Source organism: Roseovarius sp. EC-HK134, assembly GCF_902498815.1.
GTDB lineage: Bacteria > Pseudomonadota > Alphaproteobacteria > Rhodobacterales > Rhodobacteraceae > Roseovarius > Roseovarius mucosus_A.
In genome coordinates this window covers 1333193-1561645 of the sequence record NZ_LR701544.1, presented here as the reverse complement: position 1 = coordinate 1561645, position 228453 = coordinate 1333193, and the positions used below count along the sequence as shown (strand labels likewise).

Annotated in this window: 217 protein-coding genes and 4 pseudogenes (2 of these 221 only partly in view); 90 read left to right on the top strand and 131 right to left on the bottom strand. The window is 60.3% G+C overall.

Annotated features, from left to right (window positions below; translation table 11 throughout):
- The 7 genes from GC127_RS11460 to dctP form a co-directional block, all read right to left on the bottom strand.
- Positions 1-524, bottom strand: partial view of a YVTN family beta-propeller repeat protein gene (locus GC127_RS11460; protein WP_151978167.1) — the 5' portion only. 442 nt of this gene lie to the left of the window's left edge; 524 of the gene's 966 nt are visible here — the first part of the coding sequence; it begins with the start codon at positions 522-524; its stop codon lies beyond the left edge, outside the window.
- Positions 525-535: 11 nt separating this feature from the next.
- Positions 536-1717, bottom strand: coding sequence for an ABC transporter substrate-binding protein (locus tag GC127_RS11455; RefSeq protein WP_151978165.1), 1182 nt, complete (start codon positions 1715-1717; stop codon positions 536-538).
- Between the two features lie 253 nt (positions 1718-1970).
- Positions 1971-3488: a malonyl-CoA synthase gene (locus GC127_RS11450; protein ID WP_151978163.1), complete on the bottom strand. Its 1518-nt coding sequence runs from the start codon at positions 3486-3488 to the stop codon at positions 1971-1973.
- 12 nt (positions 3489-3500) lie between these two features.
- On the bottom strand, positions 3501-4745 hold the full coding sequence (locus tag GC127_RS11445) for a malonyl-CoA decarboxylase (protein ID WP_008281646.1): 1245 nt from the start codon (positions 4743-4745) through the stop codon (positions 3501-3503).
- On the bottom strand, positions 4742-6058 hold the full coding sequence (locus GC127_RS11440; protein ID WP_008281645.1) for a TRAP transporter large permease: 1317 nt from the start codon (positions 6056-6058) through the stop codon (positions 4742-4744). The genes GC127_RS11445 and GC127_RS11440 overlap by 4 nt, the downstream gene beginning before the upstream one ends.
- The gene (locus tag GC127_RS11435) at positions 6058-6606 is read right to left on the bottom strand and encodes a TRAP transporter small permease (protein ID WP_008281644.1); all 549 of its coding nucleotides are present in this window, start codon (positions 6604-6606) and stop codon (positions 6058-6060) included. The genes GC127_RS11440 and GC127_RS11435 overlap by 1 nt, the downstream gene beginning before the upstream one ends.
- Positions 6607-6676: 70 nt before the next feature.
- Positions 6677-7657, bottom strand: coding sequence for a TRAP transporter substrate-binding protein DctP (gene dctP, locus GC127_RS11430; protein WP_151979722.1), 981 nt, complete (start codon positions 7655-7657; stop codon positions 6677-6679).
- 143 nt (positions 7658-7800) lie between these two features.
- Between dctP and GC127_RS11425 the strand changes: the two genes are divergently transcribed.
- The 7 genes from GC127_RS11425 to GC127_RS11395 all read left to right on the top strand — a co-directional run bounded on the left by GC127_RS11425 (position 7801) and on the right by GC127_RS11395 (position 12821).
- The gene (locus GC127_RS11425; protein WP_008281642.1) at positions 7801-8457 is read left to right on the top strand and encodes a GntR family transcriptional regulator; all 657 of its coding nucleotides are present in this window, start codon (positions 7801-7803) and stop codon (positions 8455-8457) included.
- Between the two features lie 47 nt (positions 8458-8504).
- Positions 8505-8981 (top strand): SsrA-binding protein SmpB, encoded by a 477-nt coding sequence (smpB, locus tag GC127_RS11420; protein ID WP_008281641.1) that lies wholly within the window; start codon positions 8505-8507, stop codon positions 8979-8981.
- A 16-nt stretch (positions 8982-8997) separates the two neighbouring features.
- On the top strand, positions 8998-9258 hold the full coding sequence (locus tag GC127_RS11415) for an SsrA-binding protein (protein ID WP_081506888.1): 261 nt from the start codon (positions 8998-9000) through the stop codon (positions 9256-9258).
- Between the two features lie 80 nt (positions 9259-9338).
- Positions 9339-10190 (top strand): 3-mercaptopyruvate sulfurtransferase, encoded by an 852-nt coding sequence (gene sseA / locus GC127_RS11410; RefSeq protein WP_151978161.1) that lies wholly within the window; start codon positions 9339-9341, stop codon positions 10188-10190.
- Positions 10190-11374: an amino acid aminotransferase gene (locus GC127_RS11405; protein WP_151978159.1), complete on the top strand. Its 1185-nt coding sequence runs from the start codon at positions 10190-10192 to the stop codon at positions 11372-11374. The genes sseA and GC127_RS11405 overlap by 1 nt, the downstream gene beginning before the upstream one ends.
- 111 nt (positions 11375-11485) lie before the next feature.
- Positions 11486-12004 (top strand): DUF3280 domain-containing protein, encoded by a 519-nt coding sequence (locus GC127_RS11400; protein ID WP_081506890.1) that lies wholly within the window; start codon positions 11486-11488, stop codon positions 12002-12004.
- Position 12005: 1 nt separating this feature from the next.
- The gene (locus GC127_RS11395) at positions 12006-12821 is read left to right on the top strand and encodes a quinoprotein dehydrogenase-associated SoxYZ-like carrier (RefSeq protein ID WP_081506891.1); all 816 of its coding nucleotides are present in this window, start codon (positions 12006-12008) and stop codon (positions 12819-12821) included.
- A 68-nt stretch (positions 12822-12889) separates the two neighbouring features.
- Here the strand turns inward: GC127_RS11395 and GC127_RS11390 are convergent, their stop codons facing one another.
- The 5 genes and pseudogenes from GC127_RS11390 to GC127_RS23120 form a co-directional block, all read right to left on the bottom strand.
- Positions 12890-13438, bottom strand: a complete 549-nt coding sequence (locus tag GC127_RS11390) for a PQQ-dependent catabolism-associated CXXCW motif protein (protein WP_151978157.1) — start codon at positions 13436-13438, stop codon at positions 12890-12892.
- Positions 13435-14262, bottom strand: a complete 828-nt coding sequence (locus GC127_RS11385) for a substrate-binding domain-containing protein (protein WP_199861236.1) — start codon at positions 14260-14262, stop codon at positions 13435-13437. The genes GC127_RS11390 and GC127_RS11385 overlap by 4 nt, the downstream gene beginning before the upstream one ends.
- The gene (locus tag GC127_RS11380; protein ID WP_008281633.1) at positions 14246-14782 is read right to left on the bottom strand and encodes a c-type cytochrome, methanol metabolism-related; all 537 of its coding nucleotides are present in this window, start codon (positions 14780-14782) and stop codon (positions 14246-14248) included. Before GC127_RS11380 ends, GC127_RS11385 begins: the two co-directional genes overlap by 17 nt.
- Before the next feature lie 82 nt (positions 14783-14864).
- Positions 14865-16667, bottom strand: a complete 1803-nt coding sequence (gene xoxF5 / locus GC127_RS11375) for a lanthanide-dependent methanol dehydrogenase XoxF5 (RefSeq protein WP_008281632.1) — start codon at positions 16665-16667, stop codon at positions 14865-14867.
- A 115-nt stretch (positions 16668-16782) separates the two neighbouring features.
- Positions 16783-16905: pseudogene (locus GC127_RS23120) on the bottom strand (S-(hydroxymethyl)glutathione dehydrogenase); the annotation flags it as partial.
- Between the two features lie 33 nt (positions 16906-16938).
- Between GC127_RS23120 and GC127_RS11365 the strand changes: the two are divergent.
- On the top strand, positions 16939-17094 hold the full coding sequence (locus tag GC127_RS11365; protein ID WP_151978155.1) for a hypothetical protein: 156 nt from the start codon (positions 16939-16941) through the stop codon (positions 17092-17094).
- Between the two features lie 589 nt (positions 17095-17683).
- On the opposite strand, the gene GC127_RS11360 is transcribed toward GC127_RS11365, so the two are convergent.
- The 3 genes from GC127_RS11360 to GC127_RS11350 form a co-directional block, all read right to left on the bottom strand.
- Complete coding sequence (locus GC127_RS11360) at positions 17684-18436, bottom strand: hypothetical protein (RefSeq protein ID WP_151978153.1); 753 nt, start codon at positions 18434-18436, stop codon at positions 17684-17686.
- A gap of 44 nt (positions 18437-18480) precedes the next feature.
- Complete coding sequence (locus tag GC127_RS11355; protein WP_254700083.1) at positions 18481-18687, bottom strand: transposase; 207 nt, start codon at positions 18685-18687, stop codon at positions 18481-18483.
- Between the two features lie 309 nt (positions 18688-18996).
- Complete coding sequence (locus tag GC127_RS11350; protein ID WP_254700238.1) at positions 18997-21768, bottom strand: UvrD-helicase domain-containing protein; 2772 nt, start codon at positions 21766-21768, stop codon at positions 18997-18999.
- A gap of 361 nt (positions 21769-22129) precedes the next feature.
- Between GC127_RS11350 and GC127_RS11345 the strand changes: the two genes are divergently transcribed.
- Positions 22130-23314 (top strand): IS5 family transposase, encoded by a 1185-nt coding sequence (locus GC127_RS11345; protein ID WP_151978149.1) that lies wholly within the window; start codon positions 22130-22132, stop codon positions 23312-23314.
- 147 nt (positions 23315-23461) lie between these two features.
- Here the strand turns inward: GC127_RS11345 and GC127_RS11340 are convergent, their stop codons facing one another.
- The 4 genes from GC127_RS11340 to GC127_RS11325 form a co-directional block, all read right to left on the bottom strand.
- Positions 23462-25207, bottom strand: a complete 1746-nt coding sequence (locus tag GC127_RS11340; RefSeq protein ID WP_151978147.1) for a DUF927 domain-containing protein — start codon at positions 25205-25207, stop codon at positions 23462-23464.
- A gap of 166 nt (positions 25208-25373) precedes the next feature.
- Positions 25374-26132 carry a hypothetical protein gene (locus GC127_RS11335; RefSeq protein ID WP_151992561.1) on the bottom strand — a complete coding sequence of 253 codons (759 nt, stop codon included), beginning with the start codon at positions 26130-26132 and terminating at the stop codon, positions 25374-25376.
- A gap of 370 nt (positions 26133-26502) precedes the next feature.
- A complete protein-coding gene (locus tag GC127_RS11330) occupies positions 26503-26901 on the bottom strand; it encodes a hypothetical protein (protein WP_151978143.1) in 399 nt (132 codons plus the stop codon).
- On the bottom strand, positions 26901-28664 hold the full coding sequence (locus tag GC127_RS11325; protein ID WP_151978141.1) for a DUF262 domain-containing protein: 1764 nt from the start codon (positions 28662-28664) through the stop codon (positions 26901-26903). The genes GC127_RS11330 and GC127_RS11325 overlap by 1 nt, the downstream gene beginning before the upstream one ends.
- 241 nt (positions 28665-28905) lie before the next feature.
- On the opposite strand from GC127_RS11325, the gene GC127_RS11320 reads away from it, so the two are divergent.
- A complete protein-coding gene (locus GC127_RS11320) occupies positions 28906-29178 on the top strand; it encodes a helix-turn-helix domain-containing protein (protein ID WP_254700082.1) in 273 nt (90 codons plus the stop codon).
- 286 nt (positions 29179-29464) lie between these two features.
- Here GC127_RS11320 and GC127_RS23115 read toward each other — a convergent pair.
- Positions 29465-29631, bottom strand: a pseudogene (locus GC127_RS23115) (IS5/IS1182 family transposase); the annotation flags it as partial.
- A gap of 587 nt (positions 29632-30218) precedes the next feature.
- Between GC127_RS23115 and GC127_RS11310 the strand changes: the two are divergent.
- The gene (locus GC127_RS11310) at positions 30219-30758 is read left to right on the top strand and encodes a hypothetical protein (protein WP_151978137.1); all 540 of its coding nucleotides are present in this window, start codon (positions 30219-30221) and stop codon (positions 30756-30758) included.
- A gap of 310 nt (positions 30759-31068) precedes the next feature.
- A complete protein-coding gene (locus GC127_RS11305) occupies positions 31069-31668 on the top strand; it encodes a hypothetical protein (RefSeq protein ID WP_151978135.1) in 600 nt (199 codons plus the stop codon).
- Positions 31669-32344: 676 nt separating this feature from the next.
- Here the strand turns inward: GC127_RS11305 and GC127_RS11300 are convergent.
- Positions 32345-33703, bottom strand: a complete 1359-nt coding sequence (locus tag GC127_RS11300) for a GntP family permease (RefSeq protein ID WP_151978133.1) — start codon at positions 33701-33703, stop codon at positions 32345-32347.
- Here GC127_RS11300 and GC127_RS22825 point away from each other — a divergent pair.
- On the top strand, positions 33702-33857 hold the full coding sequence (locus GC127_RS22825; RefSeq protein WP_199861235.1) for a hypothetical protein: 156 nt from the start codon (positions 33702-33704) through the stop codon (positions 33855-33857). The genes GC127_RS11300 and GC127_RS22825 overlap by 2 nt on opposite strands.
- A gap of 61 nt (positions 33858-33918) precedes the next feature.
- Here GC127_RS22825 and GC127_RS11295 read toward each other — a convergent pair whose 3' ends face one another.
- The 3 genes from GC127_RS11295 to GC127_RS11285 all read right to left on the bottom strand — a co-directional run bounded on the left by GC127_RS11295 (position 33919) and on the right by GC127_RS11285 (position 35706).
- Positions 33919-34392 carry a hypothetical protein gene (locus tag GC127_RS11295; RefSeq protein WP_151978131.1) on the bottom strand — a complete coding sequence of 158 codons (474 nt, stop codon included), beginning with the start codon at positions 34390-34392 and terminating at the stop codon, positions 33919-33921.
- Positions 34382-34666, bottom strand: coding sequence for a hypothetical protein (locus GC127_RS11290; protein ID WP_151978129.1), 285 nt, complete (start codon positions 34664-34666; stop codon positions 34382-34384). The genes GC127_RS11295 and GC127_RS11290 overlap by 11 nt, the downstream gene beginning before the upstream one ends.
- A gap of 281 nt (positions 34667-34947) precedes the next feature.
- Positions 34948-35706 carry a hypothetical protein gene (locus GC127_RS11285; protein ID WP_151978127.1) on the bottom strand — a complete coding sequence of 253 codons (759 nt, stop codon included), beginning with the start codon at positions 35704-35706 and terminating at the stop codon, positions 34948-34950.
- Between the two features lie 283 nt (positions 35707-35989).
- Here GC127_RS11285 and GC127_RS11280 point away from each other — a divergent pair, with 283 nt between their 5' ends.
- The 3 genes from GC127_RS11280 to GC127_RS11270 all read left to right on the top strand — a co-directional run bounded on the left by GC127_RS11280 (position 35990) and on the right by GC127_RS11270 (position 37075).
- Entirely contained in the window at positions 35990-36196 is a 207-nt protein-coding gene (locus GC127_RS11280) for a cold-shock protein (RefSeq protein WP_151978125.1), read from the top strand.
- Positions 36197-36415: 219 nt separating this feature from the next.
- Positions 36416-36640, top strand: a complete 225-nt coding sequence (locus tag GC127_RS11275) for a hypothetical protein (RefSeq protein WP_151978123.1) — start codon at positions 36416-36418, stop codon at positions 36638-36640.
- A 39-nt stretch (positions 36641-36679) separates the two neighbouring features.
- On the top strand, positions 36680-37075 hold the full coding sequence (locus GC127_RS11270; protein ID WP_151978121.1) for a DUF6481 family protein: 396 nt from the start codon (positions 36680-36682) through the stop codon (positions 37073-37075).
- Positions 37076-37623: 548 nt separating this feature from the next.
- Here the strand turns inward: GC127_RS11270 and GC127_RS11265 are convergent.
- The 12 genes from GC127_RS11265 to GC127_RS11215 form a co-directional block, all read right to left on the bottom strand.
- Positions 37624-40713, bottom strand: coding sequence for a calcium-binding protein (locus GC127_RS11265; protein ID WP_151978119.1), 3090 nt, complete (start codon positions 40711-40713; stop codon positions 37624-37626).
- A gap of 228 nt (positions 40714-40941) precedes the next feature.
- Positions 40942-42090 (bottom strand): helix-turn-helix transcriptional regulator, encoded by a 1149-nt coding sequence (locus GC127_RS11260; protein ID WP_151978117.1) that lies wholly within the window; start codon positions 42088-42090, stop codon positions 40942-40944.
- Positions 42091-42849: 759 nt separating this feature from the next.
- Positions 42850-45357 carry a calcium-binding protein gene (locus GC127_RS11255; RefSeq protein ID WP_199861234.1) on the bottom strand — a complete coding sequence of 836 codons (2508 nt, stop codon included), beginning with the start codon at positions 45355-45357 and terminating at the stop codon, positions 42850-42852.
- A 978-nt stretch (positions 45358-46335) separates the two neighbouring features.
- Positions 46336-46737 carry a helix-turn-helix domain-containing protein gene (locus GC127_RS11250; protein ID WP_037296694.1) on the bottom strand — a complete coding sequence of 134 codons (402 nt, stop codon included), beginning with the start codon at positions 46735-46737 and terminating at the stop codon, positions 46336-46338.
- Between the two features lie 584 nt (positions 46738-47321).
- A complete protein-coding gene (locus GC127_RS11245; RefSeq protein WP_254700080.1) occupies positions 47322-49127 on the bottom strand; it encodes a site-specific integrase in 1806 nt (601 codons plus the stop codon).
- 261 nt (positions 49128-49388) lie between these two features.
- A complete protein-coding gene (locus GC127_RS22820; RefSeq protein WP_199861233.1) occupies positions 49389-49541 on the bottom strand; it encodes a hypothetical protein in 153 nt (50 codons plus the stop codon).
- A gap of 70 nt (positions 49542-49611) precedes the next feature.
- Positions 49612-50022: a hypothetical protein gene (locus tag GC127_RS11240; protein ID WP_254700820.1), complete on the bottom strand. Its 411-nt coding sequence runs from the start codon at positions 50020-50022 to the stop codon at positions 49612-49614.
- 461 nt (positions 50023-50483) lie between these two features.
- Positions 50484-53114, bottom strand: coding sequence for an ATP-binding protein (locus GC127_RS11235; RefSeq protein WP_151978113.1), 2631 nt, complete (start codon positions 53112-53114; stop codon positions 50484-50486).
- Positions 53111-54226: a DNA repair exonuclease gene (locus GC127_RS11230; protein WP_151978111.1), complete on the bottom strand. Its 1116-nt coding sequence runs from the start codon at positions 54224-54226 to the stop codon at positions 53111-53113. The genes GC127_RS11235 and GC127_RS11230 overlap by 4 nt, the downstream gene beginning before the upstream one ends.
- Positions 54227-54347: 121 nt before the next feature.
- Complete coding sequence (locus GC127_RS11225; protein ID WP_037297914.1) at positions 54348-55097, bottom strand: SDR family oxidoreductase; 750 nt, start codon at positions 55095-55097, stop codon at positions 54348-54350.
- A gap of 41 nt (positions 55098-55138) precedes the next feature.
- Entirely contained in the window at positions 55139-56605 is a 1467-nt protein-coding gene (locus GC127_RS11220) for an aldehyde dehydrogenase family protein (protein ID WP_151978109.1), read from the bottom strand.
- 213 nt (positions 56606-56818) lie between these two features.
- Positions 56819-58795 carry a TonB-dependent receptor gene (locus tag GC127_RS11215; RefSeq protein WP_151979714.1) on the bottom strand — a complete coding sequence of 659 codons (1977 nt, stop codon included), beginning with the start codon at positions 58793-58795 and terminating at the stop codon, positions 56819-56821.
- Positions 58796-59086: 291 nt separating this feature from the next.
- Here GC127_RS11215 and GC127_RS11210 point away from each other — a divergent pair, with 291 nt between their 5' ends.
- From GC127_RS11210 to GC127_RS11195, 4 genes are read left to right on the top strand one after another with little or no spacing between them, the layout of a single operon-like run.
- Positions 59087-60151 carry a hemin-degrading factor gene (locus tag GC127_RS11210; protein WP_151978107.1) on the top strand — a complete coding sequence of 355 codons (1065 nt, stop codon included), beginning with the start codon at positions 59087-59089 and terminating at the stop codon, positions 60149-60151.
- Positions 60148-61044, top strand: a complete 897-nt coding sequence (locus GC127_RS11205) for a hemin ABC transporter substrate-binding protein (protein WP_151978105.1) — start codon at positions 60148-60150, stop codon at positions 61042-61044. The genes GC127_RS11210 and GC127_RS11205 overlap by 4 nt, the downstream gene beginning before the upstream one ends.
- Positions 61025-62092 (top strand): iron ABC transporter permease, encoded by a 1068-nt coding sequence (locus GC127_RS11200; protein WP_151978102.1) that lies wholly within the window; start codon positions 61025-61027, stop codon positions 62090-62092. The genes GC127_RS11205 and GC127_RS11200 overlap by 20 nt, the downstream gene beginning before the upstream one ends.
- Complete coding sequence (locus GC127_RS11195; protein WP_151978100.1) at positions 62092-62880, top strand: heme ABC transporter ATP-binding protein; 789 nt, start codon at positions 62092-62094, stop codon at positions 62878-62880. Before GC127_RS11200 ends, GC127_RS11195 begins: the two co-directional genes overlap by 1 nt.
- 52 nt (positions 62881-62932) lie before the next feature.
- Here the strand turns inward: GC127_RS11195 and GC127_RS11190 are convergent, their stop codons facing one another.
- Both GC127_RS11190 and GC127_RS22815 read right to left on the bottom strand, forming a co-directional pair.
- Positions 62933-63625, bottom strand: coding sequence for a flagellar hook capping FlgD N-terminal domain-containing protein (locus GC127_RS11190; RefSeq protein ID WP_008281508.1), 693 nt, complete (start codon positions 63623-63625; stop codon positions 62933-62935).
- 10 nt (positions 63626-63635) lie between these two features.
- Positions 63636-64133, bottom strand: a complete 498-nt coding sequence (locus GC127_RS22815) for a flagellar hook-length control protein FliK (RefSeq protein WP_199861232.1) — start codon at positions 64131-64133, stop codon at positions 63636-63638.
- Positions 64134-65246: 1113 nt separating this feature from the next.
- Between GC127_RS22815 and GC127_RS11180 the strand changes: the two genes are divergently transcribed.
- The 7 genes from GC127_RS11180 (at position 65247) to GC127_RS11150 (ending at position 68919) form a co-directional block, all read left to right on the top strand.
- Positions 65247-65531, top strand: a complete 285-nt coding sequence (locus GC127_RS11180; RefSeq protein WP_254700078.1) for a rod-binding protein — start codon at positions 65247-65249, stop codon at positions 65529-65531.
- On the top strand, positions 65521-65880 hold the full coding sequence (locus GC127_RS11175) for a flagellar protein FlgN (RefSeq protein ID WP_008281505.1): 360 nt from the start codon (positions 65521-65523) through the stop codon (positions 65878-65880). The genes GC127_RS11180 and GC127_RS11175 overlap by 11 nt, the downstream gene beginning before the upstream one ends.
- 209 nt (positions 65881-66089) lie before the next feature.
- Complete coding sequence (locus GC127_RS11170) at positions 66090-66920, top strand: flagellin (protein ID WP_008281504.1); 831 nt, start codon at positions 66090-66092, stop codon at positions 66918-66920.
- Between the two features lie 72 nt (positions 66921-66992).
- Complete coding sequence (flaF, locus tag GC127_RS11165; RefSeq protein WP_151978096.1) at positions 66993-67370, top strand: flagellar biosynthesis regulator FlaF; 378 nt, start codon at positions 66993-66995, stop codon at positions 67368-67370.
- Positions 67367-67771 (top strand): flagellar biosynthesis repressor FlbT, encoded by a 405-nt coding sequence (gene flbT, locus GC127_RS11160; protein WP_008281502.1) that lies wholly within the window; start codon positions 67367-67369, stop codon positions 67769-67771. Before flaF ends, flbT begins: the two co-directional genes overlap by 4 nt.
- Complete coding sequence (locus GC127_RS11155; RefSeq protein WP_008281501.1) at positions 67768-68571, top strand: DUF1217 domain-containing protein; 804 nt, start codon at positions 67768-67770, stop codon at positions 68569-68571. The genes flbT and GC127_RS11155 overlap by 4 nt, the downstream gene beginning before the upstream one ends.
- Positions 68572-68682: 111 nt before the next feature.
- Positions 68683-68919 carry an Lrp/AsnC ligand binding domain-containing protein gene (locus tag GC127_RS11150; protein WP_008281500.1) on the top strand — a complete coding sequence of 79 codons (237 nt, stop codon included), beginning with the start codon at positions 68683-68685 and terminating at the stop codon, positions 68917-68919.
- Here the strand turns inward: GC127_RS11150 and ade are convergent.
- The 10 genes from ade to ubiE form a co-directional block, all read right to left on the bottom strand.
- Positions 68916-70610 (bottom strand): adenine deaminase, encoded by a 1695-nt coding sequence (gene ade / locus GC127_RS11145; protein ID WP_151978094.1) that lies wholly within the window; start codon positions 70608-70610, stop codon positions 68916-68918. The two genes, GC127_RS11150 and ade, sit on opposite strands and share 4 nt — an antisense overlap.
- A 101-nt stretch (positions 70611-70711) precedes the next feature.
- Positions 70712-71107: a hypothetical protein gene (locus GC127_RS11140; RefSeq protein ID WP_232279205.1), complete on the bottom strand. Its 396-nt coding sequence runs from the start codon at positions 71105-71107 to the stop codon at positions 70712-70714.
- Between the two features lie 71 nt (positions 71108-71178).
- Positions 71179-73221, bottom strand: a complete 2043-nt coding sequence (locus GC127_RS11135; RefSeq protein WP_037297904.1) for an ASKHA domain-containing protein — start codon at positions 73219-73221, stop codon at positions 71179-71181.
- A gap of 121 nt (positions 73222-73342) precedes the next feature.
- A complete protein-coding gene (locus tag GC127_RS11130) occupies positions 73343-74029 on the bottom strand; it encodes a hypothetical protein (RefSeq protein ID WP_008281496.1) in 687 nt (228 codons plus the stop codon).
- Between the two features lie 86 nt (positions 74030-74115).
- Complete coding sequence (gene aroA / locus GC127_RS11125; RefSeq protein ID WP_151978092.1) at positions 74116-75462, bottom strand: 3-phosphoshikimate 1-carboxyvinyltransferase; 1347 nt, start codon at positions 75460-75462, stop codon at positions 74116-74118.
- 80 nt (positions 75463-75542) lie between these two features.
- A complete protein-coding gene (locus GC127_RS11120) occupies positions 75543-76067 on the bottom strand; it encodes a UTRA domain-containing protein (RefSeq protein ID WP_254700076.1) in 525 nt (174 codons plus the stop codon).
- A 111-nt stretch (positions 76068-76178) separates the two neighbouring features.
- The gene (locus tag GC127_RS11115; protein WP_302848614.1) at positions 76179-76706 is read right to left on the bottom strand and encodes a YjbF family lipoprotein; all 528 of its coding nucleotides are present in this window, start codon (positions 76704-76706) and stop codon (positions 76179-76181) included.
- A 152-nt stretch (positions 76707-76858) separates the two neighbouring features.
- On the bottom strand, positions 76859-78979 hold the full coding sequence (locus tag GC127_RS11110; RefSeq protein WP_112303068.1) for a YjbH domain-containing protein: 2121 nt from the start codon (positions 78977-78979) through the stop codon (positions 76859-76861).
- 123 nt (positions 78980-79102) lie between these two features.
- A complete protein-coding gene (ubiB, locus tag GC127_RS11105) occupies positions 79103-80641 on the bottom strand; it encodes a 2-polyprenylphenol 6-hydroxylase (RefSeq protein WP_008281491.1) in 1539 nt (512 codons plus the stop codon).
- A gap of 3 nt (positions 80642-80644) precedes the next feature.
- Positions 80645-81388: a bifunctional demethylmenaquinone methyltransferase/2-methoxy-6-polyprenyl-1,4-benzoquinol methylase UbiE gene (gene ubiE, locus GC127_RS11100; RefSeq protein WP_008281490.1), complete on the bottom strand. Its 744-nt coding sequence runs from the start codon at positions 81386-81388 to the stop codon at positions 80645-80647.
- A gap of 86 nt (positions 81389-81474) precedes the next feature.
- Here ubiE and mutM point away from each other — a divergent pair, with 86 nt between their 5' ends.
- Positions 81475-82326 carry a bifunctional DNA-formamidopyrimidine glycosylase/DNA-(apurinic or apyrimidinic site) lyase gene (mutM, locus tag GC127_RS11095; protein WP_081507033.1) on the top strand — a complete coding sequence of 284 codons (852 nt, stop codon included), beginning with the start codon at positions 81475-81477 and terminating at the stop codon, positions 82324-82326.
- Between the two features lie 64 nt (positions 82327-82390).
- Positions 82391-83167 (top strand): enoyl-CoA hydratase, encoded by a 777-nt coding sequence (locus GC127_RS11090; protein WP_008281486.1) that lies wholly within the window; start codon positions 82391-82393, stop codon positions 83165-83167.
- Between the two features lie 256 nt (positions 83168-83423).
- On the opposite strand, the gene GC127_RS11085 is transcribed toward GC127_RS11090, so the two are convergent.
- Both GC127_RS11085 and nth read right to left on the bottom strand, forming a co-directional pair.
- A complete protein-coding gene (locus GC127_RS11085; protein WP_081507034.1) occupies positions 83424-84410 on the bottom strand; it encodes an adenosine kinase in 987 nt (328 codons plus the stop codon).
- Positions 84407-85051: an endonuclease III gene (gene nth / locus GC127_RS11080; RefSeq protein WP_151978088.1), complete on the bottom strand. Its 645-nt coding sequence runs from the start codon at positions 85049-85051 to the stop codon at positions 84407-84409. The genes GC127_RS11085 and nth overlap by 4 nt, the downstream gene beginning before the upstream one ends.
- 98 nt (positions 85052-85149) lie before the next feature.
- Between nth and GC127_RS11075 the strand changes: the two genes are divergently transcribed.
- Both GC127_RS11075 and GC127_RS11070 read left to right on the top strand, forming a co-directional pair.
- Positions 85150-85986 carry a bifunctional helix-turn-helix domain-containing protein/methylated-DNA--[protein]-cysteine S-methyltransferase gene (locus tag GC127_RS11075; RefSeq protein WP_151978086.1) on the top strand — a complete coding sequence of 279 codons (837 nt, stop codon included), beginning with the start codon at positions 85150-85152 and terminating at the stop codon, positions 85984-85986.
- A gap of 123 nt (positions 85987-86109) precedes the next feature.
- Positions 86110-86769, top strand: coding sequence for an OmpA family protein (locus tag GC127_RS11070; RefSeq protein WP_081507036.1), 660 nt, complete (start codon positions 86110-86112; stop codon positions 86767-86769).
- A 52-nt stretch (positions 86770-86821) separates the two neighbouring features.
- Here the strand turns inward: GC127_RS11070 and GC127_RS11065 are convergent, their stop codons facing one another.
- Positions 86822-87220 (bottom strand): cytochrome c, encoded by a 399-nt coding sequence (locus GC127_RS11065; protein WP_008281481.1) that lies wholly within the window; start codon positions 87218-87220, stop codon positions 86822-86824.
- A gap of 61 nt (positions 87221-87281) precedes the next feature.
- Positions 87282-88856: a lysine--tRNA ligase gene (locus GC127_RS11060; protein ID WP_008281480.1), complete on the bottom strand. Its 1575-nt coding sequence runs from the start codon at positions 88854-88856 to the stop codon at positions 87282-87284.
- Positions 88857-88977: 121 nt separating this feature from the next.
- Here GC127_RS11060 and GC127_RS11055 point away from each other — a divergent pair, with 121 nt between their 5' ends.
- The gene (locus GC127_RS11055) at positions 88978-89403 is read left to right on the top strand and encodes a tellurite resistance TerB family protein (RefSeq protein WP_008281479.1); all 426 of its coding nucleotides are present in this window, start codon (positions 88978-88980) and stop codon (positions 89401-89403) included.
- Between the two features lie 6 nt (positions 89404-89409).
- Here GC127_RS11055 and GC127_RS11050 read toward each other — a convergent pair whose 3' ends face one another.
- Positions 89410-90759: a FliI/YscN family ATPase gene (locus GC127_RS11050; RefSeq protein ID WP_037297897.1), complete on the bottom strand. Its 1350-nt coding sequence runs from the start codon at positions 90757-90759 to the stop codon at positions 89410-89412.
- Positions 90760-90845: 86 nt separating this feature from the next.
- Here GC127_RS11050 and GC127_RS11045 point away from each other — a divergent pair, with 86 nt between their 5' ends.
- The 9 genes from GC127_RS11045 to GC127_RS11005 are packed head-to-tail and all read left to right on the top strand — an operon-like array spanning position 90846 to position 95395.
- Positions 90846-91235 (top strand): FlgB family protein, encoded by a 390-nt coding sequence (locus tag GC127_RS11045; protein ID WP_081507039.1) that lies wholly within the window; start codon positions 90846-90848, stop codon positions 91233-91235.
- A 9-nt stretch (positions 91236-91244) separates the two neighbouring features.
- Positions 91245-91637 carry a flagellar basal body rod protein FlgC gene (gene flgC / locus GC127_RS11040; protein WP_151978084.1) on the top strand — a complete coding sequence of 131 codons (393 nt, stop codon included), beginning with the start codon at positions 91245-91247 and terminating at the stop codon, positions 91635-91637.
- Positions 91638-91649: 12 nt separating this feature from the next.
- Positions 91650-91940, top strand: coding sequence for a flagellar hook-basal body complex protein FliE (gene fliE / locus GC127_RS11035; RefSeq protein ID WP_081507040.1), 291 nt, complete (start codon positions 91650-91652; stop codon positions 91938-91940).
- A gap of 4 nt (positions 91941-91944) precedes the next feature.
- Positions 91945-92214 (top strand): flagellar biosynthetic protein FliQ, encoded by a 270-nt coding sequence (locus GC127_RS11030; protein ID WP_008281474.1) that lies wholly within the window; start codon positions 91945-91947, stop codon positions 92212-92214.
- A 1-nt stretch (position 92215) separates the two neighbouring features.
- Positions 92216-92929 (top strand): flagellar hook-basal body complex protein, encoded by a 714-nt coding sequence (locus GC127_RS11025; protein WP_151978082.1) that lies wholly within the window; start codon positions 92216-92218, stop codon positions 92927-92929.
- A 14-nt stretch (positions 92930-92943) separates the two neighbouring features.
- Positions 92944-93729 (top strand): flagellar basal-body rod protein FlgG, encoded by a 786-nt coding sequence (gene flgG / locus GC127_RS11020; protein WP_008281472.1) that lies wholly within the window; start codon positions 92944-92946, stop codon positions 93727-93729.
- Entirely contained in the window at positions 93729-94145 is a 417-nt protein-coding gene (gene flgA / locus GC127_RS11015) for a flagellar basal body P-ring formation chaperone FlgA (protein WP_081507042.1), read from the top strand. The genes flgG and flgA overlap by 1 nt, the downstream gene beginning before the upstream one ends.
- A gap of 8 nt (positions 94146-94153) precedes the next feature.
- Positions 94154-94888 (top strand): flagellar basal body L-ring protein FlgH, encoded by a 735-nt coding sequence (gene flgH, locus GC127_RS11010; protein WP_151978081.1) that lies wholly within the window; start codon positions 94154-94156, stop codon positions 94886-94888.
- A gap of 24 nt (positions 94889-94912) precedes the next feature.
- A complete protein-coding gene (locus tag GC127_RS11005; RefSeq protein WP_151978079.1) occupies positions 94913-95395 on the top strand; it encodes a flagellar basal body-associated FliL family protein in 483 nt (160 codons plus the stop codon).
- Between the two features lie 10 nt (positions 95396-95405).
- Here GC127_RS11005 and GC127_RS11000 read toward each other — a convergent pair whose 3' ends face one another.
- The 10 genes from GC127_RS11000 to GC127_RS10955 all read right to left on the bottom strand — a co-directional run bounded on the left by GC127_RS11000 (position 95406) and on the right by GC127_RS10955 (position 105493).
- Positions 95406-95834, bottom strand: a complete 429-nt coding sequence (locus GC127_RS11000; RefSeq protein WP_254700074.1) for a hypothetical protein — start codon at positions 95832-95834, stop codon at positions 95406-95408.
- Positions 95831-96919 carry a flagellar biosynthesis protein FlhB gene (locus GC127_RS10995; protein WP_081507044.1) on the bottom strand — a complete coding sequence of 363 codons (1089 nt, stop codon included), beginning with the start codon at positions 96917-96919 and terminating at the stop codon, positions 95831-95833. Before GC127_RS10995 ends, GC127_RS11000 begins: the two co-directional genes overlap by 4 nt.
- Before the next feature lie 2 nt (positions 96920-96921).
- Entirely contained in the window at positions 96922-97686 is a 765-nt protein-coding gene (locus GC127_RS10990) for a flagellar biosynthetic protein FliR (protein WP_151978077.1), read from the bottom strand.
- Entirely contained in the window at positions 97683-99767 is a 2085-nt protein-coding gene (gene flhA, locus GC127_RS10985; RefSeq protein WP_151978075.1) for a flagellar biosynthesis protein FlhA, read from the bottom strand. The genes GC127_RS10990 and flhA overlap by 4 nt, the downstream gene beginning before the upstream one ends.
- Before the next feature lie 3 nt (positions 99768-99770).
- The gene (locus GC127_RS10980) at positions 99771-100478 is read right to left on the bottom strand and encodes a lytic transglycosylase domain-containing protein (protein WP_254700072.1); all 708 of its coding nucleotides are present in this window, start codon (positions 100476-100478) and stop codon (positions 99771-99773) included.
- A 286-nt stretch (positions 100479-100764) separates the two neighbouring features.
- Entirely contained in the window at positions 100765-103047 is a 2283-nt protein-coding gene (locus GC127_RS10975) for a hypothetical protein (RefSeq protein ID WP_151978071.1), read from the bottom strand.
- Positions 103044-103913: a flagellar motor stator protein MotA gene (gene motA / locus GC127_RS10970; RefSeq protein ID WP_008281462.1), complete on the bottom strand. Its 870-nt coding sequence runs from the start codon at positions 103911-103913 to the stop codon at positions 103044-103046. The genes GC127_RS10975 and motA overlap by 4 nt, the downstream gene beginning before the upstream one ends.
- Positions 103914-103983: 70 nt before the next feature.
- Positions 103984-104526 (bottom strand): MotE family protein, encoded by a 543-nt coding sequence (locus tag GC127_RS10965; protein ID WP_254700070.1) that lies wholly within the window; start codon positions 104524-104526, stop codon positions 103984-103986.
- 56 nt (positions 104527-104582) lie between these two features.
- Positions 104583-104978 carry a DUF6468 domain-containing protein gene (locus tag GC127_RS10960; RefSeq protein WP_008281460.1) on the bottom strand — a complete coding sequence of 132 codons (396 nt, stop codon included), beginning with the start codon at positions 104976-104978 and terminating at the stop codon, positions 104583-104585.
- An 11-nt stretch (positions 104979-104989) separates the two neighbouring features.
- Entirely contained in the window at positions 104990-105493 is a 504-nt protein-coding gene (locus GC127_RS10955; protein ID WP_151978067.1) for a flagellar basal body-associated protein FliL, read from the bottom strand.
- 121 nt (positions 105494-105614) lie between these two features.
- Here GC127_RS10955 and fliF point away from each other — a divergent pair, with 121 nt between their 5' ends.
- The 6 genes from fliF (at position 105615) to GC127_RS10925 (ending at position 112300) form a co-directional block, all read left to right on the top strand.
- The gene (gene fliF / locus GC127_RS10950) at positions 105615-107222 is read left to right on the top strand and encodes a flagellar basal-body MS-ring/collar protein FliF (RefSeq protein ID WP_151978065.1); all 1608 of its coding nucleotides are present in this window, start codon (positions 105615-105617) and stop codon (positions 107220-107222) included.
- Positions 107222-107809, top strand: coding sequence for a flagellar biosynthesis protein (locus GC127_RS10945; RefSeq protein ID WP_151978063.1), 588 nt, complete (start codon positions 107222-107224; stop codon positions 107807-107809). The genes fliF and GC127_RS10945 overlap by 1 nt, the downstream gene beginning before the upstream one ends.
- Positions 107809-108105, top strand: a complete 297-nt coding sequence (locus GC127_RS10940; RefSeq protein ID WP_151978061.1) for a FliM/FliN family flagellar motor C-terminal domain-containing protein — start codon at positions 107809-107811, stop codon at positions 108103-108105. Before GC127_RS10945 ends, GC127_RS10940 begins: the two co-directional genes overlap by 1 nt.
- On the top strand, positions 108105-108842 hold the full coding sequence (fliP, locus tag GC127_RS10935) for a flagellar type III secretion system pore protein FliP (RefSeq protein ID WP_151978059.1): 738 nt from the start codon (positions 108105-108107) through the stop codon (positions 108840-108842). Before GC127_RS10940 ends, fliP begins: the two co-directional genes overlap by 1 nt.
- 168 nt (positions 108843-109010) lie before the next feature.
- On the top strand, positions 109011-110057 hold the full coding sequence (locus tag GC127_RS10930) for a glycosyltransferase family 2 protein (protein ID WP_151978057.1): 1047 nt from the start codon (positions 109011-109013) through the stop codon (positions 110055-110057).
- Entirely contained in the window at positions 110054-112300 is a 2247-nt protein-coding gene (locus tag GC127_RS10925) for a glycosyltransferase family 2 protein (RefSeq protein ID WP_151978055.1), read from the top strand. The genes GC127_RS10930 and GC127_RS10925 overlap by 4 nt, the downstream gene beginning before the upstream one ends.
- Here GC127_RS10925 and GC127_RS10920 read toward each other — a convergent pair.
- Positions 112297-113268, bottom strand: a complete 972-nt coding sequence (locus tag GC127_RS10920; protein ID WP_151978053.1) for a glycosyltransferase family 2 protein — start codon at positions 113266-113268, stop codon at positions 112297-112299. The genes GC127_RS10925 and GC127_RS10920 overlap by 4 nt on opposite strands.
- 214 nt (positions 113269-113482) lie before the next feature.
- On the opposite strand from GC127_RS10920, the gene GC127_RS10915 reads away from it, so the two are divergent.
- A complete protein-coding gene (locus tag GC127_RS10915) occupies positions 113483-115699 on the top strand; it encodes a hypothetical protein (protein ID WP_151978051.1) in 2217 nt (738 codons plus the stop codon).
- Between the two features lie 2 nt (positions 115700-115701).
- On the opposite strand, the gene GC127_RS10910 is transcribed toward GC127_RS10915, so the two are convergent.
- The 8 genes from GC127_RS10910 to GC127_RS10875 all read right to left on the bottom strand — a co-directional run bounded on the left by GC127_RS10910 (position 115702) and on the right by GC127_RS10875 (position 124795).
- Positions 115702-116820, bottom strand: coding sequence for a flagellar basal body P-ring protein FlgI (locus GC127_RS10910; RefSeq protein WP_151978049.1), 1119 nt, complete (start codon positions 116818-116820; stop codon positions 115702-115704).
- Positions 116817-117827, bottom strand: coding sequence for a flagellin (locus GC127_RS10905; RefSeq protein ID WP_254700068.1), 1011 nt, complete (start codon positions 117825-117827; stop codon positions 116817-116819). The genes GC127_RS10910 and GC127_RS10905 overlap by 4 nt, the downstream gene beginning before the upstream one ends.
- A 2-nt stretch (positions 117828-117829) precedes the next feature.
- Positions 117830-119278, bottom strand: coding sequence for a flagellar hook-associated protein FlgK (flgK, locus tag GC127_RS10900; protein ID WP_151992560.1), 1449 nt, complete (start codon positions 119276-119278; stop codon positions 117830-117832).
- Positions 119279-119311: 33 nt separating this feature from the next.
- Positions 119312-120613, bottom strand: coding sequence for a flagellar hook protein FlgE (locus GC127_RS10895; RefSeq protein ID WP_199861231.1), 1302 nt, complete (start codon positions 120611-120613; stop codon positions 119312-119314).
- A gap of 87 nt (positions 120614-120700) precedes the next feature.
- Entirely contained in the window at positions 120701-121564 is an 864-nt protein-coding gene (locus GC127_RS10890) for a flagellar motor protein MotB (RefSeq protein ID WP_008281446.1), read from the bottom strand.
- A 91-nt stretch (positions 121565-121655) separates the two neighbouring features.
- Positions 121656-123056, bottom strand: coding sequence for a TRAP transporter large permease (locus tag GC127_RS10885; protein ID WP_008281445.1), 1401 nt, complete (start codon positions 123054-123056; stop codon positions 121656-121658).
- 12 nt (positions 123057-123068) lie between these two features.
- Positions 123069-123701, bottom strand: coding sequence for a TRAP transporter small permease subunit (locus GC127_RS10880; protein WP_008281444.1), 633 nt, complete (start codon positions 123699-123701; stop codon positions 123069-123071).
- 74 nt (positions 123702-123775) lie between these two features.
- The gene (locus GC127_RS10875; RefSeq protein ID WP_008281443.1) at positions 123776-124795 is read right to left on the bottom strand and encodes a C4-dicarboxylate TRAP transporter substrate-binding protein; all 1020 of its coding nucleotides are present in this window, start codon (positions 124793-124795) and stop codon (positions 123776-123778) included.
- Between the two features lie 571 nt (positions 124796-125366).
- Between GC127_RS10875 and GC127_RS10870 the strand changes: the two genes are divergently transcribed.
- Together GC127_RS10870 and GC127_RS10865 are read left to right on the top strand one after the other, a co-directional pair.
- Complete coding sequence (locus GC127_RS10870; protein ID WP_199861230.1) at positions 125367-126590, top strand: MFS transporter; 1224 nt, start codon at positions 125367-125369, stop codon at positions 126588-126590.
- Positions 126591-126726: 136 nt separating this feature from the next.
- Entirely contained in the window at positions 126727-128931 is a 2205-nt protein-coding gene (locus GC127_RS10865) for an NADP-dependent isocitrate dehydrogenase (RefSeq protein WP_151978041.1), read from the top strand.
- Between the two features lie 36 nt (positions 128932-128967).
- On the opposite strand, the gene GC127_RS10860 is transcribed toward GC127_RS10865, so the two are convergent.
- Positions 128968-130920 (bottom strand): lytic transglycosylase domain-containing protein, encoded by a 1953-nt coding sequence (locus GC127_RS10860; protein WP_151978039.1) that lies wholly within the window; start codon positions 130918-130920, stop codon positions 128968-128970.
- A gap of 149 nt (positions 130921-131069) precedes the next feature.
- On the opposite strand from GC127_RS10860, the gene dapA reads away from it, so the two are divergent.
- Positions 131070-131945, top strand: coding sequence for a 4-hydroxy-tetrahydrodipicolinate synthase (dapA, locus tag GC127_RS10855; protein ID WP_037297888.1), 876 nt, complete (start codon positions 131070-131072; stop codon positions 131943-131945).
- Positions 131946-131994: 49 nt separating this feature from the next.
- On the opposite strand, the gene GC127_RS10850 is transcribed toward dapA, so the two are convergent.
- Positions 131995-133041, bottom strand: coding sequence for a cytochrome-c peroxidase (locus GC127_RS10850; RefSeq protein WP_037297886.1), 1047 nt, complete (start codon positions 133039-133041; stop codon positions 131995-131997).
- 289 nt (positions 133042-133330) lie between these two features.
- On the opposite strand from GC127_RS10850, the gene GC127_RS10845 reads away from it, so the two are divergent.
- The gene (locus GC127_RS10845) at positions 133331-135037 is read left to right on the top strand and encodes a bifunctional sulfate adenylyltransferase/adenylylsulfate kinase (RefSeq protein WP_008281436.1); all 1707 of its coding nucleotides are present in this window, start codon (positions 133331-133333) and stop codon (positions 135035-135037) included.
- A gap of 78 nt (positions 135038-135115) precedes the next feature.
- On the opposite strand, the gene GC127_RS10840 is transcribed toward GC127_RS10845, so the two are convergent.
- Together GC127_RS10840 and GC127_RS10835 are read right to left on the bottom strand one after the other, a co-directional pair.
- Positions 135116-135343 (bottom strand): DUF1150 family protein, encoded by a 228-nt coding sequence (locus tag GC127_RS10840; protein WP_008281435.1) that lies wholly within the window; start codon positions 135341-135343, stop codon positions 135116-135118.
- 6 nt (positions 135344-135349) lie between these two features.
- Positions 135350-135763: an Hsp20 family protein gene (locus GC127_RS10835; RefSeq protein WP_037297884.1), complete on the bottom strand. Its 414-nt coding sequence runs from the start codon at positions 135761-135763 to the stop codon at positions 135350-135352.
- A 159-nt stretch (positions 135764-135922) separates the two neighbouring features.
- On the opposite strand from GC127_RS10835, the gene GC127_RS10830 reads away from it, so the two are divergent.
- The 3 genes from GC127_RS10830 to GC127_RS10820 are packed head-to-tail and all read left to right on the top strand — an operon-like array spanning position 135923 to position 137748.
- Positions 135923-136147, top strand: a complete 225-nt coding sequence (locus GC127_RS10830; RefSeq protein ID WP_008281433.1) for a YdcH family protein — start codon at positions 135923-135925, stop codon at positions 136145-136147.
- A 46-nt stretch (positions 136148-136193) separates the two neighbouring features.
- Entirely contained in the window at positions 136194-136682 is a 489-nt protein-coding gene (purE, locus tag GC127_RS10825; protein ID WP_008281432.1) for a 5-(carboxyamino)imidazole ribonucleotide mutase, read from the top strand.
- Positions 136675-137748: a 5-(carboxyamino)imidazole ribonucleotide synthase gene (locus GC127_RS10820; RefSeq protein WP_081507061.1), complete on the top strand. Its 1074-nt coding sequence runs from the start codon at positions 136675-136677 to the stop codon at positions 137746-137748. The genes purE and GC127_RS10820 overlap by 8 nt, the downstream gene beginning before the upstream one ends.
- A gap of 74 nt (positions 137749-137822) precedes the next feature.
- Here GC127_RS10820 and GC127_RS10815 read toward each other — a convergent pair whose 3' ends face one another.
- Complete coding sequence (locus GC127_RS10815) at positions 137823-138677, bottom strand: SDR family oxidoreductase (protein ID WP_151978037.1); 855 nt, start codon at positions 138675-138677, stop codon at positions 137823-137825.
- A 125-nt stretch (positions 138678-138802) separates the two neighbouring features.
- On the opposite strand from GC127_RS10815, the gene GC127_RS10810 reads away from it, so the two are divergent.
- A complete protein-coding gene (locus tag GC127_RS10810; protein WP_008281429.1) occupies positions 138803-139288 on the top strand; it encodes a lytic transglycosylase domain-containing protein in 486 nt (161 codons plus the stop codon).
- Positions 139289-139334: 46 nt separating this feature from the next.
- On the opposite strand, the gene GC127_RS23245 is transcribed toward GC127_RS10810, so the two are convergent.
- From GC127_RS23245 to GC127_RS10780, 7 genes are all read right to left on the bottom strand, one after another.
- Positions 139335-139466: a hypothetical protein gene (locus GC127_RS23245; protein ID WP_008281428.1), complete on the bottom strand. Its 132-nt coding sequence runs from the start codon at positions 139464-139466 to the stop codon at positions 139335-139337.
- Between the two features lie 354 nt (positions 139467-139820).
- Positions 139821-140696, bottom strand: a complete 876-nt coding sequence (locus GC127_RS10805; protein ID WP_151978035.1) for a hypothetical protein — start codon at positions 140694-140696, stop codon at positions 139821-139823.
- Positions 140689-142644 carry a DNA topoisomerase IV subunit B gene (parE, locus tag GC127_RS10800; protein ID WP_151978033.1) on the bottom strand — a complete coding sequence of 652 codons (1956 nt, stop codon included), beginning with the start codon at positions 142642-142644 and terminating at the stop codon, positions 140689-140691. The genes GC127_RS10805 and parE overlap by 8 nt, the downstream gene beginning before the upstream one ends.
- Before the next feature lie 75 nt (positions 142645-142719).
- Entirely contained in the window at positions 142720-143100 is a 381-nt protein-coding gene (locus GC127_RS10795) for a type II toxin-antitoxin system death-on-curing family toxin (RefSeq protein ID WP_151978031.1), read from the bottom strand.
- Entirely contained in the window at positions 143097-143345 is a 249-nt protein-coding gene (locus tag GC127_RS10790) for a hypothetical protein (protein WP_008281424.1), read from the bottom strand. The genes GC127_RS10795 and GC127_RS10790 overlap by 4 nt, the downstream gene beginning before the upstream one ends.
- 46 nt (positions 143346-143391) lie before the next feature.
- Positions 143392-144324, bottom strand: a complete 933-nt coding sequence (locus GC127_RS10785; protein ID WP_151978029.1) for a glucokinase — start codon at positions 144322-144324, stop codon at positions 143392-143394.
- Positions 144317-145087 carry an aldolase/citrate lyase family protein gene (locus GC127_RS10780; protein WP_151978027.1) on the bottom strand — a complete coding sequence of 257 codons (771 nt, stop codon included), beginning with the start codon at positions 145085-145087 and terminating at the stop codon, positions 144317-144319. The genes GC127_RS10785 and GC127_RS10780 overlap by 8 nt, the downstream gene beginning before the upstream one ends.
- 107 nt (positions 145088-145194) lie before the next feature.
- Between GC127_RS10780 and GC127_RS10775 the strand changes: the two genes are divergently transcribed.
- Positions 145195-146094 carry a DMT family transporter gene (locus GC127_RS10775; protein ID WP_008281421.1) on the top strand — a complete coding sequence of 300 codons (900 nt, stop codon included), beginning with the start codon at positions 145195-145197 and terminating at the stop codon, positions 146092-146094.
- Positions 146095-146097: 3 nt separating this feature from the next.
- Here the strand turns inward: GC127_RS10775 and GC127_RS10770 are convergent, their stop codons facing one another.
- The 3 genes from GC127_RS10770 to GC127_RS10760 all read right to left on the bottom strand — a co-directional run bounded on the left by GC127_RS10770 (position 146098) and on the right by GC127_RS10760 (position 148478).
- Positions 146098-146808 (bottom strand): GNAT family N-acetyltransferase, encoded by a 711-nt coding sequence (locus GC127_RS10770; RefSeq protein ID WP_151978025.1) that lies wholly within the window; start codon positions 146806-146808, stop codon positions 146098-146100.
- 153 nt (positions 146809-146961) lie between these two features.
- Complete coding sequence (locus GC127_RS10765; protein WP_008281419.1) at positions 146962-147213, bottom strand: hypothetical protein; 252 nt, start codon at positions 147211-147213, stop codon at positions 146962-146964.
- Between the two features lie 269 nt (positions 147214-147482).
- Positions 147483-148478: an asparaginase gene (locus GC127_RS10760; protein WP_151978023.1), complete on the bottom strand. Its 996-nt coding sequence runs from the start codon at positions 148476-148478 to the stop codon at positions 147483-147485.
- A gap of 214 nt (positions 148479-148692) precedes the next feature.
- Here GC127_RS10760 and GC127_RS10755 point away from each other — a divergent pair, with 214 nt between their 5' ends.
- Entirely contained in the window at positions 148693-149196 is a 504-nt protein-coding gene (locus tag GC127_RS10755; protein ID WP_008281417.1) for a hypothetical protein, read from the top strand.
- A gap of 80 nt (positions 149197-149276) precedes the next feature.
- Here GC127_RS10755 and GC127_RS10750 read toward each other — a convergent pair whose 3' ends face one another.
- The 14 genes from GC127_RS10750 to GC127_RS10685 form a co-directional block, all read right to left on the bottom strand.
- Positions 149277-149573, bottom strand: a complete 297-nt coding sequence (locus GC127_RS10750; RefSeq protein ID WP_008281416.1) for an SCP2 sterol-binding domain-containing protein — start codon at positions 149571-149573, stop codon at positions 149277-149279.
- 84 nt (positions 149574-149657) lie between these two features.
- Positions 149658-150101 (bottom strand): molybdenum cofactor biosynthesis protein MoaE, encoded by a 444-nt coding sequence (locus tag GC127_RS10745; RefSeq protein WP_081507070.1) that lies wholly within the window; start codon positions 150099-150101, stop codon positions 149658-149660.
- A 3-nt stretch (positions 150102-150104) separates the two neighbouring features.
- Positions 150105-150350 (bottom strand): molybdopterin converting factor subunit 1, encoded by a 246-nt coding sequence (gene moaD / locus GC127_RS10740; protein ID WP_037297876.1) that lies wholly within the window; start codon positions 150348-150350, stop codon positions 150105-150107.
- On the bottom strand, positions 150350-151015 hold the full coding sequence (gene pgsA / locus GC127_RS10735) for a CDP-diacylglycerol--glycerol-3-phosphate 3-phosphatidyltransferase (protein ID WP_008281413.1): 666 nt from the start codon (positions 151013-151015) through the stop codon (positions 150350-150352). Before pgsA ends, moaD begins: the two co-directional genes overlap by 1 nt.
- 49 nt (positions 151016-151064) lie before the next feature.
- Positions 151065-151826: an enoyl-CoA hydratase/isomerase family protein gene (locus tag GC127_RS10730; RefSeq protein ID WP_151978021.1), complete on the bottom strand. Its 762-nt coding sequence runs from the start codon at positions 151824-151826 to the stop codon at positions 151065-151067.
- Positions 151823-153127 carry a phenylacetate--CoA ligase family protein gene (locus GC127_RS10725; RefSeq protein ID WP_151978019.1) on the bottom strand — a complete coding sequence of 435 codons (1305 nt, stop codon included), beginning with the start codon at positions 153125-153127 and terminating at the stop codon, positions 151823-151825. The genes GC127_RS10730 and GC127_RS10725 overlap by 4 nt, the downstream gene beginning before the upstream one ends.
- The gene (locus tag GC127_RS10720; protein WP_151978017.1) at positions 153124-153780 is read right to left on the bottom strand and encodes a TetR/AcrR family transcriptional regulator; all 657 of its coding nucleotides are present in this window, start codon (positions 153778-153780) and stop codon (positions 153124-153126) included. Before GC127_RS10720 ends, GC127_RS10725 begins: the two co-directional genes overlap by 4 nt.
- A gap of 75 nt (positions 153781-153855) precedes the next feature.
- Complete coding sequence (gene uvrC, locus GC127_RS10715; RefSeq protein WP_151978015.1) at positions 153856-155724, bottom strand: excinuclease ABC subunit UvrC; 1869 nt, start codon at positions 155722-155724, stop codon at positions 153856-153858.
- A 296-nt stretch (positions 155725-156020) separates the two neighbouring features.
- Positions 156021-156800 carry an SDR family oxidoreductase gene (locus GC127_RS10710; protein WP_081507074.1) on the bottom strand — a complete coding sequence of 260 codons (780 nt, stop codon included), beginning with the start codon at positions 156798-156800 and terminating at the stop codon, positions 156021-156023.
- 13 nt (positions 156801-156813) lie between these two features.
- The gene (locus tag GC127_RS10705) at positions 156814-157779 is read right to left on the bottom strand and encodes a calcium/sodium antiporter (RefSeq protein WP_199861229.1); all 966 of its coding nucleotides are present in this window, start codon (positions 157777-157779) and stop codon (positions 156814-156816) included.
- On the bottom strand, positions 157776-157967 hold the full coding sequence (locus GC127_RS23110; RefSeq protein ID WP_008281406.1) for a hypothetical protein: 192 nt from the start codon (positions 157965-157967) through the stop codon (positions 157776-157778). The genes GC127_RS10705 and GC127_RS23110 overlap by 4 nt, the downstream gene beginning before the upstream one ends.
- Positions 157948-158745, bottom strand: a complete 798-nt coding sequence (locus GC127_RS10695) for a S49 family peptidase (protein ID WP_199861228.1) — start codon at positions 158743-158745, stop codon at positions 157948-157950. The genes GC127_RS23110 and GC127_RS10695 overlap by 20 nt, the downstream gene beginning before the upstream one ends.
- A gap of 109 nt (positions 158746-158854) precedes the next feature.
- Positions 158855-159616, bottom strand: a complete 762-nt coding sequence (locus GC127_RS10690; protein WP_008281404.1) for an ABC transporter permease — start codon at positions 159614-159616, stop codon at positions 158855-158857.
- Positions 159613-160542, bottom strand: a complete 930-nt coding sequence (locus tag GC127_RS10685) for an ABC transporter ATP-binding protein (protein ID WP_151978013.1) — start codon at positions 160540-160542, stop codon at positions 159613-159615. Before GC127_RS10685 ends, GC127_RS10690 begins: the two co-directional genes overlap by 4 nt.
- A 200-nt stretch (positions 160543-160742) precedes the next feature.
- Here GC127_RS10685 and GC127_RS10680 point away from each other — a divergent pair, with 200 nt between their 5' ends.
- Complete coding sequence (locus tag GC127_RS10680; RefSeq protein WP_008281402.1) at positions 160743-161459, top strand: SGNH/GDSL hydrolase family protein; 717 nt, start codon at positions 160743-160745, stop codon at positions 161457-161459.
- Between the two features lie 6 nt (positions 161460-161465).
- On the opposite strand, the gene GC127_RS10675 is transcribed toward GC127_RS10680, so the two are convergent.
- Positions 161466-161969, bottom strand: a complete 504-nt coding sequence (locus GC127_RS10675) for a CoxG family protein (protein WP_008281401.1) — start codon at positions 161967-161969, stop codon at positions 161466-161468.
- Between the two features lie 147 nt (positions 161970-162116).
- On the opposite strand from GC127_RS10675, the gene GC127_RS10670 reads away from it, so the two are divergent.
- From GC127_RS10670 to GC127_RS10650, 5 genes are read left to right on the top strand one after another with little or no spacing between them, the layout of a single operon-like run.
- The gene (locus GC127_RS10670) at positions 162117-163202 is read left to right on the top strand and encodes a CaiB/BaiF CoA-transferase family protein (protein WP_151978011.1); all 1086 of its coding nucleotides are present in this window, start codon (positions 162117-162119) and stop codon (positions 163200-163202) included.
- A gap of 22 nt (positions 163203-163224) precedes the next feature.
- Positions 163225-163677, top strand: coding sequence for a YaiI/YqxD family protein (locus GC127_RS10665; RefSeq protein WP_151978009.1), 453 nt, complete (start codon positions 163225-163227; stop codon positions 163675-163677).
- A 10-nt stretch (positions 163678-163687) separates the two neighbouring features.
- Positions 163688-164659 carry a DMT family transporter gene (locus GC127_RS10660; RefSeq protein ID WP_151978007.1) on the top strand — a complete coding sequence of 324 codons (972 nt, stop codon included), beginning with the start codon at positions 163688-163690 and terminating at the stop codon, positions 164657-164659.
- Between the two features lie 15 nt (positions 164660-164674).
- Positions 164675-165592, top strand: a complete 918-nt coding sequence (locus GC127_RS10655; protein WP_151978005.1) for an ornithine cyclodeaminase family protein — start codon at positions 164675-164677, stop codon at positions 165590-165592.
- Entirely contained in the window at positions 165589-166512 is a 924-nt protein-coding gene (locus GC127_RS10650; RefSeq protein ID WP_008281396.1) for an alpha/beta fold hydrolase, read from the top strand. Before GC127_RS10655 ends, GC127_RS10650 begins: the two co-directional genes overlap by 4 nt.
- Here GC127_RS10650 and GC127_RS10645 read toward each other — a convergent pair.
- A complete protein-coding gene (locus tag GC127_RS10645; RefSeq protein WP_151978002.1) occupies positions 166509-167741 on the bottom strand; it encodes an MFS transporter in 1233 nt (410 codons plus the stop codon). The genes GC127_RS10650 and GC127_RS10645 overlap by 4 nt on opposite strands.
- 87 nt (positions 167742-167828) lie before the next feature.
- A complete protein-coding gene (locus GC127_RS10640; RefSeq protein WP_151978000.1) occupies positions 167829-168617 on the bottom strand; it encodes an alpha/beta hydrolase in 789 nt (262 codons plus the stop codon).
- Between the two features lie 89 nt (positions 168618-168706).
- On the opposite strand from GC127_RS10640, the gene GC127_RS10635 reads away from it, so the two are divergent.
- Positions 168707-170179, top strand: a complete 1473-nt coding sequence (locus GC127_RS10635; protein ID WP_008281393.1) for an NAD-dependent succinate-semialdehyde dehydrogenase — start codon at positions 168707-168709, stop codon at positions 170177-170179.
- A 73-nt stretch (positions 170180-170252) separates the two neighbouring features.
- The gene (locus GC127_RS10630; RefSeq protein ID WP_151977998.1) at positions 170253-171494 is read left to right on the top strand and encodes an META domain-containing protein; all 1242 of its coding nucleotides are present in this window, start codon (positions 170253-170255) and stop codon (positions 171492-171494) included.
- A 52-nt stretch (positions 171495-171546) separates the two neighbouring features.
- Here the strand turns inward: GC127_RS10630 and GC127_RS10625 are convergent, their stop codons facing one another.
- From GC127_RS10625 to GC127_RS10600, 6 genes are all read right to left on the bottom strand, one after another.
- Complete coding sequence (locus GC127_RS10625; protein WP_008281391.1) at positions 171547-172014, bottom strand: Hsp20 family protein; 468 nt, start codon at positions 172012-172014, stop codon at positions 171547-171549.
- A gap of 138 nt (positions 172015-172152) precedes the next feature.
- Positions 172153-172974: a serine protease gene (locus GC127_RS10620; protein WP_151977996.1), complete on the bottom strand. Its 822-nt coding sequence runs from the start codon at positions 172972-172974 to the stop codon at positions 172153-172155.
- Complete coding sequence (locus GC127_RS10615) at positions 172971-173774, bottom strand: serine protease (protein ID WP_008281389.1); 804 nt, start codon at positions 173772-173774, stop codon at positions 172971-172973. The genes GC127_RS10620 and GC127_RS10615 overlap by 4 nt, the downstream gene beginning before the upstream one ends.
- Before the next feature lie 65 nt (positions 173775-173839).
- Positions 173840-175162 carry a glycolate oxidase subunit GlcF gene (glcF, locus tag GC127_RS10610; protein ID WP_151977994.1) on the bottom strand — a complete coding sequence of 441 codons (1323 nt, stop codon included), beginning with the start codon at positions 175160-175162 and terminating at the stop codon, positions 173840-173842.
- A gap of 21 nt (positions 175163-175183) precedes the next feature.
- Entirely contained in the window at positions 175184-176329 is a 1146-nt protein-coding gene (gene glcE / locus GC127_RS10605) for a glycolate oxidase subunit GlcE (RefSeq protein ID WP_151977992.1), read from the bottom strand.
- A 59-nt stretch (positions 176330-176388) separates the two neighbouring features.
- Positions 176389-177822, bottom strand: a complete 1434-nt coding sequence (locus GC127_RS10600; protein ID WP_008281386.1) for an FAD-linked oxidase C-terminal domain-containing protein — start codon at positions 177820-177822, stop codon at positions 176389-176391.
- An 81-nt stretch (positions 177823-177903) separates the two neighbouring features.
- Between GC127_RS10600 and GC127_RS10595 the strand changes: the two genes are divergently transcribed.
- A complete protein-coding gene (locus tag GC127_RS10595) occupies positions 177904-178623 on the top strand; it encodes a DUF599 domain-containing protein (RefSeq protein ID WP_151977990.1) in 720 nt (239 codons plus the stop codon).
- A gap of 35 nt (positions 178624-178658) precedes the next feature.
- Complete coding sequence (locus tag GC127_RS10590; protein ID WP_081507093.1) at positions 178659-179012, top strand: hypothetical protein; 354 nt, start codon at positions 178659-178661, stop codon at positions 179010-179012.
- A gap of 9 nt (positions 179013-179021) precedes the next feature.
- Here GC127_RS10590 and GC127_RS10585 read toward each other — a convergent pair whose 3' ends face one another.
- Genes GC127_RS10585 through GC127_RS10570 form a run of 4 tightly spaced genes read right to left on the bottom strand, consistent with a single transcriptional unit; the run spans position 179022 to position 185713 of the window.
- Positions 179022-181070 carry a hypothetical protein gene (locus tag GC127_RS10585; RefSeq protein WP_151977988.1) on the bottom strand — a complete coding sequence of 683 codons (2049 nt, stop codon included), beginning with the start codon at positions 181068-181070 and terminating at the stop codon, positions 179022-179024.
- Positions 181067-183823, bottom strand: coding sequence for a DUF4159 domain-containing protein (locus GC127_RS10580; protein WP_199861227.1), 2757 nt, complete (start codon positions 183821-183823; stop codon positions 181067-181069). The genes GC127_RS10585 and GC127_RS10580 overlap by 4 nt, the downstream gene beginning before the upstream one ends.
- Positions 183820-184704, bottom strand: coding sequence for a DUF58 domain-containing protein (locus GC127_RS10575; protein WP_008281381.1), 885 nt, complete (start codon positions 184702-184704; stop codon positions 183820-183822). The genes GC127_RS10580 and GC127_RS10575 overlap by 4 nt, the downstream gene beginning before the upstream one ends.
- Before the next feature lies 1 nt (position 184705).
- The gene (locus GC127_RS10570) at positions 184706-185713 is read right to left on the bottom strand and encodes a MoxR family ATPase (protein WP_151977803.1); all 1008 of its coding nucleotides are present in this window, start codon (positions 185711-185713) and stop codon (positions 184706-184708) included.
- A 69-nt stretch (positions 185714-185782) separates the two neighbouring features.
- Between GC127_RS10570 and GC127_RS10565 the strand changes: the two genes are divergently transcribed.
- Positions 185783-186364 carry a DUF1285 domain-containing protein gene (locus GC127_RS10565; RefSeq protein WP_151977805.1) on the top strand — a complete coding sequence of 194 codons (582 nt, stop codon included), beginning with the start codon at positions 185783-185785 and terminating at the stop codon, positions 186362-186364.
- Here GC127_RS10565 and GC127_RS10560 read toward each other — a convergent pair.
- Positions 186361-187995, bottom strand: a complete 1635-nt coding sequence (locus tag GC127_RS10560) for a hypothetical protein (protein WP_151977807.1) — start codon at positions 187993-187995, stop codon at positions 186361-186363. The two genes, GC127_RS10565 and GC127_RS10560, sit on opposite strands and share 4 nt — an antisense overlap.
- The gene (locus tag GC127_RS10555; protein ID WP_008281377.1) at positions 187992-188687 is read right to left on the bottom strand and encodes a thiamine diphosphokinase; all 696 of its coding nucleotides are present in this window, start codon (positions 188685-188687) and stop codon (positions 187992-187994) included. Before GC127_RS10555 ends, GC127_RS10560 begins: the two co-directional genes overlap by 4 nt.
- 148 nt (positions 188688-188835) lie before the next feature.
- Here GC127_RS10555 and GC127_RS10550 point away from each other — a divergent pair, with 148 nt between their 5' ends.
- From GC127_RS10550 to GC127_RS10515, 8 genes are all read left to right on the top strand, one after another.
- Positions 188836-190842, top strand: a complete 2007-nt coding sequence (locus tag GC127_RS10550; RefSeq protein WP_254700056.1) for a hypothetical protein — start codon at positions 188836-188838, stop codon at positions 190840-190842.
- Positions 190843-190980: 138 nt separating this feature from the next.
- Positions 190981-192351: a hypothetical protein gene (locus GC127_RS10545; RefSeq protein ID WP_151977809.1), complete on the top strand. Its 1371-nt coding sequence runs from the start codon at positions 190981-190983 to the stop codon at positions 192349-192351.
- A gap of 94 nt (positions 192352-192445) precedes the next feature.
- Positions 192446-193744 carry an ABC transporter substrate-binding protein gene (locus GC127_RS10540; RefSeq protein ID WP_151977811.1) on the top strand — a complete coding sequence of 433 codons (1299 nt, stop codon included), beginning with the start codon at positions 192446-192448 and terminating at the stop codon, positions 193742-193744.
- Positions 193745-193771: 27 nt separating this feature from the next.
- The gene (locus tag GC127_RS10535; RefSeq protein WP_008281373.1) at positions 193772-194383 is read left to right on the top strand and encodes a hypothetical protein; all 612 of its coding nucleotides are present in this window, start codon (positions 193772-193774) and stop codon (positions 194381-194383) included.
- Positions 194384-194407: 24 nt separating this feature from the next.
- The gene (locus tag GC127_RS10530) at positions 194408-195334 is read left to right on the top strand and encodes a branched-chain amino acid ABC transporter permease (protein WP_008281372.1); all 927 of its coding nucleotides are present in this window, start codon (positions 194408-194410) and stop codon (positions 195332-195334) included.
- Positions 195331-196263 (top strand): branched-chain amino acid ABC transporter permease, encoded by a 933-nt coding sequence (locus GC127_RS10525; RefSeq protein ID WP_151977813.1) that lies wholly within the window; start codon positions 195331-195333, stop codon positions 196261-196263. Before GC127_RS10530 ends, GC127_RS10525 begins: the two co-directional genes overlap by 4 nt.
- Entirely contained in the window at positions 196263-196985 is a 723-nt protein-coding gene (locus tag GC127_RS10520; RefSeq protein WP_151977815.1) for an ABC transporter ATP-binding protein, read from the top strand. The genes GC127_RS10525 and GC127_RS10520 overlap by 1 nt, the downstream gene beginning before the upstream one ends.
- Positions 196969-197664, top strand: coding sequence for an ABC transporter ATP-binding protein (locus tag GC127_RS10515; RefSeq protein ID WP_151977817.1), 696 nt, complete (start codon positions 196969-196971; stop codon positions 197662-197664). The genes GC127_RS10520 and GC127_RS10515 overlap by 17 nt, the downstream gene beginning before the upstream one ends.
- A 167-nt stretch (positions 197665-197831) precedes the next feature.
- On the opposite strand, the pseudogene GC127_RS10510 reads toward GC127_RS10515, so the two are convergent.
- The 3 genes and pseudogenes from GC127_RS10510 to GC127_RS10500 form a co-directional block, all read right to left on the bottom strand.
- A pseudogene (locus GC127_RS10510) lies at positions 197832-198572 on the bottom strand (calcium-binding protein); the annotation flags it as partial.
- Positions 198573-198676: 104 nt separating this feature from the next.
- Positions 198677-199779, bottom strand: a protein-coding gene (locus GC127_RS10505) for an IS3 family transposase (protein ID WP_151977820.1) whose coding sequence is annotated in 2 segments (ribosomal slippage) — positions 198677-199518 and positions 199518-199779 — 1104 coding nt in all. Because the reading frame shifts where the segments join, the coding sequence is not laid out codon by codon here.
- A gap of 50 nt (positions 199780-199829) precedes the next feature.
- A pseudogene (locus tag GC127_RS10500) lies at positions 199830-200794 on the bottom strand (IS3 family transposase); the annotation flags it as partial.
- Between GC127_RS10500 and GC127_RS22810 the strand changes: the two are divergent.
- Together GC127_RS22810 and GC127_RS10495 are read left to right on the top strand one after the other, a co-directional pair.
- The gene (locus GC127_RS22810; protein WP_199861335.1) at positions 200775-201029 is read left to right on the top strand and encodes a hypothetical protein; all 255 of its coding nucleotides are present in this window, start codon (positions 200775-200777) and stop codon (positions 201027-201029) included. The pseudogene GC127_RS10500 and the gene GC127_RS22810 overlap by 20 nt on opposite strands.
- A 258-nt stretch (positions 201030-201287) precedes the next feature.
- Positions 201288-201617 (top strand): hypothetical protein, encoded by a 330-nt coding sequence (locus GC127_RS10495; protein WP_151977822.1) that lies wholly within the window; start codon positions 201288-201290, stop codon positions 201615-201617.
- Positions 201618-202728: 1111 nt separating this feature from the next.
- On the opposite strand, the gene GC127_RS10490 is transcribed toward GC127_RS10495, so the two are convergent.
- Positions 202729-203508 (bottom strand): aspartate dehydrogenase, encoded by a 780-nt coding sequence (locus GC127_RS10490; protein ID WP_151977824.1) that lies wholly within the window; start codon positions 203506-203508, stop codon positions 202729-202731.
- On the bottom strand, positions 203505-203975 hold the full coding sequence (locus tag GC127_RS10485) for a hypothetical protein (RefSeq protein ID WP_151977826.1): 471 nt from the start codon (positions 203973-203975) through the stop codon (positions 203505-203507). The genes GC127_RS10490 and GC127_RS10485 overlap by 4 nt, the downstream gene beginning before the upstream one ends.
- 266 nt (positions 203976-204241) lie before the next feature.
- Between GC127_RS10485 and GC127_RS10480 the strand changes: the two genes are divergently transcribed.
- The 8 genes from GC127_RS10480 to GC127_RS10445 all read left to right on the top strand — a co-directional run bounded on the left by GC127_RS10480 (position 204242) and on the right by GC127_RS10445 (position 214015).
- Complete coding sequence (locus GC127_RS10480) at positions 204242-204694, top strand: hypothetical protein (protein ID WP_151977828.1); 453 nt, start codon at positions 204242-204244, stop codon at positions 204692-204694.
- A gap of 11 nt (positions 204695-204705) precedes the next feature.
- Positions 204706-205278, top strand: coding sequence for a hypothetical protein (locus GC127_RS10475; protein WP_151977830.1), 573 nt, complete (start codon positions 204706-204708; stop codon positions 205276-205278).
- Positions 205275-205889 carry an SCO family protein gene (locus GC127_RS10470; RefSeq protein ID WP_151977832.1) on the top strand — a complete coding sequence of 205 codons (615 nt, stop codon included), beginning with the start codon at positions 205275-205277 and terminating at the stop codon, positions 205887-205889. Before GC127_RS10475 ends, GC127_RS10470 begins: the two co-directional genes overlap by 4 nt.
- 285 nt (positions 205890-206174) lie before the next feature.
- On the top strand, positions 206175-207494 hold the full coding sequence (locus GC127_RS10465; protein ID WP_151977834.1) for a DUF2793 domain-containing protein: 1320 nt from the start codon (positions 206175-206177) through the stop codon (positions 207492-207494).
- An 11-nt stretch (positions 207495-207505) separates the two neighbouring features.
- Positions 207506-207823 (top strand): hypothetical protein, encoded by a 318-nt coding sequence (locus GC127_RS10460; protein ID WP_008281360.1) that lies wholly within the window; start codon positions 207506-207508, stop codon positions 207821-207823.
- The gene (locus GC127_RS10455; protein WP_151977836.1) at positions 207813-208175 is read left to right on the top strand and encodes a hypothetical protein; all 363 of its coding nucleotides are present in this window, start codon (positions 207813-207815) and stop codon (positions 208173-208175) included. The genes GC127_RS10460 and GC127_RS10455 overlap by 11 nt, the downstream gene beginning before the upstream one ends.
- A gap of 196 nt (positions 208176-208371) precedes the next feature.
- A complete protein-coding gene (locus GC127_RS10450) occupies positions 208372-211323 on the top strand; it encodes a choice-of-anchor L domain-containing protein (RefSeq protein WP_151977838.1) in 2952 nt (983 codons plus the stop codon).
- 157 nt (positions 211324-211480) lie between these two features.
- Positions 211481-214015 carry a calcium-binding protein gene (locus GC127_RS10445; RefSeq protein WP_008281357.1) on the top strand — a complete coding sequence of 845 codons (2535 nt, stop codon included), beginning with the start codon at positions 211481-211483 and terminating at the stop codon, positions 214013-214015.
- A 21-nt stretch (positions 214016-214036) separates the two neighbouring features.
- Here the strand turns inward: GC127_RS10445 and GC127_RS23240 are convergent, their stop codons facing one another.
- The 5 genes from GC127_RS23240 to GC127_RS10420 all read right to left on the bottom strand — a co-directional run bounded on the left by GC127_RS23240 (position 214037) and on the right by GC127_RS10420 (position 221587).
- Positions 214037-215947, bottom strand: a complete 1911-nt coding sequence (locus tag GC127_RS23240; protein ID WP_151977840.1) for a glycosyltransferase family A protein — start codon at positions 215945-215947, stop codon at positions 214037-214039.
- Positions 215948-215950: 3 nt separating this feature from the next.
- Positions 215951-216166, bottom strand: coding sequence for a hypothetical protein (locus GC127_RS10435; protein WP_151977841.1), 216 nt, complete (start codon positions 216164-216166; stop codon positions 215951-215953).
- Complete coding sequence (locus GC127_RS10430) at positions 216163-217467, bottom strand: glycosyltransferase family A protein (protein ID WP_254700058.1); 1305 nt, start codon at positions 217465-217467, stop codon at positions 216163-216165. Before GC127_RS10430 ends, GC127_RS10435 begins: the two co-directional genes overlap by 4 nt.
- Before the next feature lie 131 nt (positions 217468-217598).
- Positions 217599-220004, bottom strand: a complete 2406-nt coding sequence (locus tag GC127_RS10425) for a YbcC family protein (protein ID WP_254700819.1) — start codon at positions 220002-220004, stop codon at positions 217599-217601.
- A complete protein-coding gene (locus GC127_RS10420) occupies positions 220001-221587 on the bottom strand; it encodes an NADH-quinone oxidoreductase subunit L (protein ID WP_008281351.1) in 1587 nt (528 codons plus the stop codon). The genes GC127_RS10425 and GC127_RS10420 overlap by 4 nt, the downstream gene beginning before the upstream one ends.
- A 99-nt stretch (positions 221588-221686) precedes the next feature.
- Between GC127_RS10420 and GC127_RS10415 the strand changes: the two genes are divergently transcribed.
- Positions 221687-222562: a LysR family transcriptional regulator gene (locus GC127_RS10415; RefSeq protein ID WP_151976060.1), complete on the top strand. Its 876-nt coding sequence runs from the start codon at positions 221687-221689 to the stop codon at positions 222560-222562.
- A gap of 9 nt (positions 222563-222571) precedes the next feature.
- On the opposite strand, the gene rimO is transcribed toward GC127_RS10415, so the two are convergent.
- Positions 222572-224017: a 30S ribosomal protein S12 methylthiotransferase RimO gene (rimO, locus tag GC127_RS10410; RefSeq protein ID WP_254700818.1), complete on the bottom strand. Its 1446-nt coding sequence runs from the start codon at positions 224015-224017 to the stop codon at positions 222572-222574.
- Between the two features lie 111 nt (positions 224018-224128).
- On the opposite strand from rimO, the gene GC127_RS10405 reads away from it, so the two are divergent.
- Together GC127_RS10405 and GC127_RS10400 are read left to right on the top strand one after the other, a co-directional pair.
- A complete protein-coding gene (locus GC127_RS10405; protein ID WP_151977984.1) occupies positions 224129-226066 on the top strand; it encodes an AsmA family protein in 1938 nt (645 codons plus the stop codon).
- A gap of 50 nt (positions 226067-226116) precedes the next feature.
- Positions 226117-227313: a bifunctional 2-polyprenyl-6-hydroxyphenol methylase/3-demethylubiquinol 3-O-methyltransferase UbiG gene (locus tag GC127_RS10400; protein ID WP_151977982.1), complete on the top strand. Its 1197-nt coding sequence runs from the start codon at positions 226117-226119 to the stop codon at positions 227311-227313.
- A gap of 55 nt (positions 227314-227368) precedes the next feature.
- On the opposite strand, the gene rplT is transcribed toward GC127_RS10400, so the two are convergent.
- The 4 genes from rplT to pyk all read right to left on the bottom strand — a co-directional run.
- Entirely contained in the window at positions 227369-227734 is a 366-nt protein-coding gene (rplT, locus tag GC127_RS10395) for a 50S ribosomal protein L20 (RefSeq protein WP_008279521.1), read from the bottom strand.
- 14 nt (positions 227735-227748) lie between these two features.
- A complete protein-coding gene (gene rpmI / locus GC127_RS10390; RefSeq protein ID WP_008279522.1) occupies positions 227749-227949 on the bottom strand; it encodes a 50S ribosomal protein L35 in 201 nt (66 codons plus the stop codon).
- Between the two features lie 136 nt (positions 227950-228085).
- Positions 228086-228310: a hypothetical protein gene (locus GC127_RS10385; protein WP_008279523.1), complete on the bottom strand. Its 225-nt coding sequence runs from the start codon at positions 228308-228310 to the stop codon at positions 228086-228088.
- Between the two features lie 41 nt (positions 228311-228351).
- On the bottom strand, positions 228352-228453 hold the final stretch of the coding sequence (pyk, locus tag GC127_RS10380; RefSeq protein WP_081507474.1) for a pyruvate kinase. It continues 1344 nt past the right edge of the window; the window shows 102 of its 1446 coding nt (coding positions 1345-1446); its start codon lies beyond the right edge, outside the window — the gene reads right to left on this strand; it ends in the stop codon at positions 228352-228354.

The following is a 228453-nucleotide window of genomic DNA, read 5'->3' as shown; positions in this document are numbered from 1 at the left end:
ACCAGCGTGTTCTGCACGATCTCAAACGTCGTCGTGTCGATGAAATGCGCCATATTCGTGGTCTCGGAGGTATTGACCACGTATTTGCCATCGGGCGAAATCCCCATGCCCTCTGGCTCTACCCCCACCGGTACTTCGGCGAGGATGGTATGGGTGTTCACATCCGTCACCGTGACCAGATTGTCATCCTCATTGGCGATATAAAGCGGGTTGCCCGACGGGTGCAGCACGAACAATTCCGGGTCAGGCCCCGAGGGCAGCGTGTGTAATTCCTGATAGGTTTCGGTATCAAACACCCGCACCACATTGTCATCCGATGCACAGACATAAAGATGCTTGCCATCGGGGCTGGCCGTGATGCCGCGCGGACGGTTGCCGGCAGCGAATTCGGTAATCACCTCCCATGTCTCGCTGTCCACAACGGTGATCGTGTTGCCACGTTCATTGCTGACAAATACCTTGCCCGCCAAGGCAGGGCTGGTCATCAGGGCGGCAAACGCGGTCGCAAGGGCCAAATGGTGCATGGACGTCTCTCCTATTGGGCAAAGGCAGTGCAGGCGCTCTCGGGCTGATCCAGCCCCAGCGTATCCAAAAGCGAGCGTTGATGCAGGAACCCGTCCTGCGGCGACACGCTCAGCGTGATCCGCCCATCGGCCAGCAATATCGGCTGGCGCAATTGGCCATTCCACGCCCGAAAGGTCAGCTTTTGCCCCTTGAACGCCGCCAGTTCAAAATTCTCGCTCAGCGCATAGGCCCGGATTGCGGCCGGATCGGCACTCTGGGTACGCGTCACCGCCTCGCCCAGCACCCGCAGCGCAAGCCAAGCTGTGTAATCCTCTGGGCGCATATAGCGGCCCGTCAATTCTTCGAATCGGTGCTGGAATTGCGTGCCTCCCCAAGCCTCCAACGCCGGATGCCACGCCAAAGGGCGCAGCCCCGCAGAGCCGACGATGGGCGAGGGCCGCCAAGTGTGAAACGGCAGATAGGTGGCGAAAACATCGGTTTCATCGGCAGCAATGATGACGTCGTGTTCTTTCAGGTCTTGGGTAAAGACGGGCAATTGCCGCTGCACCTGCACATGCCCGGTATCGGTGCGCCGCGCGCCGCCGGTATCGGTAAACTCCCGCTCATCCACAATCTTGGCCCCAAACTTGGCGGCAGAGGCGCGATAGGCCTCGGCCAGCGCAATATCCTCGGGATGCGAGCCATGAATGAGCGCCCAGCGCGGCCACTTTTTCCAGATCAGGAACTGCGCCACCGCATCGCTCTGCATTTGCCGCGACGGCGCGACATGCAGGATATTGCCCCGGCATTCGGCGCTGCGCAGCGCAGTATCTGGTGCCAGCGTGTTGAAAATCAGCGTATCCGGTGCTGCGGCCTCTGACATCGCCAGCAATTCCCCGGCCCGCGCCTGCACCGCAAAGAACCGCAGCCCCTCGCCTTGCAAGCGCTCGAACTCGGCCAAGGCAGTCTCGGGCGTGGCGGCCACCACATCGGTCACATAGGTCTGGCCCATAAACCGGCCTGTGGTCTGATTGTCCTCGGTCGCCAACTGCCCGCCGGCAAACCCCAGATCCTCGGGCCGCAGATCAAGCCGCGACACCGGCAAAAGCGCAGGATAATCCACCCGCAGCACAACGGCCCGCACTTCCTGTGCCTGGACGGGCGGTGAAAGAGCCATCAGGCCCGCAAAAACAAGCAAGGCAAGGCGGAACATGCGCGATCTCCGTCAAGGGCTTGGGGGTGGCGGGATCGCCACATACGGGTATCCTAGCAAAAGCGGCAGGTTTGTAAGGTGTTTTCGCCGCATTCCGCCCAAACCCGCGGAAACATGCAAGTAAATCAAGTTATTTTACATATCTTTCAGATGTTTATAGAAATTCATACTTTGGTCGCACAGGCCAAAGAATGGCAACAAAAAGGCCCGGTGCACTCGGCATCCGGGCCATCTTTCGTAAAATCCGCATATATCACGCTGGTGCAAAAAGCCCCGCATACTCTGCCCTAAGTATGTTTTTCTGCACCTTGCCCATGGTGTTGCGCGGCAACTCCTCCAGCACGATCAGCTTGCGAGGATGCTTGAAGCGCGCAAGGCTCTTGGCCGCCGCCCCGGCAATCGCGTCAATATCCACCACAGCCCCTCTTTGCGGCACCAAAAAGCCCACCACCGTTTCGCCGAAATCCGGATGCGGAACCCCCACCACGGCGCTTTCCAGCACGCCGGGCTGGTCATCCAGCAACAACTCAATCTCTTTGGGGTAGATGTTGTAGCCGCCTGAAATGATCAGGTCCTTGTTGCGCCCGACGATCTGCACATATCCCTGATCGTCGATCATCCCCAGATCGCCCGTAATAAAGAAACCATCGGCGCGCAGTTCCTCGGCGGTCTTCTCTGGCATGTTCCAATAGCCCGCAAAGACATTCGGCCCGCGCACCTCGATGATGCCAATCTCGCCTTGCGGCACCTCTGCCCCCGTCTGTGGATCGGTGATTTTCAACTCAACGCCGGGCAGCGGAAAGCCCACCGTGCCCGCCCGCCGCGCCCCTTCATAGGGGTTCGAGGTGTTCATATTGGTCTCGGTCATGCCATAGCGCTCAAGGATGCGATGCCCCGTGCGCTCTTCAAAGGCCACATGAGTTTCCGCCAAAAGAGGCGCAGAGCCAGAGGTAAAGAGCCGCATATGCGCGACCAGCGCGCTTGTGAAACGCGGATCATCCAGAAGGCGCGTGTAGAATGTGGGCACGCCCATCATCGAGGTCGCGCGCGGCAGTTGCGCAATCACCTGATCCTGATCGAACTTCGGCAAGAATATCATCGACCCTCCCGCCAAGAGGATAATGTTGGTCGCCACAAACAGGCCATGGGTGTGAAAAATCGGCAGCGCGTGCAAGAGCACGTCGTCAGAACTGAACCGCCAATAGTCCACCAGCACCTCGGCATTGGACAGCAGATTGCGCTGTGTCAGCATCGCACCCTTGGAGCGGCCGGTGGTGCCCGAGGTATAAAGAAACGCCGCCAGATCATCCGGCTCGCGCGGGGCGGTCTCGAAATTCTCGTTCAGGCCCTTTGCCGCCTCCGGCAATGTGCCCGTGCCATCGCCATTGAGCGTCATCAGCACCGCCCCGGCACGATCCGCAACCCCCTGCAACGCCCCGGCCTTGGCCCCGTCGCACAACAAGACCTTGGCCCCGCTATCACCCACGAAATAGCCCAGTTCATCGCCGGTATAGCCTGTATTGAGTGGCAAGAACACGATGCCCGCCTGCACGCAGGCAGCATAGACCGCAAGCGCCTCCGGCGATTTCTCGACCTGCGCCGCCAACCGGTCGCCGGGCACCAATCCGGCACCGCGCAACGCATGGGCATAGCGCGCCGTCATCCGCAGGAATGCATCATAACTGAGCACCGCGTCATTCGCCAAATGCAGGAAAGGCGCAGTTTGCCCGGCATGACGCCCGAACAGATTATCATAGAGGGGATTGGCCATGGCTCTTGTCCTTCACTCGGTCTTCTTTGCGGCGATAGCGGCCAGCGCCGTCACCTCGGCAGAGGCGGCAATCACGCCCGCCCCGGCAAATCGTTCATGGTTCTGCGAAATCTGTGCCCGGTCGTAAAGGTAATTCACCATCACGCCGCCCGATTGCTTTTGCCCATTGGGCGAGAGGTCTGCCCCGGCGTGAACGGCATGCACCGAGGCCCCGTTGCCCAGATGAAACCGCGCGACCGGATCATAGGGGCCGCCGTCGGGGCGCTTGGCCTTGAGCAGATAGTGGGCCGTCACTGCGCGGCGCGTCTCGGCCTCTTCGGGCAGCACGGCGCGGGTCTCGCTTAGCCAGCGGGTCAACCCCGGTATCGGCGACAAGGTGACAAAGGTCTTAAGCCCCGGCAATTCCTGCGACAGGTCTGCCACCACCTGCTTGATCAGCGAATTGCCAAAGGAGATTCCCGCCAACCCCGACTGACAGTTGGAAATCGAATAGAACACCGCCGTATCCGCCTCATGCGCGCCAATCACGGCCCGCTCTTCGGACAGAACGTCATGGATCGCCCCCGGAATTCCCCGGCTCAGCGCCACTTCGACGAAAATCAGCGGTTCGTCGGGCATGGCGGGGTGGAAAAACCCGAAACAGCGGCGATCTTTGGGGGCCAGCCGCCGACGCAGATCATCCCAACTGTCAATGGCATGCACCGCCTCATAGGCGATGATCTTTTCCAGCACATCGGCGGGCGAGGACCAATTGATCGGGCGCAGCACCAGAAAGCCACGATTGAACCAAGAAGAGAACAGATGCTTGAGGTCCAGATCAACCACGGCCAGCGCCGGGTTATCTCGCGCCAACCGCAAGAGATCGGCCCGCATCGCCACAAGCTGCGCCGTGGCCCCCGGCACCTGATTGAGGCGGCGCGCCAGCTCTTGCCGAGGTGGCTCTGCTGCATCCATGAAACCGCGGTAACTGTCCCGATCCGGCCCCGCCTCGAACGCATCCAGCGCATTGCGCACACTCTCGGGATCAACGCCCATGCCTTCGGTCAGGAACCGAAAGAATTCCAGCTTTTCAGCATCGGCCATCCCGGCGTAGCGATCAAGGATCAGCCGCGCCAGCGCCATGCCCGACACTTCGCCGGAACTGCCCAGCAGATCCCGGCAAAGATCCTCGATGCTGCGGTTCTTGTGATCCGGTTCGGATGCGCCGCGATAACGCCGCTCAAACACCGTCGCCAGCAGATCGGCCAGAACGCTCATCGCATCGTCCCCATGACCAGATCAGGCAACCACGTGGCCAACCCCGGAAAGAGGCACAAGAGAACAATCGCCAGCACCATACATCCGACATAGGGCAAAGAGCCGACGAGGATCGTCTTGAGCTTGATGTCCGGTGCGATGGAATTGATCACATAGAGGTTCAGGCCAACAGGCGGCGAAATAAGACCGATTTCCATGTTGATTGTCAGAATAACCGCAAACCAGATCGGATCGAACCCCGCCGTCGTGATGATGGGCAACAGGATCGGTGCCGCCATCAAGATCACCGCCACCGGCGGAAGAAAGAAGCCCGCGACCAACAAGAACACATTGACCGCCCCCATCAGCACCCAACGGTTCACATCCAGCGTGCCGATCCATTCGGCGATGGATTGCGTGATGAAAAGCGACGACAGCATATAGGAAAACACGCCAGCCGCCCCGATGATGAAGAGGATCATCACGCTCTCTCGCGTGCTGTCACGCAGCACCACCCAAAGAGCCACAGGTGACCACAGTTTATAGATCACCATAGCGATCACGAGGCACAAGAGCGCGCCCACCGCCGCCGTCTCGGACGGCGTGGCAATGCCCCCATACATGGCATAGAGCACGCCGAGGATGATAAAGAGAAACGGCAGCACGCGCGGCAAGATCTCAATCCGCTCGCGCCAGCTATAGCTGCGCCCGGTCAGCAGGTTCATATCCCCCGACCGCCAAGTCGAATAAAGCGACCACGCCATGAAAAGACCCACAAGCAGAAGGCCCGGAATGACGCCAGCCAGAAACAGCCGTCCAATCGAGGTTTCGGTGGCAATGCCATAGACGATCATCGTGACCGATGGCGGGATCAGAATGCCCAGCGTGCCGCCCGCCGCAATAGAGCCCGCAGCCACCGCATCGGGATAGCCCCGCTTGCGCATCTCGGGGATCCCCATCTTGCCGATGGCGGCGCAGGTCGCGGGGCTTGATCCCGACATCGCCGAGAACAGCGCGCAAGCCCCAAGGTTCGAGATCACGAGGCCGCCGGGCACCCGCGTCAGCCACCGCTCCAGCGCCTCATAGAGGTCAGCCCCGGCTCGGGTCGATGCAATCGAGGCCCCCATGATGATGAACATCGGGATCGACAGAAGGGCAAAGTTGTTGAGCTTGCCAAAGAAGATTTCCGGCAGCAACTCAAGCGAACGCATCCCGTCGAACACGATCAGGAAGCCGCCCGAGACAATCAGCAATCCCAGCGCCACCGACACGCCGGAGAACAGAACCACGATGGTTGCAATCGCAACGATCAGGCCAAGCAAAAGCGGATCCATCAGACGTCCTCCAGCCCAAAGGGCGCATCAATATTCAAGAGCAGCGCCACAAGATCGGCGACCAGTTGCAACAAAAAGAGGCCAAGCCCCACTGGAATGGCGAGATAGGGAATCCACAGGTCAATCCCCCAGACGGTATCTGATGTCCAACCACGCGCCCAGGCGACGTGCCAGAATTCATAGCCATACCAAAGCATGACCGCGACAATCACGATGGAAAGGCTGAGCGTCACGACCGCCAGCCCCTTGCGCGCCCGGCGCGGCACCGCAAGCGGGATCAGGTCCACGTTCACATGCCCACGCAGGCGCTGCACATAAGACAGGCCCAAAAGCGTGGCGGCGATCATCAGATAGATCACGGCCTCGGTCTGCCAGACCGTCGTGCCGTTCAACACAAAGCGCACCCAGATCATCTGACAGGTGATGAACACCGACGCGACGATCATCGCCGCCGAGATCCACCCCGCCAGGGTCGAGAGCGCGGCAACCGCGCGCAGAAAAGGATTTTGTCCGGTGCGCGCAATCGCACCCGATGCATGGCCAGCCATGGTCTACCTCATGTCAGGGGGGAGTAGGAAGTTGGCTGCCGCGCAGATCAGGCGCGGCAGCCTGAGCGGATCACTCGACCGCGAACGCCATATCAAGCAGCGCCTGCCCATCGGCCACGCTGGCAACGAATTCCTTATAGGACGTTTCAGCCGCCAGAGCCCGCCACGCGGCGAAATCCTCTTCGGTCATCGACGCAATCTCGACACCGGCATCCTTGAACACCTGCACCGACGCGGCATCTTCTTTCTTGGCCTCTTCAAGATAGAAGGCTTCGGCCTTTTCCGCCGCCGCCATCAGCGCCGCCTGCTGCTCGGCACTCAGACCGTCAAAGGTGGATTTGTTCATCAAGAGCGGCTGATACATGAACCACAGCGCCACATCCCCCGCAGGCGTGTAGCATTTCACCTGCTCATAGATGCGGAATGACACAAAAGATGAGGACGAGGTGTTGACCGCATCCAGAACGCCGGTTTGCATCGCGTTATAGATCTCGGAAGAGGCCATCGACGCGATCGACGCGCCCGCACCCGCCAGCATCTGCTCGAATGCCTTGCCAGCCGCGCGGGTCTGCATGCCCGCAACATCCTCGGGCTTGGTGATGCACTTGCCCGTGCTCGCAAAGCCGCCAGCCAGATAGCCATGCACCAGAACCATCACGTCATCTTCGGCCATCTTGGCCTCTACGGCCTCCATGAAGGGGCTGTCGGACAGACGCGCGGCGTGATCGTGGTTCTTGACCAGACCCGGCATCAGCGTGAGGTTGTAAGCGGGCTGTTGTCCCCCCGCATAGCTGAGCGGCAGCACGGTCATATCAAGCTGACCCCGGCTCAGCGGCGTATACTGCTCGCGCGCCTTAAAGAGCGACTCAGAGCCAAAGATTTTGATGTCGAGATCGACACCGGCAGCCGCCACTTCATCGGCCACAATCTGTGCAACCTTGTGGCGCACGTCATTGTTCGACCACTGATGCGACAGGCGCAGTTCGGTGGCAAAAGCTGCGCTGCTCAGCAGCATCATCCCGGCAGCCGCCGCCGCCGTGAAAGTCATCATGTTCATATCTTCCTCCCATTCTGCCCGAACGTGTGGCCCGGACCGTGTCGGAGAGTGTTTGGTGTTTTGAATTCAGAGTCAAGATTTTTGTATACAAGAGTTTCCCACTTGCGCACAAACCCTGCCCTCGCTAGGATTTTTTTATGGAGATACGCCGCGCAGACATGATCGCTGACACGTTGGAAGAACTGGTCTTTACCGGCGATTTCAGCGATGGGGATCGGCTGGATGAAATCCGCCTTGCACGTCAATTCAATGTCTCGCGCACCCCGATTCGTGAGGCATTGCAACGGCTTGTCGCCTCAGGCCTTGCAGTGCAAATCCCGCGCAGGGGGGTTTTCATCCGCCAGCCCGGCCTTGTCGAACTGATGGAAATGTTTGAAACCATGGCCGAGATCGAGGGCGTCTGTGGCCGCCTTGCCGCGCATCGCATCTCGGAATCAGCGCTCGCCGATCTTGATACCGCCAATGCCCGCTGCACCGAAGCGATCGCCGCCGACGACGCAGATAGCTACTACCGCGAGAATGAGCGGTTTCATCACATGATCTATCGCCACGCAGGCAACGGGTTTCTAGAACAAGAGGCGCTGCGCCTGCACCGCCGCCTGAAACCGTTTCGCCGGATGCAATTGCGCCTGCGTGGGCGCATGGCGCAATCGATGGCCGAACACGAGGCCGTGGTCACCGCACTGCGCGCCGGAGAGGCTGAGCGCGCCGCCACAGTGCTGCGCGGCCATGTCGCCATTCAGGGCGAGAAATTCCATCTTCTCATGGCCAGCCTGCGCCGCGCGGCGGAATGATTTCGCCCCCGCTGGACAGTGCCCGCGCGCGCCATTAGGTAGGCGGAATGGCCAAGGCAAAGGAAAATCCCAACTACAAGGTAATCGCCGAGAACCGGCGTGCGCGCTACGACTATGCCATCGAGGACGATCTCGAATGCGGCATAATCCTTGGCGGCTCCGAGGTGAAATCGCTGCGCGTCAACAGCGCCAATATCGCCGAGAGCTACGCCATGGTGGAAAACGGCGAGCTTTGGCTGGTCAACTCCTATATCGCCCCCTACGAGCAGGCCAAGACCTTTGGCCATGACGAAAAGCGGCGGCGCAAATTGCTTGTGTCCAAAAAGGAACTGTCCCGCCTCTGGAGCGAGACCCAACGCAAGGGCATGACCCTTGTGCCGCTCGTGCTCTATTTCAACCATCGCGGCATGGCCAAGCTCAAGATCGGTATCGCGAAGGGCAAAAAGAACCACGACAAGCGCGAAACCGAGGCCAAGCGCGACTGGGCCCGGCAAAAACAGCGCCTGCTCAAGGATCACGGCTAGGCCGAGGGGGCGCTGGATGGAATTGCTGATCGCGCTTCTGGCTGGGGCAACGGCGGCAATGATCGCCGCAGGCCTTGGGCTCTCGCCGCGTCTGGGCTGGCTTTTACAGGCGGGCATGGGCGCGATTGGCGGGGCGGCTGGCGCATATCTCCTGAGCCATGCCCCGGCCACGGGCAGTGACACGGCCTATCTGATCCGGCTTGTTGCCGTCACCGCCACCGGCGGCATCGTCACCCTATGGGCACTGCGCGCTATCGCCCGCCTCTTGCGCCGATAACCACACCGGCGCTGCATAGTCTTGCCCTTTTTCCCTTCAGACTGTAGGCAGAAAGCGTTTGAACCGGGGGGCAAATCGCCATGGACGATCCGAAAACGCTTGTTTCCACCGATTGGCTGGCGGCCCATCTCAAGGACCCCGACCTGCGCATTCTTGACGGCACCATGTTCATGGCCGCCGAAGGGCGCAGCGGACGCACGGAATATGAGGCGGCGCATATTCCCGGCGCACGGTTCTTTGACATCGACGACATCAGCGATGCGCGCTCGGAACTCCCGCATATGGCCCCGCCGGTTGAAAAATTCATGTCCAAACTGCGCGCCATGGGCGTGGGTGACGGGCATCAGGTGGTGGTCTATGACGCCAAGGGGCTATTTTCTGCGGCCCGCGTCTGGTGGCTTTTCCGGCTGATGGGTCAGGACAATATCGCCGTTCTGGATGGCGGTTTCCCGAAGTGGCAGGCCGAGGGCCGCGCCATCGAGGACATGCCCCCCATCATCCGCGATCGCCACATGACCGTGCGCCGCCAGAACCAGATGGTCAAGGACGTGACCCAAGTCGCGGCAGCCGCCAAACTCGGGGATTACGAAATCCTTGATGCCCGCTCTGCCGCCCGCTTTCGTGGCGAAGCGCCAGAGCCCCGCGCCGGTCTGCGCGCAGGCCACATCCCCGGCTCCAAGAATGTTCCCTATACGGACCTCTTGAACGCCGACATGACCATGAAAGACGCAGATGCCCTGCGCGCCGTCTTTGCCGCCACCGGGATGGATATGACCAAGCCGGTCATCACCTCCTGCGGCTCTGGCGTAACCGCCGCGATTATCAATCTGGCGCTGGAACGGATCGGCAAGACCGACCATGCGCTTTATGACGGGTCCTGGACCGAATGGGGCGCATTCCCCACCCTGCCCGTCGCCACTGGAGAAGTTTGATGTTTGACGCCTTGAAAGAAAAACCCGCTGACAAGATTCTGGCCCTTGGTCAGGCGTTCCGCGAAGACCCGCGCGAGACCAAGATCGACCTTGGCGTCGGTGTCTACAAAACCCCCGAGGGCGTGACCCCGGTCATGCGCGCGGTCAAGGCTGCGGAAAAACAGCTCTGGGAGGCAGAGACCACCAAGGCCTATACCGCCCTTGCCGGTGATCCGGCCTTTGCCGATGCGATGATCGCGCTCGTTCTGGGCGATGCGGTTGCGCGCGATCAGGTGTCGGCGATTGCGACGCCGGGCGGCACCGGTGCCGTGCGGCAGGCGTTTGATCTGGTCAAGATGGCCAACCCCGGGGGGCGCGTCTTTGTCTCTGATCCGACATGGCCCAACCATCTGAGCATCCTTGCCCATATGGGAATCGAGGTGGTGATGTATCGCTATTTCGACCCCGAAACCGTGGGCGTCGATTTCACCGGCATGATGGCGGATCTGGACGGGTTGCGCGCAGGGGATGTGGTGCTTTTGCACGGCTGCTGCCACAATCCGACGGGTGCCAATCTCAACATGACCGAATGGCGGGCGGTGGTGGATCTGCTCAACGCGCGCGGGGCGCTGCCGATGGTCGACATCGCCTATCAGGGCTTTGGCGACGGGCTTGAGGCGGACGCCGCCGCTGTGCGGTTCGTGGCGGAAAACTGCCCCGAGATGCTGATCGCCGCCAGCTGCTCCAAGAATTTTGGCATCTACCGCGAGCGCACGGGCATTCTGATGGCCGTCGCACAGGACAAGAGCCTGCAAAAAGTCACCCAAGGCAACCTCGCCTATCTCAATCGTCAAAACTATTCCTTCCCGCCCGATCACGGCGCACGGCTGGTGACGATGGTGCTGAGCGATCCCGCCATGCGCGCCGATTGGCAGTCAGAGCTTGAAGACGTGCGCCTTGGCATGCTCAAGCTGCGCGAAACGCTGGCGGCAGAGTTGCAGCGCCTCTCTGGCTCGGACCGGTTTGGCTTTGTCGCGCAGCATCGCGGCATGTTCTCGCGCCTTGGCGCGACCCCCGAACAGGTCGAACGCCTGCGCGCCGAGCACGCGATCTACATGATCGGCGACAGCCGCATCAACATCGCCGGGCTTAACGCCCGCACCGTGCCGATTTTGGCCAAGGCGATGATCGAGGTGGGCGTCTAAAGCGCCCCTCCCATTGGCGTTATCCCCGGGCCTGACCCGGGGATCTCCCGTGTTGTGACCTCCGCCCAAAGTCGCATAGCGCACCGCCCGGACCCGGCATAACATGCCCGCATGACACGGGCGCTTTTCCTCTGGCTTTTGGCCGGATTTCTGTCGGCTTCCGCCGCGACGGCGCAGGGGCTCGTGCCGTTGCGCGATGGCGCCTCTGTGGCCTTTCTCGGGATCACCTTCATCGACACCTCGACCGAGGGCGCATACAACCCGGTGCGCGCCGATGAAACCGCGCGCCTCGCGCTGGTTCAGGACTATGTTCAGACCCGTTTTGCCGAAACCGGCTTTGCAATGCTAGATTTGGACCCGATCACCACCGATCTTGCCACCGTCACCAACCCCGCCGATTGCTACGGCTGCGAAACCCGCCTCGCGGCGCGGCTGGATGCCGATTACGTGCTGGTGGGCGAGGTGCAGAAGGTTTCGAACCTGATCCTGTCGATGAACCTTGTGCTGCGCGCTGTGCCCAGCGGCGAGGTGGTGCGCGCCCGCGCGGTCGACATCCGCTCCAATACTGACGATTCCTGGCTGCGCGGCATGCGCTATATCTTCAAGACCCATATGTTTGTGGAGGGATGACATGACACGTTTGGCCTTGGCCCTTGCGGCTGCGATGCTCTCTGGCCCGGCTCTGGCGCAGTCCACTTGGCCTGACATTCAATCCGCCCTCTATGGCGATGCGCCCCTCGTGGTGCAGAGCGCGCATGTCTCGCTCGACGCGCCGTATCGCGCCACAGACGATGCGCGCACTGTGTTGGGTGGGCACATCGTCGCCCCGCCGGGACAGAAGATCACGACTGTGACGCTGGTGATCGACGAGAACCCCGCCCCCGTGGCCGCCGAATTCCATCTTGCCGCGCCACAGGCCGAATTCGCCTTCAGCCTCACCACCCGCCTCAATGGTCAAACCCCATTGCACCTTGTGGCGCTCACCGATGCGGGCGAGCGGCACATGGCCGAGGCATTCCTTAAAACCTCTGGTCAAGGTGCCTGTGCTGCACCGCCGGGCACCGATCCGGTCGCAGCTTTGGCCAACTTGGGAGAGATGGAATTGGCGTTCTTGCCTGACCTCACAGCCCCCAGCAAGAGTGTGAACACCCGCCTTGCCGCGCTCTCAGGCAAAGTCCACGCGCTTGATGTCGATATCAGCCACCCCAGCCATTCGGGTCTGGCGATGGATCAAATCTCCCTGCTTTTCACGCCCCTGCGCGTGGTGGATGAGCTGGAAATCAACCTCGACAACGCCCCCTATCTGACAATGACCGGTAGCATTTCCCTTTCGGAAAATCCGCGCCTGCGTGTTTCGATTCCGACAGGCACCACGACAGCAAATGTCACCCTGCGGGATACCGACGGCACGACGACCAGCGCCCGCACCAGCCTAGCGGCGTATTGAGGGGGACAGTGTAGGCAGCGCTAGGGGCTGAGCCGCGCGGGGCAACAGCCATCAACGTCGGCTTCGCCCTACGTCCCCGGCTCCCCCGGTCTCGCGTCGATCTTTTCCAGCGGATAGTCTTCAAACGCCCAGCCATCCGTGCCCTCTGGAAACCAGTAAACCTCGGTATATCCCATCTCCAGCGCCCGCTTGGCCACGTTCCAGGACATCCAGCAGTCCTCGAGGCAAAAAAACAGCACAGGATGGCCGCTATCCCCGGCCGTCACCTCTGCCAGACCGTCCCGCAAATACGCCTCTGTCTCGGGGGCAATCCGCTCATACCCGGTGTTGGGCAACCACACCGACCCCGGGATCGATAGCCGAGGCTTGTCGCGCCAGATCGTGCCGGCAGGCAAGTTTACAGGCTTGGGCGCGCGCGGCAGCACATCCACAAACGCCACCTCGCCCCTCTGCCAAAGCACATGCGCAGCCGTGGCATCGACCACCACCGCGCCCTCCAAGGTCTCGGGCACCGGCGCGCGATAGGGCTCTCCCCGGTACTCCTCCGGCTCGGCCACCCCCTGCGCCGCGAGCGGTCCGGCCAGCAGCATCAGCACGGCCAGACCTGCCCGGATCATTGTGAGAGCACCTTGGCCTCTGTGCCCATGTCATTGAGCAGCGGCACGCCTGCGTCATTCAAAATCGCATCAATTTCCGCCTGATTGCGCCGGATCAGCGAATTCAATTCCCGCTTCCACTGATCCTCGCCCAGCCGTACACCCATTGTGATCCGGTAGAACATCTTGGGCGCACCCACCTCGTGCAACAGCGGCACGACCTGCAAATCGGGATGCTCGCGCTTGACCAACGGCCCGCCGATGGGGCCCCAGAGCACGGCTGCGTCAATCTCTCCGGCCTCTAGATCGCGCAACATATCACTCGCAGGCGACTGCACCCGCCGATCCACAAACAGCGGATAGGCCCGCGCCTTGGCCATCAGCCCGTTGCGCGCCATATGCGTGCCCGGCGGGCTGCCCGCAACTATGCCCAGCACCTTACCCTTGAGGCGTGGATCGGCCAGCGTCACCACATCCGACAATTCCCCAGTTTTTGGCAGGATGAGCGTATAGACCGAAGTCATGTAGTGATTGGTGTTCTGCACCAACTCATGCCCCTGCGCGAACCCGATGATCACATCACAGCGCTTTTCGCCCAAGGTCCGGCGCACGAAACCCGTCGCCATCGGAAACCAGCTATATTCAACCGGCCGTTCCAATTCCGCAGCAAGCAGATCTGCAATGCGGTTCTCAAACCCGGTCCCGGCTTCGGTCGACATCGGATCATTGGCCGGATCGGCACAGACCCGAAATGCCGATTGCGAAACCAGCTCTGCCATCTGCGCCCCCGCCACTCCGGGCAAAAGCGCGACAGCCAAACCAAGCGCCTTAGCCCATGCACGCATCTTCTGCCGCCTGTATACCCTCTGATTTCGCCTCTTTCTTGGCCGGACGACCACGCTCGACCACCCCCAAACCGCGGGCCTTGAGGTAGACGTAAATATCATCCAGATAGCACATCACATTGGGGTTGGTGCCAAAGGACGGCATCACCGAATTCTCCGAGGCGTTCACCTTTTGGCGTCCCTCAGCCACAACGCCGTAAAAGTCGTAGTAATCCATCGCCACCGCCGACTCCTTTAGCGCGGGGGCATAGGTCGAGCCCTCACCATCCGGCCCGTGGCAGACATGGCATTCCGCATGATAGCGACGAAACCCTGAAAACGTCTGCCAGTCCACCGTGCCATCCTCGGCCACGTTAAAGGTGGGAATATCATCAGCGGTGAAATACAGCCCGTCCTGTTCGTAAGAGGCGGCAAATTTGGGATCATCGGGCGACGGGGCCTCTTCGCCAAGGACCGGCAGCGCGACAAGCGCCAGACATGCGGTCAGACCAGCGGACAAGAGGCGGCGGGGCGTCAACATTCGTAACTCCTTCTGGGTTCTCAGGTGCGGCGGCGCGACACATTCAGATGCCGCGCCGCCTGTCATTGGGTCAGATCCGCGATCAATCCGGCAGTTTGAACACGGTCAACTGACCACCAAGCGCCGTATAGTCGCTAAGCGCCGCATAGCCGCCCACAGCACCCAGACCGGCATTCGGATCGGTCAGACCCGCCGCAAGGCCAATTCCGGCCCAGCCGCCGATACCCGACAGGATGCCGACATATTGCTTGCCGCCATGCTCATAGGTCATCACGTTGCCGATAATCCCCGACGGCGTCTTGAAGCTGTAAAGCTCATCGCCGCTCGAGGCATCAATCGCCTTGAGATAGCCCTCAAGCGTGCCGTAGAACACCACATCGCCAGCGGTCGCCAAAGCCCCCGACCAGACCGAGAACTGCTCGGGGATCGACCACTTGATCTTGCCCTCGATATTGTCCCAAGCGATGAAATTGCCCATGCCGCCATGGCTGCCCGGTGCGGGATACATCGCCAGCGTCGCGCCCACATAGGGCTGACCGGCGGTATAGCTCACACGGAACGGTTCGTAATCCATGCAGACGTGGTTGGTGGGGATATAGAAAAGACCGGTCTTGGGGCTATAGGCAGACGGCTGCTGATCCTTGGTGCCCAAGGCCGCCGGACAGATGCCGGTCGAGTTCACATCCTCGCCATTCTGCTCGGTGGAGTATTCCGCCACCACAGCCGGACGGCCATAGGTTGGCGAGGCCGGGTCCATATCCACACCCGTGGTCCAATTGACGACCGGGTCAAACTTTTCGGCCACCAGCAATTCGCCGGTCTCGCGATCCAGCGTATAGGCCAGACCGTTGCGATCCGGATGGGTCAAGAGCTTGCGCATTTGCCCGTCAACCTCTTGATCTGTCAGGATCATCTCGTTGACACCGTCATAGTCCCACTCGTCATGCGGGGTCATCTGATAGAGCCACTTGGCCTTGCCATCATCGGGGTCGCGCGCCATGATGGTCATCGACCAGCGGTTGTCGCCGGGCCGCTGCGCCGGGTTCCAGGTCGAGGGGTTGCCGGTGCCGTAATAGAACAGGTCCAACTCCGCATCATAGGAATACCAGCCCCAGGTCGAGCCGCCGCCGATCTTCCACTGATCGCCTTCCCAGGTGTTCGTGCCCGAATCCGGTCCCACCGGCTTGCCCAGATGGGTGGTGTTTTCCGGATCAATCAGCGTGTCGCTGTCTGGCCCCATGGAATAGGCGCGCCAGACCAGTTCGCCGGTGTTCATGTCATAGGCAGTGGTATGACCGCGCACGCCGAATTCCCCACCGGAAATGCCCACGATCACCTTGTCCTTGACCGGCAGCACGGTCGCGGTGTTGGTCTCGCCAATGGACGGATCGCCATTCACTGCTGTCCACTTGACCTCGCCGCTCTTGGCGTCCAGCGCCACAACCGTGGTATCAGCCTGGTGCAGGAAAATCTTGCCATCCGCATAGGCCACGCCCCGGTTGACCGTGTCACAGCACATCACCGGGATCACGTTGGGATCTTGCTTGGGCTCGTATTTCCAGATGATCTTGCCGTTGTTGCTCAGATCCAGCGCATAAACGATGTTGGGAAAGGGCGTGTGGACATACATGATGTCCCCGATCACCAGCGGCGAGCCCTCATGCCCGCGCAGCACGCCGGTGGAAAATGTCCAGGCGACCTGCAATTTGCCAACGTTGTCCTTGTTGATCTGTTCCAACTCGGAATAGCGGGTGTTGGCGTAGTCGCCGGTCTGGATCGCCCATTGCGTTGGATCGTCAATCAGCGCTTGAAGATCGCTGTTGGCCGTGGCCATGCCGGATGCGCCGACAAAGAACGCCGCCGACATCAAGAGTGATTTCTTCATTTTGTCCTCCCTGGATAAAACTTCAGTCGTTTCTGTCATCCCGGCCCGCACCGCCCTCCTCTGCGATGGAACCGGGTCACATTCTTTTGGTCGCGGTCCCTCTTTGGGATCGCACTTAGTAAATCACCACGCTGCGGATGCTTTCGCCGGCGTGCATGAGCTCAAACCCTTTGTTGATATCCTCGAGCGGCATGGTGTGGGTGATCATCGGGTCGATCTCGATCTTGCCCTGCATGTANGGTTCCCCGGTTACGCCGACTTCCTCGAAGCTATGGCCGACCCTAAGCACGAAGAGCACGAGCAGATGCTGGAATGGTATGGGGGAAAGTTCAACCCCGACGAGGCAGAAATCGGCCGTATCCTAGACAACTTCGAGCGCCTCGGGAAAAAGTGGGCTCCCAAGCCGCGCAAACCAAAAGCCGTCTGATCAATAGAGCGCGTCCACGGCCTTCGGCGGATGCTTACGTCTGGATGGCGATTGACGATGCGTAACTCGACGCGAACAACTGTTCGTTCCAGCAGTAGGTTTGCTACAGGTTGCCTTTGGTTTAAGATGACGTCGGCACTTCCAAAAGTTCATGCAAAATGCCGGACACTTACTGCAGGGCAAATGCGCATAATCAACCGGTCGGACAGTCGGGCACGCATTCGATGACCGATGCCAGTCTGCTGGCAGAAACCGCTGGAACATCGGTCAAGCAATTGAAGCGGTTCTATCTCATGTGGATGGGACCCAGCGGCAAGCGAGTGCGGAACATTCAGTTGTCTTGGAGCTTATTGATGCGCCCTTTGCTTGATCACTGTGCTATTTGATGCCGAAACGCAAAACATCGACTCCACAGGTTTGCACAATCGAAACAGCGATGGACGCTGCATCATGCCCTTCGCAGTTTCCAATGAAACCACATAGTGCTTCCGTCACACTGACGCCCGGGCATTGATATGCTGTTCTACCAAACACTCCGAGGGGCTCTCCTCCAAGGTTGCAGTATGAACTCGACTCGACGCAGCGTGTTCTAATCATACCACCCCCCATCTCCGCCCATGTAAAGCCCATCGCCGATGTAAACTGATCCTCCATCCCCACCAAGGGCGTCGTAAAGCATTGCATCGAAACTTGCATCGGCGGCAAGACAGGAAGAAGGTAGGTCGCTGGTTTTTCTATCCCGTGACCCAACTGGATTAAAGAAGCGCGTATATTCTCCTTCGCCACGCTCGAACGCTTCTGCAAACCGAGAAACACCCTCGTAAAGATTGAAAGTCGTTTTGGCGAGATGATGACGAACCAAGCAACCATCTGAAATAGAGCAGTCGACGTAGGAGAACTGAGCTGGAGGGTAGATATAAAGCTCGGGGAGAATTTGAATGTCTACGCCTCGACGCCTTAAATAGATATTCGCAATTTCCTCTCCATTGCAATGCGTGAGGACCACTTTGTGGACGTTGTTTTTGGTTCTTAGTGGGATCCACGCTCTTTTTACTAGGTGGTCTCGAAACGCTTCAAGAGTGGAAAGCCCAATCACTTTGGGCGCTCCTACGGGAATCTTAATGCCCTCCGCCGTGAACTCAGCCTCAGACGCCCTGCAAACTAGCGTTGCACCGCAGTCCCAATCAAGAAATTCCACTCTCGTCACGATTGCAGGCCTAAGAACTCCATCTCGTCGCCGCACAATAACAGTATCCCGTTCCTCGATATCTGTGCGCACACAATCGGTAGGATAGTCTTTCTTTGCGCCAGGGAATTTCACGTAGGCGACAAGGTAGGTCAAAGCATTTCTCCCAAAAGATTACCTCGCTCGACAATATTTGGCTATCACCCGAACAGCGACGTGTGAAGTAACGGATAGCCGTTGCGCCAGGTCGTGCGCTGCTCGGCCCGCTCATGGCGGCCGGCACCGATCACGTCGTCGACATCGCTCTCCATCATCTGCTGCAGGACAGCCTCCGCGAATGAGCGCAGCAAGTCGCCCTGATCATGCTTTTGCAGAAGCTCGGTTAGGTCCATGGTGGTCTTGGTCATCGGGGTCTCCGTGTGGTTCGTGGTTGAAGTCGCCAAACTCCACCTCGACCATACACCTCGATGGCCACCTGAGATTACACCGTTGACGGCGCAGAAATTACACCATGCCCGTGGACGCTACGTTCCGAAGCTTCGCGGTAAGATTGTAGGATTCGGTCAATGGCTGTCATGTGCGCCCCAAGTTTGTTTTCATCAGCTTAGCGGCGAACCACTCAGCCTGCGACCAGTTTATTCTTTGTTTTCCATCTTGCACGGCCTGAACCGCTCACCTTTTTACCCCATTGCCCAAGATGCGGCCTAAGCTGCGCTCTAAGCTGTTTTCCGCAGCTTCGCCTTGCCATCGCAGTCTGGGAAACGGATGCAACCAAGGAATGGTCCATACCGCCCCGATCTCTCAACCAGCCAGCCGTCGTGGCAGGTTGGGCATGCCTGCTGCACCGCCCCACACTCGGAACACGTCTGGTTGCCGTTCTCGGCGTCTCGGATCGGTAAGCCCACACCGCATGCCGGACATGCCGACATCCGATTACCGCAGAGCTTCACATGCTCGCACCGATACCAGCCCGGTCCGTCTTGGACAGGCGTGTATAGCAAGCGCCCCCCGCATTGCATGCAGGTGTGCGTTCTCTCGGAAACGTCTTGCGGGCTGATGACGCCGTAATCCGGATCCTCTGTCAGTTCGGTAACGAAGGCAGAAGGGCGCGCCTCGGAGGCCAGGATCGTGACCGTGCGGCGGGCGCGGGTCATGGCGACATACATGACGCGACGCTCTTCGGCGTTGGCGAAGGGTTCGGCCTCGGGGGAGACCAGGCTCAGAAGCGGATCGTCCACAATCATGGATGGAAATCCCGTGCGGGCGTTGTCGGCACCCAGGATAATCACGTGGTCGGCTTCGAGACCTTTCGAGGCATGGATTGTCTTGAAGTTGATCTTGAGCGACGGGAATTGCCTTCGCAGCCGCCTCAGATCAGGTTCGATGAACCGATAACGTCCAAGAAGGAGGACTGTGGGCGCGCGATCACAGACGGCGTCTTCAGCAATGGAGGCAAGAGCCTGTGCCAGGACCTTGTCGCCGGTTTCGCGCCTCGTCCAAGCGATCCGGATGGCGGGTTGATCGGCTTCCCCTGCTGGCACGACCGTCTTTGTGATCTGTGCCGGGTTCTTCAGGACAAAGCGCCTTGCCGCCAGAGCGATCTTATCAACTGACCGAAAGGTCCGGCCAAGGTCGACTGTCCGGTGGATGCCTGATGTGCGAGCATATTCTCCGCCGAACTCCGTTCCGAAATGCCGCATGATGTGGATGTCGGAGCCAGCGAACCGGTAGATGGATTGCCAGTCATCCCCCACGGCAAAGACCTTGGCATCCGAATGCTGAGCCTTGAGCGCCTTGATCAGGCGAGCGCGCCCGGTTGAAATGTCCTGAAACTCATCCACGAGGATATGTTTGAATGGGCTATCGTAGCGCCCGTTTTCGACATGTCCGGTTGCGCGGAGCACCATGTCCTCGAAATCAATCCGCTCGCCAAGGCGTCTTTGGTATTCACGGAAAACGGCTTCGAAGATCTTGAGGAAAGCCTCCGCGCGCTTGCCAAGCTTCAGGGTCGTAGCCTTCTTCGCGCAGTCGTCGATCTGGTATCCGCCATTCTTGAAGTGGCGCAGGAACGTGCCGACCAGAGACGAAAAGCTGTCGACCATGCCGACCTGTGTGACCTGGTCATAGATCTCGATGTCGGGGATTGGCCGTGGGGTGATGTGTGGTTCGAGCTTCTGGGCCAAGGCATCGAGCAGCCGCCCTTCCTCGCGCTCCCAGCTGTAGGTTTCGATCAGGACGGTCTCATGCTCTGCGTGGACCTGCCGCTTCCAATCCATGCCAGCCAGATATTCCTCGCGATCGACGAAAGGTGCTGTGGTCAGCTCCTCGGTGCCATCAGACCGCCGCTTCTTTCGAACGCCGAAATGCTCAAGATAGACTCCGCTTTCGGTCAGGCGAAAATCTGGTGTGTAGGCCCGCCGCCCGGTGCCCGTGAGCTTGTGCTCATAGATGGGTTCATACTCGTAGGCGATACCGTTCCTGTAGAGCCAATTGGCGATCAGCAGCTCCTCAAAACTGTTGACCGTCTCGCCTTGCAGGGTTCTCAGATTGCGGCTTTCGACCTCGGAATACCAAGCGTGGGCGGACTGATAGTCCCAAGGCGATGGGAAATCATCGAAGAAGCCCGCGAACCAGCTGATCACTGTCTCGGCCACCTCGGCAAGCCCGGCGACGATATCCCGCAGGATGTCGCGGATCAGCGACAGGAAGGCTTTGTCGTCCGTCGCGGTCGGTGCAAGCGCAGGCTTTTCCCCTTCGACCACGCCGATGATCTCGTAGGCCAGCGCATGAAATGTTCGCGCGGCAATCGGCACGCCGCAGCGTGCTTCGATGCGCTCCGACATTTCGGTGGCTGCATCCTTGGCAAAGGCAAGGAGCAGCAGTTCTTCCGGTGCCCGGATGCCGGCCTTGAGCAGGTAGGCAGTCTTTGCAGTGATCACGCTGGTCTTGCCAGATCCCGCGCCGGCCAGAACGAGGGTCGCGTCCTCATCGACCACAACGGATAGCCGCTGCTCCGGGGTCAGCGCCATGGATTCCACGGTATCGAAGAAGTCCTTCCACTGGTGGAGTTGATGATCGACGAAACGAGAGATCGCGATGTCGCGGGTTTTCGTTGGTTCGGCGGCGAAGGTGATGATCGGTGCCACACGGCTGATGGTATCATCTCCAACGGCGGCCGGGTTGAGCTTCGATAACACGCGATCGGTCAACTCGGCCGCTTGTCGTGCCAGCGGGTTCATGTGGCAGGCGGATGGATATGCCTTTGGCGTTTCCAAGGATTCCAGAGCCTGAAGGAGCCCACGGATGCTGTCTTCTTCCTTGCCAAGTTGCTCAAGATTGTATCTCGACCAAGCTTTCTCGACTGATGTGGAAAAGGCTTGCGCCTCCGACGCTCTGACGGCCGGGAGGAGCACCTTCGAGCCACCGCCCAAGTTCAAAGTCAGGACTGAAGAAAGAAATCCGTCTTTCGTCGATGGCGCCAAAACCATGTCTTGGAAGTCTATCCTGCCCTTTGCACCCCCTTGGGCAACAATACATCCGTCTCGCAAGCTGAGCGCGCGGGGATGCCTCCGAAATGGATCCGTCAGGAAGGCAAGGAGAGGGCGGGCGACGATTTCCATTTATACCGATTGTCTTGTGATTTCCGAGGTATAGCAGATATCCTGTGAGTGAGAAGCTTGTTTGCTTTAAGGTGGAATTACAAGAACACTTGCGTAAGGCCCACGCAAAAACGAGTCAACGCCAAGTCAACGTTGTGCAAGTCCCCCTAACAGGCTGCTGAAATAGTCCTGCCTCGACAACGATTTGAGAACATGATTCACCCTTTGCACGATAATGTCGTGGGTGAAGATGCGCGGGACGGACGAGACGAGCGGGTCACTGTTCAGCTATGTTGATCTTGAGGAGCGCATCCCGGAGCGACACCCGCTACGCAAGATCAGGCAGGTGGTCAATGACGCGCTTGCCAGCCTCGATGCCGAGTTCGAGGCGCTTTACACAGATTTCGGCCGACCCTCGATCCCGCCGGAACGGCTGATCCGGGCGAGCCTGTTGCAAATCCTGTTTTCGGTCCGGTCCGAGCGGCAACTGATGGAGCAGATGGATTACAACCTGATGTTTCGCTGGTTTGTGGGGCTGGGCATTGACGACCCCGTCTGGGTTCCCACGGTGTTCACCAAGAACCGCGACCGGCTGCTGAGCACTGAGATGTCGCGCAAGGTGATGGCGGCGATCCTTGCGCATCGTGAGGTCGCGCCGCTCTTGTCAGATGAGCACTTCTCGGTTGATGGCACGCTGGTGAAAGCCTGGGCGTCGATGAAGAGCTTTCAGCCCGAGGCCGATGCTGCCCCGCCTGACGATAAAGGGCCGGGCGATCCGCCCGCCTCCGATACCACACCCGACACCGCAGCTTCCGAGACCCCAGCCGAGACCGACCCGATGCCCCGCAACACCAAAGCCCACCGCAATGCCGAGGTCGATTTCAAGGGCGAGAAGCGCTCGAACGCCACCCATGCGTCCAAGACTGATCCTGATGCGCGGCTTTACAAGAAGTCCCCCGGCACCGGGGCGATGCTGTGTTTCATGGGGCATGCGCTGATGGAAAACCGCAACGGTCTCATCGTGCAGGGCGACCTGACCCAGGCCGACGGCCATGCCGAACGCAAGGCCGCGCTGGACATGGTCCACCGCCATTCACCCGGATCGACCCGGCGGCTGACTCTGGGTGCGGACAAGGGCTATGACGCGGGAGAGTTCGTGCGCGACCTGCGACAGGCCTGTGTTACCCCGGATGTCGCACAGAAATCGCGATATTCAGCAATCGATGGCCGAACCACCCGGCATGAGGGATATGCCCTGTCCCAAAAGCACCGGAAGAAGATCGAAGAGGCATTTGGCTGGGCGAAAACCGTCGGCGGCATGGCCCAGACCATGTATCGCGGTGTCGAGCGCGTCAGATCACGGTTCATCCTGACAATGGCCGCCAATAACCTCGCCAGATTGACTAGAACAACTGTTCCTTATTGCGGCGCATGACCATAGATGTGTCATCGCAACCGAGCCGGCCATCGCATTGACGTGCTCTGTGCGCTCCGGGCATTCACCACAGATGTTTCATCCTCTTCAGCGTGTCGGACAGTCGGACAGGGGATTTTGTCCGCCTGCCCGACTGCCCGACCTGCCCTATCCAGAGATGGAAAGCGTCTTGGCGATCGAAGCCATATCGATGATGCTCGCTCTTACCTTGTAGGCACGCGGACGCCCAGGCACCCAGCCGGGTGACTTGCTCTGTATGTTCTTTCCATCACCGTGCACAAAGAAGCCCGCAATTGCCAAGCGCTTTGCCTCCTCGGTCGGGCTCAGCCCTGCATGCAAGGCGCTCCAAGTGTCGCCGAGGATGTAGAACCAGTCGTCATCACGATATCCAGCGAGGTTGGTTACCGGCGGCTGTCCGGCACGCTGGAAATGGGTGTCACCATGCGCCACGAGATATTCACGCGTTCTCTCCACGGCCGCATCGACCTGCAATTTCTCCGGCCTGTCCTGTGCTTCGAGCCATTTCTTCGCCAACTCGAAGGCAGCTCTGTGTGCCTCGCCCTTTTGCCAGCCCGTCAGGCCGAAGACTGTGGCAAGGTGGCCGGCTACCCCGATCAACGCGAAATGGCCAAGAACCCGTGAGGCGAATCTATCACTCGGCAAATCCAGTTCCGACTTCCATCTGGAAATAATATTTTGGAGAGCGCGCGTGGCTTTCTCGCGAAGCCCTGGGGTCTTGATCAGCCGCTCAACAAAGGCCTGTCCTGCCACTCCGAAACAAGACGCTGAAGCATCCTCCACGGATTTTGCAAAAATTTCGCTTTTAGTCTCGCCATGCAGGTTGTCGAATGCCCCGAAAAGCCGCGCATCGGCTATGATGTTGATCAGGCGCACGTTCTGCCCTGCCATCGGGGTTTTTCCGCTCTCCCCCATTTTTTTCGCCAAGGAGATTTCGCCAGTAGACAGGAACGTCAACGACCACCGATGAGCACGAATGGAGTCACCTGTCGCCGTCGCACGCCCCTTACCCTCGCCGTTGCCCAGCATATAGACCGCATCGCCGACTTCACGCCCGGACACCGCGGCGAGTTCATCCAAGACGAGCAGTGAGCCATTGCAAGTCGCAGCGGTGCCCTCCAGAGCGTTTGCGGTCGTGCGCCAACTGTGCATGAAGTTCGGGCTGCCCCAGACGGATACAGCAGCCTTTGCGGTCGTTGTCTTGCCATTGCCAGGATCTCCGCAAAGATGCAGACCAAAAGATTCCCGACCGAGAAACCCGACGAGCGGACCGGCAAAGGCGAGAGAAACTGCGACAAGCATGACCGGGTTCCCGGAGCAGCGCTGCGCAACGGCGGCGCGCCAATCCTCCAAGGTGCCACTCGAACGCATCTCCGTCGCCCGGCTCGACGCGGCATCATTGAGAAACACCATCTCCTCATCACCCAACACGCGCTTGTTACCCAAGACAAAATTTGCGCACGAGCTGTCGGTCCAGCCAAGCCGGTCTGTCGTGTAATAGCGGCGCGCGGGCTTCCAGTTCATCAGCAACTCAACCAATGACTCGCGTGCAGCTTTGCCGCCCGCCAATCTGAAGCCGCGACAGCGCAGATCTTTCAGAACCTTGCTGAACGAACCTCCGAGGTTTTCTTCGAGAACATGCAGCTCGTGGACTATGCCATCGGCATCTACCAGCTCGATCCAACTACACCAATGTTCATTGTTTTTGTTCCGACCGAGAGCCTTGACAGCGATCGGCGAACACAGCCAATCGAGCGTGACCTCGTCATCCTTACCGACCCGCTCGATGTAAATGCCATCAAGTCTCGCAACAAAGCCAGGCGGCGGGATATGTGAGATGATGGGGTCCATGTCCTTCGAGAAATTTCCATCCATGATGTGCTCCTATTTATCACGGCTTCTTGGTTCGACGGCGCAGGGTGCGCCGGCATGATTTCTTCATTGCCAGAAGCTGCAAAGGCATCTGACAGTTGAGGCGCACCCGCCGCCTCGGATTTTTATTGGGAGTATGAGCGCCCCGGTTGTGCCGTTGCGCCGAAGTTCACAAGACCTTCACGCGCCACGTCTGAAACGTGCGCCGAACATTCTTCTGCAACTCCTCCTGCAGCCTTGCAATTTCAGCGGCATCCTGAAGCGCCATACTGCGTTGCTCCGGGTCGGACAGGTCGGCCTGTTCAAGTTCTTGACGACGTTTCTGCAACTCACCCTGCTTGTAACTGTTGATGATCCCAGACAGCTCCATCGCCGCGTCGAGCAGCAGGTCCATCATGACCTCGGCGCGCCCGATCGATTTCTCGGAGGACTTGAAGGTTTCGATACGCTGTTCTTCGTCGTCGAAACAATCTTCACCGGCAACATCGGCGGGCCCACGATCATCCTCGAAAAACGGAGGCTCAAAACCCATGAGATCGAAGCAGAGCTGGACCGAAGTCCAGTTGCCGTCCTCAGACAGATATTCAAAGAATGGCACCTTTAAATATGGATAGGTCGCATCCATCTGCCGCGCCAATTCCCGGCGCTCATTCTCAAGCTGCTTTTGCTTGCGTTCTCTGGCCGACATAGCCATCTGATTCTCCATCTTTATGTGATCGTGATTGTGTATGTGAAAATAATATTCACAATCACAGATGATGTCAAATGGATTTAGTAGCTGCGGATAAAAGGATGCTGCCATTCCCGCCAGGCGGAACTTTTTCTTATGCTGAATGAGTTTCTCCGTTTCGTAGCCACACATGTTGCCCGCGCCTGTTGCAGCAGGCGCCTCTCGGGGCATGGAGCGAAAGGCGCTACTGTGCGCCACTCTCCATGCACAACGCGACTAGTGGCACATTGACATAGTAGCTGCTTCGGCCCGACTGATGCTTCTCTTCGAAGCGAGCATCAGCGCCTTCGAGACGGCAGCCGTTTCCAACTCCACCGGCGGCGGAACCACGGGTGTTGTCCAGATCGGCGTTAACATGATGACCAGCATGTGTTAAGGAAATGCAACTTCGATAACATGTCTCGGCGCTTATGTGAAAAACGCCGATCAAATTAACGGATACGCCTAAGGCTGGCTAGGACGCTCGCCGAGCACACTGAGATCCAGACTATGAACGCAGATCTGCGCACAACCCGCGCTCAGGCTTTTTCCAGTTACGCCAGTGAGTTACACCGAATGGGTGCCAAGATCATTCCGCCAGATGGCCCAGGATCCTATCGAGCTCGGCGAGCGCAGTGATGCTGAAGCAAATCAGGTCAGCATGTCCCAGCTCCCGCATGGGTTTCAAGCCCGAGTGCCGCCCGTAGATGGGCTTTCCGTTTGCGCCTTTGTTCGCATAGAGCATGGATGCCGGGGAGGACTGAAACTGCAGCCCAGGCTCCACCAACAACCCCACGGCACGGCGATGCGCCACCCAAAGGTTGGCGGGAGTTTTCGGACCTTTCTCGAACATCAGTTCTGTCACATCGCCCTTGTGCCCACGCAGCAGGTAGCGCGCCACCAATGTGCCTTGATGGCCGGCTGGATGCTCGGACGCACGTGCATCCAGAAGCTCAAGGCACTGCAGTTTCAGTTCATTTCGATCCATCACGCAACAACCTTGCCTGTCAGTGCCATCAGGCGCTGGCGGATTAGTCTCTCTCGTTCACGCACGAACTCAGGCAACATTGCTTCGGTCCAGAGATCGGGCGTATGTGCGATCAGGTGTTTCGCCTTATAGCTATCACTCCGCCCGGTGATCCAAGATTCAAACGGAATGTCCGACTTTTCCACGTTCTCTTGGCCAGGCAAGAGTTGCAGGTTTCCGAGCCTGTTAACCGAAGCCGTGATCTCATGTATGCGATGTTCGGGCAGGTTCGCCGCCATGAGAACACGGCGCTCGGCTCTGCTGCGAGGAATGATGTGATCGACATGATGCGCGGTCCCGCTCCAGTCGAGATCGTCATAGATCAGTGAGAGGGCCAAGAAGGTGCGTGGCTTGTTGTAAGTCAGATCGAGCAGGTCCTCGACGGCCCGCTCGTCCAAACGTGCCAACCGACCGCCGATGGCGAGCGCATGATAGAGCTGGGCTTCGGGAAATTCCCGGCTGAGCTGGCGTGCCTCTTTCAGGGTCCGACGGGCAGCCGAAATCGTCCTGTCTGAGTTACCAGCAAAAACACCCATCAGAAGGCTGTTGATCAGCCAACGCTGGATTGCGCGCGCATTCTGACGGTCGAATTCTGATGTGCCGCGCAGAGTGACCCCGGGCGCGTGATAGAGAAACCAAGCAATGGGCAAGACAGCATTCAAAGAACTCAGGTTGTCCGCATTGATGCCCAGCCCGTTGAGATAGCGAAAGGTTCGCTCTAGGGCGTCGCGAATATCCGGCCAGTTCCGCTCGATTTCTGCGATAGAGTGCTGCGTGAAATTCGAGACGTTGTATTTGACATCGAAACCACAGAGCACGAGGCAGCATTTGAGAATGAAGTCCTTCGAGATCTTGTTGGGTTGCGGCAATTCTTTGTTGATGTAGTCGACGAAATCGAACACGGCCTCACGCGCCGATCCGTTTTCCCATTTCGAGGTGATCAGCGACATGAGCAAATCGGATTTTGACAGCTTCGTGCCGCCATCATTCGCGCGCACGAAAATGTCGAGCACGCGGTCCACCGAGGCGCTGGTTTCCGTGTAATAGTTGATGACTGCGTCCGCCCAGATCACTTCGTGCAGGCGCCGTAGTGTCGTGCTGATCAAGTCGCGCTCGTAGGGGGTCACACCGTGATGCACACGCGCGAGCGTTGCCTCGATCAGCACCTCCAGTTTCTCGGGCGTGCGGTGATTGAGGATATCGCCGACCCGGAACCATTGATGCCGGTGATCGTTGCGCGGTGCCACCGCGTGAAACCGCAACCCATAGCTCACGCCATGCTCGACGTCCTCGTCCTCATTTTCCGAAGCTGGATCCGTGAGCAGATCGATATAGAGTGTTTTCTCCGACCAAGCGTCCACGCTCGAACTGCGCTTGTGCTTGGCCTTTTCGGCAAAGCTGCCACGCAGCGCTATCAGGAGTGAGGTGATGCGCTGTTGGCCGTCAAGCACCAAGGTCACATCCCGACCGTTGACCGAAGCCGGAAGGTTTTGCAGGCCCGGCTTCCAATTCTCGATGAAATTGTAGATCCTTAGCTCGCGCTTCAAATCCTCATCTACAGCCCAGAACATCAGCGAGCTGATTGGGTAGCCCTTTAAGAGCGAGTCGATCAGGGTGATGACCTGATCTGAGTTCCAGACAAAGGGCCGCTGGATGGCAGGCAGAAAATACCGGCTGTTCACATCCGCGAGAAGGTCGCCGATCGTGATGGTCGTGTAACTCATTCAGACACCTGGATTTAGGGCCGACAGAGACCGAACGACGGGATATGTCGCGGCTGCCTGGCGGCGATTATGAAACTGGGAGGGCGTCACGCAAGGACGCTCATTGGGAGATCTGCTCGCGCGCCATGGTTCTTTATAAAGGTCATTTGCTCTGGAATTTTGGGGCGGCTCAGATGGTCTTTGCCGCAACTAGAACAACTGTTCGTGGCGCGTTGTCAAGCCATGCGGAATGCCTATCCGCATGGACCGCCAGAACGACTCTCTGATCGCCGCCTTTGCGGTCACGCTCTCCGAAGAACGCCAGAAGGCTGGCCTCACGCAGGAGGAGCTGGCCGAACGCGCAGATGTGTCAGCGCGCTTCATCTCGTTTCTGGAAACTGGTCGCCGCCAACCGTCGCTGTCAACACTTCACGCGCTCAGCAAAGGTCTGCGTATGCAAATGCAGGACTTGGTTGCCAAACTTGAGCGCCATCATGATAAAGACAGTGCCGGACCGAAAGCTGCGTCGGAATGATGGTATTGCTTCATGCCTAAGTGGAAGTGCTGGAAGTCAATGTTCGCATGCATGCTTTGGTATGGGAGCTTTGGACGTGGGGCAGCGGCGGCACCAGTATGCATCCCCCTCGCGTTCGATAGGATTTTCTAGGACTTCGCGATCGATCCCATGCATTTGGGCAATGTTGGATACCGGAAAGTCGAGCCATTCCTCGGCGGGGAAGATTTGGACCTATCTTGGCAATTCAAATGGTGCCCCGTTCTTGCACATGCCAGAGACCACGCACATCACCGGCACTTTACGCGATGACCAACATCCGGATGATCAGCTCTGGACCAATGAGGGACGCCCCGTGTGGCTGTAGAAGGGGCGAAGAACCTCTCGCATCCCACCCGCGTCGAGGAACCGGTCAATCTTGCTAAGCAAATGACCGGAAGGAACATGACGCTCCAGATCGAAGTCATAGAACAATTATGCCTGTGCCGTTTGGGTGCCCATATGACGAAATCCTCCAATCCCCTCATAATCGATTGAATCAAAGGACTTGCCACGCTGCAACGAAGACTTTTTCAACAGCATCGGCGGACACCGGACCTTCTCCCCGGATGTAAACACGCTAACGACAAAAGTGAAAATCGGACCTTCAAATCAGTCCGTCCTGGATCCATGTTGAGCCGCCGAACTCTCGCTCCTAGGCACAGGAGCGATTTCACAAGTAGCACAGCGCGCGGGGCCGCCCCTCCCGAAAAGGAGTTCGCAATCCACTATCCATTCCTTGGCTGACAATTGACCTTTTTCTTTCGATTCGAGCCGCGTATGTTCAGCGGGGAAGTCCTTTTCATCCTTTCAGAAGTGGAAAATTCCAACTCGCAATGGCGCGGCTCCGGGGGGGAAGGTCAGGTGAACGTGAAGAGGGTCGATCGAATTTGGCGGCATGAGTGGTCCGGCGCTTTTTTTCATGTGTCTTGCTCGTTGTCTTTCTTGTCGGGCGGAAGAAAGAAAAAGTGCCCGCAGAGCCTCACACGCAAAGTGCAGCTCCCAAAATAGGAAGGTCTTCTATGAAATCGTTCTTCGAGGCCATCGCGCGCGGTGCTCAGAAAATGGAGCAGGCCAGCGCAAAAATGGCGAAGTCAGCCTCTGATCTCGAGCGCAGAACATACGCCATGAAAGTTAGAACCAAAGCGCGGCTCAACGAAGAGTGGTTCAGAATGTGCAGGATCTCATTACGCGCAGCCTTGGATTACGTCGAACACACAGTCCAGCTGAACGAAGAGCTGAACGCAGACCCTAAACTCAAGAAGAGCTTTCTCGAGCTGGCTCCAGACTACGGCAAGCAAATGCCCTTGGAACCAGAACCCGCTTGGGTTCATGCAGGCCGACCCTGCGCACCTACGACCGCCATGGAAAATCTAGGTGATCCCCTGGAAATGCAGCTTCGACAGGAAGGATTTGACGAAGCGGTGGTCCAGCACGAAGAATTCATTAGCAGCATCAGGAGGGATCTCGCTCGCAAACCCGCTCTGCGAGAACCCTTCAAGAAAGAACTGGCTCGCAGAGGATTGGGCAGAGTTCTGCGCGAAGAATTTCCAGATTTTTAGAGCTTGTTTCACGGATTTATCAGCGCCCCGCAAAAATATAAAATGTTCTGACGACGCGGCTGATTTTTTGCCTGCGACCTACAAAGTGATGATCCCAAAAGTAGTTTTTCGAGCAATATCGACCTCATCCTGTCTCTGACCCGGGCATCATGCGACATTTCGGGCTGCTTGCAGCTGGGCCGATCTTCTGGCGCTTCTGGAGGGGCGTCTGAACCCCGATCGCACCCTGGCCGTCGCCGATTTTCTTAAGGAAAGACCGGAGCGGACGGCAGACCTGCTGGCCGATGCAGGCAACACGGCCGCACTGCGTATGGCGCTTTCATCTGCGGACGATCCGGCCCCGCCACGACTCGTGGCCGAGGCGCAGCGTTTGCAGCGCCGTTTGCGCGGGCAGCGCGTGTTGCGTCGCGCAGTTCCCTTCGCGGCAGCCATTGTTTTGTTTGCAGCAGGTTGGGCAGGTCATGCGACGTGGCAAATGACCGTGCCCGCAAGCGCCCCGCCGCTGGTGGAGGCGGCGCTCGACGCGCAGTCGGCACTGGAGCTTCGGCACTGGATGGTGTCGCAGCCGGAAAGCGCGGAGCTGAACGCGCAGGAAATCGTCGCAGCACTCGGGGTAGACATGCCGTCCTTGCCCGAGGATTGGACACTGCGCGATGTGCAAATCGTTGCAACACCTGATCGCCCCGCCATTGCCATTGTCGTAGACGCCCCCGATCTCGGACGGCTCTTGCTGATGGTCGTCGCTCGCAGCCCCGAAGACACCGAGGAACCACCGAGCGCCTTTGAGTATCAGGGACGCACCATCGCCCTCTTCGAGCGCGGGCGGTCCTCCTTCGTCCTTGTCGATGAGTCCGGTCATCCCGATCAATTGGCGCTTGGCGCCGAGAGACTGTTGTCGGCAAGCAACTGACATGACACAGGTCCCCCATGATGAAGTGCCGATAGCGAATGAGACACCGTCAGTAGCATCGTCGTGTTGAACATGCGAAACGAAAAGAAGGATCATATTCCGCCATCTACACGGCCGGACGATATCAAATCGAAATCCGAGCGCCGGACAACTTCCAAGCTGTTGCGCCTCGGGAAACCGACCCCACGTTTGCCAATCCGCGGCAGACGCGGCAACTCGAACGTATCGATCTGGGTTCTCACGATCTGCATTGCGATCGCCTTGATCCTGCGCGCCACCACGGACGCTGAGTCACGTGAGATGTGTCGTGACTGCACGCTCAGTCCCGCGATGCAGTCGTCCGACGGCTAGATGACTTTGCGATTGCGGCGGTTGGACGGGCTGCACTTTCGCATCGAACTTGCATGGTCAATGTCCGGTAAGGTCGGAAGACGCCTCAGTCTTTCGGGGTTCGATAGATTCGGCGATAACCGAAACCGTCATTCAGGAACAAAGCCGAGCGCTTGGTGCCGATGCGATGTTGTCGTGATGGAAAAGTAGCCAGAACCGGCCTGATTGGGGTGTTCATCGTCAATACCGCGGAAAACATCATCAATACGCTTGAGTGTCCGGTTGTTGCGTTGAACCCTGATGATTTCACAAGCCCTGTCGACCAACAGTCTCGAACGGCAGAATCCTAAAAACTCCCGAATGCCATACCAAGCGCGATAATCAAGGCGCAAGCGATGGTCGGCACAACAACGGCGACCATAAAGATATCGCCATAAGCCTGCCTATGCGTCATCCCACAAATACCCAGAAGCGTGACGACAGCGCCATTGTGCGGCAGCGTATCCAGCCCCCCGGTGGCCACGGCAATGACACGATGCAACAAGGCGGGATCAACTCCCTGGAGAGCTGCCTGTGCAACAATTGATGGCCCAAGCACGTCCAGCGCAATTGACATGCCCCCCGATGCAGACCCTGTGATCCCTGCAAGGGCCGCCGATGATAGCGCCGCTGAGATGACCACATTGCCACCTGCCAATCCGTCAAGGCTTTGCCGGAAGACGTCAAACCCCGGCAGGGTGGCTATGACGGCGCCGAACCCTACAAGACTTGCTGTGTTGAACAGGGGAAGCAGGGCAGACTCCGCACCGTCGTTCAGGGACTGCATAACCCGCGGCGGGCGGCTGAGGATCAAAGCCAAGATCACTGCGACAGCAAGCGCCGTAATGACTGACCAAAGCCCCCGCAAACGGGATAAATCGGTCGCGCCATAGGTGGGTGCCGCCAGATATCCGGTATCCAGCTGGGGTAACACGACGCTGCCCATCATCAGCGTAACGACCCCGACTGACAGGAGCGGCGCGGCGGCTCTCCAGAGCGGCAACTCTCCAGTGGTTGTCGGGGCATTGGTTGCGGCAGCCACGTGGTGACCTGCAAGTTTGCGCACCCGCCATTGCAGCCAGACCAAACCGAACCCCAACATAACAGCACCGGCAATCAGCCCCAATCCGGAGGCCGCAAAGGCTGTGGTCCCAAAGGTCGCCATGGGAATCGCGTTCTGGATGGACGGCGTGCCGGGCAAGGCTGTCATGGTGAACGTAAAGGCCCCCAAGGCGATGGTGGCGGGGATCAATCGTTGCGGAAGACCAGTTTGCACGAAAAGCGCGTGGGCCAGCGGCCAAGCCGCGAAGGCCACTACGAAGAGCGATACACCGCCATAGGTCAGCAGGGCGCAGGCCAGAACAACCGCGAGGATCGCGTTGTTCGCACCCAGGGCCGATGCAATCGCAATGGCCAAACGCGCTGCGGCACCTGATGTTTCCATCACCTTGCCAAAAAGCGCACCCAGCAAGAACAACGGAAAGAAAGCGATCACAAATGCACCCGCTGCTTGCATGAAGACCTGCGTATAGCCCGCAAGAACGGGTGCGCCTGATGCAAATGCAGCAAGCGTCGCGAGCACTGGTGCAAGGACCAGCACAGATATACCGCGCCATGCCCCTGCGATCAGTAGAGTCAGAGCCAAAAAGATCAGGATAACATGCATGCCCACGCCTCTTGCTGCGGTGCAGCGTAAGCCAAAAACAGGACGTCGTGAAGGAATTTCAAGTTTGGTTTGTTCGCTGACTGACGATTCAGTCCACGAAATGCTGCGCGATTTACAAGTGGCTGCTTCGACGGGCCGCGCTGCAGCATCATGAGCCAGTGCTGAGAGTCCGCATAGGGCCGAAATAGCCCGGCAGTTGGACGCGCGATTGAACCTCAGGTTCTGCCAGCCCAACCTTCTGGACGGAGAACTTCACGGCGAACAAGCGCGCGGATTGACATGGCTGTCGCAAAAAGAAGGATGATCACAATCCAGTAGTTTGGCCGGCTTACTTCCGTGCTGCAGCCAATGACTTTCCACCATGCACATTCCTCCATGACCTCTACGCTGACCGAGCTCATATAAAATGGTAGTGTTACTAAGAGGAAAATACATAGTGGCGGCACGAAAGCTAGACCCTCGGTCGAGAGTGCGCGTATTCCGTGGGATCGGATTGCCAGAGAATACTGCATAAGTGCTAATGTGGAGATAGGCGAGGCAAAGATAAGAAGATCTCGCAGGCCGCCCTCACCGGTCACTTTAATAAGTTCTTTGGAATCCAATGCGACCCGCGCCGCGATCCCTGCCACGGCCGCGACAATTGTTACAACAATAATGCGGGAAATAAAGCGGACCTGCCTATTCGTCATCGTGACATTTCTTGCCCAACTGAGCGCGTTGCGTCTTTGCACGTTCTTGGATGTATATCGGCAGAGCGATGCGCGAGATGAGAAGGATGACGATCAGGCCGACCACCCACCAAAGGGCGGAGATCGTGGCCACGACCTCCTCGAAGAAGGTCTCCAACACAAAGCTGCCACCAAAGGTGACTACAGCCGCAATGCCGAGCACCTGCCAGATCTGTGGGCTCGTCACCACACGAACGGCTACTTGACTTAAGACTGCGAATAGGGGGACAGGCATGAAACACACATTCAATGGGTTATTATTTCTCTACTAACCGCGTCAGAAGTCTCACGCAACTTGTTCTCTAACGGTATCGCCCAGTCAAAAAGTAGCCTGTGGCCGACGTATCGGTCCACATCCACCAGAATTTTACCGCTGCACGGATGATTCTTGCTTCCCATGGCCAACGTCCGGTCTGGGGAAGGAAGCCGCATTGCCGCGTCGCTGCTCGCTCGAACGGCCGATATGGGCCTGTTGCAACCAAGCAGCGTCAGGTCTCGGCAGCGTTGAAAGCCGTCTTAGTGAACGGACTTCGGTTGTAGGATTTCGTCCGTGTCCAGTTTGAGCGCGCTGCGCCAAAGCGGGGTCTTGAACACATGACAGACGTTCCCGCCAGTGCCTTCTTCTCGGGTCTCACTTAACAATCCCGCCCATTCGAGCGGGCGCAGCACGCAAGATGAGAACGCGGCCATCTCTCGCCATCCTGCGGTGTGCCAATCTTGCGGCTCACCGTAGAAGGTTTCGAACAAGGCCGCCTCGGTCGTGCCATGATCGGCCTCTACGTTGATCACGTTCATCCAGACGTCCCATTTTCCGAAGGGGCGGTCATCGAAGCGCGCGTAAGACGCGTGATCGATCTGGAGGACAAAATATGGGATCAGCTCGGCAAAGAGGCGGCCAGGGGCTTGCGCCAGCTCTGCACCACGTTTGGTCAACCGAAACTCACCCTTGTAGTGGCGCCCCAAGCGCAGGGAAATCAGCAGGAAATGCAGAACCTCAAGCGGGGGAAACTCATACTCGTTGATCACCTTTTTGTAGCGGAACATCTCTTCTGCGCCATGCTCCGGCCAGTCGAAATGTTCGACGGCCCAATGGACGAAGACGCGCTTGAAGGCCTTGGCTTTGGTCAGACCGATTGATCCGTGCTCCTGTGCATATTGCAGGGTCAGAAGAGCGCCCCGAAGCAGCGGAGAATGCGCAAGGTCGGGATGGTCATCGGCGAGGGTGCGGAATTCGATCATGGCAGGATGTTTCCACAGAGTGCGTTGCAGTTCCATGATGTCCGGACACGCCTCACCACGGCTTCATATTGCGGATCCTCAGCACGCCCGATGTATCATAGCAGTGAGCAAAATCTGTCTGACAGGCATGTTTTGGAGCCTCAGTCTGGTCAACACAGTTGAATGAAGACTTGCGTTGGCCGATTTTCTGATCTAACCCACGCGAGCTAGGCTTCAAATTTTGATCTTCTGTCTCCTTACGGCTTCAGTTGCGACTCTGACGACACTGAGCCAAGCCACTGCGATGATGCGGGTGGCACATACACAAGGAGATATCACGATGGCCAATGGCACCGTGAAATGGTTTAACGCAACAAAAGGCTTTGGGTTTATCGCGCCGGCGCAGGGTTCAAAGGACGTATTCGTCCACATCACAGCGCTCGAGCGCGCTGGCCTCCGCAGTCTGGACGATGGCCAAGCGGTTTCGTTTGATCTGGAAAGCGACCGTAACGGTCGTGAATCTGCGACGAACCTCGTTCTTGCCTGAACTCGGACTTGTCTAAAGATGAGAATATCAAGCGAGGGTAGCATCAGTTACCCCCGCTTTTTATTGTTTGCGCCTCCGCAAGCCACGTAATCAGAACACTTCAAAATTGGATTCGGCTATGGGGCAGGCACACGCAAGATCAGATACCTTGCCCTTGGCGTTCACCGGATCGCGTCCCTCATGCTGACCACCGCACCAAGCGATAGAAACTAACCTCTTATGTCACCGACCAATATCCGTTCACGCCAGCGGGCCAAGGTTGCCTTTGCCAAGGTGCAATCGCAATTTCTGACACGCGCGAGCGCGAGCAAAGAGCATGATGACATCGCTCGTGCCCGCATAGAAAAAACATTGCGATTGAAAACTGCCCGCGAAGAGCGGGACGGTGGCACAGGCGCAGCAAAAAGCGTCGCTACCGCCACAGAGCTCACCGCACGCGCCTGACTTCAGGCCCATCGATCTCCAAATAACAGGACACAGACCTTGAGAACTGAAAAAAGCAATGACCTCTCTGATCGTCGCAGCTCTGCCTTGGATGCAAAAGCTGAACTTCTGCGCGCATATCGCGCCAAAATGGATGCGGATCAACCGACCCGTATCGCGCGGGAGCAAGAGCGCATGACGATTGCCATGGCGCGCGATGCGCGGCGCAGCGAACGCGACAGACTAAAGGCTGAGGCGCAGGCACTGCTTCAGGCGGAAGAACGGCGCGAAGCCGAAGCAGCGGCCTACCTAGATGCGGCAAATGTCGCTTCGCGCGCTAAAGTCGAAGCTGAGCAGAAATCAGACACCATGATTGCGCGCGTCATCAAGGATGAGGCAAGCCGCAAAGCTGACCGCGACAAGCGCTATGCCGATCGCAAGGCCCGGCAGCGATGAACTTCACTCGCGACGCATGAAGCTGCCAAAGGCCTCTTGGTTTTTTGGGACGCGATCTGAACGGCGCACAGGATGAATTCATCTTTGTGGTAGCCGGATTTTGGGTGCTACTTGTGGGCAATGTCAGCACCAGAATACATCCCGCCGTGTTAAGCAAAAAACCTGGGTCTTAGCGCCTGCCCCCATGCATTTCAGCTGATGTCTATATCGGGAAGTCGAGCCATTCCTCGGCAGGGAGTATTTGGACCTATTTTGGCAATTCAAAAGGTTCCCTTATCCTGGCACATGCCAGAGATCGCGCACTTCACCGGCACTTTTTTCTATCGCAATCGATTTGAGATTTCGGTTGGACCGGTAGGACCGTTGGACCGCATTGATTTCAAAATACTATTTCGATCTAAGTGACCCTAATGGTCCAAGCAGGCCAACATTACCAGCAGATGAGAGAAGCGAATTACCTCTCTCGGTTTGCCCAACGGAAAGCAATCGAGCGGAGAGCTTCTCAGCTCGATATGCCCGTCAGTTGAGAATGGTGGATCCCTTCTTCATCAAAGGAACGTGAAATCGTCCACTGTGAGTTGCGCCGCCGTGATGCCTTCGACGAGGATGGTGTTGCCATTCACCGTCATTTGCGCGCCGCCCTCGACATCGACGATGTTCATCGCCGCGACGAAGCCCGCCAGACCATTGCCGCCGTTGTTGATATTCTCAACGCCGGTATCGGGATCGAAACGGCGGATGAAGAAACTGTCCAACCCATCTTCGAAATCGGTGATGATATCAGCCTCGCCGTCGAAGAAGGACGAGAAGACGAATTGATCGGCCCCGGTTCCGCCGGTGATCGTGTCATTTCCAGCGCCCGCATTGATCGTGTCATTGCCAGCGCCGCCGTCGATCACATCGTTGCGGCCGCCACCAGCGAGGAAGTCGTTGCCGTCACCGCCGTCGATGCTGTCATCGCCTTCGCCGCCGCCAACGCTGTCATTCCCGGCACCGGCATCAATCGTATCGCGCCCGGTGCCGCCGCCGATATCATCCGCGCCGCCGTTGCCAAAGATCAGATCGTTGCCAAAGCTGCCCGACATGCTGTCGTTGCCTTCGCCGCCTTCGAGCGTGTCATCGCCAGCGCCGCCTGCGACCACATCATTGCCGTTGCCACCGGACACGAAATCATTGCCAAAGCCTGCGCCCAGCACATCGTTGCCGCCGTTGCCGAAGATGGTGTCATCGCCAAGGCCGCCACCGATGCTGTCATCCCCCGGCCCGCCAAAGAGCGTGTCATTGCCATCCGAGCCGGAAATGTTGTTGTTGCCGCCCCCGCCCGAGTCGATGTTGTCATTCCCGTCGCCACCCGCGAGCGTGTCATCATTGACCGTGCCAATCAGCGAGTCGTCACCATCGGTGCCCACGATCACCTCGCCGGTGATCCCCGCCCCGTTGATCAGATCAGCCGCGCTTATGAGGGTATCGTCGAATTGGAAGAATTCGACCGAGGTGAAGAAATCCGTGCCTTCGGCGGAGATGATCTGGATGCCGCCGTTGATCACGGAGACCTGCGTATCGGCGCGGGCCACGGCGAGCACGGCGGTATCGTTGCCATCCTCGCCGTCGATCGTGTCATTCCCGAGGCCACCCTCAAGCCGGTCATCGCCTGCCCGGCCCTGCAGCAGGTTGGAGGTATCGTCCCCGATGAGGGTATCGTCACCAAATGAGCCACGTAGATTCTCAAACCCCGATATGACATCGCTGAAGGTGCCACCGGCGGATAGCGTGCCCGTCGCAGTGTTGGTCGAGAGGTTGACCGTGACTGAAGCAACCGGCCCCACGTCATAGCGCAATCGGTCAATGCCGTCGCCGCCCTCAACCGTGTTGTTGCCGCCGCCCCAGTAACGGAAAGATTCATTCGCGTCGGAGCCGATCATGCGATCGTTACCGGCAGAGCCAGAGATTTCCCAAACAGTGTTGGTGCCACTGATGACCTCAGCATTGCCAAACCCGTCATTTGTGATCTGCCGCGTGGCAAGATTAACATCAATGCCATTGCCAGTGCGGAAATCCAGCCGCACAAAGCCCGAACCGTTGATGGTAAAACTGTCGACTCCGTCTCCGCTCCGCAAAGCCATCCACTGGCTGGCGTCGGGTGCTACGACAAAGCTATCATTCCCGGTGGTGCCGATGATCTGAAGGCCGCCATTGGTATTGCCCGCGAGAAGTGGCAAGTCGACATTGAGCAGCGTGTCGGTGCCATTGGCCCCTTTGTTCACCGTGCCGGTATTTGCCGACCCGTCGATCGTGACCGAGATTGGTGCATTCAGCCCGGCGTAACCCAACGTGACAAAGCCGTTCTCCGCGTCATTGCCCGCAAAGTCGATGGTGTCGTTGCCGGTGCTTGCCGCAACGAAATCGCCGTTGGGCGTAGAATTGCCGGTGAGGATAAGGTCATTGCCTGCACCGCCATCAAGCACGTCATCGCCATCGAGGCCGTTCAGCGTGTCATCGCCAATGCCGCCAAGAAGGGTGTCGTTGCCATTGGTGCCCACGGTCTCTTCGCCTGGGATTTCAGCACCGTCGAGCAGATCAGCCGCGCTGATGAGGGTGTCGTCGAATTGGAAGAACTCGACCGAGGTAAAGAAATCCGTGCCCTCGGCGGAGATGATCTGGATGCCGCCAGTGAAGGCAGACGCCGTCGCATCGGCGCGGTTCACCGCGAGAACGGCGGTATCGCTGCCATCCTCGCCGTCGATGGTGTCATTTCCGAGACCGCCCACAAGCCGGTCATCGCCGGACCGACCCTGAAGCCGGTTGGCCGTGGCGTCCCCGGTGATGGTATCGTTGCCGAATGACCCGCGCACATTCTCGAATCCCGAGATTTGATCGCTGAACGTGCCACCGCCCAAGAGCGTGCCCGTCGCGGTGTTGGTCGAAAGATCGACCGTGGCCGAGGTCACCTGTCCAAAGTCATAGCGCAGCCGGTCAATGCCGCCGCCCCCCTCGACCGTGTTGTTGCCGCCGCCCCCGTAGCGGAAGGATTCATTCGCGTCGGAGCCGATCATGCGGTCGTTACCGGCAGAGCCAGAGATTTCCCAAACAGTGTTGGTGCCACTGATGACCTCAGCATTGCCGAACCCGTCATTGGTGATCTGCCGCGTGGCAAGATTGATATCAATGCCATTGCCATTGCGGAAATCCAGCCGCACAAAGCCCGAGCCATTGATGGTGAAGCTGTCCACGCCCGCACCGGGGCGCAAAGCCATCCATTGGTCGGCGTCGGGTGCTACGACAAAGCCGTCGTTGCCGCCGGTCCCTACGATCTGAAGGCCGCCATTGATGTTCCCGGCCATAAGCGGGAGGTCGACATTGAGCAGCGTGTCGGTTCCATTGGCCCCTTTGTTCACCGTGCCGGTATTTGCCGACCCGTCGATCGTGACCGAGATTGGTGCATTCAGCCCGGTATAGCCCAGCGTAACAAACCCGTTTTCCCCGTCATTGCCCGCAAAGTCGATGGTATCGTTGCCCGTGCTCGCCCCAACGAAATCGCCGTTCGGCGTAGAATTGCCGGTAAGGATCAGGTCATCTGCGGCCGTGCCGACAAGCGTATCGTCTCCGTCCGTTCCAAGGATTAGGTTTTCGGGTTCCATTCGTTTCCTCCAAGTTCTTCGGGATTCCGGCACGTCCAGATGAAATGCGTTTCTTTCGATTGACCTGACTCAAGAAAAAAGTGCAGGCCTATTATGAGCTGCAGACCTACGAGAACACGCTCGCTGAAGGGTTTCATGATCCGAAAGGACTATACAAACATTGAAACCGCGGGAGACATGCATTTTTTGCATCTGCGAGCGGTTCGTGCGGTTGGCCCCAGCGCTCCTTCAGATCACCGGCGGCAGGGTCTTCACCACTAGGCGAACAAGCTCGCCACGGCGGCGAGTGCCGGTTTTCTGATAGACTGAGGCAATCTGATTTTTTGCTGTGGTATAATGGGTGCCGCGCATTTCTGCGATCTGACCAGTCTGAAAGCCGCGAACCAAAAGATCGCAGACCTCCGTTTCAGACTTCGTCAGTTGGTAAAATACGCCGAACAAAGAAATATTGAAGTCGAATGGGCTTTCGGGATCCACTACGATCACCAAAGCTCCGAAAAATCCATCGCCCAGCTCGTCATTCGCATCCCTGAGAGGTGTCACTTCCAGAAGGAAAGGATGCGCCAGAGACGGGCGTGGGATACGAAGCACATACTGCGCCCTTTCGGCCTGTCCGCCTGCAGTGCGCGCAACTTCATTTATACATTTTTGAAGTCGGGCTGACAGGGTAGCATCCCGCACAACCAAGCGGTTAGAAGGAGTTTGGATAAGTCCGTCCTGCAACGATAGGATGCGTTGCGCTTCCCGATTTGCGAGGATCACCTCGCCGTTTTCAAGCGTCAGAAAGAGTCCAATACTTACTTTGTCTAGAACAGTCAAAACCGCTTTGTAGTGGACTTGTAGTCGAGCAAAAGTTCGTCCTATCTCCACGGCCTTCGCTAAATGCGGCAGAAACGGGGACAACTTTTCTATGGAGGAGTCGGGAACGCGCTCGACATGCGATGGGAAACCGATGGTCATGCCATCGAACCAGCCTTGATTATCGTTGAGTCTAAAGGCAAGGCGCCGCAATATGCCGGCCTCTTCCCTTAAGAAAACGTAGTCTTCGCGCTCATCGAGATCTGCCTTGCTTACTCCCATCTCTTCATCGCGCAGAATAGCACCGACTTGAGTGAGTCCGATGAATTTCCACTGCTCAGCTTCGTATTTTGCGAGTGTTTCAAGATACAAGTCGGCACTACCTGAAGTCATCAAGTCCATATAAACGCTGCTAAGGGCGTTTATGGAATAAGTAGTTATACTAGGATCATGCACTAAAAGCGCGCCCGCTCTAGCATCAAGGTGATCTGCTAGGTTATCAATAGCGCCCGGCCAGCAGGACTGCTGAAGCGCAGCATCGTAAATATGTTCAAGTATGTGCGGATGAGTCTGGCTCACACAATCTCCTCATAATTCTCGAATGCACGCGGATATAACACAAACATCGAAAAATGTATGCGATTGGGCAACTTTCGGCAAGCCGGAAGGAGCCTTGACCACGTTATGTTGAATTATGTTGGTCTCGGATATTCGATTATCCAAGCCATATCATCGCCGTGGTCATTAAACTCATCTCGGTTGATCTTCTCGTCTTGCTATCAAAGCTGGTAGAAATTCTACGAAGCCACATCGATTGAGCTGAACTATTCAGCCTCACGTTCTAGGCCGCTACATCAGCCTCATGGAGTTCGAGGCCCGCGCTATGCTAGTTTATAACCCGCCGTCCACGAAACCGGTAGCAGCTCATCCCCCTCGTGTTCGATAGAAATTTCTAGGACTTCGCGATCGCTCCCATGCATTCCTGCTGGTGTCCATACCCGGATGTCGAGCCATTCCTCGGTGGTGCGAGATTGGACCTCTCTTGGCAATTCAAATGGTGCCCTCATCCTAGCAGATGACAGAGATCGCGCATCACGGCCACCTTTATCTCCAGGCATCGATCTGGGATTTCGGTTGGACCGGTTGGACCGGTTGGACCGCATTGATTTCAAAACACTATTTCGGTCCAAGTGGTCAACATGGTCCAACCGGTCCAACGTTACAAGAAGACGAGAGAGGCGACTTACCTCTCTCGGTTCGACCCACCGGAAACCATCCGAACTGAGAGCTTTTCAGCTCGATATACCCAGCAGTTGAGAATGGTGGGTCCCTTTGTCATCAAAGGAACTGGAAATCATCCACCGTCAGCTGTGCGGCGATAATACCTTCGACGAGGATTGTATTGCCATTTACGCTCATCTGAGCCCCTGCTGCGGTGTCGGTGATATTCATCGCCGCCACGAACCCGGCGAGGCCGTTGCCACCGTTGTTGATATTCTCCACGCCCGTGTCCGGGTTAACAATGCGGATGAAGAAACTGTCGATCCCATCTTCGAAATCGGTGATCACATCGCTCTCACCATCGAAGAAAGCTGAGAACACGAATTGATCTGCATCCGCTCCCCCGGTCATTACGTCATTGCCAGCTCCACCATTGATCGTGTCATTGCCAGTGCCGCCGTCGATGGTATCGTTGCGGCCACCGCCTGCAAGGAAGTCGTTGCCTGCGCCACCCAAGATTGAGTCGTCACCCTCTCCGCCGCCGACACGGTCATTGCCTGAGCCCGCATCAATCGTATCTCGACCAGTGCCACCACCGATGTCATCGGCACCCGACCCTGCGTCGATCAGATCGTTTCCAAAACTGCCCGACATGCTGTCATTGCCTTCGCCTCCGGACAGAGTGTCATTCTCAGCGCCTCCTGCAACCACGTCATTGCCTGCGCCGCCGGTGATGCTATCCGCGCCAAAACCACCACCGATAACGTCATCCCCATCGCCGCCGTCGATCGTGTCATTTCCCAGACCACCGCCGATACTGTCATTGCCAGCGCCGCCCGATACGAGGTCATCGCCGTCCGAGGCGGCAATCCGGTCATTGCCAGCCCCCCCGTCAAGCACATCGTTACCTGCGCTCCCGGCGATTGTGTCGTCGGTGTCACCGCCAGTAATCGTGTCACCGCCCTCAGGCACCTCTGGTGATGAGTCAGAAAGTGTCGCCGCACGGGCAAAGTCGATTTCTCTTGAGTCGTCAGAAGTTGAAATCCAGCCGGTAGGATTAGAGTAGAAATCAACCAGCCGAATGCTGGATTGACCAAGAGTGCCGATCACAAGGTCATTCCCAAGCCGTTCCAGCAAATTTGTGTTGAAGTCAACGCTCATCCATGGAGCGAATTCCAGGATGCCGCCAGTATCAACAATGAGCTTATCCCCAAAGCTGCGTGTGACATCCGAGCCCTCAAATCCGCTGTTACCAACGGTAAGTGAAAACGTATCGAGACCTGCCCCACCGTAGACAAAGTCAGATCCTAGCAACGGAAAGATATAGTCGTCCCCATCGCCACCATGCAATGTGTCAGCACCGTTGCCACCACCAATGGTATCATTACCCGCATCACCGTAAAGCAAGTTTGCCACGTCAGAGTAAAAGCTTACGTTCTTGAATAGGTCGAACCCTGAGCCTGCACCGATGTCGTCATCACCGGCCCCACCGTGGATCGTATCCGCAGAGTCGAATCCACCTGTCAACACATCATTATCATTTCCGCCAAAGAATAGATTCGCGCCGTCATCGAGACCGCGGATGTCATCCTCGCCATCGCCGCCGTGCGCTTCGAAAAAGGCAGTCGGGCCATCTGCGAGGCTGGACGCTAAGATGGTATCATTGCCGCTGCCCCCATCCACGAAGCCTGCGTTCCTCACGACCGTAGAAATACTGTCGTTGCCCTCGCCACCCTCGACAGATACATCCAGCGGCACGGTCAATGCCGAGGAAAAGAAACCGCTGACACTGTCACCTCTCATATCGATGATGTCATCGCCCCCGCCTGCGTCTATGAACGCGCGCCTCGCGGCAAAGCCTCCACCTAAATCTGAAAAAAAGTCGTCAAAATCTGTCAGAACAACTTCAACATCCTCATTTGAGAAGAGGCTCTGCGTATCGACAAGCTGCGCGGCATAGGCATCGTTCGACTCCGATGGATCCAGCCCGATCCAATCGGCGAAAGTCAGGCTTGTAGATGCATCGGGTGTATATACGAGGCGGACGGCCCCAGCAGACGGGTCGATGCCAAAATTTTCCGCAACGATCCGTATGGACGTGGCCAACGAGGCGGATTGTAATGCCTGTAAGCTCGCAAGGTGATCCGCGTTCGCCTGCGTCACGGCTGAGATGGCAAATTCAGACGCCGCGTTGAAATCCAGGAATGGTCCTGAGGGTAACGGTCCAAAACTCCGCTCAAGTGTCGGCAACCCTTCAAAACGCAAATATCGCTGGTCACTGAAGCTGAAGAGTGTCAGCTGCGCTTGGCCTGTGAAAAAAGCGTCCGTGGTGACAAGCTCGGGGTCATTTGCGTAAAAGAAGGGAATAAACGTATCGGCGAAAGGGGAAAGTGATTGTTGTGAAAATGTGCCAGAACCATCCAAATGAATTCGAAAACTACCAGTTTTGATCTCGCCGAATTCTTCAAAACTATAGCTCACAACGCCCGAGAGAGTTCCAAGAGGGTCCCAGAACTCGGCAGGAAGAAATGTTCCACTTAAGGTGCCAAACAAGTTACTAAGGCTATGGCCCGTGAACTCATCGATCGCGATTTGTGAAGAGGAATAGTCAAATACATGCGCCATAATACCATCCTTTTGTTTGTGAAAATCATTCTTGGTGGGCAATTCGAATTCTTCACCTGTTAAAGAGACCGAACACGAAGTATGTCAAACAATTATCGCCACTTGTTGATCAGTTCCGTCGACCTGCTCTGGGTTGCAGTTTTTCAGTCGAACGCTTCTCAATAGGCTTAGTTCAACTACACCTACGAGGCGTCCCAAATTATAGTGCGGGAATGCATGGCATCAGGAGTGCCGTCACGGCTAACTGACCGCTGCGCAAGGCGCGCGCCGGCTTTGCCACGCTCCCATACATGATCCTCGCTCCGACCAAATCGTCGTAAGGTTCCTCTCCCGCCAATCCATCATCCATGCTGACAAAGCGCCTCACCACGTCTCGATATTACGGTCCCTCAGCACGCCCGACACGTGATTGGTGTGAAGGACGACTGCACGGCGCTCTGGGGTGGTGCATGACTACGATCTGCATGTCTCCACGAAATGACGATGCGACTGACAAAGCGCCAGTATGGGGGCGTTTCTCACGCCCTGCTCTCGCGATTCCGTTTTGACGTTTCTCTATATTTTATTGGCATTTCAGGTCGACACCGTTTCCATCAAGGCCCAGAAAAACGTTATTTCTGATTAATTTTGTCAACTTAAGGTAAACTTAGCGACAACCTTTCATGGCCAATTCAGGCAATTCGTGGCGAGTTTTACCCTCAGTTCCCGATCTACAGGTTTCCCACTATTTCCATCAGGTAAACCTTTGGCAACCTCATGGACGCTATCAAACTGGATCCGGCGAGGGACGGATACACAGCCATTCCTCGCCGGGGATACACGCCCATTTCTCCTACGCCTTTCTGGCCGCACATATACGCCGCAGGAGCTGCAAGCGCCGCAGAGTGGGCGCAGGGTCACGATCCAAGCTGATCATCCGCAGAAATTCAAGCCAGCTGCGTTCATTCTCAGTGAGATCTTTCATCCGCAGCATCTCGCTCACTTCCCAAAGATTGCGTTGATCGCTGCCTGCGACCGGCTGGTCATGCGCGGATCGCTGTTGTCGGACGCTGTGCGGATCGCCTTGATCCAAGTCGTCTCGTTTTCAGTGACGGGTTCTCCGAAGATCTCGATCAGTGCAGTAGCAGCGGTCCGGCCGATCGCTTGCTCCAAAGCAAGCCGCATAAGATAAGCCGGGTCACACTCCAGGGCGCGCGCCAAGCCCGGAATACGGTCGAGCGCTGCCTTGGACTTTCCCTGTTTGATCATCGTGACCATATTGGCGTTGTTGAAGCCCGCCTGCGCGGCGATCTCGCCCTGTGTTTTCTTGGTTCTCAACTCTAAAATCCGGCGCTCGACAAAATGCGCCAGCTGGGTGTCTTGATGCGGTTTCTTGGACATCTCTGGGTCTCTCTCAATCTGATGCGCAGCACATGCTGCTGAATTCATTATAGAAATATATGAATGGGGCTGATCGGCAGGATGAGAAAACCCGAAAGCCTCTATCTCCTTGGTTTGATGGAACATGACCCGAATGTGATTTGAAGAAAGTCGGACTTCAGAGCGTTTTGGGGAGAGTTCATGCGGAATGCGTCAGCCTGCCGCATTGGTCCTCGGCGCTTCGTTCTAATTCTAGAGCATGGAAATCGTCAAAGAGGGAAAACGTAAAATGTTCAAAGGTCTGGGAATTTCGATTGGTATCATTTGCGCAGGAATGCTGGGCCTACCTGCGCTTATACTCGCCGCTCTTTGACGCGGCTGACGGCAGAAAGAGTGGCATCATCAATGTCGGCATGACAACACCTCCTGATTGCGACAGCTCAAGTCGGACACGTCAATTCTATGGTGTGCACCTTACTCAATGTCGACGCTGAATTTTAGGTCGGGCTGATCGGACAGGTCGGACAAGCCGGTAAAGCAAGCGGTGAGTAAAAACGGGATCCGACTGGACCGCTTGCTCTCTTCTCTTGGTCACGTTGATCCGGTCAAAGGGTCTTGAGGTGATCGATGTCCAGTCCTGGATAGGCGATGGCATTTATCAACTCGATACGTTTTTCTAGGAGGCCCTGAGGGATCATGCCGTATCTCCCAGTCATTGATGTATCACCATGCCCCAACAGGAATGTAAATTCGTGGTCGAGATATCCTGCTCTACGCAGTGCATCTGCCGCCCCATGCCGAAACGAATACTGACTATAGCCACGGCCGTTCTTGATACCTAGACCGGAGAGATATCGCGAGAACATTCTAGAGAAGTCAGCCATCATCTGGCCCCTAGCATTTCGCTTCGCCTCTGGGAAAAGGCGCGTCTGCCCAGACAACTTGAGTCTTGAGTGATAGTTTATAAGCCCAAGCTCTAATAGCTGCTCGTGAACAGGCAGGATGCGTCGCGAATTATCGTTCTTGACGCTCTTATCGTCGTCCCCATCGTCGGTGATGTGCATGATCCAGTGCCCATGCTCTTCCCGAACGTCACTTATCGCCAACTGTCCGATCTCTCCCGGCCTTGCCCCAGAGAACAACATGATAAGGGGCACCCAATATCGGTGATCCCTGACCATTACATTCCCCGGCTGCCTTATGAACCGAGGCAACTCGTCACTGCGGCACCCGGTAAACAAGGGCGACCTGAAGATTACATTCATCTGCTCCGCATTGAATGTAAGAGTCTTGGAATGCTTTTCCTTGTTGAGCGTCATGCCATCCACAGGATTTTGGTCCAGATAGCCGTGGCTAACAAGCCACCTACAGAACGCACCTAGACTTGATAGATGACGGTTGACCGTGCGAGGTGTGATTGTTGGCTTTCCTACCTGTGCATTGTGCTGCACGGTCTGCTCAAAGGACATGCCTCTGAATACCTTACTTTCGGCGGCTTTGACTGGATATTTGAGGAGCAGCGCCTTCCATTCACGCACGTTCTTTTTGCTGATCAGTTTCACTGGATACGTGCTGCCGACAAATTGCGCGAACAAGCCAATATCACGGCGCGCCTGGTTCAGCGTGTCAGCCTTCACCTGGTTGGGATTTTCCGCCGAATAGAGCTCAAACACCTCGACAATACTCTCACCAGGTCCAGCCAGCACTCTCGCGCTTCCACTTGCCGGTTTCACGATCGGGTCTAGCGGGACGCCACTGTAGTCGCCTTCATCGCGCTCTTGTGCGCGCCTCAGCGCCTCTATCTCGGCGCGCATCATCATTCTGGCGAGGGCTTTTCTGTCAGGGGAGCCGCGCGTCAAAACTAGCTTGTTCCTCGCCAGAAACGCATCGACCTCATGCTCGATAAGTGCGGTCTCTCCGGTAGCCAAGTGCTTACGCAGAGCTGACAGCTTGGCTTTACGCGCCTTGGCATCGACACTCTTCGCTCCTCGCAGGCAATCTTGGAGAACCTGCACCTCTAGCCGGGCATCGAGACGTGCGAGCGGGTCATTTATGTCGATGCTTTCTTTCTCGACGTAGCCAACAGCGCGCTCAATCGCTTCATCAATGTCATTCTGTGTCGGCAGGTTCTGGCGGCGCGCCTCGTCACGCTCAACGCTATCGGTATAATGCTGCCACACGGCGAGTTCTAAATCAGCCTCAACGAGAGTGCGCTGTGCGCGAAGTAAATCGAACTCGCGCTGCCATTGCTGGATCACCGGCCACATACACCGCTTTGCCGTAGCCACATCCGAGGTCTTCAACGACTTCTTTAAGGTCGTCTTACCTACAACCGATACTAGGTCAGTCGGCACATCCATGCGCGCATAATAGACTGCCTTGCGACGCCATAAATACGTGTGTCCACCCATCTCCGCCCCACTATTCCGGAACACCATTCCGGAACAGTTCTAGAGAAATTAATGTTGTAATGGCAATGGGTTATTTGAATTCAAGCACTTAGAAAAAGTTGGATTTTGTTCCTACCACCCCAGCCAAGTTCTCCCGATCCTTGATCCGATGATGCGCGCGGGCTGTTCTCAGCGCGAAAGTGCCCCGATTTGTGCCCCCGCTGGCGGGTGGCTTGGGTGACGCCCCGGATTGCTCGGCGAGGGCCTCTCCCACGCGGGATGTCAGAGGTAGTCTGGATCGAGCCCGTAGGCCCAATAGCCCCAGTCGTCGCGCTTGTTGCCCGCCTGTGAGCCGATCTCGAGAGGCTCGGGGTTAAAGCCAACGACCGCCCGCGAGGGGATGGCCTGAAAGGTACAGCGGAATACGCCTCGCACGAGTCGCGCCGGGGCGTGGCACTTTCAGCGAGAGGTGAGCAGACATATCTCTGATGCCTGATTTACCCGACTACTCACACTCCGGCATGTAATCCAGCACCGTCTCTGGCGCCGGGCGCGCGATCTCTGGCAGGTCCTGCAGGACCTCGTCGATCACCTCCGCCGTCAACGCCGCCACTTCGCAGGCGTAGGCTTGGCGCGTGCCCTCCGGGTTTTCCTCCAGCCATTCCCGAAAGTCTTGCTCTTCGAAATAGGCGATTGCGCCGATGCCTGCGATAGGAACGGCAACGATTGCCCTCCTGAGCCGGGCCTTCGCCTTGGTCTTCGCGACGGCCTTCGCCAATTGCTGACGATGTGCAATCCCCGTTGCCACGGCCTTGGCGCTCATCGCCGCAACCGCAGACGTCATCTGCAGCGCCCAGATGCTCGCCGCAATCGCCGTGGACGCGAGCGCCGCACTGAGCCAAACTAGGAAAACCACGCTCCTGAATACACCGAAGATCCTCGACACGACTGGCCTCCACCGTTCTAGAACCCCGGCCCGCGCTTACCAACCGGGGCTTGTCTCTGGGCAGCTTACGCGCCACGACGCAATCCGCCAACCAGTGCCAGTACGGGTCACGATCCGGGGCGCGTTGCGATTTGGCGGCGAGATCGTTCGCCCCCGCACGAGACAAACCACCGCCCTACTCCGCGACGGCTGCCCGCGTGTTGAAGGGCTAGATGTCCGGGATCAAACACCTGGGTGATCCCGTTCTACGACCGCGCGGCTCTGTGGGCGACGAGAGACGTCCTATGCTCCGGGGCACCCGTCCGCCACATTGGGGGATGAACCATTTCCAGGTGGAGTGGAAAGCACGGGACGGGTCTTGCGTATTGGTGTCTCCAGTGACGCTTCTGGTCTCTACCCTGACATCGCAGCGCACGGGCCCGATGCGGCGCTCAGGTTGGGTCAACCGTCACCTCTGCGCGCGTGCCGCCCAAGGCTGCGAAGGCGCGTTGTCGACAGGTGAGCACGAGAATTTGCTGGTCACGGGCCGAACGATGGAGCGCGTCAAACATGGCCTCGATGCGGTCATCATCCGAATGGACAAGAGCATCGTCCAAGATCACAGGGACGGGGCGCCCTGAGGCCGCAAAGAGCCGGGCAAAGGCCAGTCGTGTCAGGATCGCCACCTGTTCGCGGGTGCCGCCCGAGAGGATTTCGAGCGACTCGGCCTGACCTTTGCGGGTCAGGGTCGCGGGCAAAAGGCTGGTGTCGTCAATCGTTAGCAGTGCCCCCGGATAAAGGATGGCGAGCAGCGGCTGCAACTCACGCAGAACCGGGCCAAAATAGGCGTCTCGGGCGAGGGTTCGCGCCTCGTCCAACGCGCGCCGAAGGCGGGTCAGGGTGCGCGCCTCGGCCTCATACCGGGCCGCGCGTGCCTCGGATTCGGCGCGGGCCCCGGCGAGAGTGGAGAGGCGTTCCTCAATCCCCTCCTCGGCGAGCGCGGTGATGGTGGCGTTCAGGCTGGCAAGGTCTTCGCGGTTTTTGGCCAGATCACGTGCAGCCTGCTCGACCGCCCCCTTGGCGCGAGTTAGCCGCGCCTCGGTGGTGGCAAGGTCCGGCGCTGTGGCGCGCAAACGGTCGCAGGCCTCTTGCGCCCTGAGGCAGATGTTCGCGAGCGTGGGTTGTCGGGCCTTGAGATCGGCGATTAGCGCAACAAGAGCCTCTGGGTCTCCGGCCTCGGACAGGGCAGAGTCAAACTGCCGCGCCGCACTGCTGCGATTGGCCTCGGCTGCGGCGCGGGCTTCACCTGCGGTCACGGCCAGTTCATGCGCCGCTTTTGCGGCGGCGCGGGCGGTCGCCTCGTCGGTTTCGGCAGCGGTCAGCGCCTTGGTCAGGGCTGCAACATCCTCGGCTTCTGTCGGGGCATCGGCCACCTCGGCCTGCGCCCGCGCAAGGGCCGCGCGCAACGCCTCAACACCGTCGGGGGCTACTTCGGCGCAGAGAGCCAAACCCTGTTTCACCTCTGCCTCAAGCTGTTGGGCTTCAGCCCATTGCGTGCGGGCGGCGGCCAGCGTGTCAACCTGCGCCTCCGCCAAAAGGCGCGCAAGCGCCTGATCTGCACGCGCAACCTCGGCGGCGCTGTCTGTGCCGCGCGCAGAACCCGGATCAATGTGCAGCCTGCCAAACCCCGGCAAGGCAAGCTCAGTCGGCACTAAGATCGGCGTCGGGCCTGTGCCAAGAGGTTGACCGTCATGCAGCGCTGGAGAGCCGTCAGGGTGAACCTCGATCGTCACGGCCTGTGCCTCGGCCCGCGCCCGCGCCAGATCAAGCGCGCTTTGGGCGTTGTCGGCGGCGTCGAGCAGTTTGGGCGTGACGCGGATACGGGCGCGCGCCGCTTCGGTCTTGTTCAGCATCGCCCAAAGCTCGGTGGCGCGGTCAAGCCGGCGCTGGAGATCGTTTGCCTTGATCTGCGCCGCCTGCGCCGCTTGGGCGCGGGTGGCCTGATGCAGACGGTTGCGCAGATCACGCGCCTTGGTGCCTTGGTCCTCGGCATTCACCGCAGCGGCACTATCGCGTGCGGTCAGCTCAGTGGCACGCGCGCGGGCCTTCTTTGCCGCTTCTTCGGCCTTGGCAACTGCGCTGCGGGCCTCCTCAAGGCGGGCGGCGCGGCTTTCGGCGGCCAGCACATCGCGCTGCAAATGCTCGGCATCCAGTGTGGCAAGGCGTAGGGCGGTTTCGGCCTGTGCAACCTCGGCCTGATGGGCCTGGGCCGCCTGATGCGCGGCTTCAGCCTCGGCCAAGGTTTGTGCGCGGGCCGCCGCATCCGCAGGATCGGTCAGTCGGGCAAGGTGACGCTGCACCTCCGCCCGTCGGATCAGATCATCCGAGAGCCGCTCGGCGCGCGGGCGCAACTCGGCCTCTTCGGTGGCAAGTGTTGCGGCCTCTTCCACCGCGCGCGCCCATTCTCCCCCGGCTTTGGGGCGTCCGGTTGCGGTCGCCAATCTCGACAGCGCCTCGGTCACGCGGTCAATCACGCCATCCATCCGCCGCCCGCCGGTCATCATGTCAATCTCGCCCGCGACAGAAGACAAAAGATCGCGCCGCGCATTCAACCCGCGCTCGCGCTCACGCTTGTCATCTGCGCTGCTGCCGTCTGGTTCCAACCCCATCAACCCCTGCCGCACCCAGAGCAGGCCGGAAGGACCAGCAAGGCCGCCGCCCATCAGCCGGTCAATCCACGCCTCCGCCTCATCTGCCTGAGCGATCAGGCGGCCGTTGGTGTCGTGCACTTGCGCCTGCGGGCGGTTGAGCCACCGCTTTGCAATGCGAAACCGCCCCTCCGCAAGCTCCACCTCGGCCGCCACCTCGGGTGCGCCCCCGGCATGCGGTTGCAGCGCCTTGATGGCCGCATTCCGGCTGTTGTGGCGTTCAAAAAACAACGCATGCAGCGCGTCAAAAAAGGTCGATTTGCCGAATTCATTCGGTTGAGAGAGCACAGTGATGCCGTCGCCAATCTGGCCAAGGCGTGCGCGCTGACCCGCGAAACGGCGCACATTGGTCACCTCGATCACCCGGAGCTTCACGCCTGCACCTCCTGACTGAGCGCATAGAGACGCGCGAGTGCCGCAGACGCCGTATCGCGGTCGGATTGTGAAAGTGTGGCATCCCCTGCCTCGGCCAGCAACACTTCAGCAGCCTGACGCAGCGCTCCGGCGCGGTCGATCTGGTCAAGGTCTTCGGGCAGCGCCTCGACGCCCAAAGCAGAGAGGTCCGCCGCGAACCAGCCGAAATCCGGGGCACGAGCGGCCAGCGCGGCCTCGAGCGCGGCGCGGTCAGCCAAAGGCAGGCGTCCCGTCACAGTGAGCCGCACCAGATGATCGCGTGCACGGCTTTGTGGCAGGATATCAGCAAAGCGAGCGGTCAGATCCTCGCCCGGCAGCAGGTCGAGGGCCGGGCGACGCCAACGGAACTGCGCGGTTTCGACCGGCGTCACTTCAGCCGTCCCCCCGAGCGTCACAAGAAGCGCAGAACCCGGCGCATCGTGCTTGAACCCGTCTGGTTCGGGGGTGCCGGAATACCAGGTAGTGGGCGTCACCTGCATCTGCCCGTGCCAATCGCCAAGGGCGAGATAGTCAAGACCCGAGCGCGCGGCCCGGTCGGGCGGAATGATGCCCAGGGCCCCCTCTTCGCCCGAGAAATCGGTGATCGCCCCATGCCCAAGCCCGATACGGCGCGCCCCTTGGGGTGTGGGGGCCGACATCGCCTCGGTCAGATCGCGCCCCGGACGGCGTTGTGTACATGGCGCAGGCAAGAGCCAATGGTCAGGGGCAAGGGCAACCGGCACCTCAGACGTGAGGACCATCAGATTGCCAGGTGGGTCTTGTGCAATCCGCCGCCAAAGTTCGGAGGCCGCAAGGCTGTCGTGGTTGCCGGGCAGCAGCACCCAAGTCAAATCGCGTTCCTCGCCCATCGCACTGAGGGCTTGCCGCAACGTGTCTGGGGCGGGCGTTTCGGCATCGAACGTATCGCCCGCAAGCAGCACCACCCCTGCCCCACCGTCGCGCGCAGCCTTGGCCAGCCGGGATATCGCGCCATGCCGCGCCTCGCGCAAGCGGTGCCGAATGCCCTCGGGATAGCCGCCATAAGCGCGCCCAAGATGCAGGTCCGAGGTATGAAGAAAGCGGAAGGGAGTCATAGAGGTCCTTGTTGCGCCCAAGCGCTCTGTCTCAGCCTTGCCGCGAATGCGTCAGAGATCAAGCACTGGCGTATGGTCATCAGGCCGAACAGACAGTTTCACGACACCGCCAACACATCGCTCAGATGGTGCGGCCACCATCAACCTCGAGCACCACGCCGGTAATGAAATCCGCCTCGTCCGAGGCGAGATATAGCGCCGCGTTGGCAATGTCGCGTGCCTCGGACAAGCGGCCCATCGGGATGGTCGAGATAAATCGCGCGCGGTTTTCGGGCGTGTCGGGCATGCCCATGAACTGTTCCAGCAATCCAGTCGCCCCCATCACCGGTGCGATACAACAGACGCGAATCTTGTCGGGGGCCAATTCCGCTGCCAATGAGCGCGTCATCAGGTTCACGGCCCCCTTGGACGAATTATACCACGTCAGACCGGGACGCGGGCGGATACCTGCGGTAGAGCCGATGTTGATCATCACCCCGCCTCCAGCAGCACGCCAAAGCGGCACGCAGGTCTTGGTCATGTGAAAGATCGACAGCACGTTTATCTCATAGATCTTGCGAAATGTCGCCTCGTCGGTGTCCATCAACGGGCTGTTGGGATTGGTCCAGCCTGCGTTGTTGACCACGATATCAAGACCACCAAAGGCCGCAACAGTGGCGTCAACGGCGGCCTGCACCTGATCGCCTTTGGAGACATCACAGGTCACGGCGATGGCGTTCTCACCAAGGTCGCGTGCCACGGCGCGCGCACCGTCCGCGTTCATATCGACCACTGCTACCTTGGCACCTTCGCGGATATAGGTCTCGGCTATGCCCTTGCCAAAGCCCGAAGCCGCGCCGGTCACGAGGGCTCGTTTTCCATCCAGTCTCATCTTGCGTTCCTTTGGTCTGGTCTTTTCCGCTTGCGTGCGGCCTAGCCGTGATTGTTGATGATTGTTTTGATGCGCGAGAATTCCAGCAGCGCCGCAAAGCCCTTTTCGCGGCCATGCCCGGATTTGCGTATGCCGCCAAACGGCAATTCCACCCCGCCGCCCGCGCCATAGCCGTTGATGAACACCTGACCGCAGCGCATTGCCTTGGCGACACGTTGCTGGCGTCCGCCATCTTTGGTCCAGACCGCGGCGACAAGACCGTATTCGGTGGCGTTGGCGATGGAAATGGCCTCTGCTTCATCCTCGAACGGGATGAGGCACAGCACCGGGCCGAAAACCTCTTCTTGCGCGATCCGCGCCTTGGGATCACAGGGGCCAAATACTGCCGGAGCGACATAATAGCCGCCTTTTGGGGCCTTGGGATCGATGCTGCCACGGGCCATCAAGGGTGCGTCGGCCTCGGCGATATAGGTCTCGACCCGCTTTTTTTGCTTGGCCGAAATAAGCGGGCCAAGCACCGCATCCTCGCCAGACTCTGAGGCGGCAATTGCGCTGAAACGCGCGGTCAATTCGGTAACGGCGCGGTCATAGATGCCGCGTTGCAACAACACGCGCGTGCCCGCAGAACAGGTTTGTCCGGCGTTCTGGATCACAGCGTTGACAAGAACGGGCATGGCCGCGTCAAGATCGGCGTCGTCGAACACGATCTGCGGCGACTTGCCGCCCAGTTCCAGCGTGCAGCCGATGAAATTCTTGGCAGCTGCGGTCTGAACGATCACGCCCACTTCGGGCGATCCGGTGAAGGAGATGAAATCTATCCCGCGATGATCCGCCAGAGCCTGACCGGCCACCGCACCGCGCCCGGTCACGATATTGATGGCACCGGGCGGAAAGCCCACGTCGAGCGCCAGTTCCGCAATCCGAAGCGCGCTGAGGCAGGCATCCTCGGCCGGTTTCAGGACCGTGGCATTGCCCATGGCCAGCGCCGGGGCGACCGAGCGGCCAAACATCTGCGCCGGATAGTTCCACGGGATGATATGGCCGGTCACGCCATAAGGCTCGCGGTGCACCTCGACATTATAGCCGTTGAGAAAGGGCACAATCTCGCCATGCACCTTGTCGGCGCCACCGCCGTAGAATTCAAAATAGCGCGCGGTGACTTTCATGTCAGTGCGCGCCTGTGCAATCGGCTTGCCGTTGTCGCGCCGCTCGAGCTGGGCCAGAGGTTCGATATTCTCAAGAATACGCTCTGACAGGCGGATCATCAGGCGACCGCGTTCTGCCGCAGTCAGCCTTGACCATTCGCCACCATCAAAGGCCGCGCGCGCCGCTGCGATGGCCGCGTCGATATCGGCGGCATCGCTGTCGGCGATCTGGGCAAAGGGCAGCCCGTCAATGGGCGAAAGCACCTCCATCACCCTCCCCGAGCGCGCGGGAACCCAAGCATTGCCAATCAGGTTCAGTGGTTGCGGGATGACCAGCTTTGCATCGGGGTCAGTGTCTTTCATGCCTTGGCTCCTTGCGGTTCATTGCCCCCTTGCGATGGTATGTGGCCGGATGGTGGCGACCACAAAAGATACATGTCGTCGAAGGGTTGGATTCGCTCGTGCCCAGCGTGATCGAGCGATCCCGCGCGCGCAAGCTCTGAAAGGTCTCGGCATGATGTAAAGCCGGGGCGGCAGGCCGGGTAAACCCGCCCCTTCTACCGCCCCAAGCCCGTCTCAGAAGGTTTTGGCCAGCGTGAGTTTGAAGTTTCGCCCAACCGCCGGGCGGGTAGCAAGATTGGGCATATACTGTTCGTCAAACAGGTTTTCGATCCCAAGACGGAACTCGGTTCCTTCCCACACGCCGCGCTTGGGCGCGATGGTGCCGCGCAAGTTGTGGACCGTGTAGCCGTCATCCCGCACCCCGTTGACGGTGATGGAGTCGGCGCTGACAACCTCCCAGCTCAGGTCATAGGTATCGTCAAACACCTTGCCCACGGTCGCACGCAGGCTGTTGGCCGCAAGATTGCGCCAGTCGCGCACGCCGCCCAATAGATCCACCTCTTCGCCATCGGCGATAGTCGCGTTGAAATCGACGTAAAAGCCGCTTTCCATGGCATAGGACGCCTCGAACTCCAGCCCTTGGGTCTGGATTTCATCCAGCAGGTTCTGCGCGGGCGTCGTATCGACAAAGGAATTCACGTCCCAAAGCTCACTGTCAAAATACGTGACCTTGAGCGCGAGGTTATCATTGTCTCGCCAGAGACCGCGACGGTCATATGAAAAGCCAAGTTCATAGGTGCGTGATTTTTCGCTCCGCCCTACCCGGATCGGGAATTCCAGATCGTCGATGATCGGCAAAACCTCGGTATAGGCGGCGCTGCCGAACAGGGCAAAGCCATTGTCAAAGGCATAGCGCAGCGACAGCCCACCCATCAGCGCATCCTCGGAAAAGCGGCCATCGTTTGGCGCTGTGTCCCCCTCGACCTTTGATGTTTCATACCGAATGGCAGGCGTTAAGGTCCAGGCGCGGCCGATGTCGATTTCGTCCACCGCAAAGATCGCCCAGCGGTTGTCTTCGCCCCCCGGTGCGGCAAAGGCATTGACGCGCTCGCGGTTGATATACTCAATCCCCGCCGTCAGATCATGGCGCAACGCGCCGGTGTCAAACAGGGACGTGTTTTTGAGTGTAAGCGTCGTGGTTTCATAGTCATGGTCAGCGTTGAGAAGCTCCGAGCAAATCGTGATCGGCGCGGGCGGGCTGCCAGGACAAGACACCGCGTTCTGCAAGATCGACTCGTCAACGTGCGAATATTGCAGCGTCAGATCAACAAGATCATTGAGCGGGTTGAAGTTGTATTTGAGAATGCTGGTCTGGCTTTCGACCTCTCGGTCGACATTCCCGAAAAAGGTGAGGTTGCCAAAGCTGTCGAATGGCACGTCGAATTGCGAACTTTGGGTATCCTGATAGCTGGCTTCAATGGAATGGGCCTTGTCTTCGCCAAAACGATACTTGGCCTTGATCAACCAGGACGGATCGTCAATCCGTGCCCTCAGGGGGTTGATAACAGCGCCATTGCCATCCTCAGGAAAGCCGAGTCTGCGGCTGACATAGTTGAAGAGCACCCCAAAGTCCTCGGTGGGCTGCCACGCCCCGATGGTCGAGGATGTCACACCATTGCCATTGGTCTGAAACTCCAGTGTCTGACGCAGTCCAAAGCCGGTTTCGCCCCCGGTGACGTCCTCAGGGTCGATGGTTTCAAGCCGAACCACCCCACCAACCACGCCAGAGCCATATTGGAACGATCCCACCGTTCCACGGATCACTTCAACCTCCTTGAAGAGGAAAGGATCGGTGAAAAGCTGTGTGCCGATGCGGTAAAGCTCCTCGGACCCGCGCGTTGCGCCATCGACCTGAATCAGCACCTTTTGATCCGTGCCAAACGTGTCGTTAGACCCAAACCCACGGATCGAGATACCCGACCCCTGCGCCGTGTCGCCATTGAGCAGGGCCACAGACGGCACTGTCACGAGCAATTCGGCCACCGAACCCGCCTGTCGGTCACGGATTTCGTCTTGGTCGATCACGGTCGTGGGGGTGGCGGTATCGGTTTGCACCGCACGCTTGCTTTCTCCCAGCGTCAGCGTTCCAAGAAACCCCTCTTGGCCGGGTGTTTCCTGTGCCAGACTGGCAGAGCCATAGCCGAGCCCCATGCAAAGGCAGGTCGTAGTCAGTAGTCTGCAGCGTGTGCGCGATGTCATCACGTGTCCCTTTCGTTTCCTTGACAATGGCTGTCACACCGTTGTGCTTGCGAAAGGCTGGCACGGTTTTTTCGTTTGATTTCAGCGGTCGAACGATCTTTCTGGGATCGGTCTTGCGCTCCTTAATCTTTTATGAGTAAAAGAGTCAAGATTGCGATTCAACTTTGAGAAATCGTTTTCGAGAGCCACGTCCGCGCCGCAGGTGCGATGCAGCCAGCCCATCCATCCAGACATGAGGCCGGCATGACAGACTCTGCTCCCCTTACCCCCGACGCACTCCGTGCCTTTATGGCCGACAACCCCAAGATGCGCAGCCGCGATCAGGCGAACCGCCTTGGCATCAGCGAAGCGCAACTGGTCGCGGCCCACATCGGACGCGGTGTGACGGCCATTGCCGCGCACCCCGATCAGGTGATGGGGGCCGCCCAACGCCTTGGCGAAGTGATGGCGCTCACCCGCAATGAAAGTTGCGTGCATGAAAAAGTGGGGCGCTATGACAATTATCACAGCGGACAACATGCGGCGATGGTCCTGACCGAGGATATCGACCTCAGGATGTTCCCAAGCCATTGGCGCCATGCCTTTATGATCGAAACCGAGAGCGAGACAGGGCCCCGGCGCAGTCTGCAGGTGTTCGACGCCGCAGGTGACGCGGTGCACAAGATTTTCCTGCGCGATGGATCATCGCTGACCGCATGGGAGGCGCTTCGCCTCTCGCTGGCTCTGCCAGACCAGTCCGAGAGCTTGACGGTTGCGGCGCGCACGCCCCCGGAGGCTGCGAAATCAAACCCCGACAAAATCGAGGTCCTGCGCGAGGAATGGCGGCGGATGACCGATACGCATCAATTCCTGCGCCTGACGTCCAAACTGCGGATGAACCGGCTTGGGGCCTACCGTATCGTGGGGGCACCGTTTGTGCGGGCATTGGCCCCAGAGGCGGTGAACATCCTTCTGACCCAACTGGCGCAGGCAGGCACCGAAGTGATGATCTTTGTCGGCAATCGGGGCTGCATTCAGATTCATTCCGGCCCTGTTGTGACCCTCAAACCGATGGGACCATGGCAGAATGTGATGGATCCAGGGTTCAACCTGCATCTGCGGTTGGATCATGTGGCCGAGGTTTGGGCCGTAGACAAACCGACGCAACGCGGTGCGGCGATTTCGGTAGAAGCGTTTGACGCTCAGGGATCGCTGATTTTTCAAATCTTTGGATTGGGCAAGGAGGGGCGTGACAGCCGCGCGGCCTTTGGTCGGGTCGTAAAGGCGCTTCCGGATCTGCACAACGCTGACACGGAGGCCCTGACATGAGTGGAAGTTCCCTGACGCGCCGCGCACTCTTGGCGCAGGTGGCGATCTTGGCCTTGGCGGGGACAAGCCTTGCGCAAGACGGCGACCGTGTGCTGTCCATCGGCGGATCGGTGACAGAGATCGTGCATGCCTTGGGGCAAGAGGATCGGTTGATCGCGCGCGATACGACCTCGACCTTTCCGCCCAACGTGACCAAATTACCTGATGTGGGCTATGCGCGCGCGCTCAGCCCCGAAGGTGTGCTCTCGGTCGCCCCGTCGCTCATCCTCGCTATCGACGGGGCTGGCCCCCCCGAAACGATCGAAGTCCTGCGGCAATCAGGCGTAGGTTTTGTCACCATTCCAGAGGCGCACAGTGCCGAGGGGATCATCACCAAGATTACCGCTGTTGGCGCAGCCTTGGGCGTGCCTGAGCGCGCCGAAGCCTTGGCGTCAGAGACGCGCACCGCGCTTGCAACCGCGGCCACGCGGACTGCTCAAGTGCCAGAGGCCGCGCGCAAGCGCGTCCTCTTCATCCTCAGCCTGCAAGGCGGGCGCATCCTCGCGTCCGGGCGCGACACGCAGGCCGCCGCCATCATCGAGATGGCGGGGGGCATCAACGCGGTTACAGCCTTTGAAGGCTACAAGCAGTTGACGGATGAAGCTGTGGCAGAGGCCGCCCCCGATGTGATCCTGATGATGGACCGAACTGGCGATCATGCCATCCTGGACGAACAACTCTTTGCCATGCCCGCGATCCGCATCACGCCGGCAGGTGCCAATGAGGCAATTGTGCGGATGAACGGGCTCTATCTGTTGGGCTTTGGGCCGCGCACCGCATCGGCTGCCCTTGATTTGAACTCAGCCCTTTATCCGCAGCCCCAAGAGACCGACAATGACCGTGACCCAAGCTGACGCGCTGACGCCCAGCCGTTTCACGGATCGCCGCGCGCGGGCGCGTCGCGCGCATCTGTGGCTGGGTCTCGGTCTGCTTCTGACGTGCGCCCTCAGTCTTGAAACCGGCGCATCCGGGGTCTCGCTTTGGTCGATGGTCGGTGCGGGGGGGCAGGATACACCCGTCCACAGCATCATCCTTTGGGAGGTTCGCCTGCCGCGCGTTTTACTGGGCGCGCTGGTTGGGGCGGCTCTGGCGGTTTCCGGCACGGTGATGCAAGGGCTTTTTCGCAATCCGCTGGCCGATCCCGGCATCGTGGGGGTTAGCGCCGGGGCCGGTCTTGGGGCCGTGACGGCGATTGTGCTGGGCGGCCTGCTGCCCATCGCCCTGCGCGACAGTCTGGGTCCGTTCCTTGTGCCGGCGGCGGCGTTCTTGGGCGGCTGGGCCTCTGTTCTTTTGCTCTACGGGGTTGCCACGCGCGGTGGGCGCACGTCTGTGGCGACGATGCTGCTGGCGGGGATCGCGCTTGGCGCGCTGTCGGGCGCAGTGTCGGGCCTGATGGTCTATGCGGCGGATGATCAGCAGCTGCGTGACCTGACATTCTGGGGCCTCGGCTCTCTGGCTGGGGCGACATGGACCAAGGTGGCCACCGCCATGCCGATCCTTGTTGTGGCCATGGTCGGGGCCCTGGGGCTGGGGCGTGGGTTGAATGGTCTTGCTTTTGGCGAGGCAACCGCACTGCATCTTGGCATCCCTGTGCAACAGACCAAAACGCTGGCCATTCTCGCGGTTGCGGCGGCGACTGGCGGTGCGGTGGCGGTGTCTGGCGGGATTGGGTTCATCGGCATTGTCGTGCCACATCTGCTTCGTCTGGCAACCGGGCCGGATCACGGGCCACTGCTGCTGAATGCGGCGCTTCTCGGGGCAATCTTGCTGCTTGGGGCAGACATCATCAGCCGCGTGATCATTGCCCCAGCCGAACTGCCCATCGGCATCGTCACAGCGGTTCTGGGCGCGCCGGTGTTCTTGTGGATATTGCTCCGACAGCGCCCGATGGGGGATATGTGATGCTGGCTGCAGAGCGGATCACGCTTGGCCTTGGGGGCCGGACCATCCTGCGCGACGTCACGCTTTCTGCCCGCGCAGGTGCGGTGACGGCCATTGTCGGCCCGAATGGATCGGGCAAGACGTCGCTCTTGCGCGTGCTGACGGGCGAGAGCGCCGGTTCGGGCCGCGTTCAGCTTGGTCAATTGGAGGTAACTCCGCGTGCGGCTGCAGCACTTGCCGCACGACGCGGGGTGCTGCCACAGGCCACGCGGATCGCCTTTCCCTTTACGGTGATCGAATTGGTCCGCATAGGCCATAGCGCAGGGCAATATGCCGGGCGGGCTGATGTTCCCGAACGCGCCTTGGCCCGGGTGGGATTGGCGCATATGGCCAACCGTTTCTACCAAGACCTGTCGGGGGGTGAGCAGCAGCGCGTTCAATTGGCACGCGTTCTTGCGCAGGTTTGGGAGCCTGTCGGACCGGGCGGGGCAAACTGGCTGTTTTTGGACGAACCCGTCTCGAGCCTTGATATTGGCCAACAATTGAGCGTCATGCAGATTGCCCGCACCTACGCAGAGGCGGGGGGCGGCGTGGTTGCGGTGATGCATGATCTGAACCTGACCGCGATGTTCGCCGATCATGTCATCATGGTGCAGAAGGGCAGGATTGCAGGCGCGGGCAAGCCGCAAGAGGTTCTGACCTCTGGCACGCTCTCGGCGGTCTACGGCTGTGCGCTCAGGATAAGTACGCCGCCAACGAAGGATGTGCCCTATCTGCTGCCCCAAGCCGCGCAAGAGTTTGCAGGCTGATGTCGACATTGCACCCCATGCCATACGCAAAACCTGCGTAATGAAAGGGGCCCTATTGCGGTGCCGGGCGCAGGCCAAGAACCTGTGCAGGGGCGATCCGTTCGCCATTCCTGAGGATCAAGACGGTCTCGCCCGCCTCGAACTGTGCTTCTGCGATTTGACGATAAAAGCTGGCGCTGTGGCGTGCGAGCGTTTCTTCATTCGCGAAGGAGTGCACAGAGAGCGTATATTCCCCCTCTGCAAGCGGGAAACCCGCCGAATCGAGACCGGACCAGACCACCGGACCCGAGCGCGCCGGGATCGTTTGGCGGTTCACTATGATGCCGCGGGCATCGCTTGCAACGATTTCGGCGGCATCCGCCTGCGACTCGACCGTGGCGATCAGGGAAATCGGCTGTCCAGAGAACGCGACGGGGCCGGTTGCCAGCGCCTCCATTCCGATCCATCCGGATACTTGCGACAAGCCCTGTGCGCCCAACCGCGCGCCTAGATCTGTGAGCAGATCATTGGTCAGCACCTGTTGTTCGACCGTCGAGAATGTCGCCAACTGCACAGCGAAATCAGAAGATTCAATTGGATTGAGTGGGTCCTGATTGCGCAATTGGGTCGTTAGCAGCCTGAGAAAGGTTTCAAAGTCAGAGCTGAAACCGGTTGCCGGACGCGCAGGGGCAGCAGCGTTGGTTGCGGAGGGGGCTGCTTGGCTGCGGTCCAGGGCTGTGCCCGGTGGAATCGTCGTCACGTCCATCTTGTTTCCTTTAAATCAAGACATTGATGCGCGCGCCTGCCAAAGCCGGCGAACTGAGAGCCGGGGGCACAGACAAGTCTGGCACCGCGCCGCGCCCCTCATCCTCGCGGTGGGTGGCGCCTTGTGCGTTCAGGGTCTTACCCGGGCTTCCGCCAGGGTTTTGCCCAGAAAAGGCGAAACGCGCCTCTTGATAACCAACATCCAGCAGCCCCCGCGCCAATGTCTCTATGTGCCGCCGAAGAAGATCGAGCGTTTCTGGCCGCTCTGCCAATACAGTCACGGCCACGACGCCTTCATGGCTTGTCAACCTGAGGCGCACCCGGCCCAGTTCCTCGGGCGCAAGCTGAAGGTCGATGGTGGATTTGCCAGCACCCTGCGACTGCACCGCCACCGCAATCTGCTGGGCAATGGCCTGCGGCAAGTCGGTCCGCGCCAAGGACAGGAGCGGCTGGTATTGCCCGTTTGGCCCCGTAGACACGGCAAACCGCAAGTCGGAAACCTCGGTCACCGCTGGCATTCCCGCCTCGTCTCCAAGACCAAGCTCCGGGATATCTGCAAATGGGTTTGCCTTTGCGGCCTCCCCTCCGCTAAGCAGATTGAGCCCTGCTGACTGCATGGCCAGAGATGAAGGAAGCGCGTATCCACCACCCTTCTGTGCGGGATACGCGCCCCACGACCCAGATATCAATTCCCGCGGCGAACCTGTCTTCGATTCTGTGACCAGAGCATACTCTGGATCAAATTCGAATTGCCCTAAGGCATAGGTCAGGTTCGGGCCAACATTCGAACTATCTGGGCGCATACCCGGGGGCGCGGAGAGGTCGGGTTCTGCCTTTATCCGGGGCTGAGAGACAAAAGGATCGGCGCGCCACGCCGCTGGCTGCTTTGCATCCCCGCCCGTATGGGAACCTGTCAACGATCTTTGGCCTAGGTCTAATTGGGTGAAGTCCTCTGGCGATATCTCTGGGCCCGGGCCCACCGGATGAGCGAAAGAGGCTGACGCCGTCTGATCTGCAAACCGATGCGGTGCCGATCGCTGCTCTATGGGGGTCATCCCGTCCGCAACTGATCCCTCGAACTGCGCTGTGGCATAGCCCTTGATCGGGACTATGGGGGCATCCTCCTCTGCTTGCGACAAGGCACCATCGACCGCCATCGAGACAGGCGGCAAGTTCTGGTCCTCAGCCTCAGATAACCCAGGCACCGGTCCTGCATGTGGCCGAGGCCCGGCATCGGTGCTGGGCAATCCACCCTCGGACACCAATTCCTTGCGGATTTGGGTCCGCGCGACATCCACAACAGACGCGGCAAGCCCAGCGTCTGACAAATCGTCTTTCTCGCGCTGCAGATCCAAGGCGGCCTCTTCCGCACTTTGGAAAATGTCGGCGAATGTTTTCGCCCTTTCAGACGACGGTCCACCGGCAGCAGCCGCGCCCAAACCGGACGGCAATGCCGATGAAAGCCCAAGGACAGAATTAAGAGGGTCCTTGGCGGGGATTACTGACATAGGCGCCCTCCGTGATGCCATGGCGATAAGCCGGAGGATTGCAGAAACCAGTTACTGCTTCTTTACCGGTTTCGGTTCTTCTTGTGTCCAGTGTGATCAATTTGAGGGATTCTCATGACTGACCCTGTACAACTTTCCTCCAGAGCCGTGGACCGGCCCTCGACCAGCTTAACCCGCACCAAGCAAGTGGCCGAACAGCTAGAGGCAAGCTTTCTTGCTGAAATGCTCAAGTTCGGGGGGCTGGACCCCAAGAGCGACAGCTTTGTGGCAAGCACGGGCGAATCGCAATTTGCATCCTTTCACCGCGAGGCATTGGCACAAGAGATGGTCAAAGCGGGTGGCATCGGGCTGGCAGATGTCTTTTATCGCTCGATGATGGAGCGTGCCCATGACGCTTGATCAGAGTACCCGCATCATCCAACAGCTCGACCTTATTCTGGAGGAAGAGCGCGACGCCCTTTTGCGCGGAGATCTATCGCAGATCGTGGCGCTCATGTTGAAAAAGGAACAGTTGGTAGACGCGCTCAATGCCCTTTCGGCGACGGCAAGCGGCGATCTGATTGCGGTTCAAGGTAAGTTGAGCCGCAATCAGGCCCTGCTTGACGGGGCCTTGCAGGGTATTCGCACCGTTGCAGCGCGCCTCGCAGCGCACCGCCGCATTCGACGTTCCTTGGACACCTATGACCAGAATGGTCACAAACGCTCGATTCCCGGCGATATCGCGCACCATCTTGAAAAGCGTGCCTGACGGATTGGCTAAAATTCGCGGCGTTTCAGAGAAGGGACTTAGCACTCCGTTAGCATCTTGAAGGCATTTTATCTCTTGCATCCCGAAACGGATGGCGCAGCCGGGACCATCCCGCACCCTGCAACCGTCAGAAAGACAGTCCAAACCGTCTCCTCCGGGGAGACGAACCATGAAATGGCGAAATTCGCCAAACCCGAAAGGAACTTGATATGTCCAGTATTCTGACCAATAACAGCGCCATGGTCGCTCTTCAGACCTTGCAATCCGTGAACTCTAACCTTGCCAAGACGCAGGATATGATCTCGACGGGCAAGGCTGTCGCAACGGCCAAGGACAATTCGGCCATCTTTGCCATTTCCAAGGTGATGGAATCCGACGTCAGCGGCTTCAAGGCCGTTTCCGACGCGCTGTCTTTGGGCGAATCGACGGTCGCCGTGGCCTCGGCCGGGGCAGAGCAGATCACCAATTTGCTCAACGAGATCAAGGAAAAGGTCGTCGCCGCGACCGGTGAAAACGTCGATCACAGCAAGATCCAGAACGATGTCGACGAGCTGGTGAATCAGGTCACGTCGATTATCGGCGCGTCACAATTCAACGGCGCGAATCTGCTCAACACGGCGGGCAACGCAGGGATAACGGTACTGTCGTCCCTCGATCGGGACGCAACCGGAACGGTCACAGCGTCGAACATCAGCGTGGCTTCTGTTGATTTCGAGGCCAACCTTGATCTGAGCGACATTGATGTGACGAACTCTGCAGCCGCTGACACCTCGCTTGCCGCAATCGAAGTCCATATCCAGACGGCGGTCGACGGGGCGGCAGCGCTTGGTGCGTCGGCCAAACGGATATCGGATCAAAACGAATTCGTCAGCAAGGTGACGGATGCGATCAAATCCGGGATCGGCGCATTGGTCGATGCCGATTTGGAAGAGACCTCTGCGCGTCTCCAGGCCTTGCAGGTGCAACAACAGTTGGCGACACAGTCTTTGTCCATCGCCAATCAGGCCCCGCAGGCCATCCTGTCGCTGTTCAGGAACTAAGCCATTCAGGGGCGTCTCTCGGGGCGCCCCTGACATCTGATCGGTGACAGACTGACCCTGAAAGGACTTGACGTGAATGCGACCCGTCTGGCGCAGAGCGCCTATCGCGACCAATCCCGGTCCGTCCGGACTGACCGTGGGCTGGAATATGATGCCTTTGCCCGTATCACCCAACGCCTCGTGCACGCAGCAGGGCAGGACCCAAGAGATATAGCCAATCTCGCGGCCGCCCTTCATGACAACCGGCGGCTCTGGACAATCTTGGCGACTGACGTCGCCGACCCACAAAACCCACTGCCGCAATCGTTGCGGGCCCAAGTCGTCTATCTCGCGCAGTTTTGTCATCATCACAGCAGCGCGGTGCTGAATGCAAACGCATCGCTTCAACCCTTGATCGACATCAATACAGCCATCATGCGCGGGCTGAGCGATAGGAGAGCAGACCAATGAGCGGCCTCGTCCTAAAACTTAATCCCAAAGAGCGGGTGCTTATCAACGGGGCGGTGATCGAGAACGGCGACCGCCGCTCGCGGCTGTCCATCATGACGCCAAATGCGCATATCCTGCGGCTTCGGGATGCCATTCACCCCGAAAGTGCAACAACGCCTGTACGCAGGGCCTGCTTTGCTACGCAACTTCTGCTCTCGGGCGATGGCGATCCGCAGGACGCGCGCCGCCAGATCCTGCGCCGAATCGAAGAGCTGAGCCAGGCGTTGCGCGATCCCGACAGCCGTATCCAGTTGACCCTCGCCACGCGGGCGCTTCTGGACGGGGAATACTACAAATGCCTCAAGGCCCTGCGTGCCCTCCTGCCGCGTGAAGAGCGTCTTTTGGCGCATCGTGCGTCATGAACTTTACGCCTGTAGTGCCGCTGGGTGGATTGTCGGGCTGGGCGCTCTTGTCGCGCACGTCCGAGCGTCAGACGGATCTGTTCAACAAATCCCCGCAAATCGTGCGCGATACCGAATATTTCGAGCAGAACATTGCCAAGATCACCACGGCAGAAGGTTTGGTTTCAGATCGCCGCCTCTTGCGGGTGGCCTTGGGGGCGTTTGGCCTTCAGGAAGATATCAACAGCCGCGCCTTTATCCGCGCCATTCTGGAAGAGGGCACCATTCGGGATGATGCAATTGCCAACCGTCTTGCCGATGACCGGTACAAACAGCTGTCCGAGGCGTTTGCCTTCGCCGACCGTCCGATCCCGCGCACGCAATTATCGACCTTTGGAACCGAGATCACCGAGAAATTCCGGCGTCGGGAATTTGAGGTTGCCGTCGGGGATCAGAATCAGGCCTTGCGCCTGGCCCTGAACGTCCAACGCGAATTGGGCGACATCGCAGGCGATGCAGAGACCGAGGACACGCGCTGGTTCCGGATCTTGGGAAACCCGCCCCTGCGGCGCGTATTCGAAGTGGCGCTTGGTCTTCCAGACAGTTTCGGGCAAGCTGATCTTGATCGGCAGTTGGACGAGATCAAATCCCGCAGCGCGCAGCAATTGAAGATAGGCTCCCTGTCGGATCTGAGTGCGGAGAGCGTGCGGGAGCAATTGATCCAACGGTTCCTCTTGCGCGAGCAGGTGGCAAGTTTCAATGTTCAATCCTCGCAAGCAATCGCGCTGACGCTGTTGCAATCGGTTCCGCGCCGGGCTTGATACTGGGCGCTGCGTCTGGGTTTTGCGCCGTGGCAAGCAGGCCATTCCGAGTTTGCCGTTGCATTTGCTTGCAAGTAAAAGCCCTATGGGGCTGAGCCACAGGAGGAATTCATGCGCTGCGTCTTTATCAACATCCGCTGCAAACCGGGGCATTCCTATCGCGTGGCAGAGGCCATAGCCCTGCGCGAAATCCATTCAGAGCTTTACTCGACCTCCGGTCCCTTTGACCTGCTGCTCAAGCTCTACATCCCTGAGACTGAGGATATCGGCAAATATATCAACGACAATCTTCTGGACATCGCCGGGATCGAGCGCACCGAAACGACCCTGACCTTCAAGGCGTTCTAGCCTAGGATTTCGAACCGGTTGACATCAACCATACCCCGGTCCGTAATCTTGAGCGCCGGGATTACCGGCAGCGCGAGAAACGCAAGTTGCAGGAAGGGTTCCTGCAAGGTGACACCCAAGGACCGTGCTGCTGCCCGCAGATCGACAAGACGATGGTGCACCTCCTCAAAGGGCTCAAGGCTCATCAACCCTGCCAGAGGTAAGGGCAGTTCTGCCAAAACCTGCCCGCCCTGCACCACGACAAAGCCGCCCTCAATCTCACCCAGCCGTGTGGCGGCAAGGGCCATATCCGCATAATCCACCCCGACACAGGCGATATTGTGGTGATCATGGCAAACGGTCGAGGCGATAGCCCCGGATTTGAGCCCGAAACCACGAACAAAGCCGGTGGCGATATTGCCGTTCTTGCCATGCCGCTCGATCACCGCAATCCTTACCAGATCGCGCGTGGGATCGGGATGTTTGTCGCCTTCTACCGGCTCGATCCGTTCGCGCAGATGCGCGGTCAGGATCTTGCCTTCAAGAATGCCGATCACATCCGTCTCGGCGCGGTTGCCGGCGTGGCGAAAGTCCTGTGGGCTAACCGCAGGCGCCCGCACGGAGCATCGCCCGATGGGGGGCACCGTGCCCCGCGCAGCAAAGGCCGCCGCATCCGCAAGACGACCGGCGCAAAACACGCGCCGCACGTCGCAGGCGGCGAGCGAGCCCACCGCCACGATATCCGCCCGCCGCCCCGGCGCGATCAATCCGCGATCTCTGAGGCCAAATGCCTCGGCCCCCGAGAGCGACGCCGCGCGATAGGCCGCCAGAGGCGACGCCCCTTCTGCGATCAGCACCCGGATCATATGATCGAGATGGCCCTCTTCGGCGATATCGAGCGGGTTTCGATCATCGGTGCAGAGGCACATATAGGGGGCCGTGATCTCCGACAGCAGCGGGGCGAGCGCATGCAAATCCTTGCTAACCGAGCCTTCGCGGATCAGCACGCGCATGCCGCGCTGCAGTTTCTCGCGCGCCTCCTCTACGGTGGTCGCCTCATGCTCTGTGCGGATGCCTGCCGCGCAATAGGCGTTGAGATCGCGCCCCGTGAGTTGCGGGCAATGGCCGTCGATATGGCCCCCCTCAAAAAGCCGCAGCTTGGCCATCATGCCCGAATCGCGGTGGATCACGCCGGGGAAATTCATCACTTCGGCCAAACCGATCCTCGAGGGATGCCCCATCACCGCGCGCAAGTCTTCGGCGTCGATCTCGGCACCCGAGGTTTCCATATGGGTCGAGGGCACGCAAGACGAGAGCTGCACCCGGATATCCATCAAAGTCTGTTCCGAGGCCGCCTGAAAATAGCGGATGCCGTCCAGCCCCAGAACATTGGCAATCTCGTGGGGATCGCAAATCGCGGTGGTTACGCCGCGCGGCGTTACGCAGCGGTCGAATTCAAAGGGTGTGACAAGAGAGCTTTCGATGTGCAGATGGGTGTCGATGAAACCGGGGACAAGGATCAGCCCCGTAAGGTCGATCACCTCGCGCCCGTCATAGGTGTCGCCAATGCCTACGATGGTATCGCCGCAAATGGCCACATCGCCGGGGATCATTTCCCCCGTCACAAGGTCAAACACCTGCGCCCCGCGCAGCACCAAATCGGCGGGTTCATCCCCCCGGCCCTGAGCAATCCGTTGTTCGAGATTTGCCATGCGCTGACTCTCCGACATCCTGCAACTGTCGCGCGTCGAAGGGTCAAGAGCAAGCCCGATGGCCAAAACCTGTCGGCCCTGGGCTTGCTATCAGGCTGTCCTCACTCGGTCTGCGCGGCAGGTTTCTGCGCTGCTGGTTTTGCGAGCTTCATCTCTGGTTTACAGTCCATGCCGTTGTAGCGGCTGACCAGGGCTTCATTGCGGCGCTGATAGGCGCGTGCCTCGTCGCCTGCGGCACCCTTCATATCCATGAAGAACCATGGCACCAGCAAAAAGGCCCCGGCAGTCCCGGCCACAATGTTCTGGGCGGTTTTGGTTTCCTGTTCTTTGACAAGGCCCTCGATGGCGCGGGTATTGGCCGTAATGTCGCTGCGCAATTGCGCGCAGGTAAGGGCGCTGTCACCGGGCTGCACTTCGGCCACGGGATCAGGGGTGCGACCACCGCATGCGCTCAGGAGGGAAATGGACAAGAGGGCCGGCACGAACAACTGTTTCATCTGATTGCCTTTTTACAGAGTGTTCGCGTCAGTATCCCGCTCCTGAGATGATGAAAAGCCGCGATTTCGCACTATCCCCGCCGACGCTTGCGCCGCCCCCCGTCGCTGCCATCGCCATGGGTGTTAAAGCTGGGATTGGGCAGCGTCACGATTTTGGACAACTCCGGAAAAGGGTCCGTCTTGTGCGGGATTGCGTTGGCGGCCACGAAATGCTCTTGGAATTTCGGCTCGATGGCGGTCTCGACCTTGGTGATCTGACCCACCACGCGCTCAATCTCGCGGCGGGCAGCCACGTTGCACAGCGCGATGCGCGCGCCCGTACCCGCCGCATTGCCCGCCGATGTCACCTTGTCGAGCGGCACATCGGGGATCATGCCCAGCACCATCGCATGCAACGGCGAGATATGCGCACCAAAGGCCCCTGCCAGAACAACGCGGTCCACCTTGTCGACGCCGCGTTCGTCCATGAGCAGACGCGCGCCCGCATAGAGAGCCGATTTTGCAAGCTGGATGGCACGAATATCGCCTTGGGTCACGGTGATGACCGGCCCACCCTTGGCACTGCCATCGTGGATAACATAAGAATGGGTGCGCCCATCCTCGATCATACGCGTGGTGCCAGTGGCCTCGGACGATCCAATCAGACCGCTTTCATCCAATAGCCCAGCCATGCGCATCTCGGCCACCGCCTCGATGATGCCAGACCCACAAATGCCGGTAATGCCACCGTCGCCTACCGCCGCCTCGAAACCGTCCTCATCCGACCAAATGTCAGAGCCGATCACCCGGAAACGGGGTTCCTTGGTCATGGGATCAATGCGAATAGCCTCGATCGCGCCGGGGGCGGCGCGTTGGCCGCTGGAAATCTGCGCCCCCTCAAAGGCGGGGCCGGTGGGCGAGGAACAGGCCAAAACCCGCGTCTTGTCGCCCAAAAGGATCTCTGCGTTTGTGCCCACATCGACGATCAGCGCCAGATCTTCGGATTTGCCCGGCTCTTCGCTCAGCGCCACGGCGGCGGCGTCGGCCCCCACATGGCCTGCGATACAGGGCAACACATAAATCTGCGCGCGCGGATTGATCGCAACCAAATCCAGTTCGCGGGCGTTCAGCGCCATGCTCCCCGAGGTGGCCAGTGCAAAGGGGGCCTGGCCCAATTCCACCGGGTCGATCCCCAACAAGAGGTGGTGCATCACCGGATTGCAGACAAAGACCGTCTCGACGATGAGCTTGGCGTCAATCCCCGCCTCTTTGGCAATCTCTTCGGCCAAGGTATTGATCGCGTCTCGTACCGCTGCCGTCATTTCACGGTCGCCGCCGGGGTTCATCATCGCATAGCTGACGCGGCTCATCAGATCCTCACCAAAGCGGATCTGCGGGTTCATGATACCGGAGGATGCCTTGACTTCGCCGGTTTCCAAATCGGTCAAATGGGCCGCAACAGTGGTAGACCCAAGGTCAATGGCCAGACCAAACAGCCCCCCTTCGTGCAGACCCGGCCAAATCTCCAGCACCTGTGCCGGGGTTTCCGCATGCCCTCTGTGCAGCGCGACCGTGACCTGAAACTTGCCCTTGCGCAGCACGGGTTGCAGCTTGGCCAAAAGGCTCAGATCGGCGCGGATGTTGTCGATCTCCCACTGAGCCTTGAGCGCGCGTTGCAAACGCTCGAAGTCGCCGGTGGGCTCATGCATATCGGCCTCTTCCACCTCAACGAAATAGAGGCGGGTGGCCGGGTCCATCTCGATCACGCGGGCAGAGGCGGCCTTGCGTACCACCTGCTTGTGAACCTGGCTTTCCGGGGGCACGTCGATCACCACATCGCCCATGATCTGAGCCTGACAGCCCAGACGGCGGCCCGGCTTCAACCCACGCTTCTGGTCATAGCGTTCCTCGACCGCATTCCATTCGGATAGCGCATCCTGATGAACGGTGACGCCATGTTTGGAAAACTCGCCATAGCCCGGCGATATCTGGCATTTCGAGCAGATCCCCCGCCCGCCACACACCGAGTCAAGATCAACGCCGAGTTGGCGCGCCGCCGTCAGAACCGGTGTTCCCTTGGGAAAGCGCCCGCGCTTCCCGGAGGGCGTGAAAACGACGAGTGGGTCGGTCGACATATGCGAAATCCTGCTTCTGAAGCGTTGCTTGCGGGGAACATAAGCCATAGGCGCTTGTCCGACAGCCCACAAGCGTCAGAAAATCGTCGGCACGCGGCATGCACCGCTCTGGCAGGGCCTGTCAGGTCAGCGACCAGCCAAATAGCCAGATCGCCAAGGGCACCGGGGCCGTCGCGACAAAGAGCGTGAGGATCGCCAGAGGCGCACGAAAGATCCCAGAGAGGCCCGAGACAAACGCGATGCCACCGCCACCGCCAATGATCGAATTGCCCGGAACATTAATCAGCGCCGCGAGATGCAGATAACGATAGCGGACAATCCAGTCGAGATAGCGTCCGCGCAGTTGCGCCGAGATATAGGTCGCACGCTCTGCTGGCGACAGGGTCTGAAACTCTTCCAGCAAGCGGCAGGCGCGCAGGAGGTGCAAATCAAGCAACACCCGGTGCAGCCAGCGATAGGGCACCTTGCCGCCCACCATATAGGCCAGCGTCAGCCCAGAGGCCGTGGCCAGCCAGACGAAGGGCGCGATATCGCCGCCGCCCGCTGCGAGTACCATCAACCCGATTTCGATCCCCGGCACAAAGGGAATAGCGATCAGCACCGCATAGACCAACAAGGCCATGACGAGGAACCCGGGCATCGCCCAACCCTGTTCATTTTCAAGGATATAGCCTTCGGCCCACACAAAGACGTGGTGCATGGCCAAGGCCAACACCGCCAATGCAGCCAAGCGAATCACCGTGCGCAGCAGGCCGGTTTTCACAGGCGGCGGAGCAGGTGGCGGGGCGTTGTGGGCGGGGTCATCCATGCGGCGAAATTAGGCCCTCTGCCCTGGTGCGCGCAATGGGACACACGCACATTTGCCTTGCCCACCGCCTGCCCCGCGCGGCGGGTTCAATCACGCCTGATATCCGCGCCAAGCTGTGCCATCAACGACTCGAAAATCGGAAAAGAGGTGGCGATGGGACTTGCGTCATCGACCTGCACCGGCGCAGTGCTGGCCATGCCCATGACGAGAAAGGACATCGCGATCCGGTGGTCAAGATGGCTAGCGCAGGTCTGGCCGCCCGGCACATGCCCATGCCCCCTGCCCCGTACGATCCACCAATCCGGCCCATCCTCGACCTCGACACCGCCAGCGCGCAATCCGGCAGCCATGGCTTCGATCCGGTCGCTTTCCTTGACACGCAATTCCTTGACGCCGCGCATCACGGTTTCGCCGGTGGCATAGGCGGCCACAACGGACAGCACCGGATATTCGTCGATCATGCTGGCCGCGCGCTCGGGCGGCACCTCGATCCCCTTGAGGTCTGGCGAAAAGCGCGCGCGCAAGTCGGCCACCGGCTCGCCGCCTTCTTCGCGCAGGTTCTCATAGCTCAGGTCTGCCCCCATCTCGCGCAGCGTCGCAAAAAGGCCCGCGCGCGTTGGGTTTAGCCCGATATTGGGCACAAGCACATCAGAACCGGGAACGATCAAAGCAGCACAGACCGGAAAGGCCGCCGAAGACGGATCACGTGGCACCACGATGGTTTGCGCCCGAAGTTCGGGTTGCCCGGTCAGGGTAATCACCCGCCCCTCATCGGTGTCTTCAGTAGTGATTTCTGCGCCAAAGCCGGCCAGCATCCGCTCGGTATGGTCGCGCGTCGCTTCACGCTCGATCACCACAGTCTGCCCCGGCGCGTTGAGGCCAGCCAAGAGCACCGCGCTTTTGACCTGCGCAGAGGGTACAGGCACCACATAGCGAACCGGTACCGGCTCTGCTGCGCCCACGATGGTCATGGGCAACCGCCCGCCCGACCGGCCCACCGCTTGCGCCCCAAAAAGGGCCAGAGGGTCCGTGACCCGCGCCATAGGGCGCTTGTTAAGGCTGGCATCGCCCGTAAACGTTGCCGTGATAGGCGAGGTCGCCATCGCGCCCATGATCAGCCGCACGCCGGTGCCCGAATTGCCGCAGTCAATGACGTGCCCCGGTTCGGCAAAGCCACCGACACCCACACCATGCACATGCCACACACCCGCCGCATCGCGTGTCACCTCGGCGCCAAAGGCGCGCATCGCCTTGGCCGTATCCAGCACATCTTCACCTTCAAGCAGCCCGGTGATCACCGTTTCCCCAACGCTCAGGGCCCCAAGGATAAGGGAGCGGTGCGAGATTGATTTATCCCCCGGCACATCGGCGACACCGGACAGCGGCCCGGAGCGGTGAGAGGTCATAGGAATGGGGGTGCCGTGGCCGGACATGGTGCGCCTCTTGACTGGTCTGTATTGCCCGCCTGATAGCCCAAGCAGGCGGACCCGTCCATGACCATCGCCGCCTTGGATTAAGGGGCGGTGCCCAATTGGGTCACGATCAAGTGCCCCGGCGCGGAGCAAAGGCGCGCAAGCGTTACGCCGCGCCCATGATCCCATGTCAGCCGCTCGATGACAAAAAGGGGCGCGCCGGGTTCGGTCTCTAGCAACCGGGCTTCGTCGCCCGTGGCGGCCAGAGCCGATAGGCGTATTTCCCCATGAGTGTAAGGAACATGGGCCAAGAGCCACTCATTGGCATTGGTCGTTTCGAAATCCTGTGCAGCCGCAGCGGGGGCCGTTTGCAAATTGACCCAACGATCCTCGAGCACGAAAGGTTTGCCAGAGGCAAGGTGCAGCGCCGCGACATGCAGACAGGGACAGGTCGTAGAAGAGCAGAGGCGGCGCGCCACGCCCTCCGGCGGAAGGCTCGTTGCATGGGTCAGACGCCTATAGCCATAGGTCTTGCCAAGCGCGCCCACCTCTTGCCGGATTACGGGAATGTCGACCGTTGCGCGGCTGACCGGGTGCAGGCCATTGCTGGCTGTACGGCCAGACAATGCGACTGGTTTCCGATCAGGAACGATTGGAACGCATCTGGTGCACGCAACGTGCCGTCACTCTCGACCACAGCATGCGCCCCGCAGTCGAGGCGGCGCAGACGCTCGCGGTCAACGCAACCGCTGAATGGTACTGTAGCCCATGGTCGGCCCCGCCCAATGGCGCGATTGCACGACGGCACCATTTGCATCGACCAGATAGGAATTCACCACGCTGCGGTTGGCCTGCCAGCATTCCGCTGTCATGCGCACCCCTTGCACCGAACCAGCGACACTGGTCACGGCTTCTGTTTCCCCGCGCGTAATCTTGCAGTCGGATTTCAGATTCACGATCTGGTTTTCACCATCGAGATAGCGTTGCTGGATCGTGGCAACGCCATCCTCACGGCGCGATACGACCTCAAGCAGCGGCTCTACGCGAGATGACATCAGGTCGTTGCCAAGCCCCCGGGTCGAGACCAGAACACCGTTCAACGTCGTGGCGCTCAGCCGCTCGGAACTGCCATAAGAGGCCCAAGTCTGGTAGGCACCATTCTCTGCAATAGGCCGCAGAACCGCGACCGCTTTGCGGTCCTCCAGAGTATAAAGCAAGACAGGGCCAGTCGTTCTTGACAATGCATCCGTGGCGACTGCCTGCACAATCTTTGGGTCCGGGGTGACGGGCTGCGCGCGGCGCTGCTCAATCAACCTCTTTGTGACGGTAAAAACATTTTCGGAACTCCGCTGGTTCGTACAGCCCGCAAGGACCATGGCGCAGACCAACAGACTCAGCCGAGGCAGGGACGCAGCGATCATCTCCAGAATTTCCCCCAGCTTGCCACGGTGTCGCGCTCGTGCGAGTTTCGCACGGTTTCATAAAGACGGCCCGTCACATTGACGCGCGCGCCCCCATCGCGGGTCAGCGGGCGGATAACGGCGGTTGGGGCCTGCTGTGTGGGCTTGCCGAACAGCCACGAAATCGGGGCGGTAATGCGAATGCCCTTGTCAAATGACCCTTCGCCGAAATCCTGCGCAGAGACATCTGTTTTGGTGGCAAAGGCCCCAACTTTCCAGCCGTTGGCGAATTCCCGGTCAAAACCGATGGTCACGCCCCAATCCCCCGCCAGATACCGGCCGGCGTCGACCTGCGCGTGGTATCCACCGCCGAAATCGTAATAGACCGAGGCATGCCCGTTGAAATCCGGAATGGTGCCACTGACCGTATTGCTGTCGCGCAGGCCAAAATCACCATCAAAGTCGCGTGGACGGACATAGTTCAATTCCGCGCCGATGGCGATGCGGCTGTCCACGGGCCGCCACAACACCTCGGTCGAGACACCCGCATACATCTGTTCGAGGTATCCCAAGGTGATGCGCCCGTAATAATCCGGGGCAAGCCGGTGATATTTGCTGAGTGTCAGCCAATCGACACGAGGCGCATCGGATTGGGCGAATCGCGCCGCATCCGACCGCACGCGCGGAATGCGTGAATTGCTGAAACGGTTGGATTGATCCAGATTGCCGAACAGCTTGACAGAGGTTGCCGCCCGAGCAACCCATCCCCGCCCCAATTCGGCCTGCCCCTGCAAACGCAGCGCGACGTCAAAACGCAGCGGCTCGTCGGGGTCAAACAGGCTGACCCGCGTAAAGGGAAAAATGCTCCATCCGTAGCGCGGAAACTTGCCTAGAACCGGCTCGGGAAGATTGCCGAAACGCAGACTGTCGCGAAAGGTTGCCGCCGCCAGCGCCTCATCCGAGGCTTTGTGCTCTAACCGCTCGATGTCGGTGCGTGAAAAGCTGACCGTGCTGGCAGGGATACCCTTGGCGTAGAGCGTGACGTGAAAATCCTCGACCGAGGCAGGCAGCGCGCGGGTCATTGCGCGCACAGTGCGCCCCAGGGCCTGCGATGTGCGGTCATAGGTCTCATTCTGGATGCCGACATAGGCCGCACGCCCTTCAAGTCGCAGGCGGATCAGGTCAATCTGATCCAAAGCCAGCGTTTCCTCGAGCGATTTCGCAACTTGCGCACGCGCCGCTGGCTGGTCTGCCCAACCAAGATCGCGGGCGGCATCGGGATCTCGCACCGCAACGGGCAGAGGTGCGGGCTCTAACCCGCCCGGAACAGGCATCCCGCGCGGGTTGATCGCGATGGCAAGGCTGACGCCGATTTCTTCGCCATGCAGAACATAGGCCCGGAGATTGGCATCGGGTGCGAATTCGTAATTCAGGCTCGCATTAACCGCCGTGCTCTGCTCAAAAATACCGGCGCGACGTTCGGTATCATAGCTGTCGGACGAATATTCCAGTGCGAATGTCAGCTTGTCCGATACGTTATAGCTGAACCCCCCAAAGAGGCCGATATCCCCCTTGAACCAGTTGGATATGCTCACGTCCCCGCCGGTGCCCACACCTGCAAAGTTGAACGGTGTTCTCGTCCCGAATCCACCAATCGAGTTGTTGGATCCAAACCGCCCCCAACCCAGACCTGCGGTCACACGCAGACGGCTGCCAACAGATTTCGTGGCAACGATGTATTCCGCGCCAAGCACGCCTGTCCCCAGAAAATCCTGAAGCCCGACCGCGATGGCCGGTGAGTATTCGGTTTCCTTGAACAGCCGGAACCGCAAGTCAAAGCTGCGGTCATAGAAAATATCGAATTGCGGCGTCAGATCCTTGGTGCCGGAATATCGAAAACTGCCTGTCAGCCAAGGGGCCACCTGAAAACTGAGGGTCGTTTTGCTGAACCCGTCGAAATAGGCGATGGTCGTCGACAATTGCGCATCCGGCGCCATCTCGGCGGTGGGCATGTCAATAAGACCGCCCGGGGTGCCATAGTTGTTGGTAAGTGTCGTGACCAGATCGTTCGCTGATGCGCCGGTAGCCCCTGTCATAACGGCCACTGCGCCCAAGATGTTTCGCAATCTGATTGTCATCGACTGTTCACCGGTTCCGAGCGCCTTGCAACTTCTCCCGGGCGACCATAACGATCACAGCGCGGCACGGCAATGTGAGTTTCAGCCGTTGCTGTGATTGCTCTTAATTTGTGCAAAAATCCGTCACATCCCGACCAGAAATACCGTGAGCGTAACGCCAACCGCACCCACCAGGCACCCAAGCCCGGCCCAAAGCGCGCGCTCGGGCCAGACCGCGCGTTTGACCGGCACCGGCGCTGCGGTTTGCCGGATAAGCGCAGCCTCGACCAGCCCCGGCAACCTTGGACCATAGCGCGACAGAACCATGGCCGTGCGCCCCAGATCGCGCAGGGCGGCGCGCGGTCCGATGGTCTTTTTGATGTAGTCCTCGACCACAGGTTTTGCGACCTGCCAGATATTGATCTGTGGATTGAGGCTGCGCGCCACGCCTTCGACCACAACCATCGTGCGCTGCAACAGGATCAGTTCGGTGCGCGTTTCCATGCCGAACCGCTCTGTGACCTCAAAGAGGTAGCTAAGCAGGCTGCCCATAGAAATCTTGCTGGCATCCATGCCAAAAATCGGCTCGCCGACCGCGCGCAGCGCACGGGCAAAGGCATCGACATCCCGGTCCGCAGGCACATAGCCCGCCTCAAAATGCACCTCGGCGACGCGGCGGTAATCGCGTTTGATAAATCCATAAAGGATCTCGGCATAAACCCGGCGGGTATATTCGTCGATATGCCCCATGATACCGAAATCATAGGCAATGATATCGCCATTCCCGGAAACCTTGAGATTGCCCTGATGCATATCGGCGTGGAAATAGCCATCACGCAGCGCATGGCTGAGGAAGAGCTGCAACACCCGTTCGCCCAATTCGGCGCGATCATGTCCTGCGGCATCCAGCGCGGCATTGTCCCCAAGCGGCAAACCGTCGGCCCAAGACATGGTCATCACGCGGCGCGAAGAAAGCGGCCATTGCACCGTCGGCAACTGAAACCCGGCATCCTTGGCGGTATTGGCCGCAAATTCCGAGGCCGATGCCGCCTCAAGACGCAGATCAAGTTCACCCATCACCACGCCCTCGAAATGGGCGATGACATCGGTTGGGCGCAATCGGCGCGCACCGGGGGCCAAAAGCTCGACCATGCGCGCGGCAAAATAAAAGGCGTCGATGTCGCGACGAAAGGCCCGTTCGATCCCCGGACGCAGAACCTTGACGGCAACCGCCTCGCCCGTATCGCGCAGCCGCGCCTTGTGGACCTGCGCTATAGAGGCGGCGGCCACGGGCGGGCTGAAATCATCAAAGATGTCTTCGACCGGTCGGCCGAGTTCCTGCGCGATACTGCGTTTGGCCAGATCTACCGAAAAGGGCGGTAACTTATCCTGCAACACCCGCAGATGCGTTGCCAATTCCTCGCCCACCAGATCGGGACGGGTGCTGAGGATCTGGCCAAACTTGATATAGGCAGGCCCCAGAGCGGTCAGCGCACGCGGCGCGGGTGGAGTGGCAAGATCGCCCTTGTCCCCCAGCCATTGAAACGGCCAAGCCAGAAACCGCATCGTGCCGCGCACCAACGGTGGGGCCTCGAAGGCATCCATGATGAGGCCCATCGCCCCTGTGCGTTCCAGCGTCGCCCCGGTTCGGATGAGGCGCAGGATATTGTGCGGGCCACGCATCGCTCAGATCTTCCAGCCGGAATGCAGACAGGCAATGCCCATGCTCAGATTGCGGTATTTGGCATTTTCGAACCCGGCTTGCCGGACCATGCCCAGAAACGTCTCTTGATCGGGAAATTGGCGGATGGATTCGACAAGATACTGATAACTGTCGCGATCATTGGCGATCATCTGCCCCAGACGCGGGATGATGTTGAAACTGTAGAGGTCATAAACCTTTTGCATCAGCTCATTGGGGATTTGGCTGAATTCCAGCACCATCAGCCGCCCACCGGGCTTGAGCACGCGAAACGCCTCGTTCAGCGCCTCTTGGGGGCGGGTCACGTTGCGGATGCCGAAACTGATCGTGTAGACGTCGAAACTCGCATCCGGAAAGGGCAGCGCCATCGCATCACCCACCACCCAATCAAGGCTGTCTGCCATACTCTCGGCCTCGGCGCGCTTGCGCCCCTCGACCAGCATCGGCTCTGTCAGATCAAGCACGGTGGCATGACCATGCCCGGCCCGCTTGAGAAAGCGAAAAGAGATATCTCCCGTGCCCCCCGCCACATCAAGAAGGCGTTGGCCTGCGCGCGGGGCCAGCCAATCCATCATCGCATCTTTCCAGATGCGATGGATACCAAGGGACATGGCATCATTCATCACGTCGTATTTACTGGCCACGCTGCCAAACACGCCGCGCACACGCCCGGCCTTTTCCGACTCGGGGATATCCTGAAATCCAAAATGCGTGGTTTTCTCGTTCATGGGCCTTGCCGCTCTTGTGTCTCGCCTTTCTTATAGGGCTATGACAGGGGGTTACAATGCGCCCCTTGTGCCCACAGAGGTCCGATATGCCAGAATTGCCCGAGGTTGAGACAGTCCGCCGCGGCCTTACCCCGGTGATGGAGGGGCAGGTGATCGCCTCTGCCTCCGTGAACCGTCCAGATTTGCGTTGGCCATTTCCGCCCAATATGGCGGCACGGCTGACTGGTCAGACCGTGACAGCGCTGCGACGACGCTCGAAATACATTCTCGCCGATCTGACATCCGGCGAGAGCCTTCTCATTCATCTTGGCATGTCGGGCCGCATGCTGGTTTCAGGCGACCCTTTGGGCCGCTTTGTCCACGATCACCCGGCCCCGGAAAAGCATGACCATGTGGTTTTTGACATGGCAAACGGCGCGCGCATCACCTTCAACGATCCGCGCCGCTTTGGCGCCATGGATCTTTTGCCCACAGCCACGGCAGAGACGCATCCACTCTTGGCCCGGATTGGGCCGGAACCCTTGGGCAATGCATTCAGCGAACCCTATTTGGTTGCCGCCCTCAAGGGGCGCAACACCCCCATCAAATCCGCCCTGCTGGATCAACGAATCGTCGCAGGTCTGGGCAATATCTATGTCTGCGAGGCGCTGTATCGCGCGCGCCTCTCGCCCTTGCAGCGGGCCGGAGCACTCTCAGGCAAACGCGCCGCCGCCCTTGTGCCGATCATCCGCGACGTGTTGAGCGATGCAATTTCTGCCGGTGGCTCTTCGTTGCGGGATTTTCGTCAGGCTGACGGGGAGTTGGGCTATTTCCAGCATAGTTTTGATGTTTACGGGCGCGAGGGCGAGCCCTGCCGCAGCCCCGGATGTAAAGGCCAGATCGCCCGCGTCGTACAGGCCGGTCGCTCCAGCTTCTATTGCCCGCTATGTCAAAGATAGGTTGAACGCGCGGCCAACAGTGGTAATGAATCGGCCCTGATGGAAACAAATGAAAGCTGATTTCATGGCCTATGAGACGATCATCGTCGAAATAGAAGACCACGTCGCCCTCATCAAGCTCAACCGGCCTGACGCGCTCAATGCGCTCAATGCGCAGTTGATGTCGGAACTTGCAGAGGCATTGGGAGAGGCGCAACAGAACGAAAAAGTGCGCTGTATCGTGCTGACCGGCTCGGAAAAAGCCTTCGCCGCCGGGGCCGATATCAAGATGATGAGCGAGAAGAGCTTTGTCGATGTCTTCACCGAAGACCTCTTTACCGCCGATAGCGCCGCCATCGCCCGGGTGCGCAAGCCGATCATCGCTGCGGTGTCGGGCTATGCGCTTGGCGGGGGCTGCGAACTTGCGATGATGTGCGATTTCATCATCTGCTCGGACACCGCCAAATTCGGCCAGCCCGAAATAAATCTCGGCGTGATCGCGGGCCTTGGCGGAACCCAGCGCCTGACACGGCTGGTGGGCAAGTCCAAGGCGATGGACATGAACCTGACGGGCCGCTTCATGGATGCCGAAGAAGCAGAGCGTTCAGGCCTCGTGAGCCGGGTGGTCCCAGCCAAGAAGCTGATGGAAGAGGCGATGGCAGCGGCGCAGAAAATTGCAGAGAAATCGCAAATTTCGGTGATGGCAGCAAAGGAAGCGGTCAACCGCTCCTATGAGACGACATTGCGCGAGGGGCTCTTGTTCGAGCGGCGCGTGTTCCATTCGCTCTTTGCTACCGAGGATCAGAAAGAGGGGATGGCCGCGTTTTCCGAGAAACGCGAGGCGCAGTTCCGCGACAAGTAAGCGTTTTACACCAAAAGGGGCGCTGCCCCTCTTGGCCTACGGCCAATTCACCCCGAAGTATTTGGACCATAAAGAAACCGAAATGCGCGCCCGGATTTGACACACGCAACACCCGGGCGCGGCTTCTTCATGGGCGGTCATCGGCTCTCCAGCCTGTACCGCAGACCCAGCATCTCACGTCAGGGTTAATAAAACCTTGCGCTTCTTTTTGGCAAAAATACTCAAACTCTGCGCTCTGCCGCCAGACGCCAACCTCTCAGATCAATCCTTCGGCAGCAAAAAGCGCCTTCACGTCCGCCTCGGGGCGCGCGCCATAGTGGCCAATCACTTCGGCCGCCGCGATACAGCCCATGCGCCCGGCCACCGCCAGCGGTTGGCCCGTCGCCAGGCCGTAGAGCAGGCCAGCGGCAAACTGATCGCCCGCGCCGGTGGTATCAACCGGGGTCACGCGATGCACCGGAACAGTGACAGTTTCATCCCCCTGAACCAGCACAACATCATGCCCCGAACGGGTGCAGACAATGAGGCCGCTTTCAGATGCCGCCTGTTCCAAGGCCGAGCCCAGATCCTCGGTCTCATAGAGCGCGCACCACTCGTGTTCGTTGCCGATCACATAGTCCAACTCGCGCAAGAGACCCCGGAAGTCATCCCGGTGGCGATTGACGCAGAACGGGTCGGAGAGGGTGATCCCGGCTTTGCCGCCGCCGGCCCGCGCCGCGCGCGCTGCCGCCTGAAACGCTGCCTTGCCCTTGGGCTTGTCAAAGAGATACCCCTCTAAAAACAAAAGTTCTGCCTGCCCGGCCACGGCCTCGGGCACATCTGCATCGTCGAGTTCGGTCGAGATACCCAGATAGGTGTTCATCGACCGCTCGCCATCTGGCGAGACAAAGATCATCGACCGCGAGGTGGGCAGCGCGCCATCGCCGCGTGGTGGATTGACGAAATCAGTGCCGACCTCGGCCATCGCCGCAGCGTAGTAGCGCCCAAGATCGTCATCGCTGACCCGTCCGATAAAACCTGTCGAGAGGCCAAGCGCGCCCAGTCCCGCGATGGTATTGGCCACCGATCCCCCCGGCATCTGCCGACGGTCGGTCATGTTCTCATAGAGAAATTCGGCGCGTTCGGTTTCGATCAATTGCATCACGCCCTTGTCGATGGCCATGCGCGCCAGAAAGGCATCATCGCATTGGCTGATCACGTCCACCACGGCATTACCGATGCCAACGGCCTGATATTTTGTCATAGGGTCTTGTCCTCGAATAAGCAGAGATCACGAATAAGGCAGGTGCCGCAGGCGGGTTTGCGCGCCTTGCAGGTGTAGCGGCCATGCAGGATGAGCCAGTGATGCGCGTGGCGCTGAAAGTCCACCGGCACGTTGTCTTCGATAGCGCGCTCGACAGCGTCCACCGTTTTGCCGGGGCAGATGCCGCTGCGGTTGCCCACACGGAAGATATGCGTATCCACCGCCTGCGCCGGATAATGCCACCACATATTGAGCACAACATTCGCCGTTTTGCGCCCGACACCGGGCAAGGATTGCAGCGCGGCGCGGGAGTTGGGCACCTCTCCGCCGTAGTCCTCGACAAGGATCCGGCTGAGTTTCATCACATGCTTGGCCTTGTTGCGATAGAGGCCGATGGTCTTGATGTGTTGGATCAGCCCCTCTTCGCCCAGATCGAGCATCTTTTGCGGGGTGTCAGCGACTTTGAAGAGGTCACGCGTCGCCTTGTTGACGCCGACATCGGTGGCCTGCGCCGAAAGGGCGACGGCGACGACAAGCGTATAGGCGTTGACATGCTCCAACTCGCCCTTGGGTTCCGGCTCTGCAGCCTCGAACCGGGCGAAAATCTCGCGGACCTTATGATAGTCAAGTTGGCGTGCCATGGCTGTTCTATGCCGGGATTTGGCGGGATGCGCAACATTCGGGTCGCATGCCCAGAACCGGCGTCATATCCTGCCTGTGAAATCACAGGAACGCCAAGATGAACGCCCAACCCGAATCCGGCTATCACTACCACGTCATGCGCCGTGCTATCGACCTTATTGATGGCCACGACGCGGCGCTGACGCTCGAGGAATTGGCGCGAGAGATGGGCATGAGTGCTGCGCATTTCCAGCGGCTCTTTTCGCAATGGGTGGGGGTGTCGCCGAAACGCTATCAGCAGTACCTGACCCTCGGCCATGCCAAGGCGCTGTTGGCAGAGCGGTTCACGACGCTGGAGGCTGCCGATGCGGCGGGCCTGTCGGGCACGGGGCGGCTCCACGATCTTTTTCTGCGGTGGGAGGCGATGAGCCCCGGCGATTTTGCCCGCGGGGGCGACGGGCTGACGATCCATTTCGGCTGGTTCGACAGCCCCTTTGGTGAGGCGCTTGCCATGGGCACCGATCGCGGGCTGTGTGGCCTGGCCTTTTCCGAGGAATTCGGGCGAGAGATCGCGATGGCCGATATGCGATCCCGCTGGCCCAAGGCCGCGTATACCGAGGCGCCCGACAAAATCGCGGGCTGGGTCGATGCAGCCTTTGGCGGGCGCGGCGAGGTGGCGGTCCACATGATCGGCGCACCGTTTCAGATCAAGGTCTGGGAGGCGCTCTTGCAAATACCCTCGGGCCACGTGACCACCTATTCCGAAATCGCAAGCGCCATCGGTAATCCACGTGCGGTGCGGGCTGTGGGCACTGCGGTTGGGCGCAATCCGGTCAGCTACATTATCCCCTGTCACCGGGCCTTGCGCAAATCAGGCGCGCTTGGCGGCTATCACTGGGGCTTGCCCGTCAAGCGCGCTATTCTTGCCTGGGAGGGCGCCCGCGCCGACGGATAGGCGGAAAGTTGCAGGCAATGCCAGGTTTTTCCCCGTGAATGACCCTTGGGATACGGGTTGTTATTGCATATCATCGGCGCAGACCCGATCCATCGGGCCAGTTGAACCGAAGAGGCGAATTCCATGATACGAGCGAAAAAACCCTTACTGATGCTTTCCGGCGCATCCTTGTTGCTGGCAACCGCCTGCACCGATCCGGGCTATGTGGGTGGCACCAACCCCAACCAAAAAACCCAGCAGGGGGCGATCATCGGCGGTCTCATCGGTGCCGGGACCGGAGCGATTGTCAGCGACAGCAAGGGGAAGGGCGCGCTGCTTGGTGGCGTACTTGGTGCCGTGGGTGGCGCGGCCATCGGAAACGCACTGGACCGGCAAGAGGCCGAGTTGCGTCAGCAACTTGACGGCGATGTGCGGATCGTCAACACCGGTGACCGCCTGATCCTGACCATGCCGCAAGACATCCTTTTCCCGGTGGACGGGGCAACAGTGGCCCCCGCGCTGCGTGATGATCTCTTCAAGGTCTCGCAGAGCCTGCAAGCCTATCCCAACACCACGGTGCAGGTCGTAGGCCATACCGACAGCGACGGCGATGCAGGATATAATCAGGGCCTGTCGTTGCGTCGCGCGAATGCGGTTGCGGATGTGCTTGCCAGCGGCGGCGTGCCTTATGGTCGCCTCCGCGCCATTGGCCGGGGCGAGGATCAGCCCGTCGCCTCAAACCTCACAAGCGAAGGCAAGGCGCAGAACCGCCGGGTCGAAATCGTGATCCTGCCCAACGCCTGATCGCGTTTGACTGAAAAGAGGGGGCTGGCCGAATCCCGGTCAGCCCCCTTATTCATTTGACTTGGATGCTTTCGAGATAGGCCATCAACGCTGCAAGCGGGCGCGGTGTGGGTGTGAGAACGCCGTCACCCACATCAAGCGGCACGGTTTCCCCCTCGAGCAGCAGACCAAATTCGGGCATGTCCTGACCCGGAAGTCCGGTGCGGTCATAGCCGTCGATCACCGACAAAACATGGGCGCGGGGGAAAACCGCATCTTTCGACAGTTGCGTCAGATCCGCCGGAGCCGGCCTGAGACCAGACGCCCAAGGGCCGTCCCCCTGCCCGGATGCCCCGTGGCATTGGGCACAGTTGGCATTATAAATTCCCGCCCCCTCGCCCGCATCGGGCATGGAGACGGTCGCTGCACAGGCCGCAAGGCCTGCGGCGGTCAGGATTGCCAAGATACGCATCGCTCGCCCCTTTGTTTTCACCAAAGGTAGCAAGAGCACCAAGGCTGCGCAACGGCCCTGATCAGGACAACTCGCCCGACAACCCCTTGTCGATCAGTGCCACAGTTTCCGTCACGCCATAAAGTGCTATGAACCCGCCAAAGCGTGGCCCCTGAGACGCCCCCAAAAGCACCTCGTAGAGCGCCTTGAACCAGTCGCGCAACGGATCGAACCGGTCACGCCCCACGGCATAGACGATGGATTGCAGCGCTTCATCCTCGGCTGGGCCATCATAGGCCAACAGTTGCGCGCGCAGGTCCACCAAGGCCTCACGTTCCAGATCAGTGGGCGCACGGTAAACCTTGGCTGGGGCCACAAAATCCTTGTAGTAGCGCACCGCATAGCCGGCTGCCGCGTCGAGATCAGGATGGGTCTCGGGGCGGGCGTCGGGCGCATAGCGACGGATAAAGCCCCAGAGCGTTTCCTTGTCTTCGGCAGCCGATACCGAGGCAAGGTTGAGCAGCATCGAGAAGGGCACAACCATCCGGCTCTCGGGCACCTTGCCGCCGTGAATATGCCAAACCGGATTGGCCAACTGCTGCTCTAGCGTCTGTTCGGGATAGGCGCGCAATTGCTGATGATACTCATCCACGGCCCGTGGGATGACATCGAAATGCATCCGCTTGGCGGTCTTGGGCTTTTGATACATGAAATACGACAGGCTTTCGGTGGCGGCATAGGTCAGCCACTCATCAATTGACACACCATTGCCCGAGGATTTCGAGATCTTCTGTCCGCTCTCGTCAAGGAAAAGCTCATAGGTGAAATGCTCTGGCGCGGGTGCGCCGAGCGCACGACAGATGCCATCGTAAATCGGCGTGTTGGTCGAGTGGTCTTTGCCATACATCTCGAAATCAACGCCAAGAGCAGCCCAACGAGCGCCAAAATCAGGCTTCCATTGCAGTTTCACATTGCCGCCCGTCACCGGCAGGGTCCATTCGCGCCCCGTCTCATCGTCAAAGGTGATGGTGCCATCCTTGGCGTTCACCTCTTTCATCGGCACATAGAGCACACGGCCCGTTTCGGGGTGAATGGGCAGAAAGATCGAATAGGTCTGCTGCCGCTCTTCACGCAGCGATTTCAGCATGATCGCCATGATCGCGTCATAGCGTTCTGCGGCGCGGCGCAGCACGTCGTCAAACTGACCTGAGCGATAGAATTCCGTGGCCGAATAGAACTCATAGTCGAACCCAAAGGTATCGAGGAACCGCCGCAGCATGGCGTTGTTATGGTGGCCAAAGCTCTCATGCGTGCCAAAAGGGTCTGGCACAGAGGTGAGAGGCTTTTGAAGATGCTCCATCAGCATTTCACGGTCAGGCACATTGCCCGGCACCTTGCGCATGCCATCAAGATCGTCGGAAAAGCAGATCAACCGTGTCGGAATGTCGCTTATCACCTCAAAGGCACGGCGGATCATCGTCGTGCGCAGCACCTCGCCAAAGGTGCCGATATGCGGCAGGCCAGAGGGGCCATAACCGGTCTCGAACAGCACGTAACCCTTTTCCGGCGGTGCCTTTTCATAGCGCTTGAGCACGCGGCGCGCCTCTTCAAAAGGCCAGGCTTTCGAATTCATGGCGGCATCGCGCAATTCGGACATCGGTCACACTCCAGGTTTCAGCCCGCCGAAATCCCGGCAAAGCATCTGCGCTTCCTATTGCCGGGGGGCGTGACAGTCAATATTCTGCACCGCAACATAGCCCCGCGCGAAAGGCCCGCACATGTCAGAACCGATGCCCCACCCGCTTACACCGCAAGATTGCCTTGTGGCGGTGATGATCGCCGTCTCGGCCTCGGATGAGGATATGCGCACCGCTGAACTCATCAAGATCGAAAGCACGGTGAATAACCTGCCGATCTTTGCCGACTATGATCTGGATCGGCTCAGGTTGATGTCGCAAACCGTGCTCGACCTGTTTACGGTCGAAGATGGTCTTGATGCGCTCTTTGGTCTTGTGCGTGCGAACCTGCCCGAACGGCTGTTCGAGACGGCCTATGCGCTTGCCTGTGATGTGGCGGCGGCAGATGGGACACTGAACGAGCGCGAGTTGCGCCTGCTCGAAGAAATCCGCTACGAGCTGACCATCGACAGGCTGCATGCCGCCGCCATCGAACGCGGCGCACGGGCACGGCACATGCTCGCGTAAGCCAGTTCAACGTGCCGCGCCGCGAAGTGGCGGCGTTCCTGCCCGCCGCAGGATAACACCCAGACGGGCAAAGCTGTTCTTAGCGGAAACCGCCTCTTTTTCGGCCAGAAACCCGTCAAGCTCGGGCCAGATCCGTATCGCCTGATCGAGTTCGGGATCGCTGCCCTCGGCATAGAGGCCTGCCTTGATCATGGTCTCAGACCGGGCATAATTGCCCAAAAGGCTGCGCGTTCGTGAAATCAGGGTGTTTTCTTCATCCGTTGCGGCGCGCGGCAGGCTCCGCGACACGGAGCGCAAAAGATCGATCGCCGGATAGCGCCCGCGCTCCGCGATCTGACGATCCAGCACCACATGCCCGTCAAGCACGCCGCGCAAAATGTCGGCTATCGGTTCCTCCATATCCGAGCCAGCGACCAGAACGGTCAGAAGCGCGGTGATATCGCCGGCCCCGTCCTCGCCCGGGCCCGCCCGTTCGCAAAGCGACATGATCAAATGCGAGGTTGAGGCCGGAAAGCCGCGCAGCGCTGGCATTTCCCCCGCCGCCGTCGCCACCTCGCGATGCGCCTCGGCAAAGCGCGTGATCGAATCGGCAAGGAACAGCACCTGCTGACCCTGATCGCGGAAAAACTCGGCCACGGCCATTGCCGTCCAGGCACAACGGCGGCGAACAAGCGGCGAGCGGTCCGAGGTGGCGGCGACGATCACCGCGCGGCGCATACCCTCAGGCCCCAGCACATGCTCGACGAATTCGCGCAACTCGCGCCCGCGCTCGCCGATCAGAGCGATCACAACAACATCGGCCTGCATGTGCCGCGCCAGATGCCCCAACAGCATGGTTTTACCAACGCCTGACCCGGCAAAAAGGCCCACGCGCTGTCCGCGCACGATGGGCAGCACCGTGTTAAAGGCCGCCATTCCAGTTTCCAGCCGCGCGCCCAGCGCGCGCCGCCGCGCTGGGGCCGGGGGCTCTGCGCGCAACGCCCGTGTCTCGGCCCCACGTAAAAGAGGCCGACCATCGAGCGGTGCACCAAAGGGATCAATGATCCGACCCAACCAGCCGTGTGACGGCGCGATGGCCTCTGCCTGCCCCAGAATCACACGGTCCCCAAGGGCAACCCCCTCGGGGCTGGACTCAGGCAAGACCATCACAGAAGCCGCCTCAAGCCGGATCACCTCGCCAGAGAGCGGCGCACCAGACCGGCGGCGAATGTCCACCCTGTCTCCTAGCCGTGCCTCAGAAGACAGGCCACTGATCCGCAAGGTATTTCCCTGCACCGCGCTGACCCGGCCTATCACCCGCGACAGACGCAGCGAAGAAAGTTCCGCCCGCAACGCCGCCATGTCCTGTCTCTGCATCGCCTGCTCCAATCATGATCCCGCAAACAATTTCTAAAGGAATCAGGGTTAAGCCTTGGTTGAAGCCACTCGAGGGAGAAGCCCCGATGTTTGAAAAGATGGAAGTATTTCGCATGGCTCATGCGTTGGCGCAGCACGCGGGTGCCCGTCAGGCGCTGGTGTCGCAGAATATGGCCAATGCCGATACGCCGGGCTATGCCGCGCGCGACATCGCAGATTTTGCGGTGGTCTACGCCTCTGATGACGGGGGACAGATGCCGCGCGCGACACGGAGCGGGCATATGCTCGGCCATGAAACGCGCCTTGATTTTGCTGTTGCCAAAGACAGGGATGCCGTCGCGGACCCAAATGGCAACTCGGTCACGCTTGAGACCGAAATGCTGCGCGCGGTGGATGTGAAACGCCAACACGACCGCGCGCTCGCGATCTACAAATCCTCGCTCACCGTGCTGCGCGCGGCGATCGGGCGGCGATAGGGGCGCAAGATGAGCGATTTTTCCAACGCCCTTTCGGTTTCAGCCAGCGGGCTCAAGGCTCAGGCGCAACGTCTGCAGCATGTGTCCGAGAATATCGCCAATGCCGACACGCCCGGCTATCGCCGCAAAACCGTATCGTTCGAGGCGACCCACGCCGGGACAGGGACAGCTGGCGCCGTCACGGTGAGCCGGGTCCACCTTGATCAGAGCGCCCCACAGCGGATCTACGATCCCAGTCACCCGCTTGCGGATGAAACCGGGTATTACCAAGGGTCCACGGTCGATCTCATGATCGAAATCGCCGACGCACGCGAGGCGCAGCGCAGCTACGAGGCCAATCTAAAGATGTTTGATCAGGTGCGGCAGATGTCTGCCGGGCTAATGGACCTGTTACGCCGATAAAGGAGATCCAGAATGGATATTACCGGATTGAATACCGCCCAGAAATACTCTGCCGCCCGCATGGCGACCGAACCGACCGCCAGTCACAATGCGGCGGGCAGCGCCTTTCAGACCGTGGCCAAGGATTTTGCCGCCACCCTCTCAGAGGGCGAAACTCTCGCCAAAGCGAGCATGATCGGCAAGGCTGATCCACATTCTCTGGTGCAGGCGCTTGCGCAGACCGAACTCGCGGTTGAGGCCGCCGTCACGGTGCGCGACCGTGTGGTGGAGGCCTATCAGGAAATCCTCCGCATGCCGGTCTGATCCGATGCTCAACGAGGTCCTGTTCTTTGACACGTTGCGCGAATCCCTTTGGATTTCGGTGATTATCTCTTTTCCGATCCTCGCGGTGGCGCTTCTGGCGGGCCTCGTGGTGGGGCTCTTTCAGGCGCTCACCTCGATTCAGGAACTGACCCTGACCTTTGTTCCCAAACTGGGCGCGATCATTGTCGTGTTCTGGATCACCATGGGCTTCATGACGCAAACGCTGGTCACCTTTTTTCAGGACCGGCTCATCCCGATCATCACAGGAGGCTGAGATGGAAAGCGCGGGCTACACAACCCTCACCCGGCAATCCGGGCTCTTGCGCGAATTGCAGGTCGTGGCCAACAACATCGCCAATGCCGCGACCACCGGCTATCGCCAAGAGGGGCTGATCTTTTCCGAATTCGTCAAACGCACCGAAGGCGGCCCCTCTCTTTCGATGGCGCGGGGCAATGTGCGGATGACCTCCACCCTCCAGGGGCCGCTCACCCTTACGGGCGGCATGCTCGATCTGGCGATTGAGGGAGACGGGTTTTTCCTAATCGAGACCCCGGCAGGCGAGCGGCTGACGCGCGCGGGCAGCTTCACACTCTCGGCGCAAGGCGATCTGGTCACGCCGGATGGCTTTCGCGTGCTGGATGCAGGCGGGGCGCCCGTGTTCATTCCCCCTGACGCCAGCAGTATCGGTCTCTCTCCCGACGGCACGCTCAGCGACAATGGCCGCCCGCTGGCCCAGATTGGCCTTGTGCGCCCCATCGATAGGGTTGGCATGATCCGCGAGGATGGCGTGATGTTCCATGCCAATGGCGGGTTCGAACCGGTCGAAGAAGGGGTCATTCACCAGGGATTTCTGGAGGGGGCCAATGTCGATCCCATCGGCCAGGTCGCCCGCATGATCGAAGTGCAGCGCGCCTATGAAATGGGCCAGAGCTTTCTCGATACCGAACATGAGCGCGTGACCTCCGCGCTCGATTCCCTCATCCGTTAACTCAGGAGCGCGTCATGCATATCCTCAAGATCGCCGCCACCGGAATGGCCGCCCAGCAAATGCGGGTCGAAACGATTTCGAACAATCTCGCCAACATGTCGACCACCGGCTACAATGCGCGCAGGGCAGAATTCGCGGATTTGCACTATCAGCAACTCGCGCGCGCTGGCACCATCAATGCGGCCGATGGCACGGTTTTGCCCACCGGCGTGCAGCTGGGCCTTGGTGTGCGCCCATCGGCGATTTCCGTACAACTGGCCCAAGGGTCGCTGACCCAGACCAATGGCGATCTCGATCTCGCCATCGACGGCGGCGGCTATCTGGAGGTCCGATTGCCCTCTGGCCAGTCCGGCTATACCCGCGACGGGGCGCTCAAACGCTCGGCGGATGGGGTCATCGTCAATTCCGAGGGCTTTCCCATAGCCCCCGAGATTACGATCCCCGAGGATGCCCGCAGCATCACCATCAACGCCGAAGGCGAGGTTTTCGCCTTTTTTCAAGACACCGCCGAGGCGCAGCAACTGGGGCAGATCGACCTTGTCGGCTTTACCAACCCCAAGGGGCTAGAGGCGATCGGCGGCAATCTTTTCGTCGAAACCGAGGCTTCTGGCCCCGCGAATGTCACCACCGCCGGACAAGATGGTTTGGGCACGCTGCGCCAAGGCTATCTGGAAGACAGTTCCGTCGATCCGGTGCGTGAGATTACCGAGTTGATTGAGGCCCAAAGAGGGTATGAGCTGAATGCCAAGGTCATCACCGCCGCTGACCAGATGCTCAGCGCCACAACACAGGTGCGGTGATGCGGTCTCTGGCTTTTATGCTCGGCATTTTTCTCAGCGGACCGGCTTTGGCAGATGTCATCCTCGCCACCCGCACAATCCGCCCACAAGAAATCCTTGGTCCGGCCGATCTCTTGTTGCAACAGGGCGAGGGCCACAGCGATGTGGCGCTAGAGGACCTGATTGGGCAAGAGGCGCGCGTCGCCCTCTATCCGGGTCGTCCGGTGCGCCAAGGCGATGTCGGGCCCCCTACCGTAGTCGAGCGCAATCAGGTCGTCCCACTGATCTATCTGCGTGGCGGCCTAGAGATCATGACAGAAGGCCGCTCGCTCGACCGAGCCGGGATTGGTGATCATGTCCGCGTGATGAACCTTGCGTCGCGCGCCACTGTCTCGGGGCGCGTGACGGCAAACGGCCAGATACTCGTGTCGCAATAGGAGCCACCATGACTGCCTTGCGTCTCAATTTAATCTTTGTCGTGGTTCTGCTGGCCACCTCCTGCGCGCGGCTCGACCATCTCGGCAAACCGCCAAGTTTCACCCCGACCATGAACTCCACCGAACAGCTTGCCATGCTTGATCCGGGCCTGCCGCGCAGCACCGCGCAGGACGCCCCGTTTCAACAAGCCTCGCTCTGGAGCGGTGGCAAGCAATCCCTTTTGGGCGACCGGCGCGCAGCGCAGCGTGGCGATATCATGACGGTGGTCATTGAAATTGACGAAGAGGCGCAGATCTCGAACTCCACATCGCGCTCTCGGGACGGGTCCGAGAGCCTGGCGATCCCGGATCTCTTCGGCATCCCCCAACGGATCAACCCCAACCTGCCCGAAGGGGCCAGTCTTGACCGCGCGGCGGGTCTCAATTCAACCAGCCAATCCGGCGGAGAAGGCTCGGTCAGCCGGAGTGAAGAGCTGACCCTGCGCGTGGCCGCAACCGTGATGCAGGTTCTGCCGAATGGGGTGCTCGAAATCCAAGGCTCTCAAGAGGTGCGGGTCAATTTCGAGTTGCGCGAATTGCTGGTGTCCGGATTCGTGCGGCCCGAAGACATCTCGCGCCAGAACGAGATCACCTATGACAAAATTGCCGCCGCCCGAATTTCCTATGGTGGGCGCGGCCAGATCACCGATGTTCAACAACCCAGGATCGGTCAGCAGTTGCTCGATGGCCTTCTTCCCTTCTGAAAACCAAAGCCAGGACCTATCATAATGCTTGCGAAAATGCTGCCTCTGTTCTTGCTTCTGATTGGCTTGGCTGCGGGGGGCGGGGCAGGCCTTGTGCTCAAGCCTGAGCCAGAGAGCGCGCAGGCGGAACACCCACCCGAACCAACCACGGATCACGCAACACCGCGACCTGAGGCCCAAAAGGGCAGTGAAATCGTAAAGCTGAACAACCAGTTCGTCATCCCACTGGTTGCCAAGGACAGGATAAACGCACTTGTGGTGCTGTCACTCAGCATAGAAACCACCGCAGGTCGCACAGCCGAGGTCTATGACCGAGAGCCAAAGCTGCGGGATGTTCTGTTGCAGGCACTTTTCGATCACGCCAACAGAGGCGGTTTTCAAGGGGAATTCACCAAGGCTCGAAACATGGATGTACTGCGTGCGGCGCTCGGCGACGTGGCGCAAGAGGTATTGGGGGATGCTATCCTGGGCGTTCTGATCACGGAAATCGCACGACAAGACGTCTAAGCGGCGGCGGTCAGTCCGGAGGCATCTGTTGGAGTCGCGCAAGGCTTTCCGAGAGCGCAGCTTGCGCTTTAGCGCGCGCTTGCACGGTGCGGTGCCTTTCCTCTTGAGAGAGCTGCGCCGCCGCTTGGTACTTGCCAAAGCTGCGGCGCAGCTCTCGGCTTAGTTGTCCTTTACTCCCCAGAACGCGTGCCAGGTCGGAATGCAGGCGGGCCTTGCTTTGCCCGATCCAACCCTGCCATAAAAGATCTGCGCCAACCGCACGGTATCCGCTCGCATCGCCTTGGGGCATATCTTGCGTAGCGCCGCGCATAGTCTCAAGCTGGCTAAGGTCTGCACGCAACCGTGCCTCCTCTGACAGTATCCGCTGCATCTTGGCCGAGGCCGCACGATAGAGCGCGTCAGTCAAGGCCACCATATCTGCATGGCTTCGAGCGGTCACCCAAAACTCCTTGCCTTGCGGCGCATGTCTTCGGAAAAACGGATGGCGACGGCCACAGCCGCATAATGCGTTGGATCGATTTCACGGCCGATCTCTGTCGTGGCATGCAGCGCGCGCGCTGTTGGCGCATCCTCAAGGATGGGCACACCACTTTCTCGGGCGAGATCGCGAATTGCGAGCGCTATATGATCCATGCCTTTGGCCACACAGGTTGGCGCAGCCCCCGGTTTGCGGCTCCATTTCAGGGCCACTGCAAAATGAGTGGGATTGACGATGACCACATCCGCCGTTGGCACATCGGCCATCATCCTGCCAGATGCCAACTCCATCGCGCGGCGTCGGCGCTGCTGTTTGACCGCGGGATCGCCGTCGTTCTGCTTCAACTCATCGCGAAGGTCCTTGTGAGACATCCTCTGACGCCGCAAATGATCGAAATACTGCCAGAGATAATCAAGACCGCCGATTGCGAGCGAGATGAGTAAAACAATAATCATGAACTCGATGATCAATTTGCCCATCACCGCCCCGATGATCGGGGCCTCTGCATGCAATGTGCTCATCATTTCAGGTAGCCGATAGGTCAGAAAACCCCCAAGCAAGAGGCTGTACAGAAACAATTTCCCAAAGCTCTTGGCAAATTCGAAGAGCCCCGTTGCCCCGAACTTGTTCTTTGCGTTCTCAACCGGATTGATGCGCGATACCCTGGGTTCGATCTTGGTCGGAGCCACGACAAAAGCGCGCTGTGCGATCACGGCCGCAAGTGCCATAACCATTGGCAAAAGCAAAAAGAGGGACAGGCCGAAAACGATCTGCGCCGCTATTCCACCCAGCGCTGAGGCGCCCAGCCCGCCCTGAAATATGAGCTTGGCCAACTGGTCTGAGTGTTCGACCAAAGTCATGAGGTTGGCTCCGACTGTCTCAACAGGCGTGCCACTTGCAAGACTGAGGGCCAGCAATAGCCCAGCGTAGGTTCCAACAGTGTTGAGATCGGCAGAGCGCGCAAACTCTCCCTTTTTGCGGGCCTCGTCCAGCTTGTGCTGTGTTGCCTCTAGCGTCTTGTCAGAGTCGTCGTTTTGCTCGGCCATCGTCACCCTCCAAACGGGTTTGTGACAAAGCTTTGAAATGCTCCGAGCCAAACCACCAGCATCGTGGGCACTACGAGCATCAACAGAAAGAGGGTAAGGGCCATGGCAGCCGGGGCGCCGACGAGAACAACCATCAACTGGGGCATCGCCCGATTGATTATGCCCAACGTCAGATTATACAACACCGAAACAAGCACAAAGGGCGCAGCAAGAGAAAAGCCGAAAGAGAACGCCTGCGCGATCCGGGCAACTCCCCATTGCGACAGGGTGCCAACGTCTGGAAACTCCGCGACTGGAAAGATCCCGTAGCTGAGCACAATCATCTCAGCCAAACGCACATGGACGCCCATAATCATCATCAGGGCCACCGCGCCAGTTGCGAGAAGGTGACCAATGGCCGGAAGCGGCGTCTGACTGGCATTTCCGAGGATTTGCGCCAATGAGGTCGACTGCGCCGCAATCGACCCCGCCATTTGTAAAGCCATCAGAAAGAGCCGCAGAGCAACGCCCAGGGCAAGGCCGACAATCGTTTCGGACAGGATCAAACCTACCGTCGGTGCCCGCGCATGATCTGCCAAATCGGGCGATAGGACCGGTGCCACGATCAGTGTAAAGGCGATGACAAGAACCAGCTTGATCCGCATCGGGACGGAGGATTCGCCGAACCCTGGCAAGAGCCCGATGATCGGTGCGACCCGCAGAAATACGGCTACGTGCAACCAAAGCATCTCGATCGACAGATCAAAGACCTGAGCGAGAGGCGTCATGCGCGCACCACGCCGACTAGCGATGGCTTGGCCTCGAATCCTATTTCTTCAAAGCTGAGAACGGGAACGTTGACATTCCTGGCGATCAAAAGTGTGCGCAGAAATCGGCGCCGCAAAGACGATGTGACCAGGGCGGGCGAGAGGCCCCTTTCTCCGGCCAGTTGCACCTGCTCGGCGACCCCGGCCGTGAGCGTGCTGAACTGCTCCGGCGGCAGGGCAACGTCGGAGCGGCCACGCTCGCCGCTCATCTCAAAAGCGGTGAATGTATCCTCCCACTCCGGTGCAAGCTGGATCAGGGGCAAGCTGCCGTCGGGGCGTTGCAGGCCGGCCACCAACTGAAACCCAAGCCTCTGGCGCACATGCTCACAAATGGCCTCAGGCTGCGGCCCAAACTGCCGGTTTTCAGCAATGCTCTCAAGGATCAACGGCAGATTTCGGATCGAGACTTGCTCCGCGAGCAACAGACGCAGGACCGCATGCAAAAGATCCGGTGCAACACGATCCGGGATCATGTCCTCGAGCAGTTTGCGGTTGGCCTCAGACCTGCCTCTGTCAGAGAGATTGACCATCTCGTCGAGCAGGCGGCGCATGGCCTTCATTGTCAGCAACCGGCTCAGATTGCGGCGGATCACCTCTAGAAGATGGGTCGCAAGCACCTCTGGGGGTGCCACCAGAGTGGCCCCGGACAGCGCCGCACGATCCTGCTCTGAAGCAGGAATCCAACGTGCCGGGGCACCATACACCGGCTCTTTGACCGTCTCACCTGGGGCAAGGGCCGGATATTGGTCGGGGTCGAGGGCAAGAAGGTGATTGTCCCGCAGAAACGCCCGCGCGCGTTCCACCCCCTGAATGCGTATAACGTAGCTGCCTGGTGGCATACCCGGATCGTCGGTCAATCGGATATCCGAGAGGATAACCCCATATGTTGTCGCAACATACTGGCGCATGTTGGTGATGCGCGCCTCAAGGCCGACACCGGGATCAAGCACCATGTTGACAAGGTCCGGGGCAAATTCCACGTGAATGTCATCCAGTTCCAGAATGTCGCCCATTGACCTGATCGGCGCGCTCACGGGAAGGGAATCTTCTTGCGATGAGGCAGGGTTCGCGCCCCGACTGCGATGGCTGGCAAAAGCCAGAGCGGCCAATCCGACGCCGCCGAGGAGGAACGGCACAAACGGCAGGCCCGGCACGAGCGCGAAAAGCCCCATCAAGACAGCGACTGTCGCCAGCGCCGTCGGATGACGCCCGATCTGCTCGGAAATCGCCAGATCCGCCGCGCCTTTATTGCCGCCCCGCGCCAGTAGCAGCGCCGCAGCGATCGAGATGATGACAGCCGGAATCTGGGTAACCAGCCCGTCACCGATTGTCAGGATCGTATAGGTTTCAAAGGCTTTACCGATCGGCATGTCATGGAGCGTGATGCCGATCACAAGACCGACGAGAAAGTTCAGAAGCGTGATCAAAAGGCCCGCAACCGCATCCCCTTTGACGAATTTTGAGGCCCCATCGAGCGATCCAAAGAAAGTGGTTTCCTGTTGTTCCTGCTCTCGCCGCTCTTTGGCCTCCTGATGATTGATGGCACCCGCCGACATGTCGCTGTCAATGGCAAGCTGCTTGCCGGGCATTGCATCAAGGGCAAAGCGTGCACCAACCTCTGCCATGCGCGCGGCACCTTTGGTGATCACCAGAAAGTTGACGATCAAAAGCACGAGAAACACGACAAGACCCAAAAGAACATTGCCGCCGATGATGAAATCGGCAAACCCCTCGATCACCTGTCCTGCGGCATCGGTGCCGGTATGGCCTTGTCCGATGATCAGCTTGGTCGAAGAGACATTGAGCGCCAGGCGCAGCATCAGCGATGCAAGGAGGATGGTTGGAAATGCGGAAAAATCGAGCGGCCGATCGATAAAGAGCGTGATCGTAAAAATCAGGATTGCGAGGGCAAAAGATGCCGCCAGCCCGACATCAAGCAGCCATGCCGGAACGGGCAGGATCATCATCACAATCACGGCCATAAGCGCGAGCGCCAGCAGGACCGTTGGTTGAAACACCGACTTGATGGAAAGACCGCCCATACCTTAGAACCCCACCGCAACTGTTTGATCGAGCCGGATTATATAGCGCCGCGTTTCCCCCATCGGCACGAGAGAGCCCGAGCGCGTGACGCCATCCGCATGTTGCAACAGCGGATAGCCGTTGCTGGACAGAACAGGCTCTGAAAGTCTCTGGCGCGATGTTGCCACAGGCTCCGAGGATCGCACTACATCCAGCCCGGCATAGACATCTTCGACCCGGTCGCGATAACCTTGGGCGCGTTGCGGCTGCCTGGAATGATAGGCCCCAACCGCTTTAGCCCAGCTGCCCATTTCACGCCGCAGCTCCTGCAGGAATCTTGCGGCATAAAGCGCATTCTCCATCGGATCAAACATGGTTTCGAACGACTCGAAGGCTGCGCCATGCCATCTGAAGTTAATCTGAAAGCACCCAATATCGAAACTGCGGGCACCACGCATATAGGCGGCGCGCACAAAGGTCTGCGCTTCCTCTTCGCTCTCGAACCAATAGCCTTTGCCCTCTATGTTCACGGTCCAGGGCCAGGCCTTTACTGTGCCCGCCACCGAGCGACCTGTTTCAACCTTGGCAATGGCGCGCAGCACATTCGTGGGAACATCGGCATGTCTCGCAGCGTGTCGGGCGGCGTCATCGCAGAGATCAACCGGCGCGGCAAAGGCCTGTGTTGCCCCGAGAAGGCCAGAGGTGATCACTTGGCGCAGAAGGCAGCTCAAGCGCGCCTCACGCTTCTTCAAAGAAAGAACAAACAGAAACGTCAAGAACCAAGCGGCCGGTGCCAGCCCGCCTCGGATCTGAGCGCGCCGCGCCAAACTTCCGAACGCACGTCGTCTACAGAGCAACCACCGGACGGTCAGAAGGTCTCTCATAAGCACTCCCATTCACGTTGTATCAAAGGGCTCATCGCCGAATTTCTCTCACAACGGATCCCCAGGTTTTCAGAATGTCTGCGCGTCAGCTTGCGCGATCACTCTTGCGATTCGGTAACCAGAAATTCGATTGTCACGGGGGATCGGAAATAGCGGTGCTCGCCAAGAGTGCACTCAGGGCGCTTCGGGTTGCAATGCTTTGATCAATCAACTTTTGATTGAATTGAAGAAGCCCGCCAGCTTGGTCTGGCGCGGCTTGTGTCATGGCCTGCGCCAGATTCTGTGTTGATGGATCACCAGCCGAAAGAAGGCTTTGCCAATCCTGCGCAAGCCACGCCGCCTGCTGCTTTGCGGCCTCATCTTGCAAGCCCTCGGCATAACGCATTGCACCGGCATAATCGCCAAGACTAGTCCGGGCGCGGGCGCGAAGGGTGTCAGCATCGGGCGAGGCAAGGCCGATGATTTCTGCCTCTGCAAGATGCGGGAGATCCTGAGCTAGAGCTATTTCCGCCCTTAAGAGCCGTTGCTCAGGCTCTGTCACCGAGCGCGATGCAACACTCAGAATCTCATCAGCCACATCCGCAAAGCCCAAGGTCAAGGCTCGCTGCGCGATCTCGCGGGTTAAATCAGCGGGCATCCTTGCAAAGCTTTCCTTGGGCTCACCCAAGATCTGCCGGAGAAACTCTATATCATCGGCCTGTGCGCCCAGCAGGCGCAGCATCTCTTGGCGCGTTTTTTGGGCGTTTTCGAGGGACAAGTCTGGCGAAACGCGCTCGAATTCAGCAAAGGCCTCGGCGTAAGAGCGCGAGGCGGTCAAAGCCAGCAGATAGGCGCCCCCAAGCTCTTGACCCATCGGCGTGCCACGGGTCTCTTGGTAGAGCGCGCCTGCAAGTTGTGCGGTGTCATAGTCAATGTCCTGCCCCCTTGATATCCGGGCGTTGATCAGGGCTGCCAAGGCTGGCGCAGAGTTCACATCATTACCTGACAACGACCCTTGCAAGCTTTGGTCGGCGGCGCTGAGATCACCGTCTGCCAGCGCAAGCTCGGCTCTTGCGATCTTTGCGCCTGCGGTGTCCGACAGATCTGCCGGCCCAAGGCCCCGCAAGATCATGTCCGATGTTTCGCGATGCTTTGCCGCAAGCAACTTGCGGGCAAGCGCCGGGCCAAGATGCCTGCGCAAATGCTCTGGCAATTCCGCGAACCCACGCAGGATTGCCGAATGATCCAGCAATTTGTCCTCGGGAATTTCCGCATGCGCCAAAGCGGCCCAAAGGGCGCTGCGTCCATGGCATCCCAGATCCTCTGTGAGCCGAGGTGCTGCAGACGCGGCATCCGGATCATCAACCAGCGATGCCAATTCGAACAGAACCGATACTTCCGCAGCATAGGTCGGGATTAACGATGCTACGTGCCGCGCCTCAAGCCCAAAGCCAAAGTAAATGTAGAGGCGGGCCAGCTGAAGCGCGACCTCTGGATTGACGACATCGAATTCACCGGAAAGCCTAGGGGAGAGCGTGCCGATCTGATCTGCTAGCGGCTTTTGCGTCCCCCAGGTTGCGACGTCCAGAACGGAATCAGGCAAACAGGCGGTCTGGATCGCATCGGACAGCGCGGATGAAAAGGCCAGCCCCGGCACTTGGTTGATTGTGCCTGTCACTCTGAGATTGCCAGAGGTGGCCAACGGCAAGCCTTCGGTCAATGGGGGCTCGGCACCGGTTGCCATGCCGCCAGACGGCACAATCTCGATCGCCGTTGCCAAAGGCTTTTGGTGGGCCCGCGTAATGTTGCCCAAGTCGGGCGTGCGCAGCGGCTGGACCAGCCCCTGATTGGCCGACTGTGCGATTTGCGCCAGAAGGCTGCGGCGCACCGCCGGCAACACATCCTCCGGCCCCAGCGGCGCAGCGGTTTTGCTCGTGGCTGATAACGGGGCAAGGCGCGATGCTACCAATCTGGCCGCCGAAGACTCGGCCCGCGCTTTCCAAGGCTCTCGCAGATCAGCTGTTGCGCCCTCTGCCAAAGGCGCCTGAGGCCGGCGCGCGGCAGAGGGTTCGGCGGTGCCAGGGGCGAGAATATCAAGCACCAGCATGGATTGCGAATGCCAGAACGTTCTTGTTGTACAGGCGCAGCCAAATGTCAGATCCAGCTGCCCAGACCCCTTTGGCGCGCCGATCCCGGCAAGTCGGCCTTGGGTGAGGCGATCAAACACTCGGCTCAGGTCAAATGTAGGGCGACCGCCGGGAAAGGTGATCGTGATACCATCCTCTCGGGTTTGATCCTGCCAGTCGAGTCGCGCGGGAAAATCGAACACAAGTCGCGTGAACCCTTCATGCTCGCCAGAGCGCACCACCACGTTTTGCGCAAGCATCGGGGCGGCCCATAAAGACAGGATGAACGAGATGGTCACAGTCCGGATCATGCCGCGTCCTGTTTGAGAGACTTCAGCGCTTCTTCCAACTCGTTGAAACTTGGGCGTTTGTGATTAGGCGTGTTTTGTCGCCCGACTTCGATGCAGATATTGGTGGCATGGTTGTGCAGATTGGCCACAAGCACTTCGCGGATCAGTTGATAGAAATGTCCATCCTCCTCGACCACGTCCTTGACCTTAGCCGCGAAGGGCCCGACCAGCCCGTACGAGAGGAAGACGCCCAAAAAGGTCCCGACCAGCGCGCCACCGATCATCTTGCCGAGGATTTCCGGCGGCTGGTCAATCGACGCCATCGTCTTGATGACACCCAGCACAGCGGCGACAATCCCCAAAGCAGGCAATCCATCCGCCATGGTTTGCAAAGCATGGCTTGAGTGCAACGCATGGTGAAGATTGGCCTCTATCCGCTTTTCGAGAACCTCTTCCACCTGATGAGGATCATCATAATTCATGGAGGCCGAGCGCAACGTATCACTGATCAGGGCCACGGCCTCTGCATCGGCCAGAATCTTGGGGTATTTCGAGAAGATCGCAGAGTCGTTTGGTGACTCGATATGCTCTTCGACAGCAATGGGGTTCTGCCGACCCAAACGGATCAATTCGAACAAGAGGCAGAGCAGATCCCGGTAATCCTGCGGCTTCCATTTCGGACCCTTGAAGACCTTGGCGATATCCCCGAGCGTGTGTTTGATCGCAGGCGCGTCATTACTGATGAGAAACGCCCCGACAGCCGCCCCACCAATCATCATGAACTCAAACGGCAGCGCCTTGAGAATAAGACCCAGCTTACCCCCGGCGGCCACATAGCCGCCAAACACCATGACGAAAATTACGACAATCCCGATGATTCCGACCATTCCGTTCCCCGCAGGCAGTCACTGATCCGAGACTGCCACCAACCGATTAACAAACCCTGACGATCCGCCCTCATCGCCGCGGCGCAGTGGCATTGCGCCCCGCAAGGATCACACTAATGCCATGCGCCACTCCGGGCGAAAGCCCTGCGAGGACATCCGCCGCAGCATCGGGGCGCATGCGCGCAAGAAATCCGGCGGCAAAGACCGGGTCCATCTCCTCAAATAGCGCAGCCGCCTGCTTGGGCTTCATCGACTCGTAAACCTTGGTCAGCTGCGCCACGTCATTCTCTGCGGCACTTTCCGTCAGAGCGATCATGCGGCGCAGATCCTCTTCGGCTGTTGTCAGGGCCGCAATCTTTTGTCCGGCCTCTTGCTCGACCAGTTTGAGCACCTGCTCTCGATTGCGCAGGGCCGTCTCTCGTTCCTCGAGCATGCGCCCACGCTCTTGCAGCGCGTCAAGCAAAGCTTTCATATCTTCGGGTGTCTCACAGGCCTGCGTGGATGGTGTGCTGCTTTCTTCTGTCGCCTCTGGCGCGCGGGCAAAAGCCCTGCCGACACCCTCTCCGAAACGCAAAAGCGCCGATGCGACCAAAAAGGTAGAGAGAATTAGCAAGACACCGCGCGTACGCCTCGACCTTGCGGATGGTTTGTGTGTTGGGGATCGCCAGATCATGGTGTCGCCCCCGGCGTCAGATCGTGATGGCGCTTGAAAACCGGGCCAGGATCGGCCGTTGGGGGGCTGACGGGTGTTTTCCTGTGGGGCGGGGCCGACACCTCCTGATTGGGCAGATCGTGCATCGCCGCCACCAAGAGTTCGAGCCGCCGGGCCACATCTTCAGCCCGCTCGGTGACGCTGATGAGAGAGCGTGTGGATCCGTCCGCCGTTTGCCGCGCGGCCTGAAGCGTTCGGGTCAGATCATCGACCTGCGCCGAAAGCACCGCCACAGCACCGCCCATTCCGGTTTCGAGATCGTTGAAGTGGTTGAGCCGCCGGGCCAGCACAAAGCAATAGACCCCAGCCCCAATCGCACCCGCAACAAGCAGGATATCCGCAATCATTTCCATATATGCGCTCCTCAGTTCAACACGAATTCCATGATCAATAGATCGTTGATGCGGCCCTCACCCGTTACAACCTGCATCCGGCGCAAGAGCTGCGCCCGCAGGCGGATCAAGGCCTGCGCGTCTTCGATATCGGCAAGTTTGAGCGCGCGCAGATAGGTATTCGTCACATCGACGATGCGCGGCATCAGGTTTTCGACGTCGGATTTATGGGCGGCCTTCACCTCCAGCTCAGCGGCGAACCGGAGATGTGACCGCGCAGCCCCCTGCCCGACTGAGACAACCACGGGCACCACCGGCACAAAGACCAGATCACCCATCGGCGTGTCAGACGCCGAAGCCCCCGCAGCGGGCCCCTGGGCAATAGATCCGTGTCCCCCGCCAAGTGGAATCAAACCAGACCACATGGTGTAAAACCCCGCCGCCGCACCCAAGAGCGCCAAGACAATTCCAATCATCAACGGTCTCTTTGACGGCTTCGCCTCGGGTGCCGTCTCTGTGTCTCCGGTCTCTGGCATGATCACCCATCCTGTTGTCGATAAACTCTTATAAACCCAAAGAAACTAACCGATTGTTAAGTCTGATGCGGGAATGATGACTTCGGAACATTACTCGAACAAAAGTACCGGAGGACATGCAATGCAGCAGATCACAAGGCTCTGGCAGGCGCTGACCCTGCGCAATCGTATCATCGTCATCGGCGCGGCATTTGTGATGTTCTGGGCGGTTTTGGCCCTTGCGCGCATGGCGTCCACGCCCAGCATGACCTTGCTTTACGCAGGCCTAGAAAGCAGTGCGGCGGGCGAGGTTGTCGCAGCCCTCGAGCAGCAAGGCGTCACATATGAAGTGCGCAACGACGCGATTCTTGTCGACTCGACACGTCGGGATGAGCTGCGCATGATCCTCGCGGGCGAGGGGCTCCCGAGGTCGGGCACCAGCGGGTATGAGCTTCTGGATGGATTGTCTGGCTTTGGCACCACATCACAGATGTTCGACGCCGCCTATTGGCGCGCCAAAGAAGGCGAACTGGCCCGGACCATCGTCTCGCATCCCGCGATCGTGGCGGCCCGGGTTCATATCGCGTCGACCGGTGCCAATCCGTTTCAGCGCAATGTGCATCGGTCCGCTTCAGTCTCGGTCAGCACCAATGGGGCCGCAGTTTCTGCCAAACATGCGCGCGCGCTACAATTCCTCGTCGCCTCTGCTGTGGCTGATCTTACGCCTGATGATGTGTCCATTATTGATGCCGAGGGGACATTGCTCAGCGGTGCCGAAGAAGCCAAGACCAACACCGCCGATGAACGGGCAGAGGGGCTGCGCCTGCGCGCGCAACGTCTGCTCGAGGCGCGTGTCGGGCATGGAAATGCGGTCGTCGAGATTGCGCTGGAAACGGTGACGCAAACCGAATCAACCCGCGAGAGACGGTTTGATCCCGAGGGGCGTGTTGCGATCAGCACCGATACCGAAGAGCGCGCGAACACCTCAAATGGCACGGACAATGGCGTCACGGTTGCCTCGAACCTACCAGATGGGGATGCGGCAGCGGCAGCGACGTCGGCCAGCGAGAACACCGAGACACGCGAACGGGTGAATTACGAGGTGTCCAGCACAGAGCGCGAAGTCATCCAGCAACCCGGTGCTATCAAGCGCATGACCGTTGCGATCCTGATCAACGGGATTACCACTCCAGACGCGAGCGGCACGCCAATCTTTGCGCCGCGCCCCGAAGAGGAGCTGACCGCGCTCGGCGATCTTGTTGGCTCTGCGGTGGGTCTTGATGAAACGCGCGGCGACGCGCTCACGATTCGCACCTTGCAATTCGAACCGTCAGCGCCCACCGGCACCCTGGTCGAAGCGGGGTTACTTGAGCGCCTTGCGATCGACACAATGACCTTGGTGCAATCGCTGGTTCTAGCCATCGTGGCCCTTGTGCTTGGCCTTTTTGTGCTGCGTCCGATTCTCTCGCGCCCCGTTCCTCTGGCCACCCCACAACTGAGCGCCCCAATCCGGCGCGCCCCGGTGCAAGACCCAGCAATTACCCCCCTGTCCGGCGTAATCGAGGATGGCGACATCGACGTAGCAGGCCTGTCCGACGTGTCTGAGGCACCTCAGATTTCTCTGCGCCCGCGTCTTGATGGGGGCACAGACGATCCGGTCTCACGCTTGCGCGCGCTGATCGGCCAACGCCAAGAGGAAACCGTCGAGATCTTGCGCAACTGGCTGGAAGCTGAAGAGGAGAGAGCCTGATGTCGATCACACATCTTTTGAACGAATTTGGCGCGTTCACTCAGGGTAAGCCTATCGCGATCACGGATGTCTCGCTCGAGGAAGAACGCCTAGAAGCCTTTGAGAAAGGGTATCAGGCGGGTTGGGAAGATTGTGTGAAATCGCAGGTAGACGACGGGCGCAGGATCACCGCCGATCTTGTCCAAAACCTGCAAGACATCAGCTTTACCTATGAAGAGGTGCATGCCGCGATCATGGGCGCGATGCAGCAACTTTTGCAGGAAATCACCCAAACGGTTCTGCCACCGATCAGCCACGCGATGCTGATCCCGCATGTGACCGAAATTCTGCACGACTTGCTGGAAGCCAATGGGCGTCAGCCTTTGCAGATTGCCGCCGGTCCGGCAGATCTTGCGATCCTGCGCCGCCTCAGCGCCGAATTACCCGACCTTGCCTGCACCCTGACAGAGGATCCAACCTTGGCAAGCGGTCAGGTTTGCGTGCGCCTGGGCGAGAGCGAGCGCGCTCTTGACATGCCGGATGTCCTGCTTCGGATCGAGCAGGCGATATCCGGTTTCTTTCAGCAAAATCAGAGGATAGTGGCGTGATGGATAACAAAACTGGCGGCAATGAAACCCACGTCAACGATCTGCAAAACCCGTTCTCGTCAGTCCCGATCGAGATCACGGTTTCGGTCGGCAAGGCACGCCCGCTGATCAGAGACCTTCTTAAACTTGGCAAGAACGCCGTTCTGGTTCTCGACCGGCGTGTTGACGATGCGGTCGAACTCTATGTCGGCGAGCGCCTGATAGCGCGCGGTCAACTCGAAGAGCTGGCCGGCGATCAACACGGGCAGATTGCCGTGCGCGTGACCGAAGTTGCGAATTTGCAGGACGGGTTGTGATGAAGTCTGGTCTGATCCTCATCGGACTGAGCACCCTCTTTCTAGGAGCGCTTGCCACCGGTGCTCCGGCACAAGATCTGACTCTGTCCTTGGGCGATGACGCCTCACTCTCAGCACGAACACTGCAACTGATAGCTTTGATCACCGTGCTCAGCCTCGCGCCCGGGATTGCCATTATGGTCACGTGCTTCCCCTTTGTCGTCACGGTCCTATCGATCCTGAGGCAAGGGATCGGTCTTCAACAATCCCCGCCCAATATGCTGATCGTCAGCCTCGCACTCTTTCTTACCTTCTTCGTGATGGAGCCGGTCTTTACCCAAGCCTGGGAGACCGGGATTGAACCGCTGTTACAGGAACGCTTGTCCCCTGATCTGGCCATTGAACGGACGCTGGCACCGTTCCGCGTGTTCATGTTGGGCCGTGTCGACCCCGACACTTTGGCAACCATAGCCGCCCTGCGCCCTGAAACGATCACCCCCTCCGCAGGACCGGACGCGCCGCTTTCAATTCTCATTCCAAGCTTCATGCTCTCGGAAATCGCGCGCGCCTTTCAAATCGGATTTCTGGTTTTTCTACCGTTTCTGATCATTGATCTCGTGGTTGCGGCCATCCTGATGTCGATGGGCATGATGATGGTTCCGCCTGCCATCGTCTCTCTGCCCTTCAAGCTTGCGTTCTTTGTTATCGCCGATGGCTGGACGCTGATCGCCGAGAGCCTTGTACGCGGCTATCTGTAGCGCGCTTGCGCGATTTGCGCCGCGCTGCGCATGCATCTTGCCACCTGCACTCGACACGAACAGAGAATTTTCAATTGTGCAGCGCCCATTGGGTGACTTTGATCTGCAGGCCCGTTTATAGTGTCCACCAGCGCGCCGACCACAAGAGGCAGACAGCAGGGGACAACATTGCATATTCTGGGAATGACCTGTCTACGCGATGACGGCCCCTATATCGTAGAGTGGCTTGCGCACCATCTCATGCTCGGCTTTGACCGCATGCTGGTTTGCAGCCATGACTGCACCGATGGCAGCGCGGAACTGCTGGAAGCACTGGCCCAGGACCCACGGATCGTGCATCTGGATTTTGCCCCGAAGGGTGGCAAATCCGTGCAATGGCAAGCGTTGCGCCAATTGCGCGATAGCGAAAGCTACAAGAATGCCGATTGGGCGCTCTTTTTTGATTGTGACGAATTTCTTTGCGGCCGTTTCAACAACCTCCGCGAGCTGCTTGCGGACTACGAAAGGCAGGCAGGCACATTCGACGCCCTCGCCTTGCCATGGCGATTGTTCGGCTATGGCGGTCACAAACAGCGCAGTGCAGGCCTGACGCCAGAGCGTTTCACCCGCGCGGCACCGTTTGATTTGCATTTCCCGCTCGCTCATCTCTTCAAGACACTGCACCGGCCAGCGGCCTTTCGGCAGCCCGGCGTCCACCGCCCGCGCGCACGTCAGCGTCACGTCCCATCCTGGATAGGTCCAGACGGCAAGCGCCTGACCGAGGGGTTCGCGGCCAATGACAGTGCCATCTCGCTTTATGGTGCAGTTAACGGCCCACCTGTGGCTTGGCTCAACCATTATTCTTTGCGCTCGGTCGAAGAATTCATGCTCAAGCGTGCCCGCGGATTGCCCAATCATATGGACCGCGAAATCGGGATCGCCTACTGGGCAGAACGCAATTGGAATACCGTCGACGCACCAGAGATTTTGCCCATGATGAGCCATACAAGGCAAGAATTCGAGAGGCTCATGGCCCTTCCGGGTGTCGCCGCGGCGCATGCGGCCTGCCTCTCGGCGCATACTAGCCGCTACCAAGCGCTGATGCTGGATATCGACGCCGTTCGGCTGGCATTCAGAGTAGGGTTTCTCACGGATAGCACCCCCCCTTCTGCCGAAGAAGGCCGTGCCTTTTTGACGGCACAGATGCTAATGGCCAGAGGTGACGCCGAAACATGATTGGGCAAGTGATCGAACGCCGTATGGCGGGCCAAATGCGTGAGGGGATTGTCCTGCTCGATGCCGTCGAAACGCGCCACGAGGGCGAGCGACGGGTCACGCTCTTTTTTGCCCCTAAGGTTGAACCAGCTCAGATACAGCCCCCAAAGGGTGCCGTGTTGCAGGCGGAAATGAGTGTGGGCGGTGCGCCCATCCTTGTCTATTCCGCTCCCGAAGGTCGTCTGGCGTTCCAGACGCCCAAAGGCGTGATAGATGTGATGCCCGCCGAGGCCGAGTTCACGCTGATGGAGGGGCGAGACACCATCGCCGCCGTGCGAAACGGAGAGGATGCCGCCACAGTTCTGACCTGGCTTTCGTTCCATGCTGATCAGCAGCGTATGACTGGTGCGGTGATCCTTGACCGGGCGCGCCCCGGAACAGATCCGGAGTTTGCGCGCGCGCTTCGGGACGGTCTCCGAGAGAGCGGGCTCGACATCACAGTGATCCTGCTGACAAGCGATCAGCCGCTCGGTTATCCTGACGCGCCACCCGAGGCCCATCCCTTTTGTGTGCCAGAGGCACCGGGCAAAGACCGGATGGAAATCCCCCCACCCTCCCCTTGGGATTCGCCCCTCGCCGCACTCAGTTACTACGAAATTGCCCGCCACCGCTTTTTGGCCGAGGCCCGTGCTGTGGCCAATATCGACGTGCACGATCTTGTGGCAACGGGGCCCGAGACGATTTTTGACAGCGCCGTTGCCGCGCGGGGGGGGCTTATCACCCTCATCGGGCGGCATTGCTATCCTTGGCGCGTGCGCAGTGGTCAGCCGACGCGCTTTGCCGATCATAGCTGCGTTCAGTTCGACTCGGGCGGTGGGCGACAACGCTGGTGCCTTGCCCCGTCGAAATTGCCCAAGGATGCGGTCTGGCGCCTGTTGCGAGTGGGCAATGCACGCCCCGATGCAGCGCGCACGCAGGGGTTCTATCGACATATGGCACTGCGCCATCCGACGGGATCGATTTCACGGATCGTGCCGAAATCCTCGCTGATCGAGCATCCGCCCCTGCTAGAGCGCGCCCAATCCTATTTCGAACATACTCCCGTTCGCATGCCCGAAATCGCACCTGATCCGGTGCATGGCGGGCGCGGTCGCGCCGCAATTGTCACCACTATGAAGAACGAGGGACCCTTCATTCTCGAATGGTTGGCCTATCATCGCGCTATCGGGTTTGACGATATCCTTGTCTATACGAACGACTGCACCGACGGCACAGACACCATGCTGCACCTGTTGGAGCGCAAAGGTTACGTGCAGCACCGCGACAACCGCTTTCGCGAAATGGACATGCCCCCGCAACACGCTGCGCTGCAATCGGCCGAAAGCGAACCGCTGATCAAATCCGCCACCTGGATCACCTGCATCGACGTGGATGAATACATCAACATCAAAACAGGCGACGGCACGCTTGATGCGCTGTTTGAGGCGGTGCCAGAGGCCAATATGATCGCGATGACCTGGCGGCTTTTTGGCAATGGCGATGTGCGGGACTATGTCGACCGCCCCATTACCGAACAGTTCCTGCGCTGCGCCCCGGAATTTGCACGCAAGCCGCATCAGGCCTGGGGGTTTAAGACCCTTTTCAAGAACATTGGCCTTTTCAAGAAACTAGGTGTGCATCGACCCAAGGGACTCAACCCCCAACTCTGGGAAGAGATCAACTGGGTCAATGGGTCGGGCAAACCCCTGCCTCGCGAAATGTATCGCAACGGCTGGCGCTCGACGATCGAGACCTATGGCTATGATCTCGTGCAGCTCAATCACTACGCCGTGCGATCTGCCGAGAGTTTTCTGGTCAAGCGTGACAGAGGCCGCGTCAACCATGTGGACCGCGATCAGGGCCTCGCCTACTGGTTTCGCATGAACAACAACTTCGAAGAAGATCTTTCGATTCAACCGCGCCTTGCCAAGATGCAGGCAGAACTTGACCGGCTCATGCAGGACCCCGAGATTGCCGCCGCGCATCACCATTCGGTTGCCTGTCACAGGGCCAAGATAGACGAATTGCGCGCCACCGAGAATTACAGCAATTTTTTCGCAGAATTGACCAGCCCCCGCATGGAACATCTGTCGCGGTTGCATGGTCACTTTGGATCGAATGTCTTTCTCTCTGGTCCGGGCGTTATTCCTGACGAAATCGCCCTACGCGACCCCGCGGCAGACTGGTTCTTTACCGTGGATTTGCAGGGCGATACCGCGCACTAACCCAAGTCAGCCTCAATCGCCGAGACAAGCTCGTCCATATCCGGGTCCATCCGCAATGACGCCGCCTTGCGCCGGTGCCACTCGACCCCTTTGGCGTGCAAGTCAGCCAATTGAGGATCACGCTTGAAACGCTCCAGCCATTCAGAGGTCTGTTCGCTGTAGCGCGCAATCGACGTATCGGTTTCATCGTTCAGATTGAACTTGTCCCAATACTCTTTGCCCAGAACGTGATGCGAATGATTGGCCCGCCCGCGTGCGCGCTTGACCAAGAAACTCTCCATCGAGCGCAACGCATAGTGGTTAACCTGCGCATGCGTAAAAAGAGGCGGATTGTCGGTGCGAAGCCCGTTCACAACATAATCAATCCCGCCGGGCAGGACGCGCCGCGTGGTCGCAACATGCTCGTCACGCGACACCGGCGCATGCAGGCCCATCCGTTGAAACTTGTGCTGGTTGGTGTAGAGCGATTTGACAAACTTGCCGGTATTGGGCCGCGCCTCGGCATCCCATTCATATTCACCCTTGGTGAATTGTTCAGTGACGGGTTTATCCGCGAACTGCTCGACACCATCGGGACCAAACACGCGCCACGGCACTGAAATCACATCCGCATCCGCGCCAGACCCCGCGACCAGCGCCCGAACCGAGCCGTCGCCAAGATGGATATTCAGGAATTCGTCCACATCGCACACAAAAACCCAAGAGGCATTCAGCACAATATCATAGCGGCGGCTGGCCTGCCGCAGGGCACTCCGATGAATGCCCGCCTTGCGCACGACCGTGTCATGTTGCGTGACATGGCCCATCTCTTGCAATCGCCGCAGGATCTCGACCGTCGTATCGGTGCAATCATTGGTGCAGACAAGAATATGATCGAAACCGAGCGTTTTGTAATGCGCCACCCATTCGAGGATATAGGGCGCCTCGTTCTTCATCGTCGAGACGACGGTATAGGTTTCTGTGCTCATGTTCGCCTCTTTGCGCGCGCCGTCTGGCGGCTTTGTTTTACCTACATCTTAATGTGAGCATCCCCATCAAGACAAGCCACATGGCATGGCTGACACGGCCCCGCACTTTCGCCTACGCCCCCCATTCTGGCGATTCACAAACCCGGTCAGAGCGTCTAACCTGCTCGCAACTGCGATTTGCCAGCGCTATGGCGCGCAAAAAGGAGAGTTTCTGGTGGCACGGACACGCGAGGTTGGAACGCTCTGGATTGGCGGCGCACTCAGCTGGCTGGAACAGATTTGCCTCAAGTCCTTTGTGGACAAGGGCCAGAAAATCACCCTATTCGCCTATGAACCCATCCCGAACATGCCCGCAGGCGTCATCTTTCGCGACGGGCGCGAGATTATCGACACCGATGATTTCATCAAATACGAGCAGAAAAACAGCTACGCCCTTTTTGCCGACTGGTTCCGCCTGCACATGATCCACAAATGCCCCGGCATGATTTGGGTGGATACCGATGTCTATTGCCATCGCCCGATGGACTATGACAGCGACTATGTGCTGGGGTATGAACTGCCGGGCGAGCATCGTGTCAACAACGCCGTATTGGGCCTGCCCGCCGACAGCGAAATTCTGGCACAGATGCTGGAATTTACCTCGGATCGCTATGCCATCGCGCCCTTTCTGCCCCGCAAGCGGCAAGAGATGATGCGAAAACAGGCGCAAAAGGGCAAACCGGTGCATGTCTCGCAACAGCCTTGGGGCGTCTGGGGGCCGATGATGGTCACGCATTATGTGCATGCCTTGGGGCTAGAGGCACATGTGCAATCGCTCAACGCCTTTTATCCGATCACCTTTCCAGAACGGTTCAAATTCCTGCGCCGGGCTGAATTGGCCGAGGGGCTGATCACCCCTGAGACCACCGCGCTCCACCTCTGGGCCTCGAACAAGCGGCAATTGGGTAATATCCACAATGGCCTTCCGCCCAAGGGATCCTATTTGGAAAAACTAGTCCAGGAAACCGGGATCACGCCCGCCCTCGCCCCGATCAAAGGGCGCGGCAACAGTACATTCGAAGGTGCGCTTATCGACGAGCTAGACCTAGAGTCTGTCAGCGTTGCGGCGGATCTCACCGGACAGGCCCGCGGTTTCATGTTGGCGTTGCATCATAAATTCGATTGCGACATCCAGCTCATCAACTGCAACCGCCGCGGCAAATTCAAAGACGGCGAAGAGGATTGGGTGGCGGGATATACCGCCTTTCTGGTCGAGAATGACGTCAGCCCCGACCGTATCCGGGTTATCCGGGCAGAGAACGAGCTGCGCTCCGTGGATGTGCTTTGCAACCTCTCGGGGTTTGGCGACCGTCACAACGTGCCGTTTCTCGGGAAATTTCTCGAACGCTGTCTGCATGCAGACAGCCGCGTGTTTATGGATGTGCGCAAGGGTTCTGGGGCCTTTCCCTTTCTCAAGGCCTTTGGCACCTATACGCCGCTCTCGACGCGCGAAGAAGAGGGACATCCGATCACTCGCATCCGCCTCCAGCCCAAAGCGCCAGAGGTTGCACCCAGCGACGACAATTGGGACCAGATCGCGCAGCAACTTGCGGGCAAGGATGGCTGGTATCGCGCAGGCCCAGAGGGCCACAGCTTTCTCTTCATGCCACGCGATCCGGATACACTGGTTGTGACCTTCGACAATCTGGATATCGCCATGACCAAGCGCGAAGATCGGCGGCCTTGGGGGTATAGTTTCATTCAAGATCAGGGGTGGTCGATGCTGGGCGTTCTGGCTGGTGGCTGGACATGGTACCGCGAACCATGGGTCTGCGCGCAATTCGACGCCCTCCAACAAGAGGGGTTCTTCAAACAGTTTCGCCGCGTGGTGTTCTATGGCGCCTCGATGGGGGGCTATGCCGCCTGCGCCTTTGCGCCGGCGGCACCCGGCTGCGACGTGGTTGCCATCTCGCCGCAGAGCACGGTCGACAGGTCCGTCGTGCCTTGGGAAACGCGATACAAAACCGTTTGGGATCGAGATTTCTCAGGAAAATACGGAGATGCGGCAGAGGTAAGTCACGCGGCCCATCGCGTGTCGATCCTCTATGATCCCTACGAGCCGCTCGATGCCCAACATGCCGCCCGGTTCCAACATCCGAATGTGCAGCATTTGCGCGCGCCCCTTCTTGGGCATCGCTTGGGCAGTGCGCTCAATCAGATGGGCATTCTTAGCCCGATCATTCTCGGGGCCCTGAACGGAACCCTCACGGCTGAGGACTATTACCGCCTGCTGCGCGCCCGGCGCGACTTGCCGCGCTATCAACGCGAGTTGTTCACCCGCGCCGTTGCCAAAGGGCACACCAAACTCGCCGAAAGGCTGGGGGCGCGCATACTGGCACAGAACCCGAACCGTGCTGTTCGCATCGGACTTGAGGCGCTCAAGGCGGGATGATCCTAGCGCACGACGAACTCGGCATGCAGCGCGCCTGCCGCCTTGATGCTTTTGAGAATGTCGATCATGTCACGCGGGGCCACACCCAACGCATTCAACCCGGCAATCACCTCCGAGAGTGAGGTGCCCGGTAAAACCTCGGCCAATCCAATCCCGGGCTCTTCTTCGATCCCGGCCTGTGTGCGCGGCACCACAACGGTTTCGCCTTGGGCAAAGGGATTGGGTTGCACCACAAGCGGCGTTTCCTGAATGCGTAGGGTCAGGTTGCCCTGCGAAACGGCGACCCGCGATATACGGACATCCTGCCCCATCACAATGGTGCCTGACCGTTGATCGACCACAACCCGGGCCTTGCGCTCGGGCTCGACCAGAATATTCTCGATCTGGCCAAGGGCATGCGCAGGCGAGGCCGCACGCATCCGCGAGAGCGTCAATTGCACGGTGCCAGCGTCCAGCATGATGGCGGCATCCCGGCCCACACGGCCATTGATCGCCGTCTCTATCCGGCCGGCAGTGGTGAAATCCGGCTCTCGCAGGGCCAGCCGGATTGTATCAAGGCCTGCAAAGTCAAAGTCGATCTCGCGCTCGACCCGCGCACCAGAGGGAATGACACCCGCCGTCGGGACCCCTTGCACGACCCCGCCCGCATCCCCTTGCGCCGCCACGCCCCCAGCGATGATCGTACCCTGAGCCACGGCATAAATCTGACCATCCGCCGCATTGAGCGGGGTCATTACAAGGGTGCCGCCCAACAGGCTCTTGGCATCGCCGATGGCGGATATCGTCACGTCGATCTGGCTGCCCGCACGGGCAAAGGGCGGCAACTCGGCCGTGACAAATACGGCGGCAACATTCTTGGGGCGAAATTGCTCTCCCGAGACGTTGATCCCGAGGCGTTCGAGGATATTCGACATGATCTCTTCGGTGAAGGGCGCATTGCGCAACCCGTCACCCGTGCCATTCAGCCCCACAACAAGACCGTAGCCCACAAGGTCATTGCCGCGCACCCCGTCAAACTCGACCAGATCCTTGATCCGGATCGGACTGGCCGAAGCCGTAACGCCCGCAAGCGCAAGCGCCAGTGCCATGATCCCCCGGACAAGTCCCAACCAGAGGGTCATGACAGGAAATTCAAGAGGCTGAGGCGCGACGCCCGCGCCGTTACGGTATAAAGGGATTCCAATTGGAATTGCACCTGCTCCAACTCGACCGCCGTCTCGAACGCATCGACAGAGACCAGTTCGCCGCGCGCGATTTCGAAACTGGTGATTTCAGCGGCGATACGCACGGCAGATTGCGCGATCCGGTTTTCGGCCTGCCCGAGACTTGCGCGCATTTCGGTCAGCACATCCTGATGTGCCAAGAGTGCAACACCGGCCCCAGAGGCAAGGCTGATCCGATCACCCAAAGCCAGAGTCAGACCCGCATCATCGCTTACGGCGATCAAGGCGACCTGCTTGAGCGCCGCGCGCAACCCCGCATGATCCGCCCGGATATCAAGGGCCACAGACTCGCCCGAGCCAAGCCGGTAGGGGGCAACCTCGCTATCCCCGCCCTGATAGATCGAGGCCAGAAACCCGCCGGTGGGACTATCAAAGAAGACATCCAATCGGCTTTTTACCTCTGCGGCAGTCGTCGCCCCAATAAGCGCATCGCGGACCTCGGAGAGGACGGTTTCAGCTGCGGCCAGCGGGCTTGTGTCTGTCTGCGCGCCAGAAAAGAGGGCGCGCCCTGCCACCTCGGTGTTGAGAGACCCGATCAAGGAGCCAAGGGCCTGCGTTGCGGTTGCGGCAAGGTCCGACACTTGGCGTGTCGTACCCGCTGTGCCCAGGATGATCGCCTGTGTCGCAAGATCTGTGGTGACGCCCTGCACGCGGGCCAAAGCGGCTTGCATGACCTCGGTATCGGTCGCAGCCTCACGGGCAGCCGTGCGATGCCCCGCCAAGAGCACCAGTTCGTGCTTGATGTCGGCCAGTGGCAGGAGGTTTCCCGACAGGTGCCGCCCAAGGTCTGCGGCCCGGCCACTGCTCAATTCTAGCCCAAGACGGTCCAATTGCTGGCGCAGGTCCACGCCCTGCCGGCGCAGCGCAAAGGACTGCGCAAGATCACCAATGCTCTGAAAATTCATGGTCATATCCTCAACAGGGTATCAAGCAGGTCATCAATCGTCTGGATCATACGGGCATTAGCCCCGAACGCCTGCTCGACCAGCAAAAGGCGCTGCAGCTCTGCATCGCTGTCTACGCCCGTGGCCAATTCCTGCGCTCGAAACTCGGCGGACTGACCTGTGGCAAAGCTTAGGCGCGCTTCGGTTGTGACCCGCTCTTGGGAGAGGCTTGAGATCAGGGTGGCGGCATGATTGGCAGCCGAACGCGCCGCACCCCCCAAGAGGCCAGAAGGTAAGACGCTGGTCTGCGTCAAGGCGTGGCTCAACGCCCCAAGCAGCGCCCCCGCCCCCGGCGGCCCGCCACCCGTTGCCCCAAGCCCATCCCGAAGTCGAAAGAGTGCGCCCCCCTGTGAGGGATCGACAAGGCGGGTAACCGCGATCCGTCCGGCAAGGCCAAGCGCGTTTCCAGCCTCGAAAATAGCGCCTGCATCGGTTAGAAGGCCCGGCGCACCGGGTGCGCGGGTTGCGTCGAGGCCTGGGGCTTGAAACCGCTCAACCAGATCGCGCGCCAGCGCATCGAGCTTGGAATTGGCCTCAACGGACGCGCGATCCCGGATGTCGAGTAGGGCGCCAAGGCGACCGCCTTGCAAAGGCCCCCGGTCGGCACCGATGGGCACGTCAACCCCATCGATGGCGATGCCCGAGAGTTGCCCTTCTTGGTGTGTCATCTGCGGCGTCACAAGGGGTGTGGCAGCAAAGGTCAGCTTGACAGCTCGACCATCCAACAGCATCCCGCCGGCAGTGGTGACAAGCGCAACAGAGGCATCCCCACGCGGCACCTGGCGCAACGGGACGATCAGCGACAGCGTGTCAATGGTGCGTTGGCGCTGGCCCTCAAGTGCTGTGATGTCAGTCCCACGCGACTGCCCCGCGGTGATCTGAACATTGAGCGCGGCCACCTCTTGAAGACCTGCATTCAGTTCCTGCACCGTTGTTGCGATGTCGCGATCTGCCGCCGTGCGCAGCCGCGCGATGTCTGCCGCCGCATCGTTGATCCCCGCAGTCAGGTCCTGTGCCGCGCTTAGGACCGCGTCAAGCCGGTTTGTATCCTCGGGTCGGGTGGCCGCCGTCTCGAGCGCCACTTCAAGCGTGGCCAGACGCCCTGTGAGGGAGTTTGGAGCGCCGGGCGTGCCAACCGAACTTTCCACCGCGCGGGCGAACGCGGCCTGCACCTCAGAGGCCGCGCGCGCGCTATCAGCCAAGCGTCTGTCTGACAAAAGACCCAGATCGACCTGACGCACGATACCCGTGACCTGCACGCCCCGACCGTCCCGCGTCGCCGCAAGCGTGACCTCGCGCGGCGCGAACCCCTCGGTCAATGCATTGGCGAGGTTGCCCGAAATAACATCCACTGCGCGCGTATTGGCGGCAAGCCCACTCAGGGCGCTGGACAGGGCGGAACCAAGGCTCATGACATTTCCTTTCCTTCTGCCTCAAAAAAGCGATCAGCGGATGATATTGGTTGTTTCCTGCAACATCTCGTCGACGGTCTGGATGACCTTCGCATTCGAAGAATAGGCGCGCTGAGTCTGGATCATATCCGTCAATTCGCCCGCAACATCGGTGGCGGATTCCTGACGGGCAAAGGCCACAATATCGCCCGTCGGCCCAGCCCCCGCATCCCACAGGAAAAACGAGCCGCTATCGGTCGAGGGCAAGTAGGTCTGTTGATCCATCGAGACCATGCCATTCGGATTTGGCAGGTCCACGAGCGGCACCTGATACACAATCCGGCTGACCCCGGTATCAAAAGTGGCGCGTACAAATCCGTTCGCGTCCACATTGGCCGAGGTCATGTTGCCTACCGGAGAGCCATCCTTGGCGATAGAATGCGGCGCAAAGCTATCCGAGAGCTGGCTCATGCCAGCAGAGGTGCCCGGACGCCCGATATTGATCTCGATCGGGCCTCCCGCGACATCAACGATGATGGCGCCGCTGGTCGGATCATAGGTGCCACCAGTCACACTCTGAACATTCAACAACGTGCCGCCCGTCTCGCGCGCATCATCAAAGGTTAAAACATATTCGCCGATCAGCGCATTGCCTTGCGCAGAGTCGGTGAGGGTGACGGTCCATTCATTCGAGAGGCCCGTGGCTGGAATGGTGGGCGTGAACTGAATTGAGATTGTCTCGGACGTACCGAGATTATCGAAATACTCGATAGAGAGCTGCCGGGTATCGCCCAAGCTGTCAAAGCGCGTATCTGTGGCTGGCAGGTTCACACCCAGATTGATGGCAGTGGTCGGCTCACCGGTCAGCTGGTTGACGTTGATCTGAACAGGCTCCAGCCCGGTGCTGGTATCGCGGGAAAATTCGGGGATCGTGCCATCAGGATTGGCAGGCCACCCAAGCAGAACAAGACCCGATTCCGTTACAAGCCGCCCCTGAGGGTCGGCGCGAAAAGATCCGGTCGTGGTCAACAGCATCCGAGGGTCGCCATTGCCAACTACCAGATCGGTGACACGCGCCACCGGCAGGAACCCACGGTCGCGCACCGCGAGATCGGTCGGGTTCGAAGAGCTTACAATCGCACCGCCCTGATCAATCAAGCGCTGCGTGCCCGCACGCACCCCACCCGCAGCATAGCTGCCGCCGCGACCCGCGATCACAACGGATTCGAAATCCGCCTCGACCCGACGATAGCCAAAGGTCGACGAATTCGCGATATTATCCGATATGGTGGCAAGCCGCGTGGCATTCGCGTTCAGCCCCGCAACGCTGGCATTGAGTGAGGAGGAAATTGTCATGGATACGCCCTTCTGCTGCGTCGACCAACCTTGGGACACAGGCATACGCGCGTAACTTTAACAGTCCGCTAATAGATAAAATTATCCCTAGTTCTGGCCGCTCTCGGATCGCAGCAGGATCAACTCGAGCCTGTTGTTGCGCAGGTCCATCGGATCGCTCACAGCCGGAGAACGATCCGCATGGCCCGCGATTCGACGTATCCGTTTGGCCGCAAGCCCTGCGTCCTCAAGCCTTTGGCGAAACTGATCAACACGCGCCGTTGACAGGTCCCAGACCGGGTTTCGTACCAGAGTAATAGGTCGCGCGCGCGTGTGACCCGCAAGGGCTGCATCGTTGATCACCAGATTGGCGGCAGAGGCCAAGAGCATCGAGAGGTCTTGGAGCAGGCGCGTCGGGCTTGTTTGGTCCGGTTCAAAGAGCAAGGCACCGGGCAGCTCAAAAATCTCGATTACCAAACCCTCATCGGTGACACGGGTCACGATATGTCGCAGAAGGTCGTCCGACACCATGCTCTCGCCGCTCCGCCCTGTCAGCATCGCCTCGATGGTGGAAAACGCCTGTGCGTCAGCCTCTTGATCAGCCGAGAGATTGCCGCCTTCAACCAGCCCCATCTCGCCCCGCACCTGTTGGCTGGAGGTCGCCAGAGGTTGAGAGGCTCCAGAGCCACTCTGCAACAGAGTCTCCTGGGAAAAGACGCTCTCGCCCCCAAAGGCACCGTCGCCACCGCCAGAGGTTCGACTGATCGGGACCGTCGGGCTAAAGTAGTCCGAGATCCCTTTGCGTTGTTGTTCGGTCGTCGCGTTCAGCAGCCACATCAGCAGGAAAAAGGCCATCATAGCCGTGACAAAGTCAGCATAGGCAACCTTCCAGGCGCCCCCATGATGCCCGCCACCGCCCACAACCTTTTTCCGTTTGATGATGACTGGCTTCGCATTGCTCTGCGCGCCCATTCTCACCACCTTTGTACTCACCCACGTTAAGGATTAGCACAACAGAGCTTACTGGGCTGTTAACACCTCAAGTTTTAGAGATTTCGCGTCGTCATACCTGCCCTGGCAACCACAAGACAATCGCCGGAAAGGCCACCAAAAGTGCGATGGTCACAGCATCGGCGACAAAGAACGGTGCCACGCCCTTGAACACATCCTGAACGCTGATATCGTCCCGCACCCCCGCCACAACAAAGCAGTTGAGCCCGATCGGTGGCGTTATCAAACAAAACTCGGCCATCTTGACCACAAGAATCCCGAACCAGATCGCGCACATCGGTCCCGACATGCCAAAGGTGCTATCCGCCGCGCTGACCGCGACACCGCCATTCAGCGCCATGACCGCCGGATAGACCACCGGCAGGGTCAGCAGCAGCATCCCGATTGCATCCATGAACATGCCCAACACCGCATAGGCCAGCAGGATACAGATCAGGATCAGCATTGGTGACATGGTCAGAGAGGTGATCCAATTGGCAAAGGCATGCGGAAGATCGGCAAAGCCGAGGAACCGGACATAGATCAGCACGCCCCAAATAATCGTGAAGATCATCACACTGAGCTTGGCAGTCTCGAGCAGGGCATCTTTCAACTCGCGCCACCGCATGCCGCGATAGAGCGCGACCAGAAACACCAGAAACGCCCCGATGGCCCCGCCTTCAGTGGGTGTGCCCCAAGCATCGCCGCCAAACGGATTGTAGACAAAGAACACGATTGTGACGACCACAAACACGATGGGCAGCGCGGGCGGCAAAGAGACAAGCCGCTGACGCCATGTAAATCCCGTGACCGGCGGTCCAAATCCCTTGATCGTCAGGGCCAGACCGATGATCAAAAGGACATAGACAATCGCCGAGAACATCCCAGGCACGAACCCTGCCAACAAGAGCTTGCCTACGTCCTGCTCGACGATGATGGCGTAGATCACCAAAAGGGCCGAGGGCGGAATGAGGCTGGCCAAGGTGCCACTAGCCGCCACAACACCCGCAGCAAAGCGTTTATCATAGCCGATCTTAAGCATCTCGGGGATGGCAATACGGGCAAAAACCGCCGCTGTCGCCACACTGGCCCCCGACACGGCGGCAAAGCCTGCGGTGGCAAAGACGGTCGACACCGCAAGGCCCCCCGGCACCCAGGCAATCCAGCGTTTAGCCGCCTCGAAAAGAGCCTGTGTGAGGCCCGCGTAATAGGCGAGATAGCCGATCAAGATGAAGGTGGGAATAAGGCTCAGCGCCTGCGAGCTGACCTTGGAATGCGGCACCTGCCCTGCGGTCTTGACTGCGACGGTCACAGCCCAGAGGAATTCGTCGCCCGCATAGCCCTTTTTGGACCAGAAAATCCAGATCAGGCCGATGACACCGGCCAGAGCCGCGGCAAAAGCCACCCGCATGCCCAGAACCACAACAACCAACATCAGTCCAGTGACGACAATTCCAATCTCGATGGGCTCCATCAGATGCGTTCCTTACGTGTCATGGCCGGTCAATTGCGCGGCTTCGCGCGCGGCCTGCGTGGCCACATCTTCTATCAAAGGCACCGCCACTGGCTGCTCTGACCCCGAAAGAAAGGCCCGTCCATAGGCCCAGAGTTGCAGCGTCAGACGCAGGGACAGCACGGCAAAGGCGATGGGCGCCAGTATCTTGGCAGGCCAGATCGGCAGGCCGATATCAATCGTGCTGTCGCGGCTCCACATCGGTGCAGCAAAGTCGAAGCTGCGTTGAAAATGTGCCCAGCTTCCCCAAACCAACAGCAGCATCAGGACCAAGACCGCCAGCGTGGTGATGAGTTCAACCAACCAGAGCGCCCGGCCCTTGAGCAGGCTTACAACAATATCCATGCGGATATGCCCGCCATCGCGCTGCGTGTAGGCCACGCCCATAAACGCGATCAGCGGCATCATTTGCTCGATCCAGTCGACATAACCGGGGACAGGTTGATTGAAAAAATTCCGGCCACTGACCGAGATCACCGCAAGGATCATGATGCTGAACACCGCCAGACCGCTCAGCAAGGCCAACACGCGTTCCAACCGATAAAGGCGCCGGTCAAGTTGGCTCAATAGGCTGTTATCAGACAGCACGGATGCGGAACCCGCCATGGGTTTTCCCCCTGTCGTTTTAGGATGATAAACGACCCGCCGCGCGCTCTGCACGGCGGGCCGGTTTCATCGGCTCAGGAGCCGCCCTTGATTTCGGTCAGTTTGCTTGTAACGAATTCATAGAGTTCCTGAGCGGGAAGGCCACGCGCGGAATTCTCTTCGATCCAGCTCTGCGCGGCAGGGCCAGCGGCCGCCTCTTTGAACGCATCGAGCGAGGCCTGATCAAAGCTGACCGATGTGATCCCGCGCTCTTCGAGTGCAGGCCCCCAAGCCTTCATCGTCTCGTTCTCGTAATAGTCAATGTAATGCGCCAGCGCCTCATCAACCGACCCAAGCAGGGCCTCGCGCTCTGCATCGCTCAGCGCGTTGAGGGCATCGGTATTGGCCACGACGGGACAGTTCACCGTGCCGGGATTGAGATTGGCCGTCCACCATGTCGCGCTCTCGATGGTCCCAAAGGACATATGGGCATGTGGCGCAAAGCTGACGGCCTTGACCACGCCGCTATCCATTGATTGCCGCACTTCCGTCGCAGACATCGAGGTGGGCACAGCGCCGATCGCCTGCATGGCAGTACCGATCCCGCCAAGCGCGCGCACGCTCATACCTTTGAAATCCTCGGGGCTATCAGGCACGTCACCTGCACCGACAAAATTATACTGAGGCATCGGCGTGGGCATCAAAAGCGTCGCATTCCATCGCGCCAGATCAGCCTGCACCGCCGGATGAGCGTAAAGGGCCTGCGCAAGGGCGGTTTCCTGTTCCAAAGTCTCGACGCCAAGGAACGGCAATTCCATGACTGTCAGCGATGGGTTCTTGTCGGCATGATATCCGGCACAGAACTGCGCCATTTCGAACGCACCGATTGAGATGCCATCAAGGTTCTCTTTCTCGTTCGAAAGACCGCCATAGCTGATGTTCATGGTGAACTCGCCATTTGTCTTTGCGCTCACCAACTCCGCGATCTTTTCGACGTGTTCGGTAAAGGCACGGCGTTTGCCCCAGACAGACACGTTCCATTCGGTCGCCATAGCCTCGCCTGCAAAGGCAAGGCTGAGGGCGGCCACAGCGGTGTAGCTAAGGTATTTCTTCATGGTTTTTCTCCCTGTGTCGTTTGTTTGATTGGGGTTGCCATTCGGAAATGGGTCAACATTGTTCTTTGTAAACAATGAATATCGACGGCAACCCAGTGGATTGCCTTACAACACACCAGGCGGGCTGGTTTGTCCAGCCTTAGCTGACCTTGGCCCAAGCCAAAGGGTTGGCCGCATCCTGCGCCATCAATACCGGAGCGCGGGGCTGAAAGACGACTGAGCCTTGCGTGGGGCGCGCCGGTCCTCGACCTTAAAAAGCCCGCGCCTCGGAGCAGCAGCACCCCGTTGCCAAGACCATTGGATTTGGTCGCTATCAAAGGCTTCACTTCATCCGTCATGCCCATGAAAACATGCGCGCGATCCCTCGCGTGGGCATCGGCCTTGGTCGCCACCGCTCCAATGAGACCAACTAGGCTGAGCCTGGGCAATGGGAAAGCATCGCTATCCTGTTGCTGTTATCGGACCCAAGAGATTTCACATACTATTTTTGTCAACTATTTGCAAAGCCCTGTCTGGTCAGCCCAAAGATGGCGTGCTAAACGCGGTCCGATCGCACGACGAAAGTTTCCGCATGCCTGACAGTGCGCCTGCCAAACCTGCCCTCTCCCGGCCAGAGTTCATTGCCATGATGGCGATGATGGCTGCGACGGTGGCGTTTTCAATCGACGCGATGCTGCCCGGCTTGCCGCATATAGCCGAGGCGCTGACGCCAGAGGCGCCGAACCGGGCGCAACTGATCATTACAGCATTTTTGCTGGGTCTGGGTTTGGGCACCTTTGTCTCTGGCCCACTTTCGGACAGCTTCGGACGCAAGCGGGTGATCCTGATCGGTGCGGCGATTTATGCGGCGGGGGCGGGTCTTGCGATGCTTGCCCCAAGCCTTGAGACCCTGCTGGCCGCTCGCGCGGTTCAGGGCGTGGGCGCGGCGGCGTTTCGCATCGTGTCCATCGCCATTATCCGCGATCTTTATGCCGGGCGCGATATGGCGCGGCTCATGTCCTTTGTGATGATGGTGTTTGCTCTGACGCCTGCAATGGCCCCACTCTTGGGCGCGGGTGTGATTGTCTTGGCAGGGTGGCGCGGGGTGTTCGCAGCCTTTGTGCTCTTTGCCCTGATCCTGTCGCTCTGGATGGCGCTGCGACTGCCGGAACCGCTTGCGCCGCAGGCGCGCCGCCCATTTCGCGCGGCCCCTCTCTGGGCCGCACTGCGCGAGGTGTTGGCGCATCCGGTAACGCGGGTGGCCATTGTCGTGCAAATGCTCTGCATGGCCACGCTTTTCACCTCTCTGAGCATGGTGCAGCCAGTGTTCGACGTGACGTTTCACCGCGCAGAGAGTTTCCCCTACTGGTTTTTCCTCATGGCGCTGATTGCGGGTTGTGGCAGCTTCCTCAACTCCCGCCTTGTCATGCGCCTTGGGGTGGAACGGATGGTGAGCGCGGCACTGGCGTCACAAATCGGGCTGTCCATCGTGGCGATTGCGCTCTGGCAAATCGGCCTTCCGCCTCATGCGCAATTCGCGGTCTTTCTGATCTGGCAGACCAGCGTTTTCTTTCAGGCCGGGCTGACGCTTGGCAATCTCAACGCGCTCGCAATGGCCCCGATGGGCGCGATTGCGGGCATGGCGGCGAGTGTGACCGGGGCTGTGGCGACCGTCGGCAGCGTGGCAATTGCCGTGCCCATCGGGCAGCATTTCGCAGGCACCCCGATGCCCGCGCATTTAGGGGTGTTGGGCGCGGTGCTGACCGGCTTTGTCCTGATGCAACGGTTGCGGGCACGCACAGCGGAAATGGTTTGAGTCATTTTATTTTGTATACCGTCGCATACTATCTTTATCGCGCGCAAATAATCCGCTAAGACAAGCTCAATCCAACGAGTCGCGCGCCTGCGCCGCAGGGCCGCCGCGCGCATCCCCTGATCGGAAAGGATCCCCGATGGCCACGTCCAATACCCCCGATATCATCTACACCAAGGTCGATGAGGCCCCCGAACTGGCGAGCGCCTCGCTCTTGCCGATCATCCAACGCTTTGCGGCGGCGGCAGATGTGACCGTCGGCACCAAGGATATTTCGCTGGCAGGCCGCATCCTTGCCTCTTTCCCCGAGCATCTGACCGAAGAACAGCGTATCGCCGACGATCTTGCGGAACTGGGCGAACTGGTGAAAACCCCCACCGCTAATGTCATCAAACTGCCGAACATCTCGGCCTCTGTGCCGCAACTCCTTGCAGCAATCCGCGAATTGCAAGGACAAGGCTATGCTATCCCCGATTACGTCGAGGACCCGCAGACCGAAAACGAGAAAACCGCGCGCGCGCGCTACGATGCGCTCAAGGGTTCTGCCGTGAACCCGGTTCTGCGCGAGGGCAATTCTGATCGCCGCGCCGCGAGTGCCGTCAAGAAATACGCCCAAGCCAATCCGCACCGCATGGGCGATTGGTCCGCCGACAGCAAGACGCGCGTGGCCGCTATGTCGGGGGGGGATTTCTTCTCGAACGAGAAATCCGCCACCCTGCCACAGGCCGCAAAGGCCAAGATTGTTCTGGAAACCGCCGCTGGCGAAACCGTGCTCAAGGATGGGCTGAGCTATCCGGCGGGCACCGTGGTCGATGCCACCTACATGAGCGCCGCTGCACTTGACGCCTTTCTTGCCGAGGAAATCGCGCGCACCAAGGCCGAAGGCGTGCTCTTTTCCATCCACCTCAAGGCCACGATGATGAAGGTCTCGGACCCGATCATTTTTGGTCACGCGGTCAAAGCCTTCCTTGCTCCGGTGTTCGAGCAGTTTGGCGATGCAATGGCCGCCCTTGGCGTGAATCCGAATTCCGGGCTGGGCGACCTATTGGCCAAGGTAAAGGATGAGGCCGAAATCATGGCCGCGATTGAGGCCTGCATGGCCGCGCGCCCGCCGCTTTACATGGTGGATTCCGGCAAGGGGATCACCAATCTGCACGTGCCGTCCGACGTGATCATCGACGCCTCCATGCCCGCGCTGATCCGCGCCGGCGGCAAGGGCTGGGGCCCGGACAATGCAGAACATGATGCCGTCTGCGTCATCCCAGACAACGCCTATGCGCCGGTCTATGACGAGACCATCAAGTTCTTCAAAGAGCATGGCAAACTGAACCCGGCAACCGCAGGCACAGTGCAGAACATTGGCCTGATGGCGCAAAAGGCCGAGGAATACGGCAGCCATCCCACCACCTTTGAAATCCCTCAGACTGGCACCGTCAAGATGATGCTCGAAGATGGCACCGTGCTGCATCAGCATAGCGTGGAAGCGGGCGACATCTGGCGCTCGGCCTCGGCACGCAAAGCCCCGATCGAGGATTGGGTCAATCTGGCCATCGAGCGGCAAAAGGCCACCGGCTATCGGTCGATCTTTTGGCTGGATGCGGCGCGCGCCCATGACGCAGAGCTGATCGCGATGGTAAAACCGATCCTCAAGGCACGCGGCGTCGAGGACAAGTTCGAGATCATGGCCCCGCGTGAGGCAACCCGCGCCTCTTTGGAAACCATCACCAAGGGCGAGAACAGCATCGCCATCACCGGCAACGTGCTGCGCGACTACCTAACAGACCTGTTTCCGATCCTTGAATTGGCGACCAGCGCCAAGATGCTGTCCATCGTCAAGCTGATGCAGGGCGGTGGCATGTTCGAAACCGGGGCCGGCGGCTCTGCGCCCAAGCATGTGCAGCAATTGCAGTCGGAAAATCACCTGCGTTGGGATTCCTTGGGCGAGTTCTGCGCACTGGGCGAGAGCCTCAAGTTTCTGGCCGAAACCAACGGCAATGACCGCGCCCGTGTCTTGGGCGAGGCTGCCGAAACCGCCACGCAGGGTATTCTGGATCATGACCGCTCACCAAGCCGCAAGGTCGGAGAGCCTGACAACCGCGACAGCCACTACTGGTTTGCCCGCTATTGGGCCGAGGCCTTGGCGACCCAGACCGAGGATGCAGCCCTCGCTGCAGAATTCGCGCCAGTCGCACAGGCCTTGGCCGAGAATGAAGCCAAAATCGTTGGGGAATTGGCCGCAGCCCAGGGCAAACCCGCCGATATTGGCGGCTATTACCACGCTGATCCGGCCAAGCTGGCAGCGGTGATGCGCCCAAGTGCGACGTTGAACGCGATTATCGGCTAACAGGCACTGACCGCGCGGCCCTTTGGGTCGCGCGGTTCACTCTCCAACCGGGGCCACGCTATTCCCGGCCAGCTCCTCAGAGAAGGGGCGCGGCAGCGGGTCTTTACCCAGACGGGCGCGGTAAGCGGGCAGGCTTTCGGCCACGCGCATCACGTAATTCTGGGTTTCGCGGAATGGGATATGCTCGATCCAGTCAACGATCCCATGAGCATCGCGGCCCCGCGGATCGCCATACTGTTCGATCCATTGCGCCGCGCGTCCCGGACCAGCGTTATAGCCGACCGAGACCAGCACGATATTGCCACCAAACCGGGCACCCAACCCGGCAAGATAGGCCGATCCAAGCCGCGCGTTGTAAACCCAGTCATTCAGCACATCTGAGGGCACATAGAGCAGGCCCAGATCACGCGCCATATCCCGCGCCGTGCCGGGCATAAGCTGCATCAGCCCCTGCGCGCCTGCGCCGCTGACCACAACGTGGTTGAATTCGCTCTCTCGCCGGGCAATCGCAAGGGCCAGTTCCATCGGCGTTGGCAGGTCCATGTCAACCATCGGATGCAGGGCATAATAGGGGCGTTCCACGATCACCCCACGCTCTGCCGCCGTCTTACCCAACATTACCTGAAGATGGGGCTGCTTGAGATCTTCGAGCATATGGCCCATTTGCCTAAGGCCGGTGCGATCTTGGGTTTCGGCCAGATGCAGGAAAAACCGCCGCGCAAGGCCCAGATCCCCCATGCGCAGGGCCAGCGTTCCAATCTCATGCAGGTCGGTTTGCGCGAACGCAGCACCGCGCCAGTCGGGTGTGCCCTCGGTCCCGGCCAGACGTAGATCAAATGCCACCTTCCCCGCCTCAGCGGCCAATAGCCCGTAAAAACTGGTCTGATATTCGGCCCCCTCGGCATAGGCCAGTTGCGCCGCCTCGGGATCTCCCAGCGCCTCTTGGGTGCGACCAATCCAATAGCCCGCCCGCCCCAGCGAAATCGGCGTGGCGACAGCGGCACGAAAGCGCTGGAAATGATCAAGCGCAAGTTCAGGCGCGTCGAGATACGTCAGCGCGAGATACCCCGAAAGCCATTCGAGATCCGCAAAATTTGCCCCCTCGACCAGCTGATGCACGGACGCGATATCATAGGCCAATTGCGCCTCGCCCGCGCGCATACTCTGCCGCGCCAATGTGCGCCGCCAGCTGGCCCAGCGCTCCGGCTCTCCCAGCCCCGCCTTGATCCGGCTCTGGCGCAAGAGAACAGCAATAGCATCCTCGGGCGCGTTGCTCAGGTGGCGGGTGAACAGTTCGAACGCGATGCCGGGATTGCGCGCCTCAGCCTCGGTCAGCCCCTTGCCGCCGTCGCGTTTCACAGTCTCGCGCAACTTCGCCAAACGGCGCGCTTCTTCCGGGACCAGGGGCAGCATATCCGCGACATCCGCCAAGCCCCGCCAAAGCGCCATTTCCAACCGGGCCTCGTGATGCGGGGCCAAGAGCGCGCCAAACTCGCGCAGGAAATCCTGATGTTCGGCACCTGTCAGGTCCAGCGTGCGCCATGCCAACACAAGGCCAATCTCAGCCTCGCCTTGCCGCCCCCGTGCCTGTAAAGCGCGCGCAAGATTAAGCGCGCCAGTGCCCGTCTGGGGCGTGTAGCCCTTATAAAATGCCAACACATCGTCGAAATCGGCATGGGTCATCGGCTCTTCGCTCTGCTGACGCAGATAGTCTAGACCGGGCCAATGGGCGTTGCGGCCAAGAAAATCGAGGATCGCATCCGGTTCGCCCAAACCCGCACGCAGACGGTGCCATTCGATCAGATCCGCAGCGGCGATTCCATCGCGCCGCGCCAGACGAGCAGCCACTTCCCAGCGTCCGGCCTGCATGGCATCAAGCGCAGTTGCCAGCGGGCGTGGTGCCTGCCGTGGCAGATCAGACGCATACCCCGGCGAAACCAACAGGCTCAGCCCCAAAACCATGATCAGCGCGCGCAACATCTCTTGCATTTTCCGCTTTTGCGAAGGATAGACAACGCCAGCCTAAGCGGCCCGCGCGCCCGCGTCCATGCACGATGCCGGTACAGATGTGCGGTCTGCCGCCGATGGCCCGGAATACTAGCGGGTCCTGCCCACAAAGTCAGCAAGAGGAGCGTGTCATGTTCAGAGGATCTTTTCCTGCCCTGGTCACGCCGTTCAAGAACGGCGCAGTGGATGTGGAAACGCTCAAAAAACTGGTGGAGTGGCACATCGGTGAGGGTAGCCATGGGCTTGTGCCCGTAGGCACCACCGGCGAAAGCCCGACATTGACCCATCAGGAACATGAGATGGTCGTCGAAGAGGTGGTGCGCGCCGCAGCGGGCCGTATTCCGGTTATTGCGGGCGCTGGCAGCAACAACACGCTTGAAGGCATCCGGTTGATGCAGCACGCCCACAAGGTCGGGGCGAATGCCGCGCTGGTCGTGACCCCCTATTACAACAAGCCAACGCAAGCCGGGTTGATTGCGCATTTTACAGCGCTGCATGATTGCTGCGATCTGCCAATCATCATCTACAATATTCCGGGTCGGTCCGTCGTGGACATGACCCCTGACACCATGGGCAAGCTGGCGCAATTGCCACGCATTGTGGGGGTCAAGGACGCAACAGGCGATCTGGCGCGGGTCTGCGCCCAGCGCATATCCTGTGGCAAGGATTTCATCCAGATTTCCGGCGAAGATGCGACCGCCCATGGGTTCAACGCGCAGGGCGGGGTTGGCGTGATTTCCGTCACCGCCAATGTCGCGCCCAAGCTGGTGGCGCAGGTCCAAGAGGCGACGCTGGCGGGCGACTATGCTAAAGCGCTGGAATTGCAGGACCGTCTGATGCCGCTGCATCGCGCGATCTTTGTCGAACCGGGGCTGGTGGGCGTCAAATACGCCATGTCGCGGCTAGGGCTTTGCAGCGAAGAGGTGCGTTCGCCGTTGGTGGGCCTTAGCGATCCGACCAAGGCGCTGGTCGAAGACGGCATGCGCCACGCAGGATTGATCAACTAGCCCATACTCGGCGCGCGGCGGGGGGCAAAACACCCCCCGCCCGCCATTTTTATTGCACTTCTCCCGTGGGACGCGGGGTCAGAAGGGTCTCGGCGGGCAGGACCGGATAGGTCACTTCTGGCATCTTGCCGGTCAGCGCCCCGAGGAAGGCCACGATCTGATCAGCCTCAGCATCGTTGATTTCTTCCCCCAATTGAGACGTCCCCATGATCTGAACCGCGACCTTGAGATCCCAGACCTTGCCCGAGTGGAAATAGGGCGCGGTTTGGTCGATATTGCGCAGGGGCGCGGCACGGAACACATAGGAATCATCAGCCGTTTCGGTCACGGCAAAGCGGCCACGGTCGTCAGGCGGCAGCACGTCGGCACCGGGTTTCTCGATCAGACCAAAGGGATAATAGCCATTGCCACCAAGGTTGATGCCGTTGTGGCAAGACGAACAGCCCTTGTCGATAAACAACTGAAGCCCCGCCTTTTGGCCGTCACTCAATGCCGCGTCGTCCCCATTGAGAAAGGCATCAAAGGGCGAGGGCGTGATCAGCGTTGCTTCATAGGCTTCAATCGCCTTGGCGAAATTATCGAAACTGACAGGGTTCTCCTCCTCAGGGAAAGAGGCGGTGAACCAATCAATATACTGCGGCATCGACATCAGTGTTGCTACGACGTTTTCCGGGGTATTGGCCATCTCGACACCTGCCTGAACCGGGCCTTTGGCCTGCTCGGCAAGGTCCGCCGCACGGCCATCCCAGAATTGCGCCTCGTTGAACACGGCATTCAGAACGGTGGGCGAATTACGCGGCCCTTTTTGCCAGGCATGCCCAATGGAGGTCTCCATATTGTCATCGCCGCCCGTGGCGAGGTTGTGGCAGGAGTTGCACGAGAAAACACCCGAGGCTGACATGCGCGGATCAAAAAAGAGCGCCTTGCCAAGGTCGATCTTGTCCTCTGTGATCACGTTGTCATTCAACGCCGGGATGGTCGACGGCAACGGCGCAAAAAGCTCTTGCGCGCGCTCGCGCAGATCAGACGCCGCAGCGCCTTGCGCCAAGGCCAAGGCAGACAAGGTGCCGAGGATAAGTTTGAGAGGAGGGGTCACGGAATTGCTCCTTTAGCTTCGATGAGTCGCGCGTTTGAAACGATTCTAATCTAGCCAATGCCAGAGCGGATTGATCTGCCTCAATATCCCATGCAATTGCCCGAGACGTTCGCCGGATCAGGCGTTAGAAATCCAGATGTTCGCTCTCAGTGTCTTTTCGCATCATTTTAGCCTCAAATGCGCGCGCAATGCGGCTATGCCTTGATTTCAGACCTCTTACGGGTCTAAGCCGCGCCGCAATACGTTGCCTTTGCAACACCTCTTAAAACGTCATTATCCGAGGATTCCGATGCAATTGCCTAATCTCGCCCCCGTGCCCGAACTTTATGTCTCTTACGAGAGTGCGCAAAAGCTCAAAGTCGAGGCCGCGAGCCTCACCAGCTGGGATCTCAGCCCGCGCCAGATCTGCGACCTTGAACTCTTGATGAACGGCGGCTTCAACCCGCTCAAGGGATTTCTGAGCGAGGCCGATTACGACGGTGTTGTCGAACACATGCGTCTGGCCGACGGCACACTCTGGCCGATGCCGATCACGCTGGATGTGAACGAAAAATTCGCTGACGGTCTGGAAATCGGTCAGGACATCGCTCTGCGCGACCAAGAGGGTGTGATCCTGGCAACCATGACTGTCACCGACCGCTGGACCCCCAACAAGGCGCGCGAGGCCGAGCATGTGTTCGGCGCGGATGATCTGGCACATCCGGCGGTGAACTATCTGCATCACACGGCTGGCAAAATCTATCTGGGCGGGCCTGTGACCGGCATTCAACAGCCGGTGCATTATGATTTTCGGGGCCGCCGCGATACCCCCAACGAATTGCGCGCCCTCTTCCGCAAACTTGGCTGGCGCCGCGTCGTGGCCTTTCAAACCCGCAACCCGCTGCACCGCGCGCATCAGGAACTGACATTCCGCGCCGCCAAAGAAGCGCAGGCGAACCTGCTCATTCACCCTGTCGTCGGCATGACCAAACCGGGCGACGTGGATCACTTCACCCGCGTGCGCTGCTATGAGGCGGTGCTCGACAAATACCCAAGCGCGACCACCACGATGAGCCTGCTCAATCTGGCAATGCGGATGGCAGGCCCGCGCGAGGCGGTCTGGCACGGCCTGATCCGCAAAAACCACGGCTGCACGCATTTCATCGTGGGTCGCGATCACGCTGGCCCGGGCAAGAACAGTCAGGGTCAGGATTTCTATGGCCCCTATGATGCGCAAGAGTTGTTCAAGCAGCATCAGGATGAAATCGGTATCGAGATGGTCGATTTCAAACATATGGTCTATGTGCAGGAGAAGGCCCAGTATTACCCGATTTCCGAAGTGCCGGAAGGCGCAACAGTGCTTGATATTTCCGGCACCGAACTCCGCCGCCGTTTGGCCGAAGGCCTGGAAATCCCCGAGTGGTTTTCGTTCCCCGAAGTGGTGCGCGAATTGCGCCGCACACGTCCGCCACGGTCCAAGCAGGGCTTTACCGTGTTTTTCACTGGCTTCTCAGGATCGGGCAAATCCACCATTGCCAACGCTCTGATGGTCAAGCTGATGGAGATGGGCGGGCGTCCCGTAACCCTGCTCGACGGCGATATCGTGCGCAAGAACCTGAGCTCCGAGCTGGGCTTTTCCAAGGAACACCGGGATCTCAACATTCGCCGCATCGGGTATGTGGCCTCTGAAATCACCAAGAACGGCGGCATCGCCATCTGTGCGCCTATCGCCCCCTATGCCACGACACGCCGCGCGGTGCGCGAGGATGTCGAGCAGTTCGGCGCCTTTATCGAGGTGCATGTCTCGACCAGCCTTGAGGAATGCGAACGCCGTGACCGCAAGGGCCTCTACAAGCTGGCCCGCGAAGGCAAGATCAAGGAATTTACGGGGATCTCCGATCCGTATGATGTTCCCGAGAACCCTGAATTGCGCGTCGAGACCGAGAATGTCGATGTCGACAACTGCGCGCATCAAGTGATTCTCAAGCTCGAAAGCCTTGGCCTAATCGCCGGCTAAACGCAGCTAACTTAACGAAAAAGGGCCGTCCCCCTGCGGGGCGGCCCTTTTGCCATCTGACCGGCTAAGCACTGGGCATCAATGCACCGTCACCGGCTCCATATTGTTCTGACGCGCAAGCAAAAACGCCAACTTGCGGTCGCGCACCAATGCCAGACGCTCACCCTCGGCGGTGTGCACCGCGTAAAGCGTGGTCAAATCCCCCACCTGTTCGCGCATGTCGGCGGGAAGATCACCCACTTTGACCGCGCGCACATAGACGATGGGGCGATCTGTATCCTGTCCGAAATCATATCGCGTATCCATGATCGCTTACCCCTTGTTGATCTTGATTCTCTGCACCACCGGTTCGGGCTGTGCCCGTGTCAGATCGACATGCAAAAGACCGTTTTCCATGATCGCCTCACCCACCTCGACCCCGTCTGCCAGCACGAAAGAGCGTTGAAATTGACGCGCCGCGATGCCGCGATGCAGATAGAGCCGGTCTTCGGCCTCATCGCTCTGACGGCCGCGGATTACCAATTGCCGATCCTCGACAGTGATCGCCAGATTATCCTCGGCAAAGCCAGCCACAGCCAGCGTGATACGATAGGAATTCTGCGAGGTCTGTTCGATGTTGAAGGGCGGATAGCCCTCGTTTCCAGATTTCGCGCTGCGTTCCAGCATGCGCTCCAGCTGTTCAAACCCCAGCATATAGGGGTGCGACCCCAGAGTAAGCTTTGTCATCGACACGTCCTTGAGCTTAAGCGACCGTCCATCTTGCTGGCCCCGTTTCGGCGGCCATGGATAGGAATATGGGGGCTGGTCCACAGGCGTGCAAGGGCTTTGCGAACGGGTTCCGATTCGCTATCCTAAACGCTCAAGAGCCCAGAGGAATCGCATGCCATGAATGCCTTCAGCGACCTGTCGATGAAATCCGAGGATGTGTTGCGCGTCGAGTTGGAGGAATTCCGTCGCGAGCATCGCGATTTGGATGAGGCCATTCGCGCGCTGCAAGACAAGGGCACGGCGGATCAGTTGATGATCCAGCGGCTCAAGAAGAAAAAACTCTGGCTGCGCGACATGATCGCAAGGATCGAGGATCGGCTTTACCCGGACATCATTGCGTAGGCCTACGTGATCAGTATAGTGCGCGCTTCGATACGAGGGGCGTTACATGGCAGGCGTAAAGATCGGCATCATCATGGGCAGTCAATCCGACTGGCCCACCATGCGCGAAGCGGCGCAGATTCTGGATGAATTGGGCGTGGCCTATGAGGCGCGCATCGTCTCGGCACATCGCACGCCAGATCGGCTTTGGGACTACGGCAAATCGGCGGTCGCGCGCGGCTTGCAGGTGATCATCGCCGGGGCCGGCGGCGCGGCACATCTACCGGGGATGATGGCGTCCAAGACGCGCGTGCCGGTGATCGGCGTGCCGGTGCAGACGCGGGCATTGTCAGGCGTCGACAGCCTCTACTCCATTGTGCAGATGCCAAAGGGGTTCCCGGTGGCTACGATGGCGATTGGGGCTGCGGGGGCGGCCAATGCCGGGCTGATGGCAGCGGCAATCCTTGCCATTTCTGACGCCGCGCTTGCACAGCGCCTGGACGATTGGCGCGCGGCGCTTTCGGCCTCTATCCCGGATGAGCCCAGCGATGAGTGAGATGCTTCCCACGGGTGCCACGATCGGAATCCTCGGCGGCGGGCAATTGGGCCGCATGCTCTCGGTTGCAGCCTCGCGGTTGGGGTTCAAGACCGTGATCTTTGAGCCGGGTGGCGATTGCCCAGCCAGCCATGTGGCGCATCAGCATATTCAGGCCGACTACACAGACGAAGACGCGCTGCGCCGCTTTGCCGGAATTGTCGATGTGATCACCTATGAATTCGAGAACATCCCCACCGCAGCCCTCGATGTGCTAGAGCGTGCGCGCCCAGTGCGCCCAGACCGCCGCGCCCTCAAGGTCAGTCAGGACCGCCTGCTGGAAAAATCGTTTCTGAGCGATCTGGGGCTGATGACCGCCCCTTTTGCTGCCGTGGATGATCCCGAGGACATGGCCGAAGCGATTGCCGAAATCGGCATACCTGCGATCCTCAAGACCCGTCGCTTTGGGTATGACGGCAAAGGGCAGGCGCGGATCATGTCCCCTACCGATGCCGAACAAGCGCTGGCTGACATGGCCGGGCAACCCGCGATCTACGAAGGCTTTGTCGAATTCTCCCACGAAGTCTCGGTCATCGCCGCACGTAATCAGGCAGGCGATGTCGCCTGTTACGATCCCGGCGAGAATGTGCATGAGGGTGGCATCCTGCGCACCACCACCGTGCCCGCACGCCTGACAGCGGCACAGCGCACCGACGCGGTGCTTTTGGCGGCCAAAATCCTCAACAGTCTCAAATATGTAGGGGTGATGGGGGTCGAGCTTTTCGTGACGCCCAAGGGCCTCATCGTCAATGAAATCGCGCCACGTGTGCATAATTCCGGCCACTGGACGCAGGCAGGCTGCGCCATCGACCAGTTCGAGCAACATATCCGCGCGGTGGCTGGCTGGCCTTTGGGCGATGGCACCCGCTATGCCGATGTGGTGATGGAAAACCTGATCGGCGATGACATGGACCGCGTGCCGGCCTTGGCGCGGGCATCCGGCGTCTCACTGCATCTCTACGGCAAGGCAGAGGTCAAGCCGGGGCGCAAGATGGGCCATGCCAACAAGATTGTATCCAAAGGCTGACCCCGGCTTCATCTGGCCCAAAATACCTCGGGGGAGTCCCGGACAACGTCCGGGACGGGGGCAGCGCCCCCTTCTTAATCCCCGGCGGCTAAAAGCGCGCGCAACCCAGATCGGTAGTCAGGATAAATCAGCTTTATCCCCAACTCCTCTTTAATCCGTCGGTTCGAAACCCGCTTTGACTCCGCATAGAATGACCGCGCCATTGGTGTCATCTCGGCCTCGTCAAAGGCCACCTCTTCGGGCAGTGGCAGGCCCAACAAGTCTGCGGCATGGCCAATCACGTCTTGCGGCGGGGCCGGATCATCATCGCAGAGGTTATAGACCGCGCCCGGATTGGGGCGCTTGATCGACGCTTCCAGCACCTGCGCGATATCCTCTACATGGATGCGGCTAAACACTTGCCCCGGCTTTACAATCCGCCGCGCTGTGCCTTGGCGCACTTTCTCGAACGGTCCGCGACCGGGGCCATAAATCCCCGCAAGGCGAAAGATGTGCAGCGGCAAACCGGGGATCGCCTGCCAGTCCGCCTCGGCGTCAACCCGCATCTGGCCGCGTCTGGTCGAGGGGGTAAGCGGCGTTGCCTCATCTACCCAACCGCCTGCATGATCGCCGTAAACTCCGGTGGTCGACAGATAGCCAACCCAGGCCAGCCGGGGCGCGGCCTCGGCAATCGCATCGCGATATCGCGCCAACACCGGATCGCCCGCCGCATCGGGTGCGGCAGAAATCAACAGATGCGTGGCCGATGCCAAAGCAGACCGCAAATCATCCTCCGGCCAAAGCGCGGGCGTCACCCCCTCGCGGCGCAAAACCTCGGCCTTGTCAGCGCTGCGGGTGGTGCCAATGATCTGCCAGCCCTGCGGCAACAGGCGAGCGGTAAGGGCGCGGGCGGAAAAGCCGTGGCCAAAGGAAAGAAGCGTTTGTGTCATCGCCCTTACATGGCGCGGGCGGCAGGGATTGGCAAGGCGGCGGGGTTTCGCCTGCCGCATACAAGCCCTCTGGCGCGAAAAGACGGATACAGGCATCTTGCACCCAGTGTTTTTCAGGAGCCGCCATGTCTTTGATCAGTCGCCGTCTTGTTCTGGGTTTCATCGCGGTTGCCCCGCTAGCCGCCTGTGCGCGGCCAGAGCCGGAAGTGTCCAGCCGCAACGCCCCTTTTGATCCGCCCCTCTATCCCAATGAAACGCCCGAGTTGCGTAGTCTGATCAACAAATATGCCGATCATTACGAGGTGCCACGCAGCCTTGTGCATCGTCTGGCGATCCGAGAGAGCACGCATCGCCCCGGTGCGCGCAACGGGCCCTATTATGGCCTGCTGCAAATCCTGCCCCAGACGGCGCGCGGCATGGGGCATCGGGGGCCTGCCTCCGAGTTGCTGGATGCCGAGACCAATTTGAAATACGGGGTCAAATACTTGCGCGGGGCCTATATCGTGGCAGATGGCAATCCTGATGCGGCGATCATGTGGTATGCGCGGGGGTATTATTACGAGGCCAAGCGCAAAGGGCTTCTGGTGGAAACCGGCCTGCGCTCGGCCTGAGGGGCAGGTCACATCCGCGCCGATTGCGCGGCTGTCGACCCAGCGTTTACTTGACCGCTTTGCCTGCGATCACGGTGGCGTTCTTGCCACTGTTGGAATTCGCGGTGGCAAGAACCTTGGGCTTTTCCTTCTTGGGTTTCTTGGCCTCACGGTTGCTCTGGCTTTTTCCTTTGGACATGGGATCGTCTCCTGACTGATCCCGGTCAGGCGGGGTGCCGGGCCGGGTCGTGCTCAGGGGATCAGGGGCCTGACAGGGTCAGGGCGATGAGCCCTCGGGCGCAGCAGGCACGGCGCGGGGCCGGTGCTGCAAAGTGCAAGATAAGCGGGCAGAGAGGCGGCGACAAGGGGGGCTGGGGGCTATCCCCCTCCCCCGTCATCCCCGCGCAGGCGGACTCCTCGCCCCCTTTTTCCGTCATCCCCGCGAAAGCGGGGATCTCATGCGGCCTGTCGCGCCATATTGTCCAAAGATTCCCGCCCTTGTGGGAGTAATGGTGTTTATGGAATTTGCACCCACTCTACGCCTCCTACTTGCTCACCTTGTTTGGCAAGTGCTGCGCGTGAATGGGAGCCGAGTCGGGTTAAATGCAAATTCATCTTGGTTGTTTCTCGGGTAGTGAAAGCTGTTACCCGTGGCCACCAAAACTTGGGAACTGGGAAAAACTGAAACCTTCTCCATACCTTTCTCTACGACAAAATACTTGGTTGAAGAACTCAGTACTATTGAACCTTCAATCCACCGCGAGTCGACGAGGAGCGTTACGCACGCCGTAGAGGCAAGATGAGAGTAGCGGGATATTCCAAGCATATAAAAAACCATTAAAAGAGAAACTGCTGCAGCGGAAAACAAGTTGAATGCAGTTGGTCGCTCGTTAAAACTTTCGACAGTCAACACCACGAAGGAAATGGTGATCACAATTAGGATGGTTCCAAGCATCAAAATGATGCCTCCACCAATATGAATTTTGAAGAAAATCCATAAAGAAATAACCAACCGCAAGGTAAACATTAAAAAGCGTTGTGCTCGAAGTTTTTTAAGGAATAGCTGCTGATATGCAATTTCAAGTTTCTTTATTCTATAGTTCTTGGGAAATCTCTTTTTCCTCTTGATGCATTGGTATTTTGCAAAGATGAGGGACGTTAAAATTCCAAGAAAACCAAACGCTAGAGGCGCTGTGTAGAAAAACAGGCCTGCGATTGAAATATGAAGGAACAGTTGGAAGGTAATTCCAGAAATCTCATTGGCTTCAAAAAGTGAGACCAAACCCGGATCAATCCGCGAAATAAAGCCCATATTGTAAGCCAAAAATATCGAAGCGCTTAAAAACAGGAGTCTGATGTAGCCAAAAGCTTGTATGCATTTGTAAAGATTTTCTTTTACGTCAAGTTTCTTTTGAAACCCCTCAAACATCCAACTCCTCCACGAACCGCGCATTCTCGGAAATATACTGGAACCGCAGTTCCGGCTTTTTCCCCATAAGGCGCTCGACCAGATCGCTGGTCTGGCCCGGTTCATCCTCGTCGATGGTCACGCGGATGAGTTTGCGCGAGCCGGGGTCCATGGTGGTTTCCTTCAGATCCTTGGCGTCCATCTCGCCCAGACCCTTGAAGCGGCTGACGTCGATCTTGCCCTTGCCGCCCAGCCCCTTTTCCAGCCACAGATCGCGCTCGGCCTCGTCCAGACAATAAACGCGCTTTGACCCTTGGGTCAGCCGGTAGAGCGGCGGGCAGGCCAGATAGAGGTGGCCCGCGTCGATCATCGGGCGCATTTGCGTGAAAAAGAACGTCATCAACAGCGCCGCGATATGCGCGCCATCGACATCGGCGTCGGTCATGATGATGATCTTGTCATAGCGCAGATCATCAAGATTGAACTTGCTGCCAAGGCTCACGCCCAAGGCCTGCGTCAGGTCGCTGATCTCTTGATTGCTGCCCAATTTGGACGAGGCCGCGCCCAGCACATTCAGGATTTTGCCACGCAGCGGCAAAAGAGCTTGGGTCTTGCGATCCCGCGCCATCTTGGCCGAGCCTCCCGCGCTATCGCCCTCGACGATGAACAGCTCCGTGCCGTCGCGGGTGCTGGAAGAGCAATCCACCAGCTTGCCGGGCAGGCGCAGCTTTTTGGTTGCGGTCTTGCGTTGGGTTTCCTTCTCCTGACGCCGCCGCAGCCGTTCCTCGGCACGCAGCACCAGAAAATCAAGAATAGCGCCTGCCGATTTGGTATCGGCCGCCAGCCAGTTGTCGAAATGGTCGCGCACAGCCCCCTCGACCATGCGGGCGGCATCGGTGGTGGCAAGACGGTCCTTGGTCTGGCCTACGAATTCCGGCTCTCGGATAAAGCAGGACACGAGCGCACAACCACCCGCGAGCAGGTCTTCGCGCGTGATCTGCGCGGCCTTGCGGTTATTGGACAACTCGCCATAGGCCTTGATCCCCTTGAGGATCGCCGCCCAGAACCCGGCCTCATGCGTGCCACCCTCGGGCGTGGGCACGGTGTTGCAATAGGATTGAATGAACCCGTCGCGCGCAGGCGTCCAGTTGATCGCCCATTCCACCTTGCCCGGAACGTTGTATTTGTCGCGGAAATCGACGGTGCCGGCAAAGGGACGCTCGGCATAGGTGGTGGCACCGCCCAAGGCCTCGCCAAGATAATCGGCAAGGCCACCGGGAAATTTGAACGTGGCCTCTTGCGGGGTGTCGCCATCGCTGATCTCGGTTTTCCAGCGGATTTCGACACCGGAAAAGAGATAGGCCTTGGAGCGCGCCATCTTGAAGAGCCGCGCCGGTTTGAGCGTCAGAGAGCCGAAGATCTCTGGATCGGGATGGAATGTCACCGAAGTGCCGCGTCGGTTGGGGGCAGCACCAATCTTGGCCAGGGGCGCTTGTGGAGTGCCGCGCGAGAACTCCATCATGTAAAGCTCGCGGTTGCGCGCCACCTCGACCCGCAGATGATCGGACAGCGCATTGACCACCGACGAGCCAACGCCGTGCAGGCCACCGGACGTCTGATAGCTATCGCCTGAAAATTTACCGCCCGCGTTCAGCGTGCAAAAGATGATCTCGAGCGCCGATTTCTTGGGGTCTTTGGGGTGTGGATCAACCGGAATGCCGCGCCCGTTGTCGCGCACGCTGACATGGCCGTTGGCGTGTAATTCCACCTCGATCCATGTGGCGTGGCCTGCCACCGCCTCATCCATCGAGTTGTCGATGATCTCGGCCACCATGTGATGCAGGGCGCGGTCGTCCTTGCCGCCGATATACATGCCGGGGCGCAGCCGGACATGCTCCATATCCTCGAGCACCTGAATGGAGGAGGCGTCATAATCGGATTTCGGGGTGGGCGAGAGAAGATCGTTCATGCCACTGCTCTTTTATGTTTTTTGGGTTGGGCGACAGTATGGCAGAGCGGGCGCGGCGGGGGAAGTGGCTGCGGCCTATGCGCCAGCCTGCGCGCGCAACCAATCGGCCATTTCCCCGGCATCATCCAGGCGCTGCGCAAGGCGGATGATCCGCTGGCCGACGTCTTCGGTGTCATGTGTCATTGTCACGCCATTCAGGCGGAGACAAACGATCATCACCCGATAAGCTGTGCGCTTGTTGGCATCGTTGAAGCAATGTCCCTGCGCAATTGCCTCTGCATAGGCAGCGGCAAGATCGAACACATCCTCTATCATACCATAAGCCAGCCGGTTATCGACGCGCGCCAAGGCCCCTGACAGCGATTTATTCAACGCCCTGCCGGGTAATTCGCCGGGATTCAAAACAAGATCATGGAGTGTCTCGACCTGCTCCACACTCAAGAGCAAGAAGCTCATTTGTCTTTGAGGTAGTCGAGCACGGGCTGTGCCTGTGCGTGCGTTGCCTCAACTGCGGCCATCACCTCGTCCATCGTCGCATAACGCGGCTCTTGTTGCAGCGTGGCCTCTTCGGGCACCAGATACCCGATGCATTTGGAGTTCTTCATGATTGCCACCGGCTTGCCACCTGCCGCGTCGAGCACCTTTTGCGGTTCGCGCAATTCGGTGATGGTACAGATCTGATTGGTATGCAGGCGCTTCATGGGGTGATCCTTTGAATGTATATTCAAATATACACTCAAACGCCCATTATTTCAACCTCTGCCGCAAGTAGCGCGCGCAGCCAATGAGTGCGGCGGTATCCTCGGAGATCAGATGGATCGGCATGGCTTCCATAATGGGTCGATACGGGCCCTTGGCGACAAACACCTGACGAAACTCTGGCCTATTGAGCAGTGGCGCCATAGCGCGGGCCAGTCCGCCGATCAGGAACACGCCTCCTGTCGCCATATGGGTGAGTGCCAGATTGCCCATGACAGCGCCCAGAATTTCCAGAAACAAAGCGAGTGTCTCAGCGCATGCTCCCTGCCCCTGTGATGCGCCGGTCAGGATGTCCGGCGCGGTAAGGGTCACGCCACTGCGCAGACGGTGCAGGCGCACAAGCCCAGAGCCAGACAAGAGCGCCTCATAGGGTTTATGCGCTACTTCTGCGCCCAAGGCCGCGATCACCGCGTTGGCCGCATCGCCCAGATGCGGCAAACCGGAATGACCGGCCTCGGCGGGCGGCACCAAAAGGTCGGCACCAACCCGGTGCACCACCGCGATATTGCTGCCCGTGCCCAGACCCAGCACCATGCGCGGGCCGTTAGGATCAGGATGCCCTGCAAACACAGGCATGATCCATGCGGGGTCAAGATCATCAAGCGCATAGCCCTGCGCCTGAAGGTCATTGATCAGATGCACCTCGGTTGCGCCTGCGGCATGGGCCATCTCGGCCCCGTCGATGAACCAATCGAGATTGGTCAGTTGCGCCGTGCCCGCCCGCACCGGCCCCGCCACACCGGCACAGATTGCGCGCGGGTGCGCGCCGTGCTCTGCAAGATACGTCGCCAAGATCGGCAAGAGCCCGGCAAACGCTGCGTTTTCAAAGCGCTGCACGCTGCCCGGTTTGAGCGCCGAGCCTGCTGTCAGCGCCACCCTTGTATGGCTTGCCCCGACATCGGCGACGAGGCTCTCACGCATCGCGCCAGCGCGCCAGGGTCGCCCGTGCCGCCTGTGCCAGCATCACCACGTCAATGCCCACCGCCAGAAACTGTGCGCCCCAATCGGCATAGCGCTGCGCCGTGGCGTGATCGAGCGCGAGGATGCCTGCGGCCTTGGGTGAGGCAGCGATCTGGGCAAGTGCCCCGCGAATGACCTCTTGCACCTCAGGCGCGTGGCTATCGCCCACATACCCCATATCGACCGCCAGATCAGAGGGGCCGATAAAGACGCCGTCCACGCCCTCGACCGCCAGAATATCCCCGAGCGCGTCTATACCGGCCATACTCTCGACCTGCACGATCAGGCAGATCTGGGCGTTGGCTGTGGGGATGTAATCCTTGATCCGAGAGAAATCTGACGCCCGCGCCAGTGCCGCGCCCGATCCGCGGATACCGTCTGGCGGATAGCGGGTGGCGCGCACGAGGGCGCGGGCCTGATCCGCACTCTCGACCATCGGAATGATCAGGCTCTGCGCGCCTACGTCAAGCACCTGCTTGATTGCCCATGCTTCACCCATCGGCAGGCGCACCACCGGCAGGCTTTGCCGCCCCGCCATCATCGCCAGTTGCGCCGAGATAGAGCGTAAATCGTTGGGCGCATGTTCCCCGTCGATCACCAGCCAGTCAAACCCGGCACTCGCCAGAACCTCTGTCGCGTAAGGATCGGCAAAACCAGCCCAGCATCCAATCAGACGCTCACCGCGCATCAGGGCGGATTTGAAACGGTTTTCGGGGGCGGGCATCGCGGCACTCCTCTGGCTGTCCGGCGCAGCATAGACCGCGCCCGCGCGCTTTGGCGAGAGCCAAGACGGGGTTTACTTTGCCCGACATTCCCCCCAGAGATTGCCCAATGAATACGCATCTCAAAGGTCTGATCATCACCGCGCTCGGCGTGCTGTTCGTCGTGCCGGATTCGCTCTTTGTGCGGCTGATCGACGGCGACGCCGCCAGCATCGCCTTTTGGCGTGGCATCACGGCGGGGTCCGTCATCCTGACGGGCGTGCTGCTGTTTCAAGGGTTTCGGGGCATCCGCGAGGTTGCGAAAACCGGCAAGCATGGATTGCTTTATACCTTTCTGATTGCCATTACCGCCCCCGGCTTTGTCTTTGCCGTAAGCCTGACCAGCGTCGCCAATGTGGTCTTTATCCTTGCCTCCATGCCGGTCTTTGCTGCGATTTTCAGCCGGATTTTTCTGGGCGAGTCCATCAGCAAACGCATGGTATTGACCATGGCAGGGGTGTTTGCGGGGCTTGGCGTGATCGCTTGGGGCTCGGGCGAGACGCATGGCGCGCATTGGCATGGCGATCTGATCGCGCTTGGCGTGTCGGCCAGCTTTGCCGGGGCGATGACCACGGCGCGGCAGTTGCGCGCGGTGTCGATGATCCCGGCTATTCCGCTGGCCTTTCTCGGGGCGTCGCTCGCGATCTGGCCTGCGGCACAGCCCATGACCGTCTGGCACGCCAACTGGCCCCTTATTCTGGCACATGGGGCGTTTATCAGCGTCTCAACCTGCCTGCTCACGCTGGGCCCGCGCTATCTGGCCTCGGCAGAGGTGGCGCTGCTCATCCTGCTCGAATCCGTCTTGGCACCGCTTCTCGTCTGGGCGGTGATCGGCGAAGACCCGGGGCCTTGGGCCATCCTCGGGGGTGTTGTGGTGATTGGCGCGCTCTTTGCGTCAAACCTATGGGCGCTGGCGCATAACCGGCGCTTGCGCAACAGGCCACAGCCCCGCACCGGCCCGCCGGTCTGATCCTCAGGTGTCGCGATAGATCACGAAACACTGCCACCCGTCATCGCGGTGGCCCCGGTCGTGATAGCCGGCCGCGCGCAGACATTTTGCCGATGCCACATTCTCGGGATGAACAAAGGCAACCAGACGATAAAGCCAGGCATGATCCGCAAATGCACGCCGTGTGGCGCGGTGCACCAGATCCCGCCCAAGACCGCGGCCCCAATAGTCACGGCCCAGCCAATAGCTGATTTCGGCGGTATCGCTGCTGCTGGCATCCGCGCCAAAGGCAAGCCGCATCTGCCCGATGGGCTGCGCATCAAGTGTGACGGCCAGAACATCGTGATGATCGCTCAGACCTGAGATGTCGATCAGGTCGCGTGCCAGCGCCTGTGTCAGGGTGCCGGGCCATGCCTCATACATGTGCTGCCAGACTTCGGGGTCGGACAAAAGCCGCATATAGGCCGGCACATCCGACGGCTGCCAGCGCCGGAAATTCAAAAGGCCCGGCGTTTTGACCTTCCATGACAAGGGAGTGGCAGGCGTAGACCGCAAGCACGTGCTGTCTATGTCGGCGATAACCCAGCCAATTTGCAGCGGATCATAGGCAAGGGCGATGTCGCGCGCATCACACCACGCTTTTTGCTCGGGTGTCAGAACGCCGTCCCATCGGCTTTGCATCGACGGTGCAGGGGCCTGCCCCGTCAGGAATGGTTTTCTGGTCCGATCAGTCACGTCGCGCCCCCCAAGCCTGCGGCGAAAAATGGTCGTTTGGCTGGATATGGGGGTGCGCAGGCGTTGTTCAAGAGATGGGCCGAAGGATCACGGATCGGGGCGGAGATCCTCCTCCGCCCCGTCGCTGGTGATGGCACAGGTCTAAGACCCGGATCAGCCGTCCGATGCGGGCAGCACACCGGCTTCGACGGCGGCGGCCACTTCCTCGGCGCTCAGTGCACCATCGGAATTGGCATCTGCCGTGGTAAAGGTCTCGGCGGTTGCGTCGGGTATCACCTGCTGAAACTCGGACATGGTCACATAGCCATCGCCATCCGCATCCATCGCGGAAAACTCGCCCGCGAATGCCATCACAGGCAGGCTCAGCGCGAGTGCAAAAGTCGCGGCACCGAATTCCTTGGTCATTTGGGTCGTCCTTTCTCTGGTTGAGGGGCGCAGAGGCGCTCCCATGGACAGAGCATGCGCAGGCTTGATCCACCTGTCGCGGGGGGCGCTGATTTCGCGCCAAAAAGCGCGGAAACCGGCCAGATGCCGGGGGTCCGATACGCGGACCTACGCCGGTGTCAGCCAGCGGGCGAGAGGCCGCGCATCGCCAGGGGTGAATTGAGCAGCCCGGCGCCGATATGGGCCGGGTTCAGGCATGAGAGGAGCGCCGCCGATACGCCCGAGTCGCGTCAGGCGAGGGCTGCGGCCGGGCGGATCATGCCCGTTTCGATGCCGCGCCAATTGACGATGGGAGCATTGCGATATTTGCGCGCCGCAGGATGCTCTGGGTCGAGCACACCGAGACGCACGAGGATTGAGGCAATCGCGCATTCCGCACCGCGCGTACCCCCATCAACGATCTTGAGCGCGACACCCAGCTTGCGCCGGGGCAGAATCGCAATGAAAAACGCCTCCGCCCCTGTCTTGAGCGCCACAGGCTCGGAACAGGCGCGCATGAGTTCGGTGCAGGCCCGCCCCTCACCCGCCACCAGTTCAGGATGCGCAACCATGGCCTGCCAAAGCCGAACGGCGGCGCGCTCGGCCACATCGCCGCTGTCTGACGCGCCCGCAAACCACGCCATCGCGCGGGCCATGCCATGCAGCGAACTGGCGTGATTGGGGGCGGAACACCCATCAATGCCGAAATAGGGCGACGTTTCCCCCGTGGCCTCTTCGAACGCCTCGAGCACGGCCCTTTGCACCGGGTGACTGGGATCAATGTAGTCGGCAGAGCCGCCCAGATGCCGGTTGAGCGTGAGAAAGCCCGCATGTTTTCCGGAACAGTTGTTATGCACCTGACAGGGCGAGGTGCCGGAACACAGCAGTGATTTATGCGCCGCCTTGTCCTGCGGGTCATGGGCACCGCAGCGCAGGTCATCATCACTCAGGCCCAGATAAGATAGCCAGCGATTGACACGCTCGGTATGGATCGCCGCGCCATTATGAGAGGCGCAAGAGAGCGCCAGTTGCTCCGAGGTCAGCCCATGCGCATCCGCCGCCCCGCTGGTGATCAGCGGCAAAGCTTGGAGCATCTTGCACGACGAACGCGGTAGGATCGTCTCGGAAGGGTTGCCCCAAGCCTCGACAATCGCGCCCCCAGCGTCGCAAATCACCGCATGCCCAAGGTGCACGCTCTCAGGCGAGGGTCCGCGCCAGATTTCGGTGAAGGGGACAGCGTTGGTCATCGGTATACTCCGGCAGATCGGGGGACAGGCGGGATATGCGGAAATCCGCCAATTGCGTCTTTCACTTCTCGCGTGTTTCAGGCTAATATTGCAATGTCGAGACAGAACTGGTCGCATATAAAAATATTCCCGTAAAGGGTAGCTGGCGACCGAAGGATTTGAGGCTTAGGACAGCTTGGAGGCTGGACATATGATATCAAGATTTGCAGGCGGTATGGCCATCGCGGTGGCGATGCTGATCACACCCGCAGCACAGGCGCAAAGCACGAGCACCAATCAGGTGGCCACCAGCACGGCGTGGAGCGTGTTCGAGGACAGTGATCCGCGCGAATGCTGGGCGGTCTCTGCGCCCACGGAATCTGTCAACACCAAGGATGGGCGCGTGGTGGCAGTGCGGCGCGGCGATGTGCTGTTGATGACATTCTTCCGCCCGGGTGCAGGCGTGCAGGGCCAGATCACCTTTACCGGTGGCTATCCGTTTGCCGGGGGCTCGACCGTAAACCTCAATATCGGCGGCACGCAATTCGAGCTGTTCACCGAAGGCGAATGGGCTTGGCCCGCAAGCACCGAGGATGACGCCCAAGTTCTCGCAGCGATGAAACGCGGCGCGGATGCGGTTCTGACCGCCCGCTCAGGGCGTGGCACAGTGACCAAGGATACGTTCTCTCTGCTGGGATATACTGCGGCAGTGGAAGAGGCCGAAAAACGCTGCAAGTAACCGCGTGCGTGTGCCTGTGGCGCTATGAATTCAATGCGGCGGGCCAGATCGGCACCGCCGCTTTTCGTGACAGCGTCGCGCTATCCCTGAGCCGTCAGGATCGCACTGACTTTGAGCGCGCGTTGCACATTGCCCTCAACCTTCAGCTTGCCTGACATATAAGCCATGACCGGGTTTTGTGCGCCGGACAGGATGTTGCGAAACACCTCGTCGCTGGCGCTTAGAACCACATCCGCCGCTTCATCCCCGGCGCGCGCGCCTGCCTCGCTGAGCATGACGCTGCCGTGGCCTGTAATCACAAGCTTGGCGAGGCCTCTGATATGGCCCTTGGCGCGGGGCGTGAGCGTGGTGATATAGTCGTCGATGATGGCACTCATGGGATGGTCTCTGTCGGGAATTGGGTTCGCGATAGATCACCCCGGAACACGTCCGGGCGCAAGCAAAACCGCGCGTCACATGATTTACCAGCGCGTCAGCGCATCCTCATCCGCATCTTTGGCGTCAACCCAATCGGCACCCGCGTCGGTCACTTCCTTCTTCCAGAAGGGCGCCCGCGACTTTAGAAAATCCATCAGGAATTCCGCCGCGTGAAAGGCATCGGCGCGGTGCCGGGCGGCGGTGGCGACCATCATGATCACCGCATCCGCCTGCAGGGTGCCATAGCGGTGGATGACCAGAACATCCCCAAGGCTCCAGCGTTCGCGCGCCTCTTCCGCGATCTTTTCCAGCGCCTTTTGCGTCATACCGGGATAATGTTCGATCTGCATCGCCCGAAGGGACGCACCATCGAGATCGCGCACAATCCCGGTAAAGGTCACAACCGCGCCCATCCCGGACTGTCGCGCAACAAAGGCATTGGCCTCGGCACCAAGGTCAAACGCGGCCTCTTGTACCCGGATATCCATGGCTCAGCCCCCGGTCATCGGCGGAAAGAATGCCACCTCTCGGGCACCGGCCAGCGGCGCATCGAAATCGCTCAACTCTTGATCCACCGCCACGCGCAGCGCGCTCAGATCAGCAAACGCAGCCTCATACCGCTCTTCGCGCGCGCGCAGTTGGTTCACCAAGTCCATGACCGTGGCGGGTGTGGTATCAATCCGCTCCTTTGGAAGGCCGATCCGTTCCCGCACCCAAGCGAAATAGAGCACATCCATCATCTCTCATCCTTCAGATAGGGGATCGACTTGTTGAAATAGTCGAACCCCGTCAGCAGGGTTAACGCCGCCGCCAGCCACAAAAGCCAGATGCCCACGTGGCCGGCCCAAACCATGCCGGTGTATTTCCACGTCAACCCGTGCAAATCATCTTCGCGCCCCTCAAGGATGGACAAAACCAGATGATCATCCATGCCGAACACCGACATACCAAAATAGTGCTCGAACACACCTTGGGCAAACAGCACGGCAATCGCTACCATCTGCGCGGTGGTTTTCCACTTGGCCAGTTGCGTGACCTTGAGCGTGCCTGCGGTGTCGCCCAGAAATTCGCGCAAGCCCGAGACAAACACCTCTCGAAACAGAATGACCGTGGCGGGCAGCACCAACCAGGGCGACATGCTTGAATAGCCGACGATCACCATCAGGGCGATGACCACCATCGCCTTGTCGGCAATCGGGTCCAGCATCGTGCCCAGCTTGGTCACTTGTTTCCAGCTGCGCGCCAGATACCCATCGAACCAATCGGTGATCGCAGCGCTGACGAACAGAATCAGCGCGAACCAATCGGCATAAGGTCTTGTAAAATATAAGAACATGACCGCGACTGCCGGGGCTGCCAGCAGGCGGAGCGTGGTCAGGATATTGGGCAAGGTCCACGTCATGGCCTCTGTTCTATCCTGTCACAGGCGCGAGGGAAAGCGCCCTTGATTGCTAGAAATCACGCAGCCTCCGAGTGGTTTCCGGATCCATGAACCCGGCAATCGTGGCCTCGGTCTCGTGGTCCATGGCGCGGCGCAGGTCAGTCATCGCAGCGGCGTTCAGAACCCGCTTCATCGCACGCACAGCCAAGGGGGGCAGATCGGCCAACCGGCGGGCAGTTGCCTTGGCCTCGTCCATCAGCTCTGCGTCGGGCACGCATTTCCACGCCAGCCCCATCGCGTGCAGGTCCGCCGCCCCATAACGGTCGCCGAAAAACAGCATCTCGCGCGCTTTGTTGAGCCCCACAAGCGCAGGCAACAGGCTACTGACCCCGCCGGTGACAAAGAGGTTCAGTGACACCTCTGGAAAGAACCCCCGCGCCGATGTGGCCCAAATCGGGAAGTCGCAATTGATCGCCCACTCAAAGCCGCCGCCCACCGCCCATCCATTGATTGCGCCCACCACGGGTTTGTGTCCCAGAACGATGGCATCGGTCGCACGCTGGATCGCCTTCACCAGATCACGCGCCTCTTCCTCGGAGGTGGGATGCACATGCTCGCGCCGGTCGTCGCCTGCGCAAAACGCCTTGCCCGCCCCAGTAAAAATGATCGCGCGGGTTTGTGCATCTGCATTCGCCCGCTCGAACGCCCGCGCCACATCGTCGATCAGGGCGCGGTTCATGGCATTCAGACTGCCGGGCCGGTTCAGCGTGATACAGCGCACGCCCTCGTCCACGATCTCGCTCAAGACGGTTTCATAGGTCACATCGGTCATTGGTTGCCTCTCAGCACACGCTTTGTCTTGCCCTCGGTCAGGGGAAAGGTGCCATGCGGCACCACTGTCACCCGCGCCGTGGCGCCCATCTTGGTCTTGATCGCGGTGGCAACCTCTTCGGCCAGCCCATCTGTCACAGGCTGCCCCTTGGCCCGTTCCACCGTGACCGGCAGGGCATCATAAGGCGGCGGGCTATCGAGAATGATCCGGTAGTCGCCAGAGAGCGCCGCAAACTCGTTGATGACTGCCGCGACCATCGTCGGAAAGAGATTGAGGCCGCGCACCACCACCATATCATCTGACCGCCCCACCACGCGAAAGCGGAACCCGCTGCGCCCGCAGGTGCAGGGATCGGTTGCATCCACGGTGATGATGTCGCCGCTGCGAAACCGCACGAGCGGCTGACAATCGCGCGCCAGATGGGTCAGCACCAATTCCCCGGTCTGCCCCGCCTCAAGCGGCAGCGATGCGCCCGTCTCAGGGTCTATCAGCTCGGGATAGAGCACATCGGCCGCCATGTAATGCAGGCGCGTGTCGTGTTCGCATTGCGCTGCGAAATTGCAGAACACATCCGAGACGCCGTAATTGGCATTGCGCGGCTCCATGCCCCAGACATCCCGCAGGCGTGCGCGAAACGCCGGATCATCCAGCCCCGCCTCGCCGCCAAAGAGCCCCAAACGCAGGCCCAGATCGCGCGGTTTCAATCCCGGAAACTTGTCTGCAATCACCCGTTCCAGCACTGACGGATAAGAGGGTGTGCAGGAAATCGCGGTGATCCCCACCTCCTGAATGGTGCGTACCAATAATTCTGTGGACCCAACGCCAAAGGGCACCACCATCGCGCCCGTCGCCTGCAAGGTCATGTGATCGGTCAGCCCGCCCATCCACATCTGATAGTTCAGGCAATGCACCACGGTATCGTCGGGCGTCAGGCCAGAGGCGGATTGACAGCGACCGCCCACCGCCTCTGTCACCGCGCAATCGCGGGCTGAGAGGGCCAAATTCATCGCCTGCCCAGTGGTGCCAGAGGTACGGTGCAACCGCACCGCCTCGCGCCGGGAGGCGGCCATATAGTTGCCGAACGGCTGATGTTCCGCCTGCGAAATCCGCAATTGCGCCTTGTCCGACAGGGGCAATTCAGCCAGATCGCGCAGGTCAGCAGGGGGTGTGCGCCCCTGCCAAAGGTCGCGGTAAAACTCCGACTGTGCCGCGACATAGGCGCTTTGAACCGCCCAAGCGGCGGCCTGATGCGCGCGCAGCCGGTCAGGGCTGGCAAATTCGGCTTGGTCAAGCAGGCTCATGGCTGCAATCCTCGTTCCCAGATGGTTGTGAGCGTGGCAATCACCGCCGCCCGGTCGGCAGACACATCGACCAGCCCCGCCTCGCCCGAGAGATAGAGGCTGGAAAAATACTGATCCGTCATGCCACCCAAGGCATAGGCCCGGCGGGTCAACTCGGCCTCGCTCAGTGTACCCCGCCCCTCGCGGGCGAGCCTGCGGCGGGTGGCGGCCACAACGGTGTCGATCCATTCCCGATTGAGCCGGTGAAACGCGGCACGCGCCGCTGGAAAGGCATCAAGATGATGGATGAGGCATTTCATCAGCCCGCGATTGGCCTCGAATAGGCGGGCATAGGCCTCGGTCGCGGGGCGCATGCTGCGCTCGGGGCTGCTCTGGCTGGCGCGGATCATGCCCGCTTGCAGAAAGGCGGCAAAGCCTTGCAGCAGATCGTCGAGCAGATGCGCCTGATCGGGAAAGTAGAGGTAAAAGGTGCCATTGGCGACGCCCGCCTCTTTGCAGATGGCCCCGATGGTCAGATCCTGAAGCGCCGCGCGTTCCAAAAGAGAGCATGCTGCGATACGCAGCGCCTGCGCAGTGCGCACACCCTTTGCCTCGCCCTCAACCTGCACAGCGAGAAACGCGGGATAGCTGGTGTGATCGGCGGACGCGGGCATGGGTGACTCAGAAATGAAACTGAATTCATGTTCATTTTTTGAGCATGCTTTGTCAAGCTGACTGATGCACAACGTTCAGCCGCGTTCGTGGAAAAAATCGTAGAGCTTCTGGGCCATCGCGTCTGAGACCCCTTCGACCGCACGCAGATCGGCCAGATTGGCACGGCTCACGGCCTTGGCGCTGCCGAAATGGGCCAAAAGCGCACGTTTGCGCGCAGCCCCGATGCCCGGCACCTCATCCAGTGGCGTGGCCCCCACCGCCTTGGCGCGTTTGGCGCGATGCGTGCCGATGGCAAAACGATGCGCCTCGTCGCGCAGACGCTGCACGAAATAGAGCACCGGATCGTTATGGCGCAGCGCCATAGGATGTTTGCCCACGCGGTGAAACTCTTCCTTGCCGGCATCCCTGTCCACGCCTTTGGCGACCCCGACCATCGGGATATCCTCAACCCCCATCTCGCGCATGATACTGGCCACGGCGCTGACTTGCCCCGCCCCACCGTCGATCAACAACAGGTCCGGCCAATGCCCTTGGCTGCGATCAGGGTCTTCTTTCAACAACCGCTTGAAGCGGCGGGTCAGCACCTCTTTCATCATCCCGAAGTCGTCGCCCGGCGTGATGTCATCGCCCCGGATATTGAACTTGCGATAGTGGTTTTTCATCATGCCCTCAGGGCCTGCGACAATCATCCCGCCCACGGCATCGGTGCCCTGAATATGGCTGTTGTCATAAACCTCGATCCGCTGCGGCGGGCCGGGCAGATCAAACGCCTCGGCCAAGCCGCGCAGCAATTTGCCCGTGGTGGCTGTCTCGGCCATTTTACGTGCAAGGCTTTCGCGGGCATTGCGCATCGCGGCGTCGACCAACTCGGCCTTTTCCCCCCGCAGGGGCACGTTCAGCGTCACCTTGCGCCCCAGCTTGTCGCTTAGCGCCTGCTGCATCAGATCGGCATTCTCAATCGGATGCGACAAGAGCAAGGCGCGCGGTGGTTCCTTGCTGTCATAGAACTGACCGATAAAGGCCTCGAGCGCCTCGGCCTCTTCAACATCCACACCGACACGGGGATAGAAATCCTGATTGCCCCAGTTCTGCCCGCCGCGAATAAAGAACACCTGCACGCAGGCTTGGCCCTGTTCCAGATGCAACGCGATCACATCGGCCTCGTCCACGGTGCGGGGGTTGATACCTTGGGCGGTCTGCACCTGCGTCATCGCCTTGATACGATCCCGCAGGGCAGCAGCACGCTCGTATTCCATCGCCTCGGCGGCCTCGGCCATCTGCACGGCCAGCTTTTCCTGAATCTCGGTCGAGCGGCCCGACAGATAACGCTCTGCATCGCTGACCTGCGTTGCATACTCTGCCCGATCAATCTTGCCCACACAGGGCGCGGTGCAGCGCTTGATCTGATATTGCAAGCAGGGGCGCGTCCGGCTCTCGAACATGGCATCCGTGCAATTGCGCAACTGAAACACGCGCTGCAACTGCGCCAGCGTTCGGTTGACAGCACCGGCACTGGCGAAGGGCCCGTAATAAGCCCCCTTTTCACGCTTGGCACCGCGATGTTTCTTGATCATCGGGAATTCATGCCCGGTGACAAGGATGTTGGGAAAGCTCTTGTCGTCGCGCAACAGCACGTTGTAGCGCGGCTTCAACTGTTTGATGAGGTTCTGCTCCAAAAGCAGCGCCTCGGTCTCGGTCGCGGTCGTGAGAAACATCATCGACGCAGTTTCTGAAATCATCCGCCCGATGCGCCCGGTATGGCCGGTGGGGCGGGCATAGTTCGACACACGCGCGCGCAGATTGCGCGCTTTGCCCACATAAAGCACCCTCGCCTGCGCATCGAGCATCCGGTAGACCCCCGGCGACGCGTCTAGCGTGCGCAGATAGTCCCGGATGACATCATGGCCGGGTTTGGGTGGGGATTCGGGGGCGTTTTCGGTCATCGGCTCTCAGATATGATTCCCCCCGAGTGCTGCAATGATCCGACCCGGAGAGCAAGAGGGAAGCTGTCCACGGTTTCTGTGGATAACTCTGCGGATAGGTTTCCGGGAAGTGGAAATTTTCCTTGGATTCGGCTGGGTTCGTTAAGATGCCTAATTTTTAGGCAGTTTATCAACACATTGATATCTATCAACAAAAATATATGCCCTTGGCAAAATGTTGAAAACACTAACGATTTTGTAACGCTTGCGTGACGAACCCACGGCCAGTGCAAAACTTTTTTCGTCGGACGCGCGTTTTACTCCACACCCAGAACATCAGGGGTCTGCCAACCCAGGTGCTGGCCCCCATCCACACAGAGCAATTGGCCCGTCACACCCGGTGCATTCAGGAAGTAGACAAGCGCCGCTGTGATATCCTGCGGATTGGCGCCACGTTGCAAAATGGTCGCCCGGCGCTGGTTCTGGAAATGGCTGTCGCTCTGGCGATGCCCTTGCAATGTCGGCCCCGGTCCGATGGCATTGACGCGCACCCGTGGGGCCAGCGCCTGTGCCGCAGTCCGGGTCAGCGCCCAGAGACCCATCTTGGCAATCGTGTATGTCATGAACTCGGGCGTCAACTTGTGCACGCGCTGGTCAATCATATTGATCACCAGCCCCTGCGCCACCGGCTCGTCATAGTCGTCCATGGTCGGTGCGGGCACCTGCGCCGCCATCTGCTGCGTCAGCACGAAGGGCGCGCGCAGATTGCTTTCCATGTGGCGATCCCAGCTCAGGCGCGTGGCGGTCTGGATGTTGTCATAGTCAAAGATCGAGGCGTTGTTGATAAGCGTGGTCAGCGGCCCGCCCAGTGCTTGGGCAGCGCGCGCCACCAGCGGTATCACCTGCGCCTCGTCCAGCAGGTCCGCCTCAAGCGTCACCGCCTCTCGCCCCAACGCCCGAATTTCATCGGCCACGGATTCTGCTGCCTCGCGCGAGGTGGCGTAATGAACGGCCACATCATGCCCTTGCCGCGCCAGCTCCAGCGCCATTGCCCGGCCCAGCCGTTTACCCGCGCCTGTCACCAAAGCCCGCGTCATGCCCTGCTACTCCTCAGATCAATATCACCGAGACATAGACCACATAAGCAGAGGTCAAGGCGATGCCCCACACACGCGTGATGTCGATCTTGAAGAACACGAAAGGAATGATCAGCAAGGACGTGCCCAGCATCACCCAGAGATCGAAATTGAGGAACTGAGGATCAACAGGAATTTCACCAACCAGCGCCGCAACACCGATGATGCCAAGCAGGTTGAACATGTTGGAGCCAATGACATTGCCCAGCGCCACATCGGCCTGTTTGCGCAATGCCGCCATCACCGTGGTCGCGAGTTCCGGCAATGAGGTGCCGACCGCAACCAGCGTAAGGCCGATCACCGCCTCGCTGACGCCGTAGCGCTGCGCGAGAATTGAGGCATTGTCCACAAGGATATCCGCACCAAGCGGCAGCCCCACAAGGCCCAGCACAAGGAAAGTGATGATCTGCCACCACGGCATATTGGGGTCTGCGCCTTCCACATCCTCTATGCCATCCACCTCGGACAGGGCCGTGATGGCCGCCTCGCGACGATGCGCCATCGTGTCGCGAAATGCATCCGCCAGCATAAGCGCCAAAGCCGCAAGCAGGATCAGACCCGAGATCCAGTCAAACGTGCCGCGAAAGGCCAGCAGAATGAACAGGACCGAAGCGGCGAGCATCTGGAGATACGATTTGGAGCACCTGCAGCTGCTGGTATGCAGTACCGCGAGAATAGCCGGAATACCCAACACCAAGAGGATGTTGGCGGTATTCGAGCCCACCACATTGCCCAGTGCCAGCCCCGGCTTGTCATCCAAAATCGCATTGACCGAGATCAGCAGTTCCGGTGCAGAGGTGCCAAAGGCCACCACCGTGAGACTGACGATCAGCGCCGGGATCCCCACACGCAAACTTAGGTTCACAGCCCCTTTGACCAAGGCATCCCCAGCCAGAAGCAGGATCACCAGCCCCAGCGCCGACAAGAGCCATGGCATCATTTCAATTTACCCTTTTCGCAGGAACAGGGCCCCTTGCCGATGCGGTAGCGCCCGCATTTCTGGCATTTGGCCTGACTGAGCCGCTTTTGCCCCGGAAACCGGAGACGGCCAAACATGGCGAGGACCCCCATCGCCACAAGAAAGAATATGACGACCTTGACCAACAAATCAGAGGCCGAACCGGGCAAGGCTGGCCCGTTCTTCGACGACGCTCAGCGCGTCTTCGGCGATAGCCGCCCCAAATCGCGGAAATATCCCGCGTTTGCGGCCATAGCGGGCAAGCTGCACCTTGTCGCCGTAAAGTTCCTTGAGCTTCGGCAGCAGATGCGCGATGCCATCGGCCAGCCCCAATTCGACGCTGCGCGACCCCAGCCAGAATTCCCCCGTGAACAAATCCGGATCGTCGCGCAACCGCGCGCCGCGCCGGGATTTCACATGGGTGATAAAGGCGGCATGAATGTCTTCCAGAATGCTCTTGAGGCGGGTCACATCCTCGGGCTTTTCGGGCATGAACGGGTCAAGCGTGCTCTTGGACTTGCCTGCCGTGTAAATGCGTCGCTCAATCCCTTGCCGGGCCAGAAACTCGTTCGCGCCAAAGCCCGCCGAGATCACCCCGATAGAGCCCAGCACCGAAGAGGCATCGACCCAGATGTCATCCGCCGCAACCGCCAGCCAATAGCCACCCGAGGCCGCCACATCCTCGACAAAGGCATGCACGGGGATTTTCTTTTCCTCTGCCAGCCGGCGGATACGGGCCGCGATAAGCGAGGATTGTACCGGCGATCCACCGGGAGAATTGATGACCAGCGCCACCGCCACCGGCTTGCCGCGCGCAAATGCTTTTTCGATCACCGGCCCGATGGCTTCGTCACTCAGGGCCGCGCGCGGACCCCCGCCGATCATCCCCGCAAGGCGGATGACCGCGACGGTGGGCCTGCGGTTGAGGAAGGGGATCATATGTCTCATGCCGCCCGATGTAGAGTGCGAGGGCATGACAAACAAGGCAGCCCGTGCATCTGATCGCCCTTCCCCGGCATTTCCCCTGTTCTCGCGCGAAAAAGATCACGCGACAGGGTCATGATTTGATGCGGTATCCGGTCTTGAAGATCATCCAAACCGCCGCAAGGCAGAGGCCAAAGAACACAGCAACCGCCAAAAGACTGTATCCGATCCCCACATCCGCCACCCCGAAAAACGCCCAGCGAAACCCTGAGATGAGGTAAACAACCGGGTTGAACAGCGTCACCACCTGCCACGCCGGCGGCAACATCGAGATGGAATAGAACGCCCCCCCAAGAAACACGAGCGGCGTGATCACCAACAGCGGGATCAATTGCAATTGCTGAAAATTCTCGGCCCAAATGCCGATGATGAACCCAAAAAGGGCAAAGGACACACAGATCATCACCAAAAACAGCACCATGATCCAAGGATGCTGAATATCGAGATCAACAAACAGGCTGGCCGTGATCAGGATCACCGAGCCGATCATCAACGCCTTGGTCGCCGCCGCGCCAACGTAACCCAGCACGATTTCTAGGAAATTGACCGGGGCCGAGAGAAGTTCAAAGATCGTGCCGATGAATTTCGGGAAATAGATCCCGAAAGAGGCGTTGGAAATTGCCTGCGTCATCACGCTGAGCATGATCAGGCCGGGCACGATAAAGGCGGCATAGCTCACACCCTCCACCTCTTGGATCCGCCCACCAATGGCGGCACCAAAGACCACGAAATAGAGCGTGGTCGAAATGACCGGCGACAGCAGACTCTCAAGGATGGTGCGGAAAAACCGCTTCATCTCGTAGATATAAATGGCGCGAATAGCGTGCAGGTTCATGCTGCGTCCTCCCGCACAAGGCCCACGAAAATCTCTTCGAGACTGCTCTGGCGTGTTTCGATGTCGCGTACCGACAGCCCCTCGGCGGCCAAGGCCTGCAAAAGCCGGGTGATGCCGGTGCCCTCGCCGCGTGTGTCATAATGATAGATCAACGCCTGACCATCCGGGGCCTGTTCCAGATCATAACCAGAGAGAGCCTCTGGCACTTGCTCAAGCGGCGACACCAGATCAATCCGCAAGGATTTGCGCCCCATCCGACGCATGAGCGCCGCCTTGTCCTCGATCAACAGGATTTCTCCCTTGTTGATGACCGCGATCCGGTCGGCCATGGCCTCGGCCTCTTCCAGATAATGCGTGGTCAGGATGATGGTCACGCCGCTTTCTTTCAACCCGCGCACCACCTCCCACATATCCCGGCGCAACTCCACATCGACGCCCGCCGTCGGCTCGTCGAGAAACAGAACACGCGGCTCGTGACAGAGCGCCTTGGCGATCAGAACCCGGCGCTTCATCCCACCCGAAAGCTCGCGAATCCGGTTGTTGCGCTTATCCCAAAGCGAGAGTTGCCGCAAAATACGCTCTATCAGCGCCTCATCCGGCGACCGCCCGAATAGCCCCCTTGAAAAGCGCACGGTGTTGATGACCTTTTCGAAAGGTTCCAACGCAATTTCCTGTGGCACAAGGCCGATCATCGCCCGCGCGGCACGATAGCCGGTCACAATGTCATGCCCCCCGACCGAAGCCCGCCCACCCGTCGGCGTGGTAATGCCGCAGAGTGTCGAAATCAGCGTCGTCTTGCCCGCCCCATTGGGACCAAGCAGTGCAAGGATTTCGCCCTCTTCGATGCTGAGTGTCACCGCATTGAGCGCGGTAAAGCCGCCCTTGTAGGTCTTGCTCAGACCCTCGACCGTTACGATAGCTGTCATAGATATTCCCCTTTGTGCGGAACCTAATCCATCGACACCCGAACGCAACGCGCATCCCGGCATAGGTCCCTGTGCGTCGATGCGCGGTGTCGCCGATCAAAGAACAGTCTGTTTTTGTGAGTTTGTTCATAGTTTGCCTGCATGATGCTAGAGTACCGACCACACGGGGTGGCGGGCCTGACGACGGCAAGGGGAACGGGATGATCAAGCATATATTCAGGCTTGTTCTACTGGCGTGTACGCTGATGACGGGGGTCAGCCAAGCGCAGGCAGAACCGCGCATTCTGGTCATGGGTGATTCGCTTTTGGCGATGCACAAGCTGACTGGGCGCTCTGTTTCCTCGTCGGTGGAACGGGAATTGGGGGTGCGCGTCACCGATATGTCGGTTGCCGGAGCACGGTTTCTTTACCGCCTGCCGATCACCGGCGCGCTTGGCCTGAACATCACCAAGCAATATCGGCAGGGCGATTGGGATTGGGCCGTGCTGAATGGCGGCGGCAATGATCTCTGGCTTGGCTGCGGCTGCATGCGCTGTGGGGGCAAGCTCGATCGCCTGATTTCCCGGGATGGGCGACGCGGCGCGATCCCCGGCTTTGTCTCGCGCCTCCGTCAAAGCGGGGCGCAGGTGATCTATGTCGGTTATCTGCGCACGCCGGGCATCACATCACCTGTGGAACATTGCACCGATGAAGGGGCCGAAATGGATCGTCGCGTGGCGCTCTTGGCGGGGCTTGACCGGGGTGTGCATTTCCTGCCCCTTGCAGACATGGTGCCGCATGGCGACCGATCCTATCACGGGATCGACCTCATTCACCCCTCGTTCAAGGCCAGCCGCATGATCGGCCAACGTATTGCGGATGTCATCGCCGGAAATGATCCCGGCACCGTATCCCGCAATCGACTTCTGACAGAGTGATGCAACCTAGCTGATCAACCGTTTAAGCCAGCCTTTCTTTTCCGCCTCGGGTTCCGGATCGTCCTCTGACGGACCTTCCAGCACTTCTTCGAGGCGGGTAAAGAACTGATCCGCCATTTTTTTGGCGAAACCGTCCACCAACCGGCTTCCCAGCTGCGCCAGCTTGCCGCCGACGCTCGCCTCGACATCATAGCTCAGCCGCGTGCCGGTTTCACTGTCTTCCAGCCGCACATTGGCCCCGCCCTTGGCATAGCCTGCGGCCCCGCCTTTGCCCTCGCCGGTCAGGGTCAGACTTTCCAACTCCACGATGTTCGACACTTTGACCATGCCCTTGAACGTCGCCTTCACCGGCCCGACCTTTTGAACAACGGTCGCCTCGAACCCCTCTTCGGGCGTGCCCGTCACCTCCTGCGCGCCGGGCACACATTCCTTGAGCACCTCGGGGCTCAGCAGGGCCGCCCAGACCGTCGCCCGATCCGCCTTGATGTCGCGCGCGTCACTCATCTGCATCTGCTTGGTCCCTCCCGTTCCATCACCCCCCTACCCTAGCGCAGCCCCAATGCCGCGCCAAGAGAGCAGAAAGTCGGAGCGGCGCGTGGCATCTGGCCTTCGCGCGCGCCTGCCCTTACCCTGCGCCCAAACAAGATTGGGGCAAAGATGCTGTCAGGTCTGCGCGTGGTGGAATTCGAAGGGCTGGGGCCAGCGCCCTTTGCCGCGATGATGCTGGCCGAAATGGGCGCAGAGGTGATCGTGATCCACCGCCCCAGTGCCGGCAATCCCGTGGCGGGCGCGCAGAACTTGCTCGACCGTGGCAAGCGGTCCATCGTGCTGGATCTTAAAACCACAGCGGATATCGCCATTGCCCGCGCCCTGATTGAACGCGCGGATGCGCTGATCGAGGGATTTCGCCCCGGCGTGATGGAGCGGCTGGGTCTGGGGCCAGAGACGATGCAGGCCGCCAACCCGCGCCTTGTCTATGGGCGCATGACCGGCTGGGGGCAGGACGGGCCGCGCGCCCATGAGGCGGGGCATGATCTCAACTATATCGCCACCTCCGGCGCGCTCTGGTATGCGGGCGCGCCCGGCACACCGCCGCAGACGCCCGCTACCCTTGTAGGCGATGTGGGCGGCGGCGCGCTTTATCTTTTGGCCGGGATGCTGGCAGGTCTGATCCGCGCCGCGCGCACCGGACAGGGCACCGTGGTGGATGCGGCTATTGTCGATGGCTCGGCGCATATGATGGCGCTTTTGATGTCGATGATGCCCACCGGTAACCTCAGCATGACGCGCGGTCAAAGCCTGCTTGATGGCCCACATTGGAGCCGCGTCTACGCCTGCGCTTGCGGCGGCTGGCTCACGGTGCAATGCCTTGAGCCACAGTTCTACGCCGCGTTCCTGTCCCGCCTTGGCCTGTCGGACGATCCTCATCTTGCGGCGCAGCACGACCGCGCGCAATGGCCCGAACAGGGGGCCAGATTGGCCGCCCTCTTTGCCGCGCAGCCGCTGGCACATTGGGCCGAGGTCTTTGCCGGGTCGGATGCCTGCGTCGCGCCGGTTTTGCGCCCCGATCAGGCCGCACAAGATCCGCATATGGCAGCGCGTGGCGTCTGGCAGGAGGGTGGCGGCGGCCTTTGCCCCGCCCCCGCCCCCCGGTTTGACGGTCAACGCCACAGCGTCGCACCACCACCCACACGCGGAGAGCACAGCGCCGAAATTCGCGCTTGGCTTGATGCGCCCCTCTGACCCCAGGCAAAAGGACCACCCTATGCCCATTTACGTCGATGCTGATGCCTGCCCAGTCAAGGACGAGGTCGAGCGTGTCGGCACGCGGCACGGGCTGCGGATCTTTGTGGTCTCGAACGGCGGCCTGCGTCCATCGCGCAATCCGCTTGTCGAGATGGTGATTGTGCCCGACGGCCCCGACGTGGCCGATATTTGGATCGCCGAGCGCGCGGGGACAGGCGATGTGGTCATCACCGGGGATATCCCCTTGGCCGCGAAATGCGTGGCAGCGGGCGCGCTGGTGCTCAAACACAACGGCGAGGCGCTGACGGGGGCCAACATCGGCAACGTGCTCGCCACGCGCGACCTCATGGCCGACCTGCGCGCCGCAGACCCCTTTCGCCAAGGCGGCGGCAAAGGGTTTACAAAGGCCGACCGCTCGCGTTTTCTGGACGCTCTGGAACGGGCGGTGCGGGCTGCGGCCCGTAACATCTAAAGGACGTCCCATGACCACCGCCACAACCATTCAGCGTTCCAACCTGATCGGCGCTGGCTATGCGCTGGCGGCGGTGCTGTGTTTTTCGCTCAACGATGTGGGGATCAAGTTTCTCTCGGATAGCTATGCCCTGCATCAGGTGGTATTTATCCGGGCACTGGTGGGCATGGCGGCGTTTGTGGCCTTTGTCATGCCTTTTGCGGGCGGTCTGGCCCTTATACGCACGCGCCGCCCGAAAATGCACCTTTTGCGCGGCCTCTGCGTGGTTAGCGCCAATACCTGTCTCTTTCTGGGTCTGGCGGCAATGCCGATTGCCGATGCCGTGGCGGTGTTCTTTGTCTCACCGCTGGTGATCACCGTGTTCTCGGTGCTGTTCCTGCGCGAGAGCGTCGGCACCCGGCGATGGGCGGCCATTGCCGTGGGGTTTCTGGGCGTTTTGGTGATCGTCAAGCCGGGCACAGCGGCGTTTCAACTGGCCTCGCTTTTGCCCATTGCGGCGGCGTTTCTCTACGCCGTCATGCATATCCTCGCGCGCAAGATCGGCGGCACCGAGAGCGCGCCAACCATGGCCTTCTACATCCAGCTTACCTTTATCATCGCCAGCACGATCATCGGCCTCAGCTTTGGCGACGGGCGCTTTGCCGGGATGGGGCATCCCTCGCTTGAATTCCTGTTCCGCGCTTGGGTTTGGCCCGCGCCGGGGGATTGGCCGATCCTGATCATGCTTGGCATATCCGGCATGTTGGGGGGGCTCTTCATCTCTCAGGCCTACCGGCTGTCCGAGGCCGCCTTTGCCGCGCCCTTTGAATATGTCGCCATGCCGATGGCGATCATGTGGGGGGTGACGGTGTTTGGCACTTGGCCCGATGCGACCGCTTGGATCGGAATTGCCCTGATTGTGGGCTCTGGGCTCTATCTCTTGTGGCGCGAGTCGGTCAAGGATGCGACGCTGGCCGCCAAAGCGCCAACCTATCGCCGCTAAACACAGGAGAGACGCATGAGCCTGACGATCATTCCTTTTGCCCAAGGCGAGGCGCATCTGGACTGGCTCGGTCTCTGTGCTGCGTTCGAGGCGGGGCACCGCCTGCCCAAGGCCGAGATTGCCGATACGCTGCTCTACCGGGGCCGCGATACACTTCTCAATCGCGCGGCATGGATTGACGGCATGGGGCTCGCGGTGAAATCCGCCACGATCTTTCCGGGCAATCCAGAGCGGGGCGAGCCCATGATTAACGGGGCGGTCAATCTTTATTCCGATAGCGATGGCACGCTCGAGGCGCTGGTTGATTTCCACCTTGTGACCAAGTGGAAGACCGCCGGTGATAGCCTCTATGCTGCCACCCGGCTGGCGCGGCCCGATAGCGAAACCATCCTGATTGTCGGCGCGGGCACCGTGGGCCGCTCGCTTTGGCAGGCCTATCGCGCGGTCTTTCCGCAAGCGCGGTTCAGCATCTGGAACCGCACCCGCGCCAATGCCGAGGCGATGGCGGCAGAGTGTGAGGGGATGACCGTAGCCGAGGATCTGGAAACGGCGGTGCGCGCGGCGGATATCGTCACCTCTGCCACCATGTCCAGCGATCCGCTGATCAAGGGGGGCTGGCTGCGCCCCGGTCAGCACATTGACCTGATCGGGGCCTATCGCCCCGATATGCGCGAAGCGGATGATGCCGCCATCGCCCGGGCGCGGGTGTTTGTCGATAGTTTCGACACCACAGTGGATCATATCGGCGAGATCAAGACGCCACTGGACACCGGGGCGATCACCCGGGATCACCTGATTGCAGATTTCTACCAGCCTGAACGATTCCGGCGACAATCGCCCAAAGATATCACCCTGTTCAAAAACGGTGGCGGCGCGCATCTCGACCTGATGACAAGCCGCTATATTCTCGACGCCTGGAGGGCGGCGGCATGATCTGGCTTGGCTTTTTGATCCTTTTGGGGCTGCTCATAGCCGCCCCGTTTCTGCGCGAAGCGATGAAGCCTGTAATGAATGACAGGCTCCGCAAACATGCCCCCGGCGACTTTGCCCATCTCTCACGTGGGATCACGCATTATCGCTGGCTGGGGGCCACGCGCGGGCCGGTGGCGGTTTGTGTGCATGGTCTGACCACGCCCTCTTTTGTCTGGCAGGGCATCGCGGCGGGATTGGGCAAACTTGGCTACCGCGTGCTGGTCTATGACCTTTATGGGCGCGGCTATAGCGATAGGCCAGATGGCCCGCAGGACAGCGCCTTTTTCATCAACCAGCTTGAGGAATTGCTTGAGGATCAAGGCATTACAGGCGATTTTACGCTTCTGGGCTATTCCATGGGCGGCGCGATTGCCACGGCCTTTGCCGCCCTGCATCCCGAGCGCCTGCGCGCGCTCATTTTGATTGCACCTGCGGGCTTTGGGCATGATCTGGGACCGCTGGCAGAACGGGTGGCGCGCGGCGGCTGGTTTGCGCAATGGCTGATGCTTGCGGGATTTCCGCGCAGCTTTCGCAAAGGCTGCGAGGCAGAGCGGCATCTGCCCTCCAGCGTGCCGGGCATCGTCGATCTACAACAGGCCCAACTGCGCACTCGCGGCTTTGTGCCCGCGGTCGCCCGTTCCATCAGTGGGATGGTCTCAGAGGATCTGACCGAAGAGCATGCGGATATCGCCGAAAGCCGCCTGCCCGTGCTGGCGATCTGGGGGCGCGAAGATACCGTTATCCCGCTGCGCAGCATGGCGAGACTGGCCGAGGTCAACCGAAACGCCCGCCAAGAGGTGATCGAGGGCGCGGGCCATGGCCTGACCTATACCCACAGCGACGCGGTGTTGACCGCGCTGCGTGATCTGATGCGCGATTAAGCTGCCTGCAACCGCCGCTCTTTGACCGGCAGATGCACGATGGCGGAAAACGCCCCCACGCCCACGCCGATCCACCAGACCATCGTGTAATCACCGTAAAGATCATACATCTTGCCACCCAGCCAGACCCCCATAAAGCTGCCAAGCTGGTGGGAAAAGAACACGATCCCATAGAGCGTGCCCATGTAACGCAGCCCGTAAAGATGCGCGATAAGACCGGATGTCAGAGGCACGGTCGCCAACCACAGCGCCCCCATCGAGACCGAAAAAAGCAATACCGTCGCAGGCGTAATTGGCGTCATGATGAACGCCGCGGCAATCAGCGTCCGGCCCAGATAGATACCCGCCAGCAGGTTCTTCTTGGAATAGCGCTTGCCCAGCCATCCTGCCGTCAGCGTGCCCGCGATATTGGCCAGACCGATGATCGAAATCGCCACAGCGCCCAGCGCAGAGGTGGTGGTGATGCCAATATTATGCAGCGCCCCACCGGGCAGGATAGGGCCACACATCTCGGTGACAAAGGCCGGGAAATGCGCGGTGACAAAGGCCAGTTGATAACCGCAACTGAAAAATCCGAGAAAGATCAGGGTAAAGGACGGATCGCGAAAGGCGCGGCGCAGGATCGTGCCCATCGATTCCTCGATCACCGTGCGGTCCACCGGGGCGGGCGCGCGCATCAGCGGTAGCATCGCCAAAACCGCGATGATCACTGCGGCAAAGATCAGGAACACGCTCTGCCATGTCATCAGCGAGAGCATGAATTCCGCCAGTGGCGCGCCAAACACCTGCCCCGCCGATCCCGCAGCAGTGGCAATGGCGAGGCTCATCGAGCGGTTCTCGTCCGAACTTGCCCGCCCGACCACGGCGAGGATCACGCCAAATCCGGTGCCCGCGATGCCAAAACCCACGAGAATCTCATAGAGTTGATGCGCCTCTGGCGTGATAGCAAAGGACGACAGCACCAAACCCGCCGCATAGGTCAGCGCGCCCAGAATGATCGCCTTTTGGTCGCCGATCTTTTCAGCCAGCGCGCCAAAAATCGGCTGGCCAAAGCCCCACGCAAGATTCTGGATCGCGATGGCCAGCGAAAACTCGGCGCGGGGCCAATTGAACTCGGTCGCAATCGGAATCTGAAACACGCCAAACGAGGCGCGGATCGCAAAGGAAATCAGAATAATGGTGCAACCCGCCACAAGAACGGGGGTAATCAGGGGGGCGGATTTCGGCATTGGATCCTCGCGCGCTATCCCGGCACTCTAGGCTAATCGCAAGAGGCGTCAATTCAGGCTTTGTGATGGGCCGCATCACGTTTTGCATCACCCGAGGAGTTGTGACACCATGCGGCTATTCGCATCGGTCAAGGCCTCGATCACGTCGAAATGGTGCCGCCCGGCAGCAATCTCATGGCCCGCATTCCACGCCTCTGCCAGCCATCGCGCCTGATCCAGAAACACGGGCCGCTCATCAGAGCCAACCCAGACCGTGACTGGCACAGACAAGGGCCGCATAAGCGCCGGGCTCTCGGCCTCTGCCGTCGCCCGGTCGAGCCGGAAGTGTTCGTTCATCGAGGTTTGCAAAAGCGGGCGCAGATCCGAGACCGGCGAGATGGGCATGACATGGCTGAGCCGCGCAGCCACATCACCGGGCAAGACCCCCGGCACCGCCATCCGCGCCACCAAATGCCCGCCCGCAGAATGCCCAACCAGCGCCAGCGGCCCCTCATGGCGTGCGGCCAGAACGCAGAGCGCGCGGGCAATCTGTCGGGTGATGTCGGCAATCCGCACCTCGGGGCAGAGATCATAAGAGGGCATTGCCACCGCCCAACCGCGTGCGAGCGGCCCTGCCGCCAGATGCGACCAGAGCGATCGATCAAACCGCAGCCAATAGCCGCCATGCACAAAGACGCATAGCCCCCGTGCCGCCCCTTTGGGGTGAAACAGGTCAAATGCCTGCCGCGCACCTTCGCCATAGGCCAGACCAAGCTCTGCGCGCCGCTCCGCGCTCAACTTGGCACGAAACGCCTCGGCGGCCACGGTCCAGCGTGCCGGATATTGTGCCCCACCCGGAATATAGGGCACATTTGCATAGGCATCGTCCAGTTCCACGGCGTATTCCTCCCTATCTGGCCCTAGACATTCCTAGCCCAAGCTGGTCTGTCATGGCGAGATAAAAGCCATGCCAAGAGGGAAACGCAATGACCAAGACCGACCTGAAATCCATGCTCAAGGACCCCAGCCTGCTGTGCGAGCGGGCCTATATCAATGGCGAGTGGGTGGATGGCGATAATGGCACCTTCGAGGTCACGAACCCCGCGCGCGGGGACGTCATCGCGCATGTGGCCGATCTTAGCCGTGCGCAGGTGGCCCGTGCCATTGCCGCCGCCGAGACCGCGCAAAAGGAATGGGCGAAATGGACCGGCAAAGAACGCGCCGCCGTCCTGCGCCGTTTCTTTGATCTGATGATGGAAAACCAGCATGATCTGGGCGTGATCCTGACCGCCGAACAGGGCAAACCCCTGACCGAAGCCAAAGGCGAAGTGGGCTATGGGGCCTCCTTCATTGAATTCTTTGGCGAAGAGGCCAAGCGCATCTATGGCGAGACCATTCCCGGCCATCAGCGCGACAAGCGCATCACCGTCATCAAGCAGCCCATCGGCGTCGTCGCTTCGATCACACCGTGGAATTTTCCCAACGCGATGATCACCCGCAAGGCCGCTCCCGCACTTGCGGCGGGGTGTTCTTTTGTCGGGCGTCCGGCGGCGGAAACCCCGCTTTCGGCCACCGCAATGGGCCTTTTGGCCGAGCGTGCGGGCCTTCCGGCGGGCGTGTTCAACATCGTCACCTCCTCGCGCGCCTCTGAGATTGGCAAGGAATTCTGCGAGAACCCGGCCGTGCGCAAGATCACCTTTACAGGCTCGACCGAAGTGGGGCGCATCCTGTTGCGCCAAGCCGCCGATCAGGTGATGAAATGCTCGATGGAATTGGGCGGCAACGCGCCCTTCATCGTGTTCGACGATGCCGATCTTGATGCGGCGGTCGAGGGCGCGATCCTGTGCAAATTCCGCAACAACGGTCAGACCTGCGTCTGTGCCAACCGCATCTATGTGCAGGCCGGGGTCTATGACGCCTTTGCCGCCAAGCTCAAGGCTGCGGTGGAAAAGCTCAAGATGGGCGACGGGATGGACGACGGTGTGGCCCTAGGCCCGCTTATCAACGCCGATGCGATCGTCAAGGTGCAAGAGCATGTGGCCGACGCCAAGGCAAAAGGCGCATCGGTCATTTTGGGAGGCGGCGAGCCGGTGCAAGGCGCGGGCTTTTTCCTGCCCCCGACCATCGTCACCGGCTGCACACAGGATATGGCCTTTGCCACCGACGAGACATTCGGCCCGCTGGCCCCCCTCTTCAAGTTCGAGAGCGTGGATGACGTCATCGCCATGGCCAATGACACGATCTTTGGTCTCGCCTCTTATTTCTACGCCAAGGACCTCAGCCGCGTCTACAAAGTGGCCGAGGCGCTGGAATACGGGATCGTCGGTGTCAACACAGGGATCATCTCGACCGAGGTTGCACCCTTTGGGGGGGTCAAGCAATCCGGGCTTGGCCGAGAAGGCAGCCATCATGGGATCGAGGACTTCCTCGAAATGAAATACATTTGCATGAGCATCTGACCAAAGCGGCACTCGACCAAAGTCAGGTCCCTCGCTAGGATGTGACCAAGTCTTGAAGCAAAGGAGGCCGGCAATGCCCCGCTCTTTCCTTTTGGCCGGCCTGATGGCTGTAGTCTGCGCCTCCACGGTGCAGGCGCAGAACGACGAAGCCCGGCTTGTCTCCGGCGCAGTCGGCTATCTGCAACGGATAGCCCTGCCCCCCGATGCCCGCGCCGTGGTTGTGGCCGAGGGGCGGTTTGGGGCCATGCTGGGCGAGGTGACGCTGGACGCGGATGGCAAACAGGTGCCGCTGCCCTTTGAGATGACGGTGCCTGCCAACCTGTCCGGGCGGCTGAGTGCGGTGATCCGGGTTAACAACCAACCCCGCTGGCTTTTGAGGGATCTGCCCTTTGCTGATGGAACGGAGCCGGTTGATCTCGGTGAGCTGATACTAGAGCCGGTGACGGCGCTCGCCTTTGCGGTTGATTTCATCTGTGGCGATACCACGGTCTCTTTCGGAATCCTGGGCGAAGAAACGGTGCTGCGCGCCGAAGGGCGCGATATTCCGATGAAACAGGTCATCTCTGCCTCAGGTGCCCGGTTCGAAGGTATCAAAGAGCCAGAAACAGAGTTTTGGAACAAGGGCGATATGGCCATGCTCCGGCTGGAAGGGCGTGATCTGCCCGAATGCCAAGAGGTGCCGCCGCCACAACAACAAAGCTATCGTGCCGGCGGAAATGAACCGGGGTGGTCTGTTGTGCTAACCGCAGAAAACGCAGAGATTACCGCCGATTACGGCGAGATCACTCATAGCCTGCCGCGCCCGGATGTGCAGGTTTTGCCCGGCGCTTACGTGTTTGACATGCCCGAGATTGCGGCGCAACTGACCATCCGCGAAGGCATCTGCCGCGACGATGCCACCGGCATGCCCCACCCCGATGCGGCACAGTTAACCCTTGGCGAGCGAGAGTTTCGCGGATGTGGGGGCGCGCCCGAGGACCTTCTGACAGGGCCCTCTTGGCAGGTGACGGTGCTGGGTGAGACCCCGCTGATCGAGCCGGAACGCCTGACCCTCAACTTCATCACACCTGGGCGCGTCGCGGGCAGCTCGGGCTGTAACCGCCTGGTGGGCGGCTATACATTGACGGGCGAGGGGCTACAGTTTGGTGCCATGGGGAGCACGATGATGGCCTGCCCCGAACCTCTGATGGAACAAGAACGCCGTATGCTCGATGCGCTGGAACAGGTGACGCGGTTCGATATCGCCGAGGATGGCGCGCTGCGCCTGATCGGCGGCGCAACGGATGGCGTGCTGATCGAGGCGCGGCGTCCCTGAACAACAACGCCCGGCCAGACTGCTCTGACCGGGCGCAGGCATAGCTTCAGGCTCAGTTCACCTTGTCGACATCGACCACATCCTTGGTCACGACATCACCGCTGGCAATCGCAATCCGGCGCGGTTTGAGCGCCTCAGGCACCTCGCGGCGTAGATCGATATGCAGCATCCCATCGGCGTGGGTGGCGCCGATCACCCGCACATGATCCGCGAGTTGGAACCGGCGTTCAAACGCCCGCGTCGCAATACCACGATGCAGATAGGTGCGGCCCTCTTCCTCATCGCTCTTGCGCGCCGAGACGACAAGTGAGCCTTCCTTGACCTCAACACCCAGATCATCGGCGGCAAAGCCCGCGACGGCAATCGAGATGCGATAGGCATCATCAGCGGTCTTTTCGATGTTATAGGGCGGATAGGTCGGCTGGGCCACGTCACTGGACATCACACGATCCAATAGGTCGGCAATCTGGTCGAAACCGACAGTGGCGCGATAGAGCGGGGCTAGATCAAAATTACGCATGGGTCATCCTCCATTGAGCGATACCAAGTTGGCGCCTTCCCCTTTGGGGACAGGCAATCTGTCCGGCCCATCCTGCGGCACCGGAACGCTCTTGATTTGGGAAGTGCTACGGCGGCTGTCAAGACCCCGCTAGGGCCCTCAGGGCCGCGCGAATTTCGCCCCGGATGCCGCCGCATCCCCGCCTACCGTCACGCGTCGAAACCCCGGATTCGCCGCGAGGGGGCGCGAGGCCGCCGCACGCAGATCCTGTTTCAGCTGCGCCACAATCTCGGGCAGGTCCATACCATAGGCGCGGCTTTCGCCCCCGTCCCAATTGCCACCGCTGACCAACGACAGGATACGCGCCCGCCCACCATCCCGCGCAAAAACCGGCGCACCAGATGAACCGTTGATCACCGCGCAGTCAAACCCCATCACCCCCTCGGACCGCCACAAAAGACCGCATTCGCGCTGCCATGACGGGGCCTTGTCGCGGTCGCGGCCATAAGAGACAACGCTCACGCGCTGACCGGGCGCGAGGGTGCCCGCAAGGTGAAAGGGCGCGGCTAGGGCTGCGGGAATGGGCGCGGATAACTGCAAGAGTGCGACATCGCGCCGGACGTTCTCGGCCTGCATACCCGCCGCCGGATCATATCCGGGTGCAACCACATAGCGGGCCACGCCAGACTCCGCGATCACAACACCATCGCGCAGACCAGCGCGAAACTGAATGACGTCAGCGCCGATAGCACGCTGGGCGCGATCATGGACACAATGCGCTGCCGTCAGCACTTGGTCAGGGGCGATCAGAACGCCCGTGCAATAACCATCACGCCCAAGATCGACACGCCCCACCGCCTCCCAGCCGAACAGGTCATCGCGGTCCGTCAACCGAATAAGGCCACTCGTCTGCGCCATCGCACCCGACGGGCACAGCATCAGGGCAACCAGCGCCGCAAGGCCAGTGCGCCAGCCTGTCATGGCTTGGCGAATTTCGCGCCAGTATCGCGGCGAATACCCGAGGTGAACATCTTGGGCGCGGCCTCCTGAAACACGCCAGCGCCGCCATCAAGGGCGTCTTGCAGCACCCGAAGCGGATCGGTCAACTGCGTGCCAAGCGACACCTTGCGCCCCTCTACCTCGGCCATGGCTGAGACAACCGAAACAATGCGCGGCACGCCGCCCTCAAAGCTAAAGATCGGCGCGCCGCTCGATCCGAAATCGACATCGCATGACATCACAAGAACACCATCCTGACGCGCCAGAACTTCGCAGATGTTTTGCAGGGATGGGGCCTCTGATCGGTCGCGGGCATAGCTGACCACGCCAATTTTCTGCCCCTTGCGCGGGCGCTCATCCGTCTCGAACGGGGTGACGCGCGTGTTGTTGATCGGGTGATGCAATTCGAGCAGCGCCACGTCATTGCGCACGCGCTCTGCAGTCACATCAGCGGCCGGTGCATAATCGGGATGCGTCACCGCACGCCGAACAGAGCGATAGGCCGCCGCGCGCCCATTGCGCCACCCGGCCATGAATTCGATCCGTGCAGGATCAATCCGCGCACCAGTTTCCTTGTCAAACAGGCAATGCGCCGCCGTCAGCACCAGATCGGGTGCCACCAGTGCCCCGGTGCAAAATCCGCGCCCGGCCAATTCCAGCCGCCCCACGGCCTCCCAATCGCGGGCCTCGTCGCCGACATCCAGACGTTGCAGGCGGCTATCCTGCGATAGCGCCGCACCCGCCGCACAGACCGACAAAAGAAAGGTGATGATACGCAGCATAAGGTCTTTGTCCCGCTCAATTCCCTTGCCGAATAGCAGGGGTTTTGGGCCAGATTATGACCGGATCAGCGCAGGATCGGAACCCCGGTCATGCCTTGGGCCGCGCGGTTCATGGCGGGCGGCTTTGGTCCCCCCGTGGCCCAATCCAGCAACTCGACTGTGTGGACCACCGGAATACCCGTCCCTGAACCGATTTGCATCATGCAACCGATGTTGCCTGCGGCGATTACGTCCGGGTTCTTTGCCTCCAGCGTGCGCACCTTGCGCGCCTTGAGTTGCTTGGAAATCTCGGGCTGCATCAGGTTATAAGTGCCCGCCGACCCACAGCAAAGATGACTGTCTGCCGGTTCCACAACCGCGAACCCCGCCCGCTTGAGCAGATCCTTGGGATAGGTCTTGATCTTTTGGCCATGTTGCAGCGAACAGGCGGCGTGATAGGCGATGACCATCTCCTTATCCGCGCCTTGCGGTAGATCGAGCTTCATCAGGATTTCGCTCACATCCATGGCAATCGCGCTCACGCGCTTGGCGTCTGCTGCCAGCGCCTCATGCCGGAACATATGGCCGTAATCCTTGACCGTGGTGCCGCAACCGCTGGTGTTGATGACGATGGCGTCAAGGCCAGCCCCATCCATCTCACGCGCCCAAGCCTTGATGTTCTTGGCTGCCGTCGCGTGGCTCTCGTCGGTTTTGCCCATGTGATGCGTCAGCGCCCCACAACACCCGGCGCCCTCAGCCACCACCACCTCGCACCCCAGCCGCGTGAGCAACCGGATCGTGGCATCGTTGATATCGGTGTTGAGCGCCTTTTGCGCACAGCCCGTCATCAACGCCACCCTCTTTTTGCGCGTGCCTTGCGCGGCAAAGGTTTGTGGGTCGTCATTGCGGCTTACGGGCGGCACCTGCTTTGGGGCCATTTCCAGCATCGCGCGCAGCCGCGCATCAGGCATCAGCCGCGCAAAGGGCCGCCCGATCTTGGCCCCCAACAGCGCCACCCGAAATCGCATCGGATAGGGCAGGATACGCGCCAAAATCCAGCGCAGCGCACGATCCCCCAAGGGCCGCTTATAGCGCTCTTCGATATATTCGCGCGCCTGATCCACCAGATGCATGTAATGCACGCCAGAGGGGCAGGTGGTCATGCAGGCCAGACAGGACAGGCAGCGATCAATATGCTTGACTGTCTTGGCATCCGGCACGCGGTCATTTTCCAGCATGTCCTTGATAAGGTAAATGCGCCCTCTCGGGCTGTCCAACTCATCGCCCAGAACCTGATAGGTAGGGCACGTGGCGGTGCAAAACCCGCAATGCACGCAAGAGCGCAAAATCTCATTGGCGCGGGCAATCTTGGGATTTTCAAGCTGTTCGGCGGTGAATTCAGTTTTCATCTATCTCTACTTTCCCGCCACTCAGACGGCTGCACCCGTGGCCATCAGCCCCGGATTTAGAATCTGTCTTGGATCGAATTTCTGCCGCAGCCCGGCCTGCAAGGCCGCCACCGGGCCGGGCAACGGGTGAAACGCGCCTTGGCTTCTGTCGCCACGGATCAGCGTGGCATGGCCGCCGCGCGCGGCCACCGCGCCGCGGATTTTCGCGGCACTCAACCCCGATCCTTGAGCAGCCAACAGCCAGATCAACCCGCCGCCCCAATCATAAAACGCCTCGCCGCCGCTCAGATCAGCAACGATCCCCGGCGCATCGGTGGGCTTCACCGACAACCGCCAGACATCGCCCGCCCGCCCCTGAAACGGGCCGACATCACGGATATGTGCCCATGCCGCGGCGGTCTTTTCGGGATCTGCCTCAAAGCTGCACGTGCCGAACTCGGCCAAAAGCCGCGTCAGCGCCTCAGCGCGGTAGGCCACCGAATTCTCGAACCCTTCCAGCCGGATCATGGTCAGGGGCCCCCCCTCTGGACTGGCTTGCAGATGCACGGCCCCTGTCACCTCATAGGGTGACGCCAGCGCCCGGCAGAGCGCGGTCACAGCAACGGCATCGCTCAGCCCCTCAATCCGCAGCATCCCCATGCTGCGCGGGCGCGGCAAGACCTTGAGCGCGACCTCGGTCAGCACACCCAGCGTGCCGTAACTGCCCGCCATCAGCTTGACCAGATCATAGCCGGTGACGTTTTTCATCACGCGGCCCCCATTCTTGACGATCTGCCCGCGCCCATCCACAAACCGCACGCCAAGCAGGAAATCGCGGCAGGCCCCGGCCTGAATACGGCGCGGTCCGCTGACATTGGCGGCGACGACACCGCCGATTGTGGGTGTTCCTTGGGTGTCCAACAATCCCCGGTGATCCATCGGCTCAAACGCCAGGCGCTGTCCCTCGGCGTCCAATGCGGCCTCGATCTCAGCAAGCGGCGTGCCCGCCTGCGCCACCAGCGTCAGCGCGCCAGGTTCATAGAGCGTGATCCCGCTCAGACCGGCGGTGCTCAGCCGTGCGCCATTGGACAGCGCCCCAATCGGTCGGGTGCCACCGCCCTCGATGCGCAATGGGCCTTCTGCACCCCGGATGATCTCGGCCAGGTCCGCTTCGGTCTTGGGTGTCATGCTGCTTCTTCTTGGAAAAATACTCATGGGTCCGGGGGCAAAGCCCCCGGTCGGATCGCTCAGGCCACGCGTCGCGCGTCAGAGGACGCCAGCGGAAAGACTTTGGCCGGGTTCAGCAGCCATTTGGGATCAAACACATCTTTTACGGCCATCTGCGCTTCCAGATCCTCTGGCGCATATTGATGGGTCATGAGGTCGCGCTTTTCGATACCCACCCCATGCTCGCCGGTCAGGCACCCGCCCACTTCAACACAGAGCTTGAGGATTTCGGCCCCAAGGTCTTCGCACAGTTCCAGATCACCCGGTTTATTGGCATCAAAAAGGATCAGCGGATGCATGTTGCCGTCGCCTGCGTGAAACACATTGGCGACACCCAGCCCGAATTGTTCCGACAATTCGCCAATGCGTTTTAGAACATGCGGCAATTGGCTGACCGGGATGGTGCCATCCAGACACATGTAATCGTTGATCTGCCCCATCGCGCCAAAGGCCGATTTACGGCCCAGCCAGATCGCGGCACTTTCTTCGGGGGACCGGCTCTGCCGGAATTCCACCGGGTTGTGCCGCCGGGCAATCCCCTCGATCAGACCCAGTTGCTCGTCAATCTCGGCATCCGATCCCTCAACCTCGACGATCAGCAGCGCCTCGCACATCGGATAGCCCGCCTTGGCGAAATCCTCGGTCGCCTCGATACAGGGGCGGTCCATGAATTCAATGGCCACCGGCAGCACGCCAGCCTTGATGATGTCACTCACACAGGCCCCTGCGACCTCATTGGAATCGAATCCGATCAGCACGGGGCGCGCGCCTTCTGGCTTGCGCAGGATGCGCAGCGTCGCTTCTGTCACAACGCCCAGTTGCCCCTCAGACCCGCAAACGATCCCCAAGAGGTCCAGCCCCTCGGCTTCCAGATGTGCGCCGCCCAGTTCCAGCACGGTGCCATCCATCAGCACCATGGTCACACCCATCAGGTTGTTGGTCGTGACACCATATTTCAGGCAATGCGCCCCGCCCGAATTCATCGCGATATTGCCCGCGATGGCGCAGGCCAATTGGCTTGAGGGGTCGGGGGCATAGAAAAAGCCGTGTTCCTCAACCGCGCCGGTGACGCTCAGATTGGTACGCCCTGTCTGCACCCGGATAAAACGATTGTCATAGTCCGTCTCCAGCACCGCATTCAGCCGCGCCACACCCAGAATGACACTGTCCGCCGTGGGCAAAGCCCCACCCGCAAGAGACGTGCCAGAGCCGCGCGGCACCACCGGCACCCCCATGTCGTGACAGATGCGCAGCGCCTCCGAGACCTCTTTGGTCGATCCCGGCAGGATTGCCACCAAGGGCGCACATTTATAAGCTGTCAGCGCATCGCATTCATAGGCGCGCGTCTCGGCGGGGTCGGAAATCACCGCATCTTCTGGTAAAACTTCGCGCAGACGTTCGACCAACTCTGCCTTGCGCGCCAGAATCTCTGGCCGGGGGATGGGCATTTCCATGATAGCTCCTCCTGATTGGTAATAAAATATAACCAATTTTTGCATCTGGCAAGTCAAACCTCATAGCGATAGCTTGCGCGCATGATTTGGATGGATCAACTGGCACATTTCAGCACGCTTGACGCCCTTGCCTTGGGCGGATTGGCGCTGAGCTGGCTCTGCCTTGGCTTCTTGATCGAAAACCCACCCCAGGCGCGGCCCTCGGTGACAAAACTGATGGCGCAGTATCGGCGCGAATGGATGGTGCAAATGGTTGCCCGTGACGCCCGCATCTTCGATGCGCAGCTCTTGGGCAGCCTGCGGCAGGGTACTGCGTTTTTCGCCTCGGCCACGCTCATCGCTATCGGCGGGGCGCTCGCCATGCTGGGCGATCTGGAACGGGTGATGGGCATTGCCGATGATCTGACCCCGTCCACGGTGCCGGTGATTGTCTGGGAGGTGAAGATCCTTTTGATCCTCGTGTTTCTCACCAATGCCTTTCTCAAATTCGTCTGGTCCAATCGGCTTTTTGGCTATTGCGCTGTGATCATGGCCGCCGTGCCCAATGACCCAAGCGACCCCGCCGCCTTGCCGCGTGCCCGCAAAGCGGCCGAGATCAATATCACCGCCGCGCGGGGATTTAATCGGGGCCTGCGGGCGATCTACTTTGCACTCTCGGCGGCGGCATGGCTCTTGGGGCCGGCGGCGCTGATTGGGGCCACGATCATCACCTGCCTCATGCTCTTGCGCCGGGAATTCGCGTCACAGTCGCGCGCGGTGCTGCTTCTGCCGGACGGTCCAGACCAACACACAGAGACTTGAGTGTTTTTTGCGCAGGAATGCGCTAGACTTGCAGCATGAGATGTTTGTGCCTCGTCCTCGGCTTTGTCGCCAGCTCCGCCGCAGCGGATCACCCCGATATTCTTGGCGTGCAACTGAAACAGGTTGGGACAGCCTGGAATATTGCGGTCACGGTCCTGCACCCTGACACCGGCTGGGACCACTATGTTGATGGATGGGAGGTTCTGGATGCGACGGGCAATCGGCTGGGCTATCGCCTGCTGCATCACCCACATGTCGAAGAACAACCCTTTACGCGCTCGCTGAATGGTCTGCCCCTTCCTGAGGGCACGCAAGAGGTGTTCGTGCGGGCGCATTGCTCGGTCGATGGCTGGAGTACCGCGCCCTTCCGGGTCGAACTGCGGCACTAAGCGCGGCCCCTATCGCCGCCCCTCGCGCAGCCATCCCCCAAGGATCAAGCCTGACACCAACAGCAGCACCAGCCAAGGCGGCATGATCGCCATCTGACGCAGGCTCTGGGTCTCATAGGCGCCGCGCGGTGTGATCCCGATCCAGCCGCGCCCGGCGGCGGGCCGCCCTTCGCGCACGGCACGGATCGCGGGCACGCCGTCCTCCAGCGCCCATACTCCGCCATTGGTCGCGTCGATCTCGGGTTGCAGCACCTCGGCACTGGCAATCGTGCGCTCAAATTCAACCGGGGCTGCTGGGCCCAGACCGATGACCGCGCTCTGATCTCCGTTTTCCAAACGATAGAGACCAATTTCCGGACCATCGAACAATGTCTCAAACCGCCCCGGTGAGACCTCTTCCAACGGGCGTTCCACCACCTCGCCAGACGGTGTGGTGATCGTCACGGGGCCAACATCCTCGGTTAACGAGCGTCGGATGACGCGCATCTGCTGGCCCGTCGCCTCGGCCCAGAGCGCCTCTTCCTCTAACTCAGGCTCTTTCATCATCCAATGCGCCAGACGCCGCAACAGTTCGAGCTGCGGACCACCGCCCTCAAACCCGCGCCCCCAGAGCCAGGCGTGATCCGAGGCCAAGAGCGCCACGCGCCCTTCGCCCACACGGTCAAGCAATAGCAAAGGCCGGTCATCCGCCCCGGACATGACCACATCGCCCGCCGTCTGCGTGACCTCAACCTGCCGCAACCAACGGCCCCAATCCCCGGCAAATTCCCGGTCAAGCCCCGCGGTCACCGGATGCCGCTCGCCCAAGTCCGTGACCTTGGGCAGATAGCCATCCTCGACCACACGCGCGGTGGGGCGGGCGGGGATGATCGCCTCGAACGGACCACGGTAAATGCTTTCAGCCCCGGCAAAATCCGGACCTGCGGCAAACAGCACCGCCCCGCCATTCTCGACATATTGCCGGATATTCTCGAGATAAACATTCGGCAGAATGCCCCGCCGCCGGTAGCGGTCAAAGATGATCAGGTCGAAATCATCCACCTTTTCCAGAAACAGCTCTCGCGTCGGAAAGGCGATCAGCGACAATTCCCGCACCGGCACACCGTCTTGCTTTTCCGGCGGGCGCAGAATGGTGAAATGTACCAGATCAACCGCGCTGTCGGATTTGAGCAGGTTGCGCCATGTCCGCGTGCCGGGATGCGGCTGACCCGACACCAGCAAAACACTCAGCCGGTCGCGCACACCGTTGATCTGCACCAGCGCCGTGTTGTTGCGATCCGTCAATTCGCCCGGCGCGGCAGGTGTCGTGAATTGCAGGACATTGCGCCCGCCATGCGGCAGCATCAGCGGCAGGGTAATTTCCTCGCCCAAGGGCACCTCAAAGCGGCGTGGCTCAGCCCCATCCACCGAAATATCAAGCGGCACAGACGTAACGCCCGTAGGGGCTGCGCCCTCATCGGTTACGGTGAGGGTCATTTGCACCTCTTCGCCCAGAATGGCAAAGGCCGGGGCATTGTCGATCCGCAAACGCCGGTCCCAATCCCCCTCGCGGCCTGTGTGCAACAGATGCAGCGGGGCGGGAATGTCTGGTGCCCGCTCGACATCATGGATCCGCCCATCCGACAAAAGAATGACGCCCGCGATACGGCCAAGCGGCTCCTCGGCCATCGCCTGTGCCAGCGCCGTCATGGCCTGCGTGCCCCCATTCTCGGGTGCATCCGGCACCTGCACGCGGCGCACCTCGGTATTGCCGCGCGCTTCCAGCCGTGCTGTCAGAGTGTCGGCGGCCTCGGTCGTGCGCGTGGCGCGATCCGTCAAGTCTTGGCTGGCGCTTTGATCCTCGACAATCAGAACAATGTCACTGAGGGCGGTGCGTTCCTCCTGCTGATAGGCTGGCCCCATCAGCGCAGCAAGGATCACCAGCCCGGCCAGCGCCCGGAACGGCCATCCCGCCAACCCGCGCCAAAGCGCCAAAGCCAAGCCCGACGCCACCAGCGCCGCCAGAACCGCGATCAGCCAGATCGGCAAAAGGGGGTCAAATATCACGCTACCGGTCATTGGCCCAACCTGTCCAGAAGTGCGGGCACATGCACCTGATCGGATTTATAATTGCCAGTCAGCACATGCATCACCAGATTGACGCCAAAACGATAGGCCAGTTCCCTCTGCCGCTCACCGGCATAGCCACGACCGACCGGAAATAGCGGATCGCCTCGCTCGTTCACCGCCCAGGCCGCAGCCCAGTCATTGCCCCCGATCACCACCGGCGTCACCCCGTCGTTGAGATTGCGAAACGGCATGCCCTCGATCTGTTCAGCATCGGGCGGGGCCGCCTCGACCCAAACCGCCCGACCGGAATGTCGCCCCGGAAAATCAGTCAGCAGGTAGAAGGTCCGCGTCAGAACGTGATCCTCGGGCAAGGGTTCGAGCGGCGGAATATCCAGCGGGGCCGCAATCCGTTGCAATCGTGCGCCGTTGGGCGTGGCCGCGCCAAACCCGGCAACATCGGCATCGCGCGTGTCAAAAAGGATAAGCCCGCCATTGCGCAAATAATCGTTGAGCTTGACATAGGCCTCTGCCGATGGGGTCGGTTGATCGGCGCTGATTGGCCAATAGAGGATCGGATAGAACGTGAGATCGTCACGTTCCAGATCGACGGCCAGCGGCTCTGCCGGCTCGACCGAGGTGCGAAAATTGAGCACTTGCCCCAACCCGCGCAGACCCGCGCGCGACGTATCATCCAGCCGCGTATCGCCAGTGATCACATAGGCCAAGGCCAATTCCTCGGTCGCCAGCAGCGCGCGCGCGTCATCCTGCGCCCGTGCTTGGGGCACCGCCCCAAGGCTAAGCGCGAGGGCGAGCACCGCTGCGACACGCGCAGGCCAAAGCCGCCCGGACAGCGCCAAGGATGCCAGAATATCAGCGGTCAGCAGCATCAAGGCTGCCGCCAGCAACCAACCGCCAAGCGGCGTCTCAGGCGCACGCTCCAACCCCTCGACCGCGACGCGCGCGGGCCATGCCACCGGGCTAAGTTGGGTTTCCCCATCAATCACGTTGCGCGCCACACTGCGCTCCGGGCCCTCATACAGACCGGGCCAGAGATCGGGGCCAAGCGAGCCGGACAAAAGCCGCTCGCCCGCCACACCGGGGCGCGTGTCCGCCTCATTCAGCCGACCGAACCCGTCCAGCACCTGCAGCGGCTGCCATGTCGTACCGGCCATTTCCGCCGCATCGGGCGGTGCCATCGCGGATGAAACGGCCAGACGTTCCAGCATCTGCACGAACAGCCCCGAAAGCGGCAGGCTCGACCATTCGGCATTGGCCGTGACATGGAACAGCACCACCTGCCCCGCCCCGATCCGCTTGCGCGTGACAAGCGGTGTGCCATCACTGAGTTGCGCAATCACCCGATCCGCCAAGGTGGGATCAGGCTGCGCCATCACCTGCGCGCTGACTGTCACATCACCCGGAATGGCCAGCCCCTGAAACGGGCTGCCTTCAATGAAGGGGGCCAGCGTCTTGGGCTCGCCCCAGCTCATCGCGCCGCCTACTGTGCGCCCACCCGCGCGCAGGCGCACCGGCATCAGCGGATCTTCGTCGCTGCGCGACACATCGCTTGCCGCAACGCGCGGCCCGGCAAAGCGCAAAAGCAGGCCGCCCTTGTCCGCCCAGTCCAGCAAGGCTGCCTGTTCCGCGCCCGACAGCACCGCAACATCCGCCAGCACGATCACATCGGGATTGGCGGGCAACACATCCATCAGCCCCCCTTCCAAGAGGTCAGCGGTAGGGCTTAACGCCTGTTCAAGGTAATGCAGCGGCGACAAGAGTTCGAGCCCTTCGCGATCCTCGCGCCCCGCGATCAGCGCCACTTCGCGCCGCTTCAGCCCATCATCGGTCAGGGTCACCGCCCCCGCCTGTGCTTCTCCGGCGATCTCGAACCGCGTGACGCGGGCGCGAAGTTCGGGCGGCAGCGCCAGCGCGCCTGTCGCCGCAATCGCCCCCTCGTCAAACGTCATCGGCAAAGTGGCCAAAACACGCGAGACACCGGCAGGGTCCAGCCCGTGGGCATTGACCGCGATCTCGCGCAGCGGCCCCGGCACGGCGCGCAACGCGCGCAATTGGATCTGCCCGTCTTCCAGCGTCGGCGGGGTCAGCGCCAGCACGGCGCGTGGGCTTTCGTGGACGGTGACCGGGCCACGCGCCTCAAGCGCCTCAAGCACCGGCATGCGCCCCTCGCGGTCCAACCCGTCTGAAAACCAGCGCGTCTCGAACTCTGCCTCGCCCAACAGATCGACGGCCCGCGCCATCGCCTCTGACGTGACAGCCCAAGGGGCGGGGATAAGCCCCGGCACCCGCGCGCGCAGACTGTCCGCCGCCTGAAACACCGGCGCTTGTGGATCGCTGAGTTGCATCAAAGCCGCGGGTCGCCCATCGCGCCCGGCCTCTGCCAGCATCGCGTCGATTACCGCCGTTTGCGCTGCCCAGTCCCGCGCACTGGCCCAACTGCCATCCATCAGGATCAAAAGTGGGCCCGACGCGCGCGCCTCGCCCTCGTCGCGCGGATTGAGCACTGGCCCCGCCAGCCCCACGATCACCGCCGCCACCGCCAGCATCCTCAGCAGCAAGAGCCACCACGGCGTGCGGTCGCTGACGCTGTCCTCGTCCTTGAGACCCAAAAGCAACGCCACTCCGGGAAAGCGCCGCCGGATCGGTGCGGGCGGCACGGCGCGCAGGATGATCCAAAGGATCGGCAAAGCCACCAGCGCCCACAAGAGCCAAGGAACCGCAAAGCCAATTGGGCCCAAGATCATGCGCCCGCCCCCCCGGCCATCGCGCCATGCAGCCACAAGAGCGCCGATTGCGCGCTTTCGCCGGTGTGGTGACAGCCATAGCGCCAGCCCGTCGCATGGCAAAGTGCGGCCAGCGCATCTTTACGCTCGGCCAAACGCTCCAGATACCGCGCCCGCAGATCACCTGCCTTCAACGTCTCATGGGCAAGGGTGCCGCCCATGCTCTCAAAAATCGTGCGCCCGGTATAGGGAAACGCCTCTTCTGCGGGGTCCAGCACCTGATAGAGAAGGCCGCGCACCCCCCGATCCGCTGCCCCTGTCAGCGCCTCGCGCAACGGGTCCAGATCACCCATGAAATCAGAAATCAGCAGCGCCCGGCCATGCGGAATGAGGCCAGACATATCAGGGCTGGCATAATCCGCCCCACTCTCCTGCAAGAGCGCCTCAGCCAGTCGCGCAACCTGCACCTCACCGCGCCGGGGCGGCAAGGCGCTCCCCGTAAGGCCCACCCGTTCCCCCCCGCGCACCAGCAGGATCGCCACCGCCAGCGCCAACAGGCGCGCGCGATCAGCCTTGTCGGGTAGGTTCTTGTCGCTGGCAAAGCGCATGGAGGCGGCAGGATCAACCCAGAGCATCACGCTCTGTGCGATTTGCCATTCCCGCTGCCGCACGAACTGCACATCAGAGCGCGCAGAACGACGCCAGTCGATCATGCGGCGGCTATCACCGGGCTGCACCGGGCGGTATTGCCAGAAATCATCGCCCGCACCCGCGCGCCGCCGCCCATGCTCGCCCAAGAGCACCGTGCGCGCCAAAAATTCCGCCTGCGCCAAGAGCGGCGGAAACCGGGCGGCTTCAGCCTCGGCGCGGGGGCGCAGGGGGGCGGGGGCGAGATCGGCCATCTCAGGCGGCGGCCTGCACGCGGGTCACATCCTCGACCGTACGGGCAATCAGCGCAGGCAGGCTCTCGCCCCGCGCGCGCGCCGCGAAATTCAGCGCCATCCGGTGCCCCAGAACCGGCTGCGCCATGGCAGCCACGTCGCTGGCATCAGGCGCAAGCCGCCCTTGCAGCATCGCCCGCGCCCGTACGGTCAGCATCAGCGCCTGCGCCGCGCGCGGCCCCGGCCCCCAAGCCACGCTCGCGCGCACCCCATCGGCGGCGCTGGCATCCTCGGGGCGGCAGGCGCGCACCAGATCGAGAATCGCCTCCATCACCTTTTCGCCCACTGGCATCCGGCGCAGCATTTGTTGCGCGGCAATCAATTCGGACGGGGTAAAGACCCCATGTGCCGCCTCTTCCGTAGCGCCCGTGGTCGCCAAGAGGATCGCACGTTCGGTATCGCGGTCCGGATAGGGCACTTCGATCTGAACAAGAAAACGGTCCAACTGTGCCTCGGGCAGCGGATAGGTGCCTTCTTGTTCAATCGGGTTCTGTGTCGCCAGCACATGAAACGGCGTACCCAGCGGACGGCTGACACCGGCCACCGTCACGGTGCGTTCCTGCATCGCCTGCAACAGCGCGGATTGGGTGCGCGGGCTGGCGCGGTTGATTTCATCCGCCATCAAAAGCTGACAGAACACCGGCCCCTCGATGAACTTGAACGCGCGCTTGCCATCCTCGGCGGTTTCCAGAACTTCGCTACCCAGAATGTCGGCGGGCATCAGGTCTGGCGTGAACTGCACCCGGTTGGTGTGCAGGCCCATGACCGTGCCCAATGTCTCGACCAGTCGCGTCTTGCCCAGACCGGGCAGACCGATCAGAAGGCCGTGACCCCCGCACAAAAGCGCCGACAAGGACAGGTCGACAACCCGCTCCTGCCCGATGAACCGGCGGGTGATAGAGGCCCGCGCTTGGGCCAATTTGCCCTCCAGCGCCTCCAGACAGGCCAAGAGATCAGTGTCATCGGTCATGGCAAAACTCCCGTCAGACCTATATCATTCTGTATGAGTGTATAGCTTGGGACAGAAATGGCAAAAGCAATGAGCAAAGATTCCGTCACAAGCCCGTCAGCCGAAGGCATCGCCGCCTCTGCGCGGGCGGTGCGGGCCAAGGGCAAAGGGCTGCCGCCGGTGCATTTGTGGAATCCGCCGTTTTGCGGCGATCTGGACATGCGGATTGCGCGCGATGGCACGTGGTTCTACCTTGGCACGCCCATCGGGCGGCCCGAACTGGTGCGGCTTTTCTCCACCATCCTGCGCCGCGATGGCGATGATTACTTTTTGGTCACTCCGGTTGAAAAGGTCGGAATCACCGTCGATGACGCACCCTTTGTCGCAGTGGATTTCGAAGCTGAAGGCAGGGGGGCCGCGCAAACCCTGCGGTTTGAAACCAATGTCGGCGACCACGTGACCGCCGGCCCCGATACCCCCATCCGCGTCACGCGCGACCCCGAAACCGGCGAACCGTCGCCTTATGTGCTGGTGCGCGCCAATCTTGAGGCGCTGATCGACCGCAAAAGCTTTTACCGCCTTGTCGAGATCGGCGACCGGCACGACGGCTGGTTCGGGCTTTGGTCCGGCGGCGAGTTCTTTCCGGTCATCCCAGAGGCGGAATTGCCCTAATCCTTACTGCGCAACGGTGAGCGCTGAATGACGAACACCGTCAAGAGCGGCAGGCCGACCGTGATGAGCGTTACGGTGATCAACAGCATCCCCAAGGCGCTGTAATCCGCCGGTGTCGTGATCTGCCCGGTTGACGCATCCCGCACCTCGCGCGTCACGATGAAAACCTCGTTGAGATATTTGGTCAGCAGCGAACTCGCCGACAGCGCCAGATTCGTAAAGGATGCCATCACGGCAAAGAATGTCGCCTTGAGATTATCCGGCGCATTGCGCGCGATCCAGGCCAGCATCGGGATCATGGCAACCTGCCCCAGAGGCGATTCAATGGCTGTGTCTAGAATGGCGATGAACCGGGCATCGACGATGCCGCCTGTCATGGCCGCCGTGATCTCCTGCACCCCATAAAAAAGCCCGATGTTGGGCAATGACAGAATGCCCCCCGCCAGTGTGAGCAGCACCACGATATAGACGATGCTGCGATGCGCCATCAGCGGGCGCAGGATCACCATGCCCACCAACGTCAAAACAGAGGTGATGAGGGACAGCACCGACAGGAACTGTTGATCGAACGCCAAAAGGTCGATCGAGAACCACGTATAGCCATCACCCGGACGCGGCGTGGCGCGGAACATGAAGATGATGATCGCCGTGCCCACCAATGTGCGCGCCTGCGCCACCGGCAGAACCGCCACAAGCTGCCGCATCAGCAAAAGCACAATCGCCATGGACCCCGCAAAGATGATCTCTTGCCCAAAGGGGATGTCGCTCAGGCCGATGGTCAGCGACAGCGCCACAAATCCCGCCCCGCCAATGAAATACCAAGGGTTCGCCTGCGTCTTTTCGCCGGGACGCTCAAAGAGGGTATCGGCCTCCGCCTCGCTCAGCCCGGTTTGGCGCAGGCCACGGCGCAGGCGATGTTTCTGCCATGCCGCCAACAGCACACCCGACACCGACACCAACGGAATAGACAGGGCTGATAGATAAATGAGCGCATAGGTGGCGCGTTTGGCCTCTGGCCCCAACTCCTCGATTCCGGCGAACATGTAGATATTGAGCGCGGCCACTGCGAGTGTGCCGGAAATCAGCGCAAACCGCCCCAGCGTCTGCATCGTGGTATGCAGCGCCCGCGACCTGTCCAGATCAATCGCTTGGCCCTCTGCATCAAATCGCGGCACCGCCTCGACCGACATCGCATCAGCCACCGCGTCCTGAATGACCAGACCACATGGGGCCAGAAGGTACGAGGTCACATACCACGCCCCCATCGGCATGATCGCCACCATCGCCTCGGTCCGGGTCAGCAGTAGATACATGATCAGCACCGACAGCCCGATCAGCCCCGCACCAAGATAGATCAACAGCCATTTCCACCGCCAGATGATATCCACCAGATGCCCAAGCGGCATCTTGAGCGCCCAGGGCAACCCCGCCCAGAATGCAAGACCCGCCAGATAGGCCGCCGAAAGGTCGAGGTATTCTTTCACAAAGAATGTGCCGACGATCATCGTCAGCCCGGAAAACCCAGCCGCGAAATAGACCATCAAAGGTGGCAGAAACGTCCAGCGCATCTGCCGCCCAAGATCAAAGACGACGGCATCGGCCCATGTCATCAGGCGCTGTGTCAGGGTCATGCGCGGTCGCCCTCTTTGCCGGGGCTTGGCCAATAGGCCTGCGTGGCACGCAACGCCCCCACCGTCATATCGAGCATCTCAAGCGGCAGGATGACCAGCAGCTTGGGGGCGGTCACCGCAAGATGCACCGGCCCAAGCGCCGCATTTGACGTGGCGATACGCCCGTCCGGCGCAAGGTTGAGCCCGCCAATCGGCCATTTCAGCCCCTGCGACACCCCTTCAACCGCGCCCATCGGGAAAAGCGAGACGCGCACCCCCTCTGGCAGCGGCAGGTTCAGCGAGGGCGGACAAAGAAACATCAGATCCCGCTCCCCCAAAAGTATACAGCGCTGCCAGGGATGGCGCGCCAGCGCGGTGCAGGCCGCCAGTTGGTGATCCATCCGGTCGCCACAAAATCCCAGTCCAAGGATAAGCGGTGCCGCAATCGCCCTCAGGCATTTCTCGAAATCCGTCGTATCCTGATCGGGGTCCGGAAACTGCGCCGCTTCTGGGATCGCGGCACGCGCCGATTGCGAAATACTGTCGAAATCACCAATCACAGCGTGCGGTGTGATCCCATGCTGCAGCGCACTATCCGCCCCGCTATCCGCCGCAATCACAACCCGGGCAAGCCGGAGCACTTGGTTAACCTGACCTTCGGGCAGAGAGGCCCCGCCGATCAGGATTACAGGTTCTGTTTCGCGAACAATCATCAACTTTACCTGTTATCGTTGCGTTAACGTACCTGATGTCACATTCTGAACACGAAATGATACGGTAAAAATCTAAGAATCGGACCGCTTTGGTCTATGGCGTCATGGTAAACCCTGTCTTTGCAGGCAAGCAAAGCGAGCGCATATTATGGTTGGTTCAAACAAGATACTTACGGTCTCCTACGGCACATTTTCGTGCACATTAGAAGGCTTTGACGATTCCTTTGATACAATGAAGGCGATTGCGGAGTATTTTCGCGATCTGGCAGCGGATGACCGGTATTTCGGAGCAGAGCCGCCAACCCCTGATGCCGAGATGCTGGCGCGAATCGCCGAGCGGGAAATCGCCCGGCGCGTCGAGGCCCATGAAGAGCGAGGCAAAATCGTTCTGCGCGCCGCGAGCGAGCAAGCGGTGGTGCGCGCGCCCTTGGTGGCCCCCACCCCAGAGGTTGCCGCCGAACCGGAACACCCCGAAACCACACCCGAGATGCCCCAAACCGCCCCTGTGCCGCCGGCCATGGCCGAGGCTGCGCCGGAGATGGTCGATACCGACGAGGCGGAAGAAGAGCTTGCAAGCCTGCCAGACACACCCGCCGCTGTCGCCCAAGAGCCCGTAGCATACGAGGCCCCGATTCAGCCCGAGGGGCTAGAGCAAGAGCCGCAGATCATCCATGCGGCATCTGCCCCGGACAGCGAGAGCATCGCCGCCAAGCTGAGCCGTATCCGCTCGGTCGTGGCGCAGGACGCAGAGACCGCAGACTCTGAATACACCGAAGATGAACACGCGCAGGATTTCCTCGATACCGTTGCCGAGGATCTAAGCGCCGTCATGGCCGAGGATGATCGCAACGAAACCGTCACGGTCGAAGAGGCCGAAGACGAAGATCTGGATTTCGACGCCATCCTATCCGCCGAGCCAGTGCCCACGCCCGAACCGCAAGAGGTGCTGACCGAAGAGGAAACAGAGGCAGAAGTGGCCGAAGCCGACGACTTTGAGGATACTCTGGCCGCGCTGATGGCGGATGCCACACCGACCGAGACCCCAGAGACCAAGCCCGAAACGCCCCCCCTTGCCCGCGTGATCAAGGTCAAACGCACCGAGTTTGAGGCCGCCGTCGCCAAAGGTATCTTTGAAGAGGATGACGACGACGATTTCGACGACGACGAAGACAATCTCTTTGACGCCGAGACCAGCATTCTCAGCCCAGAGGAAGAGGCCGAGTTGCAGCGCGAACTCGCCGAAGTCGAGGCCGAATTGGCCCTCGAAAGTGCCACGACAGCCGACCCAGAACCAGAGGCAGACATCCCGACGCAGGGCGCTGAGGCAGACGAAATAGACGTAATCGAGGACATCGAGGACATCGCCGCCGAGGCCGAGCAGACCCCGCCGCTTGCCACTGACGAAGACGAAGACGAAGATGAAGACGACCAGAACGAGGGCGCGATGACGCCTGCGCAAGAGCAGGGCATGCGGCGCTTTGAAGACGCATCCGGCTCCAACGACCTTACGCGCATCTTCGACAAGACCGACACCCAGCTTGAGGCGCCCGCCTCCAGCCAGCGGCGCAACGCCATCCAGCATCTGCGCGCCGCCGTGGCCGCCACCCGCGCAGAGCAGAGCGCGGGATCAACGCTGCGCGAGAATGTCGATGATACCCCCTATCGCAGCGATTTGGCCAGTGTCGTGCGCCCGCGCCGTCCGCAGATCGCTTCCCCGACAGAGCGGTCTGCCCGCCCCGAAGAAAGCCGCCCCGCACCACTCAAGCTGGTGGCGGAACAGCGGATCGACACACCGCGCGCGCCCATTCGCCCGCGCCGCATCTCTGCCGCCGATCTCGAAGTGGAGAGCACGACATCCTCCAATGAGGGCAACTTCACCTCATTCGCCGAAGAAGTGGGCGCAAACAGCTTGCCCGACCTTCTCGAAGCGGCGGCGGCCTATCTCTCGGATGTCGAAGGACGTCCGCAATTCTCGCGCCCGATGCTGATGGGGAAACTCAAAGAAGTCGAGCAAGAGCGCTTCTCGCGCGAGGATGGCTTGCGCTCCTTTGGGCAACTGTTGCGTCAGGGCAAGCTGCAAAAGCTGGCCGGTGGCCGGTTTGCAGTGACGGACGTGACAGAATTTCGCGCGACAGGACACCGCCACGCGGGGTAGGCGCGACAGGTTTGTGTGGTGAACGGTACGCCCCCGCGCCTCTGGTGCGGGGGTTTTCGTTTGTCTGGGGCGATTTCCCCCTTTCCCGCAGGTTGGGGACAGGTCAGACTCGGCTGGGCGGGAAAACGGGGCAGGCATATGCGCGCGATCATGCTGAGCGGAGGACTTGCTAGCCTAACGGCGGGGGCCGTCTGGGCGCATGCGGGCGAACAGGGGTTTGTCCTGCTGTTGCCTACAGATGTTTACATCGCTGCCGGGGGCCTTACCGTGGCGCTGACCGTGGCGCTCTTGGCCATTCTGCCGGGGGAATTTGCCGAACGGTTGTTCCGACCCATCGGGATTGCCCGCCTGCGCCCCTCTGATTTTGCACGTTATTTCACCAGTCTTGCAGTGTCAGCCCTGCTGGGTTGGCTGGTCTGGCGGGGGTTGACCGGGCCGGGTGATCCGGGCGTCAACCCCTTGCCGCTGGCGATCTGGGTGGTGTTCTGGATTGTGCTGGTCACGGTTCAAGGGGTGGTTGGGGATGTCTGGCGTTGGCTTAATCCTTGGGTGGGGGTGGGTGTCTTGCTGCGCCACCTCACCGGGATGCGCGCACCCTTGCGCTATCCCCGCGCCTTGGGCCATTGGCCTGGCGTATTGGGTTTCCTTGCCTTTTCCGGGTTTCTTCTGGCCGATCCGGCCCCTGCCGATCCGGGGCGGCTGGCGGTGGTGGTGGGCTTTTACTGGTATGCCATGCTGGCCGGGCTGATGCTTTTCGGCCCCGCCTGGCTGGTGCGGGCCGAGGCACTCACAATGTTGATGCGCGCCTATAGACGGATGAGTTTTCTGGGCTTTTCAAACGGTTGCATTTCCATTGGGCTGCCCGGCTGGAAGATTGCAAAAGGCCGCACCGTCAGCTTGGGGCTGGCTTGCTTCTGTCTGATCCTGCTTGGCTCTGGCAGTTTCGATGGGATCAATGAAACATTCCTCTGGCTGGGCATTCTGGGCCTGAACCCGTTAGAATTTCCGGGCCGCTCTGCAGTCATCTCCCCCAACATCTTGGGGTTAATTTTAGCCAACATCGCACTTATTGTGGTCTTTGCCACCGCCCTTTGGCTGGGTGAGCGGCTGGCAGGGGGGCGACCGCGCGCCTTGCGCGGGCTCTTTTGCCTCTATGCGCCCACCCTGCTGCCGATCGCTCTGGCCTATCACATTGCCCATTACCTGACCGCGTTTCTGCTTGATGGACAATATGTTCTGGCCGCCATTGCACGGGCGCTGGGCCTTTCAGACCTTACAATTTCCGCCGGATTCCTGAACACCCCCGGACCGGTCAAGCTGATCTGGATGACGCAGGCGGGCGCCGTGGTCGCAGGCCATGTGATCGCCATTCTGCTGGCACATGCGCTGGCGATGCGCGCAGGCGAAGGGCGGCGGCGCGCCGTGCTGGGACAGGTGCCGCTCGCCCTTTTCATGGTGGCCTATACTGTCTTTGGCCTCTGGCTATTGGCGACGCCGCGGGGGGCGTGACACGTTAACCGCTGGACAACCCCTAGGGGCTTGCGCAAGGTATGCAGGTGCGGCATTTGCCCTGTAAGGGCGATTGATCTTTGGAGGATGCGCGATGAACACCCCGAAACATGGCCAGCAAACCGGGCCAAAAACCGGCATCACGCGGCGCGGGGCCCTTGTCGGTGGCGTTGCGGCGGCAAGCCTGCCGCTCTGGGCGCGCTACAGCCATGCGCAGACCGCAGCCCCCATCAAAATCGGCTTTCAGGTGCATCGCACCGGCATCGGTGCCGCCTATGGCCGCTGGTATGACCGCACCACGCAGGCGGCGGTCAAGCTGATCAACGAGGGTGGCGGCATCAATGGCCGCATGGTCGAGATTGTCGCCGAGGATGACGGCACCGACCCCAAGCGCGGGGCCGAAGTGGTCGAGAAATTCGCCAATCAGCATGGCTGTGACATCGGGTTTGGCACGCTTTTCAGCCATGTCGTCATTGGCTCTGCGCCGCGTGCGGGCGAATTGAAGCTGCCGTATTTCGTGGTCTCCGAAGGGCATCACGTCGCCTCTGGGATGCTCAACCGCTACACGCTGCAACCGGGCATCACAGATGTCAAAAGCCAGGTTCAGGCGATGGCGCCCTATGTGGCGGCGAACCTTGGCAAAAAGGTCACGATGGTCTTCCCGGACTTCGCCTTTGGTCACGATCACCGCGATTTCTTTACCCAAGCGATCGAGGCGCAGGGCGGCGAGGTGCTGGCACATATCGCAATCCCGCCCTCGGAAACCTCATTCACCAAGTATTTCCCCAAGATCCCGCGTGACACCGAAGTGCTTTATCACGTCATGGTCGGGCCTGCCGTGCTGACCTTCGTCAAGGAGCTGGGCGAGTTCTTTGGTGGGCAGGGTCCGGCACTCTTCGGCTTTATTGACAGTCTAGAGGCGGTGGCGATTGACAGCCCCGGTCTGGAATTCCTTGAAAACAGCTATTTCTGGGAAGGCATGTGCCGCGATCAGCAACCGGACGAAAGCGCGCATGAAACTGCCTATCGTGCGGCGGTGGGTGTTAACGAGCGGGGGTCGTCGATCAGCGACCCGCGGGACGTGTCGACCTATGCGCATATGTTTGGCTGCTGGGAAACGCTGCATGTCGTCAAGGCCGGGATGGAGGCGGCGGGCTATACCGGGCCGCAGGACCGTGCCGCGTTGATCGAGGCGGTCGAGGCGATGACAACTCTGCCCGAGAGCCTTGCGCATCCGCAGGGCGACAAGATTTTCAACGGCAAGACGCATCAGGTCTTTGGTCATCAGAATATCAGCCGGGTTGAGGGCGGAAAACTGGTGCGCGTGCATCGCACCTCTATCGAGGATACGCTTTATCCCGATGAGGTGGATTACACGGCTCAGCCCTTCTAAGGCGAGTTTGGCAAGCGGGGCGATAGGGTGAAGCGGAGGCTTGTTCTGATAGGGCTGGCGGCGTCGGTTCTGGCGGGGTGCGGCGCGCCGCCCCCGCCCCCCGAGGCGCAAGAGGTGACGCGGCTTGCGGCGGCGATCCGTGGGCTTGGACCAGACGTAGACCCCGAAGAGGCCGCGCGCGCCGCGCGCATCGCCTATGAGCATACCCACCGCCTTGCGCTGGAATACGAGATCACCGATCCGCCCATTGTGCACAACACCAAGGTCAATATGGGGCTGAAACCACGCGGCCTTTGCTGGCATTGGGCGCGCGATATGGAGGACCGCTTAAAGCTCGAGGAATTCCAGACGCTTGATCTGCACCGCGCGGTGGCCAATGCCGAGAATGCCTTTCGGTTGGAACACAGCACCGCGATTGTCAGCGCCAAAGGCGATGATTTTCGCAAGGGCATCGTGCTGGACCCGTGGCGTCGGGGCGGTCGGCTGACTTGGGCCCCCGTCACCGAGGACCGCGCCTATAAATGGGAGCCCCGCAACGAGGTGGTGGCCCGCGCGCTAGAGCGCAAGCATGGCCAGATCGTGACCCTGACCGATGATGACCGCATCCTGATGGGCGGGTTGGAGTTTGCCGCGCAATGACGTGGCACCGCACATGGCCCTAGGATGGAGTTAGGCCCCTATCTCGTTCTGGCCACGCTCGAGGGCGCGGTGACTGCGGCAGTGCTGGCACTGACGGCTGTGGGGCTCAGCCTTGTGTTTGGCGTGATGCGGGTGGTCAATATCGCGCATGGCGAGTTTTTCATGCTGGGCGCGGTGCTGGCGTGGTGGATCGCGCAGAGCGTGGTGGGGCATCCCGCCATCGGCTTTGCACTGGCGCTGGTGGCAGCGCCACTGATCGTGGGGGCGCTGGCGGTGGCCGCCGATATGACGATCCTCAAGCGGCTGGAGTATGATCCAGAGCGCACCATCGTTGCCACAATCGGCCTGCTCTATATCATTCAGCAGGTCACACTGATGGGCTACGGCCCGGATGCGCGCCCCGTCGAGGCACCGTTCAACACGCGGATTGCACTTCCGTGGTTTGAACATGGGGCCGAGGGCTGGGCGATGATCTGGCCTTGGGGGCTGGGCACCACCACTTACAAACTGGCGGTGATCGGTGCAGCGGTGGTGCTGCTCTGCGCCGTCTGGGCCTTGATGACCCGCACCCGCATCGGGCTGGTCATGCGGGCCACGCAGGCGGATCGCGATATGGCGCTGGCCTTTGGCATCCCGGTCGAACGGGTTTATGCGCTGGTCTTTGGTCTGGGGGCCGCGCTGGCGGCGCTGGCGGGCGTGCTGATCGTGCCGATACAACAGGCGCATTACCTGATGGGCGCGGACCCGCTCTTGCTGTCGTTTATCGTGGTGATCATCGGCGGACTAGGAAGCCTGCCCGGCACAGTGCTGGCGGCGGTGCTGATCGGCCTCAGCGACGGGATCATCTCGGTCTTTTTCTCGCCCACGCTGGCCAAGATATTGGCGACGCTGCTTGTAGGTCTGGTTCTGGTATTCCGCCCACAGGGTCTATTCGGGGGGCGCAGCACGTGAGGGTCTATGCCCTGCATGTCGGGCTGCTGGCTCTGCTCTTGGCGCTGCATTTCGTGCTGCCTGCCTATCACCACGGCAATCTGGCGCGGGTGATGGTGCTGGCGAGTTACGCGATGGGCTATAACCTCATGTTCGGTTACACGGGGCTGCTCAGCTTGGGCCATGCGCTGTTTTTCGCGGCGGGGATGTATGGGATGGGCCTCGGCGTGCAGCATCTGGGGCTGACACCGGCACCGGCGCTGATCCTTGGGGTGTTGGCCGGGGCGGCGGTGGCGGGCGTGTTGGCAGCGCTGGCGCTGCGCACGGCCGGGGTGGCCTTTATGATCGTGACGCTGATGTTCGCGCAGGCGGGCTACCTCACCGTGCTCTATTTCGGGGCGCTGACGCGGGGCGATGAGGGGTTCGTGATCCAACAGACACAGCGGATGCTCTGGGGTATCGACCTGAGCGATGAGGGCAATCGCTATCTCGCGGCGCTGCTCCTGTTCGGGCTTTGCCTGCTGCTTTGCCTCTGGCTGGTGCGGTCGCCCTTTGGCCGGGTTCTGGTGGCGATCCGCGAGAATGAAGAACGGGTACGCATGCTGGGCTATGACGTCTTCGCCCATAAATTCGCGGTCATGGTGATTTCGGGGACGATGGCAGCGGCGGCGGGGGCAGCGTATGGCCTCTTGTTTGGCTATGTGGGGGCGACATTCGCCTCGGTGCAGTATTCGATCTTTCCGCTCTTGTGGGTGCTTTTGGGCGGGGCGGGCACGGTGCTGGGGCCATTCATCGGCACGCTCTTCATGTTCTACCTGATTGACCTTAGCTCGGGCGTGACCACGGCCTATATGCTCATCGCCGGTGTGGCGCTGGTGGCACTGACGCTCTTTGCGCCGCAAGGGTTGATGGGCGACGTGCGGCGACGGTTCTGGCGGGGGATGCCGTGATGCTGCTATCCACGCGGGGGCTATCCAAGAATTTTGCCGGGTTGCGCGCGGTCGAGGACGTGGATTTCGACCTGCCCAAGGGCGAGATTCGCGCCCTGATCGGCCCCAATGGCGCAGGCAAGACAACGCTGGTGGGCATGATCTCCGGGCGTATCGCCCCGAGTGCGGGGCGGGTAAGCTTCGATGGGCAAGACATAACTGCCCTGCCCGCGCATCGGCGGATGCAGTTGGGCATGGCCTATACGTTTCAGATCACCTCGGTTTTTGGCCGGCTCAGTGTGCGGGAAAACGTAGCCCTTGCCGCGCGTCGGCATCTGCATGGCGCGGCGGTAGAGACCGCTGTCGATCAGGCGCTGGCGCGGGTCGGGCTGGCAGAGCGCGCCGGCCAAGAGGCGGGCGGTCTGGCCTATGGGCATCAGCGCCTCTTGGAGATTGCGATGGGCCTTGCCCAATCCCCGCGCCTCTTGATCCTAGACGAGCCGACACAAGGCCTTGCCGAGGGCGAGATCGACAGCTTTCTGCGCCTGATCCGCGAGGTGGCGCAAGAGGCGACCATCCTGCTGATCGAGCATAACATGCGGGTGGTGATGGATCTGGCGGACCGGATCACCGTGCTGGATGGTGGCCGGGTGCTGGCCGAGGGGACACCTGCGGAAATCCATGCCAACCGCGCGGTGCAGGCCGCCTATCTGGGGGGCGTGTCCGATGCTGCGGCTGGATAGGGTCTGCGCGGGCTATGGTCGCGCGCAGGTGCTGCGCGATCTGAGCCTAGAGGTGCAGGCGGGTGAAATCCTGTGCCTTTTGGGGCGCAATGGCGCGGGCAAAAGCACGACAATGCGCGCGATCATGGGGCTCTTGCCGCTTATCTCCGGGTCAATCTGGCTGGGACAGCAACAGTTGAGCACGCTACCCGCGCATCAGGTGCCCCGCGCCGGTGTGGGCTATGTGCCTCAGGGGCGGCGGCTCTTTACAGACCTGACCGTGGCGCAGAACCTTGAAATTGGCCTCATGACGCGGCAAAGCGGGCCAGAGGTGCGCGCAGAGGTGCTGGCGCTTTTTCCCCGCCTGCGCGAGCGGTTGGGACAGAAGGCGCAAACCCTCTCGGGGGGCGAACAACAGATGCTCGCCATGGCGCGCGCGCTCTGCCTGCGCCCCCAAGTTCTATTGCTCGACGAGCCAACCGAAGGGTTGCAGCCCTCGATGATCGCGGCCATTCGCGAGGTGATTGTGGGGTTGCGGGCATCTGGCGTTGCGGTTCTGCTGGTCGAACAACGGGTCGATGCGGTGCTCGATGTGGCCGACCGGGTGGCCTTTCTCGAGAATGGCACGGGCGGGGCGGTGATGACCGCCCAGGCGCTGCGCGCCGACCGCAGCCTCGTGGATCGTTACGTCGGGGTTTAGCGCAGGTTGTACAAAAGGCACTTGGCTGTGCGCTTGTCGCAGATGCGCAGGGGCACCGCGCATCTGTCGCTCGGATAGCCTGTCGGCAACTACCTATGGCTTCAAAAGGTCTCTGGTTTCAAAAGGATGCGCGATCTTAACGACGATCACGCATCCTTTTATGTTTTTTAGAGGAACTGGAAGTCGTCGACCCCCAGCACAGAGGCATCAACACCCTCCAACAGAATGATCTGACCGTTCACATTGATCTGCGCGCCTTCATCTGCCTGGGTAATACCCAACGCATCCACAAAGCCCTGCAAACCATTGCCCCCGTTGCTGATGTTCACCTCGCCGGTATCGGGATTGACGATCCGGATCAACAAGCGGTCCGTGCCATCCTCGAAATCGGTAATAACATCAAGCTCACCGTCAACGAACGCGCTGAAGACAAAGATATCCGCATCTGCGCCACCGGTCATGATGTCATTTCCAGCGCCGCCGTTGATCGTATCATTGCCGGTGCCGCCATCAATCACGTCGTTGCGCCCACCCCCAGCGAGGAAGTCATTGCCTGCCCCACCGCTGATGTCGTCATCGCCTTCACCGCCACCGATCTGATCATTACCAGCGCCGCCGTCGATCGTATCACGCCCGGCACCGCCGCCAATTTGATCGTTTCCGACCCCGCCATTAATCACATCGTTGCCAAAGCTACCAGAGATCGAGTCATTGCCGTCGCCACCGTCCAGTGTGTCGTTGCCAGCACCACCGGCAACCACGTCAGCGCCAGTGCCGCCCGACAGTAAGTCGTCGCCAAAGCCACCACCCATGGTGTCGTTGCCATCGCCACCGTTCAGCGTGTCATTGCCCAGACCGCCCCCCAGAGAGTCATTGCCAGCGTCGCCGTTCACAACGTCATCGCCATCCCTGGTCTGCCCCCATTTAGTGGCCCGGTTTAAATGTTAGTGCATGGTCGGTTGATCCGAACCCCAACTTTGGACCGCCCGAAGGCAGAGTTTTCCGGCTTCGCTCAGGGTGACAGGCTGGTGATGCTCCCTGATTTCGTAAGCATGATCGGGGCTTTGTTGCCAATCGCACTGTGTGGCCGTTCCTCGTTGTAGTATCGACGCCAAGCCTCCAACTTTTCGGCAGCATCTGCAAGCGTCAAGAACCAGTGCGCGTTCAGACATTCCGCCCTGAACTTGCCATTGAAGGCTCCGATGAAGGCGTTGTCCGTCGGCTTTCCTGGCCGTGAGAAGTCGAGCGTGACGCCACGCTGATAGGCCCACAGGTCCATGTCGCGGGAGATGAACTCACTACCCTGATCGACCCGGATCGTCTTGGGGTAGCCCGATCTTCGACATACATGGTCCAGCGTGGCGACAACGTCTTCACCCCGGTAGCTGAACCGAGCGTCGAGCACCGGAACGTAGCGCGAGAACGTGTCCACCACGGTCAGAATCCGAAGCTTCTTGCCCGTTGCGAGCTGGTCATGGACAAAATCCATGGCCCAGACATCGTTTGGACAAACGGCTTCGGTTCGGTCATCACGCAGCTTGGCTTTCACCCGCCGCTTCGGCGTCTTGTTCCTGAGCTGCATTCCCAACTCCCTGTAAATGCGATAGACTTTCTTGATGTTGATGCCCCAGCCCTCGCGGTCCAGGAGCACATGAACCCGGCGATAACCATAACGCACGCGTGTCTCGCAAATCTCCTTGATCCGCTTCTCCACAGCAGCCTGATCGACGCGGCGGGATTTGTAGTGAAACGTCGAACGGTCAAAGCCGATGGCCCCACAGGCCGTTCGGATCGAGACCGCCCAATCACTGCACATCCCGCGAACCAGTTCGCGCAAACGACCAGGCTTCAGATCTTTCGCCGGATGACATCCTGCAGCATCTCTCGATCCAAGGTCAGGTCGGCCACGATCTTCTTCACCCGACTGTTCTCGTCTTCGAGCTGCTTGAGCCGCTTCATCTCGGACGGCAGCAAACCCGCATACTTCTTCTTCCAATTGAAGTAGGTCGCCTGGCTGATGCCAGCCTTGCGGCAGATCTCGGCAACAGGTGTGTCTTCCTCGCCCTGCTTGATGATGAACGCCTTCTGCGCGTCCGAAAACTTCGATGCCTTCATGTGATTCCGCTCCTCTCCCAGCCGGGAAATCGTAGCGGAAAACTCCACCTTCAAATGGTCCAGTTTGCGGGGATCAGATCAGGTCTCTGGTCTATCGGGACGATGCTTTCGGGTGCCGGTGGACGGTATCCCGGAGCACTGTGCGGTCTGACAGTGTTGTAGTGGCGCCGCCATTTCTCGATCAGGATCTGGGCCTCGCGTAGCGAGTAGAAGACCTCGTCGTTCAGAAGCTCGTCTCGGAACCTGGCATTGAAGCTTTCGCAGTAGCCGTTTTCCCAGGGTGATTCTGGTTCGATGAAAGCCGTCTTGGCACCGACTGCTCCGATCCAAGCCCACACCTTTTTGGCGATAAATTCCGCGCCATTGTCGGATCTTATGTATTCCGGCGGACCGCGCAGGATGAACAGGTCGGTCAAGGCGTCGACCACGTCGACGGAATTAAGCTTGCGTTTGACGCGGATCATCAGGGCCTCCTTCGTGAACTCATCGATGATGTTGAGGATGCGAAACAGCCGCCCCTCATGCGTCCGGTCCTGCACGAAATCATAGGGCCAGACATGGTTTGGGCGTTCTGGCCGGAGACGGACACAAGACCCGTCATTCAGCCAGAGCCTTCCTTTCTTGGCCTGTTTCTGTGGGACTTTCAGCCCCTCCCACCGCCAGATCCGCTCTACGCGCTTGTGATTTACATGCCAGCCGCTGTTGTTCAGCATCCCGGTGATCATGCGATATCCGTAGCGCCCGAACTCTCGCGTCAGTTCAATGATGTCCTCGGTCAGCCGTTTTTCGTCCAGAAGCCCGAGGGGCATCTTGCGCTCAGTGGATCGATGCTGTCCCAATGTGCGGCAGGCCCGGCGACGGCAAGCGGGGCTTAGAAGTTTCCCCGGGCGGCCTCGGTCAGGATCATTTTGTCCAGTGTCAGATCCGATACGGCACGCCTAAGCCGCGTGTTCTCGGTCTCCAGCTCCTTCAGCCGTTTGAGCTGATCTCGACTCATGCCTGTTGATTTTCGTCTCGGATTGACCCATATCCGCCGCGTTGGAATGCTGCAGGGTCTGTCGTTGAAGCTCGAGAAGCGGTCGTTCGATCTGATCACCATGCCCGAAAGCGACGAATGGTTCCAAGGGGTCATCAAGCTGCAAGACGCCCGTTTGATCGTCAATGTGTTTTCTTCACCCTACAGTGGGAAAAGCAAAGCTCATTTTTGCCACCTCCGGGTGGTCCGGCGCGACGGTTACGTTGGGGCTTAGGGGTGCGCTGATGGTTCAACAAATCTGTTACTGCTTTTTACATTTTTGCGACCGCGTTGCGGAATTTCGTTACCACGGTGCTTCCATCAGCGGTCGCATGACAGGTCAAATTCAAGACTGCTCAAAGGCTTGGCTTAACCATCCTCCCCGCGACGGAGTGGGGGAACACTACGTTCGCTTATGGGATGTTCAATTTCGAACCCACTGGTCGCAAGCGGTATCTGAACACAAATTTTTAAAACGAGAGAGATTTCTATAATGACATATTTTGAAGCCAATGTTTTCAAACCAGAGAAGGACGACCTATTCACAGACTTGCAAGCGGCATCTGATAACAAATGGCTTGAAAACGATTTCTTTAATAAGAGTATCGCGGCCTATCAGTTGGCCCTGCATTCTAGCATAAAGTATTCAATTGCAGATCTTTATCGGTCAGGCAGCTGGCAAAAATATGAGCAGCAGGCGGCAGCTTTAGCGCGCAAGCATCCCTCCCGCGATCCCTATGCGGCGTATCTATCTCGTGCCGAGCATGACGATTGGAGGGGGCGAACAGTCGTCAAAGCTATCGCTCAGCACTTGTGCGGTTAGCCGCTCAGACGGTGCTCGAACTGGCCCCGTCATTCTGGCGGTATGTCCTCCTTAAGACCACCGACACTGAGGCTCGTAACCAGCTGGTTCGTCAACTTAAGCGGCATCTAGATGAAGAGGTGTGGTATCAGATCAAGACGGTCACTCATTTAATTTCGCGTGCTGAGCTCAAGATGTTCATGGGCGCTTGATCTGATCCCCGCAAACTGGGCCACTAAATGGGGGCAGACCAAGCACCTGAAAATGCGGGTTATTACCGTGTAATTTTTAGTGTTTTGTTTTGGTGCTGATGAATTCTAGGACAGTGATGAAAATCCATATCTTGAGATTGAAACAGTCGGTCACTCACACTCGAACATTGCTCAACGCTACGAAAGATACTCGTTAAGATCGAAAGATAGCCTACTTCACTCGAACGTAACCATTTCGCGCCCTAGCAAACAAGAATGAAACTTGCATTTGTTATGTTTTTTAAACAAAAAATGCTTTCTGAAACCCAAGACTTGCGAATTTTCAATTCTAAGGAAAGTTAAAAATTTGTTAATGCCGCATAGGCTGAAAATCTTTTCTGAGAACCCGATGGGGCGTCCCCCCCTGTCGTTTCGGGTCAATCGCTTTTTCAGTCACCAAAACACGCCTTGATTCAATGGATTAGAAACCCCTCTGAGATGTGCTTTGGTCCGCCAGCTCTCCCAGAACCTGTCAGGCCAGAGCTGTCTCTGCGCCCGCGCCATGCTGAAATTTTGGCTTTACATATAAAAATCAGATACTTAATCAGGTTAGTAAAGAAACTACCTATGATTGTTCAGTGAACTGAAATAATCCACACGTCCGCCCAGGTTGTTTGGCGCATGATCAAGTACCGTTTTGGCATTATGATTTACACGAATTGCTGTCCGGCTGGGTCATATCTATTCGCCCCCCTATCGCGCCAGAGCATCAAGCATGAAAAAGCCATTCTTGGCATAGGATAGCAAGGTGCGGCCAACCGCCCGATACACATCCATGCCCCCCTGCCCCCCAAAGGGTCAAGCTGGGCGACCATTACGCCACACGCCGCAGGCTGATCGCGCTGCAAGCATGGCCGAGTTTTGCACAGCCGCTCACGGCATCAGATCACCAGCGGTCCGGCCCGGTTCTCGATCAACCGCACCAGCGATAGCGCCGTCAACGCTGACGATTTCGGATTGCTGGCAAGGGGCAGGTTATCCAGCACAATCTCCATCCGCCCAAAGTCGCCCTGTGCTGTCACGCGATGGCGGTTGCCCGTGGCATTGGGGTCGGCGATCAGGCGAAGCCGGGTTTGGTCGGGGCCTAACCCCGCCAGCGCAGTGATCAGCGCCACATTGGCATTTTGCGGAAAGCGCCGCGCCGCCTCACGGGCTGTGCCATCGAAAAAGCAGTGCTGCGCGGTCAGGCCAGACAGGTCACACAGGCGCTCCGCCTCAGTCCCGCGCCAGGCAGGGGCAGGTTTGACAATCTCGTGAACCACTGACGCCAGCGGCAACCGCGCCGCCGCCGCCAGCGCGTCAATGCCACCCAGCGCCCCCGGCGGAATCAGCACCTGCCGCCTGTTGCGCCGCGCAACGTCCAAAAGTGCCTCAAGCGTTCCCTCATCAGCAAAGGCCGAGGTTGAAGCAGGCACGAAATCGGCCCCCGCACTCAAGGATGCAAGGCCCCATGGCATCACCGCCGCCCGGCCCGCCGCCTCAACCACCAGATCGGGTCTCAGCGTGGCCAGCGCGGCAGGGTCATCAATCAGCGGTACGCCAATGTCACGTGCAGTATCACGCACAGCAACCCCAACCAGATCGACCGGCGCAGCGCGCGCCTTCAAAAGGCGCGCAACCTCCGATCCAATGGCCCCCCAACCAACCATAACCAGCCTCATCGAATAAACCCCTCGCTCGGTCGATGGCACAGGGGCGCTGTCGCAGTCATCCGGCGCTCATTCTGGCGGATACCGGCAATGTCCAAAACCACCCAATGCAACGTCGCTTGATCCTTCATGTTCAGCCTTTGCTGGCCTTTGGTGCGCCACACGATCAAACCATCCTCGCCGCCATATGTCTTTAGCGAAATGAAGAGAACAAAGAACACCGGCGCGAAGGCCCGCGTTATCGACAAGAGCGCGCCCCGCCTTCCCGCAAAGAAAGCCCTAAAGGGGCAGCCATTTTCACAGAATATCTCGCTCAACGGCATCCTATGCGCAGTTTGCAGCCCTCCACCGGCTAAACCGCCAAATCGAATGTCATGACATATAGACCAACGAAATTTGAAATTCCGCTTCCAAGACAGGCGGTCGATCACATTGCTAAATGAGACTGGCATATGCTTGGGCGGGTCGAATGTTTCCAAGACTGGCACCCCCGATGAAATATTTAACTTTCAATGATATACCCGCCAGCAGCCGCGCGATATGCTGGCGTCCAGAACCACCCGGCTTGACCGCGCTACATCATACACAGCCCCCCGGTTGGCGCGAGATATTCGACGTTTCCGTCGGCGCGGACTGGCTCGCTTGGGTCAATCCTCACCAAACCTGACAGAAACTTTATTTGGCTGTTGCAAGCAATGAGTGGTTAGCTTCGCAGACAAGACTGCGTAGCCTGAGAGGTAGAACCATGCGCAAGCAACTATTTTTGGCGGCAATGATGCTGACTATGCCTCTGGCCGCTCTTGCGGCCGAGGGTGAACGCGTTCAGGTCCGGGGCGAGATCATTGATACCTGGTGCTATTACTCTGGCGTGATGGGCGGCCCGGACGCGGTGACCGGCTCGGCGCATCACACCTGTGCGCTCTGGTGTTCGGCTGGGGGCATCCCTGTGGGCCTGCTGGGCGATGACGGTCAGGTCTACATGGTGCTCAAGATCGCGGGCGACGACGGCTCTGCCGGGGGCGATACGCAGCTGCGCCTTGCCAGCCACGAGATTACGGCGGATGGCCTGCTCTATCATCGCGACGGGCTGAATTATCTGGTGGTAGAGGAAGTGGTCACCGATCACGGGATCACAAAACTCAACCACGAGGATTACGGGGTAGTTCCGCCGTTCGCCATTCCAAAGCCAGCTCAGTGAGGGGACGCACAATGAAACATGTTCTGATGATGCTCGCGTTCACCGGCATGGCACTTCCTGCTGGCGCGCAGGATTTTTCCCAAGGGTCCGAGGCGAAAACATGGAACCTCTATGCCGAGCAACCCGCGCGGTTTGAGGCCAAGGTGGTGGATATTCTGTGCGAACTGACCGGCGATTGCCCGACAGATTGCGGTGGCGGGGTGCGCCAACTGGGTTTGTTGCGCAACGCCGACAACGTTCTGGTCTATCCCAACAAGAACGCGCAGGCTGCGTTCTCAGGGGCGGCGGTTGACATATTGCCATTCTGCGGCAAGCAGGTCGAGGTTGATGGCCTGTTGATCGAGGATCCCGATCTAAAGGCGACGAACATCTATCTGGTGCAAAAGATCCGCGCTCTGGGCGATGCCGAATGGATCGCCGCCAACCGCTGGACGGACGTATGGGCAGAAAACCACCCTGAAGCGGATGGCAAGGGGCCATGGTTCCGCCGTGACCCGCGTGTCAACGCAGAGATTGCCGCACATGGCTACACCGGCATCGGCGTTGAAGAAGAACAGCAATTCATCAAGGAATTGCTTGAATGAAACTCCGAACTCTGCTGCTGGCCGTGGCATGTAGCGGTTTCGCATCTGGCGCATGGGCGCATGGCCCGGAAAAGCACGCAGCGCCGCCCGTCCTTGCGCCATCGGATCCAGTGACGGCACTGCCATGGAAACTGGGCGGCGCGTTCGAGCTTGTCGACCATACCGGCAAAACCCGCACCCAGACTGATCCGGACGGTCGGATGCAGCTTGTATTCTTCGGCTATGCCAATTGCCCCGGCATCTGCAGTGCGGCCCTGCCAATGATGGTGGACGCCGCAGAGCTTGTGAAACAGCGTGGCATTCCAGTCAGCCCGATCATGATCACCATAGACCCGGAGCTGGACACACCCAAAACGATCGGGCCCGCCTTGGCTGAAATCTCGACGGATCTCATTGGCCTGACCGGCAATCCCGAGGCGTTGAGCAAGGCCTATAGTGCGTTTCAGATCACCTTTGAAAAGGTCATGGATCATCCAGAGTATGGGCCCATCTATGCCCATAGCAGCCATATCTTTCTGCTCGACGCGGACGGAAAGGTGTTGACCCTCATTCCGCCGGTTCTGCCAGCAGAGCAGTTCGCAGACATCGTGATGAAATACGCCGGGAGCTGAAGCCTGTTCAAAGGATAAAAGGCCTGCACACTCTCCGGGGCGCTCTTGGGCAAAATCGGTGAGGGGCTCATCTCGACGTTGCCGCTGCCAACGCCGACCTCATTGGTGTGCCGCAGGTGCGCTATTGCCGTCTGATCGGTGCTTGTTGCCGCAATGCAACGGCCGTCCAGCCGGACCTTTTTGAACTTATAATCAGATAGATAGCCCACCATCGCCCCGTTTGTTAATGGGTTGGTAATCCCGTTTCCCGAGTCTCTCGTCTGCGCAACCGTTCTGGAGAGACCGATGTCGGATGTATCAGCCCGCCTAGACCTGCCATTTATCGCCCCGTCACAGGCGCAAAAGCATGTGACCTATAATGAGGCTGTGCAGCGGCTGGATCTTCTGGTCCAGATGGCGCTGGACGGGTTCGACGCCACCGAACCACCCGCCGCCCCCGAGACCGGCGCGCGCTATGCCCTTGGCCAAGGGGCGATGGGGGCCTGGGCCGGGCAGGATGGCCAAATCGCCGTCTTTCTCGGCGAAGCCTGGGGCTTTGTTGCGCCGCAAGAAGGCTGGATTGCGACCGCGCGCGGAACTGCTGATCTGCGCCTCTATCGGGATGGCACGTGGCGCAGCATCCCAGAGCGGGTTGAGAGGCTTGGCATCGCCACCGATGCCGATGCGCTCAACCGCCTGAGCGTGGCGGCAGAGGCGACCTTGCTCACCCATGCAGGCGCGGGGCATCAACTCAAGATCAACAAGGCCGAAGCGGGTGCCACCGCAAGCCTCTTGTTTCAGACCGGCTTTGCCGGGCGTGCGGAAATGGGCATCGCCGGGCAGGATGACTTTACCATCAAAGTCAGCGCCGATGGTGCCACCTGGACCGAGGCGCTTCGCGTCAATGCCCAGACCGGGCATCTTGGCGGTGCCGGTGTGCAATCAAATCCAACCGATGCCACAGCCGGCCGGGTGCTCTTGACCGGGGCGGGGGGATTGCTGGCATCCATTCCACCTTCGGTCACGGATCTCAATGATGCAGCACTTGCCGGCTTTTACAACTATGCGGGTGCAGCTGCCAACAAGCCGTTCTCGCAGGGTGGGGCGGTTTTGGTTATCTCCACCAATGCATCACGGACGCTTCAGCTCGCCTACGAGCATAGCAGCGGGCGCACTGCGATCCGATATGTGTCAGACGCCCCACCAGCAAGCGGGTCATGGCACCAGTGGAGAGAAATCTACCATCAAAACTCGGTTTTGGGGGCCGTGAGCCAATCCGATGGCGTGCCCACGGGGGCGGTCATCGAGCGGGGCAGCAATGCCAACGGCGAATATGTCCGCTTTGCGGACGGCACACAGATTTGCACACGTCAGATTACCCTCGGCGCTCCGAACGTCGCGGATGGCGCGGGCTTTTCCGGCGCCACATCGACAAACTGGACCTATCCCGCCGGGTTCGCACCCGGCATCACCCCAGCCATCGGCGGCGCATGCACGAACGTCGGAAAAGTCTGGGTGTCGTCCTTTGTCGCAAGTAACACTGCGGCATCGCTCATTGCCGAGAGATTTACACCTGTCGCCACCGCGCCGGTATCTAACGTTTTTACCATTGGCCGCTGGTTCTAAAGGAGACACGCATGCAGATCACCCTATCCCCCACCCGCCGCGACACGCCCCTTATGCTAAGCCGCGCTGGCGACACCCTCACGCTCAATGGCGAGGTGTTCGATTTCTCGCCACTGCCCGAGGGCGCAACCCTGCCCCCCGAGGCCATCGCAAGCGACTGGTTCGCAGGCCCGGTCGAGCGTGTGGGCGGCACGCTGCGCCTCACGCTCGTGCTGCCGCACGGGGCCAACGCGCCGCAAGAAACGCTCTTTCCCGCGCCCCTCACCCTTACGGGCAACGGCCCCGTGGCCCTGCCGCCCTACGAGTTGGAGACCCCCGATGCAGATTGATTTCGCCCAAGCCGTCACCGCCGAGGCCAAGGCCCAAGCCGCCGCTTTGGCGCGCGCCACCGCGATCAAGACCGACTGCCGCACGCGCATCCTTGCCGTCGGCTCCGAGGCCACGCAGATGAACATCGCCCAAGCCGGGATCGTGTTCACCGCCGCCGTGCTGGACGGTGCACCGCGTACCGTTGCCCTTGCCGCCTCTGGCTTGCGTGACGGCGATCTGACGCTGGCGCAGGGCTGGAAAGCATGGGTCGCGGCGATGCAGACCGAATGCCGCCGCGCGATTGAAAGCGGCGAAGGCCCGGTCTGGCCTGACCTGCCCAAAGGCGTCGCAGACCTCGCCGCAAGGTTCTGAGCCACCCACCAAGATGGCTATTGAACACCGGCCTGTTGCTGCGCGCCCCCTCTCGCGGCAACAAACCCGGCGTATAACATTGAAAATCACGTCTTCCCGTCTAAACTCTGGCTGTGGGAATCGGTTCACGTTTTTGTGATGTCCATCCGAAGGCCCACTTTTTAATCTTTATTTCCATAGTCTTGGGGGCTTAGACATGGCAACGCTTTTCACCTTAACGGGGTTTCAGTTCATTACGGCCGGGGACAGTATCGTTGGCCTTCAACCAGCGACACTTGAGTTGCTGGGAAGTGATGATCTGCAATTCACCTATACGTCGACCACCGTTGATCCAACAGAGCCTGAGGGCGATCTTGTTGTGACACAAGGCGACCTCTTCGAGACGCGCTTAGAGGATCTTGATCCCGACTTTTTCGAGAGCCAGTTCGAGACGATTATGGCCGAGGTCTCCTTTGATGGCGCGATGGCGCAGTTCATCGGCTTCACCAATGACCTGTCCGGCGAAACCTTCCTGTTCCAACTGGACAGCGTGCCGCTCTTTGCAGGCCCCGTTCCCACCGAGACGGAACTTGCGGCGGTCGTGGCGGCTGCCGGGTTTGCTGATATTCCACCCGGCGGCCCCTTCTCTCCCGGTGTTGCCTTCTCGCCCAATACGATTTCCGGCGTTGCAACCGCCGAGGTCGAGCTGTTTCCGGCCACCAATGGCAACGATACGCTGATCGGCTTTGGCACGGATGATGCGATTTCGGGCCTCGATGGCGACGATTTCATCAACGGGCAAGAGGGGCAGGACACCCTGCTTGGCGATGGCGGCAACGACAGCCTGTTTGGCAATGACGGCAATGATCTTCTGAATGGTGGGCTAGGGGCTGATATCCTCGACGGCGGCTTTGGGCTGGATGTGATCCAAGGGTCAGCGGCCGAACTTGACGGCGATAGCGTGACGCTCGCCTTTGGGGACGAGATTCGCATCACCGGGCTTACAAGCAGCTCCATCGTCAGCATCAGCGCAGATAGCCTGACTGTGTCGATTGATATCGATGGCGACGGCACAGAAGACGCGGCCTTCTCTGTATCGCCCTTCGAATTCGGCGCGACCCTCGTGCAATCGGTTGAAGAGGGCACGACCACTCTGCGCTTCTCCGACGCACCCACCGCAGGCATTGGCCTGCCCATCATCGGGCCGTCGGGGTTCGATCAGATCGCAGACGTTCTGGTCTCTGACCCCAATCTGACCCTGACCAATGTCGCGTTCACCGGCGCAATCGAGGGCATCGCGCTCTTGCCCGATGGCTTTGCCATCAACCGGCTCGAGGATCTGGACGGCGATTTTCAGTTCGAGACGGTAACTCCCGTGGTCAACCTCGAGCGCGGCGTGTTCCTGACAACCGGCAGCGGCCCGGGCTCCGGCAATACCTCCGCCTCCTTTTCCGAGGTCCTCGATGAACCCGGCGATGCCGATCTCGACGAGGCGGCGCGCGATGCCTTCTCTGGGGCAGGGCGAACCAATGACGCCTCCGTCATCACATTCACCTTTGACGCGACAGACATCGGCGATGCCCCGGCAGTCTCGTTCGACCTCTTCTTTGGCTCGGATGAATTCCCGGAATTCGTCAACAGCCAGTTTGTCGATATCGCAGCCGTTTTCGTGAACGGGCAGAATTTTGCGCTCTTCAACAATGACCCCGGTCAGCCCCTCTCGATCGTCGGAGAGAGCATCAATACACCGGGCAACTTCTTTAACAACAACGGCGTCAACGACCCCACAAACCTCTTTACCGGGCAGTTCGACACTGAATATGACGGATTTTCGCGGCTGATCACCGTGATTGCCCCCGTTCAAGCGGGGCTGAACGAGATCAAGATCGGGATCGCCGATACCGGCGACTTCGTCTTTGATTCCGGCCTTTTCATTGGCAACATGCAGGCCTCCAACTTCAACTCCAGTGGCAGCTTTGTGAATGTCCCCGGCTCGACAGGGTCGGATCAGATCAACGCGACCGGCGCGCCAGAACTCATCATGCTTGGCGGTGGCGAAGACACGGTCAGCGGCACAGCCCAACAGCTTGACGGCGACATCATCGACGACTGGCAGGATGACGACCTTCTGGAAATCCTCGGAAGCGTGTTCGGACTCGATGACATCGTCGTGACCCTTGGCTCCGCCATTCTGGACGTCGACACCGATGGCGACGGGGTGGCCGATACGACCATCACGCTCGAGGGCGATTTCAGCAATGCCACCTTCAATGTCGAGAACTCGGGCGGCAATACCACGATCAGCAGCACCGGGGCACAACCCGAGTTCAACATCGTGAACGGCACCGCCGGGTCCGAGTTCCTGCCGGGAACGCTGGATAATGACAGCATCACGGGCGGCGACGGCAATGACTCGATTCCCGCCTCCGATGGCAATGACATCGTGTTTGGCGGCCTTGGCAACGACAACATCGGCGGTGGCCTTGGCAATGACACCATTGATGGCGGTGAGGGCGATGACATCATCGGGGCCGGGTTCGGAGACGACTCCGTGACCGGCGGCGCAGGCAATGACGTGGTCGCAGGCGGCGCGGGCGACGACACGCTCGAAGGCGGCGATGGCAACGACAGCATGTCGGGCAGCTTTGGCAATGACCTGATTGACGGCGGCGAGGGCGCGGATGACATCGGCGGCGGCACCGGGCGCGACACGATTGACGCGGGCGCAGGAAATGACAGCGTCGGCGGAGGCGAGGGCGACGACAGCATCCTTGGCGGCGAGGGCAATGACTTCCTCGCGGGCGGCGGGCGTAACGATACCATCGACGGCGGCGCAGGCAATGACACGATCAACGCGGGTGCTGGCAACGATGTGATCACCGGCGGAACGGGGGCTGATCAATTCGTCTTCAGCGCCTTCTTCGACGGTGAGGCGGATGTCATCACCGATTTCGAGGACGGTTTGGACAGCTTCTTCATCCGCCGTTTCGATCCCGATACTGGCGTTGAAAACATCAACAACGGCGGCAACGGTCTGGCGGGTTTCGTCACGGCGATGAATATCGTCGACGTGACGGGCGGCGCGCAGATGACGGTGAATGGCAACACGATCCTCGTCGAAGGGGTCACCGCCGCGCAACTCACGGTTGACGATTTCACGTTCCTTTAAGCAGTCATCAAATCAACGAGAGGGGCGCCATCGGCGCCCCTCACTCATTCAACCCTAGGGTGCAATATTGGAAACATTGGGAAAAACGTTGGATACACGGGTTCGTGATTGCTACAGTCCCCGGAGCATTTTGGAACTAGCCTAAGAAGGAAACACAATGAATTTGTTTACAACCAGCGGCATCGCCGTACGCAGAGATGGCTCGCCCGCCGACAACGTCATTGAAGTCCGGGCCATAGAACTTGAGCTGTCCATCACCGGCGATGTTTTCAACTACCGCAGTCTGGGGGTATCCGACCCCGAAGAGATTTTGCCGCTGATCGAATTGAACAACGAAGACGATGTGACGATCGCACGGATCGACGGTATTGATCTTACGGGGCCTGCTGCGGATACCGTCGATCTTTCTTTGGGCTTTATCACCACGCCGCAGGGCACAGCGATCATCATCGCCTTCTTCGATAACTCCTCAAATACGGATTATGTTTTCCGGATTGGCGGCGATGACACGGTGATTTTGCCAACGTCGGTCGCCGGCTTCAATGCGCTCGACGCCTCGATCACGAATGGCGGGCAGGTTACGTTTGGGCCCTTTGCCCCAAACCAGAACATCCAGCTCACCAGTTTTGAAAACACCACCAGCGAACTCTTGCCCGATGGCGAGCTGTTCACCGGCACCAATGGCAACGACACCCTTCTTGGCGGCACCGGCAACGATACGCTGAACGGGTTGGACGGCGATGATGTGCTCGACGGCGCAGGGGGCAATGACACGCTGGACGGCGGCGCAGGCAATGACCAACTCATCGGCGGTGCAGGCTCTGACCTGATCCGCACGGGCGAGAACAACCCCGACTTCGGCGACTTTGTCGTGGGCGGCAGCGGCAATGACACGGTCGACTTCGGTGGTCTGGTTGATGGTTTTGCCGAGGTCAGCTACGGCAATCTTGCATCTGCGATCACCGCAACCATCGACGGGGCAGCCAATACCGGCACCGTTGATAAGGGCGCACAGGGCTTCGACACCCTGCTTGACGTCGAAAACCCGATGCTCTCCGGCTTCGCCAATGGCGGGCTGCGTATCCGGGGCACCTCTGGCGATGACGTGTTCAACTTCAACACCGCATCCAACCAATGGATCAGCGCCCGTGGCTTTGGCGGAAGCGACACCTACAACCTGACCGGCGCAGGCCTTGTCCAGCTCGATTTCCGGGGAACGGCGGTCACGGCCGATCTCGTGGCTGGATCGATCACCCAAGGCGGCAACACCAGCACCGTCAACGGCACCGTGTTCGAGCTTCGGACGGGCAACGAGGCCGACTCGGTCACCGGCGGCACGGCAGATGAATCCTTCCGCGTCGGCGGCGGCAATGACACTGTCGATGGCGGCGCCGGGTTTGACCGGCTGCGCTATGACGATTTTGGCGTGACGGCGGTCAACGCCAACCTCGCCACCGGCATCGTGACGGGCACAGCCAATGGTGTGGCCTTTACCGATACGATCTCCAATATCGAATGGCTGCGTGGCAGCACTGGCAACGATATCCTCATCGGTGACGCCACGGCCAACCGGCTTCAAGGGCGGGACGGCGATGACCGTCTTGTGGGCGGTCTCGGGGATGACACGATCGACGGCGAGGGCGGCACAGACACCGCCGTGCTCGCCGTGGCCCGCGCCGATACGCAGGTCTCCGTGATCAACGGCGGCATCCGGATCATCTCAAGCGAGGGCACGGATTTCTTCACCTCGGTCGAATTCTTCCAATTCGACGATACCCTCATCAGCGCGGCTGATCTGATCAACGGGACGGGGATCACCGGCGAGGTGATCGTGGGCACCGATGGTGACGACTCGCTGATTGGTACGGTCAATGATGACACGCTCGCGGGTGGCGACGGGAATGACAACATCGACTCGGGCGGGGGCGGCAACAACAACATTTCCGGCTCGGATGGCAATGACACGCTCTTTGGCGGGCCGGGGGATGACAGCATCGGTGGCGGCCTTGGCGATGACACCATCTTTGGCAACGGCGGCAACGATGTGCTGGGCGCAGGCTTTGGCAATGATTTCGTGTCCGGTGGCAACGGCAATGACGTGGTCGCAGGCGGCGCTGGCGATGACACGCTCGAAGGCGGCGACGGCAACGACAGCATGTCGGGCAGCTTTGGCAACGATCTGATCTTTGGCAATGGCGGCGCGGATGATATCGGCGGCGGCACCGGGCGCGATACGATTGATGCCGGTGCAGGCAATGATAGCGTTGGCGGCGGTGAAGGCGACGACAGCATCTCGGGCGGTGACGGCAACGACTTCCTCGCTGGTGGCGGCCGAAACGATATAATCGACGGCGGCGCAGGCAATGACACGATCAATGCGGGCGCTGGAAATGACACGATCACCGGCGGAACCGGCGCAGATCAATTCGTCTTCTCGTCCTTCTTCGACGGCGAGGCGGATGTGATCACCGATTTCGAAGATGGGTTGGACAGTTTCTTCATCCGCCGCGTGGACCCGGATACCGGCGAGACCAATATCACCAATGGCGGCAATGGTCTGGCGGGGTTCGTCGCGGCGATGAACATCGTCGATGTCGAGGGCGGCGCGCAAATGACGGTGAATGGCAACACAATCCTCGTCGAAGGCATCACAGCCGCGCAACTCACAGTGGACGATTTCACGTTCCTCTGATCGGGCGTCTGGTCAGCGCCCCTACACTGTCTCTGCTGGCACCTCTCCGGGTGCCAGCATTTTTTGTCCGTCTTCCCATACAACCGGCAGATAGCGATGCGGCTCGGTCACGGCCTGTCCAGGCAGGCGACGGTACCGGGCAGAGCGCACCACCTCACCATGGCAAAGCACCCGTACCGCCTCTCCGTCCACCAGATCACGCAGGGCAGGATGCAGCAATAGCCCCGCCTCCTCCGGCATCGACAGATCATAAAGCGGCACCAGACCCGCGCTGCGCCCCGCCGCACGATCCTCGGCCAACCAACCAAGCAGCGCCTCCACCCCGGCATCCCGCACCGTCATCAGCCCCGCATACACCCGGTCACATTCAACCTCTGCCCTCCCAGAGCACAGCCGGGCAGGCGCGGGAAAGGGGCGCGCGCCACCGGGCCGATACCACAGATGCGGGGCACGCGCATGGTGGTGCATCTGCGCCTCATAATACTCGCGCCGCGCCCCGTAATAGAACCAATCCATGCCGGTTGCCCCGTCCCCCGTCGCGCTGCCCTCGCTGGCCCGTTGCAGGGCCAGCGGGCCGGTGTCGGGCGAGGCAACCGCCCGCGCGCCAAAAAGATGCTGCACCCGGCGCAGCAATTCACTATCGGCGGACACGCGCACCGCGTCCCATCCCCCCAGACAATCGCGCACCAGATCGGTGGGCAGCATCAGCGAGGTCATATTCTCGAAAATCAGGGCGCCTGTGCCGGTCCAGCGACAGGGGCGCAAATCGGGCATGGACCGCGCCTGCTGGCTCAGACAGCCGACAAATCCGGGATTGCCAAGCAGGAATTCCACCTGACAGCGCAGCCGGTCAGGATGCGACCAGTCATCGGCATCGTGCAACGTCAGAAACCGCCCCTGCGCCTCGGCCAACCCGGCATTGCGCGCACCATAAGCGCCCCGGTTCTGGTCCAACCGGATCAGGCGGATGCGCGGATCACGCGCCGCATAGGCCGCCACAATCGCCGCCGTATCATCGCTGCTGGCATCGTCGATCACCAAAAGCTCGAACGCCCGCCAACTTTGCGCCTGCATCGCACGCAGCGCCGTTTCAATCGTCGCCGCACTGTCATGTGCCGCCATCAGCACGCTGACAAGCGGCCCCTCCTCTGCCCCCGCAGCGCCCGATGTCGCTGGGATCAGCCGGTCAAGCAGCGCCGCCGCGCCCTCTGCCAAGGCCACCGGCGCATGACCAGCCAAATCCAGCGCCGCATTGAGACAGGCCAGCGCCTCGGCCTCGGACCCCGCCCACCAGATCCGCGCGAGATGCAGAGCCGGGGATTTCGGCGCATCCTCTGCCATGGCCTCTGCCGCCGCCCGATCCCCATCTCGCGCCGCCGCAATCGCCATCACCGGGGCCAACCGCGCCAGCGCCGCACCCGAAATCTCTTGGCGACGTGCCAGCCAGGCACGCGCCTCCGCGCTCTCTCCACGCTGCAAGGCCATAAGGCCCAGCGCCTCTGCCGCCCCGGCAGCGGCCTCCGGCCCCATCTGCCCCTTGGCCATGTCCGCCAGCGCCGCCCGCGGCCCAGCCTCAAGCCCGCCGGTTTCCAGCAAATCGCGCAAATGCTTGAGCCGCCGCAGGGGTGCGGGTACGCGCGCAGGCCCCGCACCGGGATGTGCCTTGCGCCCTTCAGCCTGCCCAGTGGTCAGAAAATGCGTGAACGGATCAAGCCCCGCCGCCGCGACATCGGGATTGGCCGCAAGATAGGCACGCGCCGCGAACTGCGGCCCCGGATCACGCGCCAAAAAGACCCCGATCCATGCATAATGCGTGGCGGGATCAAGCGGCAGACGCGCGACATCCGGATAGACCCGCCCATACCAGCCCGCGTCAAACCATGCCGACCGGCGCAACCGCGCGACCGCTTCGGGATCAACATCGGGCCGCATGGATCAGCGCCGCCGCGCGCGCAACCGCGCCAAAAGACCAGAGGGCTCAGGGGAAGCACGAAGCGCCTCCAACTCCAAAAGCCGCGCACTCAGCCGCGTGATCTCATCCTCGCGCGCGGCCAGCGTTTCACGCAGCGCCTCGACCTGTTCCAGCAGCAGCCGGTTCTGGGCGCGCAACGCGGCCATGCCCCGCGCAATATCATCCTCTGGATCGGTCACGGCCCCTCCGGAATACTGCCCTGTTTGGCGCGAATATGGGCAAGGTTCGGCCCCAACGCCTCGCGCGTCGAAATATTATCAAGGCCAAGACTGTCCACCACATGATGCCCGGTGATGACCGGCAGCGCGACCGGGTCTGACAGGGCGGTATACCGCAGGATCAGATCCCAATCCACCAGCCGCGTCAGGGCAGTATCAAACCCACCCAGCGTCTTGACCAGCCCACGCCGATGCACAAAACTGTTGAGGTCGATGAAATTCTCTTCGGCCAGTGCCACCCGGTCAAAACTCTGAAACAGCACATCGCTCCACCCCTGCGAAAGGTTGTGCCGACAAATCGCGGTATAGGCGCTCTGCGCCCCCGGCACCGCCAGCAATCCGCCCACCGCATAGAGCAGGTGATCCGCCTCCCAGTAATTGTCACTGTCGAGATAGGCGATCACGTCGCCCTGCGCCAGCGCCAGCCCAGCATTGCGCGCCGCCGACACCCCCGCATTCTCCTGCCCAAGCAGGACAAGCCGCCCCGCCGCCACAGGCTCGGGAAACCGCTGCTGCAACAGCTCCAACGTGGCATCGCGGCTGCCGTCGTCGATCACGATCACCTCTTTGGGCGCGTAGGATTGCAAGAGGGCGGATGCCACCGCCGTCACAACCGTATGCGCTCGGTTCCAAGTTGGCAGGATCACGCTAACCTCCGGTCTCTGCTGCCCCAAAAGCGCCAGCGCCTCGGCGCGCAGCGCCTCTTGCAGGTCGCGACAAGACCGGGGCGCGGGGCAGGTCTCGATCAGCGCCCCCAGAGTTTCCCCCCCTTGATCCAACCAGCGCGGCGCGCGCCCCTCCGCCGCCCCGCTTGAGAGGTAATGCGCCAGCGGATCAACCCCGGCCAAGGCCACATCCGGATTACTCGCCAGGTACTCCTCCGGCGAAAAAAGCATGGCGCGCTGCGCCTCCGGCAGATCAGGCAGCACCTGCGCCAAAAGCAGGCCCAGCGCCCGCGCCCTGCCCGACAGCCTGTCGGCCTCTTCCGCTTTTTGCGCCGCGCGCAGGGTCAATAGCTCGAATTGCGCGGCCTGCGCCGCAATCCGGCCTTTCAACCCATCCTGCGCCATGCGCATCAGCAGCGCGCCCAGAAAATCCGCTAGGGGTGTTGCCCCCTCCTGCGCCTGCACCCACGCCTGCGCCGCCTGAAGCTGCGGCCCAAGCGCTACCGAAGCTGCCCCGTTCTCATCGGTCTGGGGCCGCTCCAGAAACCGGCTGAGGTCCGCCAACATCTCTGGCATGTCAGGGGGCGGCAGGGGCATGACACAAGCCTTCTTTCCGGTCGGACATCAGTCCGGGGATTGCGGGTCAGGACCACGGCCCAAAGCGGGCGCAATCCTGTCCAAGGTTTAATGCGCCCCTTCCTGCGCTGCAATCTTTTCCCCGGCTGGCCTCAGGCCGCCGCGCGAATGCCCCGTTCCTCGCGGCAGGTCTGCCACTCTAACCCGCCCCGATAGCGCTGCACGATCCGTCCCGCATCATCCAGCAACATCAGATGCAGCCACCGATTGTCAAACAGCGCACGCAGATCGGGATGCCGCGCCAGAATACCCGTCACCGCCTCCGCCGGGGCCGCAACACACACCGTCAGGCGCAGCGGTTCATGCATGAAGTCCGCCCCGTCATGCACTGACTGCCACGGCAGCCCCACCCGCAGGGTGCCACCATTGCCCTCGACCACGCCAACCCCGCCAGTCACATTATGCAACAGCTTGTTGCCCGCGCCGAACACCTCGAGCGCGACCACCGATCCATAATATTGCAGGCTGATCCAGCTTGCGACAACGACCGGCGCGGTCAGGATCAATTCCAGCACACCAAAGCCGTCGTCTTGCCGCCAGTCATAGTCGTGCAGAAAGGCCCGCCCCCCCAACGGCTTGCCCCGCGTCCGGTCGCGCGGTGCCGCAACAAAGGCGTTGCACCCCGCCAGCCCCCATTCGGGCCGGGTTTCCGCCCAATCGGCGCTACGTGCGCCAATATCGCCCCCCTTGCCCGCACGCGGCAGGCGCAGCGCACGCTCCGTCCGCGCCAGTGCCCCCGCCTCTTGCAAAACCATCTGCGCGCGCTCCAACAGGGCCGGGATCACGGCACAACCGGGATCTTGCGCATAGAGCGTCACCGCATCCGTGGTCGTATCATGCATCCCCGCGACAAAAACCGTATCATGGGGAATGTTGATCCCTTCCGCGATCAGCCCGGCACGCACCTCCGCCTCATTCAGCAGCCCCGCCAAAAGCCGCGCATTGGCATCGCCGGGATAGCCACCACAGGCTCCGCAGTGCAACGCGCTGGCATGCGGGTTGTTCACCACACGCGCCCCATGCCCCACCAACAGCACCAGAGGCGCGAAATCCCCGGTCAGCGACATCGCCCGCAGAATGGCCGCAGCCGTGGCAATCCGCTCGGTCAGGGTAAATTCGGCGCTGAACTGTGGCGCAGGGGGGATGTTGTGGCGCGGGGCCTGTCCCAAAGCATCCCGCAAGAGTTTGCCCAGATAGACCGGCCCGGTCGCCTCGACAAAGGCAAAGGACGACACCGCCGCCAGCTTGAACCGCCCCCAGGCCCGCGCCGCCCGCGCCCCGAACCGTGCGGCCTGATCGGCACCCGCCGCGCTCGGGGCTGTGGCCGTGCTCGACAGTTTCGGTGCCAGCAACACTGGCAACCGCGCCTCGATCACATCCGAAGCGAAAATGCGATGCCCATGCGCCAAGCCAAAGAACCCCGCAAAGCCAAGGGTTTGAATGCCGGGATCCAGGCTTTCCAGCGCGCGCCGAAACACCTCGGACCGCACGTCGATACAGAACGCCGCCTGAAGCGTGGGGCGCGCCTGCACCTTCTCGGCCACCTCCGCCTCCAGCACCTCGGCCAAATCGCGCTGCGCCGCCCGCTCTGCGGCCTCTTGCAACACACACGCGGCCAGCTGCGCCGGTGTCGCGCATGCCGGCGTCGCATGGGTGGCGCGTATGTCCGCCCAACGTGCCGCAATCTGATCGCCATATTGCGCGAAGAGCGCTGCTTCCCAAACCAGCCGGATCGTCAAAAGGTCCGTCGTGATCGGCTCTGCCTGCCCGTCCATCTCGGCTTGCCACAACCGTTGCCGCGCCAGTTGCGACCAGCCCCCAAGCCCCAGCAAAAGCTGGTGAAAATAGCTCTCCGCCGCGCCCGCCTCCAAACCCAAGGCGTCGCAGGCCAGTGACAACGCCACCCGCGCGCGTCCTGGCTGTGCTGCAACGCGCGCCGCAAACCCGGTCAGACCCGAGATTTCCGGCGTCAGGTCCCGGCTGGCAAAAATCTGCCAGCTTTCATAGGCTCCGCGCCCCGCCGTCACCTGCCAGAGCGCTTGACCCGCATCGAAATAGCCTGCCGCCCACGCGCCAATGCGCGCCTCGATCAGGCCCGGCCAATCCACGCCCGACACCTCCTGCGCCAGATGCGCGAGGGTGGGCAATGCCTCGGGCGTCTCTTGCTCCGCCTCTGCCGCCGCCTTCAACGCAGCCACCGTCGCGGGCGCCCCCGCAGGGGCCTCTGCCAGCGCCGCCTCAAGGTCAGCCGCAGTGATCCGCCCCTCGGCAATCCGCGCGCGATACCAGGCATTCGGCATCGTCACCCGCAGGCCCGCGATCCGGCCCAGCTTGGCCGATACCTGCGCCAAACTCTGCCCCGTGTGCCCAAGGAAGGGATTGACCGCAACGGTCGCCTCCAGCGGCCAGAGCGGCGGAATAACGCGGCTCACCTTCTCCGACAGGGCAATCAGTTCCAGATGGGGGCCGGTAAACCCGGCATGCGTCTCGCTCTTCATGATGCCGCTCCCTTGCGCGCCCGTGGCCGCGACCAGACCCGCAACAGGCGGTCCTCGACGGCATTGATGTAAAATCCGTTGGTGATATGCACCCGCAGCCCCTGCGCCGCCGGATGATGCGCCCAGAGCGGCAGGGTCGATTGCGCCACCGCCACCGCGCCGAAACTGACCAGCGCCAACAGGATCAGCGCCCATTCCAGCGGCCCCGCCACAGGCGCAGGCGGCAAGACACCAGCGGTCAGCCATTCCGCACCCCGTTGCAGCGCAAGATACGCCACCGTCGCCAGCACCGACATCTGCGCCGTGCGCCGTGTCAACGCACGCGGGGCCGCATCCGCCAACCCCTGCGCCAAGAGATAGGCCACACCAAAGATCAGGATCGCGCCCAGCGCCACTGCCTGCGGCGATTTCGCGCCAAACCCGATCAGCGCGCCCGAGGCAAGATAAACCAACCCATAAATCGTGATCGCCAACCCAAAGGCCCGCGCGACAGAGCGCAGCCCCGGCACCGCCACCGGCCCCGGCCGCCGCTGCGCCGCCACCCGCTCAATAGCGCCGCCCGCCGACAGGAACGCATGCGCCTTATACAGCGAATGTGCCACGATATGCAGCAGGGCGAGCGGAAAGAGCGCCAAACCACATTGCAGGATCATGAACCCCATCTGCGACACCGTGGACCACGCCAACGAGACCTTGACCGTCGGTTGCGTCAGCATCACCACCCCGCCAAAAAGCGCGGTAAACCCGCCGATCCCCACCAGCACCGCCAGCACCAGCGGCGACAACAGCAGGACATCGGCAAACCGGATCAACAAAAACCCGCCGCCATTCACCACCCCGGCATGCAGCAGGGCCGAAACCGGCGTGGGCGCCTCCATCACCTCGGTCAGCCAGCCGTGGCTCGGGAATTGCGCCGATTTCAGCAGCGCCGCCAGCGCCAAGAACCCCGCCGCCGCCGCTGCCAGCGCGCCGCCTTCGCCCAACCGCGCGGCACTCAGGATGCCCGCGATCTGCGTGGTTCCATAGGCCGCAACCAGCAGCAGCGCCGCACCGATCAGCGCCGCATCCCCCAGCCGCGCAGTCACGAATTTCTTATAGGCCGCGCGCTGCGCCCCGATCCGCTCGGGGTAAAACAGCAGCAGACGATGCAGACAGAGGCTGGTGGCGATCCACGCCCCCACGAACTGCACCACCGTGCCCGACAGCACAAGGATCTGCACCGCCGCCAGCGTCGCCAAAAGCCACAGGGCAAAGCGGGCCTGCCCCGCCTCGCCATCCAGATAGGTGCGCGCATACCGCGCAACGACCCAGCCGATAAAGGCCACCAGCATCAGCATCACGGCGCTGACCACATCCACCCGCACGGCGATCACATGGCCCAGCACGCCCGGCGCGGCCCCATCGCCCGCCCCTGTGACCATCAGGATCACCGGCATCGTCAGCGCCACTAGTAGCGCCACAAGGCCAGCCCCTTCCGCCAGCCACGCGGCGCGGCGCGGGGTGATAGTCCGCTGTGCAGGGATCAGGACTGCGGCAACGATCAGAACGACAGGCGCAAGCAGGGGCAAAAGATGGATCGGCATGTAACCTCCGGGGGCAAATGGCTCTCCCGGTGATAGGCAAAACCCAGCCATAATAAAAATTCATTGCTCCAAACAAATCATTCTTCTAAAGAGAACGATATGACCGAAATGAACTACAACCACCTGCGCTATTTCTGGGAGGTCGCCCGCGACGGCAACCTCACCCGCACCGCGGCCCGGCTCAACCTCTCGCAATCTGCCCTCTCGGTGCAGATCCGCAAGCTCGAGGATCGTCTGGGCCAGCCTGTGTTCGAGCGGCGCAATCGCCAATTGCACCTGACCGAGGCGGGGCGCATCACGCTCGACTATGCCGAAACCATCTTTGGCGCAGGGCAGGAACTCATCGCGACGCTGCGCCAGACCGGTCATGCGCAACAGGTGCTGCGCGTGGGGGCACTCGCCACGCTGTCGCGCAATTTCCAGATCGAATTCCTGCGCCCGCTCTTGGGCCAGCCTCAGATCGAACTTGTCCTGCGCTCCGGCACCTCGATCGAATTGCTCCAGGGGCTAGAGGCGCTCAGCCTCGATGTCGTGCTCACGAATGTGGCCCCCAGCGCCGATGCGCTCACCAGCTTCATCGTGCATCCCGTGGCGCAGCAGCCCGTCAGCGTGATTGGCACCCCCGCCCGGATCAAGGCCGCAGACAGCCTTGCCGCTTTGCTCAGCGCCAATCCGATCATCGTGCCCACGCTCGAATCTCCGGTGCGCGCCGGGTTCGACGCGCTCTGCGCGCGGCTCTCGATCCGCCCGGTGCTCGCCGCCGAAGTCGATGACATGGCCATGATGCGCCTTCTCGCGCGCGAGGATATCGGCCTTGCGGTGCTGCCCCCCATCGTGGTCAAGAACGAACTGGAATCGGGCCTCCTGCAAGAGGCCGCCCATAGCGTCGGCCTCACCGAACATTTCCACGCCGTCACCGCCAAACGCAGATTCCCCAACCCCCTCCTCGCGCAACTCTTCGACCGCGCGCTTTGAGGGCGGTGCTTACCTGTTTTCTTGAAAAGAAAACGAACCGGACCCTTTTAAAGGGTCCGGCCGCAATCCCCCACCCAAACCCTTGCCTGCCCCCCCCCACAAATCATACTCCCCCGCCTCATCTACGACGACCGAAACGATATCCCCGACCGACACCCCCTCTGTCCCCTCATCAATAAACAGGTTCCCGTCGATCTCCGGCGCATCCGCCTTGGTGCGGCAAGTGGCGATGCCGTCGGCGTCGATCTCGTCCACGATCACCTCCATGCGCTGCCCCACTTTGGCCGTCAGCTTGGCCTCGGAAATCGCCTGCGCCTTTTCCATGAACCGATCCCAGCGCTCTTGCTTGACCTCAGCCGCCACATGATCGGGCAAGGCATTTGACCGGGCGCCGGCGACGTTCTCATATTGAAAACAGCCCACCCGGTCCAACTGCGCCTCATCCAACCAGTCCAGAAGCGTCTGAAACTCCGCCTCGGTCTCGCCCGGATAGCCCACGATAAAGGTCGAGCGCAGGGCGATCTCGGGGCAGTCCCGCCGCCATGCCGCGATCTCGTCCAATGTCTTGGCCGCCGCCGCAGGCCGCGCCATGCGCCGCAGCACCTCGGGATGCGCATGCTGGAACGGAATATCCAAGTATGGCAGCACCAGCCCCTCAGCCATCAGCGGAATGAGATCGCGCACATGCGGGTAAGGATAGACATAATGCAGCCGCACCCAAGCGCCCAATCCCCCCAGATCCCGCGCCAGATCGGTGATATGCGCCCGGTGCCCCCGCTCTTCGGCGTGGCGGATATCAACGCCATAGGCCGAGGTATCCTGCGAAATCACCAAGAGTTCCTTGACGCCGCTTTCCACCAGCTTGGCCGCCTCGCGGATCACCGCATGGGCCGGGCGGCTCTGCAATTTGCCGCGCATATCGGGGATGATGCAGAATTTGCACTTGTGGTTACAGCCCTCGGAAATCTTGAGATAGCTGTAATGCCGCGGCGTGAGGCTGACACCAGAGGCGGGCAAAAGATCAATGAAAGGATCAGGGCTGGGCGGCACCGCCAGATGCACAGCATCCAACACCTGCTCATATTGATGCGGGCCGGTCACAGCCAACACGCGCGGATGCACCCCGGTGATATACTCGGGCTCTGCCCCCAAGCAGCCCGTCACAATCACCCGCCCGTTTTCGGCCAGCGCCTCGCCAATCGCCTCAAGGCTTTCGGCCTTGGCGCTATCAAGAAAACCGCAGGTGTTGACGATCACGGCATCCGCCCCGGTGTAATCGGGCGAAATGCCATAGCCCTCGGCGCGCAACCGCGTCAAAATCCGCTCACTGTCCACCAGCGCCTTGGGACAGCCAAGGCTGACCATGCCGATGGTCGGCTGGCCTGCGCGGGGCGTGTCAGTCAAACGCGCACGCGGCGCAAGATCGGGGCGGAGGGTGGGAGGGTTCTGAGCCATGGGCGCGATATAGCTTGCCCCCGCCCGCCCGCAAAGCCCAAAAGCGGTTGCCCCGCCCCATGCCACACGCCTAGACTATGCCCGAGACAAGCAGGCAAAGGGGGCGATGCCATGCGCTGGATATTCCGGGCCTTGGGGCTGGTCATGGTCATGCTGGCCATCGTCCTTGGTGCGCTCTTTTTCCTGCCGGGCGAGCGGATCGCGCGCATCGCCGCCGATCAGATCACCAAGGCGACGGGCCGTCAGGTCACAATGTCCGGCGACACCAAGATCAGCTTTTATCCCATCCTCGGCGTGTCCACCGGCGCGGTCGAAATCGCCAATGCCGATTGGTCTGACGCAGGCCCGATGCTGCGCGCCGACAGCCTCAAGATCGGGGTGGAACCACAGGCGCTCTTTGGCGGCGATATCCGCATCACGGGGCTAGAGGCGGTCAATCCCGCGATCCGTCTGGAACGCGCCCGCGACGGGCAGGTGAATTGGGAACTGGGGGTCGAAGGCGTGGCCCCCTCGGGGCAATCCGATGGCCCCCTTGCCACCTCGAACCGCCTCGCGCTGACGCTTGACCGCGCGCTCATCACCGGTGCAAGCCTCAGCTATACCGATCACGCCACCGGCACGGTGCAGGCCTTCTCGAACTTGGATTTCGACCTGCGCTGGCCCGATTACGATGGCACCGCCACCTTTGAGGCGGTGCTGCGTCAGGGCAGCGCCCCCGTCACCCTCGCGGGCCATCTCGATCAGGTGGGGCAATTCATCGACGGGGCGGTCACGGGCCTCTCGGCACGGCTATCGGGGCCGGGGGGCAGCGTGGGGTTTGCCGGGCGCGGCGGGGCGCAACCGCAACTCCAGGGGCGGCTCGACATTGACCTTGGCGATACCGATGCCTTTCTGGCGGCCCTTGGCCTTGACCGGCTGGAATTGCCCCCCAGCCTTGGGGCCAGCATCAAGGGCGGCACGGATCTCACCCTCACTGATGCGCTCGATCTCTCGCTGCGCAATCTAACGCTGAACCTCGGCGGCAATGCCATTGCCGGGGCCGCCGATATTGCGCTTGGCGGTGACGTGCCACGCATCAACGCCCAGATCAACGCAGGCGCGCTTGACCTCTCACGCTTTGCCGGGGCCGACAGCACTGGATCGGCCAGCCCCGACAGCGGCTGGTCCACCAGCCCGATCGACGCCAGCGCCCTTGCCCTCGCCAATGGCGAAATCGCCCTCGTCGCCGATAGCGTCAATCTGGGCGATCTGAAACTGGGCAAGACCCGCAGCCTGATGACACTGGACCGCGCCCGCGCCGTGTTCGAATTGCGCGAATTGCGCGCCTATGACGGGCTCATCACCGGGCAATTCGTGGCCAACAACCGCTCTGGCCTTTCGGTCGGGGGCACGCTCAAGGTGAGCGACCTCAACCTCGAACGGTTCTTGACCGATGCCGCAGGCATCACCCGCTTTGCCGCCGCCGGCAACGGCGAGGTAGAGTTTCTGGGCGTTGGCAATTCAGTGGATGCGATCATGCGCTCGCTTTCGGGCAAGGGCAGCTTGCGCACTGGGCGCGGCGTGATCTCGGGCATCGACCTTGACCGGCTGATGCGCGCGGGCGATGTGACGGGCGGCACCACGATCTTTGACGCCATGACCGCCAGCTTTACGATGGCGGACGGTAATCTCATCAACCAAGACCTCGCCATGAAACTGCCGCTCGCCCGCGCCTCGGGCCAAGGGCGTATCGGGCTTGGCGCGCGCGATATCGACTATCTGTTTACCCCCGTCCTGCTCGAGGGCGAGAACACGCGCGGCCTTGCCATCCCGGTGCGGATCGAGGGGCCATGGGCCAATCCGCGCATCAAACCGGATCTGGAAAAAGCGGTGCGTATGAACCTCAAGGCCGAGCGCGACAAGCTGGAGCAAGAGGCCAAGGACCGGCTGGAACGCGAACTGCAAGAACGCCTCGACCTCGCCCCGCAAGAGGGCCAGAACCTCGAAGATGCCCTGCGCGAAAAGATCGAGGACAAGGCCGCACGTCAATTGCGCAAGCTCTTCGAATGAGGCGCGCGCAGAATTGAGTATTTTTGCCAAGAAGAACGGGGGCCGCGCCCATGAGTGAGGTTAAGGCGCAATACGAAGCCTTCCCCTATCCCGCCCGCGATCCGGCAGACGAGGCCAAGCGCCTGATCACCGGCTCGCCGTCGCATGTGCTGGAAATTGACCATTTCCTGTTTCAGGGGCGGCGCGACTGGCGCAAACCGTTGCGCGCCTTGGTGGCAGGCGGCGGCACCGGCGACGGGCTGATCCAACTGGCGCAGCAACTGAAAAACGCAGGTCGCGCCGCCGAAATCACCTATCTCGATCTTTCGACCGCCTCGCGCGCCATTGCCGAAGAGCGCGCCCGCGTACGCGGTCTGAGCAATATCCGCTTTGTTACCGGCAGCCTGCTAGAGGCCGCAACCCTTGGACAGTTCGACTATATCGACTGCTGCGGCGTGCTGCATCACCTGCCCGACCCGGCGGCAGGGTTTGCAGCACTTCTGGCGGCGCTGGCGCCCGGCGGCGGCATGGGGTTCATGGTCTATGCCCCCTATGGGCGCGCGGGCGTCTACCCGCTGCAAGAGGCCTTCGGCACGCTCTATGCGGGCCTGCCGCCCGAGGCACGGCTGAAGGCCGCCAAAGAGGTGGTGGCCACCCTGCCCGAGGGGCATCCCTTCCGATCAAACCCCAACCTTGGCGATCACAAGGACAGCGACGCAGGCTTTTACGATCTGCTTCTGCATTCGCAGGACCGCGCCTTTGATGTGACAACACTGGTGGAGACACTCGAACAAACCGGCTGGGCGCTCTCGGGCTTTGCTCTGCCAGTGCTCTATGACCTCAGCCGCATCACTGCCGTGCCCGCGCATCTGACCGCAACCCAAGCCATGGCCCTAGCCGAAAAACTGCGCGGCACGATCAAAACCCATGTGGGCTATGCCACCCGCGCGAGCGAGGCGCGCAGCCCTGCAAGGGGCCAAGACCGCGCGCTGATCCCGCATCTCAAGGGCCTGCGCGCCCCGGATCTCGCGCGTGCCATCGCCCAAGGCCAGACGCCCAAACTCAGCTTCAACGGCATCGAGGCGCGGCTCAGCCTGCCAAAACACGCCGCCCCCCTTCTTGCCGCCATCGACGGGCGTCGCAGCCTCTCAGAAATTGCTCAGGCAACCGGCACCGATCCCATTGCCTTTGGCAGCCTCTGGGCGCGGATCGAGCGCGACTTGGCCGATCACGGCCTCCTGCTCTATTCCGGCATCCTGCGCACATGAAGAAACCGCCGCCCGGGCCAACCGGACGGCGGTTTCAATCACGATGTGAACCGGCTCAGGCGGCCAGCGCACCCTTGGCTTGCTCGACGATGGCCCCGAAAGCGGCGGGCTCATGCACGGCCAGATCGGCCAGAACCTTACGGTCCACTTCGACCCCGGCCAATGCCAGACCGTTGATGAAGCGCGAGTAGGTCAGCGATTCATCATGCGCGCGCACAGCCGCGTTGATCCGCTGAATCCACAGCGCGCGGAAATTGCGCTTGCGGTTCTTGCGGTCGCGGGTCGCGTATTGGTTGGCCTTGTCGACGGCCTGCGCGGCCACCTTGAAGGTGTTCTTGCGGCGGCCATAGTAACCTTTGGCGGCCTTGATGACTTTCTTGTGACGGGCGTGGGTAACTACCCCACCTTTGACGCGTGACATATCCTAAATCCTCCTTAGCGCGCGTAGGGCATCATTGGCTTGATGATACCTTCATCAGCTTTTGACAACGTGGTCGTACCGCGAGCGTTACGAAGGAATTTATTGCTGCGTTTGATCATGCCATGGCGCTTGCCGGCCTGTGCGGCCACCACGCGGCCCGAGGCCGTCACTTTGAACCGCTTTTTGCAGCTCGACTTGGTCTTCATCTTGGGCATTTCCGGCTCCTCTATTAGGTCGGTAGAACCGCACGACTCGGCATGCCACATCTGGCCGGTCCTGCGGGATGAGCGCGCCGTATACGCGGCACCGCTCGATTGTTCAAGAGGGTTTGGCGGGTAGAGTTTGCGCGCCTCAACTCACGTAGCGCGCAATCACCCGCACCAACACTTCGGGCAGATCACCAAAGCTGTAGCCACCCGGCTTGGTGCTGATCGCCCAGACCATCAGCCCCCCCGATGCCATAAGCGTAAACGTCGCCACACGCGGCGGATGTCCCTCGGAAAAGGCGGAAATGATCGAAGGTATGGAAAACACCCCCAACACCATTCCAATGGCCATCGCCAGATCAGGGTCCATCACATACCTCCGGGAAATACCTTGAACTCAACAGTCCAAGTTTAACCCGGATCGGTCGCGTAAATCAAACTTTCCTGACAGGGGGCGACGCGCAGGATATTGGTCGTGCCCGGTATGTTAAAGGGCACGCCCGCCGTGACCAC

What these genes read in the sequence shown, in the direction of transcription:
- GC127_RS11200 (WP_151978102.1), top strand. Translation starts at nt 61,025, where the DNA reads ATGACCGTGACCCAAGCTGACGCGCTGACGCCCAGCCGTTTCACGGAT.
- GC127_RS10885 (WP_008281445.1), bottom strand. Translation starts at nt 123,056, where the DNA reads ATGGAGCCCATCGAGATTGGAATTGTCGTCACTGGACTGATGTTGGTT.
- GC127_RS11030 (WP_008281474.1), top strand. Translation starts at nt 91,945, where the DNA reads ATGCTCAACGAGGTCCTGTTCTTTGACACGTTGCGCGAATCCCTTTGG.
- GC127_RS10615 (WP_008281389.1), bottom strand. Translation starts at nt 173,774, where the DNA reads ATGCTGCGTATCATCACCTTTCTTTTGTCGGTCTGTGCGGCGGGTGCG.
- GC127_RS10465 (WP_151977834.1), top strand. Translation starts at nt 206,175, where the DNA reads ATGTCGGATGTATCAGCCCGCCTAGACCTGCCATTTATCGCCCCGTCA.
- GC127_RS10870 (WP_199861230.1), top strand. Translation starts at nt 125,367, where the DNA reads ATGCCTGACAGTGCGCCTGCCAAACCTGCCCTCTCCCGGCCAGAGTTC.
- GC127_RS11405 (WP_151978159.1), top strand. Translation starts at nt 10,190, where the DNA reads ATGTTTGACGCCTTGAAAGAAAAACCCGCTGACAAGATTCTGGCCCTT.
- GC127_RS10620 (WP_151977996.1), bottom strand. Translation starts at nt 172,974, where the DNA reads ATGACAGGCTGGCGCACTGGCCTTGCGGCGCTGGTTGCCCTGATGCTG.
- GC127_RS10955 (WP_151978067.1), bottom strand. Translation starts at nt 105,493, where the DNA reads ATGCCAGAGACCGGAGACACAGAGACGGCACCCGAGGCGAAGCCGTCA.
- GC127_RS10820 (WP_081507061.1), top strand. Translation starts at nt 136,675, where the DNA reads ATGAGTGAGATGCTTCCCACGGGTGCCACGATCGGAATCCTCGGCGGC.
- ubiE (WP_008281490.1), bottom strand. Translation starts at nt 81,388, where the DNA reads ATGAACGAGAAAACCACGCATTTTGGATTTCAGGATATCCCCGAGTCG.
- GC127_RS10675 (WP_008281401.1), bottom strand. Translation starts at nt 161,969, where the DNA reads ATGCAGATGAGTGACGCGCGCGACATCAAGGCGGATCGGGCGACGGTC.
- GC127_RS10910 (WP_151978049.1), bottom strand. Translation starts at nt 116,820, where the DNA reads ATGACCCTCTGGTTGGGACTTGTCCGGGGGATCATGGCACTGGCGCTT.
- GC127_RS11320 (WP_254700082.1), top strand. Translation starts at nt 28,906, where the DNA reads ATGGACCGCCAGAACGACTCTCTGATCGCCGCCTTTGCGGTCACGCTC.
- GC127_RS10815 (WP_151978037.1), bottom strand. Translation starts at nt 138,677, where the DNA reads ATGACACAAACGCTTCTTTCCTTTGGCCACGGCTTTTCCGCCCGCGCC.
- GC127_RS11065 (WP_008281481.1), bottom strand. Translation starts at nt 87,220, where the DNA reads ATGCGTATCTTGGCAATCCTGACCGCCGCAGGCCTTGCGGCCTGTGCA.
- GC127_RS11075 (WP_151978086.1), top strand. Translation starts at nt 85,150, where the DNA reads ATGAACGCCCAACCCGAATCCGGCTATCACTACCACGTCATGCGCCGT.
- GC127_RS10795 (WP_151978031.1), bottom strand. Translation starts at nt 143,100, where the DNA reads ATGAGCTTCTTGCTCTTGAGTGTGGAGCAGGTCGAGACACTCCATGAT.
- GC127_RS10840 (WP_008281435.1), bottom strand. Translation starts at nt 135,343, where the DNA reads ATGGATACGCGATATGATTTCGGACAGGATACAGATCGCCCCATCGTC.
- GC127_RS10945 (WP_151978063.1), top strand. Translation starts at nt 107,222, where the DNA reads ATGTCGATCACACATCTTTTGAACGAATTTGGCGCGTTCACTCAGGGT.
- GC127_RS10890 (WP_008281446.1), bottom strand. Translation starts at nt 121,564, where the DNA reads ATGGGCGCGCAGAGCAATGCGAAGCCAGTCATCATCAAACGGAAAAAG.
- GC127_RS10630 (WP_151977998.1), top strand. Translation starts at nt 170,253, where the DNA reads ATGCCCCGCTCTTTCCTTTTGGCCGGCCTGATGGCTGTAGTCTGCGCC.
- GC127_RS10635 (WP_008281393.1), top strand. Translation starts at nt 168,707, where the DNA reads ATGACCAAGACCGACCTGAAATCCATGCTCAAGGACCCCAGCCTGCTG.
- GC127_RS10555 (WP_008281377.1), bottom strand. Translation starts at nt 188,687, where the DNA reads ATGATTGTTCGCGAAACAGAACCTGTAATCCTGATCGGCGGGGCCTCT.
- GC127_RS11390 (WP_151978157.1), bottom strand. Translation starts at nt 13,438, where the DNA reads ATGATCCGGGCAGGTCTGGCCGTGCTGATGCTGCTGGCCGGACCGCTC.
- GC127_RS10720 (WP_151978017.1), bottom strand. Translation starts at nt 153,780, where the DNA reads ATGCCCGCGTCCGCCGATCACACCAGCTATCCCGCGTTTCTCGCTGTG.
- GC127_RS10495 (WP_151977822.1), top strand. Translation starts at nt 201,288, where the DNA reads ATGACATATTTTGAAGCCAATGTTTTCAAACCAGAGAAGGACGACCTA.
- fliP (WP_151978059.1), top strand. Translation starts at nt 108,105, where the DNA reads ATGAAGTCTGGTCTGATCCTCATCGGACTGAGCACCCTCTTTCTAGGA.
- GC127_RS10490 (WP_151977824.1), bottom strand. Translation starts at nt 203,508, where the DNA reads ATGAGGCTGGTTATGGTTGGTTGGGGGGCCATTGGATCGGAGGTTGCG.
- GC127_RS10645 (WP_151978002.1), bottom strand. Translation starts at nt 167,741, where the DNA reads ATGCCGAAATCCGCCCCCCTGATTACCCCCGTTCTTGTGGCGGGTTGC.
- GC127_RS11060 (WP_008281480.1), bottom strand. Translation starts at nt 88,856, where the DNA reads ATGTCCGAATTGCGCGATGCCGCCATGAATTCGAAAGCCTGGCCTTTT.
- GC127_RS10790 (WP_008281424.1), bottom strand. Translation starts at nt 143,345, where the DNA reads ATGAAGCGCCTGCATACCAATCAGATCTGTACCATCACCGAATTGCGC.
- GC127_RS10545 (WP_151977809.1), top strand. Translation starts at nt 190,981, where the DNA reads ATGCGCGCGATCATGCTGAGCGGAGGACTTGCTAGCCTAACGGCGGGG.
- parE (WP_151978033.1), bottom strand. Translation starts at nt 142,644, where the DNA reads ATGAACGATCTTCTCTCGCCCACCCCGAAATCCGATTATGACGCCTCC.
- flgK (WP_151992560.1), bottom strand. Translation starts at nt 119,278, where the DNA reads ATGAGCCTTGGTTCCGCCCTGTCCAGCGCCCTGAGTGGGCTTGCCGCC.
- GC127_RS10990 (WP_151978077.1), bottom strand. Translation starts at nt 97,686, where the DNA reads ATGACGCCTCTCGCTCAGGTCTTTGATCTGTCGATCGAGATGCTTTGG.
- GC127_RS11045 (WP_081507039.1), top strand. Translation starts at nt 90,846, where the DNA reads ATGTTTGAAAAGATGGAAGTATTTCGCATGGCTCATGCGTTGGCGCAG.
- GC127_RS10760 (WP_151978023.1), bottom strand. Translation starts at nt 148,478, where the DNA reads ATGACCAACGCTGTCCCCTTCACCGAAATCTGGCGCGGACCCTCGCCT.
- GC127_RS10750 (WP_008281416.1), bottom strand. Translation starts at nt 149,573, where the DNA reads ATGAGTGCCATCATCGACGACTATATCACCACGCTCACGCCCCGCGCC.
- fliF (WP_151978065.1), top strand. Translation starts at nt 105,615, where the DNA reads ATGCAGCAGATCACAAGGCTCTGGCAGGCGCTGACCCTGCGCAATCGT.
- GC127_RS10400 (WP_151977982.1), top strand. Translation starts at nt 226,117, where the DNA reads ATGAGTGAGGTTAAGGCGCAATACGAAGCCTTCCCCTATCCCGCCCGC.
- mutM (WP_081507033.1), top strand. Translation starts at nt 81,475, where the DNA reads ATGCCAGAATTGCCCGAGGTTGAGACAGTCCGCCGCGGCCTTACCCCG.
- GC127_RS11220 (WP_151978109.1), bottom strand. Translation starts at nt 56,605, where the DNA reads ATGAAAGACACTGACCCCGATGCAAAGCTGGTCATCCCGCAACCACTG.
- GC127_RS10925 (WP_151978055.1), top strand. Translation starts at nt 110,054, where the DNA reads ATGATTGGGCAAGTGATCGAACGCCGTATGGCGGGCCAAATGCGTGAG.
- GC127_RS11170 (WP_008281504.1), top strand. Translation starts at nt 66,090, where the DNA reads ATGTCCAGTATTCTGACCAATAACAGCGCCATGGTCGCTCTTCAGACC.
- GC127_RS10670 (WP_151978011.1), top strand. Translation starts at nt 162,117, where the DNA reads ATGCTGTCAGGTCTGCGCGTGGTGGAATTCGAAGGGCTGGGGCCAGCG.
- GC127_RS10745 (WP_081507070.1), bottom strand. Translation starts at nt 150,101, where the DNA reads ATGGATATCCGGGTACAAGAGGCCGCGTTTGACCTTGGTGCCGAGGCC.
- GC127_RS10995 (WP_081507044.1), bottom strand. Translation starts at nt 96,919, where the DNA reads ATGGCCGAGCAAAACGACGACTCTGACAAGACGCTAGAGGCAACACAG.
- GC127_RS11055 (WP_008281479.1), top strand. Translation starts at nt 88,978, where the DNA reads ATGTCAGAACCGATGCCCCACCCGCTTACACCGCAAGATTGCCTTGTG.
- GC127_RS11350 (WP_254700238.1), bottom strand. Translation starts at nt 21,768, where the DNA reads ATGGTTTTGGCGCCATCGACGAAAGACGGATTTCTTTCTTCAGTCCTG.
- GC127_RS10710 (WP_081507074.1), bottom strand. Translation starts at nt 156,800, where the DNA reads ATGACGCGGGCTTTGGTGACAGGCGCGGGTAAACGGCTGGGCCGGGCA.
- GC127_RS10960 (WP_008281460.1), bottom strand. Translation starts at nt 104,978, where the DNA reads ATGGAAATGATTGCGGATATCCTGCTTGTTGCGGGTGCGATTGGGGCT.
- GC127_RS10695 (WP_199861228.1), bottom strand. Translation starts at nt 158,745, where the DNA reads ATGAGACATATGATCCCCTTCCTCAACCGCAGGCCCACCGTCGCGGTC.
- GC127_RS10590 (WP_081507093.1), top strand. Translation starts at nt 178,659, where the DNA reads ATGAGATGTTTGTGCCTCGTCCTCGGCTTTGTCGCCAGCTCCGCCGCA.
- GC127_RS10835 (WP_037297884.1), bottom strand. Translation starts at nt 135,763, where the DNA reads ATGACAAAGCTTACTCTGGGGTCGCACCCCTATATGCTGGGGTTTGAA.
- GC127_RS10420 (WP_008281351.1), bottom strand. Translation starts at nt 221,587, where the DNA reads ATGCCGATCCATCTTTTGCCCCTGCTTGCGCCTGTCGTTCTGATCGTT.
- GC127_RS10595 (WP_151977990.1), top strand. Translation starts at nt 177,904, where the DNA reads ATGATTTGGATGGATCAACTGGCACATTTCAGCACGCTTGACGCCCTT.
- GC127_RS11210 (WP_151978107.1), top strand. Translation starts at nt 59,087, where the DNA reads ATGACAGACTCTGCTCCCCTTACCCCCGACGCACTCCGTGCCTTTATG.
- dapA (WP_037297888.1), top strand. Translation starts at nt 131,070, where the DNA reads ATGTTCAGAGGATCTTTTCCTGCCCTGGTCACGCCGTTCAAGAACGGC.
- GC127_RS11255 (WP_199861234.1), bottom strand. Translation starts at nt 45,357, where the DNA reads ATGGCGCATGTATTTGACTATTCCTCTTCACAAATCGCGATCGATGAG.
- GC127_RS10780 (WP_151978027.1), bottom strand. Translation starts at nt 145,087, where the DNA reads ATGCCCGCCCCCGAAAACCGTTTCAAATCCGCCCTGATGCGCGGTGAG.
- GC127_RS11215 (WP_151979714.1), bottom strand. Translation starts at nt 58,795, where the DNA reads ATGGGGCTCGGCTATGGCTCTGCCAGTCTGGCACAGGAAACACCCGGC.
- GC127_RS11380 (WP_008281633.1), bottom strand. Translation starts at nt 14,782, where the DNA reads ATGTTGACGCCCCGCCGCCTCTTGTCCGCTGGTCTGACCGCATGTCTG.
- GC127_RS22810 (WP_199861335.1), top strand. Translation starts at nt 200,775, where the DNA reads ATGCCTGTTGATTTTCGTCTCGGATTGACCCATATCCGCCGCGTTGGA.
- GC127_RS10405 (WP_151977984.1), top strand. Translation starts at nt 224,129, where the DNA reads ATGCGCTGGATATTCCGGGCCTTGGGGCTGGTCATGGTCATGCTGGCC.
- GC127_RS10725 (WP_151978019.1), bottom strand. Translation starts at nt 153,127, where the DNA reads ATGAGCCTGCTTGACCAAGCCGAATTTGCCAGCCCTGACCGGCTGCGC.
- smpB (WP_008281641.1), top strand. Translation starts at nt 8,505, where the DNA reads ATGGCCAAGGCAAAGGAAAATCCCAACTACAAGGTAATCGCCGAGAAC.
- GC127_RS10665 (WP_151978009.1), top strand. Translation starts at nt 163,225, where the DNA reads ATGCCCATTTACGTCGATGCTGATGCCTGCCCAGTCAAGGACGAGGTC.
- GC127_RS11175 (WP_008281505.1), top strand. Translation starts at nt 65,521, where the DNA reads ATGACGCTTGATCAGAGTACCCGCATCATCCAACAGCTCGACCTTATT.
- GC127_RS10480 (WP_151977828.1), top strand. Translation starts at nt 204,242, where the DNA reads ATGCGCAAGCAACTATTTTTGGCGGCAATGATGCTGACTATGCCTCTG.
- GC127_RS10460 (WP_008281360.1), top strand. Translation starts at nt 207,506, where the DNA reads ATGCAGATCACCCTATCCCCCACCCGCCGCGACACGCCCCTTATGCTA.
- glcE (WP_151977992.1), bottom strand. Translation starts at nt 176,329, where the DNA reads ATGACACCCAAGACCGAAGCGGACCTGGCCGAGATCATCCGGGGTGCA.
- flbT (WP_008281502.1), top strand. Translation starts at nt 67,367, where the DNA reads ATGAGCGGCCTCGTCCTAAAACTTAATCCCAAAGAGCGGGTGCTTATC.
- GC127_RS10905 (WP_254700068.1), bottom strand. Translation starts at nt 117,827, where the DNA reads ATGAATTTTCAGAGCATTGGTGATCTTGCGCAGTCCTTTGCGCTGCGC.
- flgH (WP_151978081.1), top strand. Translation starts at nt 94,154, where the DNA reads ATGACTGCCTTGCGTCTCAATTTAATCTTTGTCGTGGTTCTGCTGGCC.
- GC127_RS10650 (WP_008281396.1), top strand. Translation starts at nt 165,589, where the DNA reads ATGATCTGGCTTGGCTTTTTGATCCTTTTGGGGCTGCTCATAGCCGCC.
- GC127_RS11070 (WP_081507036.1), top strand. Translation starts at nt 86,110, where the DNA reads ATGATACGAGCGAAAAAACCCTTACTGATGCTTTCCGGCGCATCCTTG.
- GC127_RS10450 (WP_151977838.1), top strand. Translation starts at nt 208,372, where the DNA reads ATGGCAACGCTTTTCACCTTAACGGGGTTTCAGTTCATTACGGCCGGG.
- moaD (WP_037297876.1), bottom strand. Translation starts at nt 150,350, where the DNA reads ATGGATGTGCTCTATTTCGCTTGGGTGCGGGAACGGATCGGCCTTCCA.
- GC127_RS11450 (WP_151978163.1), bottom strand. Translation starts at nt 3,488, where the DNA reads ATGGCCAATCCCCTCTATGATAATCTGTTCGGGCGTCATGCCGGGCAA.
- GC127_RS10765 (WP_008281419.1), bottom strand. Translation starts at nt 147,213, where the DNA reads ATGACCAAGGAATTCGGTGCCGCGACTTTTGCACTCGCGCTGAGCCTG.
- GC127_RS11190 (WP_008281508.1), bottom strand. Translation starts at nt 63,625, where the DNA reads ATGGACGTGACGACGATTCCACCGGGCACAGCCCTGGACCGCAGCCAA.
- GC127_RS22825 (WP_199861235.1), top strand. Translation starts at nt 33,702, where the DNA reads ATGCCCACGCCTCTTGCTGCGGTGCAGCGTAAGCCAAAAACAGGACGT.
- GC127_RS10580 (WP_199861227.1), bottom strand. Translation starts at nt 183,823, where the DNA reads ATGATCTTGGGCCCAATTGGCTTTGCGGTTCCTTGGCTCTTGTGGGCG.
- xoxF5 (WP_008281632.1), bottom strand. Translation starts at nt 16,667, where the DNA reads ATGAAGAAATCACTCTTGATGTCGGCGGCGTTCTTTGTCGGCGCATCC.
- GC127_RS11305 (WP_151978135.1), top strand. Translation starts at nt 31,069, where the DNA reads ATGGCGCTTTCATCTGCGGACGATCCGGCCCCGCCACGACTCGTGGCC.
- GC127_RS11310 (WP_151978137.1), top strand. Translation starts at nt 30,219, where the DNA reads ATGAAATCGTTCTTCGAGGCCATCGCGCGCGGTGCTCAGAAAATGGAG.
- nth (WP_151978088.1), bottom strand. Translation starts at nt 85,051, where the DNA reads ATGGCACGCCAACTTGACTATCATAAGGTCCGCGAGATTTTCGCCCGG.
- GC127_RS10860 (WP_151978039.1), bottom strand. Translation starts at nt 130,920, where the DNA reads ATGCAAGAGATGTTGCGCGCGCTGATCATGGTTTTGGGGCTGAGCCTG.
- GC127_RS11090 (WP_008281486.1), top strand. Translation starts at nt 82,391, where the DNA reads ATGGCCTATGAGACGATCATCGTCGAAATAGAAGACCACGTCGCCCTC.
- GC127_RS11295 (WP_151978131.1), bottom strand. Translation starts at nt 34,392, where the DNA reads ATGACGAATAGGCAGGTCCGCTTTATTTCCCGCATTATTGTTGTAACA.
- GC127_RS11425 (WP_008281642.1), top strand. Translation starts at nt 7,801, where the DNA reads ATGGAGATACGCCGCGCAGACATGATCGCTGACACGTTGGAAGAACTG.
- GC127_RS10470 (WP_151977832.1), top strand. Translation starts at nt 205,275, where the DNA reads ATGAAACTCCGAACTCTGCTGCTGGCCGTGGCATGTAGCGGTTTCGCA.
- GC127_RS11245 (WP_254700080.1), bottom strand. Translation starts at nt 49,127, where the DNA reads ATGGGTGGACACACGTATTTATGGCGTCGCAAGGCAGTCTATTATGCG.
- GC127_RS11435 (WP_008281644.1), bottom strand. Translation starts at nt 6,606, where the DNA reads ATGGCTGGCCATGCATCGGGTGCGATTGCGCGCACCGGACAAAATCCT.
- GC127_RS10385 (WP_008279523.1), bottom strand. Translation starts at nt 228,310, where the DNA reads ATGGACCCTGATCTGGCGATGGCCATTGGAATGGTGTTGGGGGTGTTT.
- GC127_RS11330 (WP_151978143.1), bottom strand. Translation starts at nt 26,901, where the DNA reads ATGGATCGAAATGAACTGAAACTGCAGTGCCTTGAGCTTCTGGATGCA.
- GC127_RS11280 (WP_151978125.1), top strand. Translation starts at nt 35,990, where the DNA reads ATGGCCAATGGCACCGTGAAATGGTTTAACGCAACAAAAGGCTTTGGG.
- flgA (WP_081507042.1), top strand. Translation starts at nt 93,729, where the DNA reads ATGCGGTCTCTGGCTTTTATGCTCGGCATTTTTCTCAGCGGACCGGCT.
- GC127_RS10515 (WP_151977817.1), top strand. Translation starts at nt 196,969, where the DNA reads ATGCTGCGGCTGGATAGGGTCTGCGCGGGCTATGGTCGCGCGCAGGTG.
- GC127_RS10940 (WP_151978061.1), top strand. Translation starts at nt 107,809, where the DNA reads ATGGATAACAAAACTGGCGGCAATGAAACCCACGTCAACGATCTGCAA.
- flgG (WP_008281472.1), top strand. Translation starts at nt 92,944, where the DNA reads ATGCATATCCTCAAGATCGCCGCCACCGGAATGGCCGCCCAGCAAATG.
- GC127_RS10585 (WP_151977988.1), bottom strand. Translation starts at nt 181,070, where the DNA reads ATGACCGGTAGCGTGATATTTGACCCCCTTTTGCCGATCTGGCTGATC.
- GC127_RS11195 (WP_151978100.1), top strand. Translation starts at nt 62,092, where the DNA reads ATGCTGGCTGCAGAGCGGATCACGCTTGGCCTTGGGGGCCGGACCATC.
- GC127_RS10655 (WP_151978005.1), top strand. Translation starts at nt 164,675, where the DNA reads ATGAGCCTGACGATCATTCCTTTTGCCCAAGGCGAGGCGCATCTGGAC.
- flhA (WP_151978075.1), bottom strand. Translation starts at nt 99,767, where the DNA reads ATGGGCGGTCTTTCCATCAAGTCGGTGTTTCAACCAACGGTCCTGCTG.
- ubiB (WP_008281491.1), bottom strand. Translation starts at nt 80,641, where the DNA reads ATGCGTGGCCCGCACAATATCCTGCGCCTCATCCGAACCGGGGCGACG.
- GC127_RS11025 (WP_151978082.1), top strand. Translation starts at nt 92,216, where the DNA reads ATGGAAAGCGCGGGCTACACAACCCTCACCCGGCAATCCGGGCTCTTG.
- GC127_RS23245 (WP_008281428.1), bottom strand. Translation starts at nt 139,466, where the DNA reads ATGTCCAAAGGAAAAAGCCAGAGCAACCGTGAGGCCAAGAAACCCAAG.
- GC127_RS11395 (WP_081506891.1), top strand. Translation starts at nt 12,006, where the DNA reads ATGACACGTTTGGCCTTGGCCCTTGCGGCTGCGATGCTCTCTGGCCCG.
- GC127_RS10600 (WP_008281386.1), bottom strand. Translation starts at nt 177,822, where the DNA reads ATGGAAATGCCCATCCCCCGGCCAGAGATTCTGGCGCGCAAGGCAGAG.
- GC127_RS11285 (WP_151978127.1), bottom strand. Translation starts at nt 35,706, where the DNA reads ATGGAACTGCAACGCACTCTGTGGAAACATCCTGCCATGATCGAATTC.
- GC127_RS11130 (WP_008281496.1), bottom strand. Translation starts at nt 74,029, where the DNA reads ATGGATGACCCCGCCCACAACGCCCCGCCACCTGCTCCGCCGCCTGTG.
- GC127_RS10455 (WP_151977836.1), top strand. Translation starts at nt 207,813, where the DNA reads ATGCAGATTGATTTCGCCCAAGCCGTCACCGCCGAGGCCAAGGCCCAA.
- GC127_RS10560 (WP_151977807.1), bottom strand. Translation starts at nt 187,995, where the DNA reads ATGACCCTGACACAGCGCCTGATGACATGGGCCGATGCCGTCGTCTTT.
- GC127_RS10845 (WP_008281436.1), top strand. Translation starts at nt 133,331, where the DNA reads ATGCAATTGCCTAATCTCGCCCCCGTGCCCGAACTTTATGTCTCTTAC.
- GC127_RS11415 (WP_081506888.1), top strand. Translation starts at nt 8,998, where the DNA reads ATGGAATTGCTGATCGCGCTTCTGGCTGGGGCAACGGCGGCAATGATC.
- GC127_RS11455 (WP_151978165.1), bottom strand. Translation starts at nt 1,717, where the DNA reads ATGTTCCGCCTTGCCTTGCTTGTTTTTGCGGGCCTGATGGCTCTTTCA.
- GC127_RS11365 (WP_151978155.1), top strand. Translation starts at nt 16,939, where the DNA reads ATGGCCGACCCTAAGCACGAAGAGCACGAGCAGATGCTGGAATGGTAT.
- GC127_RS10705 (WP_199861229.1), bottom strand. Translation starts at nt 157,779, where the DNA reads ATGATGCCATGGCTCTTGTCGGCGCTGGGGCTGGTGATCCTGCTTCTG.
- rpmI (WP_008279522.1), bottom strand. Translation starts at nt 227,949, where the DNA reads ATGCCCAAGATGAAGACCAAGTCGAGCTGCAAAAAGCGGTTCAAAGTG.
- GC127_RS10975 (WP_151978071.1), bottom strand. Translation starts at nt 103,047, where the DNA reads ATGATCCGGACTGTGACCATCTCGTTCATCCTGTCTTTATGGGCCGCC.
- GC127_RS11110 (WP_112303068.1), bottom strand. Translation starts at nt 78,979, where the DNA reads ATGACAATCAGATTGCGAAACATCTTGGGCGCAGTGGCCGTTATGACA.
- GC127_RS23240 (WP_151977840.1), bottom strand. Translation starts at nt 215,947, where the DNA reads ATGCGGCCCGATGTTGATCCCGAAGCGGTCGCGCGGTTGCGCCGGTCG.
- GC127_RS10550 (WP_254700056.1), top strand. Translation starts at nt 188,836, where the DNA reads ATGGTTGGTTCAAACAAGATACTTACGGTCTCCTACGGCACATTTTCG.
- GC127_RS10785 (WP_151978029.1), bottom strand. Translation starts at nt 144,324, where the DNA reads ATGCGTGAGAGCCTCGTCGCCGATGTCGGGGCAAGCCATACAAGGGTG.
- uvrC (WP_151978015.1), bottom strand. Translation starts at nt 155,724, where the DNA reads ATGACCGAAAACGCCCCCGAATCCCCACCCAAACCCGGCCATGATGTC.
- fliE (WP_081507040.1), top strand. Translation starts at nt 91,650, where the DNA reads ATGGATATTACCGGATTGAATACCGCCCAGAAATACTCTGCCGCCCGC.
- GC127_RS10540 (WP_151977811.1), top strand. Translation starts at nt 192,446, where the DNA reads ATGAACACCCCGAAACATGGCCAGCAAACCGGGCCAAAAACCGGCATC.
- GC127_RS10690 (WP_008281404.1), bottom strand. Translation starts at nt 159,616, where the DNA reads ATGAACCTGCACGCTATTCGCGCCATTTATATCTACGAGATGAAGCGG.
- aroA (WP_151978092.1), bottom strand. Translation starts at nt 75,462, where the DNA reads ATGTCCGGCCACGGCACCCCCATTCCTATGACCTCTCACCGCTCCGGG.
- GC127_RS10660 (WP_151978007.1), top strand. Translation starts at nt 163,688, where the DNA reads ATGACCACCGCCACAACCATTCAGCGTTCCAACCTGATCGGCGCTGGC.
- flgC (WP_151978084.1), top strand. Translation starts at nt 91,245, where the DNA reads ATGAGCGATTTTTCCAACGCCCTTTCGGTTTCAGCCAGCGGGCTCAAG.
- ade (WP_151978094.1), bottom strand. Translation starts at nt 70,610, where the DNA reads ATGGCAAATCTCGAACAACGGATTGCTCAGGGCCGGGGGGATGAACCC.
- GC127_RS11050 (WP_037297897.1), bottom strand. Translation starts at nt 90,759, where the DNA reads ATGCAGAGACAGGACATGGCGGCGTTGCGGGCGGAACTTTCTTCGCTG.
- glcF (WP_151977994.1), bottom strand. Translation starts at nt 175,162, where the DNA reads ATGAAAACTGAATTCACCGCCGAACAGCTTGAAAATCCCAAGATTGCC.
- GC127_RS10920 (WP_151978053.1), bottom strand. Translation starts at nt 113,268, where the DNA reads ATGAGCACAGAAACCTATACCGTCGTCTCGACGATGAAGAACGAGGCG.
- GC127_RS11085 (WP_081507034.1), bottom strand. Translation starts at nt 84,410, where the DNA reads ATGACAAAATATCAGGCCGTTGGCATCGGTAATGCCGTGGTGGACGTG.
- GC127_RS10430 (WP_254700058.1), bottom strand. Translation starts at nt 217,467, where the DNA reads ATGCCCCTGCCGCCCCCTGACATGCCAGAGATGTTGGCGGACCTCAGC.
- GC127_RS10565 (WP_151977805.1), top strand. Translation starts at nt 185,783, where the DNA reads ATGAGCAAAGATTCCGTCACAAGCCCGTCAGCCGAAGGCATCGCCGCC.
- GC127_RS10680 (WP_008281402.1), top strand. Translation starts at nt 160,743, where the DNA reads ATGATCAAGCATATATTCAGGCTTGTTCTACTGGCGTGTACGCTGATG.
- GC127_RS11205 (WP_151978105.1), top strand. Translation starts at nt 60,148, where the DNA reads ATGAGTGGAAGTTCCCTGACGCGCCGCGCACTCTTGGCGCAGGTGGCG.
- rimO (WP_254700818.1), bottom strand. Translation starts at nt 224,017, where the DNA reads ATGGCTCAGAACCCTCCCACCCTCCGCCCCGATCTTGCGCCGCGTGCG.
- GC127_RS10775 (WP_008281421.1), top strand. Translation starts at nt 145,195, where the DNA reads ATGAATACGCATCTCAAAGGTCTGATCATCACCGCGCTCGGCGTGCTG.
- GC127_RS11140 (WP_232279205.1), bottom strand. Translation starts at nt 71,107, where the DNA reads ATGAAACAGTTGTTCGTGCCGGCCCTCTTGTCCATTTCCCTCCTGAGC.
- GC127_RS11275 (WP_151978123.1), top strand. Translation starts at nt 36,416, where the DNA reads ATGTCACCGACCAATATCCGTTCACGCCAGCGGGCCAAGGTTGCCTTT.
- GC127_RS11345 (WP_151978149.1), top strand. Translation starts at nt 22,130, where the DNA reads ATGCGCGGGACGGACGAGACGAGCGGGTCACTGTTCAGCTATGTTGAT.
- GC127_RS10880 (WP_008281444.1), bottom strand. Translation starts at nt 123,701, where the DNA reads ATGGCGGGTTCCGCATCCGTGCTGTCTGATAACAGCCTATTGAGCCAA.
- GC127_RS10445 (WP_008281357.1), top strand. Translation starts at nt 211,481, where the DNA reads ATGAATTTGTTTACAACCAGCGGCATCGCCGTACGCAGAGATGGCTCG.
- GC127_RS10865 (WP_151978041.1), top strand. Translation starts at nt 126,727, where the DNA reads ATGGCCACGTCCAATACCCCCGATATCATCTACACCAAGGTCGATGAG.
- GC127_RS11135 (WP_037297904.1), bottom strand. Translation starts at nt 73,221, where the DNA reads ATGTCGACCGACCCACTCGTCGTTTTCACGCCCTCCGGGAAGCGCGGG.
- GC127_RS11385 (WP_199861236.1), bottom strand. Translation starts at nt 14,262, where the DNA reads ATGCGTGCATGGGCTAAGGCGCTTGGTTTGGCTGTCGCGCTTTTGCCC.
- GC127_RS11225 (WP_037297914.1), bottom strand. Translation starts at nt 55,097, where the DNA reads ATGAGACTGGATGGAAAACGAGCCCTCGTGACCGGCGCGGCTTCGGGC.
- GC127_RS10425 (WP_254700819.1), bottom strand. Translation starts at nt 220,004, where the DNA reads ATGAAGAGCGAGACGCATGCCGGGTTTACCGGCCCCCATCTGGAACTG.
- GC127_RS10685 (WP_151978013.1), bottom strand. Translation starts at nt 160,542, where the DNA reads ATGACAGCTATCGTAACGGTCGAGGGTCTGAGCAAGACCTACAAGGGC.
- GC127_RS11445 (WP_008281646.1), bottom strand. Translation starts at nt 4,745, where the DNA reads ATGAGCGTTCTGGCCGATCTGCTGGCGACGGTGTTTGAGCGGCGTTAT.
- GC127_RS11340 (WP_151978147.1), bottom strand. Translation starts at nt 25,207, where the DNA reads ATGGATGGAAATTTCTCGAAGGACATGGACCCCATCATCTCACATATC.
- GC127_RS11150 (WP_008281500.1), top strand. Translation starts at nt 68,683, where the DNA reads ATGCGCTGCGTCTTTATCAACATCCGCTGCAAACCGGGGCATTCCTAT.
- rplT (WP_008279521.1), bottom strand. Translation starts at nt 227,734, where the DNA reads ATGTCACGCGTCAAAGGTGGGGTAGTTACCCACGCCCGTCACAAGAAA.
- purE (WP_008281432.1), top strand. Translation starts at nt 136,194, where the DNA reads ATGGCAGGCGTAAAGATCGGCATCATCATGGGCAGTCAATCCGACTGG.
- GC127_RS10755 (WP_008281417.1), top strand. Translation starts at nt 148,693, where the DNA reads ATGGCCATCGCGGTGGCGATGCTGATCACACCCGCAGCACAGGCGCAA.
- GC127_RS11290 (WP_151978129.1), bottom strand. Translation starts at nt 34,666, where the DNA reads ATGCCTGTCCCCCTATTCGCAGTCTTAAGTCAAGTAGCCGTTCGTGTG.
- motA (WP_008281462.1), bottom strand. Translation starts at nt 103,913, where the DNA reads ATGGTCGGAATCATCGGGATTGTCGTAATTTTCGTCATGGTGTTTGGC.
- GC127_RS11355 (WP_254700083.1), bottom strand. Translation starts at nt 18,687, where the DNA reads ATGACCAAGACCACCATGGACCTAACCGAGCTTCTGCAAAAGCATGAT.
- GC127_RS11180 (WP_254700078.1), top strand. Translation starts at nt 65,247, where the DNA reads ATGACTGACCCTGTACAACTTTCCTCCAGAGCCGTGGACCGGCCCTCG.
- GC127_RS11300 (WP_151978133.1), bottom strand. Translation starts at nt 33,703, where the DNA reads ATGCATGTTATCCTGATCTTTTTGGCTCTGACTCTACTGATCGCAGGG.
- GC127_RS10730 (WP_151978021.1), bottom strand. Translation starts at nt 151,826, where the DNA reads ATGACCGATGTGACCTATGAAACCGTCTTGAGCGAGATCGTGGACGAG.
- GC127_RS10830 (WP_008281433.1), top strand. Translation starts at nt 135,923, where the DNA reads ATGAATGCCTTCAGCGACCTGTCGATGAAATCCGAGGATGTGTTGCGC.
- GC127_RS10810 (WP_008281429.1), top strand. Translation starts at nt 138,803, where the DNA reads ATGTCTTTGATCAGTCGCCGTCTTGTTCTGGGTTTCATCGCGGTTGCC.
- GC127_RS10530 (WP_008281372.1), top strand. Translation starts at nt 194,408, where the DNA reads ATGGAGTTAGGCCCCTATCTCGTTCTGGCCACGCTCGAGGGCGCGGTG.
- GC127_RS10570 (WP_151977803.1), bottom strand. Translation starts at nt 185,713, where the DNA reads ATGACCGATGACACTGATCTCTTGGCCTGTCTGGAGGCGCTGGAGGGC.
- GC127_RS11265 (WP_151978119.1), bottom strand. Translation starts at nt 40,713, where the DNA reads ATGGAACCCGAAAACCTAATCCTTGGAACGGACGGAGACGATACGCTT.
- GC127_RS10625 (WP_008281391.1), bottom strand. Translation starts at nt 172,014, where the DNA reads ATGCGTAATTTTGATCTAGCCCCGCTCTATCGCGCCACTGTCGGTTTC.
- GC127_RS11005 (WP_151978079.1), top strand. Translation starts at nt 94,913, where the DNA reads ATGCTTGCGAAAATGCTGCCTCTGTTCTTGCTTCTGATTGGCTTGGCT.
- GC127_RS11325 (WP_151978141.1), bottom strand. Translation starts at nt 28,664, where the DNA reads ATGAGTTACACGACCATCACGATCGGCGACCTTCTCGCGGATGTGAAC.
- GC127_RS11155 (WP_008281501.1), top strand. Translation starts at nt 67,768, where the DNA reads ATGAACTTTACGCCTGTAGTGCCGCTGGGTGGATTGTCGGGCTGGGCG.
- GC127_RS10895 (WP_199861231.1), bottom strand. Translation starts at nt 120,613, where the DNA reads ATGACAATTTCCTCCTCACTCAATGCCAGCGTTGCGGGGCTGAACGCG.
- GC127_RS10520 (WP_151977815.1), top strand. Translation starts at nt 196,263, where the DNA reads ATGCTGCTATCCACGCGGGGGCTATCCAAGAATTTTGCCGGGTTGCGC.
- GC127_RS11230 (WP_151978111.1), bottom strand. Translation starts at nt 54,226, where the DNA reads ATGACTCCCTTCCGCTTTCTTCATACCTCGGACCTGCATCTTGGGCGC.
- dctP (WP_151979722.1), bottom strand. Translation starts at nt 7,657, where the DNA reads ATGATGACTTTCACGGCGGCGGCGGCTGCCGGGATGATGCTGCTGAGC.
- sseA (WP_151978161.1), top strand. Translation starts at nt 9,339, where the DNA reads ATGGACGATCCGAAAACGCTTGTTTCCACCGATTGGCTGGCGGCCCAT.
- GC127_RS10805 (WP_151978035.1), bottom strand. Translation starts at nt 140,696, where the DNA reads ATGTTTGAGGGGTTTCAAAAGAAACTTGACGTAAAAGAAAATCTTTAC.
- GC127_RS10575 (WP_008281381.1), bottom strand. Translation starts at nt 184,704, where the DNA reads ATGGCCGATCTCGCCCCCGCCCCCCTGCGCCCCCGCGCCGAGGCTGAA.
- pgsA (WP_008281413.1), bottom strand. Translation starts at nt 151,015, where the DNA reads ATGACGTGGACCTTGCCCAATATCCTGACCACGCTCCGCCTGCTGGCA.
- GC127_RS10415 (WP_151976060.1), top strand. Translation starts at nt 221,687, where the DNA reads ATGACCGAAATGAACTACAACCACCTGCGCTATTTCTGGGAGGTCGCC.
- GC127_RS10875 (WP_008281443.1), bottom strand. Translation starts at nt 124,795, where the DNA reads ATGAAGAAATACCTTAGCTACACCGCTGTGGCCGCCCTCAGCCTTGCC.
- GC127_RS11440 (WP_008281645.1), bottom strand. Translation starts at nt 6,058, where the DNA reads ATGGATCCGCTTTTGCTTGGCCTGATCGTTGCGATTGCAACCATCGTG.
- GC127_RS11250 (WP_037296694.1), bottom strand. Translation starts at nt 46,737, where the DNA reads ATGTCCAAGAAACCGCATCAAGACACCCAGCTGGCGCATTTTGTCGAG.
- GC127_RS11400 (WP_081506890.1), top strand. Translation starts at nt 11,486, where the DNA reads ATGACACGGGCGCTTTTCCTCTGGCTTTTGGCCGGATTTCTGTCGGCT.
- GC127_RS10475 (WP_151977830.1), top strand. Translation starts at nt 204,706, where the DNA reads ATGAAACATGTTCTGATGATGCTCGCGTTCACCGGCATGGCACTTCCT.